Source organism: Dyadobacter koreensis (genome assembly GCF_900108855.1).
Classification (GTDB): domain Bacteria; phylum Bacteroidota; class Bacteroidia; order Cytophagales; family Spirosomataceae; genus Dyadobacter; species Dyadobacter koreensis.
Genome location: NZ_FNXY01000001.1, coordinates 865,073 through 1,095,758, shown reverse-complemented (window position 1 = coordinate 1,095,758; position 230,686 = coordinate 865,073). Strand labels below are relative to the sequence as shown.

Below are 230,686 nucleotides of genomic sequence, written 5' to 3'. Positions count from 1 at the left end.
AAAAGCCGGGCACCGTCATTTTAAATCTTATTATTTATCTGCGACTGAAACACTGAACGAAAAACCTTACGGAGTTGATGTTCCATTGAATGCCAGGGCGCTTCTACCCGGACTTTGGGCGGCGTGGTATAACAAAAATCCTTTGTTGATCAAACAGTTTTCCGAGTGGGCACAGGCATGGGTGGAAGATGCGTCAAGAGAAGAAAATGGCAAGCCTGCGGGTATGATTCCACCGGCTGTTTCCTTTGAACAGGAAAAGATTGGGGGGTATTCGGATAAATGGTACGAGCCCGGCCTGAGATATAACTATTATAACTGGGACCATCTGGGGCATATCAGCGAATTGTACAGTTTTCTGTCCGGCTTGCATGCAATTACTGGTAATGATTCGTTTTTGAACCCGATCAATAAAGTGGCCGATTTGACGAAAGCGTCTGTCAGTCTGAATCCAACTGAAAAGTACAAACCGGGCTCGCCGGACTGGGTAAAGAGCACGCTGATCAGCGGGGGCGAAGATAAAACGGCAGGTGCAAATCCGTTCGGCAATATTTTCGCCATGACGGCCAAACTGACCGGCCAAACCCGGTATGACGATCTGATCAGACAGCATGCTTCACCCTACAACAGGTATCAGCTGACTGGCAACCAGAACGAAATGCTGTCAGGTTTTGATGTGATCCTTAATTCACTAAGATATAATTTTCCGCTCATGACCAGTGAGGTCAAATTTACGGATCGGGTGTATGTCAGAGGAAGTGACCTGCTGACGGGCATGTACACCGGCCATTTCGGCAGAGGATTTGAGTTTCCTGCTTTGGTGGCTACCTGGAAAAACACAGGCCCGGATGTATCCGTTTTTGTTCGAAACGGTGGTAAAACTTCGGCCCTGGTTTCACTCTGCAATGCCGGCGATCAGAAGCAGGTGGAAATGAATACCTGGATGCTGACACCCGGCGTATACAAAGTAAATGTCGGGCTGGATAAAAATGATGACACGGTTGCAGAAAAGCAGATCGAAGAAAAGTTGGTAACCATCAATGAAAGGGTAGGAGTGATTAAAATTGCGCTGCCTGCAAGAGCGCAGGTCGTAGTTCGGGTGAGCAGAATAAGCGAAATTAAACAAAAAGCAGAATCGTTACCAGACTTAGCTCTTTCTCGCAATGACGTTGTAATTTCTGAATCTGGCGATCAGTCGGGAATGTTGAAGATTCATTGTGCGCTGCACAACATTGGCAATGCACCTTCGGCTCCCGCGATGGCTTACCTGAATACGAATGGGGCTGTATCGGACAGCACTGCTGTTGATGTGATTGAAGCGCCGAATGATCTTCATCCGCGTGTAAAAACCATTCATTTCAACTGGAAACCAAAACCCGGAAAGCATCAGATCAGTGTCCTGGTTAAATACGATGGACCGGAAGTGAATTCCCAAAACAATAGTGTGACAATCGGATATAGCTATCCGGACATTAAAAAGACAATCAAATGATTAGGAGTGTTTTCATTTTAATTCTACAAATTATTGTGCTGAATCAGCAGCTTGAAGCATCGCCAGGACCGGTTGCCGGTTTCGGGGAGAAATCACGGGCAGACAGCGCAGTGCGGGGTTTGCCGGTACTGCCTCATCCTCAGTTTGCGAGCCAGGGAACTGTTTCTTTTGTTTTTTCTTCAAATATTGAATTCAAAACAACAGATCTGAGCCCTGAACAATCCGTCCGGTTGAAGGCACACTGGGAAGCATTTAAACCGGAAATTAAAGATTCTAAAAAGGCAGAATCCAACACCGTCGAGCTTCTGTTTCTTAACGAAGCAAAAGAAAAGCAGCCCGAATTTTGGAACAGAGCTCAAACTTATAATGACAGCATTGGCAATGAAGGTTATCTGTTAAGCGCAAAAAAGGGGAAAGTCGTTATTGCGGCCAATACGGAGACGGGGCTTTTTTATGGTCTTCAGACACTCCGGCAGCTTACACGGGCTGGCTGGAACCGGGAAGTATTTATTGCCGACTGGCCCGTTTTTGAAACCAGGGTTATTTTTGACGACATCAGTAGAGGGCCGATATCAAAGCTGGATTATATCAAAAAGCAGATAGAAAGGATGGCCGAGTTGAAGATCAACTACCTTTCTTTTTACATCGAACATGTCGTGCAGCCGTTGTCGCATCCCGATTTTGCTCCAAAAGATGGTAAACTGACCATTGCGCAGATCAAAGAATTATCGGCTTACGCGGAGCAATTTCACATAAAACTGATCGGTAGTTTTCAGTCTTTCGGTCATTTTGAGAAAATACTTGCGCTGCCTCAATACAGTTCCATGGGAGAGACCGGCTCGTTGATCTCGCCTTTGGATCCCAAAGCAAAACAATTTCTGACAGATGTGATCGGCGAACTTTGCGATGCATTTAACGCGCCCTGGTTTAATGTGAATTGCGACGAAACCTTCGATCTGAACAAGGGGAAATCAAAAGCATACATTGACAGCATCGGTGCGGCCCGGTTCTATGCGGACCATCTCAATTTTCTGTATGACATTTTAAAGCGTCACAATAAAAAAATGATGCTCTGGGGAGATGTGGCCATCCAATACGACAAGATCCCTGACATGCTCCCAAAAGACGTGGTTTACCTGACCTGGGAATATGGATCAAATAATAATTATGATAAATGGATCAAACCATTTGCCAACCGCGGACTCGAATTTATGGTTTGTCCGGGTGTGCTGAATTCTTACCGGATGTTTCCCGATTTGGTCATGGCCAAATCCAACATCAAAGGTTTTATGCAGGCAGGAAAAGCCAGTGGCGCAACCGGTGCATTCACCACGCTCTGGGACGATGGCGGTGCATATCTTTTTTCCGGAGACTGGTATGGAGTATACGCGGCGGCAGAAAAGAGCTGGAACCTAAAAACTGCAAATGAAAAAACATTTGATTCAAGATACAGTAGAACTGCCTATGGATCGGACAATACCAATTATGTAAAAGCGGTCTTTAAGTTGATGGAGCTGCGAAGTCTGGCGCTGACTTACAACCTGAATGATCTGTTATGGCATCAGCAAATGGTTCCAGGTAAAGGAAAACAATTGTGGCTGAACAACACGGATGTACCGGCGGCAAAAAAGATTCTTAACCAGGCCTCTGATTTGCTTGCTGTCAGTTCAGCCAAATTCAATACAGGCGATATCAGTACGCTGGCGCACACGATAGCTCAGTATCAGATCATGATGGATTCCCGTCAGCTTCTGGCCACTCAGGCAGCTGTTTACCGGGAAGCGGGCAGAATAAATGGCACTCGTTTGGAACAGGCCAGGAATTTACTGATTCAGTCTGCCGATTCTTTAAAACAACTTAAAGAAAGATATGTCTCACTTCAAAATAGTTTCCGTCAGCTTTGGAGAGCTGAAAACCAGGAGTATTGGCTGGATGTGGTCATGGCTCCATACGATACCAAAATCAGGGAACTTGGTGATCTGGAGAATGTATTAAAAAATTCTGCTTTGTCGGCTGCCGGTAAACTCCAATTGCCCGACGCCGATCAGATTGGTTTATCCATCTATGAAACGCCATATACTTATTTCCAGTACTGGCTTTTAACAGGGCCTTTTCCGGCAGAAACAAACGCGACCATTCCGTCATTTATGTATTCGGAAAATGAAGAATACGACAAACCACCCATTCCCGGGGGCATTGCAACTTACAAAGGTAAGAATTACCGCTGGCATAAATTCGCTTCCAAAAGCGGAGGAATGATTGACCTCAATGAGTATTTTGAAAAAAAAACACCTGCCACGGCTTACGCATATTGTACACTAAATGTCACCGGAAAAGAGGTGACCGAAGCATTTGTTAACGCAGCAAACGGCACTGAGGTTTTCAGTGACGGTAAAAAAGTAGCGGTCATTTCAGGCCAGAAAGCGGGTTCAGAAGAGCAAAAAATCACACTCGCTTTGGGTAAAGGAAACCATCTTTTTCTGCTAAAAGTACCTGGAAAAACCAATGCTCCCTGGCGTTTCAGTATGCGGCTTGGTCAGGGCGTGGAGGTTGTAAACAGTAAACATAAATATCAGACAAATTCTAAAAACAAAACGTATGATGCGGAGTAACCGGATTTTTTATTTATCGCTTTGGATGTTGCTGGTTCTCACAGGATCTGTGGCCAGGGCTCAGGCAAAAAAGCAGGATGTGGTACTGGCTATCGATCAGATCGCAAAATATGTTTCCGAAGTGATGATGGATGCGGAGGGTAAATCCAAATGCGACTACAACATGACCGAGGGGAAATGGTACGATTACGAAGTTCCCTGGCACACGGGTCAGGCGGTGAATGCGCTGCTGGCTGCCTATAAACAGACAGGTAATAAAAAATATCTGACCGCTGCAACAAGGGGAGGTGATTGGTGGGCAGGACTGGAAATTAAAGATCATCCTGTTTTGAAGGGAATGGTCGATGCCCGGCATGGGGATTCCATCGGAGAAGATTTTATTGTCTTTGCAACCGTTTCGGACGGAACCCCCGGAATTTATGAATTGTCAAGGGTGACCAAAAATCCGAAGTATGCCAAGGTCGCCACGTCTGCAGCCTACTGGATGATGAAAAACATGTACGATCCTGAAAAGGGAGTTTGCTACGATAATGTAGATGCTAAAACGGGTGAAGTGCTTAAAGAATACAGTCCTTTCTGGAAGTCAAAGCAAAAGCAGGAGCTCTTTGACGTCTCGCGCCCAAATACCGAAGGTTGGTTGTTCAAGGATGCATTTGAGTTTTCGGGAGACAAAAAGTTCAAAGATGCGTTCATCAATCTTTGCAACAGCCTGATCGAGAAACAGGGGCCGGAAGGTGTCTGGATGAGTTTTATGCCCAATTCTGTTCAGGAAAGATCATTTCATCCGCGTTTTCCACTTTGGTATGCCGAATCGCTGATTGAGGCATTCAAATTAACCGGCGACAAAAAATACCTGGATGCAGCCGCACGTACAGCAGAAGTTTTTGCCAAAGCGCAGCAAAAAGACGGTACTATGTTTTACGACAATTATCTGAATGGCAGACAGCCCGACAAAGGATCTGTGACAGGATCAGCTGCGGCGCTGGCAGGAATTGTCTGGATACAGCTTTCACAAAATGGATACAAACAGTTTGATGCCAACATTGAAAAATCGGCAAACTGGCTGCTGCAAAACAGATATGCAAGCGACCATCCTGATCCCAACCTGAGAGGAGCTGTACTGGAAACACGGACCAGGTTCAGGAAAGGCAAAGTATGGCTTACCAACCGCGATACGGGCAGCATTTTCGCACTTCGGTTTTTGGTCGATTATACCGCTTATAAATTTAAATAAATCTCCCACTTCCTTATTCCTTTATCTATTGTATGAAAAAACTACTCAAAAATTGCTGTGCCCTCACCGGGGGAATGCTGGCAGCGCTCTGGATTGTTTTCAGTCTTACTTTACCCGCTTTTGCACAAGGCGGTGGTAATGTAAAAGGGCAGGTAATGGGTACAAATGGCGAAATTCTTCCAGGAGCTTCGGTTTTTTTGAAAGGAACTACTTTTGGCGTTGCCACTGATCTTTCAGGAAACTACACGCTGCTGAATGTTCCGGCAGGTGTCCAGACTGTCTCAATCAATTATATGGGTTTTCAGCCTGACGAAAAAGAGATTACCGTGGTGGCCGGAAAAACGGTTTTTCTGAACATCAATATGAAAGCTGCAAATCTTAATCTGGGTGAGGTTACAGTGACAGCTAATCAGGAAGGGCAACGGAAAGCGCTCAACCAGCAGCGGAATTCTGATAACATCAAGCAGGTCATTTCTGCTGACCTGATGGGCCGGTTTCCGGATTTGAACGTTGCCGAATCATTGCAGCGTCTGCCGGGAGTGACAATTGGAAGAAATAGCAGCGGGGAAGGCGCAACCGTACAGATGCGTGGTACGCCGGGTAATTTTACGACCATCAATGTAAACGGAGAGCAGATCATGGGAACACAGGAAGACGGTTCGCGGAACGCGCAGCTCGATGTGATACCGATCAACGTGCTGTCGTCTATGGAAGTAGTTAAAACACTGACGCCAGATCTGGATGGTGATGCCATTGCCGGTGTGATCAACATGAAAACGCCTACGGCCACCTCACTGAGAACGAAGCTATCAGTTGATCTGGGCGCCGGATATAACAATCTGCGCAGCAATTTAAACGGAATAGGAAATATCTCTCTGGGCAAACGATTTTTGGCTGATGATAAAAATCCCAACGGTAAGCTGGGCGTCATGGCAACGGGAAGTTATTTTAGGACTAAGAATGGTTATGACGAAATACGCTCCCAGGTTTGGGAAGCAAATGATTACGGAAAAGGAAGAATTTATTTCCCTACCGATATCCGTCTTTTGTATGTAGAAAACCAGCGTACCAGAACCGGGACTTCGGCTACGATTGATTACAATTTCAGCCCGACTACCAGCATCGTGGCCAATGTGATGTACAGCAATCACAACAACGAGCTGACCCGCTACCGGAAACGTACCCGTATGCAAACTGCAAGGAATGTACTCAACGAACAGGGAGAATATACCAATTCCAGAGGACGTGGTTACAACGAGATCAAATCGGCGACAGAAGACAACAGCAATCTGAACTTTAATATTCAGGGAGAAACAGTTATCGGAACGGTAAAACTCGATGCCGGGTTGTTTATGAACGAATCGGAATTCGTTAACAAGTCGGGTATCTACAATTTCATCACAGGCAACATTCCGCTTTCCATATCAGATATCAGCACGGATTATCTATCTGCTTACGGAACGGATTGGAAAAACAACGCTTCACTCTATACTTACAATACCGTCGAAAGGGATTGGTGGACAACGAACGGGAAAAATTTCACCGCCCGCCTGAATGCCAGCGTGCCTTATAAAATCGGAAATAATACGGCCTTTTTTAAGGCAGGTGCGAAGCTAAAAAGCATGCATAACAAAAGATTCCGTCCTGACGAAACAATTGTCACCACCTACGCGGGTACAGCTGCGGCCGGAAATCTGGCTAATTTCAGTGGAAATCCTGAAATTTCTTCTGATCTGCTGGACGGTAATACTAATTTCGGCCTCGGCGTGGATAAAGATAAAACGATTGATTTCCTGAATGCAAATCTGGGTACCAGTCTTTTCCCGATTAATGCCGGTGCAACAAGAAACAGCATTGACTCCTACTACTATGACGCAGTGGAAACTGTTTTGTCCGGATATGTGATGAACAGGATCCAGTTCAACAAACTGATGTTTTTGATGGGAGCAAGGATAGAACAGACAAAAGTAGACTACAAAGGAAACATCATTGAAACCAACGCAGACGGTAACTGGGTGTCTACCTCACCAAACAGAAAAAAGAATGACTACATCAAAGTACTTCCCAATATTCAGTTCAAGTATGACCTTGACAAATCTTCACTGATACGTGCTGCACTGACTTACGGATATTCGCGGCCAAACTTTGTCGATTTGGTACCAGGACGTGTGATCAGTATCCTGAGTGAGACGATCACGGATGGAAACCCGGAGCTGAAACCCGCATTTGCTACTAATGTGGATCTGATGTATGAGAAATATCTGAACAATCTGGGGATTATTTCAGGGGGAGTATTTTATAAAAAAATAAATAAATTCCAGTATAACAGCGTGTTTGCATTGGCTGGAAACGAATTTGAAGGTGCACAGCGGTATACCGGCTGGAGATGGTTCAGAACACTGAACGGTGACAATGCCAATGTGTATGGTGTGGAACTGAATGTTCAGGCGAACCTGACATTTTTGCCGGGAATATTGAAAGGACTTTCGGTTCTTGCCAACTATACCTACACGCATTCAAGTGCAGATGCGCAGTTCCGTAAGGATCTTCGTCTGCCTGGCCAGGCCGATCATACTGCCAACGGATCACTTTCTTTCAACCACAAGAAATTCACAATACAGGGAAACCTGAACTACAACGGAGCTTACACAGTACTGCTCGGCGATCAGGATGCAACCGATGTAATCCGTCATCAACGAATACAGGTCGATGCCAATGCTTCGTACCGTGTTACGGACAGGATCTCCATTTATGCAGAAGCACAAAACCTGACAAAGGCTCCACAAACAGATTACTTCGGAGAGCGCGAGCGCATTTATCAAAAGCAGTTTTATTCATTCTGGGGACGTGCCGGAGTGAAGTTCAGGCTGTAACGGTCTAAGAAAACACATTGAAATAATAAAACCATAAATTTTAAAAAAAAGGAAATGTCGATTGTTAAAAAAGGAACAGCAGAGCAGTTGAAAGTATTGATTTTTGAAAACAGACAACAGCTTGGAGAGGAAGCTGCGGGGATGGTTGCGGAGAAAATAAGTGAACTTTTGGAAAAGCAGCAGATGGTCAATATCATTTTTGCCGCGGCTGCTTCACAAAATGAATTTCTGGCAACACTGATTAAACTTGATATTGACTGGACGCGCATCAATGCTTTTCACATGGATGAGTACATCGGACTACCCGAAGGAGCTAAACAGCATTTTTCTTATTTTCTGGGAGAACAGATATTCAATAAGGTCCCCTTTGCCAATGTGTTTTGCATTAATGGCAGCACGGAAGATACCGAAGCGGAATGCGAACGCTATGCCGGCCTGCTGTTGAAGTATCCAACTGATATTACCTGCATGGGAATTGGAGAAAATACGCATCTGGCCTTTAATGACCCGTATATTGCGGATTTTAAGGAAAATAAACTGGTCAAAGTCGTTAAACTTGCCCAGGAAAGTAAACAGCAGCAGGTCAACGAAGATTGTTTTGCTCATGTGAGTGAAGTTCCCGAGTATGCATACACACTTACGGTGCCGGCTTTGCTAAAAGCGAAGGCTATTTACAGTATGGTACCGGGGCCTGCCAAGGCAGAGGCCGTTTTTCATACTTTGAATGCTGAGATTTCAGAGCAATACCCGTCGACCATTCTGCGTACTTTGTCCAACGCATATCTGTTTCTGGACACCGAAAGTGCAGGGAATATTGACAAGGAATCAGAAATGTCTCCGATCACCTTTAAATGACTAATCTGCCGTATTGCTGATTAACTATGCATATAAACGCCTTTTTCTTAACTGAATCATGATAAATAATACAACCGGAAATTACAGGTGGGCGATTTGTGCGCTGCTATTTTTTGCCACTACAATCAATTATCTGGACAGGCAGGTTCTGGGACTGTTAAAACCAGTCCTGGAAACCGAGTATAACTGGACAGAAAGTGATTACAGTTATATCGTCATGGCTTTTTCAGCAACCTATGCGATCGGTCTGGTTGTCTTTGGAAGGATCGTTGATAAGATTGGGGCCAAAACGGGTTACACAATTTCTGTGACGATCTGGAGCATTGCGGCGATGTGTCATGCTTTGGTAAATAGCACGCTGGGTTTTGGTATTGCCAGGGCAGCTCTGGGGATTGGTGAATCGGGTAATTTTCCGGCGGCCGTAAAAACGGTAACCGAATGGTTTCCTAAAAGAGAACGTGCCCTTGCAACAGGGATTTTCGACTCAGGCTCCAATATCGGAGCCTGCGTCGCACCCATTATGGTTCCCTGGATTTTGGGGATTTATGGCTGGAAGGCGGCATTTATCATCACGGGTGCCATCGGATTTTTGTGGCTCATTGCATGGAGGCTGATTTACAAACAGCCCGAAAAACACCCACATTTGTCGGCATCGGAACTGGCCTATATCCGAATTGACGATACACCCTCAGAAAAACGGCCAGATCAGGATTTAACGCAAGAAAAGATACCCTGGACGCGGTTGTTTTCGCTCCGCCCCACCTGGTCGTTTATCGCAGGCAAGTTCCTGACTGACCCCATCTGGTATTTTTTTCTGTTCTGGCTACCATCTTATTTCAGTACCACATTTAACCTGGATCTTAAAAAGCCCGGCCTACCATTGGTAATTGTGTATTCGGCGGCCACAATCGGTGCGGTTGGCGGCGGCTTGCTTTCGTCCTGGTTCATCAAAAAAGGTTGGGGTGTATCGAAATCCAGAAAAGCGGCACTGTTCATCGCCGCGCTCTGCGTGGTACCCATCATTGGCGCACGCTTTGTAACAGACGTTTGGGCAGCAGTCGGGTTGATCGGACTCGCAGTTGCAGGTAATGCGGCATGGAGTTCCAATATTTACACCATTGTTTCAGATATGCTGCCCAAAAATACTGTAAGCTCCGTCATCGGCATCGGTGGCATGGCCGGTGCGATTGGCGGCGTATTATTCCCTTTATTTATTGGTTTCATTCTGGATTATTACAAAGGAATTGGTAACCTGATAGCGGGCTACAACGTGATATTTTTGGTGTGCAGTGTTTCATTTCTGATCGCATGGCTGGCCATTCATTTGATTACACCCAAGATTATCCCCGTCATGGAATAACCGTGACGGAATGACCATTTTAATTATTTTGGAATGCCTCATTGCACGATTGTCGCTATTCAGGGAAGCGATTTTAATTATTTTACTGATTGTTTAGAATTGCTGTAATCACCAATTTGTTGACTGCCACCATCATTGGCAATGGCGGCATTATGCCCACAGTATTTCATTAATCACTCAAATTACTAACATGAACAAATCCATTTCATTTGATCCTACGGTACTACATCCGTTGCAATCACTTACTGCTGATGAGATTAGCCGCTTAGTTTCTTTCAAACGTAAGCAAAGCGAACTTCCATAATCATGTCAGGGGAGGGGGGCGCTCTCCTCCCCAAAACCCTGAAATGATGAACCGGTATACAGACCTGTCCAATACGATTAAAGCAAGTTTACTTTACCAGCTTTTTCCTTCTGAAATCCCTGCAGTGCTTGAATTTATGGCGCAGCAGACCGACGCGCTGCTGGCAAATCCAGCCGGTTTCAAAATGCAGCATGATACACGCCTGTTTAGTTTTGAGCGCCTTGTGCACCTATCCAAAGAGGTGAAAACATGTTTAAAAAATGTGAGGCCTCAATTCCGTCCGGTATATCATAAGCGCAGAACCCCTTTCCGAACATTTATCGAACCACTTTTTAGAAGACTTGGAGAAAATATCTAAGGTGGTTGTGTAGAATTTTGAAGTAACAAATAGTCATTTTAGTGTAAAACAAATCGCGACTCAATAACTTTTTATCCTTTTTGCATCAAATAAACGGTCGATTCCGGTATTCTCAGCTCCGTCAATGCAGAAAATTTTAATTGTAAAGGTGATCCAGTTATCTTTAGCTTCTAATGAAAAAGCGACCAGCATATCCTTCTTGCGGGTGGCTTTGGAATATTTGAATGCATTTTCAACAAAAACAATCAGCAACATGGGAGCGATCGGTATCTGATCGTCCGAATTTTCCTGGATCGCAAGTTCCAGGACTAGCCGGTCACCGTTTTGTATTTTCTTAAAGTCGATGCAATTCTGTAAGTACAGTAGCTCATTTTTAAGCGGGATAAAAACCTCTCTGGTCTCATAAACGCTATATCTGAGCAATTCAGAAAGTTTAAGCAACAATAGCGGTACCCTTTGTTGCTGAGTGAGTGATATTCCGTAAATGTTATTGAGTGTGTTAAAAAGAAAGTGCGGGCTTAATTGCGATAATAGGAGCTGCAGCTCACTTTCCTTATGCTTTTGTGCGATTTTGGCCTGTGAAACTTGCATCCATACAGCATGCCGCGCCAGGGCTATCGCGATACCAAAAAACACAAACAGTATCGATATGGGAAGGCATATAAACAGGTTTTGCAAAAAGTATCCGGCGATATGACATTTGAACATATATACAGCACCGGCAGCACTAGCCAGAACCATGACCAGAAAAGTTAAAACTGATCTGGACAGGGACGTAGGTCCTACCGACCGGTTTAGCCAGGACTTGCCATACCATCTTCCCACATAGGTGCAGCTCAAAATGTAAAGGCAACTTATCATCGCAGCAACAGCCACGTCGCGATTACCACTTAAAATAACTGCGAAGGAAAAGACAACCACAAATGCCAGTCAGAAAGAAAGGTGCACCAACATCCTGGGAGCCATCATTTTTCCAATAAGATTTCAGGTGTTCCATAACCCAAATATGGGCATTCTATGCCGTTTTCGAAATATTTCATGCCGAAAGCCTGCTTTACAATGCCCAGTTCAAATTAGGGACCGCAGAAAAGATTCGGCATGACAACAGCGCGTTAAGACAAGATAATAGCCATGTATGTCCGTATCATTTTTCCATGTCAACAATGCCGGAAATATTTGCCAGTCATTTAAATACACAGATATGATTTATGGGGCTGAACTCGCAATTGAAACGAGCGATTTGTTTTTAGTTTTTCAAAAGACCGGCCTGTGATTAAGGGGCTAAATATGCAAATTCCAAAAGAGTAGGGTGTCTCATAAAGACACCCTACTCTTTTGGAATAAGAACGGATTAAAACTTGACAAATTTGCTCGATCGTATACCGGCTTCTGTAAAAAGGTGAATAAAATAAGCCCCCGGTGATAAGTTATTAACTGGAACAATGATATTAACTTCGTTTTCCCCGATGGCAAGCCGACGCAAGAGTTTACCATTTGCGTCTAATAATTCCACTCTGCTAGTTTTTCCAGATAAGGGAATTGTTACTGTTTCCACTGCGGGATTTGGGTAAAGAATGGCTCTTCCTTCTGTTTCAAGCCCAAAGCTAAGCGACTTGATACCATATTTGGTAGTTTTTCCATCGTAATCAATCTGGACAAGTCTATAATAGTTTGTGCCGTTTAATGGCCGATTATCGTACCAGGTATAATCTCGCCTAACCGATGAAGATCCGGTTGCTTCAATAAAACCGATCATTTTAAAGTTTTTTGCATCGGTAGAATGCTCTATCTCAAAATGGTCGTTGTCTGTTTCTGCCGCAGTTGACCATTCGACCTTAACAGTGGCGCCTTCCAGCCGGGCAGAATAACGCACAAGTGTAACCGGCAGGGCTCCCATGTCAAAAAAAGTTATCTCTCCAGAGCCAAAACCCTGGGTGAAGTCATATGGCGTATCATTAGGAGTTTTATTCTTCCAGTTAGCCGGCTTGGTAATATCATCTAACCACTCTTTTTTCGTCCCACTGGTCAAAACCGGGACATATATTGCATTTGGACGATCATTGGAATTTATGCTGTTCAAAAACCCAAGTGAACAATTGGTATTTAAACCTGCGGGTAATTCGCTGTATGCTGGAAATTGGGTAGTTGGTTCAGTACCGGTAGGATTCGAAAACCAGCCATTTGATACATTTGTAGCATTGGACCTAAGATTATTAAAAGCAAAGATGAAAGATGGATTGCTTTCCGTTCCCTGGTATATCAGTATTTGGTCGCCAATTGTTGCTGGCCATGGATTAGCAGAAAGATTCGTATTGGTCCATCTATCCGATAATATCGACAGGTCCGTTAAGGGAAGTGCGGTGCCATCACCTTTTACCCCTGATACGGCCCTTGCAGCAAGATCGATTTTAAATATGATTACCGTACCCGCAGGTATAATTGCAGAAGGTTTCCATTGAAATCTCCCCTCATTGCCGTAGGTTCCTACCAGTGGTGGACTATCAAGTGCGCCTACGAAATGTCCCGGCGTTGAGCCAAAAGCATTTACCCAGCCCCGGTCCGTAAAATATATTTCCTCGTCTTTAGCAATGTTGCTTAATGCAACTACCGCAAAACTACGTTTCGAAGATGAGGACGCATCGAGGTCGCTGTTCATCCCGATAACGGCAAGATCGCCCTGAGATAGGGCTGCATGGACATTTGGTATTCTTATAAGAAAGAGTGCTGCTATTAACAGTGAGCAGTAGAATTTTTTCATAACGTACAATTTTCGAGTAAAATTAATTTGAATGTAAAACCTAAATTATTTCTAAAATCGAAATGTCACTGGATTATACTTGCACAATCATATTAATTATTGTTATTTTCCTTTGCAAAATTCAATACCATGATCCAACCAATGTTATCTTAGGTAAATCGCTTACAATACCCAATGCTTTTGGTAAAGACTAAAGAAGGGTTAATTAAAGGATTGTACCACTGAGTGACTCAGCCGTAAGAATTATGAGATGTGATTTAAACATGATTATTGATTTGAATCTAACGCCTTAGAATTCAACCTAACATACTTATGGTAATCAAAAAATCCTACACGAAAGTCATGACGGATTTTCAGGGAGCCGGTGCTCTCCTTTCTTTGGTTTACCCCAATAATAGTCAAAGAAGCCCTCATGCACTAGAATCCGGATGACTTGACCACCAAAAGTGGGGATGAACCAATCTGCCACGGAATAAAATTGTCAAGCCATCCGAATTCCCAGGTAAGCACTTCTAACGTAGTTGTCGTTAAGCAATAAATGTGATCATTACATATACATTAGCTGCGGCAGTATTGTAAAAAATCTTAAGCTGTTCGAAATTTGCCGTTGCATATTCTAAGGATTCATTTTCTTGAGGTGGCTCCAAAAAGCGGCACACATTTTTGCAGAACCTAATGCGAAATGGGACTTCAGAAAGGGATCAAGGCCCGAAAGACTTATGATGCTGATTTTAAGCAAGAAATAACAAGATTGTTGGCATCCGGAAGAAGTGTTAGGGAAATTACAGAGACGTTTGAATTGCTGAAAATGTGGGTCGCCACCCCGGTTCTTTATCGTTGGAAGAGAATTGCAACTATGAAGACAAAAGTGGTCCGCCACCGCGGCAAAGAACGGACAGAGTGAGGACAGCAACGCTGGAAAACTTGCTGCCGAAAATGCTAGACTAAGGGCTGAAAACGAACGCTTAAAAACCGACCGTGAGATCTTAAAAAAGGCGTTAGGTCTTTTCAGCAAGTCCGACTGAGGGACGTCTATGATTTGATACTGTCACTATCCGAGACGAACAAAGTGAGCAACTTATGCAAGCTTTTTGAAGTGAGCAGAACAGCTTATTATCGGTATCAGCGAGGTAGAAGTCATAATGCGGACAGTAAATACAATCGACCTAAGCATGAGATTCGGATCGAGTTTATTCGCAATTTGAAGCGATATGGCAGCAGGCGAATCAAAGAATCTATAAAACAAAAAGGTATTAGGATTGGTCGTCGGAAAGTCGCTGAAATCATGCGAAAAAGAAAATCTGAGAGCCATTCAGCCGCCAAAGTTTATTCCGCGAACGACCGATAGTAAGCACGGGAAACGTGTTTGTCAGAATCTGCTGCCTGATCAGCCAAAGCCGAGTCAGGCTAAACGCAGTTTGGGCGGCCGCCGCAGCGGTGTCAGATATTACGTACATGCCTTTAAAGGGTGGAAAATGGGCTTATATGTGTACCTGGATGGACTTATATTCCAGGCAAATCGTCGACTGGCAATTAGCCGACAATATGGAAGAAAGTCTTGTCAGGGAACCCTTGATAAGGGCACTTTTAAAGCGGAGAGCAAAATAGGGCATGATCGTGCACTCGGACCGTGGAGGTCAATATTTATCGCGAAAAATGAAGAAAGTGATCAAAACTTTTAAGTTAAGACAAAGCGGTCCGCCGCGCGGTATGTCCCGAGCCGATGATCCATACGACAATGCCTGGGCTGAATCTTTTTGGAGTAGAATGAAGGCCGAATTAGACATGTCAAAAGGCGGATATGAAAACATCGATAAATTGAAGTCTGCTTTATTTGAATACATTGATGGATATTATAACACTATGAGACTTCATTCGTCATTGAACTATTTAAATCCATCAACTTTTGAGGCTGAATATTACCGGAAAACCGGATGAGAATTAAATTTTTTTTTAGTTACTAACCCGCAAAAGTGTAAACCAAAACGGAACCACGTCAGCCGACAATTATTTCGCATTTTTTAACAAGTTAACTGCCATAAGATAGGGTATAAGTAAAGTTATTGCCGGAATGTAGGAAACATAATTTGCAGTTGCGAGCGGTTCGGGTAAGTTGCCGGGAAGTAGATTTAATATGATGCCCAGTATACAAAAGAGTGCATAGATTTTGCATGCTGTAGGGTTAAGCTTGCCCGACTTTTTGATCGCATAAGCGAAAGCTGCCGTACCCAAATATAGTAACGTAACTTCGATCAATCTTACGACCGTGAATGAGACTGAGACAGTTTGTATCCACCCAGGTTTGCCCAATGTTCTCTGGCTTGGATATTTAATAAACACTTCTGTTAAAAAGAATCCCCAGTAAATCATATTAGCAACGAATAGTGGGAGTGCTATTAAAATCATAATCTTTCCAATCTGTGCATATCGAAACTCAGAATTACCTGTTAACGTTTCGCGAAGTCTAAACAGACCAACTGTCGTCAGCACACCACTAAGAATCAAAACGCAGTATCTTACTTGCTGTTCAAGGGCCAATGCTACCCACGCTTTTGCAGTTGAAGGTGGCGGCCCCATTCCCGCAAAAACAGAAATAAGTGCCCAGGATACAATTAATGGCCAAACAGCTCGTCGTATAGCCTGCTCTTTCTCATAGCCAAGTTTACGGAACGCAAAAAACATAAATAAGATATTTACAAACCATCCGGGTAAATAAACTGCATAACTGAGGTGTCCAAAAGTAAAGGCTGATACCGTAACAAGAAACGGAACCGCTAATAGAAATACGTAACTCAGCACTTGCGAAAAGACTTTCATATACGCTCACATTGTTAATTTCAAACAAATTATGGTAAGAACAATCACGACACATTACCGGCAGGGTTTCCTAAATTAGGCTTTTCGCGCCTATATTACAATAACTTTTATCAGATACACGGAGAGTAGATTTATAACATTAAAAGGATCGTTTTTTTAAGAGTTTGAGATTAAGAATTAATGTTCCAAGAAATCAGGTTTAGACGAATTCCCTGTGTCTAATAGCCATTATTATGTTAACTGATTATTATGGGAACAAGGGGGTAAGAGGCTTTTTGGTAAGATTCTTTCAGTATTGCCACGAGAGCTCACTTCTTGCGTTGCGTTCTGATCAGCTGGTGCACCAGGTGAGTTGTCTCACGATGGTGAGCTCACGAGCTTTTCACTTAGTAGCACGATGAACCTTAATGTCCAGTGAGATTACAGTCAAAAAAAAGATCTGGTAACGAATTACTATATTTGAGCTTTGTAGAGTTTATTGCCAACAGCATTTTGATAGGAAAATATGGAACAACGCGTAGAAGAGCACAGATTCAAGCGAACAGAATTTGCATTTGTTAAGTATACCGTCCAGTTCTGCATTTTTGGATTTTTCTTTTGCGCAGTACCACTATATCTACTTTTTGCAATCCAGTCTATATTTGATATGTTTTTACATTAACTGTGTGCAATCAATTAGGCTCACTTGGTTTCTTTGCTTGTTTGGTTGTATTTTAACGCCTTTGCTTTTTAATTTTTACCTTAAACGTAAAGAAGTTCATGGTAATCAGCTTTTGAAAAAGCAGCTGGGTTTATTCAATGCTCTTACATTAACATTTATCCAATGTGCTTTAGGCGTATTTTCTTCTGATCCGCAATTCTTATGTTATGGCACGGATGGTCAGAACGGTTTAGAATTGATATTCAATGCATGGTGTGCACTGCCACTACTGATATTAATTAGCTATTATTTTAAGACTTTAAATATTATTGCTGAATTCTCGTAGTTGCTGTGGTTCTCCCTGGTTTTTAGACGGTTGAAAGTAGATTTTCAGGTGTTTCTGAGGGTAGGTCAAAATGACCTATCAGCAAAATCCAATTAACTAATTGTTTCAATATAAGTATAATTTACAAAGGATTATTGCTTGCACCAATAGATGTTTTGCAGGGACTAAAATATCTAACAGATAATGGAATAACAGAAGGAAACTACAAACAGCTTCAAAATTTCGTATCATTGAAAAGAGCCTAAACTCAGCTGTTGGCATCTAGGCTCATTTCCATTGAGACATATTTGCCCGCTGATGTGAAGAAAAATAATTTTAAAATGGGTAATTAATAAACGGTTTATTATATTTAATAAAATTATATATACTGATTTGTTATGTTTCGTAAAATCTTCACGTACACTTTAATTCTTCTGCTCCTGGTAATGGAGAATTCGATGTGGGTGGGGCATCCTGAAATAATTCTTATGTCAAAAATATCAATTGATACTGGCCGCGTTATTACTGATGCGCCTAAACAGTTGTTCCGAGATGACATGCCAAATGCTTTACAGCATGAACGACAACTCCAAGACAATAGGGTTTTTGGTGCATATGAACAACCACCAACATTTCCTGGTGGTACTAAGGCTTTGTTTTCATTTATTAGGGCCAACCTGAAAATGCCTGCAAAAGGTAAAAAAGCAGGCATCTCGGGACGGGTTTTCGTCGCTTTCACGGTAGAGGATACTGGGGAAATTAAATATATAAATATCGTAAAAGGTCTTGGATTCGGCTGTGATCAGGAAGCTGTTCGGTTAATAAATTCGATGCCAAATTGGAGGCCTGGCACTATATCGGGTAAACCGGTTAGGGTGAGATTCAATCTTCCCATTTCTTTTATTTTCGAAGATTAAAAAGGCCTTACATTTTGGCAGGTATTTTATGGTATCTCCGTAGTCCAAGAAATTACCCTTCGGAACCTAGAATTAAAGTTTGCCATTCTTGTTTCAACAAAGTACATCAAAGCTGTGTTGATTTACAAATATTTAAAAATGCGATTGTATGTCAGACATACAGGCATATATTCTGTCTGGGGAAAACGGTGGTTTTTGTGAAATTCTCCTAACAGGCTAGACGCAGGTGATTTCTATATCTTTTTGAAAATTTTTTTCAGGCATTTTGGCAGGATTTTTAAAGTTGATTTTATATAACGCTAAAATGGAAAACGGACCAATTTTATATGTAGGGGGAGATGAAGATGACAGGTACCTGGTAACAGATGTACTCGAATCGATTGGTTGTACTAGCAAAGTTATCAACTTTGCAACCGGACAGGAACTAATCGATTATCTCAATAGCTGTAAGGAAAGGCCATTTATAATATTATGCGATTTGTACCTTCCGCAGATGAATGGTTTAGAATTAAAGGAGGTTATTAATGCTGATGATAAGTTGAAGCGAAGGACGATCCCATTTATATTTCTCTCTGATTCAGTAAATCCTAAGGATGTCGATGATGCATACATGTCGCTGGTTCAAGGCTTTTATGTGAAAGCCACTACTTATGAAGGTTTAAAAAAACAACTTGGGGCTATATGCGAATATTGGGAACTTGCTACTTTACCTGGTGAAAAGATGTAGCATTCCGAATACAAAATTAAGTCTCTTTATCCGGCTTGTTCTGAACCTTGTGTAATGATCAAAGGGTGAAGTGTAGTATTTTACCTACCATTTGACATTCAATTTCACCGTGGCGTCATTCTTCTCACTTAACTCTTTCATTGTAGTAGGCTATCTCCTCAATTATGTAACCGTAATTAGATGTCTAATAATTAGGTGTTTAGAATGTAATTTGGTAATCTGACCCGTTATAAAAGCATTGATTATGTTTAATTTTTGGTAAATGCGACTTTAATAGAACGCACTTCCCGGATCCAGCGGGCGGGCTTTTTATCATTAGGCGTAATGATCCGGAATGGACCTTCGCCGTTGGCAAGTGGCTGCCCGTCTTTCTTTGTTGCGAGCAAAATCACCTGGTCAGTAAACTCAGGATCAATTTCGGCAAGTGCATAAAGTACTTCATAACCATCAGCAGCCGAGATCAGCACATACTTAGCCAGATTTTCACCGCGCAGGTTGCTTCCTGTGGTCACGCCTGCATTTTCCAGGATCTCAATTAAAGCAACACCCGAAAATTCATGTTCTTTTCTGTCTCGGTCTTTCACTTTATGGGCTTACCTGTTTGAAACTGGCCAGTTCTGCTAGTTTCAGCTCCAAAGGCGTCGTTACTTCCCCACTGATAGAAAGTGTTGCCGTATTTTGCGCCTGGGATGAAAATGCAATGGACAAAAGAAGCAAAAAGCTAACTGCAATGCTACGATTGAAAAGTTTAGGTTCGGACATAGTTTATGGATGGTTAATGGGATGGGGATTGGAAAATGCAGGATTGGTTATAAAGGATGAATCGGTCAGCATACCCAGGAAGGCCGTCAAATCTGCTTTCTCGTCTTTTGTGAGCGCAAGGTTCTTGCCACCGGTTTCATTGGAAATGTCTTGCAGAAAAGCGCTGAGTGTCGGACTTTGCACAATGTGCTCGCTATAATGGTCAAGGACCTGCTCAATGGTTGAAAGCCTACCATCGTGCATGTAAGGTGCGGTTAGCATAATATTGCGTAGGGTAGGGACTCTGAACCTTGCCCGGTCTGCACTTTGCCTGGTAATTTTCTCTCTTCCCAAATCAGAAGCTATACTATCTAGGCCATTATTATGAAAGAGTTCTTTGAATGTTTTAACCCCGCCGTGGCAGTGCGTGCAGTTGGCCCCTCTTATGCCACGCTTAGGGTCAGGGGCGCTTTCAAACAACAACAATCCCCTAAGCTGCTGAGCAGTGGGATGGTAATCGCCCGCCAAATACTTGTCATAATCTGAGCCAGCCGAGATCAATGTACGTTCAAATTGAGACAGCGCTTTCAATATCTGGTCCTGGGTAATCACGCTGCTTCCAAAAGCCTTTTTAAACAGAGGTGGATACAAAACGGTGCTGTTTAGCTTTCTGGCCGACTCGCTTAATGACTGACCCATTTCGTGTGGATCTGTCAAGGGGAATCTGGCCTGATCTTCAAGGCCGGGCGAACGCCCATCCCAGAAAAAATTGCGTACCCACAAAAGATTAGCCAGAGACATTGAATTTCTGGCGGTTAAAGAACCGTCCGTGCCGGTGCTGAATGCTTTCCCATCCGTAAAAGCCAATCTTTGCTGATGGCAGCTTTCGCAGGAGATGTCGTTATTTGCCGATAAGGCTTTTTCATAAAAAAGCAGCCGCCCCAGATAAACACCATCTTTGGTGGTAGGATTATCGGCCGGAATGACAAACCGCGATCCGAAATTAGCGGGATACTGCAAAACATAAGTTTCTGCATTTTTATTTTGAAACCCTTCAGCGAGACCACACGAAATGAAAACAGCCAAGCCTAGGCTGGCTTTAAACCAACCTGGGTTATTTTGTAAAACTGTTTTCAATAAGTTTCTCATTACCGCCATTACTTCTTAAAAATGACTGAATACCAGGTTCACAAAGAAATTTCGTCCGGCTTCCGGAAAACCTTCAACCAGACTGTAATTGACATCAAAAATATTGTTCAGGCCCGCTTCTGCCAAGATGGATTTATAAAGTTTAACTGACGCCTTGGCATTGACTAGCGTATAAGCTTTGGCCCGGGTTCCATAGCTGGTACTGTAACGGTCGCTGTTGTGTTCCAGGCTTGCTAGCACGTGGGCACGCTTCAGGAAAGAATAATCAGCATATGCGAAAACCTTGTGCTCGGGAACGTTGGTGAAAAGAATGGCCGGGTTGGTTTTGTTTTTTCTTTTGATAAAAGAATAGTTTGAACCAATGCTAAGCCCGGAAATGACCCGGTAATCCAGGCCCGCTTCCGCGCCATAGAACCTTGCTTTTCCTGCATTTTGCAGCTGAAAGCGTCCCGGCTGTACATTATCGACCTGCTGTATAATGTCATTAATATTGCTGTTAAAAATGCTTGCTTGCAAGCTGAGTTTGTCTGCAATTTTTCCTGAATAGCTTAAATCAAAGTTAACAGCCGCTTCCGCTTCCAGGTCAGGGTTGGGAATGGCCTGGCCCATCCGGTAGGAATAGCGGTCTTTAATGGTAGCAAACCGGGTTTTGCGGGCCACTGATCCTTTCACAGAATGGCTGGTGTTGATATCCCAAAACAGTCCTATCTGCGCATTGACTGCATTGTTCTTACTGTCAGCAAAATTGGTGATTTCTTTGGTCGTTGCATTGTATTCCTGGGCTTTGTCACTGCTGCGCATATTAAAGCTTATGCCGGGAATAACGGCCAGGGAAGGCGTTATCTGATACGTGTTTTCAATGCCTACGGACATTGTATTATCAATATAGCCCTGCACGGGCTCACCCAGATCATGCTCCCTGTGTACGTCACGCTTATACTGCACATTCAGCTTGAAAATATTACCATCCAAGGCCCTTGACTCGTATTCTGCATTGCCACCGAATGTATAATCGTCGTAAAAACTTTGAAACGCATAAGGCCGGGTTTGCTTGGTATAGGTAGTGTCATCGTAGCTGAACAGCTGGTTTACAAACGTGTCAAAGTACAAACGGGTCTTCACTTTACTTTTCTCACCAACAGCTGTGTTGGATATAAAATACAAGCTTTGTTTGTTCCACTTTGGCCACTGCCAAAAACGTGTCGTGATCTTCGAATCGTCACCTACATACGGTGGATTGCCTTTTTCTCCCTTTTGGTTGACATAGCCGATCACATACTCGTCGGTTGCGTTGGGCATAAAACCTGCTTTAACGCTAAATTTGAGATCGTCGCGGTATGCATTCGCCCGGTTGTGGGTCTGCTGGTATTTTTTTTGTTTAAAATCCTCAGACAATGGAAATGTTTCCTGTTTCAACTGCGAAGCACCGACTTGGTAGAAGAACTTGCCAAATCTGGACCCGGCGTTCACATTCCACCGGTAACCATCACCACTGAAAATACCTGCCCGGCCATTAATTTCGAATTTGCTGACCGGTTTTCGTGAAACCAGGTTGATAGCTCCACCCATGGTGTTTGCCCCGTAAAGGATCGATGCAAACCCTTTTGAAACATTGATTTCGGCAAGATCAAAGGTGGTAAACCGGCCCATGTCCACGTAGCCGTCATAGGGAACATAAACCGGGACACCATCAATGAATACCGGCACCTGGCGAAGGTCAAATCCCCGCACATAAACCACGGATTCATTTCGTGGGCCAACATTGGCAATACTTACACCAGGCAGCATGTTTAGCGCATTGGAAATATCAGTTCGGTTGAATTTTTCTATTCGCTGATAGGTAAGCACATTAGTAGTATCTTTTCCTGATGTACCAGAAATTCTTACTTCCCCAAGTTGGAAAGTCCTGCTGGTATTGATTGAATCCGATGTTTGTTGCCCTCGCACCAGCTCAGGCAAAAAAGTTGTTAAAGCAAAAAGGAATAGAAATGTTTTCATTAAAAGCGATATGTATTGCTGTATATATCGCAAATATATACACTTCTATTTAGCTTGTTGGTGCTAGATCAAAAAAATCAGATTACAGACAACAGCTCTTTTTCTGCTTTTACAATTTCAAGGAGTTTCTCATTAAAATTTTTGTAAGCCTCCATGACTTTTTTGCCAGTCTCTGTCAGAACAGTTCCGCCAGCATGTGTTCCGCCTTTTTGCGGGATTATATAGGGACTACTCCCACTGGTGTTCATTGCATCAACCATGGCCCAGGCTTTTTTATAAGAAAGTCCCATGGCACTTGCGGCTTTTGAGATGGAACCGGTTTTGGCAATATGTTCCAGAAGTTCATAACGGACTGGGCCGAAAAACTTTATATCATCGATAAAAACCCAGTGCCGTATACGTATCTCAGTTTTTCGGTTCATATTATATTATTCATAAGAAGGCCTAGATCTGCAAAGCTAAGTTCAAATTAATACAACTGTAAATATCTGTAATCTCGGCGTAGCCAATAGTCTATCTAAGTTATATATGTTACCGTTTATCAGCTATTTAAACCGATATTACCTAACCCTACAGTTAAATTGTCAGATTCTCCGGAACACCTAACAAATAACCAATTTATGTAGGTTATAAATTTTATCTATGGACGTTTTCGGTTCATTCAATCGGACGTATTTGTGTACTTTTCATCTCCTCTTGTTTTCTTCCCTTTTAGTTCCCATTTAGCTCAAAATAGGATATAGCGTTGTCTCATCTTATTGTATCCTATTTCAAAGTACATTATATTGCATTCAGTTAACAATAGTGTACAAATGGAAGTTGGATATGCACGGGTGTCTACCCAAGAACAGAATTTAGATTTGCAACTTGATGCTTTCGCTAAAACTGGAATTAAAAAAATCTTTACAGATAAAGTATCCGGCGTCAAATCGGAAAAGCCTGAGCTTCAACAATTACTCAATTACATTCGGCAGGGTGACACTTTGGTCGTTTGGAGATTGGATCGTTTAGGTAGGACAACTGTACAATTAATTCAGTTCATTGAGCAGCTCAGAGATAAAGGGATAAATATAAAATCCCTTTCCGAACCTATTGATACAACAACTGCAACAGGTACTCTTATTGTTCAAATTTTTTGTGTTCTGGCTGAGCACGAGCGTAACGTGTTACGAGAGCGGACAAACGCAGGATTAACGGCAGCCAGGGCGAGAGGTCGGAAAGGAGGAAAGCCAAAGGGCCTTTCGGAAAAGTATAATAGTATAAAAAACTTGGTTAAAATATCGTATGAGGAAGGAGCAACTTCAACGGAACAAATTATGAAAGCTTTCAATATTGGTTCTCGTTCGACACTCTATCGTATCTTAAGAGATACAGGTACAAAAACGGGAACATTCACAAAACGCAAATAAATGGGAGAGCTAATGAAAGAAATAGAAGGGCTATCACCATTCGAATTAGCCAGGCTAAGGCAAAAACGAGTGGAGCACTCAACCAGGGATAAAGCAAGGCTCCTTGTAAAAGTCGTTGAAATTGAGGAACTTTTGAACTTAATGGGAAAGAAAATTGAAGTAAAAAATATTTAAAAAATTATTAGTTTATATAACCCAAAAAGGTTATATTTGTGATGTAAGTTCAACAATTCAATGTATGAAAATACTAGATGAAATTCTCGATAGTGATGCTACTTTCGGAATGAAAGTTCTGAGAAGTCTCTCTTCGGAGAAAAAAGCGAACTCCATGAGTTCTGGGTCGGTTAACTTATGGGATGATCTGAAAGACGCTGCAAAGGATGTAAGGCAGCACAAGGAAGGAAAAGTCAAATTGCAATCATTGGACGAGTTTGTAAATGAAGTATAGTATACTACTTACTGTTTCAAATAGATATTACAATTGAGAATTTAAATTTTAGATAAATATGGCGTCCGCGTTTCTTACAGGTGATTTTCTCGACGCTGCAATCTCTCCATTTAAAGAGATTGCAGCGTATGAAGCGTTATGGAGAAATTCTCAGTCGAGTTTCAAGAAGTTATCAGAATTATTTGCTAGTCAGCCAGGAATCAGGCCATCTGATCTGGTGACGGTACGTGAGATTGAAGAGATTGAAAACCAAGTACGAGATGTATTGTCCAAAACAAGGGAATCTTACCGCGCAAACATTTTGATAAATGGTACCCTTGATTATCCTGAAAAGTTGAAAGACGCAAAGGAAAGGATTGAACTTTTATACTATTCAGGTAATCTTGACCTTATTCATACTCGGTCGGTTGCCGTTGTGGGAACCAGAAATCCTACTTCGGAAGGTGCGCGCCGTGCTGCAAGATTGGTTAAATTATTAGTAAAAGACCATTTTACCATTATATCCGGTTTGGCAACTGGCATTGATACTGTTGCTCACACCACAGCGATAGAAAATGGTGGTAATACAATCGCTGTGATTGGCACACCTTTAAATCAATTCTATCCGAAAATTAATGAAGAATTACAAAAACAGATAGCAAAAGAATATTTGCTTATTAGTCAAGTTCCATTCATTCGATATCAGGAGCAAAGTATCGGAGGTAACCGTCTATTTTTTCCTGAACGAAACAAAACCATGTCGGCACTCAGTGAAGCGACCATTATAGTTGAAGCTGGGGAGACTTCCGGAACGCTAGTTCAAGCACGTGCAGCGTTACAACAAGGAAGAAAATTGTTCATTTTGGATAGTTGTTTTCAAAATGACAAGATTACATGGCCTGGTAAATATCTAAAACAAGGGGCGATCAGAGTTAAGGAATACCAAGACATTATTTCAGCGCTTGATGTATGAACAAATTGCTTAGAATTGATGAGCTATTAAGACAATTTCATTCATATTTATCGGTAGAAGACGAATGTTATTATTTGATGAATTACCGCCCAAGAGAAGGGGCTACTTATAGCGAGGCAAATCAGTTAATTTATAACTTTAAAAAACCCCTTAGGTATAAAGACCAAGGTCACTGGAAATATAAGAAGAAAGCAATTGATGAAGTCTCAAGATATTTTAGAGAGGCAATCATCACCACAATGAACTTTGACTTTTGTACACTCGTCCCTATTCCGCCTTCTAAGGAGAAAGGTGACGCTGAATATGACGATCGGATGTCTCAAGTTCTATCCGGTGCATTTATCGGACAAAATGTGGATTTCCGTGAATTAATTTGCTGTAAAGGTAATATTGCTGCATCTCACGATTCACCATTGCGCCCATCAATAGGAGAACTTTACCAAAATCTATATTTAGCCCCCCGAGAAATGGAAGGATTACGAGATAATATAGTTTTGTTTGATGATATGCTTACTACTGGCGCCCATTTTAAGGCTTGCCAGTCCTTGATACAAGATAGCTTTCCAGAAAAGCGCGTTCTGGGGATTTTTATCGCGCGAAGAGATGTGGATCAGATCACTAAGGATTTTTTTGACGATATCAAATAAGATAAACAAATAACATATTTAATGTACTTCGTTCAAAGTGACAGCCTGTCACTTTGAAAACAGTCTCAAAAAACGAAGGTCAAATATAAGCAAACATGCTTCAAACAATTATTCCTCAAATTGCAAGTTATTTATTCGTTAACTTTTTATGACGATCCCCCCAATCTTCCAACGCTTTGATGACAGGCTTTAAGGCATATCCTATTGGCGTTAATTCATATTCAACACGTGGTGGAACTTGTGCATAAACGGTTCTTTTGATTATCATATTTTCTTCGAGCTTACGCAACTGTAAGGTCAACATACGTTCGGTAATGTTTGGCAATTTCTTTCTTAATTCCCCGAACCGGAGCTTACCGCTCAATAACCAGGAGCAGATTACCAATGTCCACTGTCCGCCGATAATAGTTGAAGCGTAAGCCTCTGGACATTCGTCACTTAGCGCATTCTTGTTGGAGAAATTAGTCGATGTTTGCTTGATCTCGCTCATTACTTACATTTTTTATAGTACCTAACAATTGGTGGGTAATATACGAATCTTATGTACTGCATGCTACCTTTGGGTTAGATTTATTATCAATATCACTATGAAGACTTTAATCATTATTACGCACCCTACAATAAGCGAGTCTACCATAAATAAAAGGTGGATGGAAGAGCTGCTTAAATTTCCAGAAAAGTACACTGTTCACCAGTTGTATGATGCTTATCCAGACGAAAAGATAGATGTCCAAGCTGAACAGCGTCTAGTCGAGCAATACGATAAGATCATATTCCAATTTCCCTATTACTGGTTTAATATTCCCTCATTGTTAAAAAAATGGTTCGACCAAGTAATGACACACGGCTGGGCATATGGTAGTAAAAGTGGATACTGCATGAAAGGAAAAAAAATAGCACTGGCCATATCGTTAGGAGTGGAAGAAGAGGAGTTGAGTAACGCAGGGAAATACAAATATCCGCTCAACGAACTCACCAGGCCATTCGAACTAAGTTTTGAATATGTCAAAGCGGACTACCAACCGGCATTCGCTTTTTACGGTATGGATTTTCATGTCTCTGATAGCCATGTTGAACTGGGTGTAAGATCATATATAAAATTCTTAGAAGAATTTTAACAGCGCCGCTATTTATAATAAAGTGACAAGATTGAATGATATAGATTTTAAACAATAACATGGAATCACAAAGAAAACGAATCTTGATTATAGGCGGTTATGGAATGGTAGGTAGCAACATAGCACGGTTGATCAGAAGTGTAGATACCAGCATAGAATTGGTTCTTTCGGGAAGAAACCCTCAGAACGGGGAACAGCTAGCCGATGAATTAAAGAGCGCAGAAACAGCCTATGTAAACTTGGAGGAAGGATTGGATTTAAGCAAGCTCGGTAACATCGATCTTATCATAACAGCGATGCAGGACCGGAGTAATATTTCACGGGAGATAGCCATTTCGAATGGTATTGCCTGTATTACCGTCAGCGAATTAGCTGATCAAATCTCTACAACAGCATTTTTAAGCCTACAAAAACCTATTGTTGCCCCGATCGTCTTTGCCGGCCATTGGCAATCAGGATTATTGACCCTTGTCGTTAAACACTTAGCCGCTAAATTTGATCATATCACACGTATTGAAATGGCAGGATTGTATGACATAAAGGATCGTGTAGGACCAGAGGTCGCAAATGATGTCAACGGTTTTATGGGTCAGGCGCTAATCCGGCAGGATCGAGAGTGGATATCAGTGCCCGCAAAAGATAACCCAAGAGAAATCTGCTTATACAACGGGTCCCTGGCGAAAGGTTATCCGTTGAGTACGCTGGATATTCCAAGTATTGGCGCTTTTACAAACGCTGCCAATATTCGATTTGATTTTGCTACCGGCGTATCCATAGGCAGTAGTAGGGGTTTAGAAGCCTCGCATGATCTGTATATTGATATGGAGGGGATGTTGTTTTCCGGGAAAAAGACAAAGCTTCGAACTATCGTATCTGGGAAAAAAGGGAATTCTCAAATGACCGCCGTTGGTGTCTTTTTAATAACAGAGAATATATTGGGTCTTAATGGAAAGAACGCAACAGAAGCCGGAGGCCTGTATCTTCCGGAAACTATTGTTCCGGTAACTGATCTTATCAACCGTTTTAAGGATTTCGATATAGAGTTTATTGAAATAAGTGATGAATTACACTGGTAATTATCTTTAACAATATACCCTTCTGAACGAAATTGACATCTCGTCAAATTGTGATGAGATGTCTCAAAAAACGAAACTATGAAAACTATTATTAATAAATTTCTCAATCAAAAATAAAACCTCTCAGTGGTAGTGGTAAGTCACTCGATGTTGAAAAAATCTCCAAAATGAGCGGACTTACGAAAGAAGCCTGGGAACTTTATAAGGAAGAATATGTATAACTGAATTCTTTGTCTGATACTGAAATTAAAAAGTTTGACGATTACTTTACCAAACTTGGTGTTTAGTAAAATGCTGCTTAATATTCAGTCTCAAAAACCGAAACTGCATATAACATTTAGATTAAGATTTTTATAACGGACATGATGACTGAAATTAATCCTATCCTTCCGAATATTGGTAAAAAAGGGAAGTTGACTGCGAACAGTATAACATTTATGTCTATCATTCTTATATCGTTGGGGCTGGGACTGATAAAAAGAAATATATCCGGCTTTGAAATATTGGTATTCGCAACTAATCGATATACAGCATTGTGTTGATTAGGTTTGAGTTCCGTCCAGACCATAACTACTTCGTAATCTAAGTGCATTAATTGATGGAGCCCATTTGACTCAATTTTGAACGCGAGTATTTTGTTTAAATTTAAAAAGTCTTAGCCTCTGGTGAGAACCATCATATTTTGCTTATCCTAATTTTGTGGTGGTTAGGTAATTCAAGTTTCATTCCCGTGTTTCATTTAAATAATTTCAATACTTAAATACCATTTATTTCCGGAATGGTTTGGATAATGCCAGGTCTGTGTTATCACTGCTAAAATCCCTATCCTGAATTCTACTACTTCAAAAAACAAGTTGCTTTCGCGTAATGGTAGCTGAAACTTCTGATGCTTCAAGTTGCTTGCCAATTTCACATTGGTATTTTAATTTATTTCCCGTAATAGCATTACCGGGTTAGGTATCCAAATGTAGCTGGATTCTTATGGATCTTTGCTTATCTAAATCTTACCATGAACCGTAATCCGTATTTAAAACTCGGTAGAAATAATCATTTTAATCAAATCATGACTACCCGATACAGTCATTAGCAATAAGTATTCCTCAAAAAAGGGAAGCTGGATTGTTAAATAATAAAATATTTTCATCTAAAAGGGATAATTCCTTTCATCTTCTGCACTTACTGTTTGAACCCTATTTTATCGATCCAGTCATTCTAGAAAATCTGGTGGCGAAAGCAGTGGTTTTGCAAATCATCCGGATTGTACAGACACCAAATGCAAATTCTAAACTTCTGTTTTAATGAAAGAAATTATCTACAATGCCGCAAAATTTAGTTTGTTTATTGCGATCATTTTACTTTTTCCATTGAGTTCGACCGCTCAAAACCGAAGCGTCAGTGGAAAAGTACTAAGCGTATCCGGGCCGATCCCTGGTGTCAATATTCTGTTGAAGGGAACGCAGACTGGAACTTCAACAGATGTCAACGGTGATTTTACAATTGCTGTTCAGGGAGAAAATCCTGTTCTGGTTGCTTCTTCGATAGGTTTTGTATCCCAAGAAATTAGGGTTGGCAACAGCTCTGTAATCACCATTACTTTGCAGGATGATATCAATAACTTGTCAGAGGTATTGGTGACGGGTTATTCAACGGAAAACCGCAGTCAGGTTACCGGTGCAGTATCGTCGGTGAAACCACAGCAATTGCAGGTTGTACCTTCTTCTAATGTGGAACAGCAGCTTCAGGGCCGTGTTGCAGGTTTAACGGTAATCTCCAACGGTCAGCCCGGGACTTCAAGTCAGATCAGGATACGCGGATTTGGTTCTTTTGGCGGAAATCAACCGCTGTATGTGGTCGATGGGGTGCCCACGCAAAGTATTCAGTTTATCAATCCCAATGATATTGAATCAACAACTGTTCTGAAAGATGCTGCTTCGGCATCTATTTATGGCGCACGTGCAGCGGCAGGTGTAATTGTTCTGACGACTAAGAAAGGACAGAAAAAAGCACAGAAACTTTCGGTAAGTTATGATGGAATTTATGGTGTAACCAACCCAGGAAAAGGGCAATCCATTTTAAATCCACAAGAGCAGGCAGACTGGACCTGGCAGGCGCGAAAAAACGATATTTTCCAAAATGGCGGAACGCTTGGCCCTACCAGTTTTGCTGGCATTGCTAACGGGCAATACGGCTCGGGTGCAACGCCGGTACTGCCTGACTATCTTTTGGTTGGAAGTAAAGTAGGGCAGCCAGCCTCGGCAGTAAATTTGGATGCGGAGAAATTAAAATATAATACCAATCCTGCCAACGGCCCATCCTATCTGGTAATTCCTGCCAACAAGCAGGGTACGGACTGGTACAAAGCCATCACCAGAACTGCTCCGCTTACCCGTCATACACTGGGTTTTTCCGGAGGATCAGATTACAGCCGTTTTTATGTAGGTTTAGGAATGCAGCAGCAGGATGGTATTGTGATCAACAACAAATTTTCACGCTACACTTTAAGAACCAATACAGAATTTGATCTTTCCAAAAAACTTCGTTTTGGTGAAAATATCCAGTTCGCTTACATCGTAGCCAAAGGTTTACAAGGAAGCTCCGGTGGTTCTCTGGGAAACAATACAAACAACAACTCGAGTGTTTCTTCGGATGAAAATGAAATTCTTTCAGCTTTCCGAATGGCGCCTATTATTCCGGTTTATGATGCTTTTGGAGGATACGGCGGAACGGCTGCACCCGGTTTTAGTAATCCGCGAAATCCGTTGGCTGCCCGTCAGGCCGCGGCCAACAATTTGAACAGGACCGTTTATGGTTTTGGAAATGCTTATCTGGAATATGACCTTTCGCGTTCATTAACATTGCGTTCAAGCCTGGGAGGTACCTATTTCAATAATTACAGTACGAGTTCGTCAAGGTCCACCTATGAAAACTCGGAGAATATTGCCAATTATACTTTTAACGAAGGCTCTGGTTACGGTCTTGCCTGGACATTTACCAACACAGCCCAGTTCAAAAAGACATTTGGAAAACACGAGATTAATGTTTTAGCTGGTATCGAATCGCTAAACACTGGAGCAGGTAGGAACATCAGCGGCTCAGGTCTTAACCCATTTTCCACGAATCCTGATTACGTCACATTAAGTACCACAACGCCGGGAACAACCAGGCAGGTAAACAGCACGCTTAACAAAGGAAATAATTTTTATTCCCTTTTCAGTCAGGCCAAATACATCTATAACGACAAGTACATTCTGACCGCTGTGGTAAGAAGGGATGGTTCTTCGCAGTTTGCTCCAAGCAACCGGTATGGTGTATTTCCTGCGGTCTCGGCAGCATGGAGACTTTCCTCCGAAACTTTCATGAAAGATATCCGCTGGATTTCTGATTTGAAGGTGAGAGGAGGTTATGGGCAGATGGGTAATTCTAATTATCTAAGTGCGACAAACCAATATAATCTTTTTGCTTCCAATGCAGCCAACGGGTATGATCTGGCCGCTACTAACAATACGATTGTCTCAGGATATTATCCAAGCCAGATCGGGAATTCATCGGCCAAATGGGAAACAAGTATTACCTCAAATGTTGGTATAGACGGAGCACTTTTTAATAACAAGCTGGAATTTGTCGTTGACTTTTGGCGCAAGGATACCAAGGACCTGCTTTATCAGCTTGCTTTGCCCGGTGTGGTAGGCGTACGCGCAAGTGCTCCCTTTGTCAATGTGGCCAGCATGCGTAACCAGGGTATTGATCTTCAATTAAGCAACAGGGGTAAATTAAGCGGTGATTTAGGATATGAGGTTTCAGTGATCGGCAGCTTTCTGGATAATAAAATTACTGCCATTGCACCATTGGTACCTTACTTTACAGGCGGAGGAACGCGCCTTGGAACGCCGGTTGTCCGTAACGAAGTCGGTCATGATCTGTCTACCTTTTTCGGTTATAAGGTTGCCGGGCTGTTTAGCAGTAAGGAAGAAATCGCTCAGGCGGCGGTCCAAACCGGCGCAGCGCCCGGCCGTTTCCGTTTTACGGATATAAATGGTGATGGCAAAATCGATGACAGTGACCGCACCTATCTCGGTAGCCCGGTTCCCAAGTTTACCGGCAGCATTTCGCTGACTCTGAACTATAAAGGATTTGATATTAATACTAATTTTTATGCTTCGCTGGGCAATAAGATTTTTAACAATCAGCGCTGGTTTACTGATTTTTATCCATCATTCACAGGAGGCGCAGTCAGTACCCGCGTGAAGGATTCCTGGCTTCCGACCCATACCAATACAACCGTTCCAATCTTTGAAAGTGCAGGAAATTTCAGCACCAATACCCAGGCCAATTCTTACTACGTTGAAAACGGGTCTTACGGCAGAATGCAGTATTTGAGTTTGGGTTATACAATTCCGGGAAGCATATTGAAAAAAATCAATGTAAGCCGGTTAAGAGTATCCTTGTCAACAACAAATCTTCTTACAGTAACCAAATATTCAGGCCTTGATCCGGCGGTTGGCGGCTCATCTGATTCTGCCTTCGGGATTGATGTAGGCAATTATCCGGTTACAAGAGGCTATAATCTAGGCCTTAGTTTCGGATTCTAGATTTCTAAACAATTGGTTTTAAGCCCGATAATCTCATGGATATTTATAAAATTAATCAAGAAATGAAAAATAATAGAAATAAAACCTGGATACTCTTATTGCTGATGACTCTGCTGGCAAGCAGCTGCAAAGAGTCGTTTTTAGAACTGCCTGCCACCGGACAGCTTTCTGTAAGTGAGCTGAATTCCAAAGCGGGTATTGAAGGGCTACTGGTCGCAAGTTACGCGGAGCTGAACGGACGCGGTTTCAGACGCGTGACAGGCTCGTCAAACTGGCTTCGGGGCAGTATTTCGGGAGGGGATGCTAATAAGGGTTCGAACTCAGGGGATTACGGTGATCTGATACCCTGGATGACTTATCAGCTTTACCCGAGCCTTTTTGATATCGGTCAAAAATGGAGCGCGATGTATGAAGGAGTGAGCCGGACGAACGCGGTACTCCGCATCCTTCCATCTGCAAGCGCAGATGTTAGTGAAGCTGATAGACAACGGATTGCAGCGGAAGCCCGGTTTCTTCGCGGGCATTACTATTTTGATTTGAAAAGAATCTTTAACATGGTTCCGTTTGTGGATGAAACACTCACTTACGGTACAGGTATCGAGAAAGTACCTAACAATGTAGATATCTGGCCAAAAATTGAGGATGATTTTAAATTTGCATACGAAAACCTGCCGGCTACGCAAACGCTTGTGGGAAGAGCAAATAAATGGGCCGCAGCTTCCTACCTGGCCAAAACATATTTATACCAGAAAAAGTATGCGGAGGCAAAGGTGCTTTTTGATCTGGTTATCGCCAGCGGCGTTACCAGCGGAGGTTTAAAATACGCTTTGGTTGCCAATTATACAGATGTCTTCAATGCAGCAAAGGAAACTAATTCAGAATCTGTTTTTGCTATTCAGGCTGCTGCGAATACCGGAAGCACAGACAATGCCAATACGGATCTAGGGCTGAATTATCCTTACGGATCAAGCGCTCCGGGCGGCTGCTGCGGTTATTTTCAGCCAAGTTTCGAGCTTGCCAATTCTTTCAGGGTCAATGAAAAAGGTTTACCCCTCGTAGATGGATCTTACAATTCAGCTACCAATCAGCTGAAAACAGATCAGGGGATTGTCTCGGATCAGGCTTTTACGCCTGATGCAGGCCCTGTTGATCCGCGTCTTGACTGGTCGGTAGGGCGCCGCGGTATTCCATTTTTGGACTGGGGTGTGCATCCTGGTTATTCCTGGATCCGTGATCAGAGTTTTGGCGGGCCTTATTCTCCCAAAAAATTCATCCATTATAAATCCCAGGTTAAAAACCTTTCGGACGCCACAGCCAGCACGGATACCTATTCGGCTATTAATTATAATATTCTTCGTTTTGCAGATATTCTTTTGATGGCCGCGGAGGTGGAAATTGAAGTAGGTAGTCTGGAAACGGCCAGGACGTACGTGAATATGGTCCGAACGCGTGCGGCCAACAAAGACGCCTGGGTAAAAACAGCCAATGGAAATAATGCCGCCAATTTTGTGATCAACACCTATGCTGAGTCATGGAATGACAAGGTTTCTGCTAGGCAATATGTTCAGTTTGAGCGTAAACTGGAATTGTCCGGAGAAGGCCACCGCTTTTTTGATCTGGTGCGCTGGGGAACTGCGCAGACCGTTCTGAATCAGTTTCTTGAGTATGAAAAAAACAAACTTCCTGTTGCCTACAGCGGCGGTCGATTTACAGCGGGAAGAGATGAGTATGTACCGATTCCACAAACACAGATTGACTATCAGGGCAGGGATATTCTGACCCAAAATCCTAATTATTGAGCCGGCTACCGGCCTGATTTATTAACCGTATGAAAAACAACCGAAGGAATTTTCTTCAGACTATTGGACTAGGCGCAACTGCGCTCACACTTGGGAGTCCTGATGCCAATGCGCAAATTTCAATCAAAGATAAAAAAGATCGTGTGACAGCTTCCGCTAACCAGGCGGTGGCTGATACCACGCAGGGGAAAGTGCGAGGCTATATTCATGATGGGATTTACAATTTCAAGGGCATACCTTACGGGGAGAGTACTGCCGGAGCGTACCGGTTCATGCCTCCGGTGAAACCTATCAGCTGGACGGGCGTGCGCGATACACTTACTTACGGACCGATTTGTCCTCAAAAACCAAATAGCGGATGGGGGATGCAGGAGTATGCTTTTCTTTATCAATGGGTTGATGGTTTTCAAAGTGAGGATTGTCTAAGGCTAAACGTATGGACACCGACTTTAAAGGATAACAAAAAGAGGCCGGTGCTTTTCTGGATTCATGGAGGAGCTTTCTTTTCAGGGTCCAGCCAGGAGCATCCATCTTACGACGGCGAGAATCTTAGCAGAAAAGGGGATGTAGTCGTTGTTTCGGTCAATCACAGGCTTAATGCTTTAGGTTTTTTGGATCTGTCCGATTATGGAAGTCAATACGAAAGATCAGGTAACGTTGGTATGCTGGATCTTGTGGCAGCACTCGAATGGGTAAGAGACAATATCGCAAATTTTGGAGGTGATGCCGGCAATGTGACAATTTTTGGACAATCCGGAGGCGGAGCTAAAGTTACAACTCTGATGGCTATGCCTACTGCAAAAGGTCTTTTTCACAAAGCTATCTCGCAAAGCAGTTCAACCGTTCAGGTGGCTACTCATGCCTATGCCGCAGAACTTGCAGGTCATTTTTTATCCGAATTAAAAATTGATAAAGCCAATATTGCTCAGATTTCTAAACTGCCATTTTCTGAATTAATTCTGGCCAGTATAGCAGCGGAAAAGAAAATGGGAAGTGATTTTCCTCTTAATGTTGGTCGCGCTGGCTGGCAGCCAGTTGTGGATGGTAAGGTAATTCCTACGCATCCCTTTGATCCGTCGGTACCTGCATATTCTGCCCATATTCCCATGATCATTGGCACCAACCGCAACGAAGCGTCAGCCAGTATTGGGAATGCCGCTATGGAATCTTTAGACGATGAAGGACTGAAAAAAAAGCTATTTGAACGCTTTGGAGCCAAGTCACAGAAAATCCATCAGGTGTTAAGGAAAGTGCACCCGGAGGTAAAGGCCGTGGAAATTCTTTCGTACGTTTCTCCATACAACCCAATGGCTTATCTGCAAGCTGAGCGCAAAGCGGCTCAGAACGCAGCGCCGGTTTATTTATATCTTTTCGCATGGCAAACTCCTGTTCTTGATAGTCGTCCGAGATCTTTTCATTGCAGTGAAATTCCTTTTGTTTTTGCGAATACCGACCGCTGTGAAACCATGACCGGTGGTGGACAACAGGCAAGAGATCTGGCTGCAAAAATAAGTATGGCGTGGCTGAATTTTGCCAGAACGGGAAACCCGGATCATAAAGGTCTGCCGCAGTGGAAACCGTTTACAAAACAAAACGGAGCAACGATGGTTTTCAATAACAATAGTGAAATCAGGAATGATCCTGACGGTGAAGCCCGGCAGCTTTTAGAACACCTTTTTTATCAAAGAGATTTGTAAATTTTATCTCTTTATCTTCATAACCAGATTTTTACATGAAAAAAATAACAATACTTTCCCTGTTTCTAATATTTGGTCTTTCTTTTTTATGTGTAGCCCAAAAGCAAAAACCCAGGGTACTTATTTTTAGCAAAACCGTCCGGTACTATCATGAATCCATTCCGGCGGGTATTGCTGCAATCATAAAGATGGGGGAGCAAAATGGGTTTGAGGTAGATACCACTGAAAATGCAGCGTTTTTTAAAGAGGATTCTCTTAAAAAATATGCAGCCGTCATCTGGTTATCAACAACAGGCGATGTGCTCAGTACTGCCGAACAGGCTCACTTTGAAAGGTATATTCAGTCGGGAGGGGGATATATCGGTATTCATTCTGCTTCGGCCTCCGAAAAAGAGTGGGATTGGTTTGGTAAGCTGACGGGTGCTGTTTTTGTCAATCACCCGCCGGATCCGGTGCCGGGAACAATTAACGTAACCGACCGAAAAGATCAATCTACAAAACACCTACCACAAAAATGGCAATGGAAAGACGAGTGGTATAATTTCAATAAAAGAAGCAGCGATGTGCACGTTCTTTTTACTGCGGATGAAACCACTTACAAAGGTGGCACCGAAGGCGCGTACCACCCTTTGGCTTGGAAACATGAATTTGATGGAGGACGGTCTTTTTACACTGCGCTGGGACACCTCTCGGAAGGTTATAGTGACCCTTTATTTCAAAAGCATATACTGGAAGGAATCAAATATGCAATTGGGAAAAACCAAAAGCTTGATTATAGTAAAGCAAAAACCGCGGCTCCTTAATGTAGCTGCCGGCCAAGCATTGGATTGAAATTATACAATCAAAATACAGAAAACGCTGCAGATGTTTTTAAAGAAGTACGGTCGTTAATATACTGATTATGTTATTTAAAGTGAAGTTCACATACCTGGCTCTTTGCGTTCTAATTGTTTTAGCCTACTGCTCAATGACCTTTAGTGAGCAAGCCGCAGAGCCCCGGGTTCTGGTTTTTTCTAAAACCAAAGGTTGGAAACACGCATCGATTCCCTCAGGTATCAAAGCCCTTCAAAAGTTGGGACAGGAAAATGGTTTTAGTGTCGATACCACTTCAAATTCGGCACTTTTTACCGAGGAACATTTGAAAAACTATGCCGCTGTGATCTGGCTGAGCACCACAGGAAATGTTTTAAACGGAACACAACAGACTGCCTTTGAGCGCTATATTCAGGCAGGTGGCGGGTTTGTTGGAATCCATGCCGCTGCTGATACCGAGTACGACTGGCCTTGGTACGGTAAGCTGGTCGGTGCTTATTTTTCAAGCCATCCGCATAATCCTAATGTTAGAAAGGCAGCCATAGAAGTGAGCGATAAAACGCATCCTTCTACCAAAATGCTGTCCGGCCGCTGGGAGAGAACCGATGAGTGGTATAACTACCGCGCTTACTATTCGGGCATTAAAGTGCTGGCAAAACTTGATGAAATTTCCTACGAAGGTGGCACCAACGGCGCTGATCATCCCATCAGTTGGTATCATGAATTTGATGGCGGACGTTCTTTTTACACGGGCCTTGGCCATACCGATGAAAGTTTTAGTGAGCCTCTGTATTTGGCGCATTTGCTGGGAGGAATAAAATATGCCATAGGACCAAATTCAGTGCTGGATTATAAAAAAGCATATGCTAAAATAACACCTGAGCAAAACCGGTTTGTCAAAACCATTCTGGCTAATGATCTGAATTCTCCTATGGAGCTTGCCGTGGCTTCAAATGGCATCGTATATTTTACAGAGTTATTTGGCAATTTTTCCAGCTACGATCCGGCCACAGGAAAATCATCACTGATCCATAAGTTTGAGATTACCAACATGGGCGGCACAGGCCTTATCGGTATAACACTGGATCCGGACTTCTCGAAAAATCGTCAGCTTTATTTGTATTATGCCCCCAAAGGACTTACCGAAGAAAATCTTGCATTTCAGCTCTCACGATTTACATTAACAGAAAATAACACGCTTGATTTGTCTTCGGAGAAAATCCTGCTTAAAGTTCCGGTTCAAAAAAACAGCGGCTCGCATCATGGCGGATCCTTGGCATTTGATAAGGAAGGGAATCTTTACCTCTCAACTGGTGATAGTTCGACGCCTTTTCCTTCAGGAGGTTATTCTCCTATGGATGAGCGGCCAGGAAAGGAATTTTACAGTCAGGATTCGCAGCGTTCGGCTGGTAATACCAATGATTTTAAGGGAAAAATTTTGCGTATCCATCCCGAAACTGATGGCACGTATAGCATTCCCGAAGGGAATTTATTTTCCAAAAACGAAGAAAACAGCGGCCGTACTCTTCCGGAAATTTACATAATGGGTTGTCGAAATCCTTACCGTATCGCGGTGAACCCACAGACTTCTGTTTTGTACTGGGGTGAAATCGGGCCTGATGCCGGTAAGGATGGTATACAAGGGCCACGCGGGTATGATGAGTTCAACCAAGCAAAAAAAGCGGGGAATTACGGATGGCCTTATTTTATGGGCAATAATGCAGCTTACAGTAAGTGGGATTTCGCTGCGAAAACGGCCGGATCAAAGTTTGATCCCAATGCGCCGGTCAACAATTCACCCAATAATACCGGACTTAGTCAATTACCGCCAGCTGTGCCGGCCATGATCTGGTATCCTTACGCAGCATCCGAAGAATTTCCTGAATTGGGCGTTGGGGGAAGAAGTGCGATGGCAGGTGATTTTTACAGTTTCAAGTCTGCGAATAAATCAACAGGCAAATTTCCGGATTACTATGACGGAGCTCTTTTTGTTTTTGACTGGATGCGTAACTGGGTAATTGCCTTACGGTTTGATGAAAATGAAAAGTATGTGCGCAGTGAACCTTTTATGGCGGCAAACGGCGATTTTAGAAGACCAATTGATCTCACTTTTGGGCCGGACGGAATGATGTATATGCTTGAATACGGCTCGGTTTACGGCGCTGATAACGACGATGCCAGGCTCGTTAGAATTGAATATAATACAGGAAATCGTCCGCCCGTTGCCAAAGCAAGTATTACCGATTCTGTAAAAGAAGACTACGTGGATAAAACCGTCTTTCTTACCTCAGAACGCCGAAATTTTCCTGTTTTAAAATCGGCAAACGGCCAGCCACCTCTGCGTGTTTCTTTTAGCAGCAAAGGAAGTCTGGATCTGGACGATGATGACCGGATTTCCTATCAGTGGTTTTTTGATGGTAAAACGCTGGGTAGTACAAAACCAAATCCTTCGTACAGCTACCAAAAACCCGGCGTTTATCACACACTTTTAAAAGTGACAGATCTTGCCGGAAAGGTTAGTACGGATACTGTTGTTGTCCGAGTGGGAAACAGCAAACCTGATGTCCGAATTACCAGTGCAGATAATAAATCATTTTTCTGGGATGATAAACCCTTTACTTATGCTGTCAAATTGAAAGATAAGGAGGATGTTAAAATTGATCCAAAAAATATTCACGTTCAGATGTCTTATGATCCGCAGCCAGCCAGCCAGCAAAACCTTGTTCCAGAATCTGTGGCCGGTCTTTTGATGCGGCCGGAGCAGATTGGTAAAATCCTGATGACCAACAGCGACTGCCGCGCCTGTCATACGGTTGACAAACCTTCGGTTGGACCTACGTTTTTGGCGGTTGCAAAACGCTACAAGACCAAGGAAAAAGCTGTGGAAGAACTCGCTGCCAAAATTATTAGTGGAGGAGGTGGGAACTGGGGGACTGAGCATATCATGAGCGCACATCCGCAGCTTTCGCCGCAGGATGCACAGGAAATGGTCAGATATATATTTTCGTTGACTGATCTTCAAAAAGACCTTATAAATTTACCTGTTCAGGGATCTAAAATGCTTAAAGATCATCCTGTAAATGATCAGAAAGGCCAATATACTTTCGTAGCTTCCTATAAGGACAAAGGCGGAAATAAGGTCGGACCTATTACGGGCGCGGATGTTGTGAAGCTGAGAAGTGCGAACGTAAAACCTGCTTTTGCGGATGCCTATGTGGGTTTCGCTAGGTTCCGCGACAATCTTTCTCAGGGCGGGCATAAATCTTACATTTTGCTTAGAAATATTGATTTAAGCGGCATTGGCCAATTTATTTTTGAATACGCTTCGGGTGACCAGACAGGGCAGATACAGGTAAGAATTGACTCTCAGGCTGGTCCTGTGATCAGCACGGCAGCATTTACACCAACCAGTTCCTGGGACGTTTTTAAAAAAATAAGCGGTAAAATAGAAAACCCGGTAAGCGGCAGACATGATATTTATTTTATTGCGCTTAAACCCGATAAGCCCAATAGCGAGATTTTGAAGCTTAACAATATTCGTTTTGAAAAGTAGATGAACTGAAATAAATAGAAGTGCATAGTGCCGGGTAGTCATCCGATTTCCGGTGCTATGTATTATTAATATCTATTCTAAAAACCTGAGATGGCTATCAGAAAAATGATCCATAAAGACTTCCAGCCCGCGCAAAGTTCTTTGAGGTTATCGATCGCTTTGTAGGCAAGTTTATAAACCGAAGCCGGGGTCAACTGCATGACCGTGGCAATTTGCTCTGTTGATAATGCGCTGTAATATTTAAGGAAGATAATTTCTCTTTGGCGGCTTGGGAGTTTCTTTACAAAACCGGCCAGACCGTCCGAAATCATTTCATTGGTTTGAAACTCAATAAATTGATCTTCCACAGAAGATTCAGGATTTTCCACAAACTGATCTGAAAACTTACGTTGACGCGTAATTCTCTTTAAGAGCTCTCGTCGCACTGCAACGATCAGGTAGCCTTTAGGAGAATTTACGTCGGGCAACTTTTCAGCTGTGTTCCAAAGCTGTACAAAAACATCCTGGACCGTGTCCTTAACCAGCTCTTTATCCGAAACTAACCGAAAGCCATAATTATGCAGTAATTTGCCATATGCTTCATACAACCAGGCAAGTGCTTGCTCATCCCTTTCTTTGAGCAGGAGCCATTTTTTCTGTTCTGTATTTTCTTCAGGAGTTAAGGGATCTAACGGATTTGTTTTAACAGAACCCTGATCCGGGACATGGTTATCTTCCAAAATATTTGGGTTATTAAGATAAGATTCCATGCGTAGGTTGACTCCTTTAAGTCCTATTATTTATATTGATAAGCTCATTCAAATATAATTCTAAAGAAATCAAAAAGAAATATCTTTTTATATTTATATTGATTGTAAAGTCATTCGGGTTTAGAAAGTTTTAAAATTAATACTTAGCTTTAAACTTTGATTTTATGGGGGCCTGCATAAGGTTATGTAAGGTGAGCGAGGGAATGAGAGGGCTAAGGAAATTACAATAAAAATTCAAATTGGTAGGGATGATTTCACCACAAATCTACACTCTAGCAGAGAACTGTTACCAATTAAGCTATGCAATCGTATGATTTTTTTTCCACCCGGGACTTTGTGGCAGACGATGCTTTTGTAACTTGGGTAATAAATCCTGACGAAAAATCGGAATTGTTCTGGTCCAACTGGCTGCTTCTTCATCCTGATAAAAGCAGTGAGGTCCAGGATGCGATCAGGATCGTTAAGGAATTATCCGTCTCCCCGGATGCTTTTAATGATGGTGAAATCTTTGAAAGCTGGAATAAAATTCATGAACGCATTTCTCCGGCTGCTTCTGCTAAAATCATTAATCCTATATGGCGAAGATGGTACTGGGTGGCAGCATGTTTTTCAGCATTACTGCTATTTGCTGCTGGACTTTGGCAATATGAAAAGCCGGTTTCCTATAGTACGGCATATGGACAGATTAAAATGGTATTACTTCCGGATAGTTCAGTGGTCACGATGAATGGTAATTCAAAATTATCTTACAGCAAAGGACTAATGAAAAGAGAGGTCACCCTCTCAGGAGAGGCTTACTTTCAGGTAAAAAAACAGCTTTTAGCAAATCAATCAGTAAAATTTGTTGTACACACCAGCCGTCTCGATGTGCAGGTTTTAGGCACATCGTTTAATGTAAATAGCCGCAGAAATGATGTGGAAGTAATGTTAAAAGAAGGGAAGGTACAGCTTGATGTAACAGATGGGCAGGGTGCAAAAATGATGCTGGCCCCCGGACAAGTGGCCACATTATCCAAAGGCATTGCCGGACTGGTTAAGAAAAAAGCAGACCCGGAAAAATACATGGTCTGGCTTGCCAGAAAGCGCATTTATAACGGTGAGAATCTGGCCTCCGTGTTTAAACAGATACAGGACGAATATGGTATTAAAACCCAGGTGAAAAACCCGGAATTTCTTAAAAAACGATTCACCGGAACTATTAATACAGATTCTTTAAGCAGCTTTTATACGCAGCTTCAAACGATCTACAAAGTGCGGGTTAAACCTGTCAGTGGTGGCTATTCCATTGAATGATCATAGTATATCAAGATAACTATGCGTCAGTTTTACTTCTGGGTTTTGTTCATTTTCTGGATTATGTCAGCTGCTGTTCCACCTCTGGTATTAGCTCAGAAACGTAGTGGAGCCGATAAAATCTATTTAAAAAAAAGCATAACACTTACAAAGGTATTAGACAAGATTGCTGCCGACTATCAAATCATTTTTAACTACGACACCGATCTTCTGGCAGGTAAATTCCTGACCGAAGATATAACCGAATCTTACGCAAGAAATCCGGACCCTCTTTTAAAGAGACTTTTAGACCCGTATCGGATTAAGTTTTCCAGGAAAAATAACGTCTATATACTTTTTCAGGATCAAGCTGATGCCGGTAAAATATCAAGGCAAAGCTCAGTATTACCGGCCAGTGCAACAGATCTGTCCGAGAACAAAACATGGAAATTAAAAGGGAGAGTGTTTTCTCAAAAAGGAGAGGAGCTCGCAGGGATTACGGTGTTGCTAAAAAATAGCCAGAAAGGTTCTGTTTCAAAAAGTACCGGAGATTTTTTCATGGATGTACCAGCCAGGCCAGGGACTTTACAATTTTCTTCGGTAGGATTTGAGAGCAAGGATATTGCTTTTCTAAACGAATCTGAATTGGTTATAACACTCATAGAAGATACCAGACTGCTCAATGAAATTATTGTCACAGGATATGCGAAAGAGAACAGGCGACAGGTAACCGGAGCAGTCTTCACTGCGAATGTGGAGCAGTTAAGTGTCGTCGTTTCTACCAACATTGAGCAGCAGCTTCAGGGAAAAGTGCCAGGATTAACACTGATTACAAACGGCCAGCCTGGCACTTCCAGCCAGGTAAGAGTCAGGGGATTTGGCTCTTTCGGTGGAAATCAGCCGCTTTATATCGTAGACGGAGTGCCGACTCAGAACATTCAGTTTATTAATCCCGGCGATATCGAATCATTTACCGTTTTAAAAGATGCCGCCTCAGCGTCGGTCTACGGAGCCAGAGCAGCGGCCGGTGTAATTGTATTGACAACCAAAAAAGGCAAACGTAGTCAAAATAAACTAGCAGTTTCCTATGAAGGTATTTACGGGCTGACTTATCCTGGAAAAGGACAGTCAGTTCTAAGTCCGCAGCAGCAGGCAGATTGGTCCTGGCAGGCCAGGAAAAATGATATTTTTCAAACAGGGGGCACTGTTGGTCCGGGAAGTTTTAATGGAATAGCCAATGGACAATATGGGTCGGGTCAAAATCCTGTCCTTCCGGATTATCTTCTTGTTGGCAACCAAACCGGTCTTTCAGCATCGCAGGTAAACCTTGATTTGGAAAAATCAAAATATAATACGGATCCGGCAATTTCACCTTTGTATCTTGTCATTCCTTCTAACCGTGAGGGTACAAACTGGTATCAGGCCATTAGTAGAAAAGCTGCGCTGACACGTCATGCTTTGGGCTTTTCGGGGGGCAGTAAGATGAGCAGTTTCTATATCGGTTTAGGTTATCAAAAACAGGAAGGAATTATTCTCAGCAGTATCCAGGAGCGTTATACTTTCCGAATTAATACTGAGTTCAACATTGCCAAAAAAATCAGATTTGGAGAAAATATACAGCTTAGTTATTTATCAACTACGGGCCAGCAGGGGAGCTCAGGCAGTTTTTTAGGCAACAGTCTAAATAACAATCCGAGTGTTTCGTCCGAAGAAAATGATATTTTGGCGACTTACCGGATGGCACCGATTATACCAGTTTATAATTCATTTGGCGGCTATGCGGGTACGGCGGCACCTGGTTTCAGTAACCCGAGAAATCCTGTGGCAAGCCGGATTTCGGCAGGACATAACCGCAGTAATACAGTGTACGGGTTTGGAAATGTTTATACAGAGATTGACCTGCTTCCTAACACTGTTGGTCGCAGCAGTATTGGCGGGATTTATTTTAACAACTACAATCAGTCGCAGTCGCGCGCAACGTATGAAAACTCCGAAAACCTGGCTAATTTCAGCTACGCCGAAGCATCGGGTTACGGGCTTGCCTGGACTTTTACCAATACCGCTGAGTTTAAGAAAAACTTTGGGCGGAATCAGATTATGATACTGACGGGGATGGAGGCCTTAAACACGGGTGCAGGAAGAAATATTAACGGTTCGGGTATCAATCCTTTTTCGACCGATCCTGATTATTTAACGCTTGGGTCGACCACATCCGGCTCTACACGTCACGTAAATAGCACTAGTACCCGTGGTAATAATTTCTATTCTCTTTTTGCCCAGACACGTTACATTTATGATGATAAGTATATTGTGACCGCGGTCGTGCGTAGAGACGGATCTTCTCAATTTGGCAAGGATTACCGCTTCGGTATTTTTCCTGCATTTTCCGCGGGCTGGCGTTTGTCCGCAGAGGAATTTTTGAAAAGATCAACCTGGATTTCCGATCTTAAATTGCGGGTAGGATATGGTAAAATGGGGAATTCGACTTTTTTGAGCTCCACAAATCAGTATAGCCTGTTTTCTTCCAATGCAGCAAACGGGTACGATCTGGGTGCTACCAATACCGGGGTTGTTCCGGGTTATTACAACAGTCAGATCGGAAATCCCAAAGCAAAATGGGAAACCAGTGAAACGCTCAATCTTGGTGTGGATTTCTCTGCTTTCAAAAATAAACTGGAAATCGTACTGGATTTCTGGCGAAAGAATACCCACGACCTTCTGTATCAATTACCGATACCCGGTGTGGTGGGTACCAGGGCCAGCGCGCCTTTTGTCAATATTGCCAGCATGCGAAACCAGGGAATTGATTTGCTGATCTCTAATAAAGGAAAACTTGCCGGTGATATCCGCTATGAAGTGACAGGGGTGGGAAGTTTTTTGCATAACAGAATTATTTCAATAGCACCACTGGTTCCATATTTTGCGGCAGGCGGTACGCGTTTAGGTACGCCCGTCGTTCGTAATCAGCCTGGTCATGCGCTGTCTTCTTTTTACGGGTATCAGGTTCAGGGATTGTTTAGCAGCAAAGAAGAAGTTGCCACAGCTGCTGTGCAAACAGGTGCGGCTCCCGGCCGTTTCCGGTTTAAGGATTTAAATAATGATGGTAAAATTGACGATAGCGACAGAACCTTTCTTGGCAGCCCCATCCCGCCATTTACCGGAAGTTTAACTTTTTCCATTAAATACAAAGGCGTTGACCTAAATACCAGTTTATATACTTCCCTGGGAAATCAGATATTTAACAACCAGAGGTGGTTTTCTGATTTCTATCCATCCTTTACTGGTGCTGCCGTAAGTACCCGCGTTCTGGATTCATGGCTGCCGACCCATACCAGTACCAGTGTTCCTATTTTTGAAAGTGCTGCAAATTTTAGTACCAATACCCAAAGCAACTCTTACTATGTTGAAAACGGGAATTATCTGAGAATGCAATATTTGAATCTTGGTTACACATTTAATGAAAAGCTTTTAAAAAAAATCAGTGTAAAAATGCTGCGGGTTTCAGTTTCTGCAACTAACCTTTTTACACTTACTAAATACAGTGGTCTGGATCCGGCGGTGGGCGGTTTCAGTGATGCGGTTTTTGGAGTCGATGTTGGTAATTATCCCGTTGGCAGAGGTTATTCTTTAAATTTAAAAGTGGGTTTTTAAAATGACCCTTTAAGTAATATTGTTTATTTCTTTTCAAAATTCTGATAATCGACAGAAATAGTTAAATCATTTAACTAGAAGCATTTTTTATTCATGAGGAATCAAAATAGACTGCATACTCTGTTCGAGGTGTGAGAAATTATTAACTTTGTAAGAGTTTCGAATTGTAAATAGAAAATCAAGCGTGTTATAAACAGGTATTTTAAACGTATAATCGCGTAAATCATGGAGTGAGGGTTAATTTTCCTTGTATCTATCTTATTATCAAATATTTAGATTCTGAGTTCGAATCCCTCCGCTTCCACGAGAATAATTTTTTCAAGCTAGAAAATTATTCAGCGCGTATTCTTAGAGTTCAAGGGTTTTAGCTTTGTAAGTGTTTGTAAATCAATTACTTAAAAGATAGGCTCGAATTCCTTCGTATCAACTCATTAAGGATACCGTCCACTTATTGTAAGTACAGATAGGCTCGCACACAAATATTGATGGTCGGGTTATTGCAGATGCAATTATTTACTTTATTTGAAGCAGTGGTTTTTTTGGATAACAATAATCCTGACGAGCTAAGCATAATATGCATAGGAAATAATCCATAGAAATTTTTGCATACACATAAGTGACTTTCGTTAGATCTAGCGCGCGATCAATTTTTCAACAATAAAGGCAAGGTCAAAGGTGTCTCATCATCGATAGGGATTCAACCATTTATGCAAATAATATGGAAAATTTAATCACTACTGCGGATCATAAACTTTTCCAATTATTACATTAGCTATATATAACATAGATCACGCTTTCCTGAAGTAAACGGTTTTTGATAGTTACAATCCGGGCAGCTAGAAGGCCATGAAGATTGAGAAATTTTTGCTAATTATGTATATTATACTCGAACACCGTTTCGACTGACAAATTTCAAAAAGTCAGTAAAAAATGGGAGGAATAAGGGAAGTTCATATGTTAAATAGTTTAAATTCAGCTACTTATATATGTCGAATACGATCCCTAAGATACTCGAACCCTCGGAGACTTGAAAATTTAATTTTGTAAATTATTGATTATAAGATAGTTAATACTTAATTTTACTACATCAATTGCCCGATTTTAAGCATCAAGTGAGCAATCCGGGAGCAGGTAAATTTTGGCTGTCATAAATTACTGAAAATAAGCGAGATAGAAATTGGGTTCGAATCCCTCTCTCTCTGCGGATAGCAACATCGAAAAAAACAATCAAAACCCTGTAAATTATTAATTTACAGGGTTTTTTGTCTTTGATATATACCCCAAAATCTATGCATTCCGATATTGTGTAGAGCTTAGCATGAAAACTGTCATCAAAAGCTCAGTCTTATTATGGTCTCCCTGAAGTGGGGCTTGACCGTTAGAGATCAGCAAATAAGTGAGGGATCAATAAGAAATGCATGTATCAATTGTAAAGCTGATTTAAAGGCTGAGCGTTGCGCAGCAACTTTGCCAGACGCGATCGAGTGAATGGGAGATTGATACGTTTGAAAACAATGCAGGGGCGCCGGAAATATCTGGATGAAAAGTTTGCGCCGGATCAGTCATTCGGCAAGCTTTTGATGTCCAAGTCAAAACAGACACCAGTCCAATTCAGGGCGGAATAATCAGTTTGAAGATCATGAGTTCCTGTTACTCAATTTAACCGGTAGGTAATTTGATTTCAAATGGTGTTTAAATACCTTTTAAAGGAACGCTAAAGTGAGATGATCTTCAGGCGACACCGGCTTCCATGGAGAATTATATCTTAAACTATTTGTATTTACTGAGGGTAGATTTTAATCAGAGCCAAGCGGTGAAATATCCGTTTCATTTTGGCTCTGATTAACCTTTAAAACTTAGGGGATCAAATTTTCATTTCGTAGCTTTTGAAATAAGTCAAAGAAAGAGTCCCGGGTATCCTGGTAAACGGTAAAGCCTAGCTTCCGGCTCTTTGACATATCTGTCATTACTTCCATCGGGCGACCTAAGTCAAGATCAGTATGCCAGGCAGAAGCGAGCCGATTGATTTCAGATTCTTTCAGATTATATTCAGCAGCTAGTTTTTTCCAGAGGTCAGCATCTGTTGCCATCTCCTTTTCCAAAGAATGAATCACCCCATCAAAACCAACTGGCTCAATTCCAAACCATTCTGCTATTTGCTTCCAAAGCCATTTCCAGCGGAAGATATCTCCATTGGTTACATTGAATGCTTCATTATGAGCTTTAGGCGTAATAGCGGCCCAGATCATTTGCTCAGCCAAAACTCTGGCATCCGTTACATCAGACAGGCCATTCCATTGCTCAGCTGACCCGGGAAAATGGAAAGGTCTTCCGGTTTCCTTACATATAGAGGCATATACAGCTATTGTAGTGCCCATGTTCATCAAATTGCCAACCGCTTTGCCGACTACTGAGTGTGGCCTATGGATACTCCAGGTAAAGCCGTCCCTTTCCGAAGCAGCATATATTTCGTCTTCCTGAGCATAGTAAAAATTTTCCAGGTTTAGTCTTGGATGTTCTTCCCGGACCGGCGTTTCGGGTAATGTGCCAGCTTTTGCATATTCCTCAAAAGGCCCAAGATAGTGCTTCAGTCCTGTCACAAGCGCAACATGCTGAACAGATCTTTTTTCAGACAAGGTGTTTAATAGGTTGCGTACCATTGTACCGTTTACCCGGATATTTTCGGCTTCGGTATCATTGCGTAGCCAGCTTGTAAAAAAAACATGAGTTGGCGAAATCTGAGCTAGTTTTTCTGCCAGATCTTCAGGATTAAGAAGGTCAGCTGCAACAGGAATCAAACCTTTTAGATTAGCGTTGGGATTACGTGCGAGACCATAAGTCATCCAGCCTTTTTCAATCAGTTTTTCGGCGAGGTTGCTTCCAGTTATGCCGGTCGCTCCAACCACTAACGCGATATTTTTCATATTTAATAATTTTTATAGCTTATTCATCACAGTTGGGGAAATAAGAGTATTAATAATTGGTTTCCATTCAAAATTCTCCTTACCACCAACAGCACAAAGGTACAGGACTGGAAACTGCTCGGGATTGACATACGTCAACTAATGCACTTGATTTAGATCAAGGGTATATCTGTGCGGTGATATTAAAGGCTATCGATGCGAATGAATTATCTTTGCTGCCAGTAAATAATTAGTCCTTGTATGATTGACGTACTTTTTAGACATATTGAAAAAAAGATTACTCTGACAGACGGTGACAAAGAGTTAATCAAAACCTTTTTTGTTTCAAAAAGCCTGAGAAAAAGGCAGTATCTGTTACAGGAAGGCGATATTTGCAAACACCTGACTTTTATTGCCAAAGGACTGCTCCGCACCTATAATGTCGATGACAAAGGCGACGAGCATATGAGTGTTTTTGGTTGGGAAGGTTGGTGGTTATCTGATTTTAATAGCTTTTTGAATGGAGAACCTGCGGTTTTTAATATTGATGCCATTGAAGATTCCCACCTTTTCATGATATCACGTGCAGATTACGAAGTGCTTTTTCTTACAGTTCCGATAATGGACCGGTATTTCCGTATACTTTATCAAAACAGTATTGTTACCAAGGAGAGGCGGCTGATGAGCTCTATTACCCATACTGCCGAAGAAAAATATGTTCAGTTGGCAAAGTCAAACCCACAGATGATTGCGCGGGTTCCGCAAAATCTGATCGCTTCTTACCTCGGGATCGCACCGGAAACGCTTAGTCGTATCAAGAAGAATCTGGCTTTAAGGAAATAGTTGAACCTGGCAGAGCCTGGGTGAAATGCTGCCGGGCGTTAATCATTGCTGGACAGAAAGAATAATATAAAATTCGGGTAGAAGACATGTCTTGCCCAGGCGTTGAGAATAGAAGAAGGCATGGACCAATAATGGATATGGCAAAGCTCGGTTGCTTCCGGCTTTGCCATATCCATTATTGTTTTGTTTTCTTGTTAAATTCCAATTTCAGAAACTAACGCCAGCCGAGTGCAGGTGCTACGTGCTCTAAAATTGAAGAAAGTACATGAACGTTGTAATCAACACCCAGCGTATTAGGTATTGTTAACAAAACAGTATCCGCTTCCTGAATAGCTTCGTCCTGCGCCAGTTCTTTGACGAGCTGATCTGGTTCAGCGGCATAACTTCTACCGAAAATTGCACGTTTGTCCTGCTCGATCATTCCGATTTTATCTCTCCGGTCCGCTTCCTGACCAAAATAATAGCGGTCCTGGTCGTTTACCAAGGCAAAAATGGATCGGCTCACGGAAACTCTTGGTTCACGCTTGTGCCCTGCTTTTTTCCAAGCTTCCTTATACAGTCTGATCTGCTCGGCTTGCTGAACATGAAAGGGTTTACCGTTTTCATCGTATTTTAAGGTAGAGCTTTGAAGATACATCCCGTTTTCTGCCGCCCATACAGCGGTCGCGTTGGAAGCCGCTCCCCACCAAATACGTTCGCGCAACCCTTCGGAATAAGGTTCCAAACGCAGCAAGCCAGGTGGGTTGGGAAACATGGGGTATGGATTGGGCTGAGCAAATCCTACGCCTTTCAATCTTTCCAGGAATTCCAGTGTTTTGCGTCGTCCCATATCTGCGTCAGTTTCACCCGCAGCAGGCTCGTATCCAAAATAGCGCCATCCATCAATTACCTGCTCCGGCGATCCTCTGCTAACCCCAAGCTGCAATCGTCCTTCCGAAATCAAATCTGCGGCACCGGCATCTTCCACCATGTAAAGTGGATTTTCATAACGCATATCAATCACACCTGTTCCTATCTCTATTTTGCTTGTTTTTGCCCCTATTGCTGATAGCAACGGAAAAGGCGATGCTAACTGAGATGCAAAATGATGAACGCGAAAATAAGCACCATCTAAACCGATCTCTTCGGCTGCGACAGCCAAATCAATGGATTGAAGCAAAGTATCACTTGCTGTTTGAGCCCTGTAAGCCGGATGGTTAGACCAATGTCCAAATGATAAAAATCCAATTTTCTTCATTAGATGTCTTTTAAAGTCCGTTTAAACTTAGAAAGATTATTCAGCCTTAAAAGTTCCTTGCTGGATAGACTTTGCAGTTAATCCGTTAACACACTGCGATCACAGATTACCTGGCCAACATCAATATCCTGATGAGATTAAATGCGTTATCTACAAACTATGCATAGTAAAATTTCTGCTGCTTTTGATAACTGGTTGCACGACGAATCCGGGATTTATCTTTCAAATTTATATTTAATAGCATCGGAAACATGAGATTAGTCTTGAAAACGAGATAAATTAATGCTAATGAACCTTTTTGTTTATTCCTTGCTCAAAAAATGTGATCGAAAACCAGATGGCGATTCACCAGTCTTTGTCATAAATAGTCTACTGAAATAAGCTGGATCATTAAAACCAAGTTCATAGGCAATTTCCTTGGCCGTGAGACGTGTATGTGCCAGCAAACGTTTAGCTTCCAGGATAATTCTGTTTTTAATTACTTCGTTGGGCTGTGGCAGCCGGAGCCTGTTGAATTTGTGCGTGATGGTTTTTGGTTGCATGCATAAGAAATCAGCGTAATCCGCTACGGTGTGTTTTGACTTGTAATGCTCTTCGACAAGTCTGGTAAATTGGCGGAAAAATTCCAGATCGCTATGCTGTCCTGTTACAGCTTCGTTCAAATGCTGCCTTTTCCAGGAGCGTGTTGCGCGGATCAGTAGTTGTTTAAGATAAGTCCGGACCATTTCTTCCAGTGAGCTGTCGTTCAGTTTAAACTCCTGGATCATCTCTTTTAACAAGCATTCAAAAAAAGCTTGTTCGTCTTCAGAGATTTCCACCTTGGGCATGTTCTTGATGTTATTAAACAACAGACCGTCGCAGGCAACCTCCTGATCATGTATTTGGATGCAATAAAAATCTCGATTGTAAAAAATGAAATATCCTTTTTCCTGACCGGCTGTTTCGATTTCCAGGTACTGACTAGGACTGATAAAGAGAAAAGTCGGCTGATACGTTTCGTAGATGGAAAAATCGACCCTGATTTTGTAACCTATCGGCAGGTAAAGAATTTTGATAAATTCCTTATAATGCGGGCCGTTGACCGGGTCGGTTTGACCGTTTCCTATGGGCAATAATCCAAATGTCTTTAACTTACTGTTGAACAATGCTGTATTCATGACTATATACGCATATTGTTACGAAAACTTCTATTAGCTGAACACTTGACAGGCCTGTGAGGCTTTTTAGACCCACAGGCAAGATTGGCGTTTAGTTTCTTGCAAACTTTTCAAGTTCAAAATTAAATTTGTCCATTTCCTCCAAAAAGAGACCATGTCCGCTTTTTTCAAATCTTACCAGATAAGAGCCTTTAATACCTTTATGCAGCTGCTCAGCCAGAGAGAAATCACATAATTTGTCCTTAACACCATGGAATATTGCTACTGGTATTTTAATTTTTGACAGATCCGGACGCAGGTCCAGTTCACCTAGCGCAGCGATTGCCCGCGTGGTAGCATAAGGTGATGCATTCAGATTAATGCTTTCCAGCCATTTGATCGATTCCGGCGAAAGTCCTCCTTCCTGTCCTTCAAATGCTTTCCCAAAACCTGCCACCAGTTGCTCCCGGTTGGTTTTAGTCTGTTTGATCAGATCTGCTGCGCCCTGCTCGGTGATGCCGTAAGGATAGTTTTCGCGTTGCTTCCATGACGGTCCTGTTGCACCGAATACAGCTAACTTTTTGATATGCGCACCATTATATTTAGTTATAAAATGAAGTGTTACCGCACTTCCCATTGAAAATCCGCCCAGTGTTGCGTTTTCAATTTTCAGCTTTTCCAAAACCACTTTGATGTCGTCAGAAAACGTATCGAAGTCGTATTTTCCGTAAGGCCTGTCAGATTTTCCAAAACCGCGCAGAGAAATACCGATTACTCTGAAACCTTTTTCAACCAGATACTGGTATTGATATTCGTACATCTCATTGTTTAGCGGCCATCCGTGGATGAGTACTACCGGCTGACCTTCACCCAGGTCAACTACGTGCAGTTTGACGTTTTTTTCTACTTCAATGTATTCTTCTCTTCCTAATGATGCGGGCTTGCGTGTTTGTGCAAAAAGAAGTGGGCTTTGGATAAAAGTGAATAGTAATGCGATTGTCAAGGCAATGGTTTTCATCTGAGTAATAAGTTTAGAATTTTAAGTTAACCTGCTAACCATTAGCAGATTGTAGTTTCGTTTTGACATTACAAAGGTGGCAGTAAAAACGGCCCAGATGAATGGATAAAAGGCAATGCGGCTTGTACATTTTTCCCGGGAGGTGGAAATTATGGTTTGTAAAAGGTTGAAAGTTGATCCAGGCGCTGCCTGACCAGCAAATTTTTCATGGGTTCAAACTTTGCCAGCTCCGCATTGTTTTTGGTAACTACGATGTAAAATGGCTGATTTAACTTAGTCGTCAGGTGATGAATGGTGGCCAGCTCGGCAATATCCTCAGACCACGCCGCCATTGCATACAGGGAGGGAAACGGCGTTTTCGAGAGTTGGTTATAAATATCAGGCGACAGGCTGATTGGTACTGGTTTTCCGCTCCGGAAACGGGTTTGTTCCAGTAGAGAATCAATGTATGGTTCTGCAGGCACATTCATCAGGCGCCAAATGTTTTTTGTAAATTCGGTCGGTTTAACTGCTGCATTTTCTTTAGTCAGACGCGGGGTTATGTTCGTCACCACATCTACAACGTGGGTGGCCTCGTGCATCAGCACATAAACAATTCCATCCATCTCGCCACCTTCGACACGCACGCGGTAATTTGAATCGGCCTGCTGGTTGAAACAAGTATTTTCTTTCCATGTTGCCCACTGAGAAATATTCTCGTCCAATAAGCTGGCGCGAAAAGTAATGTTGAACATTTTCGTTGCGCCAGATGTGCCGACTGGTGAGGTCAAAGCCGTGTTGGGCATGTTATCCATGAAGCTGATGCTTTTCAGATGTTTTTTCAAAATTTGCTGATGCAGCGGCGGCAAAAGCATAAAAGCATTTTTTACTTTCTCTTTTTCAGATGGCGTCAATATATGGTTAACCGGTTTCATGCCAGCCTCCCGGAAACTTTTGAAAACACTTTCAGGCGCAATTTGTATTCGTTGGGAAGGATCTTTCTGAGGAGAAGAATTCAACCTTTGTGCAAATGTAAAAGCTGAGCAAAACAGTATTGAAAAAGCTGTAATGGACAATTTAAAACGCATTTTTCTGATCATATGGGTCTTGGGAATTTGTGTTAGGATTCAGAGGAACGCTTGTTTGTCGATGAATCTTAAAGCATTCCTGCGAATTTGAATACGGTACTGCTAATCTGTAATCTTTAACGAACGTATTGAAGAACCATCCATTTCGAGATGATAATTCATCACAATTGGACTGCCCGGAAATGTACCTCTTACTTCTACGGTAAGTTTTGCTTTTGAACCGGTCTGCGTAAAATTAATCGCAGTCAGCTGCATATTATACTTTTCGGTCGCCTCTTGTATCCAACTTTTAATTTCCTCTCTACCTGAATAGGACGAACCTTCGTCGGAAACGGTTGCCTGCACTGTAAAATAGTTAGCAAATGCAGTGCTGTCCAGGTCGTTTTGCGCTTTAATAAAGCCTGCTATGTTTTCTGGAAGTGTCATGATTATGAATGTTTATTTTATAAAACAATGTTCTTTATGTTGATAGCAGATTTAAATTTTACCTTAAACTGTAGGTATGGTGCCGCCGTCGATGACATATTCTGTGCCGGTCAGGTAAGCGGCTCTGGGCGAAACCAAAAAGCCGACTAGCTCTGCAACTTCTTGTGGCCAGGCGGCTCTGCCAAAAGGAATACCTCCAAGTGCGTCCATAACACCTCTGGCTGCCTGTTCAACGCTCCCGCCTGAGCTCTCGGCGATACGCTCCATCATTCTGCTTGATGAGGAGGTCATAATCCATCCTGGCGATACGGTCAGTACACGTACCCCTTTGGGTGAGACTTCATTGGACAGGCTTTTGCTGTAATTAACGAGGGCCGCTTTCGCCGCAGCATAGGGCAGGGTTGAATCGTAAAGGGGTAGCTTTGCCTGAATAGAAGCGATATGGATGATAACTCCATCGCCCTGACTGACCATACCAGGTAAAAAGCCGCGGTCCAACCGAACGGGCGCTAAAAGATTTGTTTGCAAAGAGGATTCCCAATCTTCATCAGAAAGTACCGCAAAACCGCCTCCTGGCGTCTCAGAGCCTCCCATGTTATTGATTAGAATATCCAAACGTCCGAATTTATCAAGCACTTCCTCGACCACATTCTTCGTTCCTTCGGGCTTGCTTAAATCGGAAGCTATAAAGTATGCGTCGTCGCTGGGTTCTTCCGGTGTATTTCTTGCAGTAATGATCACCTTTGCCCCTGCCTTCAAAAGTCGGTCCGCGATCGCTTTGCCCGTTCCTTTAGTTCCGCCGGTTACCAGTGCAATTTTACCTTTCAGTTCGTTTTCAAAATTAAAATCCATGATCCTGCTGATTTGTTTAGGACAAATTTCGGTACTATGCCGATTGCTGACAAGTAGGGATTTACGATTCATATAGGGATAAATTAATCCCTGTCGGACTGATAAATTCATCTGATTATATTTGTGGATGTATGAAAGAAGGACAATGCCCGATTTGAACTGCAGGCTCGACCTGATCGGCGAATTACTTTATGGTAAATAAAAAATGCGGCTCTTATAATTTATCGACCAAAGATTCCAAAGACCCGGTGAGCTGCAAAGAAAAATTTCAGGCGCGTCCCGGTGCGCGCTATATGTGCAATTAAAGGAACTGGAAAGCCACGAGCAGGTGGGGAAAGTGATTTGACCTGCTGTTCCCCCAAAAGTTGAATATTATCTTACTGATTTTGGGAAATCGCTTATACCCGTCATTGGCGCAAGAGGGCAGAGGGGAGACGAGCATGATCAGCGGCTGCGGACGGTTATCGAAAAAATATTCGGTCCTGGTAAAGTACAATTTATATCAGATGATGCTGTTGCAAATTTTGAAGCGGCAGTGGGAAATCCTCTGCCGCTCCGGATCTAAACATTTTTAAGCCAGTGAACACGAGCTGCTTCTACCGCTGCCTGTGTCTGAGACTATGCTCAAGTTAGTCTGACAAGCATCTTGAAGGATTTTCTCCATTTCCGCAAGCAGGCCAGGGATTGGCGTATCACTTGTGTTAGTCAGACAAAGCGAACCATTGGTTGTTAGTGCACCGATAGTCTGTTCTTGTCCTTTTCCAGACCGCACCATCGGACCATACAGCGCTTTAAGTTTCATAGATTCAAAATCGGTATTGTATTTTACTTTAACCAGGTTGGTTACCATAACGTGATGATTAAATGCCGTTTTTAAAACATCGATCATCTGCTGGATATCATTATGGCCAAAGACGATGTCGCGAAAAAAGGACAGATAACCTGTTACATATTCTGCAGAACCGGTGCCTTCCAGGCCTGCTTTTGCAAGTCTTGCCAGGTCCCAGAACGATATTTCCTGCTGTTCAAAAAATACGGATTGTGTGGTGATATTAAGACCAAAATTATCGTCCAGACCAAGTGCTGTCCTTGTACAAATTGGCGATACAAGTTCCATTCTGGCCTCGGTCCACTCCGCCCGCATTTTTCTGGAAGCTAACAGCACTGCGGCGCATAGCGCGCCATGCACCGTGGTATTTTCTTTTCGGGCGCTTTCGGTAATATTCCGGGTAATGTTTTCAGAAATGCGCAGGGACGATACCAACGGTTTGACGATGTCTGACTTCATTTTTAATTCGGGAACCGTTTCAGCAGTTTGGGCAGGAAGATCTTCTGAGAGACCCAGTGTTTGGTCATTGGAAACCTGCGGATTCAACTCAGCAAGCGGTTTGCCGTTAACTGCCAATAATATATCCCGTACCAGAAAGTTTAACGAGGTTCCATCTGCGACCGAATGGTTTGCCACCAGAATCAGAACAGTGCTGCTGAGTTTTTGAACCAACACCACCCGTAGAAGCGGGCCTTCTTTTGTATCAAACCGAATGGAGAGCTCCTTTTCCACTTCCTGTTCCCATCGGTAGTCGTCTTGCTGAATATCGACCACCCTAAGCGGAATGGTGATGTTCTCTACGTGCTGCAGCGTGGGCCTAGACAATTCATCCATTACAATTTTTACTGACAGGTTCGGATGGCGTCTCTGTGCTATGCTGATAGCATTTTTCCATTTTTCAACGGGCTGGGTTCCGGAGATGTCTGCGGCAAGTGCGAAATCTTTGGAGTCGATCTGGTCAAGCAGCCAAAATGTCTTTTCGAATGCACCTAACGTGCGGTTCTGATGTGTTGTTTTCATTTTACATTTATGATTTACAGTAACAGGAGCCGGCACAGGACCGGTTGGGCAGACGAATTATTTTATCCAAGTCATATCAAGCGGCATGCTATGGCTCCCTTAACTGATTGCAAAATTGGCATGCAGCAACGCGGTATAGAATGGACAAAAGTTTAACCGCCATGTACATTTTACCATCCGGAAGGTTACTTTCTTAAGGGCGTTAGATTCTTTTTTTAGAAAGAAATAGTAAATAATGCGGTTGAAATCTGGCGGATGATCAGAAATTCAACCTGAGCTATTGATTTTATGAATGACAACATTGCCTGGTTCTTTAAAATCAGATGTAGAATAGTTTGATTTTTTTCTGGGTTTGAAAATGTCTGTAATAGCGTGATTTCCGAAAGCTTGGAGTGAGTATGAACGGTGAAGTTTAATGTATAATAGCCGTGGCAGTAGATATAAGCCACTCATTTTATCAGCAATTGCAGATATCTGGTAAGAATTAAATTAAGTTATAATTATCATTGCAATGACTTATTTTGCAAGTTTACTGCTTCAAAAATAGTTTTTCAGATTAATATTATTTCAAGATTGGCTGTATGACTAGCACGAAATGTCAGTTTATTACCACGATATTATTTGCACTAATTTTCTCACACATTTTTTTTACAGCCGATGCACAGGTGTTACGCAAGCGGACAACCACACTGATGGGCAGTAGGTTTGACATTTCAATTGTTGCCGATGACACACTTTCTGCAGAAGCGAATATCGACACGGTTATTGCGGAAATAACCAGAATTGAAAATTTGATTTCCGATTGGAAAGAAACTTCTCAGGTATCAGCAATAAACAGAAATGCAGGAATTCAGCCTGTTAAAGTAGATTCAGAGCTTTTTGAACTAACAAAAAGAGCAATAAGACTTTCAGAAATGACCAATGGTACTTTTGATATTAGTTTCGGGTCAATGGAAAAAGTATGGAAATATGACGGATCGATGACGGAAATTCCATCTGCTGAAATCGTTAAGCGATCTGTCGCGAAGGTAGGTTATAAAAATATTATTCTGGATAGCCTGAACTCGACAATATTTTTGAAGCTGGAAGGAATGAAAATAGGATTTGGTTCGATAGGAAAAGGTTATGCTGCGGATAGGGGACGGAATGTTATGCGGGCAAGAGGCATTGACGCGGGTATAGTGAATGCATCCGGCGATATGAGTACCTGGGGCACGCAACCCAACGGAAAGGATTGGAAGATCGGGATTACTGACCCGCGTGATACAAGGAAATTATTGGGCACTATTACTATAAAAGAAGCTTCGGTAGTTACTTCGGGGAATTATGAAAAATACATTGAAATAGGGGGTAAACGATTTTCTCACATTATAAATCCGTTAACCGGCTATCCGGCTACGGGGCTCTCCAGCGTAACAGTCATAGGGCCAGAAGCAGAAATTGCTAACGGCTTCAGTACCGCACTAATCGTTTTGGGAGAACGTGCTGGTTTGGAGATCATCAAAAAATTTCCGGATTATCAGTGCATTATTGTTTCGGATAAAGGCAGGATCACTACTTCCGACCGGCTCAACAAGAGAAATTTTCGGTTGAAATAATTCAGCTTGCTTAGGCTATTTTGGTATTTAACTTTGATATAATATTAATTGTTTGGTAATTAAATTTGTATAAATTTGGGCACAACCAATTAATGCTTCTGAAACATAATAATTTTACCTGCAAATGATGAGAACAAAGTATTTACTTATGATGATTATGGCTGTTGGTTTACTATCAATTGCGGCCAGAAAAAAAGTAATCGCCGACGAGATAATCGGCACCTGGAAATATACAATTTCCAATGTTCCGCCTGAATACGAATCGGGATATATGATTTTTGAGCAAAAAGAAAATAAAACAGTTGGATTTATGGGACAGGATAAGCAACCTATGCAGGAGCTTTCAATTGCCCAGGGGAAAGTTACTTTTGCAACGAATTTCGATGGAGGGTTGATTAAATATACCCTGACTCAAAAAGGTGATTCATTAAGCGGAGCTGTTTCAACTCCTTATGGAGAATTTCCTGTTGTTGCTGTTAAAGAGATAAAAAAATAGATAGCCAAGGAGAGTTTACTTTAAAAATGGGATACCTGATCAGGTATCCCATTTTTGATTTTAATGAAACATGGCTTTTAAATTGTTAAAAATATCAGAGATACATTAGCCGAATAAGACATAAATGGCGCAAGTTTTTTAACGGATTAGTTAGAATAAAGAATCGGATCTGTAAGTTTTGACTTTGACAGGTTACTTGTAATACATCAAAGGGAACTAAATACTTTTTTGCTTACATTATTTCGCTTGCAGGTATTACTACGTTAAAAGAGCAGATGAATTAACAGAGTAGCAAAAACAGGTTTTATTACAGACTTATTCGGATAAAAATTAACAGACTTTATTTCGGATCAGAAGGGATTTATTTTAGACATGATCCGGAACGCCGCCTGTCTTAAAACAGAAGACCTTATTCTACATTGGCTATTCCAGGTGAGGTAAACTACTCTGAATATCTCACACCGCAAATTTGCTGAATGCTGCCAGAAGTTGATGCGTATTGATGTTTGAGGTCATCCCATTTTCTTCCATTGTTTTTGCGGATAATTCTCTGAAAAAACGCCTTACTTGTCTGATGCTAAGTCCACTATACTGAATTTGCATTTCCCTGGATCGTGTCTCATTCAGGCTTTTTAATTTCCAGTATTTTGGATGTGTCAGATGGATTGGGGGCCGAAAGTCGGTATCGGTCTCATCTTTTATCAATACTTCTATTTTCATACTCGCAGCGACCGGAATGTCTTTCGATTCATACACTGCGGCAAGTTTGACAATTCTGCCTGTTACGAGTAAAAAACTTTGTTCGAAAAGCGTTATTTTTGCCATCTGTGTAGAAATTAAATTTCAGATCATAGTTGACTGGAATCATTTCTCTATAATCTGGAATAAAGAACTTTACTGCACTTTTAAATTAAAATCCAGATTAACATCGTCCGAGCCGGGCGTGATCGTGCCATTTTTTGTCCCCGACTGATGGCGAAGCTGAACTTTCAATTTACCCAGGCCGGAAGCACCTGACCTCGCCGTTCCGGTAAGTCCGATAGGATAGTTATTTTTATCCTTGTCACCGTATGTATATGTCATCAATGCAGCAGGTGATGGCGTGTAAATCAGTAAGTGATCGTCAGATTCTTTCTTGATTTCGTCAGTTATGTCCTGCGCCGGCGTTTTACTTTCATCCAGAAACTGTACTGTCAGTATGTATTCTGTATTTGCTTTTAAAGCAATTGTATCAAATTCTGTTGGTGCATTCCCGCCCTCGCCATCAGCATCTTTGTAAGAAAAGGAAGAAACTGTTCCCGTAGAAGATTCTTTGAAATTCAGGGTTACAGAAGTAATAAGTTCATTTTCGTCGTCAGGAACTAATTGGTTTTCCGAATCTTTGCACTGTGTAAATAAAGTGCTGATTCCAATCAATAAAGCCCATACTAACTTTTTATTCATGATCATCGTTCCCGTAAATTGAAATTATAAATTATTAAATGCTGTCAAATGCAACAATGATGCAAATAATAAAAATAGTGTCAATTTTGCAACTATGTTGCACATGATTTGATGAAAACAAAAGTCTTTCATAATCAATTGAAAGACTGCCTGAATTCCAGAGGGGAGAGATTAGTCTTTGTTTTAAACAATTTACTGAATGACTGGGGATGCTCAAAGCCAAGTTCATAGGCGATTTCACTTACGGTTAGTGATGTCACAGATAAACGTTCTTTTGCTTTTTCAATCAGTTTGTCGTGGATATGCTGTTGAGTACTTTGTCCTGTTAATACTTTAAGCAATCCGCTAAGATAGCTGGGTGACAGATTTAAGGAATCGGCAATAAACTGAACCGTAGGCAATCCTTTTTTTGATAAAGAATCATTATTAAAATAATCAGTCAGAATTTTCTCCAGCCGGTTCAATACCTGATGGTTGGTGATTTTTCTGGTAATAAACTGGCGCTGGTAGAAGCGTTCTGAATAAGTAAATAATAATTCTAGCTGAGCTATGATGACGTCCTGGCTGAATTTATCAATGTTGGAATGATATTCCTGTTCAATATTTTGCATTATTCCTGCAATCATTGCTTCTTCTTTTTCCGACAGGTGCAGCGCTTCGTGTACTGCATAGCTGAAATATTCATATTGTTTGATTTTCTGAGCCAAAGGCGTGTTCCACAGAAAGTCCGGATGTAAGAGCAGAGACCATCCTGTGTGTTGTATCGCTGTATCAGCTTCGATTGAAAAAACCTGACCCGGAGAAATGAAAAACATGACACCTTCATCAAAATCGTACTCCTGCTGCCCATATTTCATTTTGGCATGAAAACTCCGTTTGAGCGAAATAGAATAAAAATTATTTACGATGCTTTTAGGCTCATTTTCGCGCAGCATCTTAAAATCTGCGAAATTGATAACGCTGATCAGCGGATGTTCAGGCTTTGGTAAATATCTGAACTGGTGCCATTCTGCTATCGTTTTGATCCGATGAGGTTCCATGTTTGTCATTATTCAAGATACCTATTTATTTAAAACCAACGCAAATTCTTTGGCAAAATCTTCCAATTTTGTCTTGCCCAGGATAGCGGGCTTATTTCTGTTGTAATCCTGCGCCAAAAAACCACTTTGTAAAGCAGCATACATTTCAACTAAGCCTGCAGCTATTTTTGGATTTATCCCGATTCCTTCCAATCCATTAAGTGCATCCTCATCAGAAATGACTTTCCATTGAAGGTCAGGGTTTCCTAAAACAGCACCTAAGATTTTGGCAGTTTCTGGTCCGGTAAGTTCTTCGCTGGCCACATAACGGACTTTTCGATATTGGGAGGCGGACGCTATCTCATCGGCGATTGCTGAGGCGATGTCCAACGGAGAGACCCATGGTATTTTTGTATCCCCATAATTGGTTTCAATACGACCTGCCTGTTTTATCATATCCGCATAGCTATACAGGTTGTAGTAAAAAGAGGTTGGACGTATATGTGTAATGTTAATATCCGGTAAGCCGTTCAAAATTTCCTCAACCCGGTGAGCACCAATTAAGATGCCGGAACCTTTTTCCATTTCTCCTCCGATCGTACTAAGATTAATGATGCGTTTTACACCGGATTGTTGAATAGCGGCAGCATAATTAGTGCCAATTTTTTGATAATGAGCCAGCAGATCAAGTTTTTGGTCGAAATAATCGGCTGGTGGAACCATTGTATAAACCACGTCTGCGCCTCTGAAACTTGCTGTTAGGAAATCTACGTCATGCATCGATCCTATTTCAGCAGTTGCTCCTAATAAAGCTATGTCTTTTTGCTTTTCCGGATTACTGCTGATTACGTTGACTGCGTGCCCTTTTTGTACGAGCTGTTCTGTCAGCGGCTTTCCGATGTGTCCTAATGAACCTGTTAATGTAATTTTCATTTGTCTTTCTATTTTTTGATCATGCAAAATTGCATCCGGTTGATCAAAGGAAAGTAGCCGGATCTACTGTTGTTGTAGTCGAAAATATACCCTCACGTGATTTTCTATTAGAATAAAATGAGTGCGCCTTCATTTAAGCAAAATGCGCTCGTTTTTTTGAAAATGCTGATCGAAAGAAAAGTGATTGGATGAAAAACGGGAGAAGACCTATGCAAGTAAAAGCCTCTGCTATATCAATTATGACACGATTGGCATTCACCGACTGTATTTGCCCATTCGCCGAAAATGAAAATCGGAACCGGCCATTCTATTCTAGCTTTATCCAATCGAATTAAATAACAATAATACAAAGGTTATGGAAAATCAAAATTTAAGATTTAAGTATGAACTTGAAAAGAAGATACCAAGATCTGGCTCTGGCGGAATAACCCGGGGAGCTTCGGTTATTGATTTTCCATCTTCTATTGGAATGGCCGGCGTATCGATGCGTCTTGCTCCTGGTGCCATGCGCGAACTACACTGGCATGCCAATGTTGCCGAGTGGGCTTATGTGATCACAGGTAGTTGCCGTACTACCATTATTCATCCGGATGGCAGCAGCTATATCGATAATTTTGAGACTGGTGATGTTTGGTATTTTCCAAAAGGATATGGACATTCTATTCAGGCCACGGGGAGTGAGAAATGTCATTTTATTCTGATTTTCGATAATGGTAATTTTTCCGAAGATCATACTTTCAGCATTACGGATTTTATAGCGCATGTGCCGAAAGAAATTGTGGCCCAAAACTTCAACTTGACATTAGATGAGGTGGATGAAATGCCGAAGAAAGAAGCCTATTTTGCCTTCGGCTCAATTCCTGACAGTAGCTCTGCGATCTCAACACTTCGTCGATCGCCGGAATTGATAACAAAACACCGTTATCCGTTACATGCCCAGCAACCACGGATTGTACCGGGGGGAGGTAAGCAGCGTGTCGTTTCTCAGAAGGAGTTCCCGGTTAGTACCACTATGACGGGATCGGTTCTTGAACTTCAGCCGGGTGCATTACGAGAAATGCATTGGCATCCCAATGCCGACGAATGGCAATATTATTTGTCGGGACAAGCAGAAATGACGGTGTTTTTAGCGGAGGGCTCGGCCGTTACAGAAAATTTTAATGCGGGCGATGTTGGATACGTTCCCATGGGAGCTGGTCATTATATCAAGAACACCGGCTCGCAGGTTTGCCGAATTCTGATCGGTTTTAATAATGGTACCTATGAAGCAATAGATTTAAGTGAATGGCTTTCGGGCAATCCTGCAGATGTGTTGGAAACAAATCTTGGAATTCGAAAAAATACAGTTGAAAAACTTCCAAAAGGGAAATTGTTCATTGCTAGGGAAGGCCGCTGAGAATTTAATTATGAAGTAGTTTAATATTGATTTATTTTCAGTCATAACCTTTCAATGGTTATGGTAAGCGGAACCGGGGCGGTATTTTACAGCAGGATAGAAAAATCGCCTTGCCAATTAAACCGATAAAGTGGCATTTCATGCTTAGAAAATCAAAAAAATGCAGTTTTAAATTAATGTATTAGTGTGGAAAGTTCAATTCCAGTTCTATGGCAAAACTGATTTTATTAAGATTTATTAATCTTGTCAATCACAGTATCCTTCCAATAAGAGGGTAGGTGATAATAACCAGAATTGAGATATTAACCCTTGACCAGCGATTTCCATATAACTAAAATACTATAAAGTATTGATTTGGCTGAGTTCATGATAAGTTAATATTGTCTTAATTACAGGAACACATTGAAAGACCTTTTTTGCGCTTTAATTTAATAATTAACTCATGCAGAAAAGATTTTTACTTTCTACAATCCTGATTTTGTGTTGTACTTTTTGTTGTTTTTATACAGCGAATGCGCAGACAACACAGGCATCAATTTCAGGAACAGTTTCTGACAATCAGAATGCTGAACTTGCCGGTGCGACGGTTCAGGTTAAAAACGAATCGACGGGGTTTTCAACGGCGACTTCTACGAACGCGAAAGGCGAATATGCCTTTAAAGAATTACCACTCGGAGGTCCTTATACCGTTATTGTAAGTTACGTCGGTTTCGGTGAGCAAAAACGAACGGGCTATCTTCTTCACCAGGGAGATGCAATCAAGGTGAAAATCGAAATGATGGAAGCCGGTCAGACGCTCGAAGTCGTACAGGTTGTAGCTTCAGGTATGAAAAATAAAATTGAAAATATCGGTGCTTCCACAGCTATTTCGGCGCGTGATATTACAAGATTGCCTGTTAACGGGCGTAATTTTACTTCCCTTATGGAGCTTTCCCCATTGAGCAAAGGAGGAAATATTTCAGGACAGCTGGGTTCTTCAACCAATTATACCATTGATGGTATGAATGCGAAAAACCCTACTTCTGCCGGATCAACAACGAGCAGAAGTGGCGCTCCTTATTCAATTTCGATAGAAGCTGTGCGGGAATTTCAGGTTGTGACTAACCAGTATGACGTAACCTATGGGCGTAGCGGTGGTGGAACGGTAAGTGCTGTAACGAAATCCGGTACGAACAAATTTAGCGGCAGCGCTTTCAATTACAGCCGTGCCAATTGGCTTTCAAGTCCGTATGATATTAGAGGAAACAAATTGAATACTACATTCTCAACGAACCAGTTTGGGTTTTCATTGGGCGGTCCGATCATAAAAGACAAGCTTCACTTTTTTGTAGCCTGGGATCATCAGCAGGATACGCGTCCTTTTGTCATTGCGGATGTGTTGACACCGGCAGACGAGAACCGTTTTAATATTACTAAATCTACGCTCGATAATTTTGTTGACATTGCACGTAAAAAATACGGAGTTGCCAATACGCCTCAGTATGGTACATTTGATAAAAAACGCGGCTCGGATGCCGTGTTTGCACGTATCGACTGGCAGATCAATAAGAAAAACCTTTTAACTGTTCGCGACAACTTTACAAGTGACAGAAATAAACTCGGACTTCAGGATAATACGTCGATCAATATTTATGAATCTACCGGAAATGATTATAACGTTGACAACAGCCTTCTGGCTTCCCTGCGTTCATCGATCAATTCAAAGGTTACCAACGAGTTAAAAGTTCAGCATTTATATACCCACCAAAAAAGCAGCCCGGGAGACCAGCTTCCTGCGGCGAATATTCCGCGTGCGATCGTTGAAGGTGTAGTGTCGACTTTAAGTGACGGGACCTCTAAGTCAACGAATATTCAAATGGGCGGACACCGGTTTGCACAGGAAGGTTTTACGAATAATGTATTACAACTAGTTGATAATTTGTATTATAACACTGACAAAGTTGAATATACATTTGGTGTTGATTTGATGTATACCAATTCTAACTCGACTTATGGAAGTGAAGTGAACGGACGTTTTCACTATACCGTAGATGCTGCGGCCGGAAAAACAGCCTTGGAGAAATTTGATGCCTTGCAGCCGTACCGTTATTATCGCGAAGTACCTTTGATGGATGACTGGTCGGTAAAAGGAAATATTCTGAATGCAGGGATTTATGGCCAGATGAAAACCAAACTCGCATTGGGCCTTGATATGGTTGCCGGTCTTCGTCTGGATTATGCACATTATCCGACCTCTCCGCTTAACCAGACACTTTACGACGAACTTGCGATTCGCACGGATCATCGTCTGAAATCATTTGTTGTTCAGCCGCGTCTTCAGTTTACGTGGGACGTGAATGAAAAACATACCGATATCGTTCGTGTTGGAGGAGGTGTTTTTGCGTCAGATATCAACAACTATGTGCTGATCAATAACCTAACATTTGATGGTAAACATTTGGCGACCGTCGACGTGCGTTCTCCAAATATTCCAACTCCTGATTTCAATGCATACCGTTCAAATTATAGCAGCATTCCAAGTCTTGATGCCTTTCAGTTGCCGACAATCAATACCAACGGGAAGGACGCACGTGTGCCGGTTATGTACAAAGCTAATGCATCATATAGCCATTATTTTACAGATAAGCTAAGAGTGGGAATTGCAGGATATATGACTTTGGGACGTAATAATTATTTCTACGTAGACAGAAATATGGTGGACGATCCTTTTTTCAGACTGGCTAATGAGGATAACAGGGGTGTTTATGTACCATTGGCTTCAATGCCTGCAAATGGCGCGGGGGATTGGTTACAGGGACGTAAAAGTTCGAAATTTGGCCGTGTTCTTGAATTGAACAGTGAAGGAAAAGTAAATCAGTTTGCTTTTGTAGCCGATGCAAGCTATCAGTATTTCAGGGACGGAGAAATTACGATGAGTTATACCTATAATGATACTAAGGATAATGCTTCTTATAATGGTAATGTGGCCAATACTGCTACCTTGTCGTTGCCCGTAAAAGATGATCCTCGTAATCTGAGCAATATGAGCTATTCGGATAATCATTTCCGTCATAAAATCGTATTCTATGGATCACTTCCGTCTTTCTACGGTATCAATGTCGGCGTTCGTTATTCCGGAATTGGCGGAACGAGATATACCTTATTGTCGGGAGCTAACAGTAACGCGGACTTTGTTTCAGGAACCAACGACCTTGCCTTCGTTTTCGACAGAAATGATCCGGGCGTTCCTGAAAATGTTAGAACGGGATTACAAGCCATTATCGATAATCCGAATGCAAGCCAGAGTGTGAAAGATTATATCAATAAATATTCAGGCAAAATGGCTCAGAGAAACGGTGGTATTAATGATTTCTACGGAATTTGGGATTTACGTGCTACCAAGAAATTTAGAATTTACAGATCGCAGAGCATCGAAATCTCGGCTGATATTTTCAATGTAGCTAACTTGCTTAAGAAAACCTGGGGAACGAATGAATCGTTGGGGAATCAGGCATTGTATGCACTGGGCATACCTGCTACTTCAACCTCGCCTGCTGTTGCCGGTTTTGACAAAGCCAACCAGAGATTTGTATACCGTGTCAACACAGCCGGTATCGTGACGCCATCCGGAAATCCATACCAGTTCCAGTTAGGATTGCGTTACAGTTTCTAATGTAAGCTGTTTTAAAGAGTCAAATAAATGTCGAGTTAATGATAAATTTATTTTATCATTAACTCGACATTTATTTTTTGGTGCTTCCGGTAAATTAGTGCGGATTAATCTCTTGGTTTTATATCTGTTACCTCAAAAGGGACGGGACTGATGTTCATTGTCTCCATTCCTGGAAATGACAAAAAATAGCCGCTGACAAAAACTTTTAAACTGTCTTTCGCAAATTCCTGAGGAAGATTACAGCTTCCCCATGAATTATTTTCCGATGGTATGATCTGGTAGGTTTCGGGCTGATTCAGATGTTTTACAGCAGCAACTGTCGCGGGAATATTGTCGACGAAGTTATGAGTGCGCGTCAGTGTGACGCCCGCGTAAGTACAGTTACTATCGGATTCAATTTTGTTTTTGTCACAACCGGCAAACAGAAAAATTATAATGACTAAAAGTAAGGTCTGTTTCATAATGAGTCTTTTTAAGGAGACACCACATGTGCTGTTTGGGTTGTAATAATTAAATACAATAAGCAAAAAGTCATGATATTATTTTTTCTTTACCTCAGAATGAAAAGCAACCAGCAGATTTTTTATTTGTTGTAAATCCGTTTCGGGCTCAGGTAATGTGTCTGTCTGGTGTTTATAATATTTCCATACTTCCAGCACATCTTCACTATTAACTTCAAAAGGCTGATACAGACTATTAAGGGATTTCAACAGTAAACGACCATTATTTTGTACAGTTACCATCTTGAAAACAAAATCCTGGTTGCCTTTCAGTATCACAATACAAGGAGTTTCGGGTTTAAGATTTTTCCAATCCTGCACATATTCTGCTATAATATCACTGCCCTCAGGTATAGGAAGCATGGAATCACCAACAGTTGGAAACATTCGAAAAGTACCTTGTTTCGGTAAGTTTGGTAAAGAGAAACGTGGAAGCGCGGCAAGGTATTGAGGATCATTGTAACCTGCCTGATACCCGGCTTTGGCTTTTACGGGTACATATTCCGTGTTTTCCAGGTTTTCTTTATCTACTGTTATTGCCAGAATCCGGATTTGGCTTCCAGTCATATATACATCATTCCCGGCTTGAAGTTCTTTTAATTTAAGTTCTCCTAATGTAGACAGGTCCACTTTTAACAACGTATCAACACTGACCTTAAAGTATTCAGAAAATTTTATCAGATCCTGGACAGAAGGATTTTTTGTTTTCCCGGATTCCAGAGCCTGAAGTTTATTTCGGGAGAGATCAAGGACTTCCGAGATATCTTCCTGACTGAATTTTCTTCTTTCGCGGAGAAATCGAATGTTGCTATGAAAAAAAAGAGTTGCAGTTACCATTGTATATTGTTATAATTGGAAACATTATTTTGTTGCTCAGAATAACAAATATACCTTTTATTTGATAATGACACAACCAGCGCCTAAAAATGGTATTATTGAAAAGCTGCAAAAGGAAATTCTCTCTTTGCAGGGGTTTCGGCAACTGCCTGGCGGGCATCGTATCGATTTTGGTTTGGGCGAAATTGAATCATCATTTCCCAACCAAATTTTTCCAACGGGAGCGGTACATGAATTTTTAAGCAGTTGCCCGGAAGATTCTGCGGCTACTACTGGTTTTATGTCAGGATTAATTAGCAGGCTTATGGGTCAGTCAGGAGCCTGTTTGTGGATCAGTAGCAAAAGAACTATTTTTCCTCCTGCCTTAAAAGCTTTTGGCATAGAACCAGACCGCGTTATTTTTATAGATTTGACTAACCAGAAAGATGTTTTATGGGCAGTGGAAGAGGCGCTGAAATGCGAAACACTGGCAGCGGTAGTGGGGGAGCTGACGGAGGTAACTTTCACACAGTCGAGAAGACTTCAGTTGGCTGTGGAAAAAAGCAGGGTAACGGGTTTTTTACACAGATGTAATCCACGTATCGTCAATACACTGGCTTGTGTTTCCCGTTGGAAAATTACCCCTCTTGCCAGCGAATTGGAAGAAGACATGCCAGGTATAGGGTTTCCCCGCTGGAATGTTGAACTCCGGAAAATCCGTAATGGCGAACCTGGCAATTGGCAAATGGAATGGGTAGCAGGACGATTCCGCCACGTGAGGCCCACTTTTTCAGAAGCAAAAACAGACCTGCTGCAGACAGGTTGACTGGCTTGATCCATTTTACAAATTGTTCAATTATACATTCTTTCGTCTAAAAATCTGATCGTGTTATCGGTCTGATTATATCCGGTTTTTTTCTTTGTTGAATGAATAATGTTTTACAATTCAGAACTTTTTACCGGAAAAATATTTGGCATTACTGTTAATAAATGTTATTATTGGAAACAAAAAATTGTTGCCAGTAATAACAATCGCATTCGCCAATCTTTAAATATCTTGAAAAAACATGTCCCGTCGTTACATCGCAATCTGGTTTCGTCATTTAACAGCTGACTGGTTTACAATCTGCCAGCCGGAGTTAAAGGATGTGCCGTTTGTGCTTGCTTCGCCCGAGCGTGGTCGGATGGTTGTGCGTGCCGCTAATATTCTGGCCGAGAGCAATGGAATTGAGAAAGGGATGGTAGTGGCTGATGCAAGAGCTGTTTTTCCTTCCTTAATGGTAATTGATGACAAACCTGAATTATCAGAGCAACTTTTGAATGCGCATGCCGAATGGTGTATACGTTACACACCAATTGCCTCAATGGATATTCCTGATGGATTAATTCTGGATATTACGGGTTGCGCGCATCTTTGGGGAGGGGAAAGGGAATATTTAAAAGATATCGTATCCAAGCTCAGAAGTTCCGGATATGACGTGCGTGCTGCTGTTGCCGACACAATTGGTACTGCCTGGGCAGTAGCAAGATATGGACAACATTCTCCTATTGTCGAACCGGGTGAGCAGGCAGATGCTTTGTTGTCATTGCCACCGGCCGCATTACGTTTGGAGCCAACTATTATAGCGCGCCTTCAAAAGCTGGGCTTATATCAAATTCGCAATTTTATAGGTATGCCGAGAACGGTCTTGCGAAGACGCTTTGGACAAACACTTTTAGATAGGCTGGATCAGGCGCTTGGGCCTTCAAACGAATATATAACTCCCGTTCAGCCCTTGGAACCTTATCAGGAAAGGTTGCCATGTCTGGAACCCATCGTTACGGCGACCGGGATAAAAATTGCATTACAGCGCCTTTTAGCGATGTTATGTACGCGTCTTTCGGCAGAAGGCAAAGGCTTGCGGTCAGCAACGTTTAAGGGGTATCGTATGGATGGAAAAGTAGAACAAATTGAGATTGTTACAAACGGCGCCTCCTGTCATATAGATCATTTACTGAAACTTTTTGAACTTAAAATTGCCAAAATTGAACCAGCCCTTGGTATAGAATTATTTGTTCTCGAGGCGCCGGTTGTGGAAGATGTTGATCCGGTGCAGGAAATGCTTTGGAAAATAAGGCGGGCGGATGACACCGGTTTACTGGAATTGCTTGACCGGCTTGCGGGAAGAGCTGGAATGAGTGCGATTCACCGCTATTTACCGGATGAACATTACTGGCCGGAACGCTCTGTCAAACCAGCTGCTTCGCTTAAAGATCAATCTGAAACACCGTGGCGGACAGATCGCCTCCGGCCAGTTCATTTATTGGCACGACCTGAAATAATAGATGTAACAGCCCCAATACCGGATTATCCGCCGATGTTGTTTCGTTATAAGGGGAAATTGCATAAAGTTAATAAGGCAGATGGTCCCGAGCGCATTGAGCGGGAATGGTGGCTGGACGAAGGTTTGCACCGGGATTATTATTGTCTGGAAGATGAAAATGGTGCGCGTTACTGGATTTTCAGGCTAGGTCATTACGATGGAAACAGGCCAGAGTGGTTCATTCATGGTTTTTTTGCCTGATTAAATGCAGTGGTTATGGCTTATACAGAATTGCAGGTTACAACAAATTTCAGCTTTCTTCGCGGTGGCTCTCATCCGGAGGAACTGGTTGAGCAGGCTGTGCTTCTGGGATATAAAGAGATTGCGATAACGGATCAAAATACGCTGTCAGGTATAGTGCGGGGGCATGCTGCTGCAAAAAAACTAGGCATCAGGATAATTCCTGCCTGTCGTCTGGATCTACTGGACGGACCTGGGCTGCTGGCTTATCCAACCACAAAAGAGGCATATTCCCGGCTTTCCGGTTTGCTGTCGGAGGGAAATCTTCGCGCGGAAAAAGGGCAATGTCATTTATACAAAGCTGATGTTTTCCGGTATGCAAAAGGTATAAAATTTATAGTTGTGCCGCCGGCCACGCTCAATGAATTCTTTGATTTTAGCAGTTCCTTTCTGGCAGATGTGAAAGAGTACCGGCAGTATTTGGGAGATGAGCTCTATATAGCTGCCTCACGTTCTTACCAGGGAGATGATACTAAAAAAATGTACAGGGTTTCGCAACTGGCAAAGCAGCTGGATATACCGATGGTAGCAACCAATGATGTGTATTACCACAGTCCTGATCGCAGGGAATTACAGGATATAGTGACTTGCATACGTGAGAAATGTACGATCCATAATGCAGGGTTCCGTCTTTATCAAAATGGAGAACGGTATCTGAAACCGATCACCGAAATGCAAAGGCTTTTTCGGAAATATCCTGATGCTATTCGTCGTACGCAGGAAATTGCGGAAGCGTGCCAATTTTCGCTGGACTCACTAAAATACATTTACCCGGAAGAGATTACCAGCGAAGGGAGAACGCCTATGGAAGAACTTAAATATCTTACCTGGAAGGGAGCACGGGAACATTTTGGAGAAAATTTACCAGAGAAAATTGTCGCGTCCATTCATCATGAAATGAAGTTTATCGAGGAGATGGATTATGCTCCTTATTTCCTTACGGTTTATGATATTGTTCGCTTTGCCAGGGATCAGAAAATATTGTGTCAGGGGAGAGGTTCGGCTGCCAATTCCACAGTTTGTTATTGCCTGGGCATTACCTCCGTCGATCCTACGAAATTTGACCTTTTATTTGAACGGTTTATTTCATCTGCACGCAACGAGCCGCCTGATATCGACGTAGATTTTGAGCATGAGCGAAGGGAGGAAGTGATCCAGTATATCTACAATAAATATGGCAGGGATCGGGCCGCGATTGTGGCAACGGTAACCCAGCAGCATCAGCGTGGTGCGATCCGGGATGTAGGTAAAGCGATGGGTTTGTCGGTCGATGCGATAAACCGGCTTTCAAGTTCAATTTGGGAATTTACAGACGAATGGTTTGAAGGAAAACGGATTGCAGAACACGGTTTCAACCCCGAAGATAAGCATTTGTTAAAAATACTGGATCTCACTAAGCAATTCATGGGTTTTCCGCGTCAGCTTGGCCAGCATACCGGTGGCTTTGTTATCACCAGGGGAAAACTTTCGGATCTGTGCCCGATCCTGAATGCACGGATGGAAAACCGTACTTGTATTGAATGGAACAAAGATGATATCGATACTTTGGGTTTTTTGAAGATTGATGTACTGGCGTTAGGTATGCTGACGTGTATTCGTAAAGCATTCGATCTGGCAAAAAAACATTATAATATGGATCTTACACTGGCGAATATTAAACAGGATGATCCAGTGGTTTATGACATGATCAGCCATGCGGATACTATTGGAGTTTTTCAAATTGAAAGCCGTGCACAGCAATCCATGCTTCCCAGATTAAAGCCAAGTTGCTTTTATGATCTGGTGATTGAAGTCGCTATTGTCAGGCCAGGACCCATACAGGGAGATATGGTACATCCTTATTTGCGCCGTAGAAATGGAGAAGAAGATGTTGAATATCCTTCTCCGGAGCTTAAAGAAATTTTGCAAAGGACACTTGGAGTTCCACTTTTCCAGGAACAGGCAATGAAAATTGCGATTGTTGCAGCTGGGTTCTCACCTGCAGAAGCCGATGAATTAAGGCGGAGTATGGCAACTTTTAAAGTGAAGGGAATGGTAACGCGTTTTGAAAAAAAACTGGTGGACGGTATGACGGAAAGAGGATACAGCGAAGAATTTGCACGGCGTGTTTTCAAGCAGCTCGAAGGATTTGGGAGTTATGGTTTTCCTGAAAGTCATGCTGCCAGTTTTGCTTTGCTGGTTTATGTTTCCTGTTGGATAAAATGTTATTTGCCCGATGTTTTTGCCACTGCTTTGCTAAACAGTATGCCTATGGGGTTTTATCAACCTGCTCAGATCGTCATTGATGCCCGTAAAAATAATGTGGAAGTGCAGCCGGTTGATATTAATTATTCCGATTGGGATAATCGGCTGGATGAAACCGTTGAGGAGCAGGAATATTTCCCTATTCGTCTGGGATTTAGACAAATAAGAGGGTTGCGGGAAGATGATATTCTAGTACTTATTTCTGAAAGAGAAAAGCCATATACCAGTATTCACGCACTTCGGGATGCAGGTGTTTCACAATCTGCGCTGGAAAAACTTGCTGATGCGGATGCATTCCGTTCGATCGGCCTGGACAGGCGACAGGCTTTGTGGGAAGTATCGGCATTGAATGACAGGCCAATGGGATTATTTACCGGACAGCCTTCCGAAAGCACTTTTGAACAGCCGGTCCAGCTACCCAAAATGACTGATTCGGAACATGTCGTTCAGGATTATGCGTCTACGTCTTTATCTTTAAAAGCACATCCGGTAGGATTTGTTCGTGAAAAACTGACTTTATTAAAAGCGATTCCTACAAACGATCTTAGAACAACGAATGAGGGAAGGATTGTAAAGGTTGCCGGGTTAGTGTTAGTGAGGCAGCGGCCCGGAACGGCAGGCGGCGTTTGTTTTATAACCATAGAAGATGAATCGGGTTTTGCTAATCTGGTTGTTTTTCAGAGTTTATTTGAAAAATACCGAAAAGAAATACTTCAATCGAAATTGCTGATGGTAGAAGGAAAACTGCAAAAGGAAGGTGAAGTGATCCATGTGATCGTAAGGCGCTGCTTCGATATGTCGGGATTGCTTCGTAAACTTCACGCGACAGAAGAAGATCCGGATATATTAACGCTTTCAAGAGCTGATGAAAAAGATGAATATGTTTCCCAGGCGATTAATAAACGGACTCAGGTAAGGAAAGATGTACAAACAGAAATTTTTCCATCCGGAAGAAATTTTAGGTAATCATTAGCCGGATGTGAAAAGTTAATGTTGTCCTAAACGTGCTGTTTTGAAAAACCATATGGACAATGTCTGCATCCGTTTTTACAGCATTGGCCACGAAGGATATGGTATAACTCCAAGAAAACCCAATTGCCATTTTCTTTGTAATAATGAAGTCCGTCGATAAACATGGCCGAGTGCGTCGGAAAAGTGTATTTCGATGCAGAAATAAGGGTCTTTTCTGTTTTTACCAGGCAATTTTTGCATAAGCAATGGTATGAAGTTTTGGATAAAAAGTTTTTGGTTTCTGGACTTAGTGTCACCGTATAACACTGACAATTGCCAATATCACAAGTTTTGCAGGTAAATTCCGAATTGCACTTGGGGCAACATTTAGCTTCATGATTTTCCATCTCCTTTGTTCAAGCGTCTTAAGATTCTTTTGCAATCTTCAAATTTGTTTATTCTTAATTTGGTTTTCCCAGCTGCGAATTATTATAAATGTACAATATTCATTTTGTTCTGGACGAATACTGCCGAAATCATATTCCCGAGTAAACCAGCTTTGTAAATTTATAATGTCTCATACAGTCAATGCAGTTTGAATTTTTGGTATGCAAAGTCACTACGGTTTGTTTCTCTGATACAGGTCAATGCTGGTCTTTTATTATCCAAGTTGGTGAGTTAGAGAATCTTAAAAATTCAGTTAAAGGTTATCTTAATAATTTTTAACTGAATTGTGTGTCATAAAATAAATGTTTGCAAATTTTAATTATTAATTATCTGAATATTAGCAATTTATGTATTTTTAAAAATTAAATTGTTTACAATTTTTTAAAATTAATAGAATAAATCTGTAAGTTTGTTGCCCGGAAATATAACACGCTGGTGTGGTTTTTATTGATATTCAAATTGCTCAACAGTTAAATATCCAATTTTGGATTTACCAGGATTTACTGTTTTAAAATTTGAAATTTCTGAAAGATTACAGTTACTGACTTGATATCCACCGGCGAAATTTATTTGATTCTTATATTATAGTTTATAGACAGCATTTGTTATGAGCATTTTTGACAAACGTTTACAATACAAGCCATTTGAGTATCCCGAAATATTACAATTTACGGAAGCGATAAATAAGGCTTACTGGGTTCATTCAGAAGTAGATTTCACTGCAGATACGCAGGATTTTCATTCGCACCTGAACGCGGCGGAGAGAAATGCGGTCAAAAACAGTTTGCTGGCGATCGCTCAGATTGAGGTAGCGGTAAAATCATTTTGGGGAAATCTTTTTCACCATTTACCAAAACCTGAATTCAATGGCCTTGGAAGTACGTTTGCAGAATGCGAGTTCCGTCATTCGGAAGCGTACTCACGTCTTCTGGAAGTGCTTGGCTATACGAATCAGTTCGAATCACTGGTAGAAATTCCTGTGATTCGCGAGCGGATCGATTATTTGTCGGAGGCTTTGGGAAATTCTAAATCTACCGACAAGAAGGAATACGCATTTTCCTTGATTCTGTTTTCGATTTTGATTGAAAACGTGAGTTTATTCAGTCAGTTTGCTATTATTCTTTCATTTGCCCGCTTCAAGGGTTTAATGAAAAATGTCAGCAATATCATTGCCTGGACATCTATTGATGAGCAGATTCATGCCAATGCAGGAATTTACCTTGTAAATAAAATCAAAGAGGAATTTCCGGATATGTTCGATCAGGAAACAGTTGCAGAAATTACGCGCCTGGTTCGTTCGTCAATTGATGTGGAGTCTCGTATTATTGACTGGATTTTCAGCGAAGGCGAAATCGACAGCATCAATAAGGAGGATCTGATTAATTTCATGAAATACCGTGCAGATGACAGTCTTCAGAAAATCGGTTTGCCACGTCAGTTTAATCTTGCGATTGCAGATGTGAAGTTGCTTCAATGGTTCGAAGAGGAGGTTTTTGCGAACAGTCTGGATGATTTTTTTGCAAAACGGCCGGTAGATTATACCAAACATGATAAAAGTATTTCAGCATTCGACTTGTTCTAACGAACCTAAATCTGATCGAAGTTTTTTAAGTAAAACAGAGAAATCAACAACAAATAAATCATTAAAAAAGAAATGAAAGTTGCCGAACTAGACCTGCTGGAAGGCGTTACTGCCCAGTATGAAATGGAGAAACTTTGGTGGAAAAACACCGAAAGTGAACAAGTCCTGAACCGTGGTTATTTACTGAAAGGTGAAACCGTAGAAGGTGCGATCGAGCGTGTTTGTGCAGCAGCAGCCAAACGTTTGTATCGTCCTGAATTGAAGGAAGCTTTTCAGGAAATGGTGGAACGGGGCTGGATGAGTTTGAGTTCTCCGATCTGGGCTAATATGGGTACAGAGCGCGGATTGCCCATTTCTTGCTTTAATGTGCATGTGCCGGACAATATCGAAGGGATCACACATAAGCTTGGCGAAGTGATTATGCAAACCAAGATCGGTGGTGGAACATCTGCTTATTTCGGTGATTTGCGCGCGCGGGGAAGTGCCGTAACTGATAATGGAAAAAGTAGTGGAGCGGTAAGTTTCATGCGTCTTTTCGATACGGCTATGGACACCATTTCTCAGGGAGGTGTGCGTCGTGGCGCGTTCGCTGCTTATATGGATATTGATCACGAGGATATAGAAGAATTTTTACAGATCAAGGATATCGGTCACCCGATCCAAAATCTTTTCTCAGGTGTTTGTGTACCTGATTACTGGATGCAGGATATGATCGATGGTGATATGGCCAAAAGAGAAATCTGGGCAAAAATTTTACAAAGCCGTCAGCAAAAAGGACTTCCTTACATTTTCTTTTCTGATAACGTAAACCTGAACAAACCACAGGTTTATAAGGACAAAAATCTGCGTATCAACGCAAGTAATTTATGTTCCGAAATTATGTTGCCGTCGACAGAAGATGAATCCTTCATTTGCTGTTTATCATCGATGAACCTAGAATTGTATGACGAATGGAAGGATACCGATGCAGTAAGATTGGCGATTTTTTTCCTGGATGCAGTCCTTCAGGAATTTATTGAAAAAACAGAAGGAAATCATTTTCTTGCCAGCGCAAATCGCTTCGCAAAACGACATCGTGCGCTCGGCCTTGGCGTTTTAGGCTGGCATTCTTATCTTCAAAAGAATATGATTCCATTTGAAGGAATGCAGGCTAAACAACTTACAACACAGATATTTAAAGCAATTCAGGATAAATCTGAAAAAGCAACACAAGAGCTTGCCTTAATTTACGGGGAGCCGGAACTATTGAAAGGATATGGTCGCAGAAACACGACTTTGCTGGCGATCGCGCCGACAACTTCGTCGTCTGCGATTCTTGGACAGACGTCCCCGGGGATCGAGCCGTTCAGCAGCAATTATTATAAGGCAGGTCTTGCAAAAGGAAATTTCATGCGCAAGAACAAATATCTTAAAGTGCTTCTGGAAGAAAAAGGTCTGGATAACGAAGAGACCTGGCGGACAATTATGCTGAACCACGGAAGCGTCCAGCACATGCCGGAACTGACGGCTGAAGAGAAAGATGTTTTCAAAACGTTTAAAGAGATCAGTCAGCTTGAAATTATTCAGCAAGCTTCGATTCGTCAGAAATACGTTGATCAGTCTCAAAGTCTGAATCTTAATATTCCTTCAAATTTGCCTGTGAAGGAGGTTAATAAATTACTGATAGAAGCCTGGAAGCTTGGTGTGAAAACGCTTTATTATCAAAGAAGTCAGAGTGTATCGAAAGAGCTGGTGACAAGTTTGGTAAGTTGCCAATCCTGCGAATCATAATCATTCCATTTAAATCCCGGAAGTAAATTCCGGGATTTTTACTTTTAAGCCCAAAGGGGCATATCGCATTTTGCTCAGTTTATAATATATTTTTTCGTTTTGCTATCTTAAAGGACTAAATTAGTGCGTGATACGTGATCCGATTACGTGCAAACGGTATTTCGTTGTGGGTAAAGTTTTATTAACTATTATTTATTTTTTGACAATTTCAGGCCTGCACGCACAGGAAATGAACAATCCTGATTTTGATATTACCCACTATTCCGACGAAAACGGATTGCCTCAAAATAGTGTAAAGGCTATTACGAAGGATAGTAATGGCTTTGTTTGGCTTGCTACGGAAGATGGGCTAGTAAGGTTCGACGGGCAATCCTTTTACACATTTAACAGAACCAATCTTTCCATAACGAGCAACCGGATTTATGGTTTTGTACCCTCTCTTAAAGACTACACCCCCTACAATAAGGATTTTACTGCTTTAAATGAAAATCTTGAATATATAAAAATCAGAAGCGACGGCTCCACTCAAATAGAGAAGAAATTCTTAAACTATCACCAAAGCACCTCGCCGTATGGCACTGATATCCGTGGCGGTATCTATATCATGAGAAGTCTGCCTTCGATTTATGGTATAGCTCAGAATCATGAGCCATTCTTATATCCTGCCGGTAGTAAAAAGTTTTATGTCTGGCATAAAGACAGGGTTGAATATTTTATTAAAAAGGACAGGCAATGGTCTTCAAAAGGTAATTTTAAAGAATTATTTATCCTGAGTTCTGTGCCATATGTCACTTTGATGAACGGGGAGTTTGCGCGGTTGGAAAGTAACGGAAAAGTATGTCATGTTTCTTTGAGGGGAGATATATTAAATGGTAGATCATTTAATATAAGGCAATTGAAGTACAAACTATTTTGGGATAACATATCACAACGTGCTTATGTATATCACAACCAGAGATTTTATTCGTTAGAAGAATCTGCCGATCGAAGTTCTCTTCTGACAAAACTTATTGTCAGCGGTTTTGATTTTGATGATTTTAATATTGTTACCGCTCACTACGATGATAAGCTGAACTATCTGTTTTTGGGGAGTTACACAAAAGGACTTTTCGTATTAAGGCGTAAGGATTTTTTTACAAAGCGAGACGAAAAGAAAGGCGCTGATAACGTCTATTATGCGCAAGTTCCTGTGTCTGACGGTTCAGTTCTTTCTACCCAAGGACACATTTTTACTTCGGGAGAGAAGGCAATAGCAAAGAATTACACAGAAATGGATCATTCGATGGACATGAACAGTAAATATTTCATGGCACAAAACCATGATTTGTCCTTTTGGATAAGAACGTCCGCAAGTTTGACGCGGTTTAGTTCAAAAGGAGACAAAATACTTCAAACATATGAATTGAAGAACCGGATTAAAGCTCTTTACGCCGATCGTGGCGATACCCTTTGGATCGGAGGGGAGCAGGATTCTCTTTTTTTGCTGAATACAAAAGATTATCAGGCTACTCCTAAACTCATTTATAACGGGGCGATCGGTGAAATTTCCTGCATCAGCAGGTTGCGCGGATATGAGCTTATGCTTGGTACCAAGAATGGTCTTTTCTTGTATAATATTCAAACGGGCAGTATGAAACCCATAAAGGGTCTTGAAAAAGTGAGTGTCAGAAGTATTTACGAATCAGATGGTTATATCTGGATAACAACCTATGGAGATGGTATCTATATGTATTACAGGGGTAAGGCCACCAAGCTTCCTTTGGATAAAAATCAATTTCTGGCCACTTCGCATTGTATACTGGAAGATAAGCGCGGTTTCTTTTGGATAACTACAAACAAAGGTTTGTTTCAGGTTCTAAAAAATGATTTACTTAATTATGTTGATAAAAAGCTGAGCTCCGTCTATTACTTGTATTATGACAAACGCCATGGTTTCAGTAGCAATGAGTTTAACGGTGGCTGTCAGCCTTGCGGATTAAAACTGGACAATGGCACTTTTTCATTCCCTTCGATGGATGGGTTTGTTTGGTTTAAACCGGATGATATTAAAACTGAAATTCCGGATCAGAGTATTTTTATAGGTAAAATCCTGCTGGATGGAAAGCAGATAGATCAAATCGGGCTGGCCGCCATACCAAGAGATTTTAAGCAGTTAAACCTGAGCGTTTCGACGCCGTATTTTAACAGCAAAAGTAATCTGCATATTACTTATTCGATTCAGGAGGCGGGGCAGAATGAAGTTTGGTTGCCGGTTTCTGAGAATTTAAACATAAATTTTCCAATTGCCTCTTCCGGAAATTACTCACTTGTTATTCGTAAGCAAAATGGATTCGGAGCAGACAACTATACTTACAAAAAGCTAAAAATATTCGTCGTTCCGGCATGGTATGAAACCTGGGTATTTCGGGCGCTGTGTCTGGTCCTTATAGGTTTTTGCTTTTTATTAATTTTGCGTAAGAGAACTTCTTATCTGCTCAAAAAAGAAAGAGAAAAAAACGTGTATCGACAATATCATATTAATAATCAAATTGTTACTGCTATTAACCATGATATCCAGACACCACTTTTTTATATCAGCAATTCCTTCACCCAAATACAGGAGCATCTTGCCAAGAATAATCTGAATGATGCATTTGTTTCAGCTATGAGCTCCGAAACTGTCAATACAATATATTACGCTCGTGAACATACGCGGAATTTATTGAACTATATAAAGAGCCAAAATCAGGAAAACAAAAGTGAGCTAAGTATAGAAAAAATTCGTGTGTTTGATATAGTACAGCATTCTTCCAACGTGCTTTTGGGAGTTGCTAAACATCGGGATATTAAAATAGTAAATAAGGTTGATAACGATTTTATAGTGGAAACCGATGGTAAATTATTATCGCTGATTATCCAGAACCTTATGGATAATGCTGTAAAGCTAAGCCGGACAACCGTAGTGGTTTCCACGAATCATGGTAATGGGCTGCGTCAGATTATTATTGATGATACGGGGAAAGGTATCCCGGATGAGATAGCCGAATGGCTAAATGCTTCCTTTAAATCTTATACGCATTGGATGCGCGAATATCGGTATCCAAATCATAAAGGTTTAGGTCTGATGATTGTGAAAGACATGTGTATATTGTTGAATATCAACGTTTATTCGGAGCGAGTTGATGAATATGGTACTCGAATTACGCTGACTTTTCAAACCAAATTACCAGGAAAAACAAAATAGGGTAGCCTGAAATGTGATAATTGATCAATACGATTGGGGAAACACGGAGTGATCGATAATTAAGTTGCTGCCAACGTCATATTTTAAATCTTTCTGCTTACCGGTTAGAAATATTTAGTACATAGTAATTGAGAATTTGACTACTGTTTCATAAAATAATCAACCTGCCTGGCAAAGCCAGGAGGCTGATCAACTCAACGTCAAAAAAATTATGTCTTCTGACATAATCAGAAGGTCTTTATGTTTTCTACCTGAATGGATGAGCAATCTGAATTCAGGAGAATAGAATGTCCTGTAATTCAATGGTGTTCGTTATGTTCAGCTTCTTGAAGATAGTTGAACGCTGCTTATTGATAGTCGCAACTTTGTATTGCTGTAAATTTGCGATTTCCGAAGTTTGCATCCCCTGGCTCAGAAATTTCGCTACCTGGTATTCGCCGCGACTTAATGTAGAAAGTGATCGTTCTTTGTTAATAACATCCTGACTTTGGCTAAGCAAAATACTAAGCATTTGGTCATCCACGTAACGTTTTCCATCCAGAACCGTGGCTATACATTTGGACAATTCTTCTAATTCATCTTTTTTTAAAAGATAGGCACTTGCACCGGCTGCTAAGCAGGAAATTGCCATATTGTAGCGAGATTCGCCATCATAAATGATAAGCAAAGTTTCTGGTAAACTTTCTTTTAGCGTTTTGATTGTCGCTGCTTCAAGCGGAACAGATTCTTCTTCCAATCCTAAAATCATTAAATCCGGCAACTTTTCAGCATGTAGTACTTGGTAAGAAGAAAAGCTTTCTGCTTCGATAATGGTGGCATCTGGAAATTGACATTCGAGGAAAATACTAAGACCTTTACGAAGTATGGGATGCTTGTCAATAGATGCAATTATCATTATAAGTTTTTACGCTTTTTATTAGAAGGTTTGTTTTAACAGACTTTTCAGAGCTTAACTTTTACGGGTAAAATATTTCTCACGTGCATAAAATTATCCGAGGTTTATTTACATGTAAATTGCAAATATCTTCGATCACAAGCTTCACATCCTGACCCGCAAACACGTAATCAGATCTAATGGGTCGCAAAATTAGCCTTATATGACAAGTATAATCCCAACTTTAATTTAATATCTTAGCAAAAGAATTTAGTTTCTTAATAAATATATTTATTTGAGTGTCAAATGTTTTCTACTTGTACGGCCTGTTGTAAAATCATAGAATGTTTAGGAAAGTGAAAAATATATTGGTGGCAGAAGATCACCCACTGGTAATCATTGGGATTGTGTCGATGCTGGCGGAATGTATACCGGGAGCAGAAATATTTAAAGCCGCAGATTTCGCAAGAGCTTTAAATTTTCTTGACAAACAACAGTTCGATCTACTGGTTATGGATATCAATCTTCCTGATGGCGATAAAGTAGGAATGATTGATGCAGTGCGTTTAAAACAGCCTGACCTGCCGATTTTGGTGTGTTCGAGCTATGATGAAAAGCTATATGCCTTGCCATTTTTGAAGGCTGGAGCAAATGGTTACATTTCCAAAACTGCTCCTTCGGGTGAATTTAAAATAGCCGTTGAAAATGTAATTAATAACAGAATCTATGCGAGCGCGTCAGTGCTGCAGAATGCCTTTGGGATTTTATTTAATTCTCGGACTAGTGATAAATCCGTTATAGGAAATCTCTCAGACAAAGAAATTGAGATTGCCAGATTTTTGACTAAGGGGTTATCTACGAAAGAGATAAGTGAGCAAATTAATTTGTCCCCGTCATCCATAAGTAGTTATAAATCGAAGATTTTTGAGAAGCTCGGTGTGAAAAATATTATTGAGCTTACGACATATTTTGAATTAAATAATTAACCAATATTCCATAAAACGGATTGGTAAGCTATCATCGATTTCGTTTTACTAGAATTGCTGTAATCCAATAGTGCGACGTTTTACTTCCCTGTATTTTACCTGTAAATTTGCCGTATTGCTTCGCATCAGGGTTGTTGTTGGCTGCCGGCAGAAAGTCTCAACATTCCAGTATTGTTTGCTTTAATTTCGTATTTTTCTTGATGATTTCGTACGTGCCGGAAAGCTTTCAGCGCATCCTCGCGTTGGTCTTTGTGTAGTGCATGCGGGGAACGTTTTCGCGTAGAGGCTATTATTTCAGTACAAAAACAGTAAACCCAAGTTTAGAAAGGTGTTCAGCAGGTTTAGTCCTTCGTCGTGTTATGCCTAAGGCCTGAACCCTATGCAGGAACAAACAATCGCTGCGGTTCGGCTTTTATTTCCGGCCGGTAAGGGAAAAACTCGCCATGATGTATTGTTTAACTTAATCCAATAACCTTTCGAAGTTTCAAGCTCTTTTGACTTTACTTAAAAGCACGGAGGGTCTTTTTTTTAAGTAGTATGTAGGAGGTTAGCAACGAAAAGAATTAAACCTAAAAACTGATTTCGGTTTCTGGGTATTTCTTGGCTCAGTTTTTTTAATCACGAGCATAAATAAATTTAACTTCATATGACAAATAAAGATCAAAATCCGATTGATGAAAATCAAAATGCATTAACTGGAAATCAGGAAGTAAAAGGATCTAATACTGTGAAAGATCCGGATGAGTGGACAACTGGCGATGAGCCGATGACAGGTGCGCAGCATTCTTACCTGAAAACGCTTTCGGACGAAGCGGGAGAGGAATTCGATGAGTCGCTGACCAAAGCGAACGCCTCAAAACGTATCGAAGAATTGCAACATAAAACCGGTCGTGGTCTGGAAAAATAAGATTTCACCTGTCAACCCGAAGACGGATTGTAGAAGCTTCGGGTTGATGGGTAACAGTTTTAAAGCACTCATCTTCAAAAAGTTGCTTTCATTAATATTCTTTTAAAGGGAAAGAATACGGGCGATTTTGGAAATTTGCTGCTCAGCCGTTTTTTGAATTCGTCGATAAAATTCTGCTTGTTCTTATCTTCGAGTCTTTCCAGATACGGAATGAGCGCCGTGCCCGAAACCCAGTCAAACAGAGAGTCAGAATCTTGCAGAACAAGCGGATATATTTTTTCGAAAACTGTGATGTTTCTGCCACCATTGTCAAAAATAATCTGAGCATAATTGTCAATTTCGAGAACAGTATCTGCTCTTTTCCAACTTTTTAACAGGGGTTCAAATGGCATCTCGTCTGCGAGTTTGGCCAGCATTTTGTTTGTTATATTATGGTGCTGGGCTGGTAGCTGAACGGCAAGCGTGCCATCTGGTTTTATTGTGGAAATAATTTTGGGTAAAAGTGATTCATGGTCTTCCACCCATTGGATCGCCGCATTGGAAAATACTAAGTCCCATTCCATTCCCGAATCTAGTTGATCCTCAATAGATTTTACCTCAAATCGTATCCCTTCACGCTCAAATTCTCTGGCATCGTTAAGCATCTCTTTCGAAGAATCGATCCCCAAAACATTGGAATCGGGAAGTAGGTCGGCTAGTTTTCTGGTCAATTCGCCAGTTCCGCATCCTAAGTCTATTACGCTCATTCCGACCTTCTTATCTATCAGGGTAGCTAAATCGTAAAATGGTAAAAAGCGCTCAGATTTGAATTTATTATAGATATTCGGGTTCCAGGCCATAAGTATCTTGTCAGGTGAATTTTCATTTAGTTTCGCCACTTAAACGATTTCTTATCGATGGCACGCATTGTACATAAAATTCCGTCTAAATGATCATATTCATGTTGTAAAAGTTCAGATAAGTCATCCTTCATCTCCCATGTCTTTGGCTGCCAGTTTTCATCCAGATATTTAATCGTAATGTTCCGATGTCTTTTCACATTGACAAGTAAGTTTGGGAAACTCATGCAGTCATCCCATATTTCAAACATCTCTTTGCTCAAATTCGTAAGTTCCGGGTTGATAAAGACAACGGGATTATCAATGTTCATATAAATCAACCGTTTCATAATCCCAAGTTGAGGTGCTGCAATGGCTCTTCCAAAATTGTATTTTGCCCGAACCTCACGCATAACGTTATCAAGATCGTTAACCCAGCTTTTAACCAATGGCAACTCTGTCCGCAACACGGGTTCGCAAATATCGTAAAGACGTGGATCTCCAAGTTGCAAGATGTCATTCAAAGTTTTCATGTCCGTTTTAAAGAGCCATATTGAAGTTTAAATAAGATTTTTTTCGAAACAAACGCTGTTTTCAATTCCGATGTACTGACCATAATTCGGAATGATCTGGTAGTGATTTTTCTTATAGAAAGAAATGGCCTCCGGCTGTCGTTTACCCGTCTCCAGAACACATTTTTTATAGGATAATTCTGATGTCCACTTTTCCAGTTCACTTAAAACAGAAGACGCAATCCCTTTTCCCCGACCTTCCGGCGAGGTGTACATGCGTTTTACCTCCATCGTATTTTGGTCATATTCTTTGATCGCCCCGCATCCGACAGGCTGGTCATTTTCGAAAGCAACAACGGTATGTTTAATTTTATCGACCTTGTTAAATTGGGAATAAAAGGTATGGTCGTCTCCGTCCCGAATTGCCAGGTCTGCATCTAGCTTTTTCACCAGGAATATGAAATCCTGATCCGTGGAATCTGTGCGTTTTAACGTGATCATTGTTATTCGTGTAAATATTCAGATATTTAAGAAATTAGAAATGTAGGAAATAATTTCCTTTTGCTGCAACAGAGTTCCACGATTATTCACATCATTATGAGTGGTCGACAGCAATTTTATTATAGCGATATTAAATCTTTTTTGTTCATCAAAAGTTAGCAAAACTCCTTCATCTGATGGCTGGTCGCCGGATCGAAGGGTAAAAACTTTTAGATTAGTGTCTCTTGGTAAAGCCATTTTTCGATTATCCAGCGTAATAATCTTTGAAACTTTGCCGGGGTATTTTTGCGGGAATAAGGCAGTCATATCTCCTCCGTTCGAATGTATAGTTAAAGCAATATTTTGAAAGCCTAAATTGGGATTAATGTTTTTTAATTCGCGGATCAGAAACAAAATATTGTCCGCTCCTCTGTCCCAAAACGGACGCTTCACAATTTGGGGAATTCCGGCCGAAGGCATAAGGCTGTCGGTTGCAAGTTCATGCTGATTGCTGACCACAAAATATCCACGGGAAGCAATTGCTTCGGTGAATTATGACGCTCTTTTATAACCATCAGGCATATTCTTATAATACCCATGACTAAAAATAACTACTTTTTGTCTGGTGATTTTTCTTTCTTTCAGCGGTTTATATAAGGCCAGCGGGATAATACGCTTTCGTGATTTATCATATAAAGTTAAAGTATCCGTTTTTATTTCGATTTTATCATTGTGCGATGTGGCAATGGCTTTCCGTGTCAAAATTGCAGTTGAAAATAATCCGGACAAAAGCCAAATATACAGAACGTTGTCCTCATCAGATGCGAATTTTATTGACTGCGTTATTAGTAGTATATCCTTTTCGCAAGATATTATGAATGATCCGATTTGATAGTGTAGTGAACTTAAAAGGGAAGAGATTTTGATTTTAAACAAAAGGCTTTCTGAGGCAGATCGATTTCGATAACCTTTTTTAAAATCCATTGCGCCACTTTTGAGCAATAGCCATGGCAGTTTCCAGCATGTAGGGCTCCCAGTTTTCTACTTTCCATTCCGTCTGGTGCAGAGCAGATTTTGCCAGTAGTTGCTGAGCGTGACCGAAATTTTCAGCTGTTTCAAGAATATAAGATAATTGCTGCTGCTGTTCAAAAAGAGCCAGATTTTCGAGAGGGAACCGAGACAGTATTGCCCTGTTGACAGGAAGAAAATTATTTGGTAAACTTTGTGGGAATGCATAATTAATGGACTTTACGATAGCGTCCATTTTAAGGAAATCTCTTTGAAAAGCTAACTGGTTCTCTTCCGAAGTCAGAGCTGTTCCCATTTGTTCGAGTACAACAAACTTTAGATTTGGGCACTTTGGTATCGTCGCACTTAAAAGGTTGAAAACTTCTTCAGGTACCCGATCATCGTGTGTGTCCCGTCTGATTTTTTCTCCGGTCGCTGTTTTCCTCTCGTCCCAGCTTCCACCTGAAATGTGGAGTTCTCGGACTTTTTCAAGTGGGTATAAAACAATAATATCCTCAAAATCCATTCTGAAATTATGAATCTGGCAATACAGATTATGAAGATCAAGAATGATAAAACCATTGACGCTTTCCACAAGTTTCGATAGAAAATCTCCATGATTTCCGACTTCTTCGAGAGAATAGGAAAAAGCCAGATTTTCCAATCCGACAGGTCTTTGGCACGCGTCCTGAATTCTTTTCAGCCTGTCAATTCCAATATCCAGAAAGCTTTTGGTATAAGGGATTCCAATCGGTGCGCCTTTGTGAAAGTCTGAGCCGGTCATGAATCCAAAATGCTCGGTGATGTGGTCAAATTTAAAACGCTCTGAAAAAGCAGTAAGCTTTTTCAGCCATATGTCTTGTTCAGGAAGCCATTTGCCTGAAAAAAGTGAAAAGAAGACACCATGCCCGACAAGCCTCCCCTGATTGCTGAATTCAGAAATCAGATCAGTGAACCATTCCGGAATTTCTTCATATTTGAAAAGCGTATCAAAAGACCATTCAATTGCTTCTATCTTTTGCTGTTCGAAAAGCGGAAGGGCTGCCAATAAAATATGGGTATCCAGATTGCAGGCAATGGACGATAAAATCTTGGGCATAACAACTGACGGATTAACCCATTCCGCACGCCGGGCAAGGATCCAGTTTTTGGCTTTTTGTTGCTTTTTCTTTTTCAGGGCTTACATCGTCATTCGCGCATGCGCTGATGGTAGTGGTGACCACTATGGCGACTGCTACTGCCTGGAGAACTGATTTGGAAATTTTCATCTGGCTAATAATTTTAAGTGAATAGGATTTTTAAAATAAGTCTATTAGGGATTTTCCTGTCTCTGATAATAAGACCCGATCGATCTCTGAATGGTTGTAATTAATTTTGCTTTTTTAGAAAAAAAACCGGGCTGCTACAGCCCGGTTCCGTGATTATCTTAACTTACAACCTCCTGGTTAAACGTCTTCTCGAATTCTTTAATTGATTTTCTCAGATGTTTATCGGTTAAACCACTATACTGAAATTGTAAAATTCTGGCCTGCTCGGCAGTCAGTCTTTTAAGTTTCCAATATTTTGGGTGGCTTAATTGGATTGGAGGATGGAAGTCTTCATCTTTCGTGTCTTTAATTAAAACCTCTGTCTCAATTGTAACTTTTGAAAGATCTGCGGCCAACTTCCCTCTTGTAATCACTTTCGCCAAACGCCCCATTTCAAGGACAAAAACTTTTTCATGTTTCATTATTTAATTCTTCAAATTACTTTCCGGACTGCAAAGATATTGATAGAATAGTTTAGTCGGCATTACTTAATGAAAACTTAATGTAATTTGAGTTTTCGGCGATCAATAAAATATTATTTGCTGAAAATTAAATCATCCACTTCCGCTCCGTAGTAAACGATATGGTCAGCCACATTTTATAATCTCCCTTTATCTCGTCATAAAGCTCCTGCCGGATCATGTCCAGATCTGTAACGTTCATGTCTGACAGAGATTTAGGTAATAAAAAATCTATTTCAATTGTATAGCTGCTGCCCGTTTTAGCAACCCGAACAAGAGAATCCAGAAAATTATATTTTTCTGCGATCTGGTCTGAGGCTTCATGAATTTTTTCTTCAACTTCATCATCGGGTGCGAACTGCAATAACTCGCGGATATTTTTCCAGAAAGTCCGCGTTGGAATTCTCAGAAATACCAGCGAGATGATAACAACCATCACAGGATCGAGATAAGGTATGATGTAAGCAAAACGTGTATTTGTAAAAAAGTAGCTCAGAGATAAACCGCACAGTACGCCCAAACTTAAAAGTGCGTCAAGCTGCCATTCGGTTGACTCGATACGGACATATTCCGATTTCAATTCCAGCGCCTTTTTCCTGAAGAAAAGCCATAAAATGAAGCAGCCAATAATCGAAAAAACAAGATAGGGCAGCGCTATTCCAAACTCAACCGTTTTTCCTCCGTTCATTATATCGATCACGGAAGTTGCCAGGGAATAGAGACAAAGAAAAATGATGACAGAAGATTGTACAGTGATTGCAAATGGCTCAAATTGTGACCGGCCGAAGGGGAGGTTGTCGTCGTCCGGTTTCCGGATGAAATTGTTAACAAGCAGTGAAACGCCGGACAAGCTTATGCCGACCATTGAAAAAAGAGCATCAAAAATAATGGATTTTGAGTCGCCAAGAATACCAACTGCAATCGCCCAGATTGTTAAAAGCGAACCTGTGGCGATGGAAATTTTAATGAGTTTTCTCTCCTGAATTCGTTTTTGCCGGGCATTCATACTATGAAGGAAAGACAATAACTTAAAAAATCTGACGAATGATCAGATAACACTAAATGTGACGAATTTGTTTGATAGCAGGCGCAAGCTAGAATATGCCAACTTTCAGTTTAATCGTGCCTTTAGCAGTAGACTCGTGTTCGGGGATGTATGTGATATTCACTTTGCTATTGTCCGGTTCTCCACTAAAATCCCTTTTCAGTGTCCCGTGGATATCGCCGGCAGGGAACCGGATAATTTCAGAATAAGTCTTTTTGAAAATTTTAGCCTGCTGATTTTCTTTATGGTAGAAGTCGAGTCTTAGTTTGTAATCATCATTTGCATAACCTTCCACCTTTATGATTAGTGCGCTGTTTCCGGATTTTTCCGGACTTTCCCAGATATTTTCCGGTGTTCCGATATGGTGGATCAGGTATTCTTTGTACTCAGGCGAAAATAAATAATAAGCACCGCCTGAAATTAATAATGTCAGAGAAACTCCCGCCAGAAGCCATTCTCTTCTTTTAATCCACATCATTTAAAATCTATCGTTTTTATTGATATACAAAGTTATTCAATCGGTATATATATATGATTGAGTTAACAATAAGATAATGTGAGACAGGTTGTTGCCGGTTTTGCCGCTCCGGTTTTTAATGTTAATAATTTACCTACAAGTAACCTTTGCAAATTGAGCTGTGAGTCTGGTGATTTTCGTAAAGATTTCTGGAATTTTGTAGATATATACTAAACATATTGCTAGGTGCATTTTTTTAATTTCAATATCAATATTTAGCCGTTTGCGATGCGTGGGATGCGTTCATTATAAAAATAGATAAACAATATATGCGTTTAATTGCCAAATATTAACTTATTGTTAACTAATACTTAAAATAAAAAATATTTTCAGATATTGTATTTTTCTTTTATTCAACTGAAAGGCTTTCAAAGTAGCATAGGTAAATAGAAAAAAAATTTATATTGTTTACAAATACTTAACATTAAGTTAATTATTTTTAGGAATATGATTATTTCCTTTGTCTTATCATTATCCTAAACGCAAGCAACGCGATGTTTTCAACTTCTATCAAAAAAGGAACAGTGTTTTTGACGCTGTTCTTCCTTTGGTCCCTGCAAGGCTGGGGGCAGTCAAAGATTACCGGCAAGGTAACCGACGCGACAGGTCCGCTACCTGGAATTTCTGTTATTAATAAGAACTCGTTGAAGGGAACTTCTACTTCCGTCGATGGTACCTATTCAATCAGCGCCAGCAGTGGTGATGTTTTGGAGTTCCGGGCTTTGGGGTTTGTTACGACACTTCTTTCAGCAGGCAATAATTCAGTTCTTGATGTGGAACTGAAAACAGACCAGACTTCTCTCAATGAGGTTGTTGTTACAGCCCTTGGAATTAAAAAGGAAAAGAAAGCACTGGGGTATGCGGTGCAGGAAGTAAAGGGAAGCAGCATGGTGAAAGCAAGAGAATCCAATGCCATTGCTTCGCTGACGGGAAAGGTTGCGGGACTGACGATTGCGCAGGGCACTGATCTTTTTTCCAATCCGGCAGTTACCTTGCGAGGCAGGACCGGCGTCCTATATGTCGTTGATGGAGTGCCGGTTAACACGGATTCCTGGAATCTCAGTCCGGATGATATAGAAACGTATTCGGTTTTGAAAGGGGCAAGCGCCGCCGCTTTATATGGTAATCGCGGACAAAACGGAGCAATTATCATTACAACAAAAAAAGGTTCTTCCAATAAAAAGGGTTTCCAGGTTGACTTCAATACCAGCACGCAGCTGCAAACGGGATACAATGCCATTCCCGAATACCAGACTGAATACGGGCCGGGGAGTAATTTTCAATACGCTTTCAAAGATGGACGCGGTGGTGGTATCAATGACAACGACTACAATATTTGGGGGCCTCGTTTTGAAGGGCAGCCTATTACGCAGTATAATAGCCCGGTCAATGCGCAAACCGGAGAATTGACTCCGCTTCCGTGGATTGCGCGAGGTAAGGATAATCTAAAGAACTTCATGAGAAACGGACTTCTGAGCACAAATAATTTATCGATATCCAACAAAAGCGAGTTTGGTGATTTTCGACTTTCGATTTCACAAATGTTCCAGCGGGGAACGGTGCCGAATACCAAACTGGGAGGGACCAATGTAAATATTTCGGGTGGTATCAATGCTGGAAAAAATCTACGATTCGATGCAAGTATTAATTACAACAGGCAATATTCACCGAACTACCCAACACTTGGTTACGGCCCGAACAGTCCGATTTATATTTTTACCGTTTGGGGTGGTGTAGATTATGATATAAGAGACCTGCGTAACTACTGGCAGCCCGGAAAGGAAAATGTGCAGCAATATAACCGGGAATACACCATTTACGATAATCCATGGATGACCGCCTACGAGGCATTGAAAACATACAACAAAAATGATGTCTATGGATTTTTGCAAATGAATTACAAGTTAACGGACAAGCTTACATTTAATGCAAGATCCAATGTAAGTACCTGGAACAGAATGAGAAGTAACCGTGCTCCGATTTCGGCCAATCTTTATAATTTCGGTTTCGGAAATCAGGTTGGCGGATATAATGAAACCTATGATACGTTTTGGGAAAACAACACGGAGGCTTCTGTTAAATACGAAAATCGTTTTATGGACAACTTCGGACTGAACGCCTCTTTGTATGGAAATTTGCGTTCTGTTAAGGTAAGTTCCTTGTATGGCACAACTAATAAAGGGTTGATCGTTCCGGGTGTTTATGATCTGGCAAATTCAGTTCAGCCTGCCACTTCGACGAATGACAAAGGAAGCCGCCAGGTGGGAAGTGTTTATGGTTTCGTAGATCTTGATTACAAGGATTTTCTTTATCTGAGTTTGACAGGCCGCGTGGACCGTTCTTCTACGATGCCTAAGAAAAATAATTCGTATTTCTACCCTTCCGCTTCTTTGAGTGCAGTTTTATCCGAAATAATCAAACTTCCGGAAACTGTTTCATTCATGAAAATCCGTGGTTCATATGCGAACGTAGCGAGTGACTTTGTGGATGAAAATTATCAGTATGACATCTATAAATTGCTTCCGACCTATACCAATTCCGGGCGCTGGAATAATACGTATACTGGTGTGGGTTACACTGGAACATTATACAATCCCGATTTGCAGGCGGCTCGTGTGAAGACTTTGGAAGCCGGATTGGAAATGCGCTTTTTTCACAATCGCCTGATGTTCGATGCCGCAGCTTACCGTAATGTTGAAGGGCCAGGAATTGTGACTGTGCCGACTTCGATCACGTCGGGTGTATCCGGAATTCAGGAAAATGCTTACACGTATGTAAGAAAAGGATTGGAATTCACCGTGGAAGGAACAGCGGTAAAAACTGAAAATTTTTCTTGGAATGTTTCAGGGAACTGGTCGACAAACCATCGCTGGCTTGATAAAATTGACGGCGTACAAATCCGTGACAGCAATAACGGCAATATAAAAGTAGGCGACCGTGCAGACGGTTATTTCATCACCGATTTTCAGCGTGATGCGCAGGGAGGAATAATTGTAGGCTCAAACGGAATGCCGGCATATAATCCTTACAAAACGAAAGTGGGTAATTACGATAATAATTTTACTGCGGGACTTAATAACAGCTTTTCTTATAAATCGTTTGTATTTAGTTTTCAGGTGGACGGACGATTTGGTGGAAAAATTAACAACTACATGTATACCAAGCAATTTGGCAGCGGAACAGCGCCTGAATCCGCTAATGAATATCGTTTGAAAGATTGGAATAACAGGGATGTTGCAGGTTACAAAGGCAGTGTGATGACCACAGGCCAGCGCATTGTGAAGGGGCAGCTGAATACGGATCAGGATGGTAAAATTATATCAGATACCCGTGAATTTGCGACGAACGATGTACCGGTTTTATGGCAGGCCTGGGCGACCAATTATTACCAGTCAGGATATGTCGCAGCGAAAAGCAGGACATATGTAAAACTCAGAGAGGTGATAATCAGCTACAATCTTCCTAAGAAACTGATCGAAAAAACGCGTTTTGCAACTTCGGCAAGTATCTCACTCGTTGGAAGAAACCTGCTTTATTTCACTGGAAAATATACGCGTAATATTGACCTTGACAAGTATACCAACGCAGATCAAATCACGGATTTCCAGACACCGTCTGTGAAAAGTTTTGGAGCCAATCTGAACCTAACATTTTAAAGAACAGTCTTATGAAATTTATAAAATATCTGATCCTTTCCTGCGCGATCTGCCTGGCGTCATGCCAGGATATCGACGATCTGCAAAAAGATCCGGCAGCAATCCTGAATCCTTCCGCAGACCTTGTGCTGGCGGGAATATTGTTGAAAAGTTATGATGCGCCATGGAGCACGGATCATCGCCACAATCAGTTTATGACCCAAAACGAAGCTTATTATGATGGACAGGCATACGGCTGGACGACAGGAAGTTTTGAAGTTTATGAAACGCTCAGAAACGTTAGCCGCATGGAAATTGAAGCTGCTAAAATTGGTGATCTGGGATTACCTTATATGGCACTTGCGAAATTTTTTAAGGCATACTTTTATAGCCGGGCTACTGAAATGTTTGGCGATGTCCCGATGTCGGAAGCGATGATGGGAGTAGCTGATGCTAACTTCAAGCCCAAATATGACAGCCAGAAAGATATTTATATTCAGGTATTAAAGTTGCTGGACGAGGCAAATTCGGACCTAACGCCACTGGTTGCTAAGAAAGCAACTGTTTCGAGTGATTTTGTTTATAACGGTGACCTTGCAAAATGGCAAAAACTCGTTAACTCCTTCAAATTGAGAGTGCTGATGGGTTTAAGTAAAAGGGCGGATGATACGCCCGAATTAAATGTTAGACAGCAATTTTCAGCCATTGTTGGCAGCCCGGAAAAATATCCGTTGATTCTTACAAACGCTGATAATTTTCAAATCCTTTACAATACTTTTAATACCTATCCGCTTTGGCCGACAAATGGTGTAGTTATTAAAACCGATAAAAGAAATACACTGGGAGCGACATATACCGACATTGCCAAAACGACCAGAGATCCACGTTTGCTGATTGTAGCCTCTCCAGCAGAAGCTTTCAAAAACAATGCAGATGTTTATCAGCGTTATGCTGGTGGAAAAACGGGCGATCTGCAATCAACCTTGCTTGATCAGGCCGGGAAGGGGCTTTTGTCAATGATCAATTTCGATTACTGGGAAACATCTGCGGCTGGCGTTCCTGCCATCCAGCTCGGTGCGCATGAAGTGAATTTGATTATCGCGGAAGCAATAAACAGGGGATGGTTACAAGGAAATGCAGCTGATTATTACAAAAATGGTATCACCGAATCTATGAAGTTTTATGGAGTTTCCCAGACTTCGATCGATGCATTTTTGACACAAAATGCTTATCCGGGAAACACGGCTGCTGGTCTTAACAAAATTCTTGAACAGCAGTATATGGCATTTTTTGAAAATTCAGGAAGACAGGCTTTTTACATGAACCGACGCACCGGTATTCCAAAATTTGATATCGGACAGTCGAACTCGAACAATAATCAGATTCCCGTTCGCTGGGCGTATCCGACTTCCGAGTATTCGACGAATGAGGTAAATGTGAAAGCTTCGATCCAGTCGCAATTTGGCGGTGCCGACACTCAAAATGTAACGATGTGGTTGATTAAATAAATAGTTTTTTAGGGTCGTCATTCCGGAACTAACGTCCCGGAATGACGATATTTATCTTAAACTGACTTTTATAAACCTTTAATATTTGTAATCTGATATGAAAATCCGGTTGTCATTTTTAATAATTATGCTTTTACATCCATTGGTTTATGGGCAAAATAAAGCGAAGAATATAGTACTGATCTCGCTGGACGGTTATCGCTGGCAGGAAATATTTCAAGGTGCTGATTCGATTTTAATTTTTGACAAGAAATATCGAAAGCAGGACTCTACGGCACTGTTCAGCAAATATTGGGCAAAGTCTATTGAGGAGCGGCGAAAAAAACTGATGCCCTTTTTTTGGAATACAATAGCTCAGAAAGGCCAGTTATATGGTAATCGTGCGATGGGTAATCTGGTCAATGTCAAAAATAAATTCTGGTTTTCTTATCCCGGACGCAGTGAAACACTATGCGGATATTACGACCCGCAGATAAACAGCAATAGTTATCCTAATAATCCCAATGAAAATGTCCTGGAATTTTTAAACAAACAAAAAGGATTTGAAGGGAAAGTTGTAACATTTGCTTCCTGGGACGCGGTTTCCCGCATTGTAAATCGCGACAGAAATAAAATGCTTGTAAATATTCCCGGCGAGAAAGTAGTGAGTGCTGATCTTACCGAGGCGCAGAAACTGGCAAATGAACAGCAGTTTTTTCTGCCTGAATCCTTTGGCCCGGAAATTCGCTTTGATGTACATACCTATGCCATGACGAAATCTTACATTTTAGCAAATCATCCTCGGGTCGTGCATATTGATTTTGCAGATCCTGACAATTTCGGTCATGCCGGGCAGTATGATTCTTTTTTAGATGCCGGCCATTATCTGGATGCGATGATCGGTAACCTTTGGAGCGTCATGCAGCACGATCCATTTTATAAGGACAATACGGTTTTTATGATCTACCCTGACCACGGTCGCGGTGTCGGTTCTCACTGGACAGGTCATGGCACTTCGGCGCCGCATTCAAATGAGACGTGGCTCGCAGTGATCGGTTCTGGTATAATATCCAAAGGTGAGATGAAGGAAACTGGTCAGATTTATCAGGATCAGGTTGCACAAACGGCAGCGCAGTTGCTTGGATTTACATTTTCTGCGAATCATCCTGTTGCTGAACCTGTGAAAACAATTGTAAAATAATCCATTCTGATAATAAACTGAAATGCTATGCAGAAGCGTCGCCAATTTATGAAGAATCTGGGTGTTACGACTGCCGGTGTATTGGCGGCCCGGAATATTTTTGCCATACCCAAAAATCCGCAAGCTAAAAAAAGGCTTAAAATTGGCGTTATTTCTGATTTGCACCACATGCAGTTTGGACAGGATGAGGTAGCCCGGTTACGCGGCTTTATGGATGAGGTGATAAAAGCCGAACCGGATTTTATCATTCAGTGCGGAGATTTTTGCAGACCGCAGAAGTCTGACGGGATTATGGCAGAGTGGAATCGTTTCAAAGGTTTGAAATATCATGTCCTTGGAAATCACGACATGGATGTCTGCAGCAAAGAAACGATTATGAAGTTCTGGGATATGCCTGAGCGATATTATTCATTTGATCTTGAAGGATATCACTTCGTGGTGATGGACAGGAATTTTCTCAAAAAGGACGACGGAACAATAGCCGATTATAACAATTCGAATTGGGGGCCGCTGCCTTCTCCAAAACGAAGCTTTATCGACCAGGAGCAACTTGACTGGCTTAAATCTGATCTTGAGGCAGCAAAATTTCCGGTCATAGTTTTTATGCATCAGCCCGTATTTTTAAGTGACTATTTCGACGAACTCGGTAACGCAGATGAGATTCTCAAAATTTTTGATCAGGCTAATTTTGCTGCAAAAAAACAAGGTAAAACGTCCGGAGTTACAGCCGTATTTATGGGTCATGATCATGACGACCGGTATGGCGTAAGAAATGGAGTACACTATTTTATCGTCAACAGCGCTACATATGTATACAGCGATAAAGCTCACTTTTACACGGATCCACTTTTTGCTTTCATCACGCTGGATCCGTCTGGCAAATTGGTCATGGAAGGTCGAAGTACGACCTATCGACCGGAGGTGCCCGAAATGATCCAGTCGAGATTCCCTTCAAGGATAACCGACCGGAAGCTGGATTTATAAGCTGGGCTATTTTCCCTTTTTCATGGTTAACCTGAATTCAACTATGGATTCAGGATATTTCATGGGAATCCGGTAATTTCGGGTATGGAAAAATCAGATATACCACGTTTGGAATTGGCGTCGTTTGCAGAGGTTAACTACAAAGTGCCGTTTCTCGACGTGCAGCATTATCCGTTGGATGCCAACTATTTTATTATAAAAAACAGGGAAAATCATCCGGTTGTCGATTATATTTCTCCAAACCGGAGACAGTTTTTCAAGATATTTCATATGACCGCAGGAACGGGCGTATTAACCGTTGGACTACATCAGTATGAGCTCTGCCCGGGTGATATTGCATTTTTACATCCCGATGAAATAATGTCGTGGCAAACAACTTCTGAGAAGACAGGTGGTCATTTCTGCCTGATTCATCCGAAGTATTTTGAACACGATGGCGACCATGTTCTTCAGTTATTAAGAAATTTTCCTTACTTCAAAGCTTCAAAAGCGGTGATCCGGTTAACGGAAAGTCAGTCTTCTGCGGTTAATCAGTCATTCGAAGCCATTGTAAGAGAAGAGCATGCCGGCAATGATGATAAAAAGCAGGCGATATCACTGCACTTGCAAATGATACTTTTAGAAGCGCAGCGTGCAGGGAAAAACCTGGCTGATCAGACTGTGCCCGAAAATTACGGATATATTTACGGTTTTTTGTCTTTGCTCGAATCGGCTTTTCAGGTCAGGAGACAGGATGATGCCATAAAACTAAAGACAGCCGGAGAATTTGCGGAGCAGCTTCACGTGCATCCTAATTACCTGAATACGCTTGTAAAAGAGCATACCGGAAAAACACTGCGGGAACATATTCAGGAGCGTTTACTTTATGAAGCTAAGGCATTATTGATCCAGACCGACTGGGATATCAGTAATATCAGTTATGGTCTGGGTTTTTCGGGACACGCGGCCTTTACGTCGTTTTTCAAAAAGAAGGAGAATATTTCGCCGTCAATATTCAGAAAGAATGCCATTGCCAATCTAAATCGTTGAAACTCGCAAGTATCCCTGTGATCTGAAGAAGTGCTTGTTCCCTGGATGGAAGTTCCTTTGTAACACCAAATTTAAACATACAAAGAAATGGAAAGTCAGCGCAAAACATGGTTCATTACAGGAGGTTCACAAGGAATTGGTCTTTTATTGGCTCAGCAGCTTTTAGCGGACGGCAATAATGTTGCTGTCACAGGACGCAACCTTGAAAGCCTGAAAACTGCGATCGGTTATGATTCGGATAAATTTTTGCCTTTACAAGTTGACCTGGTTGACGAAGTAAGCGTTGGAGCAGCCGTTGATGCGGCCATAGAGAAATTTAAATCTATTGATGTGTTGGTAAACAATGCCGGATATGGTTTGATCGGTGGCATCGAAGAAACATCGGCAAAAGAAGCAAAGGGAATATTTGACATTAATGTTTTCGGATTGCTGAATGTAACGCGCGCGGTTTTACCCCATATGCGTGCAGCGAATGCTGGTCATATCTTTAATTTATCAACTGTTTTTGGATTGATCGCTGGCGCGGGGTGGGGACTTTATTGTGGGTCCAAATTCGCCGTGGAAGGCCTCTCCGAAGCTTTGGCACAGGAGGTCAAACCTTTCGGAATTCATGTCACGATTATCGAGCCGGGTTATGTGCGAACCAATTTCCTCCAAAGCGGTTCGATTGCTCACCCGGAAAAACCGATCGAAGCCTACACGGCAATCCAGGAAGAGAAACGCAAACATTCCGAGGAAGTGCCCGGCACACAGATCGGTGACCCGCAAAAAGTGGCAGAAGTTATCATCGCTGTTTCAAATGCCGTGGAGCCGCCTCTTCGCCTGCTACTGGGATCTGACGCACTGCAATTTGCCAATTATAAAATACAAATGTTGCAGGAAGGAATTGAAGCGAACAAAACAATAACGCTTTCGACCGATTTCAGGTAATTAAGGTTCTCAAAACAAAAACGGATCCCGGGTTTATAAATTCCTGGATCCGTTTTTGTTGATCAGAAACTCACATTCGAAACGTGCCTCGTTAAGGAGAATATTAAAAATATATTTTTTCAGCCTCTTCCGGATATAAATCAATAATCAGGTCACTTTGCCAAAACTCTTTTGTGTCGACGTTCATAGCTGTTAGTTTGCCGTTTTTTTTCACTCCGGTATCCATATCCCATAGGTTTGCGGCATGGATAGGTTCCTGGCTGCCAAATTTTAAGGTGGGAGTATGGCCGATAAAAATTTCCTTGAATAAACAAAGCCTGACGGGGAAGTTGTCGGTGTTTACTTGCTTTAAATCCTTGAAAATCAAAGCTGTTTCCAGTAAAGTTCTGTCGTTGAAAAGATAATCTTCATGCAGTTCTTTTGCTGGTCCTTGTTGTGAGGTGAAACCTGCGTGAACGAACAGGTTCTGCTGATTATCTACATAAAAACTCTGAAATTTTCGAAAAAAATCGCGATGTCTTTTCTTTTCGTCTTCACTATATGAACCGTAACTTCGCAGCGTCGACTGCCCGTCATTATTTAGCCATGTAGGATCGGCATGTCCTGTTTCCAGCCACTCCTGTAACCAGACATCATGGTTGCCTTTCAGGAAAATACATGAAAATCTGGTATCGAGTTCTATCAAATAATCGATGGTCTGCGCGGATTCGGGCAAACCATCAACATAATCTCCAAGAAAAATAAGCCGGCTTTTTTCGTCCGGCTTTATATATTTTATAATCTGATGCAAAGCCTTTAGAGCTCCGTGGATGTCGCCAATAACGAATGTTTCCTGCGCCATGATAACCCGTTTAGAATTTGGTTTTCTGTCAATTTCATAATACCGGATAAAACTTTTGTTCCAGCAATAAAACTATTAATGTTTCCCCGGTTTAGGAAAAACCTGGTGCGTTTTTGCCCATAAGTGCCAGGATTCAGAAAGTTGTTTTACTTTTTCGGGATATTGGGCAGCAAGGTCCGTTGTTTCCGATTTATCTGCAGCCAGGTCATACAGATGCCATGTTGAATCGGAGGCAAGAGAAACGAGTTTCCAATTACCTTTCCTTGCGTAACGTGCTCCAAAATGCTCGTTAAATAATACGCGGTCTTTGTCTTCACCTTTCCCTGTAAAAGAAGAAATCAAGCTGACCCCGGTTGTTGGTGTAATGTTTTTTCCTTTAAAAGCCGATGGATACCTGGCACCGGCCAATTCGCAAAAAGTACTCATGAAATCCATCACATGTCCGACCTGATCGCTGAATCCACCTTTTTTAACAGTGATACCCTTGGGCCAGAAGGCGATCATGGGTGTATTTATTCCGCCTTCATAAGATTCTGCTTTCCAGTATTGATAAGGCGTATTAGCTACGTGCGCCCATCGCGGACCGATCGAGGAATAAGTTGTCTGAGGTCCTGGAATAGCTTGCTTTTCAGTTGCGTAAATAATTTTTCTACCGTCGCGCGTTTCACTGGGACGGTCAAATCCGGTTCCGTAATTGGCACAATTTTCAGCGCTGGCGCCGTTATCCGACAAAAACAAAATCAATGTATTTTCCAGCTGACCGGTTTCTTTCAAGGCGTTAATAATCCGGCCAATGCCCTGATCCATTGCATCGATCATCGCTGCATGCACGGCCATAGCAGTAGCATCCCATTCCCGGGTTGGGTTATTCTCCCATTTTAGCGCGTCTTTCGGAGCTTGAGATAGTTTTGTTTTTGACGGGTCGATCAGTCCTGATTTTACCATCCGCTTATATCTTGCTTCGCCGATGGCATCCCATCCTGCTTTATAGGTGTCTTTATATTTTGCAATATCTCCAGGTTTTGCCTGTAAGGGCCAGTGCGGCGCATTTTCTGCTACATAAATAAAAAACGGCTTCTCTGATTTTGAGAATTCTTTTATATAGGAAACGGTCGTATCGTTAATGGCATCTGTGTGGTAGTAATCCTCCGGAACATTTTTCACAGGTTCGGTTCCATTAACCAAACTAAATGGATCGAAAAAATCTACAACGCCCCAGATCGTGCCGAAATATTTTTCGAAACCGCGATGCGTTGGATATTGACCAACCGGAGAAAAGGCACCAAAATCCTTCTGATGATTTAGCCATGCCAACTGTTCTTTGGGATCTTTCTGGCCGAAGGTATTGGAAACGTGCCACTTACCTGACATCGCGGTGTGGTAGCCAGCCGTTTTTAATACCTCGGCAATTGTTACGGCGTTATCGGAAATATGTCCCTGATAACCAGCCTCTCCTTCAGCCTCGGTCATTTTTCCAATTCCTGCCTGTTGATTGTAAAGTCCGGTTAACAAAGCCGCACGGGTAGGGCAGCATCTCGATGTGTTGTAAAACTGGCGGTATCGTATACCGTTCTGTGCCAGATAATCGATGTTTGGGGTATTGATTTCTCCACCGTAACAGCCAATGTCTGAATAGCCCAAATCGTCGGCCATGATGACGATGATATTAGGGCGTTGTTTTTCGGTCGCGTTACTGAGGCGAACAGAATTTTGACTTTTCCAGGCCAAAAGCCCTGTTAAGGTTGCGCAAATTATGACTGTACCTATAAACAGCTTCATTTTATTCATACATGATTTTCGTTAGCAGAGACTAAGATATTCTGAAACAGTGTTAATAGAGGAGGATTTTAAGAAATAAATTTGGGAAGCGTATTATTACAATGCAAAACTTTACATTAAGCCTGACCTGAAAAGTGCTTTATGATATGAGTATCTTAGAATTTGATTTTGAAAAATTGAACAGATTATGACGAAAGAACTGAATGTCGGTATAGTAGGTTATAAATTTATGGGTCGCGCGCACAGTAACGCCTGGCTCAAAGCACCCCTTTTTTTTGATCTTCCAGCGAAACCTGTTTTGAAAACAGCCTGTGGCAGGCAAGAAAAATCCTTGAAGGAATTTGCCGAGAAATGGGGCTGGGAAAATATTGAAACCGACTGGAAGAAACTGGTTAGCAGTCCCGATATAGACATTGTCGATATTGCTTTGCCGCAAAATCTTCACTACGAAATTGCGTTGGCTGCTGCAAAGGAAGGCAAGCATATTTTTTGTGAAAAGCCGCTTTCAATGAACCGCAAGCAGGCAGAAGAAATGCTTAGAGTTTGTGAAGATCATAAAGTTAAACACTATTTAAACCATAATTATAGAAGAACACCATCGGTCGCATTTGCGAAGAAAATGATTGACGACGGAAAAGTAGGACGGATTTTTCACTGGCGTTGTGCATATCAGCAAGATTGGATCGTCGATCCAGATTTTCCTTTGACCTGGCAATTGAGAAAAGAGACTGCACAGGCTGGCCCTCAGTGGGATCTGAATTCTCATGCAGTGGATCTGGCGCATTATCTTGTAGGCGACATTTCCACAGTGTCTTGTCTGACTACGAATTTTATAAAAGAACGACCGTTGGCTGATGAAACAACCTCTGGAAACCTGAGTGCCGCAACTTTGGGAGATCAGCGCGGAGAGGTGACTGTCGAGGATGCCGCTTTAATGATGGTCCAGTTTAAAAACGGTGCTATCGGGTCTTTCGAGGCGACACGTTTTGCGACGGGTCGAAAAAATGGATTACGGTTTGAGATCTACGGAAGTAAAGGAAGTATTCTTTTTGACATGGAAAGAATGAATGAGTTGCAATATTATTCTCTTGCTGACGAAGAGGGAACACAGGGTTTTCGCCTGATCCAGACGACTGAGACTGTCCATCCGTACGCTGGGCATTGGTGGCCGGCGGGGCATATCATTGGATACGAGCATGCCTTTGTCCACGCTGTCGCTGATTTTGTCAGTGCGATAAATAATGACACAATCATAGAACCAAATTTCTACGACGGCTTAAAAATTATAGAAGTACTGGAGGCAGGAATTGAATCAGCCGGGCTGAAGAAACAAGTCGTGTTATGAAAAAAATTACCTCCTGTATTTTTGTCCTCGTTTTCCTGTTGTCAGGTCTTGTTTCGAACGCGCAAAAAGTATCAGAAACAAATAATATTTATGCGAGAAAAAATCTGATTGCCTGGTGTATTGTTCCTTATGATATCAAAAACAGAGGTCCGGTTGAGCGCGCTGAAATGCTTAATAAGCTGGGCTTTAAGATGTTGGCCTACGACTGGCGGGAAAAACATATTCCGGAGTTTGATGCCGAGCTGGATGCCTTGAAAAAACATAATATTAAACTTCAGGCTTTCTGGTATCATACGGGAGCTAATCCTGAATCTGACAAAAACCTGCCGATTATTCTGAATGTCTTGAAACGTCATGGCGTTAAAACACAAATTTGGCTTATGGTGAGCGGAATCAAGGATTTGGATAAGATGACGCAGGAGGAAAAAGTCATTGCCATCGCAAAGCCTGTACAATATGTTGCTGAAAAAGCCGAAGAAATCGGATGCACTGTCGGGCTTTATAATCATGGAGGCTGGTATGGTATGCCGGAAAATCAACTAGAAGTGATCCGCTATTTAAAAAAGCCAAACATTGGAATTGTATATAATTTCCATCATGCCGAGGGAGATATAGACCGGTTCCCTAAATTTTATCCGGAGATATTACCACATTTATTCGCAGTCAACTTGATGGGTCTGAAAAAAGGTAATCCTGTTAAAGTAGTGCCGCTCGGAGAGGGCGATGCTGAGGCTGAGATGATTAGTATAGTAAGGAAAAGTAAATACCGCGGTCCGATTGGGATAATAAATGAAGACACTGCACCGGATGCAGAAGTGGGGCTTACGATGAATGTGGATGGCTTAAAAAGGATACTAAAAGCACAGGCAGATCAGGCTGCTTTGCAGACTTACGATAATTAGTAAAGTCAGCAGTAGGCAGCGTTCTGTTGTAGTTCGATATTTTAGCTCACCATCTTTGTCGCAAAGTGACCTTTCAATGTCGTATTTACACAGTTTTTCACGATCGTAACCGCAATACATTTGTAAAAGATAAGTCAACAAAACCTCAAAATAATTTTTAAATGGAAACCAGAAACACACCCACAATTACCGTACAGTCTTTGATCAATGCTCCAACAAAAAAAGTTTGGGAGTTTTGGACAGAACCTCAGCATATCACACAGTGGACTTTTGCGTCAGACGACTGGCACGCTCCCTACGCAGAAAATGATCTTCGTATTGACGGAAAGTTTAAAACCACCATGGCCGCAAGAGACGGAAGTGTAAGCTTTGATTTTGAAGGTATTTACACAGATGTCCAGACTTATAAATTAATTGAATATGTACTCGGAGACGGCAGAAAGGTGAGTATTTCTTTCGAAAGCGAGGATAATGTCACAAAGGTTACAGAAACATTTGATCCGGAAATGGAAAATTCCATTGAGTTACAACAAAGCGGATGGCAGGCAATTCTTGATAACTTTAAGAAATATACCGAAGCTGCCGTATAGCTGTTACAAAATCTGAAAATTTAATGATACCTGATAGGTTGTTGGCTTAGTCAATGGCCTATTTTTTTGCTTTGTGTACAATTTTTCGTTTTTGGACGCTGCGATTTAAATCACCAAACTCATGGTGCGGACATTTGACTTTGAATTATTTGTTGCTGTTTAGTAAGAACATAAAAATTTGGCAGGATCCTAATCTGTGCGAAATAGTAATGCGTTATTTTAATATCACTCGTTTAACTTCCGTCTTTTTTTCTGAGTCTTTTGTCGGAACTACATACACGTAATAGGTACCTCGGGGGAGCGTCGCCACATCAAACTGAGTTCTCTTGCTCGCGATAATTTTGGCCGTATCACCTGAATTGGAAATGGAGCGAACCAGCGTAGCTTTTTCATTAAAAAGCAAAATCTCTTTCGGCAATTCTATTTCAGCTGTTTCGCTTTCAAAATCAACACTGATAACACTTGTTGCCGGATTTGGGTAAACAATCGCACCGGTATTTGTACACTTCCAGCTATATTCCAGTTTCGAAGAAAGTGGAGTAGAACCGCATGCATTCGTTACGCTGCCTTGTATGAAGTGCGTTGTACCACACATACCACCATTTATTTTCACCTCACTTTCAAAGCCTGATTTCATCATGGTGCCGTCAAGATACCAGTTATAAGTCGAGTGAAGAACTTCTGTCGTATTTACTGCGACAATACCATAAGTATCAACCTCAGTAATGGTTGTAGTAACACTTGGGAGACCGACGTAAACAATTTTCGAAAAAGTTAACGGTGTTCCACATACGTCTATCGTTGCGGTGATTATTGTTTCTCCGGATTCTGCACCGTTTCGTTTCGCTAAACCTGTGTGTTCATTAATTTTAAGAACGCTTTCGTTGCTGCTCGACCATGTTGCAGGCACGCCCATCAGGTTCATTCTGTAAGTAGAAGTGGCAGCACACATTGTAGAATCTCCCAGGACTTCAAATGCATATTCAGAAGTCAATAATGCCTTGCCGTTTGCAGCAATCCAGTCTTTTATTTCGGCTTGTGAGAAATCGGAAAATACCAGCGCCTTTTCCAACCCGCTGCACATTATTGTTTTTGAAGTTGTTCCACAGCCCGATTTTACGTCCGTAGGGTGGGAGGCATTGAAGTTGTGACCAATTTCATGAGCAACAGTAAGATGTTCGTTTGAGGTGCCATAGGTAAGCGAGTAGGCCATACCCGGCGTTTTTCCAATAACTCCTTTATGGGCGATTCCTAATGTAAAGCCTTCCAGGAACTTCGATGTAAATAAATGCGCAACATCTCTTTTTACATCAGTTCTGTTTTTGTTCCAGTAATTAGTAAACTCCATCAATAATTTAGAAGGGTCTGTGGAGGTGTAAGGATCATCTGACGTGGTGTAAACGTGCTGATAGTTGACCATGATACGTATATTGAAAGTACTCATGTAAATACCTGCGACGATGTTCATATCGTTTAAAATGCGTGCATTCGTGTTTTTCCCATTGTTCTTAAAATATTCAAAATCAGCGTCTGTGGCGACTTCGAGAATACGGCACTCACCGTTGAACGTAGCCGAAGTTCTTGCTGTGGCCTGTGCCTTGTTTACAGCCTGACTAATAGGCTCTTCTAGACCGCATTTTCCATCAATGTCTTGTATATCAGATACATTAAAGACCACATAACGATTGTCAGCGTCAGTAGTTTTTGTAATATCCGACAAAGGTTCAATCGCATAATATCCCTGTTTTCCGTCACTGATGATCCCTTTTATCTGATTGTTGTCAATATATAACCGAACAAACTGGGATGGGTCATTATTGGCATAACCCGAATAGGTATTGCAAACTGTGGTCGTTGTATCAACAATTTCTCCGTTTGCAGTGCTCATAACTGACTTATAACCAGCAGTCCTGATTTCTGTTTGCTGAAGTGTCAGATCTAGTGAAAGACTAGTCGTTACTGCTAGTTTTAATTTAGCCTGTAATGGATTTCTCTTGACATAATTGTTAACCGAAGATGACTCCAATTCTAATACATTTAAAACCTTAACCAGTCCGTCAAGCTTCTGAATTTCAGTTTTGGAAAGTTTTGCAGGAGCGTTTAGCTGGGATACAATTTGGGAATGAGCTACCTGAGAAAGGAAGCAGAAAACAAGTAAAAAATTTTTCATAATTCGAGTAAAACTGATAGAGATAAAAGGGATTTTAGAATTCAACAGGTACGTTAAAATTTTTAAAATTTGGGTTTACGTGGGCAGGTAGGTTACCGATTAAAGTTATTCTACAAAGAAGTTTGATTTTTGAACTTTTAGGTGGTTTTGCCTTGCTTGAAACTAAGTAAAAGAAGAAAATCGGATATGCAACCAAAAATTAATACAATTTTCATCAAAATATATACAATTCTACCTGTTTGTAGAATTCCTTATTTCTGGCCTTACAAGTGATTTGGAGGAACGTTGTAAATTCCGCCATAGAAGTAAAATAACGTTATAACTTACTGATTTTAAGTGATTAGTGGTATGTAAATGTGTTAAGGTTATAATTTTATTATGTAACCATTAATATTGTCAGTATAAACTTCAAAATGTCGGTACATTAATTGTTGTGTTAACTATTAAATAATTACGTGCCCGGGTTCGAAATTTCATATTGTTTTTATGAAAATTTAATTATTCCAAGAAAAATGGTGCTATTGAAAACGTGTGTAAAAATTCTTTTAGCCTTTTTATACTGCATAGTTTTGACGTGCTGAAAGTTGATTTAGAAAAATCATAAAATGAATTTTTTACAAAATGATTGCAAATCAGTAATGACATTTCGAAACCAGTTTCAATAATTGTTGAAATATCGACAATAAATTATTCAATTATTTTCATTAAAGTATTGAAAATAAATGCTTTAATTGCTGGTACGGGTTTCTTAGAAAACAGGTGGTTGAATCTTAATATAATCATCTAACTCTTTTCTACACATGACCTCTGCTATGAGTTCATCAGTTCAGTCTGTCGACTATGTAACTGATCCGCATCTTTCAGATGCTGTTAAAGAATTTTTAAGACCGCTAAATGAAGGCGGTCCTCCTCTTGAAAGTTTATCTAAAGAAGATGCGCGTAACGTTCTTGTAGGCGCCCAGGCAGCTTTTCAGGTGGATTATTCAGGAATAGATGAGGATGAAAAAAGAATTACTGCCGATGGATATTCTTTGACATTAAATATTGTTCGTCCCAAAGGAGACGAATCCGTTTTACCCGTGTTTATGTTTATCCATGGCGGCGGCTGGATTTTAGGTGATTATCCTACGCATAGACGGATGGTTCGCGACCTTGTCGTGCTTACAGGATATGCGGGCGTGTTTGTGAATTATACCCGGGCTCCGGAGGCAAAATATCCGCAACCCGTTCATGAAGTTTATGCAGTAGCAAAATTTTTGTCAGAAAACGGAGCAGAAATTAATGTTGACGGAGGAAGACTTGCCATTGTAGGAAACAGTGCGGGAGGTAACCTGTCAACGGCCGCTGCGTTACTGGCAAAAGTCAAAGGTGGTCCCGAGTTTAAAATTCAGGTACTATTCTGGCCAGTCACCAACGCTGATTTTGAAACCGAATCTTATAAACAATTTGGAACGCAGCGTTTTCTTACTTCTTCTCTTATGCAGTGGATGTGGGACCAATACATTGATCCCTCGCAAAGAAGCGAAATTTATGCGTCTCCGCTTCAGGCAACTTTGGAAGATTTGAAAGGATTGCCTCCAACATTAATTCAGGTTGCCGAAAATGATATTTTACGCGATGAAGGAGAGGCTTATGGCCGGAAACTTGGCGAAGCCGGGGTGGTCGTGACCACGGTGCGATACAATGATGTCATCCATGATTTTGGTTTATTGAACGGGCTGGCAGAAATCCCGCAGACGAAAGCCCTGTTTTTGCAAGCGGCGGCAGAACTGAAAAAGTATCTTAAATAGACACACTTTCTGTTTCGAAAATAAAAAAAATATAATAATCACATCCCCTGATTGCCTAAGTAAACTGATACGGGACCAGGGCTAATTCAAAAATTATGAAAACGAAATCTATACTGTTTGTGACAGGCGCTTTTGTCACACATCATTGCTGGGATAACTGGAAGGAATATTTTGAGAGCAGAGGGTACTATACACTCGCTCCGGCCTGGCCTTTCAAGGACGCGGACGCCGAAACCTTGCGGAAGCGTCAACCGTATGACACCGATCTTGCGAAATTAACTTTGTCGGAAGTAGTCGACCACTATGCGGAAATTGCTAAAAATATGCCTGAAAAGCCGATTATTATCGGACATTCGCTAGGTGGGCTGATGACGCAAATACTGGTAAGCAGGGATCTTGCAACTGCTGCCGTTGCAATACATCCGGTTCCGCCTCTGGGAGTGTTTCCTTACGAGTTTTCATTTTTGAAGGCCGGCTGGAAGTCACTCGGTTTATTTACATCAACCAATAAAACTTATTTGATGTCATTTAAAGACTGGCAATATGCTTTTGTGAATGAGATGCCGCTCGAAGAGCAGCGGATAGCTTATGAAAAATTTACAGCTCCGGAGTCGAAAACGGTTGCACGAGGTGGATTGACATCTGCTGCAAAAGTTGATTTCGAGAAAAAACATGCTCCGTTGCTGATTACTTCCGGTAGTCTGGATCATATCATTCCCGCGCATTTGAATTTTCGAAATTTCAAAGCATATAAAAGCAATGGTTCGGTGCTGGAATATAAAGAATTCCCAGGACGAAATCATCATGTTTTAGCGCAGCCAGGCTGGGAGGGAGACGCTGATTACATTTTAAATTGGATTGCTAAATATTGAAAAATAGGGTATTTTGATGCAGATTTAATTGCTTTTAGATATGCAGACGTATATCTATGTCCGACTCGGCTTAAAACTTCTGCATTTGTGTGTGAATTTGTTTATCTTGAATTCATAATCTATTCCTTATTGATTTAGTTGATTAGAGGATTTATGAAAAATCCGGAAAGCAAAGAAGCTGCGCAAAACTTTCAGTATCACCATGCTAAAAATAAGATGGCACATACTGAAAGCGAAATCTTGTTGTCTATTGGTCACGCAATTGCGCAAGTTAAAGATCGAATTTCTTTGTGCAATGTAATTAATGAGGAGCTCAGAAAGCTTTTTTATTTCACGCATAGCGTTATCCTGCAATTGAGCGCAGATGAATCTTTCCTGATGGGATTTTTACAGAATCCCGGTTCGGAAAGTAAATCTTATCCGGAATATGAGCGGATTGTAGCGGAAAATCACTCCGTCGACGAAAAGATCATGTCTCTTATTTTACAAAAGGCTGATCCTGTCGTAATCGACCTGGAAAAGGAGGCTTCGATAGCTCGCGACTATATAAAGATGAATTTTGATACCGGATCGAAGGAGTTTCTTGCCGTTGTTTTACGGCGGGCTTCTATGAACCCATTCGGAGTTTTAACATTATTTTCAGACAGGAAGAACTCTTTTTCGGAGGAAGTTATCAGGTTGGTTCAGGGTGTCTCATTTCAGATATCTATTGCCATGGAGAATATACTGTTCCATGAAGAAATCCGGCAAAGAGACAAAGAAAACGAGATTTTGTTCGAATTTAGTAACCAAATAGTGGCTGTTAAAGAAAAAGAAGATCTTTTAAATGTCCTTCGGCATACACTTAAAAAATACATCCCTTATGATGATTGTGACGTTCTGATATACAACAAGGAGACGCGGTCGTATCGAATTTATTTGTATGATGTACTCGAAAAGCGGCTGACTGATCCTGTTTTTCATTCGATGAACAAGGCTGACTATCCTGATTTGAACTTCGGTCGTCCTTATCATTTTCCTCAACTTGTAGACATAGAAGATCTCATGCGGCATGGAGTAACCTGGGGTGAGCCGATTTATCGTATGGGGGTGCGGCAGGCTGTACTTGTAAAGTTGATGTATGGAAGTGACACACTTGGGCAGGTAGTGCTGATGTCTGAGACTAAGCGATTTTTTACTCAGGAGCACTTGACGCTTCTTCATAAAATATCCTTTCAACTGGCGAATGTATTGGCTAATTTATATGTGGCAGATGAAATTCGCCTGAGAGAAAATGAGAAATCTGTTTTGCTGTCTCTCAGCAAACATATGGCCCTAACAAGAAATAAGTGCGATTTGCAGGCTGTAATGAAATCTGAGCTCCGAAAGCTTTTCTATTTTTCGGCGAGTGAAATTGTACTTCTTTCAGAACATGGTGAGCGGTTTACAAAATTTGTTTCTGAGGCGGATTCGGCGGATGATGAATACCGGGACCAAAATTTCTATGCTCATGATGAAATATCGGCGTCTTTTGTCGACCACGATTTTCCATTGCTTTATGATCTGGACCTTCTGGGAAAATCGGGGAGGCTACCCCGGAATATTTTGAGCAAATATCAACAAGGAGCAAAGCAGATGGTTTGTGCAGGCCTTCGAAATGAGAAGAGGATTTTTGGAGTATTAAGTTTTTACTCGGATCTGAACGATAATTTTAAAGCAAACCATATCGAAATTATTCACGGAGTCGCTAACCAGATTTCTATTGCCGTAGCGAATATTATCGCAAATGAAAGTATCGAATTGAAAGAGCGGAATACACAGATTTTATTATCGCTGAGCGCTGCAATAGATAAGGTTAGGGATCGGGCAGACCTTGTAGATATCATAAGAAACAAGCTGAACGATTTGATCAGTTTCACAGACATTGCAATCACTTTGTACAACCCGCTAAACAAAACGTACAGCGTCTTTGCGCACAATGTTCAGGAGAAACGGGAATTTCATCCTGAATTTGATTCCATTGTTGCGATGGAGTATCCTTTAAATGATGGAATTCATGACGTAGCGCTTGCGGCAAGCGGACCGGTAATTATTGATATCGAAGATGCCCTGAAAAATCCTAATGTGCATCAGGGAACTCAGTTTATTTATGATTCCGGGATAAAAAAAATGCTTTTGACTAAATTGACTAATAATGATGAACTTTTAGGATTTATCAATATTCTGTCCGAAAATGAAAGTTCTTTTTCGGATATAAATTTCAATATTCTTAAAGGAATAACAGATCAGCTGTCCAATGCCATCTCGAATATTCTGTTTGTGGAGGAAATCAAGCGCAGGGACAGAGAGAATGAGCTGCTTTTGTCTGTAAGTCATGCAATTGCATCGATTCGTGACAAGCGCAATTTTGTACAAATGATTCAGCGGGAATTAAAGACATATCTTCTATTCTCAGATATTGCGATTTCGATTTTTAATATTGAAACTGGGACATACAAGGTTTTTTTAGAGTGTTGTGAAAAGACAGTTCTCCATCCAGACTTTATCGATATAGCTTTTGATGAATATCCTATTGCCGACGGGCTGCATAATCACATCCTTAATTCTGATTCTCCTGTCTCTTTTTATATCGAAGAAATTCGGGATCCGGAAATGATCCATATAGAGTTTCTCTATCAGGCCGGGATCAAAAGAGTTGTCGGGATGAGAATGGAGCAAAATGATCAGATCATTGGCGCGATCGTTTTTCTATCGGAAAATGACTGGCCGTTTTCACAGCAACAGAAAAACTTTATTCAGCGGCTTTCCTATCATATGGCAACTGCTGTTTCCAATATCCTGGCAAATGAGAAAATTGAACAGCATTTATCCGAAATCAAGAATTACAAAGAGCAGCTGGAAGAGGAAAAATTGTATTTACAGGAACAGGCAGGTATCGGATATTCTTATCGTGATATTATTGGAGAGGGAGAGGAAATGCAAAAAGTTTTTCATCTGCTCGGTCAGGTTTCGTTCGCAAACAGCACAGTTCTTTTGCTGGGAGAAACAGGGACGGGTAAAGAGTTGATCGCCAGGGCGATTCACAGCTCGTCGTCGCGGAAAGACAAATTGATGGTCAAGGTCAACTGTGCCGCCTTACCGGCCAGTCTCATTGAAAGCGAGCTTTTCGGACATGAACGCGGCAGTTTTACAGGTGCTACGGAACGAAGGCTTGGAAAATTCGAGCTTGCCAATAAAGGGACACTTTTTCTGGATGAAATTGGAGAAATGCCGCTTGATCTGCAAGTGAAATTATTACGTGCATTACAGGAAAAAGAAATCGAGAGAGTGGGTGGAAATACGACGATCAAGGTTGATGTACGGGTTATCGCGGCTACCAATCGTGACCTTCAAAGGGAGGTGGCTGAGGGGCGGTTCAGGCAGGACCTCTTTTACAGGCTTAATGTGTTTCCGATAACTTTGCCGCCGCTGCGAAAACATAAGGAAGATATTCCCTCATTGGCATTACATTTTTTAAACAAGTACGCAAAAAATAACGGAAAGAAAATCAGTCATTTGTCAAGTAAGGTAATGAAACAACTGCTTGCCTATAACTGGCCGGGAAATGTCAGGGAACTGGAACATTTAGTGGAACGCAGCGTATTGATGACAACGGGTGACACGATCAGAGAAATGTATTTGCCAAAGATAAAAACCGGCGAGACACGAGTTCCGGATGAAATAAACCTAAAAACGCATGAACAAAACGAACGGGATTACATTGTAGAAGTATTGAATAGTTGTAAAGGCAAAATTTACGGTACAGGCGGCGCTGCCGAAATTTTAAACCTGAAAGTGGGGACGCTAAACTCCAAAATTAAAAAACTAGGAATCAGGAAGGAGCAGATCGTTTTTATTGGTTCTGATTTAAAATAACATTGAAAATGAATTCGTCTGATCAACTTGTCGATGACTTATTGAAACCATTCGAGACGGTGATCGGTAAGGATTATAAGCGGTATAGAAATCACGTTTATCGTGTTTTCCGGAACTGTCTGCTTATTGATGAGCAGGCAATTAATCAAGAAAAATATGCCATCGCAGCGGTTTTTCATGATATCGGTATCTGGACAAACCACACGATTGACTATCTGGACCCGTCAATTCAACAAGCCGAAATTTTTTTGAAAAACTCAGGTCGACAGGATCTGCTGGAAGAAGTTTCTCTGATGATATCCTGGCATCACAAGATCAGTCCTTATCGGGGAAAACATCAAAGCGTCGTAGAAAATTTTAGAAAATCCGACTGGATTGATGTTTCTCTGGGATTGTTGACCTTCGGATTTGATAAAAAAATAATCACACAAAACCGAAAGCGGATACCAAATCTGGGATTCCATGTTTTCTTGTTGAAGTCCATAAGCCGGAATTTTTTTAAACACCCCCTGAATCCCCTTCCTATGTTTAAGAAATAATATTCTGATTCAAGATTACCACTCAGATCTTCAAGCCGATTGGCAAAAATGTCATTCAGATCAAAAAGCTTGAATACACCCGGGAATTTTGGCTATTACAAATAAGGCATTTCGATGCTTCGTCAGTAGTTTTTCTACACTAGCCAGCATTTGTCCTTAAGTGATTATTTTTCGGAGCGGCTCCCGCAAATCATGTCACGTAACGTTGGTAAACTGCACCAGATCCCGCTCTCCACTACTGAAACATCGGAAATATTGAAGATATATCAACGCCTCGACGGCTGTCCTAAGGCTCTGAGGACTGAGGTCAGGACATCCGTTTTTATCAGCCTTGTGTGATGTTATCTTCTGCTGCTACAAGTTATTCAATTCTTATATCAGGATAGACCAAGATAAGATTTTAAGATACGCTTAAAATCTTCGAAATTATCAGGTTTAGTAACAAAAGCATGCGCACCCAGATTTCTGGCCTCTTCCGCTGTTCTGCTGCTTGAAGATGTAGAAAAAACGATAACCGGAATGTCTCTCAAAAATTCGTCTTTTTTTATGGTCATCAGGAATTCTTGTCCGCTGATTACCGGCATATTAAGATCGAGAAAAATGAGATCAGGAATGAGTGTTTTCGAAGTTAGTTTTAACAAAGCCTCGCTCGCTTTAACAAATGTTTTACATTCAACGGAGGATGTTACAGATTGCAAGGCTGCCTGAAAAATTTCAAGATCGTCCTCATCGTCGTCAATCAGTAGAATATTATGATATAACATCTGGGTAAATAAATATTTGTAGCTCTAATTTACAGCAAAGATATTGTAAATCAAGTCCCGGCGTACCCCGCAGGCTACTTTGCCTGTTTTATATAATATTCTGGTACCGGTGAGTGTAAATGATTTATCAAATAATATAATAAAAATTCCTGCATGTTTTACCTGACTACATTCGAACGGGATTTTATTCGGAAGTATCCAAAAAGATAATCGATTCGTAGTGCCGGCAGTAGGTAAGGTTGGCAGTATATTCAATAAACGCTTCAAATAAGTGTTATCTTATTTTTCCGGCAAACTCCCGCTTAGGAATCTTTCCGTCCGGTTCGCAAAAGTATGGATGAAGCCTGGTAATGTACACACTGACGTTTTACCTGTTTTCTTACAGGAGGAAATAATTATCCTTAATAAATCCGGAATTTAGCGTTTAGAGTTTGATTGTAAAAATCCAGAAACAATCATTTTCCAACGAATTCATTGACAAATTCGGGTATTTTTCCGATATTGAAATATCCCAAAATTAAAGAAAAGTGCAATTGACTGATCCTGGAGTCAAGACCAATTTCTTTTTTTATCTAATTAAATAAGAGCCTGACTACAAGTACCTGATTTTATAAAAACTATTGGATGAAATTTTTAAGCGTTTTATTATTGGCAGCTGTATTACTTACCGGTAGCAGCAGCAGAAAACTTACTCCCGGTGAAGGTTTTGTCCAGGTGAACGGCGGAAGAATCTGGTATAAAATCGTTGGATCCGGAAAGGGCGTTCCGCTTCTGCTAATCCATGGCGGGCCGGGCAGCAGGAGCTGTGACGGCATTCTGGCTTACTCAACGCTTGGAAACGACCGCCCAATAATTTTTTACGACCAACTCGGTTCAGGTCACTCTGACAGACCGTCGGATACCACACTCTGGCGCCTTCCAAGATTTGTCGATGAAGTAACATCTTTGCGAAAAGAGTTGAATCTGAAGGAAATTAACATTCTGGGAAGTTCCTGGGGAGGGTCGGTGGCAGTGGAATATATGCTTTCTCAGAAACCAAAAGGGGTGAAATCGGTTATTTTCGCCGGGCCATTAATCAGTACTGCGCGTTGGATGCGCGACGCAAAGATTCTCCTTTCAAAACTTTCAAAGCCGGTGCAGGATACGATTGAAAAATATGAAAATTTGAAATTATACGATCACAAATCGTACATCGCTGCTACGGATTCTTTTAACATTCAATACCTGAGCAGAAAACCGGGTGTTCGCGTTTCTGTCGCCGATTGTGACAAATCGGCGAAATCTAACCGCGAGGTATACCGGTATATGTGGGGACCGACAGAATTTAATGCAACGGGAACTCTGAAAACTTTTGAGAGAGCTGAACGTTTGCACGAAATCATAGAGCCCGTCTTGTTTATAACGGGCCGCTTTGACGAGGCCCGTCCTGAAACGATGTATGAATTCCAGAAAGAGATCCCCGGTTCAAAAGTCGTGATTGTCGAAAACTCCGGACACAATAAAGTCAGGGATAACCCCGAGGCATATCTGGCTGCGATCAGAAAATTTTTAAAAGAGCGTAACTGATTTTGTAGTGACAGAGAATGATCAGACTTTATTAGTCCGTTTTTAAACTTTTGACAGGATTTCTCAGTGCTGCTTTAATGCTTTGAAAACTAATTGTGGCGAAAGCGATAAATAAAGAAAGGCTAGCAGCAACGGGGAATATCCACCATTTAATATCGGTTTGATAGGCAAAATTTTGCAGCCAGCTATTCATCCCATACCAGGCGACAGGGGAGGCCAGAAGGAACGACAGGAGAACGAGTTTCAGAAAATCTCTTGAAAGCAGGCCAACGATATTTGTCGTTGAGGCGCCTAAAACTTTGCGGACACCAATCTCTCTCGTTCGTTGCATCGTGCTGTAAGAAGCCAGGCCAAGCAAACCCAGGCAGGAGATAAAGATTGCGAGTATTGCAAAGTTGAAAAATAACTTTTCAAAACGATCTTCCCGGCGGTACTGACGATCAAAAAATTCATCCAAAAAATAATAGTTGAATGGAAGATCAGGCTGATGTGATTTCCATTGTTTTTCAATTGAAGCAACGGTATTTTGTATATTTCCTGCGCTCAATTTTACAGAAAGAAACGGTGTTTCAGAGGGTTCGATACGTATGCTCAGCGGTTTGATCGTTTCGTGTAGGGAGACAAAATGGAAATCTTTTGCCACACCAATAATGACGCCTTCCCGGCCCCACTGCTTGAATTTTTTACCAACAGCTTCGGAAGGATTTCTGTAACCGAATAACTTCGATGCTGCTTCATTAATAATCATTGCTTTTGTAGAATCTGTGGCCAGCTCCTTGGAAAAACTTCGTCCCGCGACAATTTTAAGTTTGTACTGCGGAATGTATTCGAAATCAATCATATATAACCCCAGATGTGCCACCTGTAAAGCGCCGCTTTTGTTTTCTATCTCAGAATAAGCACCATCATATCCAACTCCGGGAATGCTGGACGACGATGCGACTGACTTGACACCGGCTAAACCTGAAATAGATTGACGAAAAGCTGCACCCTTTTGGTTACTCTCAGACCGGATGATCAACTGTTGTTCTTTATTGAAACCAAGATCGCGGCTACGTAAAAAAGTCAATTGGGTATACACGACAAGCGTAGCTATGATCAGCACTATCGATATTGAAAATTGAACAATAACAAGCCCTTTTCTCAATAGAATGCCTTTGAAAGCCGTGGTGAAACGGCCTTTCAAAACGGCGACCGGCTCAAAGGACGACAAAACAAAAGCGGGATAAATTCCTGCCAGTGTACCAGTTGCGATCGCTGCAAAGAATAAGGCAGCCAAGAATGGTATATTGGTAAGGATTCCATTGCTGATCGTTTTCCCCGCAAGATTATTAAAAGTAGGAATCAAGGCTGTTGAAAGTAAAACAGCAAAGAGAAAGGCAATAAGACTTACCAGTATTGACTCGCAAATAAATTGTCTTGCCAATACATTTTTACCCGCTCCGAAGGACTTTCTTATTCCAACTTCTTTTGCTCTTTCTGCCGATCGCGCAGTAGACAGATTGATGAAATTGATACAGGCAATCAGCATGATGAAGACTGCAATAGCTGAAAAAATATAATTATTTGTAGTATTGCCTTTTTCGTGATCTCCGCGTGTGGAGTGAAGATAAATATCAAGAAGAGGTTCCAGGGACAAAATGTACTTGACCTTTGCCTCTCGAAACATTGTTCCCGCATAGGTTTCGAGAAATGGAGGTAACTTTTCTTCGAATGATTTGGCAGATATACCAGGTTTCAATAATAAATAGGACACCGCTCCAAAGTCGCTCCAGTCAGTGTCGAGATTCTTGTTTAGCTTTTGGGTGAATGTCGCCATAGAGATAAACACATCACCTTTAATATGCGAATTGGCCGGAATATCTTTCATTACACCGGTGACTGTTACATTAAGATCATCCCGAGAGAGCGTCAGTACCTGACCTATTGGATCATTGTGTCCAAAATACTTTGCAGCTGTTTTTTCAGTCAATACAACACTTAGTTGTTCTTTCAGCGCGGTTCGGGAACTGCCTTTTACAAGTTCAAAATCAAACACATTGAACAAACTGGAGTCTGCGAAAAATGCTTTCTCATCTTTAAATAAAATATTGCCTTTCCGGATGTTGAGATTAGCTGAATTGATTCTGGTAAAGGACTCTACTTCGGGGAAATCATTTTTCAAGGCGGGCGCTGTGGACCATGTGCTGACATCTACTTTCAAGGTTTCCGAAGGTGTTTTGATATCCGTCACCAATCTGAAAATTCTGTCAGCCTTGGAATGAAACGTGTCATAACTTAATTCGAAATGAACATAAAGAGCAATGAGGAAACATGCGCACATACCCACAGAAAGCCCTAAAATATTGATCAGCGAGAATATCTTATGCTTCCAAAGGCTTCGAAAGGCGATTCTAAAATAATTTTGAATCATGGCTGAAATAAATTAAAATGTTTCCAGTGCGACAGAAATGTAAAAATTCCTACCATTTTGAAAGGCGGTAGATACTGATTTATATCGGCCTGTCACATAATATTTATCTGTTTATCAATATTATATGAAAAAACCACAGGTCAGTCGAATGGCCTGTGGTTTTTGCTAAAGCGATAGTAACTATTTATCAATAGCGCTGATAATGCTGAACTTTGATTTTAATTACCTTGCCATCTTTAAAATCAATGTGAACAACATCCATTAATTTATTCCCAAAAGTATAGGCAAAATACCAGGTAGGCGAATTTTTCAGAATCGGGTCGTATTTTGTCTTCATGTCTTTCGTAAACATCGAAATGCGCTCAAATTTATTTCGGTAAGCACTTATCTGCTTTATTTTTAACAGTTTGGAGTATAAAATATTTACATCGTCACCTTTTCGTATCGCAGTTTCAGCGTTGCTGCCTGACGGCCACTGCGCCAGATTTTTTCCGCTGTTCAAGAAAATATTCGATACTTGTTTATCTGTAAACGAAATTTGTACCCCCGTATCTGTACCTTTCTGTTCATCAAGAAAAATAGATTGATAGAGCGGAATGCGGTCTTGCAGCATGATCAGATCTGTGAAGATGTTGCCAACAATATTGATGTATTTCAAGTCAAGTGTATCGCCAAGTTTTTGAAGCGAGGAGTAAACTTTTTCACTTTCGCCATTAATCGGCACTCCTAAATAAGTACCCGTCATAATACTGTCAGTTCCGATAAGCTGGGACTGCGGAGGACAATCGCACACAATTGGAGGTACGTCGATATCTTCTTTGATACAGCTGCTGACAATAAACAGTAAAATAATTGATGTGATAAAGTTGGTTTTCATGAGCTAAAGGTAGTTGGTATAAATGCAGTGACAACAATCTTTCGCCTTTGGTTGGAACTAACTTAAAAATTGTAATGTATAGAGAATGTCACATATCTGAGAAATATGTCTTAGGTTTGTATTTAAATAATTGCCTATGAAGGATACGAAGCAAAAGATCATCGACGCGGCGATCACAATTTTTAACGAAGATTTTTCTGCACCTCTTGAAAATGTTGCGGATGTTGCAGAGGTTACCCGCCGAACTTTACACCGCTATTTTGCCGACAGACAAGATCTTGTAAATGCGTGCCAGAATACCATGCAGGAAAGTTGCAGGAAAGCTATGGAGGAGGTTTACAGCAATTTTGAAAATCCTCTGGAGCGCTTTGAAAACATGTTATACGCCGCTATTGATTGTGGTGTAAAGTTTTCATTTCTTCATCGTTTGCACAACAATGAACACCATAGTCATTCACAGCATAATAATGATTGCAAAAATTACGACCGGACCTTTAATAAATTCAAGAGTACTTTGGATGAGTTGAAAAATGCCGGACTCCTGGATGCATCTTTAACGATGGAATGGATAGAAATGCTGGTGACGGGGATTGTAACGGCGGCCATCAATTCAGAAAAAGCTGGAAATGTTGCAAGGACCAATATCAAGAAATTTTCCTGGCATTCGCTTAGCAGAGGAATTTTAGCGTAAAATTTTTTGATTTAATATGTCTCAAATATGAGAAAATAATATAATTTATGTGACAAACAATATCTATTATGGAAAATGACAATTTCGACGTAATCATTATTGGCGGGAGTTTTGCAGGCTTGTCGGCCGCTATGGCCTTGGGACGTGCAATCCGTAAGGTTCTGATTATTGATGCAGGAAAGCCTTGCAATGAACAAACTCCGCATTCGCATAACTTTCTGACCCAGGATGGCGAAACTCCTGCAGCCATTTCAGCTTTGGCCAGAAAGCAAGTTTTGGCATATCCCACCATTCGTTTCGAAAACGATCTGGCAGTGGAAGTATCAGGAAAAAATAATGACTTTACAATTCTTACTGCTCAGAAAAACCAGTATTCTGCGAAGAAAATTCTGTTGGCGACCGGAGTGAAGGATATCATGCCGAACATTCCGGGGTTTACGGAATCCTGGGGGATTTCTGTCATCCATTGCCCATACTGCCATGGATATGAGTATAAAAATCAAAATACCGGCATTCTGGTGAACAATGAAATGGCTTTTGAATTTGTAAAATTGATCGATAACTGGACACAGAAGTTGACTTTATTTACGAACGGAAAACCAACTTTTGATAAAGCCATATTTAAAAAAATCGTAAATCCTGACTTTAAAATCGTAGAAAAGGAGATCAGTGAGCTGATACATGACGGGGGATATCTTAAAAAGGTAGTTTTTAAGGATGGCAGTTTTCAAGAGATGGACGCCTTATATGCCAAAATTCCTTTCGCCCAACATACCGATCTACCGGTGAAGCTGGGCTGCATTTTTGACGATATGGGGTATCTAAAGGTTGATGACTTTAAGAAAACTTCCGTGCAAGGAGTTTACGCAGCCGGAGATATTATAACGCCGTTTCGGTCCGTTGCCATGGCAACGGCAGCCGGAACTATGGCCGGAGCATCAATTAATAAAGAATTGATTGAAGATAAATATTGAAAATGTTTCTTTGCGGTTGTTGTTTTACCAGTTTAAATTCCATCCATATTTCTGAGATATCTGTTCTTAAATATTCGGATAAAAATGATGTTTTTTTGGAGATCTCCGAAAAAACATAAAAATTATTTCCGGGTTTATGATATTAATCTACTGATTATGAGTTTATTGATTTTTTGGAATAGGGTTTTTGGGTAGCTGTGGAGTAACATATTTATGAATAGCTAACTAAATACATTATGAAAATCGTAATTATCGGGGGGACAGGATTTATAGGTTCAAAAGTAGCTGATAATCTTCGTCAGCTTGGGCATACCGTTATAGCCGCAGCACCATCCACAGGTATTAATACTATAACGGGTGAGGGGTTAGCGGAGGCATTACAGGAAACGGAAGTTGTGGTTGATATTTCGAATTCACCGTCGCTGGAGGATTCTGTGGCAATCGATTTTTTTACAAATTCCAGCCGAAACCTTCTGGCAGCAGAGAAAACAGCCGGAGTGAAACATCACCTGGTACTTTCGATTGTCGGCGCTGACCTTATTGATATGGGTTATATGCGAGCGAAAAAGGCACAGGAGGATTTGACAAAGGAATCTGGTGTACCGTATACAGTGATCCGCAGCACTCAGTTTTATGAATTTGTGCCAGTTATTACAGGAGCAGCAAAGCAGGAAAATGAAATACATGTGTCTGATATATCCTTTCAGCCAATTGCGGCAGAGGATGTAGCTAAATTAATTTCAACGCTTTCACTTGCCGGTCCGGCGAACGGAACGGTAGAAATAGCTGGTCCGGAGCGCCATACAATGAGTGATTTTGTTGGGTTCTTTGTAAAAGAAACGGGTGGTTCGGAAACTGTGGTGACCAATCATAATTCCGAATATTTTGGTGTTCGAATTCCAACTTATGCGCTGGTTCCGCAAGGCGATTTAAAAGTTGGCCACATCAAGTTCAAGGAATGGATCAGTCATCAGCAAATTAAATCCTAATCTGAATCAGTTCAGGGAAACAGCGAGGATAATAGCCAAAAGAGGCAAAGGGCAGGAAGGATTTGATAAAATCTTTTCTGCCCTTTTTCGTAATGTTTTTATTACGTAGTTACTGCTTGCCCCAGCCAGTTAGCATGGCCGGAGTCCAAAATCAGGATTGGCCATTTTCCTGACCGACGGTACAATACCATTGTTGGTGGCCCGTTCGAAAATTCCGGATTTCCGTGCAGTGGAATGCCGAAAGAAATTAATGCAGTTATTTCCCGGGTTTCATGTCATTTGAAAATAAGCGGGTCCTTCCAGTGTTGAGTTCTTGGGTTAAGAAAGCTGATAAAATAGTTTTTTTGTAAATTTTCTTTTAAAAGCTTGTTTATTAGAAATCATTAAATTTACTTTGTCTATATAATTAATAGACTAATGGCTTTGAACCACCCTTGTGCCATATCTAAACCAGAAATCATTCGTTTATGAAAGCGATTATTTTACATGATTCTAGCTTGTCTTCTTTGACAAACAAGGTGGTATACCTTCAACCGCTCTTCCCTGAGTTTTGTTGTTGTAGGTAATCCTCTTTCGTTCCCAGGTTTATAAAAATCCAGAAATATCCCTGTTGGCAGTGATGTCGTTCAGGTGCGGATTTTCGGTGGTTGTCAATTTGCAACTTTACGGCAAGCTGTCCCAGGGATATTTCTGTATCTGTTTTTTCATATAATCTCATATTGTTATGACAACCGATGACCTTGTTCTTCTTGTCAAAAAAATTGCTGTGGGCATTTTGCTTACTCTGGTTCCTTTTGCGCTGATTGCGGGTGGAATCTGGCTTGCGTATACCTATATAAGTTAGGTTAGACTATTGTTAAAACCAATCCGTTTTGTTATGAAAGTTGAAAAGGAAATCACGCAAAAAATCAAGCGCGATGCATCAATAAGTATCGTACTTTACCTGCTTCCCATTATTCTGATGTTTGCCGCATTTCACCTCACAGGATACAAACCCTGGCAGGGAAGCAACGAATTGCCTTTTAAAGTACCTCAATTTCTGGAAGGTATTTTTAAAAATCTTAGTTCCTGGGGATTGCCGGTCATCGTTCTCGTCATTGGCGTAATCGAATTCATTGCCGGATTATATGAGAATAAATGGACCAAGAACGAAAGTTTGCTCGACATCACTTGTTTCGTTGTGCCGAAGATTATCGTCCGTCCGGTAGTTACCTATTTTAGTTTGCAGCTTCTTCCGCAGATTTTACCGGCAGGAAAAGATATTTTCTCATGGGTTCCGTTTTGGTGGGCGTTTGTTATCATCGCGGTTGCTGACGATCTGACGCAGTATTGGTATCATCGTCTGCACCACCAACTTCCTTGGTTATGGCGTTTTCATCGCACGCACCACAGTGCTAATTATATGGGAATGGCTATGGCGAGCCGTCAGAATATAATCTACACCATATTCTTTTCGCAAACGTATCTGACTGCCGCGCTGACTTACGTTGGTTTGGGTTATGCAGCCTTGTTTGTTAAAGTAATCAAGTCGTTTATTACCACAGGTGCACATTCAAGTATTCCATGGGATAAGCCTTTTTATCAAATCAAATGGCTTCATCCGGTTGCCTGGGTGCTGGAACGTTTTATTTCAACGCCTGCGACACACCATGCACATCACGCGGATTCAACAGATGATGGCGTGGGGTACTACAAAGGGAATTTTGGAAACATGTTTTTTCTTTGGGACGTAATTTTCGGAACTGGAATTATCACCAGAAAATATCCAACTTCCTTTGGAATAAAACATTACATGGAGGAAGAATGGTATGCACAGTTTCTCTGGCCTATCATAAAATCAAAAAAACAAGGCAGCGAACTTTCTGCTGACGGTCCGATGGTCGGCGATGCAGTACATGAAACGATTGTTGAGCCTTTGAATCTGGAAACCCGGGTTGCCAGTTAATAAGAAAAGACCTGAGGTTCTCGGAGTCTTGGGTCTACTTTATATTAAAATAAAAATCAAATTTTAAGCACCTTTTGCTTTGAAGACAACCACGCAATTATTCAAAATTTTTGCCTTTACACTTATCGTCGCATGGCCGGCTTTTTCTCAGAAAAAGAAGATTAAGGAAGTAACTGCCGCAACAAAACCAAACATCGTTTTAATCCTTGCAGACGATCTCGGTTTTTCAGATATAGGAAGTTATGGTTCTGAAATCCAGACACCGAACTTGGACAAGCTTGCCCATGAAGGATTTCGCCTCCGACAGTTTTACAACAATGCAATCTGCGCTCCAACCCGTGCGTCACTGCTTAGCGGTCAATATCAGCATACCGCCGGGATGGGTTATTTTAATATCAATCTGGGAACTCCGGCTTATCAGGGTTATCTCAGCAAGCAAACAGTTTCGCTTGCGGAAGTTTTGAAAGACGCCGGTTACAGCACGCTGCTTTCAGGTAAGTGGCATGTGGGCGACGACAGCACAACCCAATGGCCGAGAAAACGTGGTTTTCAACATTCATATGGCAATATCGGTGGTGCTAGTGATTATTTCGTGATCAAACAATTGCCGAAGAACAAACGCAGTTTTTTTGTAAAAGACGATAAAATTGTTCATCCGGACGACGAAGATAATTTCTACTACACCGATGAAATTACAAAAAATGCCATTGGATTTTTGAAGGATCAGCGTGAAGAGAAGAAGCCGTTTTTCTTATATCTTGCATATACTTCGCCGCATTGGCCCTTGCAGGCTTTACCTCAGGATATTAAAAAATATGAAGGAAAATATGATATCGGCTGGGATTCGCTTCGTATTCTTCGCTTTAAACGTCAGCAGGAACTGAATATTCTGGGAAAAGATCAGAAGATCAGTGTTAAAAACAGCGATCTTCCGGCCTGGAACAGCCTCACTTACGATGAACAAAAATTATGGGCGAGAAAGATGGAGGTGTATGCGGCTCAGGTAGATAATCTGGATCAGAATATCGGTCGGGTGGTTGAACATCTCCGTGAATCCGGTCAGCTGGACAATACAATAATTTTATTTATTTCAGACAATGGCGCTGCCGGTGAGGATGTTGCACACGGATTCGGTGGGCGCGCTGCCCGAAACTGGGGCCCGGTTGGCACTGCCGGATCTTATGATTCTTACACGCGAAACTGGGCATACGCGTCAAATACGCCGCTGAAATCTTTTAAAGGTTTTCAGTATGAAGGTGGAATCAGCAGTCCTTTTATTGCCAGATTCCCTTCGAAAATCACTGCCGGCGGATTAGTTGACGGAACTGCGCATTTAATAGACATCGCGCCAACGTTGTATGAACTTGCAGGTGCAAAATATCCACAGAATTACAACGGAAATATTATTAAGCCTTTGGCCGGAGAAAGTTTGGTTCCGCTTTTATTCGGTAAAGATTGGAGTCGTGCGAAACCAATTTTCTGGGAAAGAGCTGGTAATAAAGCTGTCAGAAAAGGAAAGTGGAAACTGGTCTCTGTCCGGAATGACCGATGGGAACTGTATGATATAGAATCAGACAGGGGAGAGACGAACAATATCATTGCACAAAATCAGCAGATCGCGGATGAATTGAAAACTTTATATGACGCATGGGCAAAAAGCGTCGAAGTTGAGGATTGGAAAGAGATTGGCAAAGGGAAAGGTTTTGAGCCAAGTTTTAATCCTTAGTGATGGGATTCAAAAGAGGAAGCTGGGGCAAATTGTAATTACAACTTGCTCTGCTATTAAATTTGAAAGAGAATTGAATGTCGATTAAAGTTCTGATTATTAGTTCATTAAACAATTTAAATTCTAATTAATTTCCTTGGCAAATTCATGAATATAAACTTACTTTGTCTATTAAATATATAGACTAATATCGATTCTAATTGATATTATAAGAATAAAAATCAACCCAGTCACAGAACTATGATTCCTGATTCTTTACTCCTTTCACAGAAATCGCATTACTTGCAAGTGGTTTCACAAATAAGCCTGACATTGCCGCACTGTTGTCAGGTTTGTAAAGTCTGTTGATTTAAAGACCAGGTCATAATCCGGCAAATCAATCGATTTGCCTGCCTGGATAAGTATACACAAAAATAAATTTTCCGGCTGCCATATTTCATCTAAGCCAAATCCTTTGTTGGATACTGGTAGTACGTATATAGACGAAAGTTTTCTTGCTGGAAATTTTCTGAACGTATCTTTTATGTCGTTAGAACGTATTTTAAATTATCAATTACCACAACTAACACCCAAAATGATTAAGAAAAAATTTTACCTGATAGGATTATTAGGTCTACTCATTTTTACCTCGTCTTGGGTAAAAGCGCAGGATGTCATCAAAGGCATTGTGAAGGATGAAACCGGGCAGGGATTGCCCGGAGCGACCGTCGTTGAAAAAGGTACCACAAAATTTGCTTCAACCGATATCGACGGAAAATTCTCTATTCCTGCCGGAAAAGTGTTCCCGTTTACAATTCAGATTAATATTACCGGTTTTCAGCAACAGGAAATTGAAATTTATGAACTGACCGATGAAGCCGTTGATATTGTCTTAAAAACGGCTAACCTGTTGGATGAAGTAGTCGTTATCGGCTATGGTGAGCAGAAGCGGAAGGACATTACAGGTTCGGTTGCTTCCGTTCCATTAGAGATCAAAAGCCAGCCGGTTGCGTCGGTGGAGCGTTTACTTCAGGGATCTGTTGCTGGTGCTGTGGTCACGCAGACTTCCGGGCAGCCGGGTGGTGGCGTGAGCGTTCAGATCCGGGGGAATAATTCAATCACCGCGGGCAGCGATCCTTTATATGTGATCGACGGATTTCCCATCAATAACGATTATTCACTTGCCGACGCAGGCGTAACTGACGGTTCTAAAATCAATCCGCTATCATCGATCAGTACCGCGGATATTGAAAATATTGATGTTTTAAAAGATGCATCGGCGACAGCTATCTACGGTTCAAGAGGTGCGAACGGCGTTGTTATTATCACGACAAAAACAGGTTCAAAAAATAAATCATCAATCAATTATGACGGATTTTTCGGGACACAGGAAGTCATTAAGACGCTTCCGTTGTTGAACGCGCGTGAATGGTGGGCTTTGCGTAAAGATGCAGCGACTAATTCGGGGAAAACGGTTTCAATTCCTACGGTAACGGGATATTCGCTGGATACTTCCGGCATTGGCACCAACTGGCAGGATGCAGCATTCAGGAAGGCGACTCAACAAAGCCATAATATTTCCATTTTATCAGGATCGGATAAAACCAGGCTTGCTATTTCGGGGAATTATTTCAAGCAAAACGGTATCCTTCAAAATACAGATTTTAAAAGATATTCAGCACGGGTAAATCTGGATCATCACTACAACGATCGCTTCCGGATTCTGGCTAATTTGAGTGCAAGTAATACGAAAGCGAATGTCGCTCCGGCCAACATCGTAGGTAACTTGTTGCAAACACCCCCTGCCTTGCCGATTTATCAGGACAATGGGACTTTTGTAATTAATAGTCCTTTTGAATCGGCTCTTCAAAATCCGATCAACTCGTTGTATAACCAATTGAATGAGACAGTTACGAACCGTTTTCTGGGTAATCTTTCTGGTGAATACACGATTGCAGAAGGCTTGAAAGCAAAAATTCTAGTAGGTGCAGACGTTGTAGGAAATAAGCAAAACAGGTATTTGCCGAGCACAACTGCGGAGGGGCAAGCTTTGAGTGGTAATGCGATTGTGGGAACGATTTCAACAACGAGCTGGCTGAACGAGAACACGTTGAGTTATGATAAAGAACTAAACGAAAAGAACAGGATCAATGCAGTTGTAGGTTTCACTGCACAGACTTCCCAGTCAAAAGGAGCCATTGCAGAAGCCGCCGGGTTTGCTACGGATGCTTTTGGATATAATAATTTGTCGACCGGTATAACAAGTATCGCGCCGCGTTCCGCTGCAAGCGAATGGTCTCTGGCTTCTTATCTTGGCCGTATCAACTATGTTTTTGATGATCGATATCTGGTAACTTTCACGCTTCGTGCAGATGGATCTTCCCGTTTTGGTGATGGAAATAAATGGGGTTACTTTCCGTCGGCGGCGGTTGGATGGAATCTTAACAACGAAAAATTCTTCCAGCAGTTTAAAAAAATCAGTCTGTTGAAATTGAGATTGAGCGCCGGAACAACGGGTAATCAGAGCATTCCTCCTTATCAGTCTCTTTCACAGCTTGCTTACTACCGTTATAACTTTTCCAATACTACCGTTTCGGGATATGCGCCGAATACTGTTCCAAATCCAAATCTTGGATGGGAAAAAACATTCCAGGTGGATGCAGGTATAGATCTTGGATTATTCAAAAATCGTTTGAGTATCATCGCAGACTTTTATTATAAAAAAACAACGGATCTTTTATTGACAAGAACCGTGGCAGGGACTTCCGGGCTGTCTGATTTTTATAATGGACAAGCTTCGACGGTATACCAGAACATCGGGGAAGTAAGCAATCAGGGCGTTGAATTGTATATTAATTCTCAGAATACCACCGGGGCTTTTAAATGGAATACGATCTTCATTTTTTCAAAAAATACAAACAAAATTTTAAGTCTGGGATCTGGTGTTGATCAGATTATTCCAAGCATCAGTATGCCTTCTATCGCAAAAGTCGGGTATCCGCTGGGATCGTTTATTGTTTACAAAACGGACGGAATTATCCAGCAAGGCGACGCAGCCTTAACGCCCCAGCAAAACAAAAGCCCGGGTGGACAGAAATATCAGGATATCAACAATGACGGTGTGATCACACAAACTGGTGACCGGGTAATTATCTCAAATCAGCCTGCTTTTACGACCGGACTAACGAATACGTTTAATTACAAGGGTTTTGATCTTACGATTTTCTTTCAGGCTTCAATCGGGGGAAAATTATATAACCAGAACCGCGCAAATCTTGAACTTGGAACAGGTTATGTGAACGGATCAACTGTGTTACTCGATCGCTGGACACCGACAAATACAGACACCGACGTAAAAGCGGCTTTCCAGGATCCCGCTATTACAATTTCCGACCGCTTTATTGAGGACGCAACCTATTATCGTTTGAAAAATATTTCATTCGGTTATGCACTGCCAAAATCACTTCTGTCGAAAATTAAAGTCGAAGCTTTACGAATCTATGTATCTGCGCAAAATGCAATTACCTGGACTAACTACTCGGGCTATGATCCTGAGGTGAGCCTTAACGGACAATCACTGATCAATAAGGGCGTTGACTCGGGAGTTTACCCTAACAATAAATCCGTTCAGGTTGGACTTTCCCTTTCTTTTTAACAGTAAATCAAGTAGTACAGCAAACCAATTTTGATCAAACAGCAAAAACTTAACTGTTGACGCTAACCGTTATATCTTATGAAAATTCTAAAATATTTTATTTTCGCTTCGTTCACGATCGGCATTTCGTCCTGCGATAATTTTCTTAAAGAAGAGCCGGAATCCTTTCTTTCAGAAGATCAATACTACAAAACACAAACTGACGCAATTAATGCAGTTAATGCAGTATATTTCCTTTTGAATTCCGGCGGGAGCACCATTCAAACCCCTTATAACACATTATTTAATACGGGGATGAATATGGCGAGCGACGACGAAGATCCGGGTCCTGGAGCTACGAATGCAGACGTTCGTTCCTTATCGGTGTTGGCGCACTCTTCCAGTAATCTTCGTGTTTATGAACTTTGGCAGCAGCATTATGCGGCTATAAAGAAAGCCAATGTGGCGCTTGAAAAAATCCCGGCAATTGAATTTGATAGTGCTTTGAAAGAACGTTTGCTTGCGGAAACGAAATTTCTTCGCGCATTGTATTATTTCAATGTTGTCAGATTGTACGGAGATGTTCCGCTTATCCTGGAATATCAGAAATTTGTAAATGCGAATGATTATGAGATTGCTAAATCTCCGTCTGCCGATGTTTACAAACAAATTGAAAAAGATCTTAACGAGGCTGCTGCGGTTCTACCTGCAAACTATGCCTCTCCAAATGTTGGACGGGCAACTGCTGGTGCAGCTAAGGCGTTACTTTCGAAAGTTTATTTGACAAAAGCATCTTTTCCGTTGAACCTGTCGGCTCATTATGCGGACGCTGTGAAAAAAGCAGAGGAGGCACTTTCTCCGGCTGACGGCGGAACTGGCGTTTACGGATATGATCTTATGACTAATTATTCAGAAGTTTTTTTGCCAGCTTTCAAGAACAATAAGGAGCATATATTTTCTGCTCAGTTTAAATCAAATTCTTTGAATCAGGGAAATAATGAATACCCGCGTTCGATCCTCTCAGGTATTCCGGGATTGTCGGGAAACTATGCGCATATGGTTCGCTATTACACGCAGGGAAATGATAAGTTTTTCAGTATTTACAAATTATTCCGCGCCGATGACAAGAGGCGCAATGTGACTTTTGTAAGGAGTTTTACCAGCCCGTCAAATGGCCGGAAATATGCTTCGCCGATTGCCAACACGGCTGTTCCGAATGATTCAACTCCTTTTTGGAACAAATGGCTTGATCCTGCTTCGGCATCGGTGACAAATCAGTCGGCGGCGAATGTACCCATTATCAGATATGCAGAATTGTTGCTGATCCATGCCGAAGCAGAAAATGAAGCGAATGGACCGACGGCGAAAGCATATAAATCTTTAAATAAAGTGCGCAACAGGGCCGGATTGGCGAACCTCACCGCGGGACTTTCAAAAGATCAGTTCCGTGATTCAGTGTACCTTGACCGTCGTCTCGAACTGACTTACGAATACCAGAGATGGTTTGATTTGATACGTCAGAAAGATGGTGCCGGACAATCCACTTTTGTTCGGAATTTGCAAAAAGTAGGAAAAACCAACGCAGCAGAAAAACACCGCCTGTACCCACTGCCTCAATCTGAAATCGATAACAATAAGTTGCTGGTCCAGAATCCGGGCTGGGAGTAATTTTTCAAATATTTTAATCTGATGGACAAGGTGAATGTCATTTCTTTTAGAGGAATATGGCATTTGCCTTTGTTTTAATCACTGGAAAATGGTGAAACACAAACTCAGAAAGATACTGATTTTGACAGCATTGGTATCGCTGAATAAATTGTCAAACGCTCAGCAGGTAATCCCTGACAAACCAAATATTATAGTCATTCTCGCAGATGATATGGGTTTTTCTGATCTGGGAAGCTTTGGTTCAGAAATCAATACGCCTAATCTGGACAAATTGGCTGCAGAAGGGTTGAAAATGACTCAGTTTTATAATAGTGGAAGATGTTGCCCTTCGCGAGCCGCGCTGCTGACGGGTCTTTATCCCCATCAGGCAGGTATCGGTGATATGATTCAGGATAAGGGTTCGCCAGCCTATCAAGGTTACTTGAGTGAGCAAAGTGTTACGATTGCAGAGCTACTGAAAACGGCTGGTTATCATACGATTGTTTCCGGAAAGTGGCATGTAGGGCAAGTGGAGTCTTCGTTGGCGCATAACCGCGGATTTGACAAATCTTTCACCATGCAGAACAACGGAAGCAGTTATTTCAATTCTGAGCCGATTTATAACGACGGGAGAAAAGTGACATTTTTGCTGAACGGAAAACAAATCCAGCGGCAGGATACTTCACGGTATCTGACACAGGCGATCACTGATTTTGCTATAAAATCGCTGGATGAATTACCGAAAGATAAGAATCCATTTTTCCTCTACGTAGCCTACAACGCACCTCACTGGCCGATCCAGGCTTTGCCGGAAGATATCGCAAAATACAAAGGGAAATATTTAGAAGGCTGGGATGCGTTGCGGAACAGACGTTTCAGAAAGCAGAAATCTCTTGGGATTCTGGGCAATGAAACTGAACTTTCACAGCGTTATGCCGAAGTGCCTGACTGGAATAGGTTATCAGATACAGACAAGGAATTCTGGGATACCCGAATGGCCATTTACGCGGCTATGATCGATCGGATGGATTATGGCATTGGAGAAATACTGGCGAGATTGAAAGCGCTTAAAAAGGATAAAAATACTGTCATTCTTTTTGTCTCTGATAATGGTGGGAGCGCAGATACGGTCAAGGATTGGGATTATGTCACACAGAAAAATGGTAGGCCGGGTTCTGTGACTTCCATTGACAGTTATTATCCTCCCTGGGGAAATGTCAGCAACACACCTTTCCGGTTGTTTAAGAAAAATACACATGAAGGCGGAATCGCCTCACCGTTCATTGCTTGGTATCCGGGAATAATTAAGGCTGGCTCCGCGAGTGACCATCCTGGTCACTTAATTGATTTCATGCCGACTTGCCTGGAACTGGCAGGTATACCTTATCCTAAAAAATTTAAATCAAAAACGTTGACACCACTTGAAGGAAAAAGTTTGGTTAACATTTTTAACAACAAACCCGTGCAGGGTCATGCATCACTTTTCTGGGAACATGAAGGGAGTCGTGCGATCCGCAAAGGAGATTGGAAACTTGTTGCGGAAATAAACCAGCCCTGGGAATTATACAATTTGAAGTCGGATCGTTCGGAGATGAAAAATCTTGCATCCCAGTATCCGGGAAAAGTCAAGTCTCTGGAAAAAGAATTCCTGATATGGGCAAAGAAAGTTGGCGTTGTGGATTGGGAAACGATTAAGTGATTATTATCTAAAACATAAACACAAAAACTGATGAAAAATTTATCTTTTCCGGTTAAAGAACTGACGCTTGCCGCTATGGCCTGGATGAGTTCAAATCAATTTGTTAATGCCCAGCATACGCCTTATCACCCTTTCAAAGGAAAAATTGGGAAAACGGTAAAAGAGACTCAGGAGTCCTGGCCGGAAAATAAAAAAGCGGCAAAAGGAGCTCCAAATGTAGTCTGGATCCTACTTGATGATATCGGTTATGGAGCGGTCAGTACGTTTGGTGGGTTGATTAATATGCCGACGCTGGATAGTCTGGCGAATAACGGACTGCGTTACACCAATTTTCATACAACGGCCATTTGCGCCCCGACGCGCGCCGCCCTGCTGACAGGAAGAAATTCACATTCGGCACATATGGGACTGTTCCCGGAAACTGCCATTGGTACGCCGGGATACGATGCGCAGATCCCGTTTGAAAAAGCGACGGCGGCAGAAATTTTGAAAGAAAACGGTTACAACACGTTTGCTTTGGGGAAATGGCATATTACTCCACTGGCTGATCTGACCCCGGCCGGGCCGTTTAACCGCTGGCCGACAGGCAGAGGTTTTGAGCAGTTTTATGGTTTTCCTTCCAGAGGAAGTATTGATCAGTGGCATCCTGAATTATGGGAAGGTACGCATCGCATCAAAGATCAGCAGGACGGAAAACATTTCAATGAGTTGATCGCGGACCGGGCGATCAGTTACGTTTCCGGGCAAAAAGCCGGAAACCCGGAAAAGCCTTTTTTCTTGTACATTGCGACCGGGGCTGGCCACGCGCCGCATCAGGTAGCGAAAGAATGGTCTGATAAATACAAGGGGAAATTCGATGACGGATGGGATGCTTACCGTGAAAAAGTTGTCGCGAATCAGATTAAATTAGGAGTGATACCTAAAAACGCAAAAGTGCCGCCGCGAAATCCCGGTGTAAAAGAATGGAGTAGTCTGACGGCGGGAGAGAAGAAACTTTATGCGAGATTCATGGAAACCTATGCAGGATTTCTTGAATATACCGATTATGAAATCGGTCGGGTGATTAAGCATTTAAAGGAGTCCGGAGAATTGGAAAATACAATTGTTTTTGTTTCGGTCGGCGATAATGGCGCGAGTAAGGAAGGTACTTTTGTTGGTACTGTAAATAATTACGGAACGACAATTTCGGAGGAGGAGCGTCTGAAAAAGAACATAGAAAATATCGATCTGATCGGGACTGAGTTTTCCAAAGTGAACTACCCGCTTGGTTGGGCAGCGGCTACAAATGTTCCTTTCCGGCACTGGAAACAAGATGCCAATTCGGAGGGAGGCACGCACAATCCGCTGATTGTTTTTTATCCAAAGGGAATCAGGGAAAAGGGGGGGATACGTAATCAGTATGGTCACGTAATCGATATTTTACCAACCACACTGGAACTGATCAATGCGAAAGTTCCGGAGTCTGTCAATGGCTATAAACAAGATGCAATTGAAGGGACAAGCCTTGCGTACAGCTTGAACGATGCCACGGCAAAAGACCGTCATACGGTTCAGTATTATGAAATTAAAGGTTCGCGGGCGATTTACAAAGATGGTTGGAAAGCGGGTTCTCTGCACGTCAGAGGGCAGGAATTTAATAATGATAAGTGGGAATTGTATAATCTGAAAGAAGATTTTAATGAAGTGAATGATCTGGCGGAATCAAATCCGGCAAAGCTGAAAGAATTAAAAGCGCTCTTTGAAGGTGAGGCTGTAAAATATAATGTGTATCCACTGAAAGACGGAACAGAGCCGTTTACTTTACCAACGGCTTACAAAGATATCAGCCGCGTCGTGCTGTATCCAGGCCAGTCAACGATTGTCGATGTTGCCGGTCCTTTTGCCGTCAAAAGATCATTCAGCCTTATTGCCGATACCGAGTTAAAGGGCGTTGAGACGGAAGGTGTTTTATTGTCGCGCGGAGGGTTTGAGGGTGGTTTTAGTTTCTTTATTCAAAATCATAAACTGAATCTGGTATATGCAGTGGGTGATGGTACGAAGTACGTTGTTTCCTCGGAAAATGCTACGTTGCCAAGTGGAAAAGTGCAGCTTCGTGCCGATGTAAAATATTTGGAAAACGGCAGCGGAGTGGTCAGTCTTTTTGTTGATAATAAGAAAGTAGGCGAGTCAAAGCTTGACAAAACAACTGGCTCGGTTTATTTGCACGAAGGCGTAAATGTGGGAATTGATGATCTCACGCCGGTTGCAGACACATATAAAGTTCCTTTTGTCTTCACAGGAAAAATAAACAAAGTGGTGATCGATTATAATCTTGGACAGCAAGCCAGTCTGAGATAGGCAGGAGATATTGTTTACGGTAGATTAGATAATCCTATCTTTTGACTCTTTATCAAGATCAATAATTCGTATTAGTTTATGAAAAAACTGAAATATCTGGTTCTGTTTTTTATACTAGCGGCTGGCAGATTATCTGCTCAGGAGAAACCGAATATCTTGTGGATTGTCAGTGAAGACAACATTCCAATGCTGGGTGCTTACGGCGATACATTTGCGACGACTCCCAATCTGGACGCGTTTGCTGCAAGAAGTATTCTTTACAAAAACGCTTTTTCGACTGCACCGGTTTGTGCGCCCTCGCGAAATACACTCATCACCGGAATGTATCCTCCGTCGCTTGGAACAGAGCATATGCGAAGTGTGTATCCGGTTCCGTCGTACGTGAAGTTTTTGCCGAAATATTTGCGCGAAGCTGGTTATTATACGACCAATAATTCGAAAAAGGATTACAATACAACGGATCAAACTGACGCCTGGGATGAATCCAGTAATAATGCGACCTATAAAAATCGTAAAGAGGGACAGCCGTTTTTTGCCGTTTTTAACCTCAACGTCTCGCACGAAAGTTCACTTTTCGAACCTGTTGCCAAATTGAAACACGATCCGGAGCAGGTGCCGTTGCCACCATATCACCCTAATACTCCTGAGATGAAACATGATTGGGCTCAGTATTATGACAAGATTGAAGATATGGATGGTCAGTTTGGTAAGCTTTTGAATGAATTGAAAGAAGCAGGTTTGGCGGAAAATACAATCGTTTTTTATTACGGAGATAATGGCGGCGTTTTGGCCAGGAGTAAAAGATTTATGTATGAATCCGGCTTGCACGTTCCTTTGATCATCCATTTGCCTGGAAAGTACGAACACCTGGCGAACCTGAAACAAGGCACAAAAACGGACAGGCTGGTAACTTTCCTCGATTTTGCACCAACTATTTTAAGTCTGGCCGGGATCGGGATTCCTGACTATATGCAGGGCGAAGCTTTTCTTGGAACACAGCAAAATGCTGAACATCAGTATGCCTATGGTTTTCGCGGACGTATGGACGAGCGCATCGATTTTTCACGGTCAGTGCGTGATAAGAGATTTCGGTATATCCGCAATTATCTGCCTCACAAGATATACGGACAATATCTCGAATATCTCTGGCGCGCGCCTTCCGTGCAATCCTGGCAAAATGAATTCAAGGCAGGGAAGCTCAACGAGGTTCAATCTAAATTCTGGCAGGAAAAGCCGGCTGAAGAATTATTTGATGTAATTGCGGATCCGCATAATGTCAAGAATCTGGCCGAAGATCCAAAATATGGGAAAGAGCTCGTTAGGCTTAGAAAAGCAAATGAAGCGTGGATATTGAAATCTGAGGATGTTGGATTTATTCCTGAGGCGATTTTTTCAGAAATCGCTTCCTCAATGCCTTTACGGGATTATGCTAAAAGTGGAAAGTATAATCTGAAATATATTCTGGAAACCGCCAATCTGGCTTCGTCACGCAAACCTGAGTATACCAACGAGCTTATCAAAAGAATTGCTGATCCCGACCCGACGGTTCGATACTGGGCCGCAACCGGCCTTCTCATTTTGAAAGCAAAAACAGGAAAAGACGTTTTGATTAAAGCTTGCGGCGATTCGGAGCCGGCTGTAAGGATCGCAGCTGCGGAAGCTTTGTATAACCTTGGTGAAAAAAAATTAAGTATAAAAACTTTGACAGATGCACTGAATGTAACAAATGTTCCGGCGCGCGTGCAGGCTTTGAATGCCCTCAGCAATATAGGGAAAGACGCCGCTCCGGCGTTGGAAAATGCAAGAAAGCTGATAAGAACTGAGCCGGGAATGTTCGATTATGATTCTCGGGCGGCAAAGGACTTTGTCAGTAGAATAGGGAAATAATCTGTTTTAAGTTTGGATTAAATTCGTTAACTTTTCTCCCCAATTGAAACCTTTATCATGGCAGAAAACAGTGTCTTCGTCGAAACCCAGATGTTGATCAGAAAACCAGTATTGGAGGTTTTTAATGCATTTCTTGATCCGGACATCACCAAAAATTTTTGGTTTACCAGGGGAAGTGAAAAGCTTTCAGTCGGGAAAACAATAATCTGGGAGTGGGAAATGTATAACGTTTCTACAACCGTCAAGGTGATTGAGATTATTCCGGCGGAAAAAATTTCAGTTGAATGGAACGAACCACCAACGAAGATTGATTTTGGGTTCAGATCATTGGAAGGCGGCTCTACGTATGTTACCCTCAGGAATTACGGATTTACTGAAACGGGTGATAACCTTTTAAAAATGCTCATCGATCTGACCGGAGGCTTTACAACGGTTTTGGATGGTGCCAAGGCCTTTTTGGAGCACGGAATAAATCTTAATCTGATTGCGGATAAATTTCCGAAAGAAGTAATAAAACATGGCAACTGACAATTACTGACTGGAAGAAGTATGGCAAAAAATAAAACCACCGAAACCAATAACAGTGTCGAGCTATACCTGCAAAATATTCCGGACGAAAAAAAGCGTAGGGATTGTAGGGAAATGATAAGTTTAATCCATCAGGAAACCGGGCTTGAACCAAAAATGTGGGGCACAGGTATTGTCGGTTTTGGGAGTTATCATTATGTCTACGGCAGTGGACATCAGGGTGACGCTCCACTCGCAGGAATTTCGGCGAGAGCTAATGCTATTTCTATTTATCTTGACGCCGATCCTGTAAAAAGAGAAGATTTTTTGCGAAAATTCGGGAAGTATAAATCTGGTAAAAGCTGTATTTATGTCAAAAAAATAGAAGATATCGACACCGCCATTCTGTTACAGATGGTTAACCACTCCATTGAATTCCTTAAAGAAAAGTATTGACAGATTTTTATTCTCTTGGAATTCTGAATTCTATAACTTTACTTTGTCTATAATTTAAATAGACTATATTCATTTCAGCTAACCACCGGCACGGATATCGTCATGCTGTTCACATTATCGTGGAAGCTTAAAGTATGATTTAAAACATTCTCTGCAAAAAGAATGGTGGTATGCATTGTACTTTCATTACATCAGCGCTTACGCAATAGCAGATTGCAGTGTTACTGTTATGTGTTGAAAATAAGATTAACAGCATTCAAAACTTAAACTTCAAAACACTTTAAAATGAAAAATCTTAGACGATCCGGATTATTCTTTTTCGCTCTGCTTCTGAGCTCCATTGCCTTTGCTCAGACAACACAAAAAAGAAATTTATACACATTCGAAGAATTTGAAGCAAAACTCAAGGCAGCTGGCAAAGAAGCCCAGATTCTTGACGCCCGGCTTCCTGAAGAATACAAGCAAAATCATCTGGAAGGAGCGATAAGTTTTAATATTGAAAACAAAGGCGATTTCGAAAAACAAAGTGCAAAACTTAATAAGGATAAACCGGTTTTTATTTATTCCATAGGAAATGGTCGCAGCGGCGTTTTGGCAAAAGATTTAAGAAACAGCGGGTTCAAAGATGTGACAGAAATTCCAGGCGGATTAAGCAAATGGATCGGATCAGGCAGACCGGTAATTTCGACAGTAGGGCCTGGGTTGTCAAAAGATGAATATGTTGCTTCGCTAAAAAGCAACAAACTGGTTCTCGTTGATTTTGGGTCCAAATATTGCCCCGGATGCAAGAAGCTGGAACCGACAATCGATTCGCTCAAAACGGAGCATGCAAGTGTGTTAAAGGTGATCAATATTGAAGCGTATGAAAATAAAAATCTTGTGAAAGAGCTTGGTGTAATTGGATTGCCGACGTTGTTAATTTATAAAAACAACGAAGTGATCTGGAAAAAAACCGGAAGTGCTTCCAAGGCGGAAATCGAAAGAATTCTGGCAGGACAAACTCTGTAAACAATAAACATGGCAAGTCAGCTCCGCGAGCAGTCAGTTGAACGATTGTTTTGTGATCCTAAAACGAAGAGTTTTTTAAATTTGTCTACTCTGTTTAAAAACAATATAGCCCGTTTTACATGATACATCTGTAAACAAAAATGATTTGATCTAAATAACTCAAAAATCATTTGGTTTTAAATTTTTATTAAACTTACTTTGTCTATCAATTTAATAGGCTATTGTTTTTCCTTTAACCACCACTGGAAAAACAATTAAAAATTTCGTCTTATTTTATGAAAACGATGAATGTAATTTCTGGGCAGCCTGAAGCTGCATCCTGGGTGGCAAGACCTTTCTTTTCTTCCTTTTTGATTTGTTGTTGTTGATACTCACAATTCGACATTCGATTTCTGATTTTAATATTTACACCTCATTCATTCTGCTGGCTTGTTTTATTTCAGGCTAAGGACAGATCATGCTCAAACTGTATAATTCCTTTTAACATCATGAAGATATTTAAATCACTGATTTTTGCAACAGGTTTAGCGCTTGCCGCTGAGGCACCGATTTTTGCCCAGGATGCAGCTCAAAACAGAGTAGTTATTACAGGCGTTCGTTTTGCTTACCCTTTGGTGGATAAATGGATTAAACAATACACTGCGGAAAATCCAAAGGCACAGATTGTCATCGAAACCAGAACAATTACAGATCCTGAAAAATATGATTTATTGATAGAAGCATATGATCAGGAAAAAGAAGTAAAGGACACCCGGGAATATGTTTCCATTGGTCGTTATGCACTTTTGCCTGTGGCGAATTCAGGTTCACAGTTTGCCAGAGAATTCAGTGAAAAGGGTTTAGTTGAAAAGACATATAAGCAAGTTTTCTTCCATGACATTTATGCTGAAAAAGATAAATCAATAACCACTCCTTTTACTGTTTATACACGCTTGCAAAAGGCTGGCGCTCCCTTGACGTTCGCAAAATATTTTGGATACGAGCAGCAGCAGATCAAAGGGAAAACCATAGCAGGTGCTGACGAACATTTGATCAAGGCACTTTTGAAAGATGACACCGGAATCACTTATACAGTACCCGGACTTGCTTACGATCTCACAACGCGTAAAGCTACTGATGGTTTAACCATAATTCCGGTCGATCTGGACGGAAACGGAAAGGTTTCAAAGGAAGAAAAATCGATCGATAATCTGGATCAACTACTGGAAAAACTTGAATCGGAAAAAGTTAAAAACGTGCCGGTAGAGTATGTTCATTTTTCAATTGCGAAAAATAACAGTAATCCCGAAGCCAAGAAGTTTCTGCTCTGGGTAGCCTCGCACTCGGAAGAAGATCTGCATCAGTTCGGTTATTTAAAACCGGAAGCAAAACGCCTGCAGACTGAAAAAGAAAAATTGGAGCGATTCTCAGCTGTCAAATAATTGGTGAAATTGATAATGTCAGGCCTAATCTGTTTTGTTGCGTATATGCTTCACAGGTTAGGTCTTTTTTTTGCATAAAAATCAGAACTGTCAATACTTTTTAAACTGAAATATGATAAAACTTGTAAGTAATGTTTCCCGGTCTATTTTGGTAGCGGGACTATTAATTTCCTATCCCGGATATTCCCAGGAGACTACGCATGCAAGACAGCAGGGTAAATCGAAAAAATATAATGTCCTGTTCATAGCAGCAGACGACCTCAACAACGACATCGGTGCTTTCGGAAATGCCTTTGTTAAAACGCCAAATATTGATCGCCTTGCCCAACGTGGCGTACGTTTCGACCGGGCTTACACACAGTTTCCGCTTTGTAGCCCGAGCCGGTCGTCTTTGCTGACAGGGCAACGTCCGGATGTGACTAAAATTTATGAACTTCAGACACATTTCCGTCAGACACTTCCTGATATTGTAACATTGCCTCAGCTATTCAAAAATAATAATTATTATAGTGCTCGGGTTGGCAAAATTTTTCATTATGGTGTTCCAGCCCAAATTGGAACGGATGGGTTGGATGATCCGGCTTCATGGAATTTTAAAAAAATCCAAAAGGACGTGATAAGGCGGAAGAATCCCAGGTAAAAAATCTGACGCCCGGCAGGCACCTGGGCAGCGCGTTAGCATACCTGGCAACTGATGGAACCGATGACGAACATACGGACGGACTTATCGCTAACGAAGCAATAAAATTGATGGAAGAAAAGAAAAACGAGCCATTCTTTCTCGCTATTGGTTTTTTCCGGCCACATTCTCCATATGTTGCTCCCAAGAAATATTTTGACCAATACCTTCTGGACAAAATTCCGCTTCCAAGAGAAATTGAAAACGATCTTGACGATGTCCCGGAAGCTGCTTTATTTACCAAACCTTCACACTGGGGCCTGACCGAACCGGAACGCAGAGAAGCGCAGCGAGCCTATTATGCAACCATTTCCTTCATGGATGCACAGGTTGGAAAGTTGCTGGACGCTTTAGACAGGCTGAAACTTGCGGATAATACGATCATTGTTTTTTGGAGCGATCATGGGTATAACGTCGGTCAGCATGGTCAGTGGATGAAACAAAGTTTATTTGAAAATTCTGCCCGTGTACCGCTTATAATTTCTGTTCCGGGAGGCCTCAAAGGAAAAGCATCAGGACGGACAGTCGAGTTAATTGATATTTATCCGACGCTTGCGGAGCTTACCGGGCTGGACCCACATCAGCAATTACAGGGAAAAAGTCTGACGCCGTTGCTTAAAAATCCGGCTGCTGCCTGGGACAGACCGGCTTATACACAAGTTCGCCGAGACAAAATTTTTGGTCGTTCAGTAAGAACCGAACGTTTTAGATATACCGAATGGGATGAAGGCAGAGCGGGTGTCGAACTTTATGACCATCAGACAGACCCGGATGAATTTAAAAACCTTGCGAGGGATAATGGCCATAGCAAAACTGTGAAGGAGCTGGCTTTATTGCTGAGAAAGGGGTTGGCTATACAATAGCCTTTGCAAATAGATGCCGTTATGACTTTATGTCCTCACTATTATTTGTTAAATAAATAACGCCGGCAATTTTGGTAATGAGCCCATATCTCATCCAAAACTGCCGGAGTTTTTTTTACCGGACGGTTTACAGAGTCAGATCTTTAACCGTTAAATAATTTCTGCTCCATTTAAATGATACAGAATATCCGGAATTGTGCTTTTATTTCTACATTGTGTCATATTTATTTGAATTGACAAGACAAATAAATATGACATTGATTGCTCGTCATTTCAATAACAAAATTAGAAATATTACTCCGGCATTCCTCCCCGCCTTTCACGAGTAATATTTTGTTTTCCAGTCCATCCTGCATCTGCGCATGTTGCGCCTTGCTATCACTATGCTTTGAGAATCAATTACCTGCCTGATGGAAATGACTCTCTTAGGGCGCCGCTATATTTTATTTTTTAAATCAAAAACACAATTATCTCACCATAAAACGTAATCCCAATGCTTAAAGTGACAACAAATACTGTGCAGACCACAAGGCTGGGCGGCATGGTTTCGGAAACTACATCGATGTTTGGCCCGCTCACCGATCTGATCGGAACATGGGTGGGAAATAAAGGGTGGAATCTGGTGGCGGTCCCAAACCAGAAAGGCGGCTTTGTTTTATTGGTACAACCTTATACCGAAACGCTGACAATTTTACCCCTGAGCACTCCTACACCTAATCGCGGGACAGACACGATTCAACAGATACCGACATTACTTTACAATTTAAGTATACACAGCAATCTGGATGGCAGTTTGCTGCATGCAGAAAACGGGACCTGGTTATTGTTACAGGATTGTCCGAGCGAATTTGGTATATGCCGGCAATCGTCTGTTCCCCATGGCGATTCTTTACTTGCTCTGGGCAATGCTTCGGTTACCTCTGGCGCTCCGGCGATTCCGGTAATCAGCACATTGCCAATAACCGGACCCGGCATGCCGCTTGGTTACACCGACCCATATTTGATTCCTATTTCCGGGTTTAACAAGACTAATCCGAATGCAACGCTTTTAGAAGCGATTAGTGTGCAAAAGATTCTTTCTTCTACCAATATAACTGTCAATACGGCGAATCAAGGCGGAATTTCGAACATTCCTTTTATTACTAAAAATGCCAATACGACAAGTTTTGAAGCTACTTTCTGGATTGAAACCGTAGAAAATCCGACAACGGGAAGTACGTTTTTGCAATTGCAATATTCACAGATGATTATGATTGAATTTATCCCCCGGTTCCAGGACGCTTCGAAGCTTATTCAGTGGCCGCATGTCAATATCAATACAATGATCAAACAATAACAGTCGGTGGCCGGATGTTTTTCCGGCCATAATTTTCAGTTTGTTACCGGCTGCTCATATTTTTTGGACTTGAATATAATCTTCCTAAAGACAAAATTATGACTGAAGAAAAAGATAATCATTTTGAGGTGATCGTAATTGGGGGCGGGGCAATCGGACTTGCTTCGGCATATCACTTGGAAAAAAGAGGATGTAAAACGCTGGTGCTTGAACAGTATAATTTTAAAAATCAGTTGGGCAGTTCAGCAGGTGTTTCGAGGCAGTATCGTATTCCTTATCCGGAAGATTATATGGTGAAAATGGCTATGGACGCGCAGCCTTTCTGGGATGAGCTGCAAAGCCGGACGTCACGAAAACTACTTGATAAAGTTGGTACGCTTTGGTTTGGCGACCCTTCGGTTCATTCCACGGAAGGCAATATCGCGGAGGCTGAGCAGGCACTCAAATCACAGAATATTCCGTATACGACGCTTACTTCCCGGGAAATAGAAGAGCAATATCATTTCAAAAATCTGCCGGATACCTACACCGGTTTGTTTCAGGCAGACGGTGCCAGTATTGATTTTAAAGCTACGATTGAAACTTTATACGAGGCAGCTGTGCAAAGCCGCTGCGTAACTTTAAGGGAAAAATCACCAGTGACGGAAATCCGGCAGGCAGGAAAATTATTCGAAGTGATTACCCCGGAGGAATCGTTTATCTGTGAAAAGCTAATCATCGCTCCCGGTCCGTTTGTTGATAACGTTGTAAATCTCTTGAATTTTAAAATCGAAGCAACCTACTGGAATATGTCATCTGCCTATTTTAAAAAAACAGATCCAAAGATTCAGTATCCGACCTGGTTTGTTTTTCAAAATGCAGTGGGAGAAAATGGGAATCAATTCTATGGATTTCCCGGCGTAATTTGGGATCATCCGGAATACATTCGGGTGGCGCCTGATTTTGTTATTAACCCATTGTCCGATCCGGCAGAGCGAACATTGGTGGCTAATCCGCAGGAGCTGGCCTATACTTCCGAATGGATAAAAAACCATATGACCGGATTGGATCCTGTTCCGCATTTTACTTCGACCTGTCTTATTGCACTCAGCAAAATTGCCAATAAGGAGTTATTGATCGATTTCGCACCATCCTATGTGCCAAATCATAAGAACATTGTCGTTTACGCAACTGGGTGGGCGGCAAAGTTTACTCCCTTTTTAGGGCAAATACTTACGCAACTTGCTCTGGACGGGCATTCTGAATTTGATATAACTCCTTTTCAATTAGGATATCGTTTTTTCAAAGCAATCTAAAACCCTAAAACAATGAATAAAAATACAGCATTAAACAGCGGAATGGCGCCGGGATTGAAGATCGAAGTTGCTATAATCGGTGCAGGAACTTCCGGCCTATATAGTGCCTTTCGTTTGACAGAACATAAGAGATACACCGCAGATCAGGTTCATATATTCGATATGAGCCAACGGCTCGGAGGCAGATTGGAATCAGTGATGATGCCCGGAATGAACTTTTGGGGGGAATTAGGCGGTATGCGTTACCTGACCTCACAAGAAATTGTAACGACATTGATCGAAGGATATCCAACGTCTGAAAAGGATCTTAGCAAAAGGACGCCGGTTTTGAAAGATAAAATGACCCCTGTGGATTTTCCTATGGGCAACCCTTCTGAACTTTTGTTTTACCTTAGAAAGCAGCATTTCAAACAGGATGCCTGGAACGTCGCGCAGCGCTATGGTGAAAAACTGGAAACCCGGTATTACCTGAATGACGACGATCTTGGTTTTAGCTCGGATCAATTGTTTAACAAAATCATTTACGAGGTGCTGACTGCCGATCACTGGTTCGTGAAACATTATTCGAAAAAGGTAACGAAAGGGCCATCTGAATATGACTTTGGTTTTATGCTTACCAGTGAGGACTGGGACGAGGTGAAGCCGAGGCTGATATATAATTTCAAGGACTCGCCATATAATGGCAGGAAAGTGAATGACATTGGTTTTTGGAACTTGATTAAGGATCAGATCTCGCAGGAGGGATATGAATTTGTCGCTAATGCCGGCGGGTACTATTCGAACACGATCAACTGGAATGCTGCCGAAGCTTTCCCCTATATGGTTGGAGATTTTTCTGAAAATATTACTTACAAAACGATTGAAGAGGGTTACGATAGCATTGCCTATGCTTTGGCCAATCAGTATATGGGGCAATCCGGCGCGTGTATATGGTCCGAAAATAAGCTGATAACATTTACCCGGGAACATCAGGAAAGGAAAAGTTACCGTTACGAGCTAACCTTTCTCAATCTTAAAACCAATACTGAATGGAACGTATATGCCAACTGCCTGATTCTTGCTATGCCCAGAAAATCCCTCGAACTTCTTGATCAGGATAATTTCTTTTTCAATGTAAATGAAAACACAGTTCTTGACAAGAATATCCGGTCGGTGATTATGGAGCCTTCTTTCAAAATTCTGATGGGTTTCAAACAGCCATGGTGGAAACAGCTTGGGCTGGATTCTGGTCATTCGATCACGGATCTTCCTATGCGGCAATGTTATTATTTTGGGACGGATCACCAGACAAATAACTCGATGTTATTAGGAAGTTATGGCGATATGGAAACGGAAACATTCTGGAAAGCACTGTCGGATGATAAAATTCTCTTTGAAGTGAAACCTGCTAAATCTGCTTCGCTGAAAGAATTAAAAGCACTTGAAGATGTTCAGGCGACAAAACTTATGGTTGACGAAATAATGAAGCAGCTTAGAGAGGTGCACGGAAAAATGATAGAAATTCCAGAGCCTTATGTTACGTATTTCAGGGACTGGACGGATGATCCGTTTGGAGCAGGTTATCATGCCTGGAAGGCTGGGACTTCGGTGAAAGATGTAATGCCCTACATGCGAAAACCTGATGCAAAAGAGCGTGTTCATATATGCGGCGAAGCATATTCCGATCAGCAGGGTTGGGTGGAAGGTGCTTTTTGCGAAGCCGAGAAAATGTTGGAGGAGCATTTTGACATGAAGCGTCCTGCCTGGCTTAATAAAAATTATTATATGGGTTGTTAGTGCGTCTATACCCTGATCGATCAAGCTTTCTCAAATAAAGTTTGATCGATCACGCGCAATTCATTTTGCATTTTTGAAATAAAATGTAAATTTGGTTATAAATATGAATGCTGTTTATATATAGAAACGGCATTCATTTTTTGTTTATAACTGAGATCAAATGGAGAAGGAAGATAATAGAAACAATACCTCAATGATTGCAAGATCAATGGAGGTTCTTGAATTATTAGCTGATCATATAAACGGATTGACGCTTCAGGAAATCGTCGGATCGCTCAACTATCCGAAATCGTCGGTCTATAAGATTATTACGACGCTGCACGATCTGAATTACCTTGGCCGCGAGCTTGGCAGTTCGCGATATTATCTTTCCCGCAAATTACTGGGACTTGGACTTTCGGCTGTCAGTAGTTATGATATTATTGAAAAATCGAAGGAAAATATGAAGCAACTCCGTGATAATATCGGTGAATCGGTCATGATCGGGACAATTCTTGACAAGGAAGTTATTTTGCTTGATCAGTTTCAGGGTAATATCGATTTCGTTTTTATATTAAAACAAGGCATGCGTTTTAGTTTGCATTCGACTGCGCCGGGAAAAGTACTTCTCGCATTTTTACCAAAAAGAGAACAGGAAAGTAAGCTCGAATCCATAGAACTTGATGCCATCAACGAATATACGATAACGGACAAATCTGCTTTGAAATATGAACTGGAGAAAATCGTGGCGGAAGGTTATGCGGCAGATGTCAATGAAACGGTAAAAGGTGTGCACTGTATTGCAGCCCCGATTTTTGACGAAACTGGCCGCGCCATAGCCTGTGTGTGGACATCTGGTCCGGCGGGCCGATTGCCGGAAGAAATTATTCCTGATGTTGCCAGTCAAATTATGGAGTGTGGGATGGCAATTTCTTACAACATCGGGTACAGAAAAACGAAATAGCCGATCAATAAATACAGCGTGCAAAAAGATAAAATTATTAAACAAAACAAACATATGAAGAGCATGAAAAAATGGCTTTTTTCTTTACTTACTTTCTTAACAACTCAAATAACAATGGCGCAAAGTCTTGACAGAATGCAATGGTTTAACGAACCAGAAAAATGGCAGATAAAAGATAATGTATTGACGATGAATGTTACACCGCAAAGCGATTACTGGCGCATTTCGCATTATGGATTTACGGTCGATGATGCTCCGTTTTTATATACAACATACGGAGGAGAATTTGAAGCCAAGGTAAAACTGACCGGAGACTTTAAAGCGCGCTTCGATCAGATGGGACTTATGATCAGAACGGATCACGAAAATTATATTAAAACGGGCGTCGAATTTGTTGACGGAAAATTAAATGTAAGTACCGTCGTAACACATCATACCAGCGATTGGAGTGTAAATCCGCTGGAAAAAATACCACCATTTATCTGGGTAAAAGCAATCAGACGGCTTGATGCGCTGGAAATATTTTACTCGCTGGATGATAAAACGTACACGATGACAAGGATTGCGTATTTAAAAGATAATCACCCGGTCATGATTGGTTTGATGGCTGCTTGTCCTGATGGAAAAGGTTTTGAAGCTAAATTTGAACAGTTTCAAGTCAAACATTTGCCGGATCAGAGGCGGGTTGAATGGTTGAAAAAGAATGAAGTGAAAAATTGAAATAATGATCATTTCGACGCAATTTTTTAAATTTTACTGATATTAAAATGAGTATTAAGACAGAAAAAGAAAAAATGTTAGCCGGAGAGTTATATCTGGCTTTTGAAGCAGAACTCTTTGAGGAGCGGCAGGTTGCAATAAATTTAGTCTATGAATTTAATAATCTCCATCCGTCAAAGGCTGAGGAAAGAAAAGAGTATATCAAAAAAATCTTTGGAACCGCAGGAGAAAATTTCTGGGTCGAGCAGCGTTTTCATTGTGATTATGGCTACAACATCCACGTCGGAGATAATTTCTATGCGAATGTAGGGTGTACCATTCTTGATTGTGCGCCGGTAACGATCGGGAATAATGTGTTGCTGGCTCCGGGTGTGAGTTTGTATACGGCCGGGCATCCGACAAATAATGAGCAGAGAGTTGCCGGATTAGAATATGCTCACCCTATTAAAATAGGAAACAATGTCTGGATTGGAGGAGGAGCAATTGTGCTTCCCGGTGTCACGATCGGGGACAACACAATCATTGGCGCCGGAAGTGTGGTAACAAAAGATATTCCTGCTAACGTAATTGCGGTTGGGAATCCTTGCCGCGTCATTAAGAGCAATGTTCAATAATTTTCGGCTGATAATCCGGTGCATTGGTACCGGATTTTCTCCAGCTGATCAATTGTCCCGCGTGCCTACTTTTTTGGTTTGTAAGCCGGCCTCTTCTCAAAAGTCAGATTTCTGATCGCTTCCTGCCGGGCTTCTTCACTTTCTTCAAAATAATTGACAACATACATCAGAGGCACGGTGATTCTGTCGGCGGCGTTGGAAAGTTGTATCACTGCGCGATCCACCGAAGACTCGTCGAAACCTATGAAATTGCCAGTAACCGCTTCGGCAGGAGGATTCGAGTAAGATATCGTTCTGTCGATGAATTTTTCTGCGCGTCTTTGTAACCCGGTGAGCTGCGGTTCAGCCATGATTTCTGTATTTAAAGGTTGTTTTGCCAATATTTTTTAAAGGTACAATACGAGCACCTAAATGAAATGTAAAAATAACTTTAATAAAAGTCGCGCCTAATTAATTAAACCATAATCTGGACTTAACAGGATGGTAACAGTGCAAAACTACATTTGCACTCGATTAAAACAGACGAAACAGTAAAACAGTTGTATGATATTAAGTGAAAAGACTGAGAATATAATTATTTGCGTATATGGTTTATAGTTCACTTTGCTGAGCAGATAATTTTTGGAAAGTGATTGCCAAGAAGAATCGTGCTTAGTAAAATAATTTGTCTGCGTATTTCCGTTTGAATTTTCCCCTCCGATTTATCTGAAATTTTGCCAGCTGAATTTATCTGGTAATGGCCTCCATTTGAATACTTACTACTCTAACATAAATTACAAACAAACAAAATGAAACAATTATTTACAGGATTATTCCTGCTGTGTTCGCTGCTCTGTTTTACGACGCCGAGGGTGCATGGGCAGGGAAATGAAGCAACCGTTATCGGGAAAGTAACCGAAGCCGCTGGCCCAATTCCGGGCGCCACAGTTCTGGTCAGAAACGAATCCACTGGCTTCCAGGCCGGTACCGTTACCGACATCAATGGTGACTACATTATCAAGCAGTTACCTCTGGGCTCACCTTACTCTATTACTGTTTCTTTCATTGGATTTGGGGAACAAAAGAAAACAGGTTATTCTTTGAACCAGGGCGATCAGTTGAAGCTGAATTTCGTAATGGAAAATAGTGCAACGGAATTGCAAGCTGTTGACATTAAGGCAAATTCATTGAAAAACACTGTGGTGTCATTGGGTGCATCAACGCCGATTACGGCAAAAGACATTACTAAATTACCAGTAAACGGCCGTAGTTTCGGTTCTCTGATCGAACTGTCGCCACTAAGTAACGGATCGAGTTTGGGCGGGCAACTTGCTTCTTCTACCAACTTTACGTTAGATGGTATGACTTCGCGCGGAACCATTGCCGGCGGCTCTACGCAGGGTGCATATTCCGTTTCAATGGAAGCAATTCGTGAATTTAAAATTGTAACCAACGAATACGATGTCACAATGGGCCGCGCCGGTGGTGGTACAATCAGTACTGTAACGAAATCGGGTACCAACAAGCTTTCAGGTAGCGCGTTTACATTTATGCGTACTGACTGGCTTTCAAGTCCTTATGATTTGAGAGGAAACAAAAGAGTGCAAGACTTTTCAACATACCAGTATGGGGCTTCATTGGGTGGAGCGATAAAAAAAGACAAAGCACATTTCTTTGTAGCCTGGGATCATCAGGCCGACTCCCGTCCTTTATACATTGCGAACATTCAGTCTTCTGCTGATGAAGCTGCTAACCGCGTAACGCAGGCGACTTTGGACAGATTCTCAGACATCGCCAGATCAAAATATGGGGTTTCCAACAACCCTCAGTTCGGTGCTTTTGGTAAGAAAAAAGGAACTGATGCAATTTTTGCCAAGATCGACTGGCAGCTGAATTCAAAGAACCTTTTGTCGATTCGCAACAACATGGTGATTGAAAATGACATGCTTTCCGAAGGAGACAACAGTGGTATCAATGCTTACGAATCTTACATTGATCGTAAAAGATTCGATAACAGCATCATGGCGTCGTTGAGGACAATCTTGAATCCGAAAATGACCAATGAATTGAAATTGCAGCATTTCTATGAGGACCAGGCTATCATACCAAGCTCAGAACTGCCTGCTGACGGGATTCCACGTGCTATCGTAGAAAACGTTTCTTCTGTGTCAGGATCCAGTAATTACAACACTTCTATCCAGATCGGTGGCCAGCGTTTTTCTCCTGAATGGTTTAAAGGAACCGTTGTTCAACTGGTTGATAACTTTTACTATAATACAGGGAAAATCAACTTCACTTTCGGTCTGGATCTGATGTACAACCGCATGAAGTCTCGTTACGGAAGTGAAATGAACGGGCGTTTTTACTTCACAGGTCTTGAAAATTTTGAAAACCAGACGCCTTATCGTTATGCCAGAGAAATCAATTTGCTGGATGATCCAAGCAACGTTGTGAACTCTATGAGCACAGGTGTTTATGCGCAGATGGATACAAAGCTGGCGCTTGGACTGGAAATGATGGCAGGTTTACGTCTGGATAATACACAATATCTTAATAGTGCGAATTTCAGTCAGGTTGTCTTTGACGAGCTTGGCCTACGTACGGACAACGTAATCAATACAACGCAGTTACAGCCTCGCGTGCAGTTTACATGGGACGTAAATGAGCGCGGCAGAGATATCGTCCGTTTCGGTGCAGGTGTTTTCGGCTCGGCGCTGAACCCATACTCGATGATCAACAACATGCTTTTTGATGGAACAAGAGTGGCGTCTGTGGATATACAGGGCGCCCTGGTGCCCAAACCAAATTTCCCTGGCTACCGCGCAGATCCGTCAACAGCCCCAGGAGCAGAACTTTTCAATATTCAAGGGGTTGAAAGATTGATAACGATCAACATGAACAGCAAAGACGCGAAAATTCCGGTGGTTTATAAAACCAACTTCTCTTATAACCACTTTTTCAGCGATCGTCTGCGTGTGGGTGTGAGCGGATATGCTTCTTGGGCACGTAACAATTATATGTATGTAGACCGTAATATGGTGGAAGATCCATTTTTCCGTATAGCCGCAGAAGCCAACCGTGGCGTATTTGTACCAGCCAATAGTATTACGCCTCGAAATGGTGCAACAAACTGGTTAGAGAGCCGCAAAACCAAAAACGTTGGCCGCGTTCTTGAACTGACCAGTGACGGAAAGAAAAACCAGTATGCGGTAGTAATCGACGGAACGTATCGTTACTTCAAAGATGGTCAGATTACAGCTTCTTATACATGGAATGATTCAAAAGACAACACTTCTTACAACGGAAACGTGGCCAATACAGCAACGCTTGACCTGATGGTTGCCGATGATCCACGTGATTTGAGCAAAATGAATTATGCAAACAACCAGTTCCGTAACAAAGTAGTATTCTACGGAACGGCTCCAAGTGTTTATGGTGTAACAATCGGACTTCGGTATTCAGGAATTGGCGGAACGCGCTATTCTATGGCCGTTCAGGGTAATATGAATGGTGACTTCGTATCATCCAATGACCTTGCTTACATCTACGATCCGAACAGTTCTTCGACGCCTGAATATATCCGTACAGGCCTTCAGGCTATCCTGAATAATCCGGAAGCAGAGCAAAGCATTAAGGATTACATCAAACGAGATATGGGCAAAATGGCAGAACGCAATGGTGGTATCAATGATTTTTACGGGGTATTTGACTTGCGCCTTGCGAAACGTTTTAAACTTTTCGGAGGGCACGGCCTGGAAGCGTCTGTTGATGTATTCAATGTTGCCAACCTTTTGAACCACGATTGGGGCGTTGGTAAGAACCTGGGTAAGCAAAATCTTTACTCAATCAAAAGCTTTGATGCTGCCAAGCAAGAGTTTGTTTATAATATGAGCGCCGGAACAGGGGTATCGAGTTTGAATGGTAACCCTTACCAGGTGCAGCTCGGTTTGAGATATGGATTCTAATTTTTTAAGTTGAAACAGGAAAGCATGGATAACATCATTGTTTGTTGTCCATGCTTTTTTTATTTAAAATTTCCAATAATCGATTTCACTAATCCCTATGAAAAAAATATTTTCAACGTTGGCGCTTTCTGTTTTCACTTTGGCATCAGTGATCGCTCAGGATACGCATGTTATTTTAATCAGTATCGACGGATTGAGACCGGAATTTTATAAAGATGCATCCTGGTCCATGGTAAATCTTCGTCAGGCGATGAAAAACGGGTCTTATGCAGATGGCGTGACGGGCGTTTTTCCAACTGTCACTTATCCTTCGCATACCACAATGATCACTGGTGTGAAACCGATCAAACACGGCGTTTACTATAACACGCCATCAGAACCATTGGAAGTGACCGGAAAATGGAACTGGGATTATTCCAATATTAAAGTCCCGACGATATTCAGTGCAGCCAAGGAGAAGGGACTAAAAACTGCTTCGGTTTTCTGGCCCGTTTCTGTTGGCGGACCCGCTACATATAATATCCCGGAATACTGGTATTTGCCTGAGACAAAAGGTGGGAAAAGAAATATGACCAAAGCGCTTTCCGAGCATTCTTTCCCTAAAGGTTTTTATCAGGAAATTCAGCAGAATGCTGTTGGAAAGCTGGAAGAAATCGATTTCGACGGAGATTATTTAAGCATTGACGATAATCTTTCCAGAATGAGCAGTTACATTATCAGACAATATAAACCATCCTTTCTCGCTGTTCATTTAGTTGCCGTAGATCATTTCGAACATGAGGAAGGACGAGACGGAGATAAGGTCCGGGCAGCACTTTCCAGTGTAGACAGAGGAATTAAATCAATTCTAGAAGCGGTTGAAAAGGCTGGAATTAAAGACAAAACAACCATTATCGTTACTGGTGATCACGGTTTTGTAGATATACATTCATCTGTTTCGCCCAATATTCTTTTGGCACAGGCTGGTCTTTATGATCCAAATCATAAAGAAAACTGGAAGGCTTATTTCCACGCCTCGGGAGGTTCTTCTTTTCTGCATTTGAAAGACAAAAACGATAAAGCGACTTTGGAAAAAGTAAAAACTATTTTGAATAAATTACCGGAATCGCAAAAATCTATGTTCGCCGTAAAAGACAGAAATGCGCTTGACGTTGTAGGTTCAGATCCGAACGCTGTTCTTGCATTGGCCCCGAAACAAGGATTCACTTTTAGTAATGCCGTTACCGGAGATTTGATCCGCCCGGCGAGTGGTGGAACTCACGGATTTTTCCCTGATTTTAAAGAAATTCAGACAGGTTTTGTAGTGTTTGGAAATGGAATAAAAAAGGGAACAGTGATTCCGGAAATGGGATTGCAGGATATCGCTCCGCTCATCGCCAAACTGTTGAAAATTGATTTTCCATCTGCTGACGGGACTTTATATCCCGGACTTTTAACCAAAGAATAGAGTTCCGTGGTTGTAAGTATAAATTCAAAAACGATAATCGTCTGACGGTTATCGTTTTTGTTGTTAGGGCTACCTGCAACTTCAAATCGGGAAAAATGGTTTTTATCAAAGATTATTTCGTTATAAAAAACTTAAAACCAGATTAGATTTATGAATCAGTTGAATTTATTCGGCATTAACGAAGGATTAATTTTCCCGGAAAACCTACTTGATTATTATCCTGAATTTTTAACGAGGGCCGAAAGCAGGATACTAATCAAAAAACTGATCACAGAAGTGCCGTGGCAGCAAAGGACTGTTACTATGTATGGAAAAGAAATTTTGACACCCAGACTAACAGCATGGTACGGAGACAATAATAAAACGTATTCTTTTTCAGGAACAAAATTTGATCCTATAACCTGGACGAATGAGTTGAAAGAACTGAAGCAAAAAATTGAAATACTTACAAATTTGCCTTTCAACAGTGTGCTGCTAAACTATTATCGCGATGGAAATGACTCCGTAGCGTGGCACAGCGACGATGAAACGGAACTTGGCGAGAATCCGAATATTGCATCTCTAAGTATTGGACAAAGCAGAATTTTCGAATTCAGGCACAAAAAAGACTATCACAAAAAATACGCTTTGGCTTTGGAAGACGGCGCGCTATTGATCATGAAAGGTGATCTGCAACACCATTGGGAACATCGTATCCCGAAATCCAAAGTTTTTGAGCTCCCCCGGATAAACCTCACTTTTCGTAGTGTTCATCCGTTGAGAAATTAAAATTAGACGCGGTTAATATTAATCTGCAACCGTCAATTTTAAGAACTGAATTAAGACTTGATTAAATTTTTCCTAATAATTGCTGTTTCCGTGTTTAGAAATTGTCTCAACAACGTTTCGGCTCAGCGGTTATGAAGATTTCCTTCAATCGATTGATTATATTTGTGAAAAAGCGTTTTGAAAATATTCAACAAGGGGATGATGTCGACTGAAGAAAAACTTGCGTCTGATATTGAGAAGGTTAGGCAAATACCAATAGTTCCTACCATTCTTGACGTAATTTGCAAGACTACCGGAATGGGTTTTGCGGCGATTGCAAGAGTGACACAAGACAGATGGATTGCTTGCAGTGTGCAGGACGAAATCAATTTTGGTCTGAAACCTGGTGGCGAGTTAGAGATTGAAACAACGATTTGTAATGAAATTCGCGACAGTCAACGTGCTGTTGTTATTGATGATGTTGCAAATAGTGAATATGTCAGCCATCATACACCAAGAATTTATGGCTTTCAAAGTTATATTTCATTCCCTATTTTTCTTAAAAGCGGCGAGTTTTTCGGAACTCTTTGCGCAATTGATCCCAGACCAGCGAAATTAAATGATGCGAAGATTATCGGTATGTTCAATCTTTTTACCGATCTGATCGCTTTTCATTTGCAAAGTATGGATTTACTTTCTCAGAGTAATTTTGCCGTTCAGGAATTAAGTCGCCAGCTTACGGATTCTGCGGATGAAAACCGTCAGTACAAATATATTTCTGACCATAATCTTCAAGAACCACTACGTAAAATTCGGCTGTTTGGTGATATGCTTATCGCGGCAACGGAAGCTGAAAATTTGCAAAAAGCAAAAGAACTTGCCATCAAGGTATCTTCCAGTGCGCAGCGGTTTTCGATGATGATTAAAGATCTTTCTGAATTTTCGGAATTGAATTATCGTGAAGCGACTTTCGAAGTAATTAACCTCAATAAAATAGTTACAGACGTCAGTGTGCAGCTGAATAAGGAACTCCGGGCCAGAAACGCTGTGTTGAATATCGGGCCGCTTCCTTCGATACTTGCTATGCCTTTACAGATCGAGCAGCTTTTTTATCATTTGATCAGTAATGCATTAAAGTTTTCCAGAAGAGATCAAATTCCAGTCATTGAGATTTTTGCCAAGGAAGTAGAAGGACATTTGATAGAGCATCCTATATCGAGAGGTAACGAAGTGAAGTATGTTGAAATCAGGATGGAAGATAACGGGATAGGAATTGAAAAATCTCAGTTAGAAAAGATTTTTGACATTTTTTCGCATTTGCCACATGACCAGATTCCTGAGGGAAAAGGAATTGGACTGTCTTATTGCAGAAGAATTATCCGTAACCATGGTGGTATTATCAAGGCTCAGTCCGAATTGAATAAAGGAACATCGTTTTCAATTATTTTACCGATCCATAGAAAGCCTGCTACCGAGCTGGTATCTAAGAAATCTACATTTTAAAAATATATAGCTTTTGGAGTCTTTGTTTAAGTCCCGAAAGCTTTGCTTGTCCAAACTTCCATTCCCTGATTCCTGCGGGTTTATAAAACGAGTATTTATAATCGTCAGTTAGCTTATATAAATGCGATTATTTCAACCATACTTAATGCTCGTTCTATGTACGCATTTCGTTTTTTCATCTCCATTATTTTTACAATTGCAATCTCTGCCAGCTTTTGCAGCGCCTTTCAGCAAAACAAATCCAGGACGGTTCAGGACACGACCAAATTTGATCGAGATTATGCATTAGAAGCAACCATGCTGGGTTTTTTCGCGCCCGATGGTGCCAGAAATCCCACTTTGAAGGCAAATAAAGGAGATCGTGTCCGAATCAAGATCACAAATGGTGAACTGATGACGCACGATATTTCGCTGGAAAAACTGGGATTAAAAAGCAAGGTGATTATCGAGAAAGGAGCCACAACAAGCATTGTTTTCAAGGCGTCTCAGAGTGATGTCTATTATTGTTCCGTTCCCGGCCACAGGGCTGCCGGAATGGTGGGGAATTTTGAAGTAGTTGAAGGAATAATATCTGATAAAACGGTGGCGGGGCAAATGCCCATGAAAGACGGAAAGCCGTTAAATTTGAATTTTGAAACTGGTACGCTGCAAGATTGGATAGCTACGGGTGACGCTTTTACAAATGCATTAGTTAACGAAGATCCTTCACCGATTCATGAAAAGGACATGAAGATCGGGTTTGAAGGAGAATATTTTTTAAGCAGCGGCGGAACATTAAACTATAGACAGACAGGAACATTGACTTCTGTTCCTTTCAAAGTAACACAACCCTTTGCTGCGTTTCGTGTTTCAGGAGGTGCTTTGCAAGACACACGCGTTGAGCTTTTGCTGGCCGGAACTGACAGTGTAATTTATCATATTACCGGACAGGGGAGAGCCACATTGCAACCAGCTGTTGTCGATTTGAAGGCCTATTTAAGTAAGGAAATTTTCATTCGAATTATTGATAATGAAACCGGAATTTCCCAGATTCCCTATATACCAAACGACAAATGGGCGCATATCAATTTCGATGAGTTTTTATTTTATCCAACCCGTCCCGATTTCCCGAACGAGCTTAAACAGAAGGATATTATCATTCTGCCTCCGTTAGATCCCGTTTTAAATGCCGGACTGTCTGGTCTGGAGGCAGCCAAAGCAATGAGCTTGCCAAAAGGTTTCAATATTACACTAGCCGCATCTGAACCGGACATTATTTGTCCGATCAGTTTTACGATTGATCCAAAAGGGAGACTTTGGGTAGTAGAGGGGCATACCTATCCGGTTCCTGCGCCCGAAGGGCAAGGGAAAGACCGTATCCTGATTTTTGAGGACACCGATGGTGACGGTACTTTGGATAAGAGAAAAGTTTTTATGGAGGGACTAAATCTGGTCAGTGGCATTGAGGTAGGAATGGGCGGCGTGTGGCTTGGTGCTGCGCCATATCTTTTATTTATTCCAATCGACGTCAAAAATGATAAACCGGCTGGCCCGCCGCAGAAATTACTGGATGGCTGGGGAACTGATGATACCCATGAAGTACTAAACAATCTACGTTGGGGGCCTGATGGATGGCTTTACGGAACGCATGGAGTTTTCACGCATTCGAATGTTGGAAAACCTGGTGCAACAGATGCGGAACGGACTAAAATCAATGCTGGAGTTTGGCGTTATCATCCTACCAGTCGTCAGTTTGAAGTTTTTGCTGAGGGGTCAAGTAACCCCTGGGGAATTGATTTTAACGATTACGGGCATCCGTTTATCACGGTTTGTGTGATCCCGCATATGTATCATGTCATTCAGGGCGCGCGATATCAGCGACAAGCAGGCAATCATTTCAATCCGTATACCTACGATGATATCAAAACAATTGCCGATCATGTCCATTGGGTTGGTGAGCGTGGTCCGCATGCTGGAAATTTCCGCTCAGCCTCTGCGGGTGGTGGACATGCGCATGCAGGAGCCATGATTTATCTCGGTGGTGATACCTGGCCGAAAGAGTACCGAAATGATATTTTTATGAATAATATTAACGGCGCCAAGATGAATATCGACCACCTGACACGCTCAGGATCAGGTTATGAAGCAACTCATAAAAATGACTTCCTTTCCATGAATGATTCATGGTCGCAGTGGCTGAATTTTAAATACGATCCAAGCGGTTCAGTTTATGCGATTGACTGGTATGACAAAAATCAATGCCATAGCCCGAATCCGGATGTGCATAATAAAACGATGGGTAGAATATTTAAAATTACCCATGACAATGACAAATTTGTAAAGGTTGATCTTACAAAAGCCTCAGACAAAGAACTTGTTAACTATCAGCTTAATACAAATGAGTGGTATGTAAGGCAGGCAAGAACTATTTTGCAAGAGCGTGGCGCGAATAAGAAAGTCCATAAAGCGCTGAAAGAAATTTTATCAAAAAATCAGGATCCGACAAGAAAACTCAGGGCGCTCTGGGCATTGCATGTGACCCAGGGATTGACAGAGAAATACTTGACAGAGCTGCTTGCTAGTGAAAATGAATATGTAAGGAGCTGGGCGATTCAACTTTTAGTAGAAAATAAAAAGGCCTCTCCGGAAACTTTAAGGCAACTCGCGACCCTTGCGCAAAAAGATAATTCAGCATTAGTCAGATTGTATCTGGCATCGGCAATGCAGCGGCTGGATCCTTCTCAGCGATGGGAAGTTGTGGATGCATTGGCTCAAAAATCAGAAGACAAGGATGATCATAATCTGCCGCTGATGGTTTGGTTTGCAGCAGAACCGTTGGCAGCTCTGGATATGAAACGTGCTTTGCAAATGGCTGAAAAAGCGAAATTGCCGAAAATCCTGCATTATACCATCCAACGTGTAGGAGCAATCGGAACGGAAGAATCAAAGAAATTACTGAAGGAATTTAACGACCGCTTAGGCAAAACACATTCTCACGAGCACCATGAAACACAAATGTTAATTGGTAAGGTTTTGGAAAAGTAGCAATGGAATAGGATGGGAACTAACTAAAAAAAGATAAATGACCGTCAGGGTCAGTACTATTTAAAATGCGTCTCGGAAATATCGGTCGTCTGATCTTTCGAATCGACCGATATGTCGAACATTCACAAGTGAGTATTCAACTGGCCAATTGTATTCTAATGAAATTTTATATTTTCCTGATTCTGAGTATTTCAAGTCTTATTTCTTGTAAGCCGTCCCCCAAAAAGGAACTTTCAAGAGAGGAGAAAAGAGATGAAATTTTAAAGAATATCATTGAGCCGAAAATTTCGGATAACAAACTACTGCTGACTGACTTTGGAGCAGCCGGAGACTCAGTTACTGATGCCAAACCTGCATTTGACAAAGCTCTTGTTGTTTGTAAAGAACAAAATGGCGGTAGAATTGTCGTTCCGGCAGGAGTCTATATTGTAAATGGACCAATACATCTGGTAAGTAATACAAGTCTGGAAATTCAGAAAGGAGCGAAACTGATTTTTGGTACTAATGCAGAGGATTATTTACCAGCTGTACCTACAAGTTGGGAAGGTACTTTCATCAATAATTATAGTCCGCTTATCTATGCATATCAGGCAGAAAATGTGGTCATAACCGGCGAAGGTGTCATCGACGGGAACGGAAAAGAAGGTTTTTCCAAATGGTATGACAAGCAGAAACCGGCTCAGGAATTAAGTAGAAAGATGAATCATGAGAATGTTCCGGTGAAAGATCGAGTTTTCGGTGCAGGATCTTTCCTTCGCCCTCAACTAATTCAGTTTTTCGAATGTAAAAGCATTCTGATTGAAGGTGTAACGGTTGCGAATTCTCCTTTCTGGTGCGTTCACTTTTTAAAGTCAGAAAATATTATTGCCAGAAAAGTGAAGTTTGATGCGTTCAATAAGAATAATGACGGCTTTGATCCTGAGTATTCAAAAAATATATTGATCGAAGATATCGACTTTAATAACGCCGACGACAATGTGGCTGTAAAAGCAGGACGTGATCACGAAGGACGAAAAACTGCCATGAGTTCCGAAAATATTATTATCCGTAGGTGCCGGTTTCGGGGTTTGCACGGCGTTGTCATTGGCAGCGAAATGTCAGCAGGCGTACAAAATGTTTTTGTTGAAAATTGTACTTATGCAGGTTATTGCAAACGGGGTATCTACTTGAAATCGAATCCCGATCGGGGAGGTTTTATCCGGAATATTTATGTCAATGACGTTGAATTCGGGAATGTTGAAGATGGCGTCTTTATTACCTCATTTTACCATGGAGAAGGAAAGGGTTTTGAAACGGATATTCGTAATGTATTTATTGAAAATTTAAGCTTCAAGGCAGCCAGCCATGCAGGGCTTGTTATTCAGGGTTATCCTACCAAAAAAGTCGCAAATATACATTTCTCCAATGTTCGTATTGATTCCTGCGCGACAGCAGTAAGTTTCACAAATGCAGAACAGATTGTATTTAACAACGTAGTGATCGGGCAGCAAGTGAATGAACCAACGGCTGTGAAATGATTTTTGAAACCTGATACCTCTACTTTGGTAAGAATTTCATCCGATATTTTGGTTGATAGCTGCCTGATTTATACGTAGTGTTCGTTGGGTATAGTCTCCAGGCTATGCCCAACGAATATTTCATGACGGTAGGTTTTGAGAGAGAGGACGCAAAAGGAGGCAATTATAATGTGAATTGAATATTCAGGCGGAAAAGCCTCTGCTTGAAGATCATTTACTCAATAACGATTATGGTTCTGGTCTCAACGCAGCGGTTTATGGTTTGAATGGCGACAAGAAGCCGGAAATCGTTGTGGCTAATAAAAATGGTGTGTTTCATTTTGGGAATATCTTAAAATGGGTCAGCGGATTATAAACCATCTTTCCCTAGCTGCTCTGCTTTTGCGATCCATCGTTCCCGGTTTTCCTGATTCGCAGTTTTTATAATACCAAACCTGGTAACTTTTACAGGACTTACCCCACAAAATTGCAGCGTGGATTTTTTTAGTTGATTAATACTGGGCTGCCCGAAGACCAGATAATAATACCAGCCCGGTTGATCCATTGTGGTTATAATATGTCCGGTTTTTCCTTTTAAAAGTTTGTCCCACCAAACCGAATTTTCCCGATAACGGAATGCCATACCCGGCAAAAAAAGACGGTCGATAAATCCTTTCATTAGAGCCGGAAGTCCGCCCCACCACACCGGATGAACCCAGACAAGATGATCTGCCCATTTGATTTTTTCCCAGGCATCAAGCAGATCCGGTTCAAGTTCTGTGCGTTTCTGGTAGCCGAAACGAAGGTTGGGATTAAAATCCAGCTCTGAAATAATGATATACTCTATTTCGATATCTGATATTTTTGCTCCCTTTATATAAGATTCTGCAAGCGCATGGTTCAGACTTTCAGGATTTGGATGTCCGTTGATAACAAGAATTTTCTTCATTTGAGCCTATTGATTTTTGTTTTACAGCGCAAAATTAGGCACCAACTTTTGCTAAAAACATGACATTTGTCCTAAAATGCTTTTTGGCTGATTTCCCTGCGCAACCGACTCAGATGTCTCGGCGTAATGTTCAGATAGGAAGCCAGATACTGGATCGGGACATTCTGGATAAATTCGGCTTGTTTAGTCAAAAGTTCCTCATAGCGCTTTTTTGCACTGTATTTCTGGTATCCGAAAATCCTGTTTTCCAGCGCTATATATTGGAGTTCACTTAGATGTTTTCCCAATTTCAGCCAGGCGCTCCCTTTTTGATAAAGTTTTTCCAGGTTCTCCTTTTTTATAATTACAAGTTCTGCATCTGTCAAAGCCTGAATAGTTTCTTCGGTAGGATTTCCAGTGATGAAAGATGAAAAAGCAGTCATCACATTACCCGGAAAAGTAAGACAATATGTAATTTCCTCTGACTTGTCAGAATAGTAAAAAGAGCGCAGAATTCCCGTTTTTATAAATACGACTTCGTCACAGATTTTTCCTTCCTGAATCAGAAAATCTCCTTTTTTTAGCCTTTTGTTTATGATGAAAGGGTCAAGCTGGTCGAGTTCGGTGGCTGAAAGGATAGTAAATTGTTGGAAAAATGATTTCATGATTTTGTTTTGCATTGAGAACAGGAAGCAAAGATAAGAGCACGGCAAACGTTATTTTAAATAATTTTTGTGCGGTCTGTATAGTGCGATCTTTGTAGTGAAGCTATAATTTTATATCACTAAAAATAAAAAATTAAATTATGAAAATAATTGGCCGCCCTAATCCGGAAGACGCTCCGAAATGGTATCCTTATTTCTTTGATCTGGCAACGGGCGATAATTTAATAGAAGCACTGGAATACAATAAAAATCAGATGTTTGATTTGGTTCGCTCTATACCTGCACCATGGGAAGACTATGCCTATGCCGAGAATAAATGGACAGTCAAACAAGTTTTCATCCACCTTGCCGATGACGAGCGGTACTATGCGTATAAGGCGTTCTGTTATTCCCGCCGGGTTGACGTCGTTCTCGAAATTCCTCAGGGCCAGGAATACAATAAAGATTTTAACGCACATAACAGAACTTTGGAAGATATAGCCGAAGAACTTTTGGCAGTAAGAAATGCAACAATCACACTTTTTAAAAATATGACCGACGAAATGCTTGATTTCAAAGGTTTTACAAGTGTGGAGCCTTACTCGGCGCGAAGTTTAGGCTGGATGGCTGTAGGGCATAGTATTCACCATTATAACGTGTTGAAGGAGCGGTATTTAAAAAGACTATAACTCTATAAAGTTCCCACTATCCAATCACCCCGGCCTGTACAGTTTTTACATACCTAATTGGTTGATTGTCCTGCGTATCATTTTCCTTTCTGTGAGGAATTATCACTTCCCAGTGACGATAAAATCTTGATAATTGTAGGTAATAATGTTGCGAGAGCTCCCAGAGAAGTCACAAGTTTTGCGCTGGCTTCATGCTGAGAAGACAACAAAAAACCGATAATGGCAATCGAAATAAGGGTAAGCGGAAGTTTAATTTTATTCCAGTTACGGTTATCGTTAATTTTTTCAATGAGTTTCTCCATCTCGTAACTCCCCAGACCTGTGAGAATATAATTTCTAAAACCGCGGCTGAATATTTTTAACATGCCATTGTTTTCAATAACAACTCCTTTGTCCAAAAGGATGTAAAGCGTGTTTTTATCATAAGAGTTTACAAGCCCGTCTTCCGCCAGATCGTAAAGCATAAACTTTTCTGCCTTTGAAAAGGACTGCCATAAGGCTCCATAAAAGTGGTACGATGTCAGCTGCAATTTGTAAGAAAGACTTTGCTCATCAGCCAATATCCCGTTTTTGGAGTGTTCCTTGAAAACTCGAATGGCTGGCTCTGCGAGTTTGTTTATATAGTTGCTGTACTGCGTTTCCCGATATATGTCGGATTTTAAATCTGCTTTGGATATTTTAAACTTAGGAAGTCTCTGACTGACGACACGGAAGTTGGCTAGTAAAACCTGCCATCTTTCGCTACTGTAATGATCCGTTATCTTGTCCTCAGATTCGTCAAGCGCATCAATCAGGGTACTAGGGTGGATGGTAGATAGAATCAATATTTTTAAGTCTTTGCTTTTGGCTGTACGGTAGGTTTCTTCCAGTTTTTTCAGCTTTTCAAGATTCGAAGAAGAATCCCGGAAGTTGTATTCAAAGTGTTGTATCACGATCAGCGATTCAGTGTTTGTTTCCGGTTTGAATTTGGCCCTGAAATCGTCCATGGTCTTGTCCAGCAGGCTGATTTTTTCGTTTGGTGCAGATAGGTCAATCTCTTTAAAGAATCTTTTCAAATAGGTGTCGTCGTCAAGTGATTGGCCGGCTGCAATGATGTTTTTAGGGTCGGATTTTATTATTTTTTTTATAAATTCGCTTTGGTCTGCGCCCGGTGTTTTTATTAGAAAAACGAATCGGTTGAGCTCATTATTTCTCAGAATTTCCTCATCTAAGTGTTTCCAGATACCGGTTTTTGGCAAATTAAGCGAGTATATTTTGTTGATCAGTCCGTAGAGCAAAACGAAAATGATCACGAGCATTCCGGTAAAAGTCAGCCAGAAGAAAAAGCCCTGCGCGGCATAGGGCGACGGTAAGGAGAAGTTGAGTTTAGCGGAGGTCAGACATAGATAATAATCTCCTATGATCCGAAAATTTGTCTTGGTCAGGTTGTCATTTGTTGTTACCTGCTTTAACAGATTATTGAAGAAATAAGAAAAGTCAAAACCTTTTGATTTGTTAAAATCTTTCACACTTTCCACGTTTCCACCTGTGTAGATACGCAGACTATTGAGAAAGTCTATCGTGATTGAATCTTCTGTGGTTTCCTCGCTAACCGGATTTTCGGTTATTTCAAAATTGTTGATCCATAATGCATCTTTGTAAATATTCTGTTCCAGAAAAACGGGTGATAAATCCATTATTTCTTTCCTTTTTATCAAATTATTCTGAAAATTTTTAGCGAACTCATGCTGTTTAAAACGGGCTGTAAGATGCTGGTCAAAGTTGAAAGCGGAAGAGAAAAAAAAGATGATCGGAAGGCCATTGGTCAATAGCATACCTGAAAGTATCAGGCAGGTAAATGTTTGCCGGTAATTTATTTTTGCGGCAATTTCGTCAATAATTGTTTTATGTGTGAACCGTTTACGTTTATAAATGCACGTGAAAAAGATTGGCAAAACACTTAATGTAAAAAAAGCCCAAAATATCAAAAGAGATTCATTGAAAATAAAAAAGGAAAGTAGAGACAAAGCGGTAGGGAAAAATGCGGCGCAGAATAATGCCCTGGATTTATATTTCCGGAGCATATTATTTTCTTCATACCGATATTTATTTACAAACAGTAAATTTAGAAAAACTGGTAATAATGATATCGAAAAAAAGAGACAGTAAAACCTGCAAATCACTGTTTCGAAGTCAAAACAGCTTAACAAAATAGCAATATAAAAGTGAAAGACTGTGGCCTTAATATACTCTTGATGGGAGGAAATTTTTGGCCCTATCCAGCTGGTTTCGTAAGATTGATTGGAATACAGGGAGCGTTTGGAAGAGGCGAAAAAGACAGCCAGTATCTGAATTGTAAAAAAAATGAACAACAGGAACTGCATGGAGAACGTGAAGCTATAAACGTCGATATTCCGAAAGTCAACGTAAGCTCTGTCGTCCATAATGACCAGATGATACGGCAGCATTGAAATCGGTTGAACCAGTACATCATAATTACGTCCAAAGTAACTGGATTTAAAAGTCGCAGAGGAGCGCGTTTTAATAGCACCGGCGATTTTCTCACGTTCTGAAAATTCCAGCAATAAATTTTCATTCAGGTTTTTCGCTTTGTTGGAATGGTAAATAACTTCGCCGTTATCCCTGGTCATGGCAAAGGTATAGCCTGTCGGTACTTTTATACTGTCAAGGCTTTTCAAGTTAATCGTTGCCGCAACCACTTTCATGTTCGGCACTTTGGACGGTAGGGCTAAAACGGTATAAAAGACTCCGTCGATCCACGAATAGACCTGATCCACGTAAAATTTTGAACCGAAAGTTGGGTTGCTTTCTGTAATTTTTTGGAAATATGTTCTTTTTGAAAAATTTCCAGGAAAGAAAACCCTGTTTGTGTCAGCCTTCCACGCAAAGGCTTCCCCCCCGCTGGCAGTCATCCAGAAAATCCTGTCAAGTCTGATGTCGCGTGTCAGGGAATCGAGCGGAGTCAAACCTACATTTTTCCCGCTGCTATCCCGAATCGTGCCTTTTCCAACGCCAAAAAGGGTTTGTTGAGACATAGGATTATTTTTCATCAGGGTATCTAAATGCGATAGTTTTGTAGAATCTTCCTTGATTTCTTTTAGGAAGAAAGATTCAATGGTATGCGCTAACACTTCCTTTGAATCATTTTTATTGTCAATATATAATTCGTTATATTTTAAAAAGATAAAAAATAACAGAGAAATCATAACCATCGATACCACTGCCGATGACAGGGCATCTGTTATCGTTAATCTGTCTTCTTTTCCTAAACTATAAAGTTTGATAATTGGAAAAGTGATTACAATACAGCTGAAAATCGTGATCAGCAACAGGATGATGCTTGGTGAAAGTTTGCTCTTTTCGTGCTCATACCGTTCCAGTGTGATAAGTCCTATTACGGTAAATTTGGTGTTGCGATCGCACACAACAGGCTGATTGAAAAGTTTATATGGAATGCCGCCGAATTCTTTATCCTTAATTGTTGTACCTGAAAGTGTTTTCAAATATTTGGAAAGCGAATCGGCAGAATAGTCGAACCCGGACGAAAACGTCTGGTAGATGACCGCATCTTTATTGACGACAATATAATGGTCAAATACATAGTTTGGGAGAAGCGGTTTAATAAAATCTTCGAAATTATAACGAAAGGAGATTTTTAGCTTACTGAAGGTGTCAACTCTGGTAATTAACAGTTCATTTTTTGGCGTTATCATGTATTTTCGGACCGTGTCCCTATCGGCAACCGGGGAAATGGGCATCAGTGGAAAATTTTCCAGAAGTTGAATGCGCCTGTTTATTACTTTATAATCCTTATTGTTTTTTGAGGGCAAATATGTTTCAAGCAAAGTATAGCCGTTCGTAAGTTTATCTTGTATATTTCTGTTAACATTTTGCAAAGTCCGGAATTTCCAGCGATTCACATCATTCTGGCTGGCTGGCAGATAACTAAAATAGTACATCGCACCCAGCGAAAGCAAAATGGCCAGTGTTACCATGAATGGAATTTGTTCTCGGCTGGGTAAAAATGATTTCATAATTAAAATCCTTTTAGCAATGGTTTGTTTCTCAGAAAAATCTTGGTAAAGCTCCGGGATATTCTCATTGTTGTCGGGCAAAGCGATATACGCTCATATCGGGAAGGGATTTGAGTGCTTATCTTATCAATTGTGCAATCAGTCTTTTGATTTACAGTGTTTTAAAGTTAATAAAATTCAATATTAAGTTGATAGGACGTTACCCTGTTTTGATTTAACGGTTGTATATTTTTACTTAATTTTTAGGTGTTTTGTTTAAGTAATATTCACATAACTTTCTGCGGAACCTTCCGGGAAATCAGCCATCGCCATGAAAGAAAACGAAACACCTAAAAATAAGAATTCAGCGAAGGGATTGCTGCTCTTTATTCTTGCGTTGGCTTTTATTAGCTGGGGGGTGTATCAATGCAAATATTATTACAGCAAATGGTCGGATTATGGTGACCGGCCATGGGCTTACAATCGTGACGAAAATGCAAAATTGCTGATTGGACGATGGGAAGGGAGCTTCAAAGATCCTGATAATGTTTCAAAAAATATAAAACTGGAAATTTTTGAGCCCACAACCGAGAAAGAACGGGAAGCAAAAGCAAGCAGGAAATCCAGGCGGAGGAGCGGGATTCCTACAAAAAATAAGACTGGATTTGACGGTATCGCAAACGTTACGAGCCGGCTAGGAACAGAGGAATATGAAATTTACGGATCTGTCGAAAAAGATGATTTCCATAAATTAAAGTTCAGTTTTCGCCCCATAGATGAAGCAAAAAGGGTATTGCCAAACTTTACAATGTCGGAAGGCCGGACTGGAAGGTGGCAGGATGATCAGCTGACTATTACTTTTGCATTTTCATTTCAAAAGGCGGATGGTTCCAGCTTTTACAGCAGTGCGGATCCGAGACACGAAAAGACGGCAACTGTTACATTATCAAGAAGCAGGTAAGACATTATTTCATGTCCCTAAAACTTTACGTCATTTCTCAGATGGATGCCCAGCCAGTACTACCCTTGCAACGGATGTTAGCTACCATCGCGCGCGCTCCTGACAAAGTAGGTTTTCCATCCTTACCGGCGAAAGCGTCCATGATCGCTTGCATGGTATTAAGTAAAGATTTGCTTTCATCTGCTTTTCCTGTGAATAAGTAAATTATCTTAATCACGATAAGCATTGGTGAACTATAAAGAGTCTGTTTTGGTGTTTTGAATCTGACCATTGAAACACACTTTGTGACAACAAAAAAAGGGCTTTACAGATTCCAGATATGCTGTCGAAGCGGAAACATGGATGTTATTTAAAATTATTAAAACATTTGACAGGGGCACCAGCGTTTTAATTCGTCCATTATAAACGATCTTGGTCCTGAAATTTCTATAATCACTTATCCTTTTAATATGAAAATTAAACACCTGACTTTTCTTGCTCTCGCCCTCACTTTGGGTAACGATAATCTTTACGCGCAAAAAGGGAAACCGCTTTTTACAGAGCAGCCGGGTATGGTTTCTTATACCTTCAGGAAAAGTCTCAGCAAAGATGCTGCTGCCACTTTGGATACGCTGAAAGGCTTAGGGATCAAGGATATGGAGTTTTCAAGTTTGTTTGGGAAAACCGCTCCGGAACTTCGTAAATTGCTGGACGAACGCGGAATAAAATGTTCATCCTTCGGTGTAGGTTATGCCGATGCATTGAACAAAACTCAGGAAGTTGGCCAAAATGCCAAGGCGCTTGGAGCTAGTTTTGTTCGGGTAGCATGGATTCCTCACGAAGGGCCTTTCACATTAGAAATGGCGGAAAAAACGGTAGCTGATTTCAATAAAATCGGTAAGCAGTTAAAGGATGAATTTGGACTGACTTTCTGTTATCATAACCACGGATACGAATTCGAGAAGCATGGTGATGGAACTTTGATGGACTATATTATTCAGAAAACCGATCCGAACTATGTAAGTTTTGAACTGGATATGTTATGGGCATTCTTTCCCGGACAAGATCCTGCAGCTTTGATCAGGAAATACCCGACACGCTTTAAGCTGGTTCATATGAAAGATTTGCGGAAAGGTGTAAAAGGTAATCTTTCAGGAGGAACTCCGGTTGAAAATGACGTGGCTTTGGGAACCGGACAACTGGATATTCCGACGATTTTAAGAGCGGCAAAAAAGTCCTCGATCCAGCATTTTTATATTGAGGATGAAAGTCCAAGTTATGCCACACAGGTTCCGCAGACAATTGCGTATCTGAAAAGTCTGACTTATTAATAGCTAAAAACGTAGCGCTGATGAAACGGTCGCTGATCTGCGCAGTATTCGAAAGGATGCTGCGCATTTTTTTCTTTCCGTTTTAATAGAAATTGACAGACAAACGGTAACCATCCCGATAAGCTATTCAACGACAAGAAATGCCTGTTCACCGAAAACAGGGAATTGACTGGTAAAGGAAAGACTAATTTTAGTTTATCAAAAAAAAGTATCTACCTATACCAGTAAACAAATTTCTTATGAAAACGAATATCGGAATTAAAGAGGAAAACAGACATGCTGTTGCCGCACAATTGGTAAAACTTCTGGCGGATGAATATGTTTTGTATACAAAAACGAGAAAAGCACATTGGAACGTTGAAGGACCGGATTTTCATTCCATGCATCTGTTTTTCGAAGCTCAGTATCGGCAGCTGGATGAATTGACGGATGGTGTCGCCGAGCGTATACGGAAGATCGGACATTATGCACCAGCCACATTAACCCAGCTTCTTCAACTGACGCATTTAACTGAGGCGACTGCCAGGGACAATGACAGTTTTGGATTTTTAAGGGAATTGCTGGAAGACCATGAAAGTATTATCGAATTTTTAAGAGGGAAAATAAATCCGTTTGCCAACGAATTTGGTGATCTTGGAACGAGTGATTATATAACAGGTTTGATGGAAACGCATGAGGAAATGGCCTGGATGATTCGTGCGCATTTCAAAAAGTAAGGCAATGAGCAGGAGATCATTTGAGGTGCCGACAGCAGAACAAGTTGGTTCTGATTCGAGAGTCATTTTGGAGCGGTTAAAAAAACACCTGGGTGAAGTGCCAAACCTATATGCTACGATCGGATATTCTTCCCATGCGTTAAAAGGTTTTCTTGAATTTGAAGACGAGTTGAACCATGGTATTTTTTCGGGAAAAGAGCGCGAGGCAATCGCCCTGATCGTATCAGAAGTTAACGGCTGCGCCTACTGCCTGGCAGGCCATACAGAGGCGGCAATAAAAAGAGGTTTTTCGAAAGCAGAAACGATCGCAATAAGAAAAGGCGAGGTAGAAAACAGGAAATTATATGCCACTTTACAGCTGGCGAAATCCATTGCGGAAAATAAAGGCGTGCCTGATGAATCTCTTTTAATACGGTTTTTTATGGCTGGCTACAAGGAGGAGGCAGTCATTGAACTGATCGGACTGGTCGCGGCGAGGGTTTTCACTAATTATATTTACGCAACAACCAATATTCCAATTGATTTTCCGGAAGCCGAGCCGCTTGACGCGATTTTCTGAACCAAAAATGTTATTCAGAAGTTTGCTGTTTTTCGTATGCCAAAAAATACAGATAAAAGCTATGTATTAGGCGTCTCAAATATATATTTCCTTAATTTTGAAATGCAGTGCAGCCTGGATATTCTTATTCGGGCTGCATTTATATAATTTTAAAATCTGAATCAACTTATATCTCACGCTCTGCAAATTATGAACAGTTTAATCATTGACGATAATCCGATCGCACGGGCAACATTGAGACAACTGGCGAGCCAGGTCTCTGATCTGGAAGTGGTTTGTGAATGCTGTAATGCGATTGAGGCGTATGATTTTTTACAAACAAAGAATGTTGATCTTTTGTTTTTGGATATTGAAATGCCCGAAATGAGCGGCCTGGAGCTAACCCGGAATTTAAAAAATAAGGACATCGTTATCATTTTTACTACTTCGAAAAAGGAGTATGCAGTAGAAGCTTTCGAACTGAATGTGGCAGATTACTTGATCAAACCCTTTGCACCGGCTCGTTTTTTACAGGCAGTCAGCAAAGTCAGGGAGATTTTAGCGGCCAGGAAAGAAGACATTCAACAGGTGAATGACGAATTTATCTTTGTCAGGGATTCGAACATAACACGTAGGTTGAAATTCGATGATATACTCTATGCCGAAGCCATGGGGGATTATATCAAATTCCATACACAGCAAACCATGTATGCAATTCACGGAACGTTGAAATCTGCCGAAGAGCGGTTGCCATTCGCCAGATTTATTCGGGTTCACAGGTCTTATATCGTGGCGGTGAATAAAATAGACACTCTTCAGGAAGGTGGTCTGGTTATTAGCGGGAAATTCGTGCCCGTTGCAGACGCATACCGTAAGGCTCTGAATAAAAGGATGAATATCTTTTAGTTCAACGAAATTTTTTGCCTTTCCGCCGTCTGATTTTGTCTTGTCGACGACTTCCACGTGCTATCCCGCGATCAATCTGTCATCTTTATAACTGAATTCTATGTTTCCACTTTCTTCGGTAATGGCCAACAAACGTTTTAGTTATCTTATTTTCGCCGCGTTTATCATCGGGACTATATTTCTGATTGTTGTACAATATAACTCTGCCCGCAATATCGATTCGCTGCTGCGGGGAAATGATCAGTTGCTTCGGGAGTTAATGATCAGCAACCATCTCCGGACGATCGACCGGGACCTGCTGGGTGTTGAAAGCCGGATCAGGGCTGGCATTGCTACTGACGATACTTCGCATCTGGAGGGTGTAGATGCGAAAATAGTAGAAGTGAAATCCTATTTGGACACGATAAAAGCTTCCACCGAGGACGAAAAAACACGACAATTACTTGACAGGCTAAATGTTCTGGCGACCGAAAAAATCGAGATAAAACATAAGCTGATGAACCGGTTTTTAAACACCGGAGAAATGAAGGATACCAGCCTGATTGCAAACCCGAGGGCGCGTAGAATTTCGAATGAAATTACTTCTGCTACCTATAAAATTTACGACAGCCGGCAGAAAATGATGTCGGATCTGAGCAACACCATTGGTGAAAGCGGTAGAAAAGCAAGGCTGTATGGAAATCTTCTTGTTGCTCTTTTATTGGTAAGCAGCGGCGGCTTGTGCTGGTTTATTGTAAAACAATTCCATCAGCAAAATCAGCTGATATTAAAACTGGACGATTCTGAGAAAACCGCCCGGGAGGCATTGCAGGTCAAGGAAAATTTTCTCGCCAATATGAGCCATGAGATACGAACTCCATTAAATTCGATCCTGGGTTTTACAAATCTGTTGAAAAGAAAAAAACTGGAACAGGATTCTTCGGAATTTGTTGGCTCGATTCAATCTGCTGGCGAAAATTTATTATCCATCATCAACGACATTCTGGATCTATCCAAAATTGAAGCTGGTATGATGAGGATCGTCGTCAATCCGTTTAGTGTTCGAGGTTTGATCCATTCATTGGAAACCCTGTTTAGTGAAAAAGTTAAGGAAAAAGGATTGACGCTTAAAAGTAGAATTGATCCTGAGATTCCCGACACTTTAATTGGAGATGCGACCCGGCTGACGCAGATTCTTGTCAATCTGATTGGTAATGCTTTAAAATTCAGTGAGGAAGGAGAAATCCTTGTTTCGATTTGTTCAAAAAAAATATCGGGTGATGTCATTCACCTCGGATTTTCCGTTGCGGATCGGGGAATTGGTATCAATAAAGAAAAGATCGCAGCCATTTTCGAACGCTTTAATCAGGCAGAAGATTCTATTACAAGAAATTATGGAGGAACCGGCTTAGGTTTGTCCATTGTAAAAAATCTGGTCACGTTACAGAACGGCGAGATAGAAGTTAAAAGTGAACCCGGAAAAGGTACCTCATTTAATTTTTATATACCATATCTGATTGCTGAGGAACAAATTACAGATCTGTCAATTTTCGATGCTGAGACCACAAAAGCAGCAATTCACGCTCCGATGAATATTCTCGTTGTCGACGATAATCTGATGAATCAGAGCCTGATGAAACATTTGCTGTCTCAATGGAATGCTTCTTTTGAAGTTGTATCAGGAGGTGCGGAAGCGATTAGCACTTTAAAGGAAAAGAAGTTTGACCTGGTTCTCATGGATATACAAATGCCCGGTATGGATGGTTATACCACCACACGGAACATTCGTGAGGATCTGGGATTGCAGCTGCCGATAATTGCCATGACTGCACACGCAATGGCAGGTGAACGTGAAAAATCTTTAAGCCACGGGATGAATGAATACATTTCAAAACCGATCAACGAACATGATCTATTCACTTTAATCAGTAAGTTTGTCAAAAGAGATCAGGCGGTTCAGACGGCTCATGAAACGTCTCCGAAGTTGGTAAATTACCAATATATCAATCTGACTTACATGAAGGAGATTAGCAAGGGAAATGTTGGCTATGAAAAAATAGTAACGGAACAGTTCATACAGTGTATGCCGGAAGATGTTTCAGGCTTGCAATCCGCTTTTGAGAAAAAGGATTTTACAAAGCTCAATCAGATTGCGCATAACATGAAAACCAGTGTTGCCATTATGGGTTTATTGCCGAAGCTGGAGACTTTGCTGGATAAGCTTGAATATGCTGCTGCCGAGACTTCGGACGTTCAGAAAACGATCACGGAAGTAACCATAATTTGTATCAAAGGGGTGCGTGAAGCCGAACATTTTCAGGAGATATTATCTGCCTGACTTTAAGTAAAAGTGGGTTGATAGTTTACCATTGGTCTTGCGCGGATTTTGCCACATGTTTGGACGAAAAAGGAGAGCCGCCAAACTCTCCTTTTTTCAATTTTTACTCAAATCTATTTCTGCTGCAGCATCTGAGGAATTCCAATTTTTCTCGCTGATGCCGCCGTGCTGTCAATTCCGAGATTTTTCATGATATCTGCCGAAAGATTCGACGTCGAGTCGCGGGCAAATAGCACAACCGGCCACATATCACCACCATCCGGATTCAGGTCCATCCGTAGGATAAATGAATAGCCTTTTTGTCTGCCGGCAAAAACAATTGCTTCATTCACTTTTTGCTTGATCGGAGTGAATTTTTTGGTGTAATATTCACGAAGTTCCTTCATCGCATTTGCCTCAAATTCTTCATAGGATTTTTTCAGATTGTCAAGTTCCAACGCCTTATCTCTCAATATCATCTGTTCTGCCTTTCCTGCAACCAGCTTGTCCAGTGCGGCCGACTTGGCTTCATAGTCGTCAAATTTACCTTTTAAAACTTTTTCGTACTGCTGGCTTTTTAGCGTAATTTCTTGATTCAGTTTTTTAAATTCAGGCATCCTTTCAATGATAAGCTGCTGGTCGACATACCCGATTTTTTCACTGGTATTCTGCCCGAAACTTACGGTTAGACTGAGACAAAAAAGCAAACAAAGTAATGTTAGTGATCTCATAATGATTTGATTGGATTAGGTGAAACATAAAATCCAAACGCGATCACTGGGGTTCTATTGTCTTAAAAAATGTTAAATAACTAATTCCTTAGTAATGGATTTCGGGAGCGGCCTTATTCTTTCGCAAACAACACTTTAATCGAGCGGACTTCCCGAATCCACCGCGCCTGTTTCTTGTCATTGGGGGTAATTATGCGGAACGGCCCTTCGCCGGCAGGTAGTAGCTGACCATCTTTTTGAGTAGCCAGAATGATGACTTGATCAGTAAATTCAGGATCAATTTCAGCAAGCGAATAAATCACTTCGTAGCCATCAGCAGCCTTAATCAAAACGTATTTTGCAAGATTTTCGCCCCGCAGCTTGCTGCCGGTTGTCACACCGGCTTTTTCCAATATTTCGATTAGTGAAACACCGTTGAATTCGTGTTCTTTATTATCGCGATCTTTCACTTTGTGGCCGACTTGTCTGTAAGCTTTCAGGTCTGATATTTTCAGATTTAATGGCGATACGACTTCTCCGGAGACAGATATCGAAGCTGCGTCCTGTGCGAAAGTTCCGACAGAAGCGTTAAGACATGTAAAAAAAATCAGTGTGAGAAATTTAGACTGGGTAGGTGACATGTTATGGTGATTTTGAGGTTAAATGCGGGTTCGAAAATTCAGGATTTTGTAATAAATGTTAAACTGGTGAGCATGGCTAAAAATGATATCATATCGCGTTTTTCACCGATTGTGAGCGAAAGTGTTTTCCGATTTTTTTCATTGGATACATCTTTTAAAAAGACGCTCAGCGTCGGGCTGGCTACGATATGCTCGTTGTAATGATCCAAAACTACGGGAACCTGACGCAGATCAAACCCCCGGACATATACCACAGATTCATTTCTCGGCCCGACATTTGCAATACTCACACCAGGAAGAAGGTTCAATGCATTTGAAAGATCTGTGCGGTTGAATTTTTCGATACGCGAAGAGGTAAGTCTTTGGCTGCCGTCACGACTAATCGCTCCTGGAATTGTCGCTTCACCCAGCTGAAATGTGCGGTCTCTTGTAGCTTTTTCCGTGGCCTGTGCAAAAAGTGAAGAAAATGCTATGGCAAAAGTTACAGTTAGTATAAGTTGTCTCATAATTTCGATATGTACAAACGGATATATCGCAAATATACGAAGACCTCTAATCCAGAAATGAGTTTTTCGGAATAATCTTAAATCAGGGCCAGCAATTCCTTCTCGGCTTCCACAACAGCTGCAAGCTTGGCATCCAGTTTTTTATACGCCTCAATCAATTTTTTTCCTGCTGCTGTGACCAGCGTACCGCCACCGTGCTGTCCGCCTTTTTGTGTAATAATGTAGGGACTTTTTGCATAATTATTCATTTCGTCCACCATCAGCCATGCCTTTTTGTAAGACATATTCATCAGTTTCGCGGCTTTTGAGATCGAGCCCGTACTTTCGATATGTTCCAAAAGTTCCAAACGGCCAGGGCCAAAAAATTTCATATCGTCTATAAAAACCCAGTGGCGAAAGCGTATTGTGATATTTCTTTCCATTTAAGATTTGGTATTTATATGCCGAAAGGCTTCTGTTGAGTGCAAAGTAAGATAAATATCAGCTGGGAGAGCTGTAAAATAAAAATGCTTTTACACAAAAATCCCGTGGCCGCTGTCAGCGGCCATGTTTCAGGGATAACTAAACAAGTTGAGTGTAATATGAAGGGGAGGATAAAATAATTTTGATCGCTCTTATTTGCCTTAAGTACTGAATCACAACACAAAATTAAAACTATATTTAAAATGAACTTAATTTGAAACCATGATATATATCATATTTTGACGACCGGAAATTCTTGGCGTATTTACGTATATAAAATATAGTTATCATGTTTTTTTAAATTCGTACAGATAAAATAAACTCATGCCCACATTTTAAGTAATAGGACATAGTTCAATTATTTACTTTAAGTTTACTTTTATTAACCGTAGCTCCGCACTTTACAATATAGACCTGGTGTTCATTTTATGTTAAAAACCCTTATTGCTGACGATCATGGTGTAATCGCGCTTGGAGCAGGTATGATGATCAGCGAAATTTATCCGGATTGCGAAACGGAGATGTCTGTTTCTTTTGAGAATACTGTTGAAATTCTACGGAGGAAATCTTTCGATATATTGGTGTTGGACATCAATATTCCCGGAGGAAATAATGTTTCCATGCTTCAGGAAATATTCACCATTCAGCCTGATTTAAAAGTCATGATGTTTTCATCTTTTCCAGAAGAAACCTACGCTGTTTTATACATCAAGGCGGGAGCCAGGGGATTTGTTTCCAAAACCTGCACAGTCCAGGAATTTCAGACGGCTTTTAGGGTAATCATGTCTGACGGGATATTTATGAGTGATTTTTTAACTGAGCATTTATTAAGAAATACAAATCCGGACAAAGAAATAATAAGTCTCTCAGCTCAGATATCAAAACTTTCCGCACGTGAGATGGAAATTATGGATCATCTGATCGCAGGGAAAAGTACCAGTGAAATTGCACATAAATTAATGCTTGCACTTCCGACTGTAAGTGTTTATAAAAATAGGATTTTCCAAAAAATGAAGGTGAGTAACCTTTCTCAGCTGATCAAGAAAGTTTGGGAACTGGGCAATACCTCGGAATATTTCAAATAATTATAATTCCAGGGTGCAGCATCCGCCAAACGTCTTTAGAAGTCTCCTTTTTCTTTCGTCTAATTTATTTTACAAACGCTTCAAAAGTGTCGCTACGAAGTAATTTGCTATCACTTAATAAGTTTGAGCGCTGAATGAAAATATTTGCTATCCCACGTGGATGAAATTCGCATTTATTGTCATGTCAATTCCACTCAAACCTCAATCAGGAAAACTATGAAGCAAATTTTTACCACATTTCAAATCGGAAAACGGCTTAAAAAAATTGTGATGGGCTGCCAGGTAGCCGCATATCTTCTAGCTGGAATCACAACCACGCAGGCGCAGTCTCCGGGAGGAGTAACCGGCGCTATGGTTTGGTTAAAAGCCAACAGCGGGACGGGGACGACCACAAATGGAGACGCGGTAACAAGCTGGACTTCCCAGCCCGGAACAAAAAGCTTTACCGGTACGGCAACTTATTACACCGATGAGGTGAATCTTGCAAACTGGAATCCCGTTGTACGTTTCAATGGAACAACCGATGTCTTGATTAATTCGACTGTCTTTGGAGCTGATGCTGTAAACAGCAATTCTACCTTCATTGCAGCAAAAATTTTGGGCACTTCTACTTCTTTGACAAGTGTTATTTGGGGATCTTCGGATGTAAACGACAGTTTTAATCGACTGAATGTCCATTTTCCAAACGGCGGTACTATTTACTATGATATGGGTAATGCCGTAGCTGGTGGTAGAATTGCAACGCCGATGGCAGCAGCTGATTACAATTCTAATAATATCTGGACATTCCGGACGGGTACGGTAGCAGTTCCTGCTTTTAACCATCAAATATTCCGGAACGGATTATCCGCTGCGGCTGGAAATAGTGCTATTGGTGCGTATAGTCTAGAGGGAAAAGAACTCCGGATTGGAAGCAGTGTTGCTGGGTCGCAGCCTTGGTATGGTAATTTGTTTGAAACAATTGTTTACGAAAAGGATCTGACTACGCTTGAACGCCAGCAGGTCGAAACGTATCTGGCCGTAAAATATGGTAAAACATTACCTTTTGATTACGTTGCTTCGGATGGCTCAACAGTATATTCTGTGGCCGGATATGGTTCTAACATTGCTGGTATTGGTCGTGACGACACTTCACTCTTATTACAAAAACAAAGTCAGAGTTCAAATCCGGGAGACCAGGTTTTAATGAGTTTGAACGGTGCACCGCAAGCGACAAATGCTGCGAATGCAGGTGGGATCGGACTCGACAGGAGGTACATAATCTGGGGCGACAATAATCTTCCGGGAACCAGTTACGCAAGTAATTTAACCAGTGTTAACGACTTATTTAATAAGTGGTGGAAAGTTGAAAATGTTGGTAGTATAGCTCAGGCGGTTACGCTTCTTTTCCCGGCCAACGCAGTTTCTGCTTATACGGCGCCGCGCATTGTGAGAAGCGCGACAGGTTCAGCAACGACTGCTGTTACGTATCCTATGGTTTTGACGCCGATCACTGTAAACGGAGTGGATTATTTCTCTTATGCTACAGCCTGGGCACCAGGTTCTTCGTATTTCACTTTTGGAGGATGTTTGCCTATTGATGCTCCTGAGGCAACAATTATACAGCCGACCTGCTCGCTTGCAACGGGAACAATAACAATTAACAATCCTATTTCGGGACAGACATATAGTTTTGATAACGGGGCAACCTATCAAGCGAGTAACATAAAAAGCGGCTTGATTCCTGGAATTTATCAGGTTATGGTGAAGGATGGGTGTGGGGCATCTGTGGCTACCCCTGTCACTATTGAGGCGGCCGATTGCTGTACGCCAGCGGCCGGAACGATCACGCTCAATCCTTAATAGATTTTCAAACACTTAATTGTCATAAATATGATACATTCTAAAAAATGGGTGCTTTGGAGTCGGATTGCGCTGGTTTTTATTTTTTTGAGCGCTACGCTCGATGGTTTCTCACAATGTCTGAGTCCGGGCTCAACAATAAATTTTTCGGTAACCGGCAATAATACAACGGCTGGATATACCACAGCAAATGTGCTTACCAACGAAGACGGAGTTATTATCAAAACCGTTATCAGTGGTTTTAACGCACCAAGTGTGGATGGTTCTTATAAGATTTATACGGTCAACTACCGAAACGATTCCGAACCTGACTTTACCCGAGGGATTAATATAAGTTCAATTTCGGGCGCATGTGTTTCAGTGGGGTCTGCAGCTGTATCGTTTTGTATAACAGGTGGATGCGTTTCTGTGGGTACGTCGGTTTCGTTTACGCCTGCCGGGCAAAATACTAGCGCTGGGTACGAAACCCGATACGTTTTGACAGATCAGGCGGATATCATTATTTCTAGCGGCACAGCAACTTCTATAACGGTACCTTCGTCAATTGGCACGTATAGGATATATGCGGTGAATTATAACACGGCCAACGGATTTGCTTTGCCTGTATTTACTGCCGCAACCAGTATTTCGGCTATCGGCGGTGGCTGTACGGATACAAGCGATCCGTTGGAGTTTTGCGTCGACTCCCCGCTCCCTGTTAAACTGGTTTCCTTTTCGGTGACAGAAGAGGCCAGGGCTGCGCACTTAAAATGGGCGACGACAGAGGAGATCAACGCGGAGCGTTTTGACATAGAACGAAGTTTAGATGCTAAAAACTGGAATCTTATCGGTCAAAAGGCAGCAGCAGGCGAAAGTAAAAATTTGCATCACTATACACACACGGATATTTCTCCGAAAAATGGGATTAACTATTACCGACTTAAAATGATTGATCGGGACGCGACTTTTGCTTACAGTTTGATAAAAAATATCAAATTTGAAAAAGCGGAAAGTTTGGAAAGTGTATATCCAAATCCTGTTTCAAATGTTTTATTTTTGAAAAACGTTGATCTTGAAAATGTTAAAGAGATTTCGATTGTCAATACAATTGGTGTGACGGCTTATCAATCTTCGCCTGGCTCCCTTGCAAAGATTTCGTCAACCGGTATCCCGGTCGGATATTTGGCAAACGGTATGTATCTGTTGAAAGTAGTGCATACTGACGGCACATTTTCATTTCATAAAATATTGATCAATAAATAACCGGGTCGATATTATCTCTGAAACAAATTGTAACACCTTCCTCATAATTGAAAAACGCTGTCTATCCGGACAGCGTTTTCTATTGATAATATTCGGGAAATCTGAACTTGATTTACTTCTATTATTCCAGTCCATCTTATTCCGAAACGCTCGAACCCAGGTTTTTCTTTCTTCCAAAAGTGGCGAAGCGACACTGACTAAAACAGATATGGATTTTGCATATTTCAAGGTGCGATATTATCTCGATGCCTGTATGGCGAATAGTTGATAATTTATTGAATCAAAAACTCAAACTACAATAGCCTGTGCTTTTTTGTGTTCCGTCGAAACTTTTATCATTTGCAGTGCAACGGAAAGGATAATCAATCCAAGGCCAATGTAAAACGGGGTTGTTAGCTCCCGGTTTTCCTTGTAGATCAGAATAGCCAGTGCGATCGTATAAATTGGTTCAAGATTGAAACTTAAGTTAACAGTAAACGCGGAAATTTTACGAAGTGCCTGAATTAGCAACATGTAAAGAAGCACGGTACAGAATAGTGAAAGCATAAGGAGATAACCCAAGTCCTGCCAGGATGGAATCATCGTTTCAACCGGAAAAAAGTGAAGATAAAAAGGCATCAAAATCGCCAGACCTAAGCTTCCTCCAATCATTTGATAAACCATAATGGTTTCACTTTTAAAAGAATGTGCTAATCTTTCGTTGGCTATGGTATAAAATGCTACCAGGAGCGAAGACATCACACCAAGCAGAATCCCGGTACGATATCGCGAATCAAAACTAAAAATAAGCCCGATGCCGAGCAGTGTCAATCCGCTTAGCAATAATTCAGAGAGGGCAAATTTCTTTTTGTTTAAGATAGGAGCGAGAATGGCCGTGAAAAATCCAGTAAGGGAAAAGCATACTACACCAACTGAAATGTTGGAATATTTAATACTTCCGTAAAAGAAAATCCAGTGAAGCCCGAGCAGAAATCCGGACAATGCGATACGTTGGAAATCCTTTTTTGAAATGGCCTTCAGCTTTTGTGAAGCTCCTAAAATCATTAGCAGCAAAATTCCGGAGATCAACATACGGTACCATACCAGCAATCCTTCGTTAAGCGATATCGCTTTTCCGAATACGCCCGTAAAGCCGGCAAGTAAAATGGAAATATGAAGTTGAAAGAAAGCTTTTTTCATTATTAAATGATATAATTTATTAGTCCCAGAGCTCTATCCGAACTTATGGTTTTGTTTACTTATGGCGAAATTATTCTTTATACCGAAAACCTGATTTATCTGTTCATTCCTCAAAATTATCGTAGTAAGTAAAATCCTCTGTTATCAGTCCATTTTCTATTTTAAAAATGGTACAAATAGGCAATTCAAACTTCGAGTTGTCGGGCGCCGTTCCGGAGGATACAAATTCAACGATCACATGATTCTCGCCGGACGGATAAACATTCAGGATTTTGTCAGCTACATCAGGAAACGTCTGATGTAGCTCTCCATATTTTTTTATCGTCTGTTCCCGTGTTTGTCTGACGATCCCCTGGCCTAATGAAGGATCTTTAAAGTCAGCCGTTGCGGTGTACAGATTCGCCATACTGTTCCAGTCATGCTTATTAAAATATTCGAAATACTGCCGGATAATTTTTTCATTTTTATCTGAAACTTTTCGTTCTCCACAAGCGTAAAGTGCGAGTAGGGAAACAAAAATAGGGACGAACTTTTTCATGCTGATCGGGTAAGGGTTGATATAGTTTATTTTCTACGTGTTATTGTGCAATTTCGGAAACGGTTACTGTATTTGTTGCTCTGTTCAGACCGTAAATTAGCTGTTTTCCTTTTACAGATTTATCAATCGCAATACCCTGGCCATAAATCGAAGCCGGAAGCGTCGCGACGTGTTCGAGTGTGTATCCTGATTTTGGCAGCTTCATCACATATAATTCTGGCTTGTCGTGACCTGTACAATAAAGCAAACCGTCGGTTCCCCAGGCTCCTCCGGAATTACTTTTTGGCGTGAAAAGCTCCACGATATTTTTCGGAAAAATCCAGGAAGCGAGCTGTCTGAATTCCAAGTCATATTTCACAAGGGAAGTCCAGCGCACATCTCTCCCTTCACTAGCTTCTTTCCCGCCATAGTGTGCAAAACCGATCCACCAGAAACCGTCTTTCTGATCGATCCACGTAAGTGATCCGTGTTCTGCAATCCCAAAGCTATGGTTATCAATGTGCTGCATGGTTTTTGTGTCAAAGATTTCAATAGAGCTTGCCATGGGGATTTCAGGATAATTAGAATTTGCACAGTACAACTTACCTTTGATGACTACGCCGCTGTTCAAGTGTTTGATGCCGTCTTTGGTTCCGTCCCACTTTGCTATTTGTTTGCCGTCAGTCTTGCTTAACTTCAAAATCGTGCTATTGTTAATAACATAGAAGTATTGCTCATCTACCGCAACAGCCTGTTTTGCTTCCGAAACCTGGAATTTCCGGGTTTCAGTGATCGTCTGCGCCTGGGATGTGGAAAAGAACATTAACGTGGTCAGACTGACTGAAATGAATATTGCGCTGTAGAAATTCATAATTGAATTGATGAATTTGAAATCTTAAAATTACTCGAAATAGTAATTTTTTAAGTTTAAACGGGCAATATTTTGTCAATACTTTTGATTGGTCTGCCATTGATGGATTTATTGGCCAATAATCGAAATTATTCTACATCATTTTCTGTCATTGCATAGTTTTAATTGCGATTTCTCACTTAAATTTGTTTCGACAAAGCCCTTGTAAAACCATCCTCAAATTGTAAGTTTCTTTATGTATAATCTTTTGATATTAGAAAGTGAATCGATTTTTAAAATCGGAATCTCCAATCGGTTAGAAAGAGAAAATAAAAACATTAAAGTTGAAACCGCAGAAAGTATCAGTCAGATTTTGCAGTCATCACTTTTTAAGGTTAATGAAGTGAAGCAGTCCTATGATCTGTTTATCGTTTCTCTAAATAAACAGGACGAGCAGTTGTTGTCATTTATTAAGTATACGATCCAGCATAAACCTGAGCTGCCGATTTTGATTTTTTCCTATGAGAGTGCGGATTGGTTGTTCAAGCAGGGGATAAATACGAAACCAGCACCTGGCCGGTACATAAAAAAGGTGACTTGCTGGGCAGATATCCAGCAAGAGGTCAATAAACTTTTTAATGAGCCCGTAAAATTATCTTCCACACAAGTCCGGGAAATATCGACAGATTTTACATTGCCGAGCCGCAGGGTTGGCGAGCTCTGATCTGCTTATTAAATTTGTCCAACAATCCCGATTACCATGATCGCTGCGTTTTCTGCCGCAATCTGATAAAAATTCTTTACGTCCGCAGATGCTTTTTTGTTCGCATTATCGCTCAGGCTGCGAATAATCAGAAACGGTACTTTTTGCTGATAGCAGGTTTGGGCGATGGCAGCACCTTCCATTTCGGTTACCGCTGCGTTAAGGTCCTTTCTCAACCGTCGGGTAGCCATTTCCGAAGCAACAAAAACATCGCCGGTCACGATAACCCCTTTGGTAATTGAAGGAGAAAAACTTCCATTTTCACGTTTGACTTTTTCAAATTTTAATTTTTTTGATATCGAAACCGCTTTTTGAATCAACATCGAATCGCAATTAAATACGATCGGATTTTCGATCATATTATAAGGATTTTTTGTCGGAGTGTAGATCATACCCGAATCTTCTATCGCGCCGTAGTCATGGTAAGTTACCTGCGTACCAATCACGATATCCCCTGGGTTGAGAGATGTGTCGATACCGCCAGCGATGCCGGAAAACACAATTTCCTCCGGTTTGAAATGTTCGATCATAAGCGTTGTGGTGATCGCTGCATTCACTTTCCCAATTCCCGTTTGGGCCAGCACAATTGATTTCCCGTTAAGCATACCTTTGGAAAACAACGTTTGGGCAATTACTGTGTCTTTTCGGTTTTCCATTTTGCTTCGTAACAAAACCAGTTCCGGCGGAAATGCACCGAGAACACCAGTAACTTTTTGAGAGAAAACGTTAAAAAATGAGAACGTCAGAAGGAGTGAAAATAGAAGATTTTTTTTCATGAAGGTAGTTATAATATCAGCGCCAATATGGCAAATAAATCAATGATCCAGAGTGCAAGACTGATCTGGCGGGTTTTTCCGGTTGCGATGTGTAAGAGAGTCCAGCTGAGAAATCCCCAGATTATTCCCTGGGTGATCGAGTAAGTGAAAGGTATCAGTACCATTGCAAGAAATGCAGGAAAAGCTTCGCTCAGATCCTGCCAATTAATTTTTATAACCGGTTTCATCATAAAAACTCCGACAAGAACAAGCGCTGGTGCGGTGGCGATCGAAGGAATGGCACTGATAAGCGGTGATAAAAATAAAAACGGAAGAAATAACAAAGCTCCGACCATAGCCGTCAATCCTGTTTTTCCACCTTGTTCAATGCCCACGGCGGATTCGATATAGGCAGTTCCGGGGCTGCTGCCTGTGAGTCCGGCAAGGGTTGTGGAAAAAGCGTCGACGATCAGGGATTTTTGAATATTTCTTGGTTCACCGTTTTCGTCCAAAAGATCAGCTGCTTCGGCCAGTCCGACGAAAGTCGATAAGCTGTCGAACATATCGGTAAACACAAAAGCAAGGATTATTGGCGCCAGGCTCCATTGTAATGAATTGACCAGATCCAGTTTGAATAACAGGCTGAAATCAGGTTTGGAAACAAGTTCATTAATGGTTATCAGTGTTTCAGATCCTCCATAATATCTTCCGATTGGCCAGGCAAGCAGGCTTGTAACGATGATGCCGATCAGGATACTGCCTCTTACATTTCGTGTTAGCAGGACAACTGTGATCAATAAACCGACCAGGAACGTAACTGTGCCTGCATTCAGATTGCCCAGACCAACCATCGTTACCGGATTTGCTACAATGAATTTGGCGTTGGAAAAGCCGATAAGCGTGATAAAAAGGCCAATGCCAGAGGCAATTGCATAACGTAAAGGTTTCGGAATTGCCTTTACGATATAGGAACGAATATTAAACACGGACAGAATCAGAAAAAAGATCCCGGACCAAAAAACAGTCCCAAGCGCGACCTGCCAGCTTAATTTTTCAGTAAAGACTGCGGTAAAAGTAAAAAACGCATTCAACCCCATTCCTGGCGCAACCAGAATAGGGTTATTGGCATACCAGCCCATCATGAAACTGCTGAAAAAAGATACCAGAATTGTTGCGGTCAGTACAGCCGAAAAGGGCATTCCGGTTTGACTCAAAATAGACGGGTTGACTACGATAATGTAAGCTGTTGCAAGGAAGGACGACACGCCGGCAAGAATTTCCGTGGAAACTGTGGTGTTATTTTCTTTCAGGCCGGAGAGGGAAAACATAGCGTCAGAGTTTATTTCAAATATATTGATTAACCGGCGTTATTAAAAACCAACCAGGATTTGCGCGGATATTTGTTCTATGATTCCTATTTTTCCTGTCAGAAATACAGGTTTAGCTTAACTCTGACGTTTACCATTACGCTTTTACAATGTCATTTTACGGATACAAAAATTCGAATAATAGATTTTTTTTGACCCATAATAAGGCAACAGGTCATTTCGGCCAATTGAAATTTTGCTATCAATATCAATTATGAAGAACTGCCAAAAATATGTTTTTCAGTCCTTGCGCCTCGGTTTTAGAGAATGGGCTGAGGAGGATATTCAAGAAATGTTCCTGATCAGTTCGGATACGGAAGTCATGAAATTTTTTCCTGAACCACAAACAATAGAGCAGACAAAGGATTTGGTCAGGCGTATGCAACAGCAATTTGCCAAAAACTGCTTTTGTTATTTCGCTGTTGAAGTATTGGAAACCGAAGAATTTATAGGGTTCATCGGACTTGCCGAAATAAATTTTGAAGCCTCCTTCACTCCCGCAGTTGATATTGGCTGGCGCCTCGCAAAGTCTGCCTGGAATAAAGGTTATGCCACAGAAGGCGCGAACAGATGTGTCAGGTACGGTTTTGACGTGATGAAGTTGAAAAGTATAAAATCGATAGCACCCGAAATTAACACAAAGTCAATCAATGTGATGAAGAAAATCGGAATGAAACAGAAAGAAACTTTCAAACATCCATTTTTAGCCGATTGTAAAAGACTGGAAAATTGTGTGCTGTATGAAATTGAGAATAACTCCTGATCAGAGATGCTGATTTAACACGCGCTTATCTTTTTGCTGTTTCACGAATTCAGAGGGCGTCATTCCTTCTTTCTTTTTGAAAACCTGATTGAAAGTTGCCTTGGAATTAAAACCTGCTTCAAAAGCAATTCCCACTATTGAAAGGTGTTCATTAGAAGGATGCAGGGATTGTTTTTTAAATTCCTCGATGCGGTAATTATTTACAAACTCGTAGAAATTCACTTCAAATTCAGAGTTGATTACCTGAGAAATCTGATGTTTGGTTATCCTCAGCCGGCTCCCCAAATCGGTTAGCGTCAATGTACAATCCAGATAGGGTTTTTCTGTTTCCATATGAAGTTCCAGTCTTCGCGCGAGGAGTTTTGATGCCTCTGCATCCAGACCGGTTTTCGAATATTTATGCGGTTTTTCGACATTGTCTTCATTTTCCTGCGGATCATTTGTTTCGAAATCCAGTTTTTCCTGTAACATTTTATATGCAATCCAGTAAACCAGAATGACTACCAGCAGAAAATGATTCGGATAAATTCCGGATAACCCTTTTATGTCAAATTTTTTCGCGTAAAATACAAACAGTGAAAAAACCAAGATAGCCAGCACGAAGTACAAAAAATGCGGGAGCCATTTTCGGTTGCTTTGCAAAATTATACTTGTGCTTTGCTGCTTGACTTGTCTGTTGTAAAGCTGCAAAGCGATTAATAAATAGACGATATGAAAATAGTTTGTCAAATGGTTCATCCAGCCAAAATCAGCCTTCAAGACTTTTTCCTGATTCGATAAATAAGCAATTTTTTGAGATGCGACCTGGAAATAATATGGGGCCAAAATAGCCAGATAAATCAGAAAGGGTAAAAAATAAAGGGTATAAGATCGCCTGAAAGTAAACGTTTTTTGCACTAAGCTCTGAGTCAAAAGCAAAATTAAAGGACCGTAGCAAAGCGGTAACAGCCACGACAGTTTACTTAAATGAGGAAGCTGCACAAGAAGATCATTCATGTCAACTGCGATCAGCGAAAGGTGAGCAGCAATCATAAATACGAGCGTTGCCAAAATCCGGGCTGAAGTTCTGTTGACATTTTTTTGAAATAAAAGCAGCACGAGCAGCAAGCCTTGCACTATTCCCGAAAATAAAACGGCTGTGACCATGGATCTGTTATTTACGTAACAAAATTAATAGGTCTGAACTTATCGGGAAAGACCGTATAGTCACTATTAGACAGGATTTTTGTAGAAAATATTTAGCTATGAAAATTGTAATTCTAATCATTTTAATAGTCGCGGCTTTCTCAGATTGCCGGGCTCAGAAATTAAAAACCATGGGTCGGGAGCAGGCGATAAAAGACTTGCAGATCATAAAAAAATCAGTGGAAGAAATTCATCCGGGTTTGGATAGATTTGGTCAAAAGGCTGGTTTTGATGCCCGGTACGACTCTATTGCAAGCGTGCTTTCACGTCGGGATTCTGTCTCAGATCGCGAGTTTTTTCGGATTGTTAATCCCTTGGTTTCGGCAATCAGGTGTGGGCATGTTAAATTTTTACCTCCGTTTAAGGATTTTCCTTTTTATTTCGATGACAAAGATGTGCTGCCTTTAATCGTTCGGTTTGATGAAAATAAGAAATTGCTCATTGTAAGGGCTTCGGATAATAGGTTGAAAGGTAGGTATATAGAAGAAATTAATGGCAGGCCGATTACTGAAATTTTACGTATTTTAGCTGAGAACATGTTTGTGGATGGCGATGGCCAAACTGCTGCCGATGCACAAATTGAGCAATATTTCAGTGCATGGTATTCGGATTTCATTCACAACTCAGCAAGTTTTCAGGTGACATTAAGGGATGGTTCACAAAATTATGAAAAGTTGGATTTACACGGAATTTCCATTAATGCCTGGAAAAAACTAGATCAGGAAGTAGCGCTGCTCGTCAAAAAGAATGAGCTTACGTTTGTTAATGATTCGACGGCCTTTCTGAGGGTGGCCAGTTTTATGCCACAACATTCCAATCAGGAATTTCTAAAATTTTTATCCAGTTCTTTCGATGCTATTTCCAAGAAACCAATTCAAAATCTGATCATAGATCTTCGGGGTAATGAGGGCGGAAATGATAAATTGGGAAAGGAATTATATTCTCATATCGCTAGAAGCGATTTTCGATATTATGACCGTATAGAACTTCAAATCAAAAGGAAAAAAGATATAACCTACCGGCGGCTTGCATATTTTCCCCGGTTCGTTGGCATTGCTTCTTTTTTGTTGAAGAAAAAGGAAGGGAAGATTCTCTGGACCTATCACCAGAATCTGGGAAATCATAAACCTAAACGTAATGCTTATCAGGGGAAGATTTCTTTTCTGGTTGACGGACTTAGCTTTTCTGTGACGTCGGAATTTCTGGCCGTGGCAAGAAGCGAAAATCGGGGTGAATTTATTGGAGAGGAGAGTGGTGGCGCCTATTCAGGAGATAACAGCGGCGCGTTCATTATTCTTAAATTACCTTCTTGCGGTTTCGATATCGGTATCCCGCTGGCCGCATATTACTCGGCGGCCAGGCCTGCCGCAAATCCAGCAAGAGGTATTTTGCCTGATATCGAAATCAGGCAGACCGCGTCCGACCTGCTGGAGAATCAGGACACGGTTTTAAAGTCAGTATTGCAAAATAAAGGTTTGCAAAGCCAGCAGATCCCTCTTTTGATTAAGTAAAAAACGGCGATAAATTCAAATAGAAATTCGCGGCGACCTGTAGCGGCTGCCGCGAATATTTTCTATTTACGGGACTTTCGTTTCGTTTTACGCTTTCTGTTCTTTGTGCTCCTCTTTTTGCCCCAGTTATTTTGCATTTTGGTGTAAGACTTTTTGCTTACCGTTTTCTTCTTTTTAGGCCTGGAAGTTCCTTTTTTCTTGCGCGCATTAATGTTGTTCACCAGAGAATTCTTAACCCCAAGTTTGTTCTTTTTCGTATTGCGTTTCTTTTTTGAAGCTGCCATAATTTTGAGTTTAGGAATGGCAACATCAAATTTTATGCCTGAAAAGGATGTAGCATTGAAACGGACTTATCTTATTTTCGAAAGGTGGGTATCAAGCAGAAGATGGAATGGCTGAAGCTCCGGTAAAAATTTGGACGGAATACAGTTTCGGAGGGCAAAATTTAAGAAATCTCAATGAAAATCCCGGCTGAGAAATTTCAGACCGGGATACCTTTTTGCAGTGTTAACTTATATTTTGCAGCGCACTCACGAACAGCTTCATTTCGTCTTTGGTACCTATACTAACGCGGCACCATGGTTTTTCCTGAATGTCCATCGCTTTGATAATAATTCCTTTGTCCGACATCTTTGTCAAAAATTCTTTACCGGGCATGTTAATCGGGAAGATTACAAAATTGGTGTACGATGGCACATATTTATAGCCCATCGCGGTAAGGTTTTCGTATAAATAAGTCTTTGCTTCTGTGTTCAGTTTTCTTGTACTGTTTTGAAAATCAATATCATCCATTGCCGCTGAGGCCGCGTAGACAGATGTGCATGCAATGCCGCTTCCGCCACCTTTAGTCACTTTTTTGATGCTGTCCAGCGTCGAAGGTAAGGCTGCAACGTAGCCGACGCGAAGTCCGGCCATTCCCATAATTTTCGAGAAAGTCCTTGCAACGATGACATTTTTCTTGTTTTTCAATAACGAAACCATGCTTTTGTTATCGGCACCTTCCACTAGTTCTAGATATGCTTCGTCGATAAAAATTGGTACTTTATCAGCAACTCTGTTACAAAAATCTGTCAGCGCTTTTGTGGATGTTACCGAGCCGACAGGGTTGTTTGGATTGCATAGATAAACCAGTTTTGTATCTTTATCAATCGCTTTTTCCATCGCATCCAGATCATGCGACCAGTCTGCTTTGCAGGGTACCGGTTTCCACGTTGCGCCAACGGATTCTGCCACACGGATCAGGGACATATAAGTTGGGTCAGCAGAAACGATATTTCCACCTTTGTCAAACATCGCAAGTGCCGTTTTTTCAAGAAGATCACCCGACCCATTTCCCATCATGATGTTTTCGGGACTAACTTCTTCTTTCACAGCAATTTTGCCGATAAGATCGCGAAGTTCAGTTCTCGCATAGCGGTTGCCCTTTTCGATCGAATCTGAAATCGCTTTTCTTGCCATAGGAGGTGGCCCATAAGGATTTTCGTTTGAACCGATTCTTGCCACAACTTTTGCAAAATTTGGTTCCTGGTCCAGATAGTGCGCGCGTACCATCGGACTTAAAAAAAGCCGGTTAGACTGATCCAGCCTAAGTGGAGTTTCAGCGAACGCTCCGTCGCTTAAAAATGGCGCAACTGCCATCGCCCCGAGTGATGCAAACCCTGATTTTAACAGACTTCTACGGTCAATTTTCACTCCCATAAAGTTAGATTTTTGATGGTTGATAATACGGATGGGAATAGCTCCCTGGAAATAAAAACTTGGCTTGCGGCGACTTGAAACGGGTAGTTGATAACTACTTGCTAATCATAAATATAGTAAATCAAATAAAGATCTGAAAACGAAAATCAGGAAAATAATCGCTCGATATGACGAAAAAGGGAAATGTATAGTAATGTATTTAAATGTTTATATTTTATTTGGTTCTAAAACATAAGGGAGAAATAATATTTCTGAATGCCTGGTTTCGGCAGATAAAAATTTTTCCGTAATTGTCATGATTAGAATCACAGGATCAGACTTAAAAACATTTATTTAAATTTCATGAAGATATTTTAGTACCCTTAATTCAGCCTTGGTCCGATATTCGACATCATCGGTCATCACTGATTTCCTCAAATGCTGATAATAGGTAACAGCGCTATTTATCGAATCAAGACAATTCTGTCTGTTATAGACCGTAGTGGTTCTTATCATCGCTTCAAGATCTTTTTCTGGCAAGATCATTTCAAGCTTTCTAACGCCTTTTGGCAGATGTCCATGGCTCATCAGCGCGAGCGGCCCAAGGACAGTTTGTTGTAAAAATGAAATAAAAGTAAGCACCTCGAATAGTTCGCCACGTCCTATTTTTGCAGCCGCATAATGTATCCATACCCAAAAACGATCTTCAATCCACTGAAAATCAGGATGCGGAAAACTTGCTTTCGTTGTGGAAATGACGTTTTTCAGAATATTTTCCGGATCCCACAGAATAACCGGATCTTCAACCCGGTCAGTCATGTCGCGCTCATAAACAAATTTCAGATCTACATGGATCAGAGGATTATCATATAAACAAATCAAAAGACGTGGCTCGCCAACATGGTCGCCTGTGAATGCTGAAAGTAAATCGCCGGCAGATTCTGCAAGTGTTTTACGCTGCAAAACGGACAGTTGTGGTGTTCGGTGCACGATTACAAGATCAATGTCAGAAAAGCGGTCAATTTGTTTGTCAATCCAGGAGCCACCAGCCGCCAACGCCATATATTCCTGATCTTGTTGAAGAATATTGACGAGATTGTTGACGAAATATTGGAAATGGACGGGAATCATGGGCGCTTGCTTATTGTGGAAAAGCCGGTGAAGATACCAATTAAATAAATTTTCGTGATAAAAGGCATGATTCTTTCTATGTATGGTGCATGGATAATTATGTCGTAACAATCACACTGATAGGAGTTGCTGCGCTAGGGATGGCGTGGATGCCGTCGTTCACAAAAAAGACTGGTATTTCGGATTCGGTTGTTTATGTTCTTTTGGGAGTTATCGCCTATTCGTCAATGGATATGCTCCCTAAGCCTGATCCTGTGCGGTATGAAGATTATGTGAAACATATAACTGAGTTTGTAATCATCATTTCCCTGATGGGTGGAGGCTTAAAAATTGATAGGCCATTTTCTTTTAGATCCTGGGTTGTGCCTTTTCGAATGCTGACGATAACGATGGTTTTATGTATTGCACTTCTTGCTTTTCTGGCATTTTCAGTGTTGCATTTTGACCTCCCGTCAGCCCTACTATTAGGTGCTGTCTTGGCTCCGACGGATCCTGTTCTGGCTGCCGATGTCCAAGTTGGGCCACCGCTGGAAAAGACAAAGGATGATGTCCGGTTTTCCTTAACCGCAGAGGCGGGAATGAATGACGGGATGGGATTTCCCTTTACCTGGCTGGCAATATCGGTGGCTTCTCTGGCTCCAAATGATGCAAGCAGCATTTTTGAATGGTTTGCTTACGATTTTGTCTACAAAATTATTGCAGGTGTCATCTCCGGAATTCTTCTTGGAAATTTGCTTGGCTATCTGATTTTCAATGTCTCGAAAAGACGAAAATTCATCAATATTAATGATGGCTTTATTGCCGTGGCGTCCGCGCTTTTAATTTACGGACTGACTGAATTGATACACGGATATGGATTTATTGCGGTATTTGTTGCTGCAGTAACGCTTCGCAATTACGAATTTGAAAATGAATTTCATAAGGATCTTCACGACTTTTCTGACCAGGTTGAGCGTATTTTGGTTGCAGTGGTTTTACTCGTTTTCGGCGGAAGTCTGGTACACGGAATTTTAGATTCGCTGACTTGGCCTATGGCGGTTGTCGGACTTGTTTTTATTGTGATTATCCGTCCGCTGTCTGGAATGATCGGGCTTATTGGAACTAAATTACATAACAAAGAAAAGCTCGGAATCAGTTTTTATGGAATTCGGGGGATGGGATCTTTCTATTATCTATCTTTTGCGCTTGCCGAGAAGGACTTTTTATACAGCAAAGAATTATGGTCGGCAGTCTCGTTTATCGTTTTGCTATCCGTTATCATTCATGGTCTGACAGCAACGACGGTTATGAAAAATCTTGAAAAGAATTTTTCCAGTGAAGCCGATTATAAATTTTAGTATTGAACAAAAAAGACGCATTTATAATACGTCTTTTTTGCGATCGTCTTTTATTTTGCCCGCTGATTAAGCTCAATCAAATAACCGTCCGGATCTTCAAAATAAATTTGCGTAACCTTATCAAAGCGGACCTGCTTATGAAATTTCAGGTTTTTAGCAGTAAGAAATTTTTCGGCCTGATCAATCGAATCGATAAATATTGAGAAATGGCTTCCATTTTTGTCGTTGACAACCGGCGTAGTCCTTCCTGCTAATAGGTGGATCATCTGCCCGTTTCCGATATCAAACCATCCACGGATTGCTTTTAGGTCATCGGGTACCTGTACAGGTTTAAGACCGATAATATCTTTATAAAAGGCTTTACTTGCCTCAATATCTTTGACCTGAAGCGCCAGATGATTCCAGGTAACATGTCCAAGCGTGGGCGCGTCCTGCGCGGATGCTTCATAGGCATGAAAAAACTGCACAAACAGTATTAAACAAAATAAACGTTTCATTGGAGAAAATTAGATTGATAAGCTTTATGTCACAAATGTAGTCTGCGACAGTCGACTTTGTTATTTAATTTTCATTAGAACTTTAAATAATGCTGATAGAGAATGATTTTGGAAAAGCTTTTTTGTGGGAGAAGAGCGTGGGATGATTATTATGATATTGGTCCGTGATTAAAAAGAAGTTCTAAGGGAAAGCTGAAAAATGTTGTTGCGGGTATTTACTTCGTCAATGATATAACGGAACATATAACCTGCCTCTAGTTCGATTTTTTCATTAAAGCGGTAACCAAGACCGAAATAACTCCTGTTTTGATCAAATAATTTTGTTCCAAGTTTTGCCTGTCCTTCTAAGTTAAGAAACAACTCGTTTTGCACAGTAATAAAAGTGCCTTTTTCGAAAAGCGGATCCGTGAACAATGGAATTTGAGTAGTGATATAGTGTCTTAACCGCTGAGCAAAAAAACGGTCGCCTTCCTGATTCAGAAAGCGCTGTTCGAGCCTGAATCTGTTGGTAATTTCAGTGCGCTGAATTTTATGTTCGATCTGAAATTGTTCAAAAATCCTGTGCTCGTTTTCGTGAACAGATTGTTTGTTTTCTCGCTCCCAGGTTCCGAAATAAGTGTATCCTGCTGTTATTGTCTGATCTGCCTTTAATTTGTACCCAACGCCCGGGCGTATCAGAAGCGTATTTGCATAACCTAACTTGTCAGAAGACCGTACCTGGACATCGGAACTGAATTGCCATCTTTCTGATAGTTTTTGCTGGTGAGACCAGAATAACCAGCCGTTTTTCTCAACAGCCTGACCTGATGCGCGCTGAAATACTGAAAACAGTAAGATCAGGAGGGACAAAAAAATTGATGGTTTCATGTATTCATTGATTACCAGAGTGCTGTCTTACTACCAATGAATCGTGCCAGAGAATTCCGGAGTTCGCAAAGCTGAGGTAAATTAATTGACTATGAACTAGCGGTATAGTTTATGATTTTTGTTCCTATACATTCAGGACTGGACTATTATCCGGGCAAGATAACCGGAACAAAAATGAGTGCGGCGGTATGCGTTCTCATGGCAGCGGCAAGATCAGTAATCAGGTTGTATTCCAGTTCAGGTATGTTAACGATTGGAATCTGTAAATGTTTTTGTTTCCGAAACGTCAGCAGCGGTTTCTATAAAAGCGACCAGTGGGTTAACCGATACGACCTGGCAAAACAAAAAGTGTCAGCTTTATCTGAAAAACCGTCAGGTAACATCAGTTGGGCCAATGTTTATCTGCGTAAAATACGAGATCGGACGCTAATGGCATGAATATTTATTTAACCGGACAACGAAGTAAGTCGTATTAAATAGATAACATATGGTAAAGGTCAAATTTTTCTTTTCTGTCTTCAAGGAAAGTTTCTCGGAATTTATGGAAGACAATGGGTTGAAACTCAGTGCGGCATTATCATACTACACAGTTTTTTCTCTCGCTCCTATGTTGCTGGTGATCATATCCATGGTTAGTATTTTCTTCGGAAGAGAAGCATTTCAGGGTGAGCTATTCGGACAGATTTCCGGGCTGGTTGGTAAAGAAGCATCGCTGCAGCTTCAAGAGATTATCAAGAACGCTGCTATTTCAAACAAATCGTTTACAGCCGCCACAGTAGGCGTCATAACCCTTCTGATCGGTGCTACGGGGGTTTTTGCAGAAATTCAGGACTCAATTAATTATATCTGGTCCATTAAATCCAAACCGAAAAAGGGTTGGCTTCAATATTTGAAAAACCGCCTTTTGTCATTTTCGGTTATTATTACATTGGGATTTTTGCTGCTCGTTTCCCTTGGTGTAAATGCGCTGGTTGATTTGTTAAGCGGCAGATTGGAACGTTACTTTTCGGAAGTTTCGGTAATTTTATTTTCAGTATTGAATGTTGCGCTGGTTGTTGTGATCATTACTGCGCTTTTTACGGTGATATTTAAAATTCTTCCTGATGGACATTTGAGATGGAAGGAATGTATCGTTGGAGCAGGGTTTACAGCGCTTTTGTTTTTAGTTGGTAAGTTTGCGATTACATTTTATCTGGGACAATCGGATCTTGGCGCGACCTACGGCACATCTGCATCGATCGTCATTTTGCTAACCTGGGTTTATTATTCCTCGATTATTCTCTATTTCGGGGCGGAATTTACCAAGGTGTATGCCCGCTCGGACGGACGGGGAATTGAGCCTAACGAGCATGCCGTGTTGATCGTGAGAAAAGAGGCGGAACATGCGAATGTATCAAATTCACTGGATTTGGAAAAGAAGCCGGTTGCAATGGTAGTGAAAGTGAAAAATCAGTTGATCGATAAAGTAACCGAGTTTGTCGAAAGTAAAATTGCCATCCTTCGTACGGAAATCGAGGGCATGATTTCTAAACTGATAACGCCGGCGGTTTATTATGCAGTGCTGGCTATTATCGGATTCGGAATTATAATTTCATTGACACTTATTTCCGGGCACTTCTTAAATGTGTGGCTGGATAGTTATTTTCTTGGATATATCGTCCTGCTCGGATTGTGCTTTCTTGCGATCGCGATCGCTTTGGTAAACAGAAAGAAATTTACAGAGTTGATCAGAACTTCGCTAATGCCGAAAGAGAAGACGGTCTAAGTGCGTATAGTAACAAAAGTTATAAGCATCTGATAACAAAAACGGTTCTGAAATTTTCAGAACCGTTTTTGTTATCAATTGGAAAATCAGCTTTAAGCTGCCGTTTCCTGCTCAAGGATTGCTATTGCCTCCTCATTTCCCTGCTGGACCGCCAGATCAATTACAGAGAGACCCCGATTGTCTAAAAGATATTTATCAGCGCCATGGTTTATCAGCATTTTAACAAGGTTATTTCTTCCAAACATTGCAGCAAACATCAGGGCCGTTCCACCATTTCCATGTTGCAGGTTAAGGTCAGCACCGTGAGCGATCAGCAACTCTGCTATATCCGGGTATCCTTTGAAAGACACACCCATTAAAGCTGTATTTCCTCCAAAGTCCATCGCGTTAACATCTGCATTAGCTTCCAGCAAAGTCTTTGCCGCCTCGAAATGATTATTATAGCATGCGATAATAAGGGGCGTATATCCTTTTTCGTCCTGGCAATTTATGTCGGTTCCTCTCGAAATCAGCTCCCTGATCACTTCCGTATTTCCGACGCGGGCGGCCTGGATGATTACTTTATCTATATATTCCATAATTTGTTGATGAAGTTTTTATTTGATGTATTTACTACCGTCTCAGCATCTTTGCAGTCAGTCTGTTTAATGTAATAAAAACTGTTCCAAATAATGCTGCGCGAGGAAGATCTGTAATGTCTGCGAGGCATAACAATTGTATAATCTGAAAAATATTTAAATTGGTATGGCAAAACAAAGTGCAGGAATTCTGGTATATAGAAAAAGGGATGGAATAGAGGTTTTTCTAATTCATCCGGGCGGGCCGTTTTTTGCAAGGAAGGATGATGGCGTCTGGTCTGTTCCGAAAGGTGAATTTGAGCCGGATGAAGATCCGCTTCATGCTGCAAAAAGAGAGTTTGAGGAAGAAACAGGCCATAAGGTCAGCGGCGATTTTACTCCACTGTTACCTGTGAAACAAAAAGGCGGAAAGATCGTGCGCGTTTGGGCAATTGAGGGAGACGTTGATGCAGAATCAATCGTTAGCAACACTTTTCAGCTCGCATGGCCTCCTCGTTCCAATAAAATCCAAACATTTCCCGAAGTTGATAAAGCTGCCTGGTTTCATCTTGATATCGCCAGAGAAAAAATTAATGCCGGTCAGATCTCACTTTTAGATCAACTGGGCATTTTGCTTGGATAATTTTGAAGTCCCTTCGTATAAATTGTTTGTTTCATAACTTATTTCGAAGTTTAACGTCTGAAATTGCATAAATTTCTGGCACGTTATTTAAGGAGAATCAATAGTTGATCCTGTAATACATGGCCTCACAAGGCGATACCGATAAGAAAATAAACCTAAAAAAGAAATACTATGCGTTGGTCCGATTTACGAAGGAGTGGAAATGTTGAAGATCGCCGCGGCATGTCCGGCGGTGGTAAGGTTGCCATTGGAGGAATCGGGATGATTATCGTTCTGGCAATCGGGTTGTTAACTGGTCAGGATCCTTCGGAAATCCTGTCAAATTTGCAGCAGGGCCAGGAAACTGAGCAGGTCCAAACTGCCCCTGCCGGACCTCGTCCAGACGATAGAACAGCTGAATTTGTGAAAGCAGTTCTGGGTAGCACTGAGGATGTTTGGGGTAAAATTTATTCAGAAAACGGTAGCCAGTATCAGCAGCCAAAATTGCAGATTTTCGAAAATGCAACGCAAAGTGGATGCGGTGGTGCATCCTCTGCTATGGGCCCGTTTTATTGTCCGGCAGATCAGAAAGTATACATTGACCTTTCATTTTGCGATGAATTAAGAGATAAATTTAATGCGCCTGGAGATTTTGCCGTTGCCTACGTTGTTGCTCACGAAGTTGGGCATCACGTTCAGCAATTGATGGGAATCTCGGAGGAATTACAAAGACAGCGTGGAAGGATCAGCGAATCTGAGTATAATAAGTTATCGGTAAAACTGGAATTACAGGCAGATTTTCTGGCGGGTGTCTGGGCAAACCATGCGAATAAAATGGATAATATTCTCGAACCAGGTGATCTGGAAGCAGCTTTAACGGCTGCTAACGCGATCGGAGACGACAAACTTCAAAAGCAGTCGCAAGGATATATCGTGCCCGATGCATTTACACATGGCACTTCGAAACAGCGCATGTACTGGTTCAAAAAGGGATTTGAAACTGGTGATCTCAATCAGGGAAAATACGACGACATTCAGTGAAAACATTATTTGTTTTATAGTGAGATACTCCCGGAACCGCTAAAAAATTCAGCTGTGCCGGGAGTTTTCTTTTATTGAACACCTTGTGGATGCAATATTTTATTTCCGGACAATAGGGAATTGGGATATCCTAAGTTTGGTACAGCCGTATGGAATCAGAATAATGTCTTCTGTCTCCGGTGCAGTTTCCATGTTGTAGATCAAACTATAAGGCAGCTGTCCGGTCGATTCATTGTATAACTTCCACGAAGGATGTTTTTTACCTTTTGTTTTTAAAAGTAAAGGCGCATTTGCCTGATTCCATGGAAATAATGAGAAATTTTCTCTTTTTTCCAGCTGATAGTGCGTTTGTAATTTATCATCTGAAACATCAATCAGAGCATAATTCCATGGAGTAGTAGGGTGGACCTCAGTATACGAACTTCCATACTCGATGGGGTCTTTCTCATTGACAACCTGTTTAAATTCTTCCCCTATTTTCAAAGCATACGTAATCGGGCCGCGCTCAACAGACACTGAATTTTCATACCACTGATTTTTAAAAATATGCATAGGAAGTGCCAGCTCTACCACATCGCCGGATATCCAGGTGCGGTTAATTTTTACGATCTGGTTTCCCTTAGCTTTTTGAAATTCTTTTCCGTTGATTGTAATTATTCCCTCTTTACACCACTCAGGGATACGCATATGAAATGGAAAGGAAACCTTTTTTTCTGCTGTTAAAGTAAATTTAACAGATTCTTCAAAAGGATAATTCGTTTCTTCTTTAAACGATACCTGGGTTCCTTCTCCAACATAAGCTTTTACCTCGTTCGGGGAATAAACCAAAGCCGCCAGACCTTTATCTGTCGTCGCATACCAGAGATTTTGGGTAAATTTCGGCCACCCCTGATGCATGTTTGAAGTGCAGCACGGATAACCCGAAAGCAGACCGTAACACAAATCTGTTCCGCCATGGTTGTCGCCAAAATTTCTTACCTGCCTTGTCGCCATGACCTGATTGGCTTGTTGAAAATACTGGCGGGCCATATAGTCGTCAGTCGTTTGTGAAGGCAACGCGTTGAACGCGATTTTTTCAAGTCGGTCAGCAAAAGAAACATCTCCGGTAATCGCCAGCGAGCTTTCCAGGGTAAACATCATTTCCACAGCACTGCAAAGCTCTGAGCCCTGAGTAGGATTATTACCGTGCAACGCCTCATCGCCGCCATAAAGTCCGTGCGCCATTCCGTTGAATTTTTTAAGATCAGAAAAGCCCTTTTTCGTTGCGTCCAGATACCTTTGCTCGGCATGGTGTTGAAAATAAATCAGCGGCTCTTTCATTCCCTGTGCAAGATTTACACAATGAATACTTCCTTGTTTTGAAAGGAGATCCGTATTTAAAAAAGCATTGGTGTAGTCAAAAGTCTGTTTATGGATAAGCTCACCCAGATCCAGTAAAAACTTATCGCCTGTAATATTGTAGAGCCAGTAAACGACCATAAGATTATCTCCGCCGCGAAATTTTGCCCAGTAAGTCCAGTGATCGAGTGGTTTTGCAGGCAGCTCTTTTAATTGGTACTTGAAATAATTGGTCATCAATTTGATTACCTTCTGATCATTGGTTGCGGAATAATATTGTTTCAGGATTTTGAGCATTACCATTTTTGGCCACCAATCCCTGCTATTATCTCGTTGCAATCCGGGCTCACCTTTATAATCTTTGGAAGGCCCGAAATATCCATCTGGCTGCTGGCTGTTAATAGCCCATTCAATCCAGGGTGTAGTTTTGCCGATCAGTTCCTTATCTTCTAAAATATAAGCGAGCGGCAGCAATCCATCAATCCAGTATGGGCCACGCTCCCATTGATCGCCATCTCCGCCGAGTCAGCCATTACGCTCGTTCATGACCAGGGGATATAATTTATCAAGGTTGCCTGTTGCACCATTTTTTTGCCTCAGCAACATTTCTTTCAGCCAGCCCTGTGGTTTAATCGCACCAAGAGGAAGTTCCAGATAAGCGTTTTTCCTTAACGGTGGCCGATTACCCTTGTACCCCCTTACGGAAATCTGCTCATTGGGCTGGGCAAGAGCATGAATTAGAGAGAAAAATAAACTGAGAGTCAGAAGGAGATTTTTAATCATCGGTTTTCTAAAAGCTAGCAGGTGCAATTTCAAAACCACAAGTACGCAATTTCTTAGGAGTACTTTGAGAAAAGCTTTGCTGGTTTTATTTAAACATTGAAAAATAGACTACGGTCAGCTTATTTGAGTCATATTATACAGACGAGTAAGGACCGGTAACTGTTGTGGCATAATTGTTATAAAATACCCCACATTACGGTAACGCATTCATTATGTAATTCATTAGCATTCACCATGGAAATAGTAACGAAATCAACGAGAAACGTATTACAACCCCGGCTACTCTCACTTCGGGTTAATGGTGTTCCAAGGATATTGGAAGTGTCGCCGTGGGTTAGTCTGTTGGATGGTCTGCGCGATCATCTTGATTTGACCGGTACAAAAAAAGGCTGCGATCATGGCCAGTGCGGCGCGTGCACAGTGATATGTGATGGAAAAAGAATACTAAGCTGTCTGACTTTGGCCGTGATGAAAAACGGATCGGAAATTACAACGATCGAGGGAATTTCAAATGGTGATGAGCTTCACCCGTTGCAAAAAGCTTTTATTGAGCACGATGCTTTCCAATGCGGATATTGTACACCTGGACAGATTTGCAGCGCCATCGGTATGATCGACGAAAAAAAAGCGCAGACAAGAGCCGAAGTGAAGGATTCGATGAGCGGAAATCTTTGCCGCTGCGGAGCAAACTCCAATATTATTGATGCGATTATGGAAGTTAAAGAGCGTAGAAATCATGCATAATTTCAACTACGCGCAGGCGCAAAACATCGGCGAGGCCATTGAATTTGCCAAAGGAAATGAGTCAGCGAAATTTATCGCGGGCGGGACAAACCTGATTGACCTCTTGAAATATAACATAACGACGGCAAATATGCTGGTCGATATAAATCATGTACCTGAGCATCATCTCATTGAGGAGAAAAGTGATGGAGGCGTGCGGCTCGGCGCTTTTGTGACAAATGCAGATACTGCTTATCATCCACTGATTGAAAGCCGGTATCCGTTGTTATCTAAGGCAATTCTGGCTGGCGCCTCAGCACAGATCCGAAATATGGCTACGAACGGAGGAAATCTTCTGCAGCGGACGCGCTGTTATTATTTCTACGATCCGGCAACGCCCTGTAATAAGCGTGAACCGGGAACGGGTTGTTCAGCCATCGGGGGATATAACAGGATCATGGCAGTTTTGGGAACGAGTGAAAATTGTATCGCAGTTTTTCCATCCGATATGTGTGTCGCACTTGCGGCTCTTCAAGCGGTCGTAAATATTACCGGCCCGGAAGGCGACCGCAGTATGCCTTTCGCTGATTTTCATCGGTTGCCGGGCGATACTCCCCATTTGGATAACAACCTCAAAACAGACGAAATAATAGTAAGCATCGATTTGCCGGAAAAGGGATTTGATAAAAATTATTCATACCTGAAATTACGTGACCGCAGTTCTTATGCATTTGCGCTGGTATCGGTAGCTACGGGTTTAGAGCTGGAAAATAACTTGATTAAAGAAGCGAGAATTGCCCTGGGCGGACTGGCACACAAACCCTGGCGTGTTGAAAAAGCAGAGGATTTTTTGAAAGACAAAGAACCTACCATGTCGAATTTCGCATCTGCAGCCGAGATGATTTTATTTGGCGCAACCGGTTTTGAGCATAACAGCTTTAAAATAGAACTCGCTAAAAGGGCAATCGTTAGAAATTGTATGATGGCACTTAATCCTGAATCGCAACAACCGGGGGCGCAGCCTTCTTTATAATGCTGAAAGATATGTTAGATCTACCACAAATAGGACAGCCTGTCAGTCGTCTTGAAGGACGGGCAAAAGTCACAGGGACAGCCAAGTATGCCGGAGAGTATAACGCAGACGGTTTACTTTATGGGTACGTTGTGAACAGCACGATTACAAGAGGTAAAATAGTGCACATTGATACAAACGCCGTAAAGGAAATCGAAGGAGTTATCGAAGTCTTCACACATGAGAACAGACCTTCACTGGCCTGGTTTGACATGCAATATTCCGATATGGATGCGCCTCCGGGCTCGCCATTTCGTCCTTTGCAAAATGCTGAAATTAAGTATAACGGACAACCTATTGCCCTAATCGTTGCGGAAACGTTTGAACTAGCGCGTTATGCTGCATCAATACTCAAAGTTTCCTATCAGGGGGAAAGTTTTGAAACAGATTTATATAATCACCAAAACGAGGCGCGCGATCCTAAAAAGGGAGTCGCCACGTTACTGAAACCTCTGCCGCCAAAGCCAAAGGGGGATTTTGAAAAGGCATTTTCAGATTCGGCTGCCCAGGTTTCTGCGGAGTTTGTTCATGGAACTGAACACCATAACCCGATCGAACTGTTTGCAACTACAACAATTTATGAAGGCGAGGGCAAGGTGACGATATATGATAAAACCCAGGGGACGATTAATTGCCAGCTTTATGTAGGAAATATCTTTGGGCTGCACTTTAAAAATGTGCGCGTTATTTCGCCATATGTTGGAGGTGCATTTGGTTCGGGTTTACGTCCTCAATATCAGTTGTTTTTATCAGTAATGGCAGCCTTGCAATTGAAGCGCTCGATCCGGGTTACGCTGGACAGGCAGCAAATGTACACCTTCGGTCACAGACCTCCGACAATTCAGAAAACGCGTTTTGGCGCAGATTCGGATGGGAAAGTTAATGCAATAAATCATACCGCCATTGGGGAAACTTCCCGTCATGAAGATTATACGGAGGTAGTGGTCAATTGGGCCAATATTATTTATCCGGCAAAAAATACGATTTTGGAATATCAGCTTCTTCCGATGGATGTCTCCAGTCCGCTGGATATGCGTGCGCCTGGCGGAAGCACGGCAAGCCATGCGATCGAAAGCACGATGGACGAATTGGCGCATAAAATGAAAATTGATCCAATGCAATTTCGGCTGATCAATTACGCGGATATTGACGTGAGCGAAAATCGTCCTTTTTCAAGTAAAGAATTAAGACAATGTTATATCCAGGGAGCGGAAAAATTTGGTTGGGCAGAACGGAATCCTGAGCCGCGCAGTATGCGTCGGGGGCATAAGCTGGTCGGTTACGGAATGGCTACCGGCTTTTGGGAGGCTATGTCAATCCCGGCAAGGGCAGAAGCAGTTTTGACCAGGGAAGGGAAATTGCGAGTAAGCAGTGCCGTGACAGACATCGGTACCGGAACGCTTACAGTGATGACGCAGATCGCAGCGGATGAATTGGGATTGCCACTGGATGATGTACAATTTTGTTATGGTGATAGTAAAATGCCGTTTGCACCTATCCAGGGCGGATCTTTCACGTTGGCAACGGTCGGATCTGCTATAAAAGTTGCAGGAAAGGCGTTGCGAAAGAAGATTTTAAAAAAAGCAAAGGAAATGAAAAACTCTCCATTGAAAAATGCTTCGGACGGTGATGTTATTTTTGAACGCGGAGGCATTTCCTTGAAGAGTAATCCCGATGTTCTTATTTCATTTCGGGAAATTATTGTGGCTAATGAAGATAAGGAAATCAAGACGACGAATATGTCTGTTCCTAATGTTTTCAAGCTTAAGAATTATACAAGAGCTGCGCATAGCGCAGCATTTGTCGAGGTTGAAATTGATGAAGAATTAGGAACAATACAGGTTAAAAGGGCCGTCACTGCGGTTGCTGCCGGCAAAATTATCAATCCTAAAACGGCTAGAAGCCAGATTTTAGGTGGAATGATCTGGGGTATCAGCAAGGCACTCTACGAGGAAACAATCAGTGATCATCGTTACGGCAGATACATGAACCAAAATTTAGGCGAGTACCACATTCCGTCACATGCGGATGTGCATGAGCTCGACGTAATTTTTGTTGAAGAAAAGGATGAGATTATTAATGAACTTGGTAGTAAGGGGGTTGGCGAGATCGGTTTGGTCGCAATGGCCCCGGCGATTTCCAATGCCATCTTTCATGCGACTGGAAAACGCATAAACAAATTACCAATTCATTTTGACGAATTGTTATAATCAAAGACGAAACCCGGCTTCATTTTTCATAGAGCCGGGTTTCTAGTTATCTTCAATCTTCGCAAGCAAAGTTTAAAGTTTGGATTTTTACATTTTATCTTTAGAGGTTTTAGAATCAATTATTTAGATTTAGGATGCCGATGGAAAACCATAATCTATATTTTATTGCGATTGTGCTTCCCAACGAGCTCAGTAGGAAGGTGATTCAGGTACAAAATGAAATTGCTGAAAGATTCGAAAGCAGCAAAGCGTTAAAAGTACTACCTCATATCACACTGAAAGCACCTTTTGGACTTCCCGCTTTTGCTCATAATCACGTGCTTGACTGGTTTTCCGAACTTTTGATTGACATCCAACCCTTCCAACTTGAACTGGAAAATTTCGGTGCGTTTAAAAACTTGAAACATCCGGTAATTTTCATTAAACCAGGCGCCAATGAGGCACTTTCCAATTTGCAAAAAATAATAATCCAGGAATTTTACCGAACCTTTGACGACGTTGAAATGAATGGGACCGAATTGATTTTTAAACCACACATTACCGTAGCGTACAGAGATTTACATCCGGAAATGTTTAATAAAGCCTGGCCGGAGTTTAAGAATAGAGAATTTTCCGGGCTGCTTCATGTAAACAGTTTTCAATTATTAAAACACGATGGGAAATCATGGCATATTATTCAAAGATTTGATTTGAAGTGATAACCCATTGTGCATGTCTATTAGTTCGAAAAACCAGCTTCTAAAAAGTTGATGTTAAACCAGCTTATCAATGTTGGCTGGACAATTCTTGTTTTTACACCTGTGGTCATCTATTCGGACTCAATGCGATCCCTTAAAATCATTTACATTTTCTCGGTAATCAGTGCGCTCTGTGGTTTCCTGCCAAAAAAGATTTTTGACAGTTTTAAATTTAGCGCGGATCCTCAATTTCACGAGCGGTTTGGTGTCAGGAAAATTCGAAACTTTGTTCAGGATGGTGATTTAATAAGCCGTTCAATACGGAAAGATTTACCGCATCATCGTACAATTAAAGGAAAAGAGATGTTTAGAAAATATCTTAAAACGGTCGAAATGTATGAGCATTATCATATTATCTGCCTGATATTCTTTTTATTACTCACGATCTACGCAGTCTCAAATCACGGGTTTGGCATAGGTATTATCGTCACAGCGGGCAATTTATTGTACAATATTTGCCCCATACTTTTATAGCAATATAAACAGGGCAAGAAGTTTAAAATCGGTCAAGCTGTTTTCTCGCAACGTATAATTCCGGATGTTTTTTAGCCGCTATTTCTATTTTTTAAATTGGCCCTCTACTACGGTTAAAGGCTGATTATCATTCGCTAGCAGCAACGTATATTATTTCTAACATTGAGTCGTCTTTTCCGTATAAACGTTTTGATTTTCAATTATATACGTAAGCCAATATTTTTCTTAGAGAGCTTTTAAATATTACTTTCTGGTATGGTTGTTTTTAAAGCAAGACACAAAAAGCAATTGTACAAATAATAATAATCAACAGACAAAATCATGAAAACTATAAAATTAAATATCATCGCTTTTATCCTTTTAGGATCGGTAGCCGCCTATGCGCAGACTACAACACCATCGTCGTCAACGCCGAGCTCTTCAACTCCTAATAGTACACAACCTAATACAATGAAGCCAGGTACGACTACTCAAGGAACGAGGAGTACAACGCAGCCGTCAACCACACCAGGCAGCTCGACACAGCCTTCAACAACGCCGGGCAGTACGTATCCTTCAACTACTCAGCCTTCAACCACACCGGGTAGTACATATCCGTCAACGACACAGCCTTCAACCACAGTTCCTGGCAGCACAACGCAGCCTTCAACGACATATCCGTCTTCAACGCAGCCATCCACAACAGTACCTGGAAGCACAGCGTATCCGTCCACAACACAACCGTCGACAACGACACCAGGTAGCATGACAAATCCATCGACAGTTCCGGGAACTTCGACAAACCCGTCATCAACAACAATTCCTGGTAGTACAACTTCGCCATCGACAAGACCGGGTTCAACGACCACGCCAGGTTCAACGACAACTCCGGGTGGAACACCAAGACCATAATTTGAATCAGTAAAATATTTTATTGATAAGCTACAGCCCGAATAAGTGTCTTATGACATTTATTTCGGGCTGTAACTTTTTGTTGATTATTCAATTGATAACGCATCATTTTTAATAAGTTTTATGTCACTTTTCGACATATTACGCAACTGAATATTTCTACCCAAAACATCATCTTCAAACTTTGTACTGTCAATTAAAACTTGCGAGCAGGCATTAAGGTTAAGCATAACTTTATTTTTCGACTGGGGCGGAAGATCATGTGTCCGGATTATTTTATTATTGCTGAATATTAGCCGTTGGGTGCTTTTGGCGTAAAGCACCGGATAGTCAAACGTTCTAAAAATATTGTTTTCGATCTTGATATTAAAATGAACAGGCAGTTTTACATTCGTCTCTTTGTTGGAAGGATTGATCGCAATTACTGCATTTCCCGGTTCGCCCTGATATGCACAATCTATAAATTCATTATTACGAATTGTGACATCACGAACCGGGCCGGATTCAAACCATCCTTCTGCGTCTGCGTCTGCTTCGATGAGGATTGCGCTCATACCTGTCCGAAAAAAAGTATTGTTTTCAACAGTAGCTTTTCTGGGTGTCGTCAATAAAATTCCTCGCGTATTGGTTCTTGTAAAATTACATCCTCTGATAAGCACCTCTGGCGTCCACGTCATATTTTCCAGACAGTCATTTGTTTCCAGATTCTGTGGAACAGCTTCCTCAAACAGAATCGTAAGTTCGCGGTCACTGTTTCTTTCTACTGATTTAACTTTACCTTTTGCAAAACGCGGCATGGATTTTGAGCGAACGAATGCAATTTCATCGCCGGAAAAAAAAGCATTGAAACCATAACTTTGTCCATGCATAAAACGCACTTTCAACTGATTGTCTTTAGCTTTTTTACGATTTGTAGATTCGTTCCATGGGTGTTAATCGGATCGTCATGGGCACCGGAAAATTTACAATCTTCTATGGTAATCTGTCCTTTGCAACCTGAAAAGTGCATGAAATCTGCCGAAGACGCAATGATCCTTTTTGTCTCCTCTCTGGGTACGCAGGCCACCCGACGCATGGTAATATTTTCGGTAAATTGACTAACAATTCCCAGGCCGTGCATGTAATGCATCCCGACATCCTGCAATACAATATTTTTGCTTTCTAGAATTAACATCCCAACCTGATCACGGATGATATCGCGGACAGTGAGGATATTTCCCGTTTTGGGTTGAAAATTGATTGGCGTTTCGAAGTGAACCAGATTTGGTTTTATTTCTGCGGCCTTACTTTTATCGAAAACTTCCCAGTTGCTATATCGCATTGTTTTCAAAATGGAATCAAATTCAACGGCATGAAATTGGCTTGTTTTCCATCCTTCACCGTGCCATATTAAATGATTATTGACGATGGCATATTTGGCATCGGCATGAATTTCCAGATCAACGGCACCGCAGAAGCTTCGTACCACATGGTTTTACCCGATTTGAAATTAACTAAATTGACAGTAGCGTTGACAAAAACTCTTCCGTAATAAAAATACTAATGCAGATTGTCCATCAGATCATTGTTTATTTGGCCGGATATTCCAGTTGTTTTTACTTCTAAAGGGGAAGTTTCATTACCCGATCTGTCTTTAAAAACCGGTTATAAAATAATATTTTGCATATAATACAGCGTCGATTATCTGATGGATACCGGAGCTTAAAAAAGACCATAAAAGGAAAAAAAATTGAGCCGCATGGGCTGGTTATGGCTTAAGGGAGTCAAAAGAAAATTTAAGTCCGGGTTGCCTCAGGGCTGTTCAGATCAATAACGAAGAAATCGAGAAATCGGTCTGAAACGGATTCGCATCGATAAGCTCTCGAGGTTAATTATCTTTTGATTAATAATATAAATAGTCTACTCGATTGAAGAATTATCAAGGACTGCGGACATCTGCCGGACCAATACAGGACCGATTCAACGAATGACTCGCGACAACCGCATTTGAATATTTGGCTGACAGCCGGCTCAAAAGAAGCTTGAAAGATAATTTAAATAGAATTAAACTATAATCGCAAAAGCTTCCGGATTAATCGCTTCCAAAAAATCTTAGCATTTACAGTCCTTCAGACAAAAATTTAAGTTTACCGAAGGACATTAAGTAGCGGGTTAGCCTTAAGTCTTTTTTGCTAAACGTTTACTTAGAATGCCAATTTGCAATAGAAGGCAAAAACCATCAGTGCGGTTGCCCCTACGAGCAAAACAGTTATAAATTTTGACGACGTGATCACGATTTTCATAATTTGGAACGATCGATGATTTTTGAAAATTATTTTCAGCAACGCCAGACTCAGGAAGACAGTTGATGCCGCTATTCCATTAACAGATAGATTCAACTGACTATCAGTTCGTATGCCATTATTGCTAAAATTTGGCGTGAAATTCTAAGCCAGACGTTACTAAACTTCTCTTCAAAATTTGTGATTTCAGGTATGTTATACAATGGCTTAATACGGGTTTCAATTGTATAATTAAATGATTTTCAAATCGCGAATTTCTTTTCTTATAGAAAGGCGAATTTTTAAAATTAAGTCACAGATTTTCCGCAGCGGTGTAGGGAATTACATATCTACATCAAAAAGATTACCCGTCCCCACAAATTTGCTTTAACACGATGAGAAGTAAGGTCGTAAAAAGATATGTCAGAATTTTTATTACGGAAGTTTTCATAACCAATGCATTTAAATTGCCGGACACATGCTAAAACACTCAAACAGATCGTGTGGTATGGCTAGATTTTTCTTTGCAAAATTGATTAGAAAGATGACTATTTGAAATGGCGAAATGAGGGAAAACGTAGTATATATCATATTTACTTTCAAAGACCGAAACTTTCTCCAATTCACAATTTGGGACGCTACCGGCCTTGTCAGGTCAGGTAGTGTTATCTCGCAATATATTTGGTTAAGAATGCATTTAGTATTAAACTCGTCCGGTTTTTAGCATAAACAGCAATATAATGACTCGTTTTGCTTTTTTTATTCAAAATATTATACTTAAAGCAGATTTTTGTTTTGTTGTAGGGAAATGCGGATAAGACGATATCAAGATCCTGTTGAACTGTACGAAAACCTGCCTTAAGTTTCAATGTATATTTTCGTTAAAAATTCCTAAAACTCTTTATCTTAATTTGACATGAATCGTAGAGATGCTATTAAAGATTTGTCGCTGCTTCCGCTTGCGGGAGGAATGATGCTTCCTAAAACGCCCGGTTCAGAAACGGGCTCTTTGAGCGCGGCTTCTGCGGCAGGCGGAAAGGAAATTTATCAGGCTATCGGGGTTGAGCCGATTATTAACTGCCGCGGAACATTCACAATTATCGGGGGATCAATCGAGCGGCCTGAGGTGCGGAACGCGATGGATGCCGCTGCTCAGGTTTTTGTACAATATGATGAATTGGCTTTTGGTGCCGGAAAACGTTTGGCGGAATTGACAGGAGCAGAGTGGGGTATGGTTTCGGCGGGGTGTGCTGCCGGGATGAAACATGTAACGGTTGCCTGTGTGACAGGGGGAAATCCTGAAAAGTTGATCCGTGTCCCGAATTTGGAAGGGTTTGAAAAAACAGAGGTGATTATTCCGAGATATTCGCGAAATGTATACGATCACGCCCTCCGGAATGTGGGTGTGACTTTGATTACGGTAGATTCCATAGACGAATTGAAAAATGCAATCAGTTCGCGGACCGCGATGATCTATCTTATGGCGATGGAGGAGTCGATGACCGGGCCGATGTCGCTCGAAGTTATCTCTAAAATAGCGAAGGCGAAAAATGTTCCTGTGATGGTTGATGCAGCGGCGGAAGATTTGACAATACCGAATGTTCACTTGAAAATGGGCGCCGATGTCGTTATTTATAGCGGCGGAAAGGCTTTGTGCGGGCCGCAATGTGCTGGACTTGTATTAGGAAGAAAAGATTTGCTGATGTCTGCCTGGCAGGCGAGTGCTCCGCATCATGGCCCTGGTCGCGATAATAAAGTGGGCCGGGAAGAAACAATGGGAATGATCGCTGCTGTCGAAGCCTGGACTAAGCGAGATCATGCCGGAGAATGGAAAAGATGGTTGTCCTGGCTGGATAATATTTCTAAGAAAATGGGTACGATTGAAGGTGTGAAAACAACCGTAATCGAGCCGAAAGAGCTTTCAAATCGGACACCGCAGCTAAGAATTTCCTGGGATCCTGCAAAACTTAATATTACAGGCGAGGAAATTGCTGAACTTTTCGGTAGAACAAAGCCGCGTATTGCCCTAGGTGGAGGGACGCGTGATGGCGCAACATTTGTTTCCATAACCACAGGGCAGATGCAGTTGGGAGATGATAAAGTTGTTTCGGATCGGCTCTACGAAACGTTGACACAAAAACGGACACCTGCAAAAGCCGGTATGGCAGCGGCATCAGGCTCCGTTAAGGGGCATTGGGATATGGAGGTTGAATTTTTCTCCAGCACCAGCAAACAATCACTCATCATTGAACAGGATGGCAATTGGCTTGAAGGCTCGCATAAAGGAGAATTCAGTGTGAGAGAATTGCAGGGTACGATTGAGGGCAATGAGATAAAGATGAAAAGTTCGGACCGGCAGATTGCTGACAATATCACATTCATGTTTGCAGGAACTGTGAAGGATAACACAATGACAGGTTCTATTTATATGGGAGAATATATGACTGCGAAATTTACTGCAAAACGTCATACGTTTAAGTCCAAACGAGAAAAGATCATGATTCCGTCAGGTCCGCCGTTAGCTACCTAAGGTTAAGATTTCATAAAAAAAGAGCTGTTTTAACAGCTCTTTTTTTTATGACTGAGTTTTCCCGTCTGCTGAATTCTCAATAAAACTATATTTCTTAAAATTGGACTACATCAGTAGTTGTTAAATTAATTATTTGAATTTTATAATTTATAGTGCGATTTCGTTTTTTAATATTGTAATCAGCAGTGGACGGATCAGTATTTAAAAATGTATGTCACCGTAAAATACAAGATAATAATCCAATGATTTTATTGTTTTAGGGCTCATTTTGAGATAATTCAGGCTTGGTAAATTTTAAATATGAAAATTTTGGAAGTAAAAATAATTCAATCAAGACAGCTTTTATTTTGATTCTATATTGTTTGAATTTTGAATGTTTTTGTTTGAAAAATGTAGGAGTAGATATTGCTGTCGCAATTACATTTGTACAAGTTTTTATTCCTAATCCTTAATGTATTTTATTAAATGTACAATTCAGTAACTATTAAGACTTTTGCTTTCTTTGCGGGAGTTCTATTTTCAATTCATTTGCAGGCGCAAACTCTTACAGATCCTGGTATTTCATCGCACAATTATAAGATGCCCAACAAGGCAAAAATGGCAGGTCTGAGTTCTCATCAAATAGTGTTGGCAAAGCAGTCGTTTAAAACAGATTCGAAAGCGGCACATCAGACACCGAAATATGCCGCAGCACCTGCTACGGTAATTTCGGTTAAAACCCAGCAGAGTAGCAACGTTATCAATCCTATGCAGTCGGTGGCTAATTATAAGGCTCAGGCCGTTTACAGGCCTGAAGAAACAACACAGGCAGTGATGACATGTAGTTTATAAATAAAAACTAAAACAGCTTCCGGTATTAATCCCGGTATAGGTGACGATATTATTAAAACCCGGCTATTTATTGTAGCCGGGTTTTTTTATGTAAGTAGTACTTAGGTATTTTTTTCTTAGCCAGATATAGGATTTATTGATTCGCGCAGATGTTGTTCATTTGTATTTAACTTTTCTTTGATGAAGTAAAACTAATTTTATCAATATAATATTCTTTAAATATTAATTTTTATGATATTTAGATGAATTTTGAAGATTTTCCATGGTAAAGTTGTTACATACGTAATTCTTTTATAATGTTGTATTAAATACTTACGTAACTATACTTTCTACGAGATCATGAAAAGATTTATCCTTTCTGTAAGTGCAATGCTCTTCCTGTCGCAAGGCGCTGTTAATGCTGCCGGAGATTCTGATAAAAAAGATAAAACGGCAAAAAAAATACGGCTGCTTCGGGAATTATCGGCTTATACTACCCCGGATTCTGCTGTATCGGAGGAAAAGGATATGGAGGAATTTAAGCCGTCCATCCATGTTGGCGCGATTGTACATATGTTTGCCTCTTCGGAACAGTCAGGTTTTGGCGGCAAAGCCTCGGCTGATGCAAAGGATTGGAATAAAGGTTTTTCAGTTTACCGTGCAAGGGTTTTGGTGGGTGGACAATTGTCTAAAAAAAGTAGCTTTTTTATGGAAACTGATCTGCCATCGCCGATCGGAGTTCAGCTTGGTAATGGGACAAAAAATGTCAAGGTTGCGCCGATTATCCTGGATGCTCAATATGAACACGACTTTTCAAATTCATTTCAATTAATTGCTGGTATGCAGCTTGTTTCTAATAATAGAAATGGTCTGCAAGGTGCTGCGGGCTTGATGGCCAATGACTTTACTTACTTTCAGTATCCTTACAACATGTTTGGAGACAGTCCTTTGCAGGGGAATTTTGGACGAGATCTTGGTGTAAATGCGCGCGGATTTCTTTTAAAAGACAAGCTCGAATATCGTCTTGGTGTTTTTACCGGAAGGAACCTGGATGGGCAAGCACCTTTACGTATAGTAGGCCGCGTTGCCTACAACTTCCTGGATCCGGAAAAGGATTATTATTATGCGGGAACCAAACTAGGTAATGGAAATACTTTTGCCTGGGCTGCGGGATTTGACACACAAGGCAAATATTACAACGTTGGTACGGATCTATTTATCGACAAAAAAGCTGGAAACGCAGGTTCTGTTACTTTGAATGCGGCTTTTCAATATATGACAGGTGGTACCAATGTTAATTCTAAATATTCCTTTTCCGGTTTGATTCCCCGACAAACAGTCCAGTTTCTTGAACTTGGCTATTATTTTACAAAATCAAAATTGCAGCCGTGGGTACGCTACGAAAATCAGAATATATCGTCGAAAAAAGAGCAGGCTGGTTCTGAGCTGATTGGAGATTTCGACAAGGCGAAATCCAGTTCAGTCTACGGCGGCGGTTTGAATTATTTCTTCAATGGAAACAATACTAATTTACGCTTATCGTACGTAGCACGTCAGTATAATATGACAACTACCACTGGTTATGAAAAAAAGGCATATGGTCAGTTTTGGCTTCAAGTGCAATTTTTTATCTTTTGAAATTGATAAATAATTTGATATTACATTATAATTTTATATTACGTACGTAATATAATTATTAATGTATCTTTTGAAATTTATAAGATCTTCGCAACTACAAATTCCTGACATTTCAGTCTGACATTCAATTTTCACTCTATATCACTATTAAAATATATATTATGAAAACATTACAAATACGTCAATGGGGCGTCTTATTGCTGGCTTTGGTTGTCGGGCTTTCAGGTTGCGGCGGATCAGGTTCGGGAGATAAAAAAGCAGAAGACGGGGAGACGGTAAAAATAGGTGTTCTTCATTCGCTGAGTGGCACAATGGCTATTTCGGAAGTTTCGCTGAAAGATGTAGTTTTGATGGCGGTTGACGAGATCAATGCGAAAGGTGGAGTTTTAGGCAAAAAAATAGAACCGGTGATCGTAGATCCGGCGTCTGACTGGGATTTATTCGCTGAAAAATCAAAGGAGTTGTTACTGGATAAAAAGGTCTCAGCCGTATTTGGATGCTGGACTTCCGTATCTCGAAAATCAGTCCTTCCCGTTTTTGAAGAAAATAACGGATTACTTTTTTATCCGGTGCAATATGAAGGAGAGGAATGTTCAACGAGCGTAATTTACACCGGTGCTACGCCAAATCAGCAGCTGATTCCCGCAGCTGAATATATGATGAGCGAAGAGGGTGGTGGCTATAAAAAGTTCTATTTGCTCGGGACTGACTACGTTTTTCCTCGTACAGCAAATAAAATTTTAAAAGCATTTTTGCTGTCTAAGGGCGTGCCGAAAGAAAATATAATTGAAGAATATACTCCTTTTCATCACCAGGATTATCAGACGATTGTTTCCAAGGTTAAACAGTTTGCTGCGGGTGGGAAAGCTTGCGTACTTTCGACAATCAACGGAGATTCAAATGTGCCTTTCTACAAAGAATTCGCAAATCAGGGATTGTCAGCGGCAACATGTCCGATTATGGCATTCTCTGTGGCGGAGGATGAGCTTCGTGCAACGGATACAGAGTTTTTGGTAGGGCATTTGGCTGCCTGGAATTATTTTCAATCAATGGAATCGGCTGAAAATAAGAAATTTGTGGAAGATTTCAGGGCATTCTGCAAGAAAAACAATCTTCCCGGAGGAGACAAAAGGGTAACGGATGATCCTATTTGCTGGGCTTATACGGGTGTTTATCTATGGGCGAAAGCAGCTGAAAAAGCAGGTTCTTTCGAGGTGTCAAAGGTTCGTCCTGCACTTTACGGTCTAGAATTTGATTCACCGGACGGACTTGTGAAAATGGACACAAAAAACCATCACTTGGCCAAACCTGTGATGATCGGTGAGATTAAGCCAGATGGGCAATTTGATATCATCTGGAAGTCGAACGGGCTGGTAAACCCGGAACCGTGGTCAAAACTGACTTCTCCTGATAAGGACTGCGATCATGTTGGCCATGGCGGAACGTATACCGTAGCACAGAAATAGAAGTTCTCGAATTTTAGAACTTTTTATTGCGGGAAATTTATCCGCAAATTCTCAGGACACTCAACTTTTTCATACTAGTTACGAAGCGATCAAAAGTTAGGCCGGTTAGTGTAGTTAAAATTAATTGCAGTGACCGGCTCTTCAAATCTATTAAAATCTTCATTTAAGGCTTATCGTAAACTTTAAATTCCAAGTTATGAACTACATCGTCAAAATGTGGCTGGGGCTTTGTTTGTGCCTTTTTATTGGAAAACAGGTTGTTGCACAGTCAGATAGTACCCATTTTTATGTAAGCCAAGTGTTGAATCCCTCGAATGATTCTGCAAGAACAAGGGCAATTAAGAGGCTGGTTTTAATGCGGGATCCATTGACTTTCCCGGTTTTGGGGGCTATAAATGACAAGAAAATTTATATGCTGAACGGAAAACCAGTGACTACGGGGGAGCCGGAAGAATTGGGGGAAGGAAGCGAAGTTTTTCCTCTTTATTATCTTTTTCCGGAGAATAAACCAGTCTTGGAAGCTGATGGGAAACCAAAAAAAGTAACATTGGAAACTTTGAAAAAGGTGGATGTCAGCCGAAGCGACCGGTTAGCGCTTAACTTAATTTTACCTTATCTGAACCTGGCAAACCCTGAACCTGAAAAACGAATTATCGCATACGGACAACTTTTGACTTCGTCCGACGATTCGAAAATTAAAATATTAACCGAGGCTCTTAAACTGGAAAATAACAAGGAAGCGCAGACTGCCGGGAAGGAGATCTTGTTTCAATTAAAGTTAAATGAAGCGGTTTCAGAAACAGAGGCAAAAGCTTACATTGATAGCCTGGATAGTAATTGGGGGGAGAATGTGACCATTGTTTTAAAAGAATATTCTGCGTCAGGTAAAGTTGCCGGCGCAAAAAAATACGCTTCTGAAAAGGTTGAGGCGCTGGAAGGTCTCCAATCAAGAATTGAAAAGGCGCAGAATCTTTTCAGTGGAATAAGTTTGGGGAGTATTCTGATCCTGATCGCACTGGGTCTGGCGATCGTTTACGGTTTGGCTGGCATCATCAACATGGCGCACGGAGAATTTCTGATGATCGGTGCATACACTACTTTCTGTGTGCAATCGCTATTTATCGACACCCTTGGAGTAAAGTCTGACATGTTCTTTTTCGTCTCGCTGCCTGTATCCTTTATCGTTGCTGGAATTTTCGGATTGGTTTTGGAAAAGCTGGTAGTGAGGCATTTATACTCCCGTCCGCTGGAAAGCCTGTTGGCAACCTGGGGCGTTAGCCTGATCATGGTACAAACTGCGAGAAGTATTTTTGGCGATCTTACGGCTGTGAAAGCGCCGTCATTTCTGGCCGGCGGCTGGCAGGTTATGCCACATCTAATTCTTCCTTACAACAGACTTTTTATTATTGTTCTGACCATCGTCGTGGTTTCGCTAACCTATCTGATGTTATACCGGAGTCGTCTGGGAATTCAGATTCGGGCTGTCACACAGAACAGGAGCATGAGTGCATGTCTGGGTGTAGAAACAAGAAAAGTGGATGCGATAACATTCTTCCTGGGGTCAGGTCTTGCCGGCCTGGCCGGCTGTGCGATGACGCTCATTGGAAATGTGGTTCCCGATATGGGTCAAACCTATATTGTTGACTCTTTTTTAGTAGTTGTTACAGGTGGTGTGGGTAAAATCGCAGGCGCAATTTTGTCTGGTTTAGGGATTGGTTTCCTTACAAAAGTACTTGAATCATTTTATGAGGCAGTTTATGGAAAAGTGCTGATTCTTGCACTGATCGTTGTTTTTCTGCAATTCAAACCAAGGGGATTATTCCCTGACAAAGGACGGATTGCAGAAGATTAAATGCAGAATTAGAAAATATTTTCACAACATTTCAACGAAATCATGGAAAAAACAAAAGACTTCCGGCTTTATGGGGCTTTTATAGTACTATTTCTAGTCTTATTGCCATTGGGAAACCTGTTCGGAATCGTATCCAACAACACGATATCACTTTGGGGGAGATACTTTTGCTTTGCAATTGTAGCACTTGGTGTGGATTTAATCTGGGGATATACCGGAATTCTTTCGATGTGTCAGGCATTCTTTTTCTGTCTGGGCGGTTACAGTGTTGCGATGCATATTGTGATGAAGGGAGCAACAGCCAGCGGTTCCGACGGAACTTCCATTCCCGATTTTATGGTATGGAATCAGGTTGAATCGTTGCCGTTTTTCTGGGCTCCTTTTCAGTCATTTGGGCTTGCGATGATTCTTGGTCTTCTGATACCCGCCGTCTTTGCCTTCGTATTTGGCTATTTCATTTTTCGCAGCCGGATCAAAGGAGTTTACATGGCAATTATCACGCAGGCGTTAGCACTGGCTATGTGGCTATTATTTTTAAGAAACGAGACGATGCTGGGGGGGACAAATGGTCTGACAGATTTCAAATCTCTTTTAGGTTTCAGTCTTGCCTCTCCAAATGTTAAACTGGGGTTGTATCTGCTATCGCTGTCCGGGCTTTGCGGTACCTATTTTTTAAGTAAAAAACTGGTAGATTCCAAATTTGGCAAAGTGTTGCAAGCTATCCGTGACAGCGAGTCGCGGACGAGTTATACTGCTTATCGGATTCTGGATTATAAACTTGCGATATTCATCGTCGGCGCTTTACTGGCCGCATTCGCGGGCATGCTTTACGCACCCCAGACAGGTATTATCACACCCGGAAGAATGGATGTGAGAGCATCGGTAGAAATGGTAATGTGGGTAGCTCTCGGAGGACGTGGGAAACTGAAAGGTGCTATCCTGGGGGCATTGATTGTTAACTTTTTGTATAGTATTTGTACTAGCCTTTTTCCGGATTCCTGGTTATTTATCCTCGGATTCCTGTTTGTTATAACGGTTCTTTATTTTGATAAAGGCTTTCTTGGAATGATCGAAATAATTGGAGGAAAATTCCGCAGAAAGCAAATTACGGAAAAGGTTGCCGGTCATCAAGTTGTCGAATCCTGAGAGATCGGACTTAGTATTTGATTAATACAAATAGTGCAAAACTTTAAATCGTTTTAATATGCTGCTTGCGGTCAAAAATCTTTCAGTTTCCTTTGGTGGTGTTCATGCTTTGAATCTAAGCCAGTTCAATTTGCGGGATAAGGAGCTCCGCGTTATCATCGGCCCGAACGGGGCTGGTAAATCTACTTTTCTTGATATTTTGTGTGGTAAAACGAAACCCGATTCCGGGGAAGTTTTATATGACGGTGAACCGGTTTTAGGGAAAACGGAAGTACAGATCGCTAATATGGGTATTGGTCGGAAATTTCAGAAACCATCAGTTTTTCCAAGCCTTACCGTATATGATAATATGCTATTGGCCTATAAAATGAAAAAAAGCATTTTTGCTTCCCTTTTTTTTAGACCAACAGAAGAAATCGATTTTCAAATTCGTCAGGTTGCAGCGAAAGTGGGGTTGAGCAAGGAACTAAAAAAGATCGCGGGGGAATTGTCGCACGGTCAAAAACAATGGCTAGAGATAGCAATCGTCGTTTTGCAGGATCCGAAGTTGATGCTGATCGATGAACCGGCGGCTGGTATGTCTGATGAAGAAACGGAAAAAACAGGTGAGCTTTTAATGCAACTATCCAAACATCACGGCATAATCGTAATTGAGCATGATATGAAATTTGTCGAACAAATCGCCCAGGATCTGGTAACTGTTCTTGTCAGGGGCAAACTTTTGGTAGAGGGATCTTTCGAGGATGTACGGAATGATCAGCGTGTTATTGATAGTTATCTGGGCCGGGCTAATGTACAACTTGAAAACTTCTGAACCATGAGTCAATCCGTATTAAAGATAAATTCGTTGACTGCTGCCTATGGGCAAAGTACAATTCTGTGGGGGACATCTCTGGAAGTAAAAAAAGGGACGGTCACAACCGTGATGGGCAGAAATGGTGTTGGAAAAACTACGCTTTTAAAAACCATAATGGGTATTGTTAGTCCTAAATCGGGTATGATTGAATATAAGGGTGAAGATGTAACGAATCTTCCTGCCTTCAAAAAATCCAGAATGGGGATAGCTTACGTTCCGCAGGGAAGAGAAATTATTCCTAAATTGACAGTGTACGAAAACCTTAAACTAGGTTTGGAAGCAGTCAGCGATCGGAAAGCAAAAATTCCGGAAGATGAGATTTACACAATGTTTCCAATCCTTAAAGATTTCAGAAACCGCCTGGGAGGAAATCTGAGCGGCGGACAGCAACAGCAACTCGCCATCGCGCGCGCATTAACTGGCAGGCCCTCCCTGCTTTTACTGGACGAGCCAACCGAAGGAATTCAGCCTTCCATTTCGCAGGAAATTGGAATCATTTTAAAAAAACTAGCTAAGGAGCAAGGGATTTCGGTTCTTTTGGTTGAACAAAAAATCGATTTTGCCCGTCCGGTTACCGATTATTTTTACTTTATGAACCGGGGCGCGGTAGTTTCTCAAGGAAATTCTTCTGATATGAGCATGGAGGAACTTCAAAATCACATTTCGTTATAATAATTTCCATCTAAATTTATACTTGGTATTTCTTTCAATGTATTAGAAAAAAATGATGTGATTTTAATCTTATACCTACGTATATTTACTCGTAGGTATAAGAGGTTTTCAAGCGTCTAAGCTGCGCATCTCAACACAGAAACGATTCAGGTTATGTTCAGGAAAGAACCGGTTAAAGATGAAACGCAGGAGAGGAAAACCTTTTTATATTTCACGTGGCTTTATGTCTCGGCACTGCTGATCGTTGCAGTGATTTCGATCCTAAGCCAGATCCTTATACAACGCTATCTTACGGCACAGCGGGACGATTCTCATATTATCAATTATGCGGGAAGACTTCGGACATACAGCCAGACTTTGGGCAAAACTGCACTTTTAATCGAATCCGGACGGGATATTGAATCGAATCGCAAGGAATTTGTCAATACCTTAAAGCAATGGCAGAAGGCGCACGAGGCACTTATCGGTGGTAATTCTTTCCTGAATTTGCCTCCAAACAACAGGAAAGAAATTGCCATGATGTATGATATGGTGAAAGAACCGTATCAGGAAATTCTGACGGCTGCCAATAAGATGGTGGTGGTTATGGAGAAAAACAAAGTGGTCGATTCTACCGATATCAAACCTTATATTAAGAAGATTTTAGAGTACGAAAAATCATATCTTCTTGGTATGGAGCTGATCGTCTTTGACTACGACCGTTTCTGGCGACAGAAAGTACGTACGTTGAAAGAGATTGAATACATTCTTTTAGGTGTCGTTTTATTTACACTTCTTCTTGAGGCGGGTTTGATCTTTTTCCCCTTATCGGTCAGAATCCGTCAGACCATGACTGGCCTTATCGATTCAGAAAACAGGTCAAAAAAACTCGCTGACCAGTTGCAGGAAAGTAGCAAATCGATCGAAAAGTCTCATAAGGAACTACGCGAGACAAATTTTGCATTAGAAAAAGCTACTTACCTCGTAAAAACCGACAGTGCAGGGAACATTATTTATGCCAATGATAAGTATTGTCACGTGACTAAATATACAATCACAGAACTGCGTGGAAGGCCATTGTTTTACAATAACCTGGGAGGTAAAGAGAGTATTATTTATGACCATATCCGTGACTCCGAGCGGAAGACCGAGGTCTGGCAGGGAGAGGTTTTTGATACCGCATCCGATGGGGCGGGTTTCTGGCTGGATGTGACGATGATGCCAATCATTGATAACAAGAGCAACCTCTATCAGTATCTGGTGGTTTGTAACGACATTACAAAACGTAAAAATACGGAAAGGGAACTCTGGTTACTGACTGAGGAAAAAATGCGGCGGCAGGAAACAGAACAGCATATTCGTTCCTTTTCGATTATAACCGGACAGGAAAAGGAAAGGGAACGGGTCGCAGCAGAAATTCATGACGGTATCGGGCAAATGCTGACGAGCCTGCGTATGAAACTGGAGCAGGTCGACGACCGGATGGAGCATAAGGATCCTGAAATCCAAAAAGTGAATGAGCTTTTGGCAGGGATTATTTTTGAGACAAAACGTATCTGTGCCGATCTGCTTCCAAGTGTACTGGAAGATTTTGGGCTTCGTTCTGCAATTCGGGAGCTTGTCAAGATGTGCAGGGAAACGGCGGGCTCTGTTACTTTTCATCTGGAAGAAAATATCAGTCTTGAATCGTTGCCAAGAGAAGTAGAAATTGGCGTATTCAGGATTTTGCAGGAAGCACTTAATAATGCGATCAAACATTCGCGCGCTACGATTATCGAGGTGCATGTTGACAGCGATTCAGAGTTTTTAAATATGATCATTCAGGATAACGGAGCTGGATTTTATTTTGACAATCAATATATATACTCGCGTGAAAAATTCCCGAAAGCGCATGGTTTGAGAGGAATGAAAGAGCGGGCAGACTTGCTCAATGGAACACTGAACATCAGCTCGGAGCCGGGGCAGGGAACTACAATTCAGTTAGAATTACCATTACGAAAAACATTAAGTTAGTATTCATCAACGTAAAAAATAACCCTTAACATGAAGAAAATAGCTGTTTTTTTGGTCGACGATCACGAGATTTTCAGAAACGGGCTGAAGCAATTAATTAACGCGGAGGCTGATATGGAAGTCGTGGGGGAAGCATCCACAGGGGAAGACGCAATTCAATCGTTGGCAAAAACCTCAGTCGATGTGATCATTATGGATATCCGGATGCCTGGAATTAGCGGTCTGGATACCGGCAAATCAGTTTTGAAAGATAATAGTAAAGCAAAACTTTTGTTTTTCAGCCTTTTTGATAATCCTGACTATGTTTTGACGGCACTTGATATGGGCGCAAGCGGCTACATTCTAAAAGATACGAGCAATAAAATCTTTTTGCACGCGATCCGTACGGTTCATAACGGGCAATTTTATTTTATCGGCGATGTAACGGATACATTAGTCCGAAAATACCACGAACAGCGAAATTCAGTGCCTGACACTGGTACAGCAACTGCTTCTGAAACTTCCTTGTCAAAGCGTGAACAACAGATTATCAGGATGATAGATCAAGGGGTGACAAATAAAGAAATTGCTGAGGCGCTTGGCATCAGTATCAGGACTATCGAAGCGCACCGCCTTAATATTCTGAGGAAGTTTCAGGTAAGCACGATCGAGGAAGCGGTGGAGAATGCCAGAGCCTCATCGTTATTAGCTTAAAAATTAAAGGAATAATTTGTTTAACAAGGTTACTTATCTATATTTACGTACGTAATTTATACCTAGGTACAATTTGATATCTTGATTATCTTATGCATTTATCTCCACGCGAACAGGAAAAACTGCTTTTGTTTTTAGCCGGTGAACTCGCCGAGAAACGTAAAGCTCGCGGGCTGAAACTTAATTATCCGGAATCGATTGCCTTGATCAGCAGTCGTTTGCAGGAGGCTGCACGTGATGGAAATTCTGTTGCCGAATTAATGCAGTATGGTGCGACGATTCTCATGCGTGAAGATGTGATGGACGGGGTTCCGGAGATGATTCATGATATCCAGATTGAAGCAACTTTCCCGGATGGGACAAAACTGGTGACTGTACATAACCCGATCCGATAAACTTACTATCATGATACCAGGAGAATATATTTTGGCTGATGGTGATATCATTGCCAACGTTGGAAAACGTACGGATTCAATTACAGTGATCAACACGGGAGATCGACCGGTGCAGGTCGGCTCGCATTTTCATTTTTTTGAAATAAATAAACAGCTGTTTTTTGACCGTGAAAAGACCTACGGAATGCGGTTGAATATAGCCGCCGGAACCGCGGTGCGATTTGAGCCGGGTGAAGAGAAAGATGTTATTCTTGTAGAATTTGGAGGGAAAAGACATGTTTCAGGTTTCAATAATCTGGTGGATGGAGACTTAGAAGAAAACAAAGAAAGTGCATTGGAGAAATCTGACGCTTTGAACTTTAAAAATACAAAGAAATGAGCCTTTCGATTAACCGGATAAAATATGCAAACATGTACGGCCCAACTGTTGGCGACAAAGTCCGGCTTGGCGATACTGATATTATAATTGAAATCGAAAAAGATCTTTCCGTGGGCGATCAGGGACATGGTGAAGAATCAAAATTCGGTGGTGGAAAAACCATACGTGACGGCATGGCACAATCTGCTTCTGCCACGCGGGCAGAAGGCGTTCTGGATTTTGTCATTACCAGCGTCATGATCATCGATCACTGGGGGATTGTCAAAGCTGATATCGGTATTAAAGATGGAAGGATCGTGGGTGTCGGAAAAGCTGGAAATCCTGATACCACCGATGGTATTACCCCCAATATGATCATCGGAGCATCAACCGAAGTGCATGGCGGTGCGGGCCTAATCGCGACAGCCGGGGGAATTGATACGCATATCCATTTTATCTGTCCGCAACAAATTGATCACGCACTTTTTAGCGGCATCACGACAATGATCGGGGGAGGGACTGGGCCGGCTGACGGAACAAATGCTACAACAGTAACACCCGGCGCCTGGAATATCCGAAAAATGCTGGAATCCGCCGAGGCATTTCCAATGAACCTTGGATTTTTGGGGAAAGGAAACTGTGCTTCAATTGCGCCGTTAGAAGAGCAGATTGAAGCCGGGGTGATCGGGTTAAAAATTCACGAAGACTGGGGTGCAACGCCGGCCGTGATCGACGCGTCGCTGAAAATGGCTGACAAACATGATATTCAGGTTGCAATACACACCGATACATTGAATGAATCGGGGTTTCTGGAAAGTACGATGGCTGCCATTGATGGTCGCGTTATTCATACATATCATACCGAAGGAGCGGGCGGGGGCCATGCGCCGGACATTATCAAGGCTGCGATGTATCCCCACATTTTACCGTCTTCAACCAATCCAACGCGTCCTTTTACGGTCAATACTATTGATGAGCATTTGGATATGCTCATGGTATGTCACCATTTGGATAAATCCGTCCCTGAGGATGTTTCTTTTGCGGATTCGCGGATCAGACCGGAGACAATTGCGGCCGAAGATATTTTGCATGATATGGGCGTGTTCAGCATGATGAGCTCCGATTCCCAGGCGATGGGACGTGTAAGCGAAGTGGTGATCCGAACCTGGCAAACAGCCGATAAAATGAAAAAGCAAAGGGGATTTTTGCCGGAAGATGAAGAGAACAAAAATGATAATTTTCGTGCGAAAAGATACGTTGCAAAGTATACTATAAACCCTGCGATTGCACACGGTATTTCTGAATATGTCGGCTCGGTCGAAGCCGGAAAAATGGCTGATCTTGTGTTATGGAAACCTGCGTTTTTTGCCGCGAAGCCGGAAATGATAATCAAAGGCGGGATGATCATCGGAAGTAGAATGGGGGACCCGAATGCTTCTATTCCAACACCGCAGCCTGTTGTTTACCGTCATATGTTTGGAGCGTACGGAAAGGCGCTTTTTAATACGTGTGCTACTTTCGTTTCGCAGCTTTCACTTGATAAAAATATTGTCCAGCAATACGGTCTTCAAAAGATGATTTTGCCTGTCAGAAATTGCCGGAATATTTCAAAAAAGGATTTAATTCATAATGATGCCACTCCGCAAATTGACGTTAATCCTGAAAATTACGAGGTGAGGGTTGATGGCCGTCATATTACTTGTGAACCGATCGCAGTAGCGTCGTTGGCGCAGCGATATTTTTTGTTTTAGGCTGTGTTATAAACTAATTTTCAGTGCCATGATTATCAAAGCGAAATTGGGAAATATCAGTGCTTTTGAAATAAAAGGCAGGCATATCGACTGGCTGGAAATGGAGTGGTATGAGACACGCAAACGCATTCTTCATAAAAAGACACGTTCAGGGAAGTCTGTGTCACTGAAATTCCTGAGCGAGTCGCCGGAAATTACGCAGGGGGATATCTTGTATAACGATGAATTTATAATCATTGCAGCAGAGATTTTAACCTGTGACTGTATAGTTGTTAAGCCTATAACAATTTTTGAAACAGCCTCCCTTTGTTATGAAATTGGAAATAAACATCTGCCGTTGTTCTTTGAGGATGACAGCCTTTTGATACCTTATGATGCGCCATTATTTCGGTTGTTAACCGCGCAGGGTTATGAAGTTCTGCGTGAAAATCGTAAGCTTTTGCAGCCCTTAAAAACAACAGTCTCGCCACATGCTGATCGGGCAAATTCGAGTCTGTTTTCGAGAATTATGCAGCTGACAACAGATTTATGAATACCCAGCTCCTCAGTTTATTGCAGCTCAGCGATCCGACGTTGCCCATTGGCGGATATGCCCACTCATCGGGATTAGAAACCTATGTGCAGGCTGGTGTAGTGAAAAACACAAAAACTGCCGGAGATTTCATAATCCGGATGCTGAAAAGCAACCTTAAATACGGAGACGCTGCATTCGCTTCTCTTGCATATGAGGCTGCTGCACAAGACGATTATCAGGAGCTTTTAAGCCTGGATGAAGAGTGTACGGCATTGAAATTACCCAAGGAAATGCGAGAGGCGAGCCACAAACTCGGGAATCGTTTGATGAAGGTTTTTGAGCCTCTGTGTAAAAATAAAATGACGGAAAAGTATCTGGCTGATAGTAAGTTAAAATATGTTTTTGGTCATTACTGCATCGTTTTTGGCTTATATGCCTATGCTTTACAAATTGAAAAAAAAGATATGCTAACCGGATTTTATTACAATACTGCGGTTGGATTTGTAACAAACAGTGTCAAATTAATTCCCCTGGGACAGCAGGACGGACAGGAATTGCTTTTTTCACTCCATCCGGTCATCAATCAGCTGGTTGAAGAATCCATGCAACCGGACCGGGACTTACTTGGACTTTGCTGTCCAGGATTTGATATTCGGAGTATCCAGCATGAAAGTTTGTATTCCCGTCTGTATATGTCTTAAACGCTCCATAGCCGGTCAGTCTTTAAGGCATTGAATGATGATGATTAGTAATAAAAAAAAATTAAGATGCTGATAGGAAATAACCGGCAGCAGACATCCGAAGTAAATAAAACCATGGATCGAAATTATATAAAAATTGGTGTTGCGGGCCCAGTTGGTTCCGGAAAAACAGCGCTGATCGAGCGCCTTACACGCCAGATGGCTAAGGAATATAGCGTGGGTGTGATAACCAACGATATTTATACTAAAGAGGATGCTGCTTTTTTGACACAAAACAGCCTTTTGCCGCCAGACCGGATCATTGGCGTTGAAACTGGCGGCTGTCCGCATACGGCAATTCGCGAGGATGCAAGTATGAATCTGGAAGCTGTGGAGGAAATGGCTAACCGTTTTCCGGATATTGAAATTATTTTTATCGAAAGTGGCGGCGACAACTTGTCTGCAACTTTCAGCCCTGACCTTGCGGATATCAGCATTTTTGTAATTGATGTGGCCGAAGGTGATAAAATTCCAAGAAAGGGTGGGCCGGGAATTACCAGAAGTGATTTGCTGGTCATCAATAAAATTGATCTGGCGCCTTATGTCCATGCTGATCTGGATGTAATGGAACGCGATTCCAGAAAAATGCGTAACGGTCAACCTTTTGTTTTTACCAATCTTATGAGCTTGAAGGGGCTGGAAACGGTTATCGATTGGATAAAAAAATATGCGTTGTGTGAAGAAATTGACGAACCGGCACTGCTGAGATGATTGCTGCTTTGCACATTCATGTTGGATTACGGGACGAAATTTCATATTTGAAAAAATGCTACTTTTCGCCTCCTTTTAAACTGGCGGATATCACAGAAAACCGCCGGCAGAAATGGCTGCATCTGATGCAGATGAGCTCTTCGCCAGGAATTCTGGATGGCGATCAGTTTGAAATTAAGATTGAACTCGACCAAAATTGCCATTTGCAGTTGCATACCCAATCTTATCAGCGACTATTCAGTATGAAAAGTGGAGCAAAGCAGCATATGGAAGTTTTTCTGGATAAGGGTGCTTCACTTATTTATCTACCGCATCCGGGCGTACCGCAGGAAAATTCCAATTTTACTTCCAGAAGTAAAATCCATTTGGCTGAGAATTGCGAACTGATTTGGGGAGAAATTATTACCTGTGGAAGAAAGCTGAATGGAGAGGTTTTTAAATTTTCCAAATATCATGCAATCACCGAGGTTTATACTAATAAACGATTGAAAATCAAGGAAAATATCTGCCTGGTCCCGGTTGGAAATGATCTTGCAGCAATCGGAATGCTGGAAGGTTTTACACATCAGGCAAGCCTGATATTTTTAAAAAATGGCATTGACAAAAATTCTCTGATCGATAAGGTAAAAGATTATTTAAGTAGCGAGCCGGATATACTTTTCGGTGTAACACCTGCGCCGGAATCCGGACTTTTGGTAAGAATACTCGGAAATAAATCTGAGCAGCTAATGAATGCCCTTAAAAAAATTACAAAAATATTTAAAGAAGATATTTGACTTATGCACACCGAATTACAAGTCTTGCTGACAGCCGCTGTAACGATTGCATGTCTGCATACATTCAGCGGACCGGATCATTACATTCCTTTTATAGCTTTATCGAAAGCAAGAAACTGGTCTTTTGGGAAAACGCTCTGGTGGACAATTATCTGCGGATGCGGCCATGTCTGGAGCTCCATTTTACTTGGCCTGGGTGGCGCAGCCATTGGCTGGTCATTAAGCAAAGTGGAATGGCTTGAAGAAGTCAGAGGAGGGCTGGCAGGCTGGATGCTGCTTGGCTTTGGAATAGTTTACGGGATATGGGGAATGATGAATGTGTATAAAAACAAAACACACAAACATTTCGATATTGAACAAGAAGGGGATATTTACGTGTATGAACATCAGCACGGCTCGGCTGTCCGGAGTAATGAAAGGCATAAAGTGACTCCTTGGGTTATGTTCATCATTTTTCTTCTGGGCCCGTGCGAGCCGATGATTCCCTTGTTATATTTTCCGGCAGCCCGGAATTCACTAAGCGGTATGCTTCTTATGATATGTGTTTATACGTTTGTCACGTTGGCGACGATGATTTTTATGGTAGTTCTGGGTTTTTATGGGATCTCGATTTTTAAAACCAGCCAGCTCGAAAAGTACATGCATCCTTTAGGTGGACTTACTATTTTTATTTGCGGAGC

Annotated in this window: 191 protein-coding genes and 1 pseudogene (2 of these 192 cut by a window edge); 125 read left to right on the top strand and 67 right to left on the bottom strand. The window is 41.4% G+C overall.

What is annotated here, in order from left to right; translation table 11 throughout:
• The 7 genes from BMY70_RS04490 to BMY70_RS04460 all read left to right on the top strand — a co-directional run.
• On the top strand, positions 1-1,489 hold the 3' portion of the coding sequence (locus BMY70_RS04490; RefSeq protein ID WP_143072052.1) for a hypothetical protein. The gene continues 1,394 nt to the left of window position 1, outside the view; only the last 1,489 of its 2,883 coding nucleotides appear in the window; its start codon lies off the left edge, out of view; it ends in the stop codon at positions 1,487-1,489.
• A complete protein-coding gene (locus tag BMY70_RS04485; RefSeq protein WP_090332395.1) occupies positions 1,486-4,101 on the top strand; it encodes a glycoside hydrolase family 20 zincin-like fold domain-containing protein in 2,616 nt (871 codons plus the stop codon). Before BMY70_RS04490 ends, BMY70_RS04485 begins: the two co-directional genes overlap by 4 nt.
• Positions 4,088-5,335, top strand: coding sequence for a glycoside hydrolase family protein (locus BMY70_RS04480; RefSeq protein ID WP_090332392.1), 1,248 nt, complete (start codon positions 4,088-4,090; stop codon positions 5,333-5,335). The genes BMY70_RS04485 and BMY70_RS04480 overlap by 14 nt, the downstream gene beginning before the upstream one ends.
• Before the next feature lie 32 nt (positions 5,336-5,367).
• Complete coding sequence (locus tag BMY70_RS04475) at positions 5,368-8,208, top strand: TonB-dependent receptor (RefSeq protein WP_218148570.1); 2,841 nt, start codon at positions 5,368-5,370, stop codon at positions 8,206-8,208.
• A gap of 54 nt (positions 8,209-8,262) precedes the next feature.
• Positions 8,263-9,063 carry a 6-phosphogluconolactonase gene (locus BMY70_RS04470; RefSeq protein WP_090332386.1) on the top strand — a complete coding sequence of 267 codons (801 nt, stop codon included), beginning with the start codon at positions 8,263-8,265 and terminating at the stop codon, positions 9,061-9,063.
• A gap of 58 nt (positions 9,064-9,121) precedes the next feature.
• Positions 9,122-10,423 (top strand): MFS transporter, encoded by a 1,302-nt coding sequence (locus tag BMY70_RS04465; protein ID WP_090332383.1) that lies wholly within the window; start codon positions 9,122-9,124, stop codon positions 10,421-10,423.
• Between the two features lie 347 nt (positions 10,424-10,770).
• Positions 10,771-11,085 carry a hypothetical protein gene (locus tag BMY70_RS04460; RefSeq protein WP_143072051.1) on the top strand — a complete coding sequence of 105 codons (315 nt, stop codon included), beginning with the start codon at positions 10,771-10,773 and terminating at the stop codon, positions 11,083-11,085.
• A gap of 60 nt (positions 11,086-11,145) precedes the next feature.
• On the opposite strand, the gene BMY70_RS04455 is transcribed toward BMY70_RS04460, so the two are convergent.
• Both BMY70_RS04455 and BMY70_RS04450 read right to left on the bottom strand, forming a co-directional pair.
• Positions 11,146-12,006, bottom strand: coding sequence for a histidine kinase (locus tag BMY70_RS04455; protein WP_143072050.1), 861 nt, complete (start codon positions 12,004-12,006; stop codon positions 11,146-11,148).
• Positions 12,007-12,436: 430 nt separating this feature from the next.
• A complete protein-coding gene (locus tag BMY70_RS04450) occupies positions 12,437-13,843 on the bottom strand; it encodes a T9SS type A sorting domain-containing protein (protein WP_090332372.1) in 1,407 nt (468 codons plus the stop codon).
• A 682-nt stretch (positions 13,844-14,525) separates the two neighbouring features.
• Here BMY70_RS04450 and BMY70_RS04445 point away from each other — a divergent pair.
• The 4 genes from BMY70_RS04445 (at position 14,526) to BMY70_RS31225 (ending at position 15,781) form a co-directional block, all read left to right on the top strand.
• Complete coding sequence (locus tag BMY70_RS04445; protein WP_090332369.1) at positions 14,526-14,747, top strand: hypothetical protein; 222 nt, start codon at positions 14,526-14,528, stop codon at positions 14,745-14,747.
• 165 nt (positions 14,748-14,912) lie between these two features.
• Positions 14,913-15,191: an IS3 family transposase gene (locus BMY70_RS31640; protein ID WP_374754687.1), complete on the top strand. Its 279-nt coding sequence runs from the start codon at positions 14,913-14,915 to the stop codon at positions 15,189-15,191.
• Positions 15,103-15,525, top strand: a complete 423-nt coding sequence (locus BMY70_RS31755) for a hypothetical protein (protein ID WP_143072049.1) — start codon at positions 15,103-15,105, stop codon at positions 15,523-15,525. The genes BMY70_RS31640 and BMY70_RS31755 overlap by 89 nt, the downstream gene beginning before the upstream one ends.
• The gene (locus tag BMY70_RS31225; RefSeq protein ID WP_229209477.1) at positions 15,500-15,781 is read left to right on the top strand and encodes an integrase core domain-containing protein; all 282 of its coding nucleotides are present in this window, start codon (positions 15,500-15,502) and stop codon (positions 15,779-15,781) included. The genes BMY70_RS31755 and BMY70_RS31225 overlap by 26 nt, the downstream gene beginning before the upstream one ends.
• Before the next feature lie 69 nt (positions 15,782-15,850).
• Here BMY70_RS31225 and BMY70_RS04435 read toward each other — a convergent pair whose 3' ends face one another.
• Entirely contained in the window at positions 15,851-16,660 is an 810-nt protein-coding gene (locus BMY70_RS04435) for a hypothetical protein (RefSeq protein WP_090332363.1), read from the bottom strand.
• A gap of 1,453 nt (positions 16,661-18,113) precedes the next feature.
• On the opposite strand from BMY70_RS04435, the gene BMY70_RS04425 reads away from it, so the two are divergent.
• Both BMY70_RS04425 and BMY70_RS04420 read left to right on the top strand, forming a co-directional pair.
• Positions 18,114-18,542 carry an energy transducer TonB gene (locus tag BMY70_RS04425; RefSeq protein ID WP_177196955.1) on the top strand — a complete coding sequence of 143 codons (429 nt, stop codon included), beginning with the start codon at positions 18,114-18,116 and terminating at the stop codon, positions 18,540-18,542.
• 304 nt (positions 18,543-18,846) lie between these two features.
• The gene (locus BMY70_RS04420) at positions 18,847-19,269 is read left to right on the top strand and encodes a response regulator (RefSeq protein WP_090332356.1); all 423 of its coding nucleotides are present in this window, start codon (positions 18,847-18,849) and stop codon (positions 19,267-19,269) included.
• Positions 19,270-19,517: 248 nt separating this feature from the next.
• On the opposite strand, the gene BMY70_RS04415 is transcribed toward BMY70_RS04420, so the two are convergent.
• The 5 genes from BMY70_RS04415 to BMY70_RS04400 form a co-directional block, all read right to left on the bottom strand.
• Entirely contained in the window at positions 19,518-19,853 is a 336-nt protein-coding gene (locus tag BMY70_RS04415; RefSeq protein WP_229209476.1) for a molybdopterin-dependent oxidoreductase, read from the bottom strand.
• A 1-nt stretch (position 19,854) separates the two neighbouring features.
• The gene (locus BMY70_RS31220; protein ID WP_229209475.1) at positions 19,855-20,031 is read right to left on the bottom strand and encodes a hypothetical protein; all 177 of its coding nucleotides are present in this window, start codon (positions 20,029-20,031) and stop codon (positions 19,855-19,857) included.
• Positions 20,032-20,034: 3 nt separating this feature from the next.
• Positions 20,035-21,159: a cytochrome-c peroxidase gene (locus BMY70_RS04410; protein WP_090332710.1), complete on the bottom strand. Its 1,125-nt coding sequence runs from the start codon at positions 21,157-21,159 to the stop codon at positions 20,035-20,037.
• Between the two features lie 15 nt (positions 21,160-21,174).
• Positions 21,175-23,157 carry a TonB-dependent receptor plug domain-containing protein gene (locus tag BMY70_RS04405; protein WP_090332354.1) on the bottom strand — a complete coding sequence of 661 codons (1,983 nt, stop codon included), beginning with the start codon at positions 23,155-23,157 and terminating at the stop codon, positions 21,175-21,177.
• A 77-nt stretch (positions 23,158-23,234) separates the two neighbouring features.
• On the bottom strand, positions 23,235-23,579 hold the full coding sequence (locus tag BMY70_RS04400; protein ID WP_090332352.1) for a winged helix-turn-helix domain-containing protein: 345 nt from the start codon (positions 23,577-23,579) through the stop codon (positions 23,235-23,237).
• A 390-nt stretch (positions 23,580-23,969) separates the two neighbouring features.
• Between BMY70_RS04400 and BMY70_RS04395 the strand changes: the two genes are divergently transcribed.
• From BMY70_RS04395 to BMY70_RS04380, 5 genes are all read left to right on the top strand, one after another.
• On the top strand, positions 23,970-24,566 hold the full coding sequence (locus BMY70_RS04395; RefSeq protein WP_090332349.1) for a recombinase family protein: 597 nt from the start codon (positions 23,970-23,972) through the stop codon (positions 24,564-24,566).
• Between the two features lie 12 nt (positions 24,567-24,578).
• Positions 24,579-24,740: a hypothetical protein gene (locus tag BMY70_RS30810; RefSeq protein WP_177196954.1), complete on the top strand. Its 162-nt coding sequence runs from the start codon at positions 24,579-24,581 to the stop codon at positions 24,738-24,740.
• Positions 24,741-24,804: 64 nt separating this feature from the next.
• A complete protein-coding gene (locus BMY70_RS04390) occupies positions 24,805-25,014 on the top strand; it encodes a hypothetical protein (RefSeq protein WP_090332347.1) in 210 nt (69 codons plus the stop codon).
• 58 nt (positions 25,015-25,072) lie between these two features.
• A complete protein-coding gene (locus BMY70_RS04385; RefSeq protein ID WP_090332345.1) occupies positions 25,073-25,966 on the top strand; it encodes a DNA-processing protein DprA in 894 nt (297 codons plus the stop codon).
• The gene (locus BMY70_RS04380) at positions 25,963-26,613 is read left to right on the top strand and encodes a hypothetical protein (RefSeq protein ID WP_090332342.1); all 651 of its coding nucleotides are present in this window, start codon (positions 25,963-25,965) and stop codon (positions 26,611-26,613) included. Before BMY70_RS04385 ends, BMY70_RS04380 begins: the two co-directional genes overlap by 4 nt.
• Positions 26,614-26,740: 127 nt before the next feature.
• Here BMY70_RS04380 and BMY70_RS04375 read toward each other — a convergent pair whose 3' ends face one another.
• Positions 26,741-27,103: a winged helix-turn-helix transcriptional regulator gene (locus BMY70_RS04375; protein ID WP_090332339.1), complete on the bottom strand. Its 363-nt coding sequence runs from the start codon at positions 27,101-27,103 to the stop codon at positions 26,741-26,743.
• A 97-nt stretch (positions 27,104-27,200) separates the two neighbouring features.
• On the opposite strand from BMY70_RS04375, the gene BMY70_RS04370 reads away from it, so the two are divergent.
• The 7 genes from BMY70_RS04370 to BMY70_RS04330 all read left to right on the top strand — a co-directional run bounded on the left by BMY70_RS04370 (position 27,201) and on the right by BMY70_RS04330 (position 41,258).
• Entirely contained in the window at positions 27,201-27,731 is a 531-nt protein-coding gene (locus BMY70_RS04370) for an NAD(P)H-dependent oxidoreductase (protein WP_090332336.1), read from the top strand.
• 59 nt (positions 27,732-27,790) lie between these two features.
• Positions 27,791-28,807 (top strand): Rossmann-fold NAD(P)-binding domain-containing protein, encoded by a 1,017-nt coding sequence (locus BMY70_RS04365; RefSeq protein ID WP_090332333.1) that lies wholly within the window; start codon positions 27,791-27,793, stop codon positions 28,805-28,807.
• Between the two features lie 1,298 nt (positions 28,808-30,105).
• The gene (locus tag BMY70_RS04350; RefSeq protein ID WP_090332324.1) at positions 30,106-33,396 is read left to right on the top strand and encodes a SusC/RagA family TonB-linked outer membrane protein; all 3,291 of its coding nucleotides are present in this window, start codon (positions 30,106-30,108) and stop codon (positions 33,394-33,396) included.
• Between the two features lie 62 nt (positions 33,397-33,458).
• Entirely contained in the window at positions 33,459-35,195 is a 1,737-nt protein-coding gene (locus tag BMY70_RS04345) for a RagB/SusD family nutrient uptake outer membrane protein (RefSeq protein ID WP_090332707.1), read from the top strand.
• Between the two features lie 29 nt (positions 35,196-35,224).
• Positions 35,225-36,892, top strand: a complete 1,668-nt coding sequence (locus tag BMY70_RS04340) for a carboxylesterase/lipase family protein (protein WP_090332322.1) — start codon at positions 35,225-35,227, stop codon at positions 36,890-36,892.
• Between the two features lie 35 nt (positions 36,893-36,927).
• Positions 36,928-37,695, top strand: a complete 768-nt coding sequence (locus tag BMY70_RS04335) for a ThuA domain-containing protein (protein WP_090332320.1) — start codon at positions 36,928-36,930, stop codon at positions 37,693-37,695.
• A 164-nt stretch (positions 37,696-37,859) separates the two neighbouring features.
• The gene (locus BMY70_RS04330) at positions 37,860-41,258 is read left to right on the top strand and encodes a ThuA domain-containing protein (protein ID WP_229209474.1); all 3,399 of its coding nucleotides are present in this window, start codon (positions 37,860-37,862) and stop codon (positions 41,256-41,258) included.
• A gap of 77 nt (positions 41,259-41,335) precedes the next feature.
• Here the strand turns inward: BMY70_RS04330 and BMY70_RS04325 are convergent, their stop codons facing one another.
• Positions 41,336-42,007 (bottom strand): RNA polymerase sigma factor, encoded by a 672-nt coding sequence (locus tag BMY70_RS04325; RefSeq protein ID WP_090332315.1) that lies wholly within the window; start codon positions 42,005-42,007, stop codon positions 41,336-41,338.
• Positions 42,008-42,307: 300 nt separating this feature from the next.
• On the opposite strand from BMY70_RS04325, the gene BMY70_RS04320 reads away from it, so the two are divergent.
• Positions 42,308-43,300, top strand: coding sequence for a FecR family protein (locus BMY70_RS04320; RefSeq protein ID WP_090332311.1), 993 nt, complete (start codon positions 42,308-42,310; stop codon positions 43,298-43,300).
• A 21-nt stretch (positions 43,301-43,321) separates the two neighbouring features.
• Positions 43,322-46,930 (top strand): SusC/RagA family TonB-linked outer membrane protein, encoded by a 3,609-nt coding sequence (locus tag BMY70_RS04315; protein WP_229209473.1) that lies wholly within the window; start codon positions 43,322-43,324, stop codon positions 46,928-46,930.
• A 1,856-nt stretch (positions 46,931-48,786) separates the two neighbouring features.
• Here the strand turns inward: BMY70_RS04315 and BMY70_RS04310 are convergent.
• Positions 48,787-49,854 carry an SDR family oxidoreductase gene (locus tag BMY70_RS04310; protein WP_090332308.1) on the bottom strand — a complete coding sequence of 356 codons (1,068 nt, stop codon included), beginning with the start codon at positions 49,852-49,854 and terminating at the stop codon, positions 48,787-48,789.
• A 240-nt stretch (positions 49,855-50,094) separates the two neighbouring features.
• Between BMY70_RS04310 and BMY70_RS04305 the strand changes: the two genes are divergently transcribed.
• Complete coding sequence (locus BMY70_RS04305) at positions 50,095-50,676, top strand: Crp/Fnr family transcriptional regulator (protein WP_090332305.1); 582 nt, start codon at positions 50,095-50,097, stop codon at positions 50,674-50,676.
• 214 nt (positions 50,677-50,890) lie between these two features.
• On the opposite strand, the gene BMY70_RS04300 is transcribed toward BMY70_RS04305, so the two are convergent.
• The 6 genes from BMY70_RS04300 to BMY70_RS04275 form a co-directional block, all read right to left on the bottom strand.
• Positions 50,891-51,913, bottom strand: a complete 1,023-nt coding sequence (locus BMY70_RS04300; protein WP_090332302.1) for an LLM class flavin-dependent oxidoreductase — start codon at positions 51,911-51,913, stop codon at positions 50,891-50,893.
• Positions 51,914-52,215: 302 nt separating this feature from the next.
• Complete coding sequence (locus tag BMY70_RS04295; RefSeq protein WP_090332297.1) at positions 52,216-53,070, bottom strand: helix-turn-helix domain-containing protein; 855 nt, start codon at positions 53,068-53,070, stop codon at positions 52,216-52,218.
• 91 nt (positions 53,071-53,161) lie between these two features.
• Entirely contained in the window at positions 53,162-54,067 is a 906-nt protein-coding gene (locus BMY70_RS04290) for an alpha/beta fold hydrolase (protein ID WP_090332295.1), read from the bottom strand.
• Between the two features lie 149 nt (positions 54,068-54,216).
• Entirely contained in the window at positions 54,217-54,981 is a 765-nt protein-coding gene (locus tag BMY70_RS04285; RefSeq protein WP_090332702.1) for a hypothetical protein, read from the bottom strand.
• A gap of 255 nt (positions 54,982-55,236) precedes the next feature.
• Positions 55,237-55,560 (bottom strand): nuclear transport factor 2 family protein, encoded by a 324-nt coding sequence (locus BMY70_RS04280; RefSeq protein ID WP_090332292.1) that lies wholly within the window; start codon positions 55,558-55,560, stop codon positions 55,237-55,239.
• Between the two features lie 63 nt (positions 55,561-55,623).
• Positions 55,624-56,412: an SDR family oxidoreductase gene (locus tag BMY70_RS04275; protein WP_090332289.1), complete on the bottom strand. Its 789-nt coding sequence runs from the start codon at positions 56,410-56,412 to the stop codon at positions 55,624-55,626.
• A gap of 361 nt (positions 56,413-56,773) precedes the next feature.
• On the opposite strand from BMY70_RS04275, the pseudogene BMY70_RS31215 reads away from it, so the two are divergent.
• Positions 56,774-56,977, top strand: a pseudogene (locus tag BMY70_RS31215) (hypothetical protein); the annotation flags it as partial.
• Positions 56,978-56,983: 6 nt separating this feature from the next.
• Here BMY70_RS31215 and BMY70_RS04265 read toward each other — a convergent pair.
• Positions 56,984-58,261 carry a condensation domain-containing protein gene (locus BMY70_RS04265; RefSeq protein WP_090332287.1) on the bottom strand — a complete coding sequence of 426 codons (1,278 nt, stop codon included), beginning with the start codon at positions 58,259-58,261 and terminating at the stop codon, positions 56,984-56,986.
• 581 nt (positions 58,262-58,842) lie between these two features.
• Here BMY70_RS04265 and BMY70_RS04260 point away from each other — a divergent pair.
• A complete protein-coding gene (locus BMY70_RS04260; RefSeq protein WP_229209472.1) occupies positions 58,843-59,859 on the top strand; it encodes an FAD:protein FMN transferase in 1,017 nt (338 codons plus the stop codon).
• 124 nt (positions 59,860-59,983) lie between these two features.
• Complete coding sequence (locus tag BMY70_RS04255) at positions 59,984-60,355, top strand: hypothetical protein (protein WP_229209471.1); 372 nt, start codon at positions 59,984-59,986, stop codon at positions 60,353-60,355.
• A 456-nt stretch (positions 60,356-60,811) separates the two neighbouring features.
• Here the strand turns inward: BMY70_RS04255 and BMY70_RS04250 are convergent, their stop codons facing one another.
• The 4 genes from BMY70_RS04250 to BMY70_RS04235 form a co-directional block, all read right to left on the bottom strand.
• Positions 60,812-61,180 carry a hypothetical protein gene (locus BMY70_RS04250; protein ID WP_090332283.1) on the bottom strand — a complete coding sequence of 123 codons (369 nt, stop codon included), beginning with the start codon at positions 61,178-61,180 and terminating at the stop codon, positions 60,812-60,814.
• Positions 61,181-61,249: 69 nt separating this feature from the next.
• A complete protein-coding gene (locus BMY70_RS04245) occupies positions 61,250-61,798 on the bottom strand; it encodes a hypothetical protein (RefSeq protein WP_229209470.1) in 549 nt (182 codons plus the stop codon).
• 134 nt (positions 61,799-61,932) lie between these two features.
• Entirely contained in the window at positions 61,933-62,847 is a 915-nt protein-coding gene (locus BMY70_RS04240) for a helix-turn-helix domain-containing protein (RefSeq protein WP_090332277.1), read from the bottom strand.
• Between the two features lie 12 nt (positions 62,848-62,859).
• Positions 62,860-63,750 (bottom strand): NmrA family NAD(P)-binding protein, encoded by an 891-nt coding sequence (locus BMY70_RS04235; RefSeq protein WP_090332274.1) that lies wholly within the window; start codon positions 63,748-63,750, stop codon positions 62,860-62,862.
• A gap of 355 nt (positions 63,751-64,105) precedes the next feature.
• Here BMY70_RS04235 and BMY70_RS04230 point away from each other — a divergent pair, with 355 nt between their 5' ends.
• A complete protein-coding gene (locus tag BMY70_RS04230) occupies positions 64,106-65,146 on the top strand; it encodes a cupin domain-containing protein (RefSeq protein ID WP_090332272.1) in 1,041 nt (346 codons plus the stop codon).
• Between the two features lie 442 nt (positions 65,147-65,588).
• Positions 65,589-68,798: a TonB-dependent receptor gene (locus BMY70_RS04225; protein ID WP_090332269.1), complete on the top strand. Its 3,210-nt coding sequence runs from the start codon at positions 65,589-65,591 to the stop codon at positions 68,796-68,798.
• 104 nt (positions 68,799-68,902) lie between these two features.
• Here the strand turns inward: BMY70_RS04225 and BMY70_RS04220 are convergent, their stop codons facing one another.
• Positions 68,903-69,259, bottom strand: coding sequence for a hypothetical protein (locus BMY70_RS04220; RefSeq protein ID WP_090332266.1), 357 nt, complete (start codon positions 69,257-69,259; stop codon positions 68,903-68,905).
• A gap of 78 nt (positions 69,260-69,337) precedes the next feature.
• The gene (locus BMY70_RS04215) at positions 69,338-70,135 is read right to left on the bottom strand and encodes an XRE family transcriptional regulator (RefSeq protein ID WP_090332263.1); all 798 of its coding nucleotides are present in this window, start codon (positions 70,133-70,135) and stop codon (positions 69,338-69,340) included.
• A gap of 67 nt (positions 70,136-70,202) precedes the next feature.
• Between BMY70_RS04215 and BMY70_RS04210 the strand changes: the two genes are divergently transcribed.
• From BMY70_RS04210 to BMY70_RS04200, 3 genes are all read left to right on the top strand, one after another.
• Positions 70,203-70,940, top strand: coding sequence for an ImuA family protein (locus BMY70_RS04210; protein ID WP_090332260.1), 738 nt, complete (start codon positions 70,203-70,205; stop codon positions 70,938-70,940).
• A 241-nt stretch (positions 70,941-71,181) separates the two neighbouring features.
• On the top strand, positions 71,182-72,678 hold the full coding sequence (locus tag BMY70_RS04205) for a Y-family DNA polymerase (RefSeq protein WP_090332257.1): 1,497 nt from the start codon (positions 71,182-71,184) through the stop codon (positions 72,676-72,678).
• A 15-nt stretch (positions 72,679-72,693) separates the two neighbouring features.
• Positions 72,694-75,927, top strand: coding sequence for an error-prone DNA polymerase (locus BMY70_RS04200; protein WP_090332255.1), 3,234 nt, complete (start codon positions 72,694-72,696; stop codon positions 75,925-75,927).
• 32 nt (positions 75,928-75,959) lie between these two features.
• Here the strand turns inward: BMY70_RS04200 and BMY70_RS31630 are convergent, their stop codons facing one another.
• Complete coding sequence (locus tag BMY70_RS31630; protein ID WP_090332252.1) at positions 75,960-76,319, bottom strand: cysteine-rich CWC family protein; 360 nt, start codon at positions 76,317-76,319, stop codon at positions 75,960-75,962.
• Between the two features lie 647 nt (positions 76,320-76,966).
• Between BMY70_RS31630 and BMY70_RS04190 the strand changes: the two genes are divergently transcribed.
• From BMY70_RS04190 to BMY70_RS04180, 3 genes are all read left to right on the top strand, one after another.
• Positions 76,967-77,941 carry a ribonucleotide-diphosphate reductase subunit beta gene (locus tag BMY70_RS04190; RefSeq protein WP_090332246.1) on the top strand — a complete coding sequence of 325 codons (975 nt, stop codon included), beginning with the start codon at positions 76,967-76,969 and terminating at the stop codon, positions 77,939-77,941.
• A 72-nt stretch (positions 77,942-78,013) separates the two neighbouring features.
• Complete coding sequence (locus BMY70_RS04185) at positions 78,014-79,711, top strand: ribonucleoside-diphosphate reductase subunit alpha (protein WP_229209468.1); 1,698 nt, start codon at positions 78,014-78,016, stop codon at positions 79,709-79,711.
• Positions 79,712-79,910: 199 nt separating this feature from the next.
• The gene (locus BMY70_RS04180; protein ID WP_143072048.1) at positions 79,911-82,934 is read left to right on the top strand and encodes a sensor histidine kinase; all 3,024 of its coding nucleotides are present in this window, start codon (positions 79,911-79,913) and stop codon (positions 82,932-82,934) included.
• A gap of 274 nt (positions 82,935-83,208) precedes the next feature.
• Here BMY70_RS04180 and BMY70_RS04175 read toward each other — a convergent pair whose 3' ends face one another.
• The gene (locus BMY70_RS04175) at positions 83,209-83,829 is read right to left on the bottom strand and encodes a LuxR C-terminal-related transcriptional regulator (protein ID WP_090332239.1); all 621 of its coding nucleotides are present in this window, start codon (positions 83,827-83,829) and stop codon (positions 83,209-83,211) included.
• A 335-nt stretch (positions 83,830-84,164) separates the two neighbouring features.
• Between BMY70_RS04175 and BMY70_RS04170 the strand changes: the two genes are divergently transcribed.
• A complete protein-coding gene (locus BMY70_RS04170) occupies positions 84,165-84,794 on the top strand; it encodes a response regulator transcription factor (protein ID WP_177196953.1) in 630 nt (209 codons plus the stop codon).
• A 646-nt stretch (positions 84,795-85,440) separates the two neighbouring features.
• Positions 85,441-85,701: a DUF3072 domain-containing protein gene (locus tag BMY70_RS04165; protein ID WP_090332235.1), complete on the top strand. Its 261-nt coding sequence runs from the start codon at positions 85,441-85,443 to the stop codon at positions 85,699-85,701.
• Between the two features lie 74 nt (positions 85,702-85,775).
• Here BMY70_RS04165 and BMY70_RS04160 read toward each other — a convergent pair whose 3' ends face one another.
• From BMY70_RS04160 to BMY70_RS04120, 10 genes are all read right to left on the bottom strand, one after another.
• Positions 85,776-86,579: a methyltransferase domain-containing protein gene (locus tag BMY70_RS04160; protein ID WP_229209467.1), complete on the bottom strand. Its 804-nt coding sequence runs from the start codon at positions 86,577-86,579 to the stop codon at positions 85,776-85,778.
• A complete protein-coding gene (locus tag BMY70_RS04155) occupies positions 86,567-87,052 on the bottom strand; it encodes a peptide deformylase (RefSeq protein WP_090332229.1) in 486 nt (161 codons plus the stop codon). Before BMY70_RS04155 ends, BMY70_RS04160 begins: the two co-directional genes overlap by 13 nt.
• 27 nt (positions 87,053-87,079) lie before the next feature.
• Positions 87,080-87,532, bottom strand: a complete 453-nt coding sequence (locus BMY70_RS04150; RefSeq protein WP_090332226.1) for a GNAT family N-acetyltransferase — start codon at positions 87,530-87,532, stop codon at positions 87,080-87,082.
• An 18-nt stretch (positions 87,533-87,550) separates the two neighbouring features.
• Positions 87,551-88,030 carry a hypothetical protein gene (locus BMY70_RS04145; RefSeq protein WP_090332223.1) on the bottom strand — a complete coding sequence of 160 codons (480 nt, stop codon included), beginning with the start codon at positions 88,028-88,030 and terminating at the stop codon, positions 87,551-87,553.
• A gap of 33 nt (positions 88,031-88,063) precedes the next feature.
• The gene (locus tag BMY70_RS04140) at positions 88,064-88,495 is read right to left on the bottom strand and encodes a hypothetical protein (protein WP_090332220.1); all 432 of its coding nucleotides are present in this window, start codon (positions 88,493-88,495) and stop codon (positions 88,064-88,066) included.
• Positions 88,485-89,618: a multinuclear nonheme iron-dependent oxidase gene (locus tag BMY70_RS04135; RefSeq protein ID WP_090332217.1), complete on the bottom strand. Its 1,134-nt coding sequence runs from the start codon at positions 89,616-89,618 to the stop codon at positions 88,485-88,487. The genes BMY70_RS04140 and BMY70_RS04135 overlap by 11 nt, the downstream gene beginning before the upstream one ends.
• Before the next feature lie 13 nt (positions 89,619-89,631).
• Complete coding sequence (locus BMY70_RS30805; protein ID WP_177196952.1) at positions 89,632-89,787, bottom strand: chryseobasin-related MNIO class RiPP peptide; 156 nt, start codon at positions 89,785-89,787, stop codon at positions 89,632-89,634.
• A 158-nt stretch (positions 89,788-89,945) separates the two neighbouring features.
• Complete coding sequence (locus tag BMY70_RS04130) at positions 89,946-90,248, bottom strand: hypothetical protein (RefSeq protein WP_090332214.1); 303 nt, start codon at positions 90,246-90,248, stop codon at positions 89,946-89,948.
• A gap of 127 nt (positions 90,249-90,375) precedes the next feature.
• Positions 90,376-91,293 (bottom strand): cation diffusion facilitator family transporter, encoded by a 918-nt coding sequence (locus BMY70_RS04125; RefSeq protein WP_090332212.1) that lies wholly within the window; start codon positions 91,291-91,293, stop codon positions 90,376-90,378.
• A gap of 88 nt (positions 91,294-91,381) precedes the next feature.
• A complete protein-coding gene (locus tag BMY70_RS04120) occupies positions 91,382-91,810 on the bottom strand; it encodes a hypothetical protein (RefSeq protein ID WP_143072047.1) in 429 nt (142 codons plus the stop codon).
• Between the two features lie 533 nt (positions 91,811-92,343).
• On the opposite strand from BMY70_RS04120, the gene BMY70_RS04115 reads away from it, so the two are divergent.
• The 6 genes from BMY70_RS04115 to BMY70_RS04090 all read left to right on the top strand — a co-directional run bounded on the left by BMY70_RS04115 (position 92,344) and on the right by BMY70_RS04090 (position 101,115).
• Positions 92,344-95,505, top strand: a complete 3,162-nt coding sequence (locus BMY70_RS04115; RefSeq protein WP_090332206.1) for a SusC/RagA family TonB-linked outer membrane protein — start codon at positions 92,344-92,346, stop codon at positions 95,503-95,505.
• 11 nt (positions 95,506-95,516) lie between these two features.
• A complete protein-coding gene (locus tag BMY70_RS04110; protein ID WP_090332203.1) occupies positions 95,517-96,992 on the top strand; it encodes a SusD/RagB family nutrient-binding outer membrane lipoprotein in 1,476 nt (491 codons plus the stop codon).
• 97 nt (positions 96,993-97,089) lie between these two features.
• Positions 97,090-98,172, top strand: a complete 1,083-nt coding sequence (locus BMY70_RS04105) for an alkaline phosphatase family protein (protein ID WP_090332201.1) — start codon at positions 97,090-97,092, stop codon at positions 98,170-98,172.
• 27 nt (positions 98,173-98,199) lie between these two features.
• On the top strand, positions 98,200-99,156 hold the full coding sequence (locus BMY70_RS04100; protein ID WP_090332198.1) for a metallophosphoesterase family protein: 957 nt from the start codon (positions 98,200-98,202) through the stop codon (positions 99,154-99,156).
• A gap of 84 nt (positions 99,157-99,240) precedes the next feature.
• Positions 99,241-100,185 (top strand): helix-turn-helix domain-containing protein, encoded by a 945-nt coding sequence (locus BMY70_RS04095; RefSeq protein ID WP_090332196.1) that lies wholly within the window; start codon positions 99,241-99,243, stop codon positions 100,183-100,185.
• Between the two features lie 87 nt (positions 100,186-100,272).
• The gene (locus tag BMY70_RS04090; RefSeq protein WP_090332193.1) at positions 100,273-101,115 is read left to right on the top strand and encodes an oxidoreductase; all 843 of its coding nucleotides are present in this window, start codon (positions 100,273-100,275) and stop codon (positions 101,113-101,115) included.
• Between the two features lie 103 nt (positions 101,116-101,218).
• Here BMY70_RS04090 and BMY70_RS04085 read toward each other — a convergent pair whose 3' ends face one another.
• Both BMY70_RS04085 and BMY70_RS04080 read right to left on the bottom strand, forming a co-directional pair.
• Positions 101,219-101,956 carry a metallophosphoesterase gene (locus tag BMY70_RS04085; protein ID WP_090332191.1) on the bottom strand — a complete coding sequence of 246 codons (738 nt, stop codon included), beginning with the start codon at positions 101,954-101,956 and terminating at the stop codon, positions 101,219-101,221.
• 75 nt (positions 101,957-102,031) lie between these two features.
• The gene (locus tag BMY70_RS04080; RefSeq protein ID WP_229209466.1) at positions 102,032-103,735 is read right to left on the bottom strand and encodes an arylsulfatase; all 1,704 of its coding nucleotides are present in this window, start codon (positions 103,733-103,735) and stop codon (positions 102,032-102,034) included.
• A 187-nt stretch (positions 103,736-103,922) separates the two neighbouring features.
• Here BMY70_RS04080 and BMY70_RS04075 point away from each other — a divergent pair, with 187 nt between their 5' ends.
• The 3 genes from BMY70_RS04075 to BMY70_RS04065 all read left to right on the top strand — a co-directional run bounded on the left by BMY70_RS04075 (position 103,923) and on the right by BMY70_RS04065 (position 106,572).
• A complete protein-coding gene (locus tag BMY70_RS04075) occupies positions 103,923-105,080 on the top strand; it encodes a Gfo/Idh/MocA family protein (protein ID WP_090332186.1) in 1,158 nt (385 codons plus the stop codon).
• Entirely contained in the window at positions 105,077-105,982 is a 906-nt protein-coding gene (locus BMY70_RS04070; protein WP_090332183.1) for a sugar phosphate isomerase/epimerase family protein, read from the top strand. The genes BMY70_RS04075 and BMY70_RS04070 overlap by 4 nt, the downstream gene beginning before the upstream one ends.
• Positions 105,983-106,143: 161 nt before the next feature.
• On the top strand, positions 106,144-106,572 hold the full coding sequence (locus BMY70_RS04065) for an SRPBCC family protein (protein WP_090332180.1): 429 nt from the start codon (positions 106,144-106,146) through the stop codon (positions 106,570-106,572).
• A 214-nt stretch (positions 106,573-106,786) separates the two neighbouring features.
• Here the strand turns inward: BMY70_RS04065 and BMY70_RS04060 are convergent, their stop codons facing one another.
• Entirely contained in the window at positions 106,787-108,742 is a 1,956-nt protein-coding gene (locus BMY70_RS04060) for a M12 family metallo-peptidase (protein WP_090332176.1), read from the bottom strand.
• A gap of 812 nt (positions 108,743-109,554) precedes the next feature.
• On the opposite strand from BMY70_RS04060, the gene BMY70_RS04055 reads away from it, so the two are divergent.
• From BMY70_RS04055 to BMY70_RS04040, 4 genes are all read left to right on the top strand, one after another.
• The gene (locus BMY70_RS04055; protein ID WP_090332696.1) at positions 109,555-110,532 is read left to right on the top strand and encodes an alpha/beta hydrolase; all 978 of its coding nucleotides are present in this window, start codon (positions 109,555-109,557) and stop codon (positions 110,530-110,532) included.
• Between the two features lie 95 nt (positions 110,533-110,627).
• Positions 110,628-111,404, top strand: coding sequence for an alpha/beta hydrolase (locus BMY70_RS04050; protein WP_090332174.1), 777 nt, complete (start codon positions 110,628-110,630; stop codon positions 111,402-111,404).
• Between the two features lie 153 nt (positions 111,405-111,557).
• Positions 111,558-115,298, top strand: a complete 3,741-nt coding sequence (locus tag BMY70_RS31205) for a sigma 54-interacting transcriptional regulator (RefSeq protein WP_229209465.1) — start codon at positions 111,558-111,560, stop codon at positions 115,296-115,298.
• Positions 115,299-115,306: 8 nt separating this feature from the next.
• Positions 115,307-115,837 (top strand): HD domain-containing protein, encoded by a 531-nt coding sequence (locus BMY70_RS04040; protein ID WP_090332171.1) that lies wholly within the window; start codon positions 115,307-115,309, stop codon positions 115,835-115,837.
• Between the two features lie 377 nt (positions 115,838-116,214).
• On the opposite strand, the gene BMY70_RS04035 is transcribed toward BMY70_RS04040, so the two are convergent.
• On the bottom strand, positions 116,215-116,601 hold the full coding sequence (locus tag BMY70_RS04035; protein ID WP_090332169.1) for a response regulator: 387 nt from the start codon (positions 116,599-116,601) through the stop codon (positions 116,215-116,217).
• A gap of 624 nt (positions 116,602-117,225) precedes the next feature.
• Here BMY70_RS04035 and BMY70_RS04030 point away from each other — a divergent pair.
• Positions 117,226-118,167 carry a proline iminopeptidase-family hydrolase gene (locus BMY70_RS04030; protein WP_090332166.1) on the top strand — a complete coding sequence of 314 codons (942 nt, stop codon included), beginning with the start codon at positions 117,226-117,228 and terminating at the stop codon, positions 118,165-118,167.
• A 31-nt stretch (positions 118,168-118,198) separates the two neighbouring features.
• On the opposite strand, the gene BMY70_RS04025 is transcribed toward BMY70_RS04030, so the two are convergent.
• Positions 118,199-120,580, bottom strand: coding sequence for an ABC transporter permease (locus BMY70_RS04025; protein WP_090332163.1), 2,382 nt, complete (start codon positions 120,578-120,580; stop codon positions 118,199-118,201).
• Positions 120,581-120,767: 187 nt separating this feature from the next.
• Positions 120,768-121,457, bottom strand: a complete 690-nt coding sequence (locus BMY70_RS04020; RefSeq protein WP_090332161.1) for a hypothetical protein — start codon at positions 121,455-121,457, stop codon at positions 120,768-120,770.
• A gap of 136 nt (positions 121,458-121,593) precedes the next feature.
• On the opposite strand from BMY70_RS04020, the gene BMY70_RS04015 reads away from it, so the two are divergent.
• From BMY70_RS04015 to BMY70_RS03910, 22 genes are all read left to right on the top strand, one after another.
• Complete coding sequence (locus BMY70_RS04015; RefSeq protein WP_090332158.1) at positions 121,594-122,148, top strand: TetR/AcrR family transcriptional regulator; 555 nt, start codon at positions 121,594-121,596, stop codon at positions 122,146-122,148.
• Between the two features lie 68 nt (positions 122,149-122,216).
• Complete coding sequence (locus BMY70_RS04010) at positions 122,217-123,122, top strand: NAD(P)/FAD-dependent oxidoreductase (RefSeq protein ID WP_090332152.1); 906 nt, start codon at positions 122,217-122,219, stop codon at positions 123,120-123,122.
• Between the two features lie 236 nt (positions 123,123-123,358).
• A complete protein-coding gene (locus BMY70_RS04005) occupies positions 123,359-124,111 on the top strand; it encodes an SDR family oxidoreductase (protein WP_090332149.1) in 753 nt (250 codons plus the stop codon).
• 877 nt (positions 124,112-124,988) lie between these two features.
• Entirely contained in the window at positions 124,989-126,056 is a 1,068-nt protein-coding gene (locus BMY70_RS03995) for a sterol desaturase family protein (RefSeq protein WP_090332144.1), read from the top strand.
• A gap of 79 nt (positions 126,057-126,135) precedes the next feature.
• The gene (locus tag BMY70_RS03990) at positions 126,136-127,782 is read left to right on the top strand and encodes an arylsulfatase (RefSeq protein ID WP_090332141.1); all 1,647 of its coding nucleotides are present in this window, start codon (positions 126,136-126,138) and stop codon (positions 127,780-127,782) included.
• A 574-nt stretch (positions 127,783-128,356) separates the two neighbouring features.
• Positions 128,357-131,416, top strand: a complete 3,060-nt coding sequence (locus tag BMY70_RS03985) for a SusC/RagA family TonB-linked outer membrane protein (RefSeq protein WP_090332691.1) — start codon at positions 128,357-128,359, stop codon at positions 131,414-131,416.
• Positions 131,417-131,494: 78 nt separating this feature from the next.
• Complete coding sequence (locus tag BMY70_RS03980) at positions 131,495-133,063, top strand: RagB/SusD family nutrient uptake outer membrane protein (protein ID WP_090332140.1); 1,569 nt, start codon at positions 131,495-131,497, stop codon at positions 133,061-133,063.
• Positions 133,064-133,151: 88 nt separating this feature from the next.
• Entirely contained in the window at positions 133,152-134,741 is a 1,590-nt protein-coding gene (locus BMY70_RS03975) for an arylsulfatase (RefSeq protein ID WP_090332687.1), read from the top strand.
• A gap of 30 nt (positions 134,742-134,771) precedes the next feature.
• Positions 134,772-137,078 carry an arylsulfatase gene (locus tag BMY70_RS03970; RefSeq protein ID WP_090332137.1) on the top strand — a complete coding sequence of 769 codons (2,307 nt, stop codon included), beginning with the start codon at positions 134,772-134,774 and terminating at the stop codon, positions 137,076-137,078.
• Positions 137,079-137,156: 78 nt separating this feature from the next.
• Positions 137,157-138,965 carry a sulfatase-like hydrolase/transferase gene (locus tag BMY70_RS03965; RefSeq protein ID WP_090332134.1) on the top strand — a complete coding sequence of 603 codons (1,809 nt, stop codon included), beginning with the start codon at positions 137,157-137,159 and terminating at the stop codon, positions 138,963-138,965.
• 57 nt (positions 138,966-139,022) lie between these two features.
• A complete protein-coding gene (locus BMY70_RS03960) occupies positions 139,023-139,493 on the top strand; it encodes an SRPBCC family protein (protein WP_218148566.1) in 471 nt (156 codons plus the stop codon).
• Positions 139,494-139,514: 21 nt separating this feature from the next.
• Positions 139,515-139,928: a DUF1801 domain-containing protein gene (locus BMY70_RS03955; protein ID WP_090332133.1), complete on the top strand. Its 414-nt coding sequence runs from the start codon at positions 139,515-139,517 to the stop codon at positions 139,926-139,928.
• Positions 139,929-140,213: 285 nt separating this feature from the next.
• The gene (locus BMY70_RS03950) at positions 140,214-140,936 is read left to right on the top strand and encodes a thioredoxin domain-containing protein (protein ID WP_090332131.1); all 723 of its coding nucleotides are present in this window, start codon (positions 140,214-140,216) and stop codon (positions 140,934-140,936) included.
• Positions 140,937-141,424: 488 nt separating this feature from the next.
• Positions 141,425-142,357, top strand: coding sequence for a type 2 periplasmic-binding domain-containing protein (locus BMY70_RS03945; RefSeq protein WP_090332129.1), 933 nt, complete (start codon positions 141,425-141,427; stop codon positions 142,355-142,357).
• A gap of 112 nt (positions 142,358-142,469) precedes the next feature.
• On the top strand, positions 142,470-142,997 hold the full coding sequence (locus BMY70_RS31455) for a sulfatase-like hydrolase/transferase (RefSeq protein WP_262485735.1): 528 nt from the start codon (positions 142,470-142,472) through the stop codon (positions 142,995-142,997).
• A 5-nt stretch (positions 142,998-143,002) separates the two neighbouring features.
• Positions 143,003-143,899: a sulfatase gene (locus BMY70_RS31450; RefSeq protein WP_310590630.1), complete on the top strand. Its 897-nt coding sequence runs from the start codon at positions 143,003-143,005 to the stop codon at positions 143,897-143,899.
• A gap of 493 nt (positions 143,900-144,392) precedes the next feature.
• Positions 144,393-145,235: a heme-binding protein gene (locus BMY70_RS03935; RefSeq protein ID WP_229209464.1), complete on the top strand. Its 843-nt coding sequence runs from the start codon at positions 144,393-144,395 to the stop codon at positions 145,233-145,235.
• A gap of 98 nt (positions 145,236-145,333) precedes the next feature.
• The gene (locus tag BMY70_RS03930; RefSeq protein ID WP_090332128.1) at positions 145,334-146,530 is read left to right on the top strand and encodes an FAD-dependent oxidoreductase; all 1,197 of its coding nucleotides are present in this window, start codon (positions 145,334-145,336) and stop codon (positions 146,528-146,530) included.
• 12 nt (positions 146,531-146,542) lie between these two features.
• Positions 146,543-148,306, top strand: coding sequence for a flavin monoamine oxidase family protein (locus BMY70_RS03925; RefSeq protein ID WP_090332125.1), 1,764 nt, complete (start codon positions 146,543-146,545; stop codon positions 148,304-148,306).
• A 160-nt stretch (positions 148,307-148,466) separates the two neighbouring features.
• On the top strand, positions 148,467-149,249 hold the full coding sequence (locus tag BMY70_RS03920; protein WP_090332123.1) for an IclR family transcriptional regulator: 783 nt from the start codon (positions 148,467-148,469) through the stop codon (positions 149,247-149,249).
• Positions 149,250-149,303: 54 nt separating this feature from the next.
• Positions 149,304-149,969, top strand: coding sequence for a DUF1349 domain-containing protein (locus BMY70_RS03915; RefSeq protein WP_218148564.1), 666 nt, complete (start codon positions 149,304-149,306; stop codon positions 149,967-149,969).
• A gap of 47 nt (positions 149,970-150,016) precedes the next feature.
• Positions 150,017-150,583: a sugar O-acetyltransferase gene (locus tag BMY70_RS03910; protein ID WP_177196950.1), complete on the top strand. Its 567-nt coding sequence runs from the start codon at positions 150,017-150,019 to the stop codon at positions 150,581-150,583.
• A gap of 65 nt (positions 150,584-150,648) precedes the next feature.
• Here BMY70_RS03910 and BMY70_RS03905 read toward each other — a convergent pair whose 3' ends face one another.
• Complete coding sequence (locus tag BMY70_RS03905; RefSeq protein ID WP_090332118.1) at positions 150,649-150,933, bottom strand: hypothetical protein; 285 nt, start codon at positions 150,931-150,933, stop codon at positions 150,649-150,651.
• A gap of 438 nt (positions 150,934-151,371) precedes the next feature.
• Here BMY70_RS03905 and BMY70_RS03900 point away from each other — a divergent pair, with 438 nt between their 5' ends.
• The 7 genes from BMY70_RS03900 (at position 151,372) to BMY70_RS03870 (ending at position 163,120) form a co-directional block, all read left to right on the top strand.
• The gene (locus BMY70_RS03900) at positions 151,372-154,527 is read left to right on the top strand and encodes a TonB-dependent receptor (RefSeq protein ID WP_090332115.1); all 3,156 of its coding nucleotides are present in this window, start codon (positions 151,372-151,374) and stop codon (positions 154,525-154,527) included.
• 97 nt (positions 154,528-154,624) lie between these two features.
• Complete coding sequence (locus BMY70_RS03895; protein WP_090332112.1) at positions 154,625-155,974, top strand: alkaline phosphatase family protein; 1,350 nt, start codon at positions 154,625-154,627, stop codon at positions 155,972-155,974.
• Between the two features lie 150 nt (positions 155,975-156,124).
• The gene (locus tag BMY70_RS03890; RefSeq protein ID WP_090332109.1) at positions 156,125-156,742 is read left to right on the top strand and encodes an alpha-ketoglutarate-dependent dioxygenase AlkB family protein; all 618 of its coding nucleotides are present in this window, start codon (positions 156,125-156,127) and stop codon (positions 156,740-156,742) included.
• Between the two features lie 198 nt (positions 156,743-156,940).
• Positions 156,941-158,224 (top strand): sensor histidine kinase, encoded by a 1,284-nt coding sequence (locus tag BMY70_RS03885; RefSeq protein WP_090332107.1) that lies wholly within the window; start codon positions 156,941-156,943, stop codon positions 158,222-158,224.
• Between the two features lie 156 nt (positions 158,225-158,380).
• Positions 158,381-161,248, top strand: coding sequence for a PVC-type heme-binding CxxCH protein (locus BMY70_RS03880; protein WP_090332104.1), 2,868 nt, complete (start codon positions 158,381-158,383; stop codon positions 161,246-161,248).
• Between the two features lie 158 nt (positions 161,249-161,406).
• Complete coding sequence (locus BMY70_RS03875) at positions 161,407-162,765, top strand: glycoside hydrolase family 28 protein (protein WP_218148563.1); 1,359 nt, start codon at positions 161,407-161,409, stop codon at positions 162,763-162,765.
• A gap of 175 nt (positions 162,766-162,940) precedes the next feature.
• Positions 162,941-163,120 carry a hypothetical protein gene (locus tag BMY70_RS03870; RefSeq protein WP_090332101.1) on the top strand — a complete coding sequence of 60 codons (180 nt, stop codon included), beginning with the start codon at positions 162,941-162,943 and terminating at the stop codon, positions 163,118-163,120.
• Here BMY70_RS03870 and BMY70_RS03865 read toward each other — a convergent pair.
• Entirely contained in the window at positions 163,115-163,693 is a 579-nt protein-coding gene (locus tag BMY70_RS03865) for an NAD(P)H-dependent oxidoreductase (RefSeq protein WP_090332097.1), read from the bottom strand. The genes BMY70_RS03870 and BMY70_RS03865 overlap by 6 nt on opposite strands.
• A gap of 71 nt (positions 163,694-163,764) precedes the next feature.
• Positions 163,765-164,337 carry a Crp/Fnr family transcriptional regulator gene (locus tag BMY70_RS03860; protein ID WP_090332094.1) on the bottom strand — a complete coding sequence of 191 codons (573 nt, stop codon included), beginning with the start codon at positions 164,335-164,337 and terminating at the stop codon, positions 163,765-163,767.
• A 140-nt stretch (positions 164,338-164,477) separates the two neighbouring features.
• Between BMY70_RS03860 and BMY70_RS03855 the strand changes: the two genes are divergently transcribed.
• A complete protein-coding gene (locus tag BMY70_RS03855; RefSeq protein WP_090332092.1) occupies positions 164,478-165,005 on the top strand; it encodes a DinB family protein in 528 nt (175 codons plus the stop codon).
• Positions 165,006-165,082: 77 nt separating this feature from the next.
• Here the strand turns inward: BMY70_RS03855 and BMY70_RS03850 are convergent, their stop codons facing one another.
• On the bottom strand, positions 165,083-169,039 hold the full coding sequence (locus BMY70_RS03850; RefSeq protein WP_143072046.1) for a cache domain-containing protein: 3,957 nt from the start codon (positions 169,037-169,039) through the stop codon (positions 165,083-165,085).
• Between the two features lie 310 nt (positions 169,040-169,349).
• On the opposite strand from BMY70_RS03850, the gene BMY70_RS03845 reads away from it, so the two are divergent.
• Positions 169,350-169,979 (top strand): hypothetical protein, encoded by a 630-nt coding sequence (locus BMY70_RS03845; RefSeq protein ID WP_090332085.1) that lies wholly within the window; start codon positions 169,350-169,352, stop codon positions 169,977-169,979.
• A 37-nt stretch (positions 169,980-170,016) separates the two neighbouring features.
• Here BMY70_RS03845 and BMY70_RS03840 read toward each other — a convergent pair whose 3' ends face one another.
• The gene (locus BMY70_RS03840) at positions 170,017-170,196 is read right to left on the bottom strand and encodes a hypothetical protein (protein ID WP_143072045.1); all 180 of its coding nucleotides are present in this window, start codon (positions 170,194-170,196) and stop codon (positions 170,017-170,019) included.
• A 232-nt stretch (positions 170,197-170,428) separates the two neighbouring features.
• Here BMY70_RS03840 and BMY70_RS03835 point away from each other — a divergent pair, with 232 nt between their 5' ends.
• From BMY70_RS03835 to BMY70_RS03815, 5 genes are all read left to right on the top strand, one after another.
• On the top strand, positions 170,429-171,289 hold the full coding sequence (locus BMY70_RS03835; protein ID WP_090332079.1) for a sugar phosphate isomerase/epimerase family protein: 861 nt from the start codon (positions 170,429-170,431) through the stop codon (positions 171,287-171,289).
• Between the two features lie 239 nt (positions 171,290-171,528).
• Positions 171,529-172,005: a Dps family protein gene (locus BMY70_RS03830; protein WP_090332076.1), complete on the top strand. Its 477-nt coding sequence runs from the start codon at positions 171,529-171,531 to the stop codon at positions 172,003-172,005.
• Between the two features lie 4 nt (positions 172,006-172,009).
• Positions 172,010-172,564 carry a carboxymuconolactone decarboxylase family protein gene (locus tag BMY70_RS03825; RefSeq protein WP_090332073.1) on the top strand — a complete coding sequence of 185 codons (555 nt, stop codon included), beginning with the start codon at positions 172,010-172,012 and terminating at the stop codon, positions 172,562-172,564.
• Positions 172,565-172,753: 189 nt separating this feature from the next.
• Positions 172,754-173,449 carry a LytR/AlgR family response regulator transcription factor gene (locus BMY70_RS03820; RefSeq protein ID WP_090332071.1) on the top strand — a complete coding sequence of 232 codons (696 nt, stop codon included), beginning with the start codon at positions 172,754-172,756 and terminating at the stop codon, positions 173,447-173,449.
• 100 nt (positions 173,450-173,549) lie between these two features.
• Positions 173,550-175,766 carry a hybrid sensor histidine kinase/response regulator gene (locus BMY70_RS03815; protein WP_090332068.1) on the top strand — a complete coding sequence of 739 codons (2,217 nt, stop codon included), beginning with the start codon at positions 173,550-173,552 and terminating at the stop codon, positions 175,764-175,766.
• 113 nt (positions 175,767-175,879) lie between these two features.
• Here the strand turns inward: BMY70_RS03815 and BMY70_RS03810 are convergent, their stop codons facing one another.
• From BMY70_RS03810 to BMY70_RS03795, 4 genes are all read right to left on the bottom strand, one after another.
• Positions 175,880-176,476, bottom strand: a complete 597-nt coding sequence (locus tag BMY70_RS03810) for an OmpH/Skp family outer membrane protein (protein WP_090332066.1) — start codon at positions 176,474-176,476, stop codon at positions 175,880-175,882.
• A gap of 113 nt (positions 176,477-176,589) precedes the next feature.
• Positions 176,590-177,096: a molybdopterin-dependent oxidoreductase gene (locus BMY70_RS03805; RefSeq protein ID WP_090332064.1), complete on the bottom strand. Its 507-nt coding sequence runs from the start codon at positions 177,094-177,096 to the stop codon at positions 176,590-176,592.
• 38 nt (positions 177,097-177,134) lie between these two features.
• Positions 177,135-177,602, bottom strand: coding sequence for a Plug domain-containing protein (locus BMY70_RS03800; protein WP_090332062.1), 468 nt, complete (start codon positions 177,600-177,602; stop codon positions 177,135-177,137).
• A gap of 77 nt (positions 177,603-177,679) precedes the next feature.
• Positions 177,680-178,024, bottom strand: a complete 345-nt coding sequence (locus tag BMY70_RS03795; RefSeq protein WP_090332060.1) for a winged helix-turn-helix domain-containing protein — start codon at positions 178,022-178,024, stop codon at positions 177,680-177,682.
• Between the two features lie 468 nt (positions 178,025-178,492).
• On the opposite strand from BMY70_RS03795, the gene BMY70_RS03790 reads away from it, so the two are divergent.
• From BMY70_RS03790 to BMY70_RS03780, 3 genes are all read left to right on the top strand, one after another.
• The gene (locus BMY70_RS03790; RefSeq protein WP_090332058.1) at positions 178,493-179,149 is read left to right on the top strand and encodes a response regulator transcription factor; all 657 of its coding nucleotides are present in this window, start codon (positions 178,493-178,495) and stop codon (positions 179,147-179,149) included.
• Between the two features lie 216 nt (positions 179,150-179,365).
• The gene (locus tag BMY70_RS03785) at positions 179,366-180,991 is read left to right on the top strand and encodes a DUF8202 domain-containing protein (protein ID WP_090332057.1); all 1,626 of its coding nucleotides are present in this window, start codon (positions 179,366-179,368) and stop codon (positions 180,989-180,991) included.
• A 30-nt stretch (positions 180,992-181,021) separates the two neighbouring features.
• The gene (locus tag BMY70_RS03780; protein WP_090332056.1) at positions 181,022-182,233 is read left to right on the top strand and encodes a T9SS type A sorting domain-containing protein; all 1,212 of its coding nucleotides are present in this window, start codon (positions 181,022-181,024) and stop codon (positions 182,231-182,233) included.
• A 288-nt stretch (positions 182,234-182,521) separates the two neighbouring features.
• Here BMY70_RS03780 and BMY70_RS03775 read toward each other — a convergent pair whose 3' ends face one another.
• The 3 genes from BMY70_RS03775 to BMY70_RS03765 form a co-directional block, all read right to left on the bottom strand.
• A complete protein-coding gene (locus BMY70_RS03775; RefSeq protein WP_090332054.1) occupies positions 182,522-183,412 on the bottom strand; it encodes a DMT family transporter in 891 nt (296 codons plus the stop codon).
• A 103-nt stretch (positions 183,413-183,515) separates the two neighbouring features.
• On the bottom strand, positions 183,516-183,950 hold the full coding sequence (locus BMY70_RS03770; RefSeq protein WP_090332051.1) for a nuclear transport factor 2 family protein: 435 nt from the start codon (positions 183,948-183,950) through the stop codon (positions 183,516-183,518).
• A 40-nt stretch (positions 183,951-183,990) separates the two neighbouring features.
• Complete coding sequence (locus tag BMY70_RS03765) at positions 183,991-184,800, bottom strand: hypothetical protein (RefSeq protein WP_090332049.1); 810 nt, start codon at positions 184,798-184,800, stop codon at positions 183,991-183,993.
• Between the two features lie 235 nt (positions 184,801-185,035).
• Here BMY70_RS03765 and BMY70_RS03760 point away from each other — a divergent pair, with 235 nt between their 5' ends.
• A complete protein-coding gene (locus tag BMY70_RS03760; RefSeq protein WP_090332046.1) occupies positions 185,036-185,503 on the top strand; it encodes a hypothetical protein in 468 nt (155 codons plus the stop codon).
• Positions 185,504-185,511: 8 nt separating this feature from the next.
• Here the strand turns inward: BMY70_RS03760 and BMY70_RS03755 are convergent, their stop codons facing one another.
• On the bottom strand, positions 185,512-186,318 hold the full coding sequence (locus tag BMY70_RS03755) for a 5'-methylthioadenosine/adenosylhomocysteine nucleosidase (protein WP_090332043.1): 807 nt from the start codon (positions 186,316-186,318) through the stop codon (positions 185,512-185,514).
• 8 nt (positions 186,319-186,326) lie between these two features.
• Positions 186,327-187,625: an NCS2 family permease gene (locus BMY70_RS03750; protein ID WP_090332040.1), complete on the bottom strand. Its 1,299-nt coding sequence runs from the start codon at positions 187,623-187,625 to the stop codon at positions 186,327-186,329.
• Positions 187,626-187,878: 253 nt separating this feature from the next.
• Between BMY70_RS03750 and BMY70_RS03745 the strand changes: the two genes are divergently transcribed.
• The gene (locus tag BMY70_RS03745; protein WP_090332037.1) at positions 187,879-188,427 is read left to right on the top strand and encodes a GNAT family N-acetyltransferase; all 549 of its coding nucleotides are present in this window, start codon (positions 187,879-187,881) and stop codon (positions 188,425-188,427) included.
• Here the strand turns inward: BMY70_RS03745 and BMY70_RS03740 are convergent, their stop codons facing one another.
• Positions 188,428-189,573, bottom strand: a complete 1,146-nt coding sequence (locus BMY70_RS03740) for a helix-turn-helix domain-containing protein (protein ID WP_090332035.1) — start codon at positions 189,571-189,573, stop codon at positions 188,428-188,430.
• A 98-nt stretch (positions 189,574-189,671) separates the two neighbouring features.
• Between BMY70_RS03740 and BMY70_RS03735 the strand changes: the two genes are divergently transcribed.
• A complete protein-coding gene (locus BMY70_RS03735) occupies positions 189,672-191,123 on the top strand; it encodes a S41 family peptidase (RefSeq protein ID WP_090332033.1) in 1,452 nt (483 codons plus the stop codon).
• A gap of 62 nt (positions 191,124-191,185) precedes the next feature.
• Here the strand turns inward: BMY70_RS03735 and BMY70_RS03730 are convergent, their stop codons facing one another.
• The 3 genes from BMY70_RS03730 to BMY70_RS03720 all read right to left on the bottom strand — a co-directional run bounded on the left by BMY70_RS03730 (position 191,186) and on the right by BMY70_RS03720 (position 193,931).
• On the bottom strand, positions 191,186-191,407 hold the full coding sequence (locus BMY70_RS03730; protein WP_090332031.1) for a hypothetical protein: 222 nt from the start codon (positions 191,405-191,407) through the stop codon (positions 191,186-191,188).
• Between the two features lie 223 nt (positions 191,408-191,630).
• A complete protein-coding gene (locus tag BMY70_RS03725) occupies positions 191,631-192,821 on the bottom strand; it encodes a pyridoxal phosphate-dependent aminotransferase (protein WP_090332029.1) in 1,191 nt (396 codons plus the stop codon).
• Positions 192,822-193,154: 333 nt separating this feature from the next.
• Positions 193,155-193,931, bottom strand: a complete 777-nt coding sequence (locus tag BMY70_RS03720; RefSeq protein WP_090332027.1) for an aminoglycoside 6-adenylyltransferase — start codon at positions 193,929-193,931, stop codon at positions 193,155-193,157.
• 89 nt (positions 193,932-194,020) lie between these two features.
• On the opposite strand from BMY70_RS03720, the gene BMY70_RS03715 reads away from it, so the two are divergent.
• A complete protein-coding gene (locus BMY70_RS03715) occupies positions 194,021-195,268 on the top strand; it encodes a cation:proton antiporter (RefSeq protein WP_090332025.1) in 1,248 nt (415 codons plus the stop codon).
• A 50-nt stretch (positions 195,269-195,318) separates the two neighbouring features.
• Here BMY70_RS03715 and BMY70_RS03710 read toward each other — a convergent pair whose 3' ends face one another.
• Both BMY70_RS03710 and BMY70_RS03705 read right to left on the bottom strand, forming a co-directional pair.
• On the bottom strand, positions 195,319-195,765 hold the full coding sequence (locus BMY70_RS03710; protein WP_090332023.1) for a VOC family protein: 447 nt from the start codon (positions 195,763-195,765) through the stop codon (positions 195,319-195,321).
• A gap of 168 nt (positions 195,766-195,933) precedes the next feature.
• Positions 195,934-196,632: a DUF2490 domain-containing protein gene (locus tag BMY70_RS03705; protein ID WP_090332021.1), complete on the bottom strand. Its 699-nt coding sequence runs from the start codon at positions 196,630-196,632 to the stop codon at positions 195,934-195,936.
• A 487-nt stretch (positions 196,633-197,119) separates the two neighbouring features.
• On the opposite strand from BMY70_RS03705, the gene BMY70_RS03695 reads away from it, so the two are divergent.
• Positions 197,120-198,397 carry a YihY/virulence factor BrkB family protein gene (locus BMY70_RS03695; RefSeq protein ID WP_090332017.1) on the top strand — a complete coding sequence of 426 codons (1,278 nt, stop codon included), beginning with the start codon at positions 197,120-197,122 and terminating at the stop codon, positions 198,395-198,397.
• A gap of 92 nt (positions 198,398-198,489) precedes the next feature.
• Here the strand turns inward: BMY70_RS03695 and BMY70_RS03690 are convergent, their stop codons facing one another.
• Positions 198,490-198,975 carry an ankyrin repeat domain-containing protein gene (locus BMY70_RS03690; RefSeq protein WP_090332015.1) on the bottom strand — a complete coding sequence of 162 codons (486 nt, stop codon included), beginning with the start codon at positions 198,973-198,975 and terminating at the stop codon, positions 198,490-198,492.
• Between the two features lie 166 nt (positions 198,976-199,141).
• Here BMY70_RS03690 and BMY70_RS03685 point away from each other — a divergent pair, with 166 nt between their 5' ends.
• Complete coding sequence (locus BMY70_RS03685) at positions 199,142-199,597, top strand: NUDIX hydrolase (RefSeq protein ID WP_090332013.1); 456 nt, start codon at positions 199,142-199,144, stop codon at positions 199,595-199,597.
• Between the two features lie 171 nt (positions 199,598-199,768).
• Positions 199,769-200,617, top strand: a complete 849-nt coding sequence (gene ypfJ / locus BMY70_RS03680) for a KPN_02809 family neutral zinc metallopeptidase (RefSeq protein ID WP_090332011.1) — start codon at positions 199,769-199,771, stop codon at positions 200,615-200,617.
• 99 nt (positions 200,618-200,716) lie between these two features.
• Here ypfJ and BMY70_RS03675 read toward each other — a convergent pair whose 3' ends face one another.
• Together BMY70_RS03675 and BMY70_RS31195 are read right to left on the bottom strand one after the other, a co-directional pair.
• Positions 200,717-202,429, bottom strand: a complete 1,713-nt coding sequence (locus BMY70_RS03675) for a beta-L-arabinofuranosidase domain-containing protein (RefSeq protein WP_229209463.1) — start codon at positions 202,427-202,429, stop codon at positions 200,717-200,719.
• A gap of 51 nt (positions 202,430-202,480) precedes the next feature.
• A complete protein-coding gene (locus BMY70_RS31195) occupies positions 202,481-202,738 on the bottom strand; it encodes a hypothetical protein (protein ID WP_229209462.1) in 258 nt (85 codons plus the stop codon).
• Positions 202,739-202,972: 234 nt separating this feature from the next.
• On the opposite strand from BMY70_RS31195, the gene BMY70_RS03670 reads away from it, so the two are divergent.
• The 6 genes from BMY70_RS03670 to BMY70_RS30800 all read left to right on the top strand — a co-directional run bounded on the left by BMY70_RS03670 (position 202,973) and on the right by BMY70_RS30800 (position 208,845).
• On the top strand, positions 202,973-203,482 hold the full coding sequence (locus BMY70_RS03670) for a (2Fe-2S)-binding protein (protein ID WP_090332009.1): 510 nt from the start codon (positions 202,973-202,975) through the stop codon (positions 203,480-203,482).
• Complete coding sequence (locus BMY70_RS03665; RefSeq protein WP_090332007.1) at positions 203,475-204,494, top strand: FAD binding domain-containing protein; 1,020 nt, start codon at positions 203,475-203,477, stop codon at positions 204,492-204,494. The genes BMY70_RS03670 and BMY70_RS03665 overlap by 8 nt, the downstream gene beginning before the upstream one ends.
• Positions 204,495-204,505: 11 nt before the next feature.
• Positions 204,506-206,743, top strand: a complete 2,238-nt coding sequence (locus tag BMY70_RS03660; protein WP_090332674.1) for a xanthine dehydrogenase family protein molybdopterin-binding subunit — start codon at positions 204,506-204,508, stop codon at positions 206,741-206,743.
• Between the two features lie 140 nt (positions 206,744-206,883).
• Positions 206,884-207,441: a 2'-5' RNA ligase family protein gene (locus tag BMY70_RS03655; RefSeq protein WP_177196949.1), complete on the top strand. Its 558-nt coding sequence runs from the start codon at positions 206,884-206,886 to the stop codon at positions 207,439-207,441.
• Positions 207,442-207,492: 51 nt separating this feature from the next.
• A complete protein-coding gene (locus tag BMY70_RS31070; RefSeq protein WP_090332004.1) occupies positions 207,493-207,954 on the top strand; it encodes a glycosyl-4,4'-diaponeurosporenoate acyltransferase CrtO family protein in 462 nt (153 codons plus the stop codon).
• Between the two features lie 321 nt (positions 207,955-208,275).
• Entirely contained in the window at positions 208,276-208,845 is a 570-nt protein-coding gene (locus tag BMY70_RS30800; RefSeq protein WP_177196948.1) for a hypothetical protein, read from the top strand.
• Between the two features lie 86 nt (positions 208,846-208,931).
• Here BMY70_RS30800 and BMY70_RS03640 read toward each other — a convergent pair whose 3' ends face one another.
• A complete protein-coding gene (locus tag BMY70_RS03640; RefSeq protein ID WP_090332002.1) occupies positions 208,932-209,714 on the bottom strand; it encodes a right-handed parallel beta-helix repeat-containing protein in 783 nt (260 codons plus the stop codon).
• An 11-nt stretch (positions 209,715-209,725) separates the two neighbouring features.
• Positions 209,726-210,313 carry a hypothetical protein gene (locus tag BMY70_RS03635; RefSeq protein WP_090332000.1) on the bottom strand — a complete coding sequence of 196 codons (588 nt, stop codon included), beginning with the start codon at positions 210,311-210,313 and terminating at the stop codon, positions 209,726-209,728.
• A gap of 1,709 nt (positions 210,314-212,022) precedes the next feature.
• Here BMY70_RS03635 and BMY70_RS03625 point away from each other — a divergent pair.
• From BMY70_RS03625 to BMY70_RS03540, 18 genes are all read left to right on the top strand, one after another.
• Complete coding sequence (locus BMY70_RS03625) at positions 212,023-213,636, top strand: aminotransferase class V-fold PLP-dependent enzyme (protein ID WP_090331996.1); 1,614 nt, start codon at positions 212,023-212,025, stop codon at positions 213,634-213,636.
• Positions 213,637-214,101: 465 nt separating this feature from the next.
• Positions 214,102-214,467: a hypothetical protein gene (locus BMY70_RS03620; protein ID WP_090331994.1), complete on the top strand. Its 366-nt coding sequence runs from the start codon at positions 214,102-214,104 to the stop codon at positions 214,465-214,467.
• Between the two features lie 339 nt (positions 214,468-214,806).
• Positions 214,807-216,084, top strand: coding sequence for a putative porin (locus BMY70_RS03615; protein WP_090331992.1), 1,278 nt, complete (start codon positions 214,807-214,809; stop codon positions 216,082-216,084).
• A 161-nt stretch (positions 216,085-216,245) separates the two neighbouring features.
• Positions 216,246-217,550 carry an urea ABC transporter substrate-binding protein gene (urtA, locus tag BMY70_RS03610; protein ID WP_090331990.1) on the top strand — a complete coding sequence of 435 codons (1,305 nt, stop codon included), beginning with the start codon at positions 216,246-216,248 and terminating at the stop codon, positions 217,548-217,550.
• Positions 217,551-217,746: 196 nt separating this feature from the next.
• Positions 217,747-219,402 (top strand): urea ABC transporter permease subunit UrtB, encoded by a 1,656-nt coding sequence (gene urtB, locus BMY70_RS03605; RefSeq protein ID WP_218148562.1) that lies wholly within the window; start codon positions 217,747-217,749, stop codon positions 219,400-219,402.
• 42 nt (positions 219,403-219,444) lie between these two features.
• Positions 219,445-220,548, top strand: a complete 1,104-nt coding sequence (gene urtC / locus BMY70_RS03600) for an urea ABC transporter permease subunit UrtC (RefSeq protein WP_090331988.1) — start codon at positions 219,445-219,447, stop codon at positions 220,546-220,548.
• 58 nt (positions 220,549-220,606) lie between these two features.
• Complete coding sequence (urtD, locus tag BMY70_RS03595; protein WP_090331987.1) at positions 220,607-221,362, top strand: urea ABC transporter ATP-binding protein UrtD; 756 nt, start codon at positions 220,607-220,609, stop codon at positions 221,360-221,362.
• A gap of 3 nt (positions 221,363-221,365) precedes the next feature.
• Entirely contained in the window at positions 221,366-222,076 is a 711-nt protein-coding gene (urtE, locus tag BMY70_RS03590; RefSeq protein ID WP_090331986.1) for an urea ABC transporter ATP-binding subunit UrtE, read from the top strand.
• A 153-nt stretch (positions 222,077-222,229) separates the two neighbouring features.
• Positions 222,230-224,068, top strand: coding sequence for a sensor histidine kinase (locus tag BMY70_RS03585; protein ID WP_090331985.1), 1,839 nt, complete (start codon positions 222,230-222,232; stop codon positions 224,066-224,068).
• Positions 224,069-224,098: 30 nt separating this feature from the next.
• On the top strand, positions 224,099-224,761 hold the full coding sequence (locus tag BMY70_RS03580) for a response regulator transcription factor (RefSeq protein WP_090331984.1): 663 nt from the start codon (positions 224,099-224,101) through the stop codon (positions 224,759-224,761).
• 92 nt (positions 224,762-224,853) lie between these two features.
• Positions 224,854-225,156: an urease subunit gamma gene (ureA, locus tag BMY70_RS03575; protein WP_090331983.1), complete on the top strand. Its 303-nt coding sequence runs from the start codon at positions 224,854-224,856 to the stop codon at positions 225,154-225,156.
• Positions 225,157-225,166: 10 nt separating this feature from the next.
• A complete protein-coding gene (gene ureB / locus BMY70_RS03570; protein WP_090331982.1) occupies positions 225,167-225,535 on the top strand; it encodes an urease subunit beta in 369 nt (122 codons plus the stop codon).
• Positions 225,532-227,265, top strand: coding sequence for an urease subunit alpha (gene ureC, locus BMY70_RS03565; protein ID WP_090331981.1), 1,734 nt, complete (start codon positions 225,532-225,534; stop codon positions 227,263-227,265). The genes ureB and ureC overlap by 4 nt, the downstream gene beginning before the upstream one ends.
• 28 nt (positions 227,266-227,293) lie before the next feature.
• On the top strand, positions 227,294-227,797 hold the full coding sequence (locus BMY70_RS03560; protein WP_090331980.1) for an urease accessory protein UreE: 504 nt from the start codon (positions 227,294-227,296) through the stop codon (positions 227,795-227,797).
• Positions 227,794-228,480 carry an urease accessory protein UreF gene (locus BMY70_RS03555; RefSeq protein WP_090331979.1) on the top strand — a complete coding sequence of 229 codons (687 nt, stop codon included), beginning with the start codon at positions 227,794-227,796 and terminating at the stop codon, positions 228,478-228,480. The genes BMY70_RS03560 and BMY70_RS03555 overlap by 4 nt, the downstream gene beginning before the upstream one ends.
• Positions 228,481-228,546: 66 nt before the next feature.
• Entirely contained in the window at positions 228,547-229,230 is a 684-nt protein-coding gene (gene ureG / locus BMY70_RS03550) for an urease accessory protein UreG (RefSeq protein WP_310590629.1), read from the top strand.
• On the top strand, positions 229,227-230,006 hold the full coding sequence (locus BMY70_RS03545; RefSeq protein WP_090331978.1) for an urease accessory protein UreD: 780 nt from the start codon (positions 229,227-229,229) through the stop codon (positions 230,004-230,006). The genes ureG and BMY70_RS03545 overlap by 4 nt, the downstream gene beginning before the upstream one ends.
• 3 nt (positions 230,007-230,009) lie before the next feature.
• Positions 230,010-230,686, top strand: partial view of a hypothetical protein gene (locus BMY70_RS03540; protein WP_090331976.1) — the 5' portion only. It continues 25 nt past the right edge of the window; the window shows 677 of its 702 coding nt (coding positions 1-677); its start codon is at positions 230,010-230,012; its stop codon lies off the right edge, out of view.

Excerpts from the sequence above, each read along its gene's own strand:
- BMY70_RS04485 (WP_090332395.1), top strand. The coding sequence starts at position 1,486 with ATGATTAGGAGTGTTTTCATTTTAATTCTACAAATTATTGTGCTGAAT.
- BMY70_RS04480 (WP_090332392.1), top strand. The coding sequence starts at position 4,088 with ATGATGCGGAGTAACCGGATTTTTTATTTATCGCTTTGGATGTTGCTG.
- BMY70_RS04475 (WP_218148570.1), top strand. The coding sequence starts at position 5,368 with ATGAAAAAACTACTCAAAAATTGCTGTGCCCTCACCGGGGGAATGCTG.
- BMY70_RS04470 (WP_090332386.1), top strand. The coding sequence starts at position 8,263 with ATGTCGATTGTTAAAAAAGGAACAGCAGAGCAGTTGAAAGTATTGATT.
- BMY70_RS04465 (WP_090332383.1), top strand. The coding sequence starts at position 9,122 with ATGATAAATAATACAACCGGAAATTACAGGTGGGCGATTTGTGCGCTG.
- BMY70_RS04460 (WP_143072051.1), top strand. The coding sequence starts at position 10,771 with ATGATGAACCGGTATACAGACCTGTCCAATACGATTAAAGCAAGTTTA.
- BMY70_RS04450 (WP_090332372.1), bottom strand. The coding sequence starts at position 13,843 with ATGAAAAAATTCTACTGCTCACTGTTAATAGCAGCACTCTTTCTTATA.
- BMY70_RS04445 (WP_090332369.1), top strand. The coding sequence starts at position 14,526 with ATGGGACTTCAGAAAGGGATCAAGGCCCGAAAGACTTATGATGCTGAT.
- BMY70_RS31225 (WP_229209477.1), top strand. The coding sequence starts at position 15,500 with ATGAAGAAAGTGATCAAAACTTTTAAGTTAAGACAAAGCGGTCCGCCG.
- BMY70_RS04435 (WP_090332363.1), bottom strand. The coding sequence starts at position 16,660 with ATGAAAGTCTTTTCGCAAGTGCTGAGTTACGTATTTCTATTAGCGGTT.
- BMY70_RS04425 (WP_177196955.1), top strand. The coding sequence starts at position 18,114 with ATGTCAAAAATATCAATTGATACTGGCCGCGTTATTACTGATGCGCCT.
- BMY70_RS04420 (WP_090332356.1), top strand. The coding sequence starts at position 18,847 with ATGGAAAACGGACCAATTTTATATGTAGGGGGAGATGAAGATGACAGG.
- BMY70_RS31220 (WP_229209475.1), bottom strand. The coding sequence starts at position 20,031 with ATGTCCGAACCTAAACTTTTCAATCGTAGCATTGCAGTTAGCTTTTTG.
- BMY70_RS04410 (WP_090332710.1), bottom strand. The coding sequence starts at position 21,159 with ATGAGAAACTTATTGAAAACAGTTTTACAAAATAACCCAGGTTGGTTT.
- BMY70_RS04405 (WP_090332354.1), bottom strand. The coding sequence starts at position 23,157 with ATGAAAACATTTCTATTCCTTTTTGCTTTAACAACTTTTTTGCCTGAG.
- BMY70_RS04400 (WP_090332352.1), bottom strand. The coding sequence starts at position 23,579 with ATGAACCGAAAAACTGAGATACGTATACGGCACTGGGTTTTTATCGAT.
- BMY70_RS04395 (WP_090332349.1), top strand. The coding sequence starts at position 23,970 with ATGGAAGTTGGATATGCACGGGTGTCTACCCAAGAACAGAATTTAGAT.
- BMY70_RS30810 (WP_177196954.1), top strand. The coding sequence starts at position 24,579 with ATGAAAGAAATAGAAGGGCTATCACCATTCGAATTAGCCAGGCTAAGG.
- BMY70_RS04390 (WP_090332347.1), top strand. The coding sequence starts at position 24,805 with ATGAAAATACTAGATGAAATTCTCGATAGTGATGCTACTTTCGGAATG.
- BMY70_RS04385 (WP_090332345.1), top strand. The coding sequence starts at position 25,073 with ATGGCGTCCGCGTTTCTTACAGGTGATTTTCTCGACGCTGCAATCTCT.
- BMY70_RS04380 (WP_090332342.1), top strand. The coding sequence starts at position 25,963 with ATGAACAAATTGCTTAGAATTGATGAGCTATTAAGACAATTTCATTCA.
- BMY70_RS04375 (WP_090332339.1), bottom strand. The coding sequence starts at position 27,103 with ATGAGCGAGATCAAGCAAACATCGACTAATTTCTCCAACAAGAATGCG.
- BMY70_RS04370 (WP_090332336.1), top strand. The coding sequence starts at position 27,201 with ATGAAGACTTTAATCATTATTACGCACCCTACAATAAGCGAGTCTACC.
- BMY70_RS04365 (WP_090332333.1), top strand. The coding sequence starts at position 27,791 with ATGGAATCACAAAGAAAACGAATCTTGATTATAGGCGGTTATGGAATG.
- BMY70_RS04350 (WP_090332324.1), top strand. The coding sequence starts at position 30,106 with ATGAAAGAAATTATCTACAATGCCGCAAAATTTAGTTTGTTTATTGCG.
- BMY70_RS04345 (WP_090332707.1), top strand. The coding sequence starts at position 33,459 with ATGAAAAATAATAGAAATAAAACCTGGATACTCTTATTGCTGATGACT.
- BMY70_RS04340 (WP_090332322.1), top strand. The coding sequence starts at position 35,225 with ATGAAAAACAACCGAAGGAATTTTCTTCAGACTATTGGACTAGGCGCA.
- BMY70_RS04335 (WP_090332320.1), top strand. The coding sequence starts at position 36,928 with ATGAAAAAAATAACAATACTTTCCCTGTTTCTAATATTTGGTCTTTCT.
- BMY70_RS04330 (WP_229209474.1), top strand. The coding sequence starts at position 37,860 with ATGACCTTTAGTGAGCAAGCCGCAGAGCCCCGGGTTCTGGTTTTTTCT.
- BMY70_RS04325 (WP_090332315.1), bottom strand. The coding sequence starts at position 42,007 with ATGGAATCTTATCTTAATAACCCAAATATTTTGGAAGATAACCATGTC.
- BMY70_RS04320 (WP_090332311.1), top strand. The coding sequence starts at position 42,308 with ATGCAATCGTATGATTTTTTTTCCACCCGGGACTTTGTGGCAGACGAT.
- BMY70_RS04315 (WP_229209473.1), top strand. The coding sequence starts at position 43,322 with ATGCGTCAGTTTTACTTCTGGGTTTTGTTCATTTTCTGGATTATGTCA.
- BMY70_RS04310 (WP_090332308.1), bottom strand. The coding sequence starts at position 49,854 with ATGAAAAATATCGCGTTAGTGGTTGGAGCGACCGGCATAACTGGAAGC.
- BMY70_RS04305 (WP_090332305.1), top strand. The coding sequence starts at position 50,095 with ATGATTGACGTACTTTTTAGACATATTGAAAAAAAGATTACTCTGACA.
- BMY70_RS04300 (WP_090332302.1), bottom strand. The coding sequence starts at position 51,913 with ATGAAGAAAATTGGATTTTTATCATTTGGACATTGGTCTAACCATCCG.
- BMY70_RS04295 (WP_090332297.1), bottom strand. The coding sequence starts at position 53,070 with ATGAATACAGCATTGTTCAACAGTAAGTTAAAGACATTTGGATTATTG.
- BMY70_RS04290 (WP_090332295.1), bottom strand. The coding sequence starts at position 54,067 with ATGAAAACCATTGCCTTGACAATCGCATTACTATTCACTTTTATCCAA.
- BMY70_RS04285 (WP_090332702.1), bottom strand. The coding sequence starts at position 54,981 with ATGAAACCGGTTAACCATATATTGACGCCATCTGAAAAAGAGAAAGTA.
- BMY70_RS04280 (WP_090332292.1), bottom strand. The coding sequence starts at position 55,560 with ATGACACTTCCAGAAAACATAGCAGGCTTTATTAAAGCGCAAAACGAC.
- BMY70_RS04275 (WP_090332289.1), bottom strand. The coding sequence starts at position 56,412 with ATGGATTTTAATTTTGAAAACGAACTGAAAGGTAAAATTGCACTGGTA.
- BMY70_RS04265 (WP_090332287.1), bottom strand. The coding sequence starts at position 58,261 with ATGAAAACAACACATCAGAACCGCACGTTAGGTGCATTCGAAAAGACA.
- BMY70_RS04260 (WP_229209472.1), top strand. The coding sequence starts at position 58,843 with ATGACTAGCACGAAATGTCAGTTTATTACCACGATATTATTTGCACTA.
- BMY70_RS04255 (WP_229209471.1), top strand. The coding sequence starts at position 59,984 with ATGATGAGAACAAAGTATTTACTTATGATGATTATGGCTGTTGGTTTA.
- BMY70_RS04250 (WP_090332283.1), bottom strand. The coding sequence starts at position 61,180 with ATGGCAAAAATAACGCTTTTCGAACAAAGTTTTTTACTCGTAACAGGC.
- BMY70_RS04245 (WP_229209470.1), bottom strand. The coding sequence starts at position 61,798 with ATGAATAAAAAGTTAGTATGGGCTTTATTGATTGGAATCAGCACTTTA.
- BMY70_RS04240 (WP_090332277.1), bottom strand. The coding sequence starts at position 62,847 with ATGACAAACATGGAACCTCATCGGATCAAAACGATAGCAGAATGGCAC.
- BMY70_RS04235 (WP_090332274.1), bottom strand. The coding sequence starts at position 63,750 with ATGAAAATTACATTAACAGGTTCATTAGGACACATCGGAAAGCCGCTG.
- BMY70_RS04230 (WP_090332272.1), top strand. The coding sequence starts at position 64,106 with ATGGAAAATCAAAATTTAAGATTTAAGTATGAACTTGAAAAGAAGATA.
- BMY70_RS04225 (WP_090332269.1), top strand. The coding sequence starts at position 65,589 with ATGCAGAAAAGATTTTTACTTTCTACAATCCTGATTTTGTGTTGTACT.
- BMY70_RS04220 (WP_090332266.1), bottom strand. The coding sequence starts at position 69,259 with ATGAAACAGACCTTACTTTTAGTCATTATAATTTTTCTGTTTGCCGGT.
- BMY70_RS04215 (WP_090332263.1), bottom strand. The coding sequence starts at position 70,135 with ATGGTAACTGCAACTCTTTTTTTTCATAGCAACATTCGATTTCTCCGC.
- BMY70_RS04210 (WP_090332260.1), top strand. The coding sequence starts at position 70,203 with ATGACACAACCAGCGCCTAAAAATGGTATTATTGAAAAGCTGCAAAAG.
- BMY70_RS04205 (WP_090332257.1), top strand. The coding sequence starts at position 71,182 with ATGTCCCGTCGTTACATCGCAATCTGGTTTCGTCATTTAACAGCTGAC.
- BMY70_RS04200 (WP_090332255.1), top strand. The coding sequence starts at position 72,694 with ATGGCTTATACAGAATTGCAGGTTACAACAAATTTCAGCTTTCTTCGC.
- BMY70_RS31630 (WP_090332252.1), bottom strand. The coding sequence starts at position 76,319 with ATGGAAAATCATGAAGCTAAATGTTGCCCCAAGTGCAATTCGGAATTT.
- BMY70_RS04190 (WP_090332246.1), top strand. The coding sequence starts at position 76,967 with ATGAGCATTTTTGACAAACGTTTACAATACAAGCCATTTGAGTATCCC.
- BMY70_RS04185 (WP_229209468.1), top strand. The coding sequence starts at position 78,014 with ATGAAAGTTGCCGAACTAGACCTGCTGGAAGGCGTTACTGCCCAGTAT.
- BMY70_RS04175 (WP_090332239.1), bottom strand. The coding sequence starts at position 83,829 with ATGATAATTGCATCTATTGACAAGCATCCCATACTTCGTAAAGGTCTT.
- BMY70_RS04165 (WP_090332235.1), top strand. The coding sequence starts at position 85,441 with ATGACAAATAAAGATCAAAATCCGATTGATGAAAATCAAAATGCATTA.
- BMY70_RS04155 (WP_090332229.1), bottom strand. The coding sequence starts at position 87,052 with ATGAAAACTTTGAATGACATCTTGCAACTTGGAGATCCACGTCTTTAC.
- BMY70_RS04150 (WP_090332226.1), bottom strand. The coding sequence starts at position 87,532 with ATGATCACGTTAAAACGCACAGATTCCACGGATCAGGATTTCATATTC.
- BMY70_RS04140 (WP_090332220.1), bottom strand. The coding sequence starts at position 88,495 with ATGGATTTTAAAAAAGGTTATCGAAATCGATCTGCCTCAGAAAGCCTT.
- BMY70_RS04135 (WP_090332217.1), bottom strand. The coding sequence starts at position 89,618 with ATGCCCAAGATTTTATCGTCCATTGCCTGCAATCTGGATACCCATATT.
- BMY70_RS30805 (WP_177196952.1), bottom strand. The coding sequence starts at position 89,787 with ATGAAAATTTCCAAATCAGTTCTCCAGGCAGTAGCAGTCGCCATAGTG.
- BMY70_RS04130 (WP_090332214.1), bottom strand. The coding sequence starts at position 90,248 with ATGAAACATGAAAAAGTTTTTGTCCTTGAAATGGGGCGTTTGGCGAAA.
- BMY70_RS04125 (WP_090332212.1), bottom strand. The coding sequence starts at position 91,293 with ATGAATGCCCGGCAAAAACGAATTCAGGAGAGAAAACTCATTAAAATT.
- BMY70_RS04120 (WP_143072047.1), bottom strand. The coding sequence starts at position 91,810 with ATGATGTGGATTAAAAGAAGAGAATGGCTTCTGGCGGGAGTTTCTCTG.
- BMY70_RS04115 (WP_090332206.1), top strand. The coding sequence starts at position 92,344 with ATGTTTTCAACTTCTATCAAAAAAGGAACAGTGTTTTTGACGCTGTTC.
- BMY70_RS04110 (WP_090332203.1), top strand. The coding sequence starts at position 95,517 with ATGAAATTTATAAAATATCTGATCCTTTCCTGCGCGATCTGCCTGGCG.
- BMY70_RS04105 (WP_090332201.1), top strand. The coding sequence starts at position 97,090 with ATGAAAATCCGGTTGTCATTTTTAATAATTATGCTTTTACATCCATTG.
- BMY70_RS04100 (WP_090332198.1), top strand. The coding sequence starts at position 98,200 with ATGCAGAAGCGTCGCCAATTTATGAAGAATCTGGGTGTTACGACTGCC.
- BMY70_RS04095 (WP_090332196.1), top strand. The coding sequence starts at position 99,241 with ATGGAAAAATCAGATATACCACGTTTGGAATTGGCGTCGTTTGCAGAG.
- BMY70_RS04090 (WP_090332193.1), top strand. The coding sequence starts at position 100,273 with ATGGAAAGTCAGCGCAAAACATGGTTCATTACAGGAGGTTCACAAGGA.
- BMY70_RS04085 (WP_090332191.1), bottom strand. The coding sequence starts at position 101,956 with ATGGCGCAGGAAACATTCGTTATTGGCGACATCCACGGAGCTCTAAAG.
- BMY70_RS04080 (WP_229209466.1), bottom strand. The coding sequence starts at position 103,735 with ATGAAGCTGTTTATAGGTACAGTCATAATTTGCGCAACCTTAACAGGG.
- BMY70_RS04075 (WP_090332186.1), top strand. The coding sequence starts at position 103,923 with ATGACGAAAGAACTGAATGTCGGTATAGTAGGTTATAAATTTATGGGT.
- BMY70_RS04070 (WP_090332183.1), top strand. The coding sequence starts at position 105,077 with ATGAAAAAAATTACCTCCTGTATTTTTGTCCTCGTTTTCCTGTTGTCA.
- BMY70_RS04065 (WP_090332180.1), top strand. The coding sequence starts at position 106,144 with ATGGAAACCAGAAACACACCCACAATTACCGTACAGTCTTTGATCAAT.
- BMY70_RS04060 (WP_090332176.1), bottom strand. The coding sequence starts at position 108,742 with ATGAAAAATTTTTTACTTGTTTTCTGCTTCCTTTCTCAGGTAGCTCAT.
- BMY70_RS04055 (WP_090332696.1), top strand. The coding sequence starts at position 109,555 with ATGAGTTCATCAGTTCAGTCTGTCGACTATGTAACTGATCCGCATCTT.
- BMY70_RS04050 (WP_090332174.1), top strand. The coding sequence starts at position 110,628 with ATGAAAACGAAATCTATACTGTTTGTGACAGGCGCTTTTGTCACACAT.
- BMY70_RS31205 (WP_229209465.1), top strand. The coding sequence starts at position 111,558 with ATGAAAAATCCGGAAAGCAAAGAAGCTGCGCAAAACTTTCAGTATCAC.
- BMY70_RS04040 (WP_090332171.1), top strand. The coding sequence starts at position 115,307 with ATGAATTCGTCTGATCAACTTGTCGATGACTTATTGAAACCATTCGAG.
- BMY70_RS04035 (WP_090332169.1), bottom strand. The coding sequence starts at position 116,601 with ATGTTATATCATAATATTCTACTGATTGACGACGATGAGGACGATCTT.
- BMY70_RS04030 (WP_090332166.1), top strand. The coding sequence starts at position 117,226 with ATGAAATTTTTAAGCGTTTTATTATTGGCAGCTGTATTACTTACCGGT.
- BMY70_RS04025 (WP_090332163.1), bottom strand. The coding sequence starts at position 120,580 with ATGATTCAAAATTATTTTAGAATCGCCTTTCGAAGCCTTTGGAAGCAT.
- BMY70_RS04020 (WP_090332161.1), bottom strand. The coding sequence starts at position 121,457 with ATGAAAACCAACTTTATCACATCAATTATTTTACTGTTTATTGTCAGC.
- BMY70_RS04015 (WP_090332158.1), top strand. The coding sequence starts at position 121,594 with ATGAAGGATACGAAGCAAAAGATCATCGACGCGGCGATCACAATTTTT.
- BMY70_RS04010 (WP_090332152.1), top strand. The coding sequence starts at position 122,217 with ATGGAAAATGACAATTTCGACGTAATCATTATTGGCGGGAGTTTTGCA.
- BMY70_RS04005 (WP_090332149.1), top strand. The coding sequence starts at position 123,359 with ATGAAAATCGTAATTATCGGGGGGACAGGATTTATAGGTTCAAAAGTA.
- BMY70_RS03995 (WP_090332144.1), top strand. The coding sequence starts at position 124,989 with ATGAAAGTTGAAAAGGAAATCACGCAAAAAATCAAGCGCGATGCATCA.
- BMY70_RS03985 (WP_090332691.1), top strand. The coding sequence starts at position 128,357 with ATGATTAAGAAAAAATTTTACCTGATAGGATTATTAGGTCTACTCATT.
- BMY70_RS03980 (WP_090332140.1), top strand. The coding sequence starts at position 131,495 with ATGAAAATTCTAAAATATTTTATTTTCGCTTCGTTCACGATCGGCATT.
- BMY70_RS03975 (WP_090332687.1), top strand. The coding sequence starts at position 133,152 with ATGGTGAAACACAAACTCAGAAAGATACTGATTTTGACAGCATTGGTA.
- BMY70_RS03970 (WP_090332137.1), top strand. The coding sequence starts at position 134,772 with ATGAAAAATTTATCTTTTCCGGTTAAAGAACTGACGCTTGCCGCTATG.
- BMY70_RS03965 (WP_090332134.1), top strand. The coding sequence starts at position 137,157 with ATGAAAAAACTGAAATATCTGGTTCTGTTTTTTATACTAGCGGCTGGC.
- BMY70_RS03960 (WP_218148566.1), top strand. The coding sequence starts at position 139,023 with ATGGCAGAAAACAGTGTCTTCGTCGAAACCCAGATGTTGATCAGAAAA.
- BMY70_RS03955 (WP_090332133.1), top strand. The coding sequence starts at position 139,515 with ATGGCAAAAAATAAAACCACCGAAACCAATAACAGTGTCGAGCTATAC.
- BMY70_RS03950 (WP_090332131.1), top strand. The coding sequence starts at position 140,214 with ATGAAAAATCTTAGACGATCCGGATTATTCTTTTTCGCTCTGCTTCTG.
- BMY70_RS03945 (WP_090332129.1), top strand. The coding sequence starts at position 141,425 with ATGAAGATATTTAAATCACTGATTTTTGCAACAGGTTTAGCGCTTGCC.
- BMY70_RS31455 (WP_262485735.1), top strand. The coding sequence starts at position 142,470 with ATGATAAAACTTGTAAGTAATGTTTCCCGGTCTATTTTGGTAGCGGGA.
- BMY70_RS03935 (WP_229209464.1), top strand. The coding sequence starts at position 144,393 with ATGCTTAAAGTGACAACAAATACTGTGCAGACCACAAGGCTGGGCGGC.
- BMY70_RS03930 (WP_090332128.1), top strand. The coding sequence starts at position 145,334 with ATGACTGAAGAAAAAGATAATCATTTTGAGGTGATCGTAATTGGGGGC.
- BMY70_RS03925 (WP_090332125.1), top strand. The coding sequence starts at position 146,543 with ATGAATAAAAATACAGCATTAAACAGCGGAATGGCGCCGGGATTGAAG.
- BMY70_RS03920 (WP_090332123.1), top strand. The coding sequence starts at position 148,467 with ATGGAGAAGGAAGATAATAGAAACAATACCTCAATGATTGCAAGATCA.
- BMY70_RS03915 (WP_218148564.1), top strand. The coding sequence starts at position 149,304 with ATGAAGAGCATGAAAAAATGGCTTTTTTCTTTACTTACTTTCTTAACA.
- BMY70_RS03910 (WP_177196950.1), top strand. The coding sequence starts at position 150,017 with ATGAGTATTAAGACAGAAAAAGAAAAAATGTTAGCCGGAGAGTTATAT.
- BMY70_RS03905 (WP_090332118.1), bottom strand. The coding sequence starts at position 150,933 with ATGGCTGAACCGCAGCTCACCGGGTTACAAAGACGCGCAGAAAAATTC.
- BMY70_RS03900 (WP_090332115.1), top strand. The coding sequence starts at position 151,372 with ATGAAACAATTATTTACAGGATTATTCCTGCTGTGTTCGCTGCTCTGT.
- BMY70_RS03895 (WP_090332112.1), top strand. The coding sequence starts at position 154,625 with ATGAAAAAAATATTTTCAACGTTGGCGCTTTCTGTTTTCACTTTGGCA.
- BMY70_RS03890 (WP_090332109.1), top strand. The coding sequence starts at position 156,125 with ATGAATCAGTTGAATTTATTCGGCATTAACGAAGGATTAATTTTCCCG.
- BMY70_RS03885 (WP_090332107.1), top strand. The coding sequence starts at position 156,941 with ATGATGTCGACTGAAGAAAAACTTGCGTCTGATATTGAGAAGGTTAGG.
- BMY70_RS03880 (WP_090332104.1), top strand. The coding sequence starts at position 158,381 with ATGTACGCATTTCGTTTTTTCATCTCCATTATTTTTACAATTGCAATC.
- BMY70_RS03875 (WP_218148563.1), top strand. The coding sequence starts at position 161,407 with ATGAAATTTTATATTTTCCTGATTCTGAGTATTTCAAGTCTTATTTCT.
- BMY70_RS03865 (WP_090332097.1), bottom strand. The coding sequence starts at position 163,693 with ATGAAGAAAATTCTTGTTATCAACGGACATCCAAATCCTGAAAGTCTG.
- BMY70_RS03860 (WP_090332094.1), bottom strand. The coding sequence starts at position 164,337 with ATGAAATCATTTTTCCAACAATTTACTATCCTTTCAGCCACCGAACTC.
- BMY70_RS03855 (WP_090332092.1), top strand. The coding sequence starts at position 164,478 with ATGAAAATAATTGGCCGCCCTAATCCGGAAGACGCTCCGAAATGGTAT.
- BMY70_RS03850 (WP_143072046.1), bottom strand. The coding sequence starts at position 169,039 with ATGAAATCATTTTTACCCAGCCGAGAACAAATTCCATTCATGGTAACA.
- BMY70_RS03845 (WP_090332085.1), top strand. The coding sequence starts at position 169,350 with ATGAAAGAAAACGAAACACCTAAAAATAAGAATTCAGCGAAGGGATTG.
- BMY70_RS03835 (WP_090332079.1), top strand. The coding sequence starts at position 170,429 with ATGAAAATTAAACACCTGACTTTTCTTGCTCTCGCCCTCACTTTGGGT.
- BMY70_RS03830 (WP_090332076.1), top strand. The coding sequence starts at position 171,529 with ATGAAAACGAATATCGGAATTAAAGAGGAAAACAGACATGCTGTTGCC.
- BMY70_RS03825 (WP_090332073.1), top strand. The coding sequence starts at position 172,010 with ATGAGCAGGAGATCATTTGAGGTGCCGACAGCAGAACAAGTTGGTTCT.
- BMY70_RS03820 (WP_090332071.1), top strand. The coding sequence starts at position 172,754 with ATGAACAGTTTAATCATTGACGATAATCCGATCGCACGGGCAACATTG.
- BMY70_RS03815 (WP_090332068.1), top strand. The coding sequence starts at position 173,550 with ATGTTTCCACTTTCTTCGGTAATGGCCAACAAACGTTTTAGTTATCTT.
- BMY70_RS03810 (WP_090332066.1), bottom strand. The coding sequence starts at position 176,476 with ATGAGATCACTAACATTACTTTGTTTGCTTTTTTGTCTCAGTCTAACC.
- BMY70_RS03805 (WP_090332064.1), bottom strand. The coding sequence starts at position 177,096 with ATGTCACCTACCCAGTCTAAATTTCTCACACTGATTTTTTTTACATGT.
- BMY70_RS03800 (WP_090332062.1), bottom strand. The coding sequence starts at position 177,602 with ATGAGACAACTTATACTAACTGTAACTTTTGCCATAGCATTTTCTTCA.
- BMY70_RS03795 (WP_090332060.1), bottom strand. The coding sequence starts at position 178,024 with ATGGAAAGAAATATCACAATACGCTTTCGCCACTGGGTTTTTATAGAC.
- BMY70_RS03790 (WP_090332058.1), top strand. The coding sequence starts at position 178,493 with ATGTTAAAAACCCTTATTGCTGACGATCATGGTGTAATCGCGCTTGGA.
- BMY70_RS03785 (WP_090332057.1), top strand. The coding sequence starts at position 179,366 with ATGAAGCAAATTTTTACCACATTTCAAATCGGAAAACGGCTTAAAAAA.
- BMY70_RS03780 (WP_090332056.1), top strand. The coding sequence starts at position 181,022 with ATGATACATTCTAAAAAATGGGTGCTTTGGAGTCGGATTGCGCTGGTT.
- BMY70_RS03775 (WP_090332054.1), bottom strand. The coding sequence starts at position 183,412 with ATGAAAAAAGCTTTCTTTCAACTTCATATTTCCATTTTACTTGCCGGC.
- BMY70_RS03770 (WP_090332051.1), bottom strand. The coding sequence starts at position 183,950 with ATGAAAAAGTTCGTCCCTATTTTTGTTTCCCTACTCGCACTTTACGCT.
- BMY70_RS03765 (WP_090332049.1), bottom strand. The coding sequence starts at position 184,800 with ATGAATTTCTACAGCGCAATATTCATTTCAGTCAGTCTGACCACGTTA.
- BMY70_RS03760 (WP_090332046.1), top strand. The coding sequence starts at position 185,036 with ATGTATAATCTTTTGATATTAGAAAGTGAATCGATTTTTAAAATCGGA.
- BMY70_RS03755 (WP_090332043.1), bottom strand. The coding sequence starts at position 186,318 with ATGAAAAAAAATCTTCTATTTTCACTCCTTCTGACGTTCTCATTTTTT.
- BMY70_RS03750 (WP_090332040.1), bottom strand. The coding sequence starts at position 187,625 with ATGTTTTCCCTCTCCGGCCTGAAAGAAAATAACACCACAGTTTCCACG.
- BMY70_RS03745 (WP_090332037.1), top strand. The coding sequence starts at position 187,879 with ATGAAGAACTGCCAAAAATATGTTTTTCAGTCCTTGCGCCTCGGTTTT.
- BMY70_RS03740 (WP_090332035.1), bottom strand. The coding sequence starts at position 189,573 with ATGGTCACAGCCGTTTTATTTTCGGGAATAGTGCAAGGCTTGCTGCTC.
- BMY70_RS03735 (WP_090332033.1), top strand. The coding sequence starts at position 189,672 with ATGAAAATTGTAATTCTAATCATTTTAATAGTCGCGGCTTTCTCAGAT.
- BMY70_RS03730 (WP_090332031.1), bottom strand. The coding sequence starts at position 191,407 with ATGGCAGCTTCAAAAAAGAAACGCAATACGAAAAAGAACAAACTTGGG.
- BMY70_RS03725 (WP_090332029.1), bottom strand. The coding sequence starts at position 192,821 with ATGGGAGTGAAAATTGACCGTAGAAGTCTGTTAAAATCAGGGTTTGCA.
- BMY70_RS03720 (WP_090332027.1), bottom strand. The coding sequence starts at position 193,931 with ATGATTCCCGTCCATTTCCAATATTTCGTCAACAATCTCGTCAATATT.
- BMY70_RS03715 (WP_090332025.1), top strand. The coding sequence starts at position 194,021 with ATGGATAATTATGTCGTAACAATCACACTGATAGGAGTTGCTGCGCTA.
- BMY70_RS03710 (WP_090332023.1), bottom strand. The coding sequence starts at position 195,765 with ATGAAACGTTTATTTTGTTTAATACTGTTTGTGCAGTTTTTTCATGCC.
- BMY70_RS03705 (WP_090332021.1), bottom strand. The coding sequence starts at position 196,632 with ATGAAACCATCAATTTTTTTGTCCCTCCTGATCTTACTGTTTTCAGTA.
- BMY70_RS03695 (WP_090332017.1), top strand. The coding sequence starts at position 197,120 with ATGGTAAAGGTCAAATTTTTCTTTTCTGTCTTCAAGGAAAGTTTCTCG.
- BMY70_RS03690 (WP_090332015.1), bottom strand. The coding sequence starts at position 198,975 with ATGGAATATATAGATAAAGTAATCATCCAGGCCGCCCGCGTCGGAAAT.
- BMY70_RS03685 (WP_090332013.1), top strand. The coding sequence starts at position 199,142 with ATGGCAAAACAAAGTGCAGGAATTCTGGTATATAGAAAAAGGGATGGA.
- ypfJ (WP_090332011.1), top strand. The coding sequence starts at position 199,769 with ATGCGTTGGTCCGATTTACGAAGGAGTGGAAATGTTGAAGATCGCCGC.
- BMY70_RS31195 (WP_229209462.1), bottom strand. The coding sequence starts at position 202,738 with ATGATTAAAAATCTCCTTCTGACTCTCAGTTTATTTTTCTCTCTAATT.
- BMY70_RS03670 (WP_090332009.1), top strand. The coding sequence starts at position 202,973 with ATGGAAATAGTAACGAAATCAACGAGAAACGTATTACAACCCCGGCTA.
- BMY70_RS03665 (WP_090332007.1), top strand. The coding sequence starts at position 203,475 with ATGCATAATTTCAACTACGCGCAGGCGCAAAACATCGGCGAGGCCATT.
- BMY70_RS03660 (WP_090332674.1), top strand. The coding sequence starts at position 204,506 with ATGTTAGATCTACCACAAATAGGACAGCCTGTCAGTCGTCTTGAAGGA.
- BMY70_RS03655 (WP_177196949.1), top strand. The coding sequence starts at position 206,884 with ATGGAAAACCATAATCTATATTTTATTGCGATTGTGCTTCCCAACGAG.
- BMY70_RS31070 (WP_090332004.1), top strand. The coding sequence starts at position 207,493 with ATGTTAAACCAGCTTATCAATGTTGGCTGGACAATTCTTGTTTTTACA.
- BMY70_RS30800 (WP_177196948.1), top strand. The coding sequence starts at position 208,276 with ATGAAAACTATAAAATTAAATATCATCGCTTTTATCCTTTTAGGATCG.
- BMY70_RS03640 (WP_090332002.1), bottom strand. The coding sequence starts at position 209,714 with ATGCATGGACAAAGTTATGGTTTCAATGCTTTTTTTTCCGGCGATGAA.
- BMY70_RS03625 (WP_090331996.1), top strand. The coding sequence starts at position 212,023 with ATGAATCGTAGAGATGCTATTAAAGATTTGTCGCTGCTTCCGCTTGCG.
- BMY70_RS03620 (WP_090331994.1), top strand. The coding sequence starts at position 214,102 with ATGTACAATTCAGTAACTATTAAGACTTTTGCTTTCTTTGCGGGAGTT.
- BMY70_RS03615 (WP_090331992.1), top strand. The coding sequence starts at position 214,807 with ATGAAAAGATTTATCCTTTCTGTAAGTGCAATGCTCTTCCTGTCGCAA.
- urtA (WP_090331990.1), top strand. The coding sequence starts at position 216,246 with ATGAAAACATTACAAATACGTCAATGGGGCGTCTTATTGCTGGCTTTG.
- urtB (WP_218148562.1), top strand. The coding sequence starts at position 217,747 with ATGAACTACATCGTCAAAATGTGGCTGGGGCTTTGTTTGTGCCTTTTT.
- urtC (WP_090331988.1), top strand. The coding sequence starts at position 219,445 with ATGGAAAAAACAAAAGACTTCCGGCTTTATGGGGCTTTTATAGTACTA.
- urtD (WP_090331987.1), top strand. The coding sequence starts at position 220,607 with ATGCTGCTTGCGGTCAAAAATCTTTCAGTTTCCTTTGGTGGTGTTCAT.
- urtE (WP_090331986.1), top strand. The coding sequence starts at position 221,366 with ATGAGTCAATCCGTATTAAAGATAAATTCGTTGACTGCTGCCTATGGG.
- BMY70_RS03585 (WP_090331985.1), top strand. The coding sequence starts at position 222,230 with ATGTTCAGGAAAGAACCGGTTAAAGATGAAACGCAGGAGAGGAAAACC.
- BMY70_RS03580 (WP_090331984.1), top strand. The coding sequence starts at position 224,099 with ATGAAGAAAATAGCTGTTTTTTTGGTCGACGATCACGAGATTTTCAGA.
- ureA (WP_090331983.1), top strand. The coding sequence starts at position 224,854 with ATGCATTTATCTCCACGCGAACAGGAAAAACTGCTTTTGTTTTTAGCC.
- ureB (WP_090331982.1), top strand. The coding sequence starts at position 225,167 with ATGATACCAGGAGAATATATTTTGGCTGATGGTGATATCATTGCCAAC.
- ureC (WP_090331981.1), top strand. The coding sequence starts at position 225,532 with ATGAGCCTTTCGATTAACCGGATAAAATATGCAAACATGTACGGCCCA.
- BMY70_RS03560 (WP_090331980.1), top strand. The coding sequence starts at position 227,294 with ATGATTATCAAAGCGAAATTGGGAAATATCAGTGCTTTTGAAATAAAA.
- BMY70_RS03555 (WP_090331979.1), top strand. The coding sequence starts at position 227,794 with ATGAATACCCAGCTCCTCAGTTTATTGCAGCTCAGCGATCCGACGTTG.
- ureG (WP_310590629.1), top strand. The coding sequence starts at position 228,547 with ATGCTGATAGGAAATAACCGGCAGCAGACATCCGAAGTAAATAAAACC.
- BMY70_RS03545 (WP_090331978.1), top strand. The coding sequence starts at position 229,227 with ATGATTGCTGCTTTGCACATTCATGTTGGATTACGGGACGAAATTTCA.